This window comes from Streptomyces sp. NPDC020747 (genome assembly GCF_044334695.1).
Classification (GTDB): domain Bacteria; phylum Actinomycetota; class Actinomycetes; order Streptomycetales; family Streptomycetaceae; genus Streptomyces.
The window spans coordinates 484,466-715,151 of record NZ_JBIRTJ010000001.1 but is presented as its reverse complement, the minus strand read 5'-3'; the positions used below and the strand labels follow the sequence as shown (position 1 = coordinate 715,151).

Sequence of the window (230,686 nt, the reverse complement as noted above, 5' to 3'; positions counted from 1 at the left end):
TACGTCACCCGCTGTGGGCGTCAGGAGTCCGCCCACGCACTTCAGCAGCGTCGTCTTGCCGCAGCCCGACGGGCCGACGAGACACACCAGTTCGCCGGCCTCGACCGTGAAGGTGAGGTCGCGTACCGCCTCCACCCGGCGGCCCGACCCCTCGTAGACCTTTCTGAGGCCGCGTACGTCGAGCATGGAGCGCCCTTTCGCAAGGTTCACGTTCGAGAGGTTCACGACGACCGCCGGGAGGCGTCGCGCGAGCCGTGGTACCAGCCGAGCACCCGCCGCTCGACCAGCCGGAAGAGAACCGACAGCACGAAGCCGAGCAGCCCGAGCAGCAGGATCCCGGTCCACATGTCGGGGATGGCGAAGCCGCGCTGGAACTGGACGATGGTGAAGCCGAGCCCGTTGCTCGCGGCGAACATCTCGCTGATGACCATCAGGATGATGCCGATGGACAGGGCCTGCCGCAGCCCCGCGAAGATCTGCGGGCTCGCCGAGGGCAGCACCACGTGCCGCAGCCGCGCGACGCCCGTGATGCCGTACGAGCGGGCCGTCTCCGACATCACGGAGTCGACCGCCCGGACACCCTCCACGGTGTTGAGCAGGATCGGCCAGACGCAGCCGCTCGCGATCACGGCGATCTTCATCGTGTCCCCGATGCCCGCGAACAGCATGATGACCGGGACGAGAACGGGCGGCGGCACCGCGCGCAGGAACTCAAGGACCGGCTCGCACACGGCCCGCACCCGGCGGTACGAGCCGATGACCGTGCCCAGCGCCACACCGGCGACGGCCGCGCACGCATACCCGGCGCTCAGCCGCAGCACGCTCGGCAGCACGTCCTCGCGCCATCGCTCGCCCGTCCACACGTCCGGGAACGTGGTGAGGATCGTGCGCAGCGACGGCCAGTAGATGTCGGTGTTGTCGTCCGAGGCGACCCACCAGAGCGCGAGCAGCAGGGCGGGCAGCGCGACGGCGACGTACAGCCGCAGCAGCAGACCCTTCACACCGCCACCTCCCCACGCACGGACTGGTGCCAGGACAGCGCCCGTCGCTCGACCGTCCGCGCGCCCACGTTGATCAGCAGTCCGAGCAGCCCGGTGACCACCACCAGCGCGTACATCTCCGGCACCGCCTGCGAGGTCTGGGCGACGGCGATGCGGGCGCCCAACCCCGGTGCGCCGATGACGAGTTCGGCGGTCACGGCGAGGATCAACGCCACCGTGGCAGCCAGCCGCACGCCCGTCATGACGTACGGGAGGGCCGAGGGCCAGAGCACGTGCCGGATCCGCGCCCAAGGGCCGAGGCCGTACGAGCGGGCCGTCTCCTCGGCGACCGGGTCGACGTCCCGGACGCCGTACATGACCTGGATCAGAACCTGCCAGAAGGACGCGTAGACGACGAGGAGCAGGACCGAGCGCAGATCGGTGCCGAACAGCAGCACCGCGAGCGGGATCAGGGCGACCGAGGGGATCGGGCGCAGGAACTCGATCGTCGAGGCCGTCGCCTCGCGGAGGTAGGGCGTGACCGAGATCAGAACTCCCGTCAGGATTCCGGCAGTTACCGCGATCGTGAGCCCGATCGCCCAGCCGGTGAGCGTGTCCCCGAGCGCGGTCCAGAACGCCTCGTCGGCGAGTTCTGTCGCGAGCGCGTCGGCGATGCGGCTGGTCGGAGGGAAGTACTCGTCCTTGACGAGGCCGAGCCGCGGCACCGCCTCGCCGAGTGCGAGGAAGACCGCGAGCCCGGCCGCGCCCAGGAGGGCGTTGGTGCCCCTCACGGCAGCAGCTTGTCCAGGTTCGGGGCCTTGTCGAACAGACCGTCCTGCACGCCCAGTTCGGACAGCCGCTCGATGGAGGCGCGGTCCGGATCCGCCGGCCACCGGGGCAGGGTGAGCGTCTCCAGCAGGTTCTTCGGGATCTTCGTGTATGTGGAGATGATCGCGCGGGCCTCGTCCGGGTGGCTGTCGGCGTACGCGAGGGACTCGGCGGTCGCCTCCTGGAACTTCTTCACCATCTCCGGGTTCTTCTGGGCGTACTGCTGGGAGGTGAAGTACATGGCCACGGTGAGGTCGGGCGACACGTCGACGAAGAGCGACGCGATGGTGGTGCCGCCCTGGGACTTGATGGTGGCGAGCGCGGGCTCCACGACACAGGCCGCGTCCACCTGGCCGTTCGCGAGCGCGGCCGGCATCTGGTCGAAGGGCATCTCCACGAACTCGACCTTGGACGGGTCGCCGCCGTCCTTGCGGACCGACTCCTTGACCGAGGTGTCACAGATGTTGTTGAGCGTGTTGGCGGCGACCTTCTTGCCCTCCACGTCCTTGGCGGACTTGAGGGGGCTGCCCTTCTTCACGGCGAGCTCCGCGAAGTCGGAGCCCTCCTTGCCGGTGGACGCCACACCGTTCGCCACGGCCTTGACCGGCATGTTCTTGGACTGGGCGACCAGCAGGGACGTCATGTTGCTGAAGCCGAAGTCGAACTGGCCGGAGACGACTCCGGGCACGATCGCCGCGCCGCCCTGCGCGCTCGTCAGCGACAGCTTGATGCCGCGCTTGCTGTAGAAGCCCTTCGACTGGCCCAGGTACAGGGGCGCGACGTCGATGATGGGGATGACGCCGGCCTTGATCGTGGTGGTGCCACCGCCGGACGCCTTGTCGTCGTCCGACCCGGCGGAGTCGGACGAACCGCAGGCCGTCGCGGCGACGAACACGGCGCCGGCCGCGAGGCCGATGAGCAGACGACGCATGACTCCCCCTCTGGACCACTGGGACAGTTCCTCGACAGGTTGTGCGCAGACCGCACAGAAGTGCTCAGCGGGAACGTAGAACCTCGCCGGGAGCGGGTCAATGCCCTTGACGCGCAAGGTCGTTGACAGTTGCCGAAGCGTGCTCCTAGCGTGCGCAGTGCGCACCCCCGTGCGTCCCGTGGAGGCGACGATGCCTGCTGGAGCCCGCGAACCGCACTTCGTCCGTTCCTTCGAGCGCGGCCTCGCGGTCATCCGCGCTTTCGACGCCGAGCACCCGGAACTGACGCTCAGTGAGGTGGCACGGCTCACCGACCTCACCCGCGCGGCGGCCCGCCGCTTCCTGCTGACGCTTCTTGACCTGGGGTACGTGACGACGGACGGGCGGATGTTCCGGCTCACCCCGCGCGTCCTCGAACTCGGCTACTCGTACCTGTCCAGTTTCACCCTGCCGGAGATCGCCGAGCCGCATCTGGAGCAACTCGTCGCGCAGATAAGGGAGTCGTCGTCCCTGTGCGTCCTGGACGGCGACGACATCGTGTACGTGGCACGGGTGCCCACGCACCGCATCATGACCGCGACGATCACGGTCGGCACCCGTTTTCCGGCCCATGTGACGTCCGTGGGGCGGGTGTTGCTCTCGCAGCTGCCCGACGAGGACATCGACGCCCGGCTGGTCCGAGCGGACCTGCGCGCGCTGACGGCCCGCACGATCGTCTCGGCCGACCTGCTGCGCACCGAACTGCGCCGGGTCCGCCGTCAGGGGTACGCGATCGTCGACCAGGAGCTGGAGGAGGGACTGCGCTCGGTAGCCGTCCCGGTGCGGGACCGGGACGGCGAGGTCGTGGCGGCGGTCAACGTCCCCGTGCACGCCAGCCGCAACTCCGTCGACTCCGTACGCCGTGACCTGCTGCCGCATCTACTGGCCACGGTGGCCCGGATCGAGGCGGACCTGGGGTCCGTCCGGCGGATCAGGTCGCAGACGCGGTAGACGCGGTGGGAGTCACAGGTCGAGCACGAGGCGCTTCCCGCGGCACCGGGACACACAGATGAGCATGGTCTCGCCGGTCTCCCGTTCCTCGTCCGTGAGCACCGAGTCCCGGTGGTCCGGGGTGCCTTCGAGGACGTCCGTCTCGCAGGTCCCGCAGGTGCCCTCGGTGCAGGAGAAGAGCACCTCGACCCCCGCGGACCGAACGGTGTCGAGCACGGAGACGTCCGCGGGGACGGTGAGCGTGTGGCCCGAGCGCTCCAGGACCACCTCGAACTCCGTGTCCGCGCCCGTCTCCTGGACCTTGGGCTGGAACCGCTCGACGTGCAGTGAGCCCTTGGGCCACACCGCGCACCGCTCCTCCACGGCGTCCAGCAGCGGCCCGGGACCGCAGCAGTAGACGAGCGTGTCGGGCTGCGGAGTGCCGAGCTCGGAGGCGAGGTCGAGCAGCCCGGCCTCGTCCTGCGGGGCGATCCGCACCTTGTCCCCGTACCGGCCCAACTCCTCCACGAAAGCGATGGAGTTGCGCGTACGGCCGCCGTACAGCAGCGTCCACTCCGCGCCCGCCGCCTGGGCCGCGGCCAGCATCGGCAGGATCGGGGTGATACCGATGCCGCCCGCGACGAACCGGTAGCGCGGCGACGGCTGGAGGGCGAAGTGGTTGCGCGGGCCGCGCACCCGGACCTTGTGGCCCGCCTCCAACTGCCCGTGCACATGGGCGGATCCGCCGCGTCCGTCGGGTTCCCGCAGGACCGCGACGCGCCAGGAGTGCCGGTCGGCCGGATCACCGCACAGGGAGTACTGCCGCTCCAGGTCCGGGCCCAGGAGCACATCGATGTGGGCACCCGGCTCCCAGGCCGGCAGCTCCTCGCCCAGCGGATGGCGCAGGGTGAGGGCGAGCACGCCGTCGGCGGCCAAGTCCCGTCGCTCGACGACGAGTTCGGCTTCGTAGGAGGTCATGAGCCGTTTCCTTGGGGGATGTTCGGGTCGCGCGGCAGATGCGGGACGTCCGGGTCGCGCGGGGTGTGTCCCTCGGGGTGGCCGAGCATCCACTCCCACATCTCGATCGGGTCCTCGGCGCTGTACTCGGCCCCGCAGTGACAGGTGCCGTGCAGCACATCGGTGCCCGGCAGCCAGTCGATGCGGTAGATCTCGCCGGTCGGGCTGGTCACTGGACCTTCTCCATGGGCTTCTCGCCCTCCTCGACCAGCCGGGCGAGGATACGGCGGGCGGCCAGCCCGCCGGTGTCGATGTTGATGCTCAGCTCCTGGTAGCCGGTGCGCTCCGTGCCCAGCGTCTTCTGCAGCAGGTTGAGCGCGTCGACGTCCTGCATCACGACGGTGTGGTTGTTGCCCCGCAGGAACTCGGTGACCTCGTCGTCGCCGGTCGCCCAGTCGCGCGAGACCATCCAGAAGTCGTACACCTTGCCGTCGGCGGACGGCGTGATGGCGTACGTGATCTCCGTGTGGAAGCCGTTCGGGTCGCTGCCGTCCGCCTCGGGCACCACACCGACCGGGGCGATCCGGCTGTGCAGCAGATACAGACACGGCGCGTGGTACTCGATGTCCTGCCAGCGGGTGATCCGCCCCTCGATGCCGGTCGACCTCGCGTAGAACGGCGGGCACTCGGCGTCGTCCATGTGCCGGCTCACCCGCACGATGCCCGCGCCCTCGTCCACCTCGGTGGTGATCGGCGTCTCCGCGACCTCCGGGGTGCCGATGTAACCGCCGTGCAGATACGTCTCGTGCGACAGGTCGAGGAGGTTGTCGACGAGGAGGCCGTAGTCGGCGTCGATCGGCTCCATCCCGCTGACGGTGACCCAGCCGGGGGAGTCCAGGTGCCTGGCCCGCGGAATGGTCTCCGGGTCGGCGAGGGCCGGGTCGCCTATCCACACCCAGATCAGGGCGTCCTGCTCGACCACCGGGTAGGAGGCGACACGGGCGGTACGGGGAACGCGCTTCTGACCGGGCACGTACACGCACGCACCCGTCGTGTCGTACGTGAAGCCGTGGTAGCCGCAGACGATCCGGTCGCCGTCGAGCCCGCTCTCCGAGAGCGGATAGCGGCGGTGCACACAGCGGTCGTGCAGTGCGACGGGCCGCCCGTCGTCCTCGGTGCGGTAGAAGACGATCGGCTCACCGAGAATCGTCCGGCCGAGCAGCTCCCGCCCCACCTCATGGGCGTAGGCGGCGACGTACCACTGGTTCCTGGCGAAAGCGGTCATATGAGGCATGGGCGGTCCCGTCCCTTGAAGCGGGGCGTCGTCGCCCCGCGCTGCCGTGTCGGTCACCACAGTCGTGACGGGTGCCACAGCCGGGCAACCCCGCTTCCGTCTGACGGAAGACGCGGCCCTGGTGGGGTCGCGAACGCCCGGTCGCGGACGGCTCCGGAAATGGGCCGCGCACCTCACGTACCGCCGTCTTTCACGCAGATGCCACGCGACCCTTCCCTGACGTTTGCTGCTCTTGGAACACTCCATTCGCGCACGTTCCATCACGTACTCGCCCTCAGCACCCCGTCAGGACAAGAGGTCACCTGCCATGCCCGAAGTGAATCGGCGCCGTTTTCTCCAACTCGCAGGCGGTACTGCGGCGTTCACCGCGCTGTCGGAGAGCATCGCCAAGGCCGCGGCGATCCCCGCGGGGTACCACCGAGGCACTATCGAGGACGTCGAGCACGTCGTCGTCCTCATGCAGGAGAACCGTTCCTTCGATCACTACTTCGGTGCGCTGAGAGGCGTACGTGGTTTCGGCGACCCGCACCCGGTCACGCTCGACAACGGCAAGTCCGTGTGGCACCAGTCGGACGGCACCGAGGAACTGCTGCCCTTCCACCCGGAGGCCGACGACCTCGGCATGCAGTTCCTGGAGGGCCTGCCGCACAGCTGGCCCGACGGGCACGCCGCCTACAACGGCGGCAAGTACGACAAGTGGGTCCCCGCGAAGGGTGCCACGACGATGGCGTACCTGACTCGCGAGGACATTCCGTTCCACTACGCGCTCGCCGACACCTTCACCGTCTGCGACGCGTACCACTGCTCGTTCATCGGCTCCACCGACCCGAACCGCTACTACATGTGGACGGGCTTCACGGGGAATGACGGCAAGGGCGGCGGGCCGGTCCTCGGCAACGACGAACTCGGCTATGACTGGACGACGTACCCGGAGCGCCTGGAGAAGGCTGGGATCTCCTGGAAGATCTACCAGGACATCGGCAACGGCCTGGACGCGGCCGGCTCCTGGGGCTGGATCTCGGACCCGTACCGCGGCAACTACGGCGACAACTCGCTGCTCTACTTCAACAAGTACCGCAACGCCAAGGCGGGCGACCCGCTCTACGACAAGGCCCGCACCGGCACCGACGCCCGCAAGGGCGAGGGCTTCTTCGACCGGCTGCGAGCCGACGTCAAGGGCGGCAAGCTGCCGCAGGTTTCGTACATCGCCGCCCCCGAGGCCTTCTCCGAGCACTCCAACTGGCCCTCGAACTACGGCGCCTGGTACATCTCCCAGGTCCTGGACGCGCTCACCTCCGACCCCAGGGTGTGGGCGAAGACGGCCCTGTTCATCACGTACGACGAGAACGACGGCTTCTTCGACCACCTCGTCCCGCCGCTGCCGCCGCGCGACGCCGAGCACGGCAGGTCCACCGTCGACGTCGGCCCGGACCTCTTCCCGGGGAGCGAGAAGAACGTCGCCGGCCCGTACGGTCTCGGCCCGCGCGTGCCGATGCTCGTCGTCTCGCCCTGGAGCAAGGGCGGTTACGTCTGTTCCGAGACCCTCGACCACACCTCGATCATCCGGTTCATGGAGCGCCGCTTCGGCGTCGAGGAGCCGAACATCTCGCCCTGGCGGCGGGCCATCTGCGGCGACCTGACCGCCGCGTTCGACTTCTCCCGCAAGGACAGCAGGCCGGCCGACCTCCCGGACACCGACGCGTACGAGCCGCCGGACAAGGACCGGCACCCGGACTACAAGCCGACCCCGCCCGCGGATCCGAAGCTGCCGAAGCAGGAGCGCGGTCAGCGACCCGCCCGCCCGCTCCGGTACGCGCCGTGGATCGACGGCTCGGCGGACCCGAAGTCCGGCAAGTTCACGCTGACCTTCGCCTCGGGCAAGAAGGCCGGCGCCTCCTTCCACGTCACCTCCGGAAACCGCACCGACGGACCCTGGACCTACACCACCGAGGCCGGCAAGAGCGTCTCGGACACCTGGAACTCCGCCTACTCCAGCGGCGCGTACGACCTGACCGTGCACGGGCCCAACGGCTTCGTGCGCGTGTTCAAGGGTCCGGGCAAGACCGCCGGACCCGAGGTCACCGCCCGTCACGACGGGGACGACATCGAGCTGACCTTCACCAACAAGGGCTCCCGCACGGTCGAACTCAGGCTCACCAACGGCTACGGCGGCAGGCCCAAGTCGTTCCTGGTGCGGCCCGGCGCGACCGTGAGGCACACCGTGGACCTGGGCGCGAGCAGGCGCTGGTACGACCTCACCGTCGTGTCCGAGGCGGGCGGTCCGTTCCTGCGCCGGTTCGCCGGGCATGTCGAGAACGGCCGGGTGGGCGTCAGCGACCCGGCGATCGCCAGGGCGTAGGGGGGTGCGATTCGCCACGGGAGATGCGATGAGTCCCACATCGCACGGACTGGTCAGGTACTGGCGGACCCGGGGTACTGTGCCCCGGTGACCACGCATTCGAACACTCCTGCAGGTTGGTACCCGGATCCTCAGGGTGCGTCCCAGACGCTGCGTTACTGGGACGGTGCTCAGTGGACCCAGCACACCAACCAGGACCAGCAGCAGGCTCAGGCCGCCCAGCCGGTCCAGCAGCACGTGCAACAGCCCCCGGTCCAGCAGCAGCACGTGCAGCAGCACCCTGGGCAGCAGCCGCAGCCCGTGCAGCAGGTTCCGCAGCAGGCGGGAGGGTTCGACCCGCGAGTGCAGCAGCAGGTGCACCAGCAGGCCGGTGTCGCACCGAACGCCGCCGGCGGGGGCACTCTGTTCACCGAGCCGGTCCTGGTGGTGAACCAGAAGGCCAAGCTGATCGAGCTGACCAACGAGTACAAGGTCATGGACCAGCAGGGCAACCAGCTCGGCTCGGTGGTCCAGGTCGGACAGAGCGCGCTGAAGAAGGTGCTGCGCTTCTTCGCGAGCCTCGACCAGTTCATGACGCACAAGCTGGAGATCCGCGACGCGTACGGCCAGCCGCAGCTGTTGCTGACCCGGCCCCGCAAGTTCCTGAAGTCGCGGGTGCTGGTGGCGCGTCCGGACGGTTCGCCCGTCGGTGAGATCGCCCAGCAGAACATGTTCGGGAAGATCAACTTCGCGATCAAGGTGGACGGTCAGCAGGTCGGCGCGATCAAGGCGGAGAACTGGCGTGCCTGGAACTTCTCGATCGTCGACCACTCCGACAACGAGGTCGCCCGGATCACCAAGACCTGGGAAGGCCTCGCCAAGACGATGTTCACGACCGCGGACAACTACGTCCTGCAGTTGCACTACCAGCTTCCCGAGCCCCTGCTGAGCCTCGTGATAGCGACGGCGCTGACCGTCGACACGGCGCTCAAGCAGGACAGCCGAGGGCTCGGCTGACGCGTCGGTTCGTCAGTTCGTCATGAGAGGGGGGCGGTCGCGGACATCCGCGGCCGCCCCCTCATCTTGTCGTGGCCTACAGCGGGGTGAGACGCCCGTGCTTCGGCTGTCGCGGCAGCAACGACGGCTCGTTCAAAGCCGATCCGGGCTCCAGCGCGAGAACCGCGGCCACCGGGTGCTCCTCGTCGTCCGTCGAAGGCCTCGCCGAAGGCTCCGTCGAAGGCACCGGCGTGGCGCGCGACAGCGTCACCACGCCCCAGGCCGCGACCGCCGCCCCGGCCAGCGCCAGCAGCAGTCCCGCGACGCCGCCCTGCAGCCGCTCGCCCAGCAGTGAGAGGCCGATCACCGCGGCGGCGATCGGGTTGGCCAGCGTCACCACCGCGAGGGGAGCGCCGAGCCCGCCCTTGTAGGCGGTCTGCGACAGCAGCAGCCCGCCCGCCGCGAACGCGGCGACCAGCACCGCGACCACGATCACCTGCCCGCTCAGCAGAGATTCCGAGCGGTCCGTCGCGGCGACCGTGACGGTCTGCGTGAGCGCCGAGGCGACACCCGAGGCGAAGCCGGACGAGGTCGCGTGCCGCAGCCCGGGGCGGGTGCCCGGCCTCGCGAGTACGCCGATGAGGGCCGCGGTCGTGCCCGCCACGGCCAGCGCCTGCGGGACGCTGAGCACATCGTCGGGCGCGGGCCCGGACGCCGTGACCAGCAGGGCCGCGAGCCCGGCCAGCGTCAGCGCCGTACCGCGCCACTCGACGAACGTGACGCGCCGCCCCGCCAGCCGCGCGCCCAGCGGCACCGCGGCGACCAGAGTGAGCGCGCCGAGCGGCTGGACCAGCGTGAGGGGCCCGTACTTGAGGGCGGCCACGTGCAGCAGTGCCGCCGACGCGTTGAGGCCCACCGACCACCACCAGGCACCGCTGCCGAGCAGCCGGAGCACCCCGGAGTCGGGGGTCCGCGCGGCCAGCCGCTGCTGGGCCACCGCCGCGGCCGCGTACGCGACGGCCGAGAACAGCGACAGCACGACGGCGACGAGCGTGGCGCTCATCGACCGGCTCCCACGAGCTCCGGCGCGTCCGACGCGTCCTGCGCGCCGGGTGTCCCCGGCCCGCCGGGCCCGTCCGGTGCTTCAGGCCGTTCCGTTACGGAGCTGCCGGCACCCACGAGTTCCCGGCCGGGCGCCGTCGGTGTCGCCGTCCGGCGCGGTACGCGGATCACGGCGAGGGCGATGCCGAGGAGCGCGGCCGCCACGATCGCGTCGAGCCAGTAGTGGTTCGCCGTGCCGACGATCACCAGCAGCGTGGCCAGCGGATGCAGCAGCCAGAGCCACCGCCACCGGGACCGGGTCGCGGCGATCAGGCCGATCGCGACCATCAGGGCCCAGCCGAAGTGCAGCGAGGGCATCGCCGCGAACTGGTTCGACAGCGAGTCGGTCGCGGGCGAGGCGCCGTACACCGTGGGCCCGTACACCTGGCCGGTGTCCACGAGACCCGTCGTGGCGAGCATGCGGGGCGGTGCGAGCGGGAACGTCAGATGCGCCACCAGGGCGGCGGCGGTGACCGCGGCGAGCACCCGGCGGGCCCACACGTAGTGCCCGGGCCGCCGCAGGTAGAGCCAGATCAGGAAGGCCGCGGTGGCGGGGAAGTGGACGGTCGCGTAGTAGGTGTTGACGACGTGCACGAGGGTGTCGCCGTGCAGCAGTGCCGACTGCACGTCGCCTTCGCCGGGCAGGCCCAGGAACCGTTCGAGGTCCCAGACCCGGTGCGCGTTGTCGAAGGCCTCACCGGTGTGGCCCGTGGCCAGCTGGCGGCCGAGCTTGTAGACGAGGAAGAGTCCCGCGACGAGCAGGAGCTCACGGACGAGGGGCGGCCGCCGTATCGCGGCCTCCCCTTCTCTTGCAGGCTCGGACTCTCTTGCAGGCTCGGATCGGCTTTCCATCCCCCGGCCCCTTTGCTGACGTTCTGGTGGTGCTGGTGCGTGGTGAGCCCAGGAGGGGATCCACTCGACACAGGGGTGGGTCCTGTCCAAGGCTCATCGATACGCCAGTGTACCGATACGTTCGCGTTCCGGTACACTGGCGTATCGATAGGACTTACACCACACTGAGGGCCGGTCGTAGGGCCACACTGGAGAGCACACGGGAAGCGGGCCCGCACGGGGCCGCGGAGACCGGCGAGGAGAAGAGCCATGACGTCGCAGGCAGCGGACGAACCGGAGACGGCCGTCGCCTCGCGCCGCTCCAAGATCACGCGCGAGCGTGAGCAGGAGTTCTTCGACGCCGTGCTCGACCAGATCCGCGAGTGCGGCTATGACGCGCTGACCATGGAGGGCGTCGCCTCCAGCACCCGGTGCAGCAAGTCCACGCTCTACCGGCAGTGGAAGACGAAGCCGCAGTTCGTGGCGGCCGCGCTGCGGGCCAACCACTGTCCCAAGTTCATCGGCATCGACACCGGCTCGCTCGCCGGCGACCTGCGCGCGGTCGCGCGCACGGCGGGCGAGCGGTCGGACGAGGACACCAGACTGCTGCAGGCGCTCGGGCAGTCCGTGATGCAGGACGACGAGCTGCAGCGCGCCCTGCGCGACGCGCTGGTGGAGCCCGAACTGGAGGCGCTCCGGGGGATGGTCCGGCGCGCGGTCGAACGTGGAGAGATCACGGCCGACCATCCGGTACTGGAGTTCGTGCCGGCCCAGCTGCTCGGCATGCTCCGCGTCCGCCCCCTCCTTGAGGGGCGCCCCGCGGACGCCGACTACCTCCTGCGCTATGTGGAGGTGGCCCTACTGCCGGCCCTGGGGCTGTCGGACACCACCTGAGACTCAGGCCGCCGTCCACGGGATGACTGGACGGTGACCTGCTCGCGCCGCACCGTGGGGACGGGGGCGGCGCGCACCCCCCGGCCGGGTGGGGTTCCTCTCGAGCGGAGAGGCGCCCCACCCGGCCGATCGGTGTCCGCTCCGGGCCGGTTCCGCCATGACCGACGGCCGCCCTTCCGGCCGCCCGTCGCGAACGTCGTACGCCCTGACCGTCGTATGTCTACACGTTCTGCCCGTTGCCGCCGCCCGCGGCCTCCTTGATGCCCTTGGTGATGTCGTCGATGACCGACTGCTTGGGGGCCTTGGAGCTGACATCGATGCCGAAGCGCACGACGACGAGCTGCTTGGAGTTGGAGGGCGCCGGGAAGACGAGCGACTCGACGTAGCCGTCGTCGCCCTTGCTCGTGACGACCTTCCAGCGGACCGCGTAGCCCTTCTGCCCGGCCACCGTCACGGCCTTGGACGAGAGCTCGTCGTGCGAGGTGATCTTGCCGTAGCTCTTGCCGCCGTAGGATTCCTCGGCGTTCTTGGTGATGTCCTCCTTGGCGGCGGCCTCGGCGGTGGTGGCCTTGAGCTTCAGGGCGAGCGCGGGGGCCGAGTAGGCGCCGCCGAGGCTGCACTTCTCCGAGGTGTCGCCGGGGCACTCGTAGGAGCCCTTGGTCGTCACCTGCGCGCCCACCTGGATGGTCGAGCCGCTCCAACCGTCCGGCACGGGCAGGCTGATGCCGTTGATCGGGTCCGTGGCGTAGCCGTCCTCGGACGGCAGTGGCTGCGGGGCCCCGGACTCGCCGCCCTCCGGTCCGCCGGGGCCGCCCTGGCCGCCGCCGTCCTGTCCCTGCGGGCCGCCGGGCAGGGACGGTACCGGCTGGGAGTTGGTCGAATCGGTGCCGCCCGAGCCGTCGTCCGCGGTCAGCGCGTACACCCCGCCGCCGATGCCGGCGAGGACCGCCACGGCGACGGCGACGGCTATCGCCGTGCGCCCTTTTCGCCGCGGGCCGCCGGGGTGCGCGCCCGGGTACGGCGAGCCCGGTGAGAACGCCGGAGGGCCCCAGACGGCGCCGGACTCCGCTGGGCGGGTCTGGTCCGTCCATGTCCTACCGTCCCACCAGCGCTGGGTTGCGGGGCTGTCAATCGTCTGCCCGGGGTCGGGATACCAGCCGGGGGGAGTCGCCTGCGTCATGGGTCCACCGTATGAGGTGCGGGTGAAAGCCGGATGAGAGGATCCGGATTCGTTTCACTCGATCACCAGCCGCACCGGCTGTTTCAAGCCCCGGGACACCCGCGGCAGCCCGTCCCGCCCCGGTGTCACCGAGCCCAGCACGCTGGCGTGCCGGGCGCCGGTGCTCCTCGGGTCGGTGCCCGCGAGACCGTGCAGCGTCAGGAAGCCGAGGACGGCGAACGCGTACGCCTCCTTCGCGGCCGACGGCAGGCCCAGTGCGTCGGAGGTGTGCAGCGGTACCCCCGGCAACTCCTCGGCGAGCATCGCCATGAGGACGGGATTGCGCGTGCCGCCGCCCGAGGCGACGACCTCGGTGGCGTGTACGGAACGGACGGCGTCCGCGACCGTGCGCGCGGTGAGCCGGGTGAGGGTGGCGATCACGTCCTGGTGGGCGAGAGTGCCGATGTCCGCCGGGGCCGCCGGAGTTGTTGCCGCAGCCGCAGCCGCAGCCGCAGCCGCAGCCGCAGCCGCAGCCGCAGCCGTGCCCGGAGGCGCCGCCGTGGCCCGAGTGGTCGGTACATCCGGGTCCGCCGGAGCCGCCAGAGCCGCCAGCAGATAGTCCCGGTGGAACAGTTCCTTGCCGGTCGTCTTCGGCGCGGGCAGCGCGTAGTACGGCTCGTCGAGGAGCCGGCGCAGGAGCGGCTCGTGGACGTTGCCGCGGGCGGCCAGCGCGCCGTCCGTGTCGTAGGCGCGGCCGGTGAAATGGCGTACGGCCGCGTCGATGAGCGCACCCGCGGGACCCGTGTCGAAGGCGGTGCCGTCGGGTGCGGTCAGGTTGGCGATGCCGCCGAGGTTCAGCGCGACCGGGCTGCCCGGCCTGCCGCGCAGCCACAGGAGGTCGAAGAGGCTCACCAGGGGCGCCCCCTGGCCGCCGGCGGCGATGTCGCGTGGCCGGAAGTCGGCGACCACGGGCAGCCCGGTGGCCTCCGCGATCCAGGCGGGCTGGCCGAGCTGCAGGGTGCCGCGCACCTGCCCGCCGTCGGTCCAGTGGTAGACGGTCTGACCGTGCGAGGCCACCAACTCGGCCCGTCCGTCGCACAGTTCACGGTCGGCGCGGAGGGCTGCCGCCGCGAAGGCCTGCCCGACGAGCGTGTCGAGGCGGCACACCTCGGCGAGGGTCGTGGCCGCCGGAGGCAGCGCCGCCGCGAGGGCCTCGCGCACCTCGGCCCCGTACACATCGCCGACCATGCCGAGTGGCCGCAGCACCAGGCTGTCCCCGTCGAGCCGCAGGTCGGCCGCCGCCGCGTCGATCGCGTCGTACGACGTGCCGGACATCAGGCCGATCACCCGCACCCGCTCGACCTCCACCTGCTGAACCTGCCCATCCCGCTCAACTCCCTTGTCGCATCGGCGCCTTGCGGAGCGTCAGAAGCGCCAGCGCGCTCACCGCGCACGTCACGGCCGCGTAGTACGCCGGAATGTCCACGCTTCCCGTCCGCTTGACGGTCTCCGTGATGATGAGGCCCGCGCATCCCGAGAACACGGCATTGGACAGGGCGTAGGCGAGTCCCAGCCCCGTGTAGCGGACGCTCGTCGGGAACATCTCCGAGAGCATCGCGGGCCCCGGCCCCGCCATCAGCCCCACGACGGCGCCCGCGACGAACACGGCCCCGCCCTTCACCGCGTTCGAAGTGCCCGTGTCCTGGAGGAGGTTGAGCAGCGGGACCGCGAGGACGGTGACCAGCAGCGCGCCCGTCAGCATCACCGGGCGCCGGCCGATCCGGTCGCTGAGCAGGCCCGCCGGGATGATCGTGACCGCGAAGCCCAGGTTGGCGAGGACGGTCGCGACCAGTGCCTGCTGGAACGTGGCGTTCAGTGAACTCTGCAGATACGAGGGGAGCACGACGAGGAACGTGTAGCCGGCCGCCGCCCAGCCCATGACGCGGCCCGCGCCCAGCGCGATCGCCTTCGCCACCTCGCGCCCCGGCGGGCGCTCGGGCCGGGGCTCCTCCCGGAGCGACTCGAAGGACGGCGTCTCGTCGAGCCGCAGGCGCAGCCACAGCGCCCCGAGCCCCATCGGCAGCGTCAGCAGGAACGGCAACCGCCAGCCCCAGTCGCCCAGTTGCCCCTCACTGAGCACGGTCGCCAGCAGTGCGGCCACTCCCGCCCCGCCCAGCAGCCCCAGCGCCACCGTGAACGACTGCCACGACCCGTACAGGCCCCGTCTGCCCGGTGGCGCGAACTCCGTCATCACCGACACCGCGCCCCCGAACTCCCCGCCCGCGGACAGTCCCTGAAGGACCCTCAGAAAGGTCAGCAGCCAGGGCGCGAGGGCACCCACCGTGTCGTACGTGGGCAGCACGCCGATCAGTGTCGTCGCCACCGTCATGAGGACGATGACCATGATGAGTACGGGACGGCGTCCGACGCGGTCGCCGAGCCGCCCGAACAGCGCGGCGCCGACGGGCCGGAAGAAGAACGCGAGCGCGAAGGACGCGTACGTCCTGACCAGCGCCTCGGCCTCGCTGCCGCCTTCCGGCGTGAAGAAGCGGGCCGCGATGACCGTCGCGAAGTAGCCGTAGACGCCGAACTCGTACCACTCGATGAAGTTGCCCACCGACCCCGCGACCAGCGCCCTGCGGGAGCGCTCGGGCCGGTCGGTCCGCAGGCCGGAGCCGTGCGCCGGAGCGCCCATTCCGTTCCTCCCGCCGCCGCGACGATGTTGGAAAGTTAGTTTCAGTTCACGGCTTTTGACTGTCAATTACTTTCACCCGGGCCTGTCGGCGGTGTCGTGCACCGCCTTCGGGCCACCCCCGTCACCCGTCGCGGCAGCAGGTGTCCCGACCAGGCTCCATCGTGCCTTCCGGAGGGCTAGGCTCAAGGTCTGTACGTCGTTTGGGCGACCTGGGGAGGTAGCGGGATGACGGAGGCACGGCCGGGAACGGCCGCCTCGGCACCCCTCTGGGAGCGCGACGCGGAACTCGCCGCGGTCGCGGAGGCAGTCGACGCGCTGTGCGCGGGTTCGGCCTCGGGCAGCCTGCTGGTCTTCACCGGAGAGGCGGGCATCGGCAAGACCGCGCTGCTCGCCGAGTCGCGCCGGATAGCGGAGACACGCAAATGCGCGGTGTGGTCGGCACGCGGCGGCGAGACCATCACGTCCGTTCCCTTCAACGTCGTACGACAGCTGCTGCAGCCCGCGCTCGTGGCGCTGATGCCCGACGAGGCGCGTGAGTACTTCGGCGACTGGTACGACATCGCGGGACCCGCCCTCGGCATCGCCGAACCGGGCGACCGCCAGGCCGACCCGCAGGGCGTGTGCGACGGCCTGGTCGCGGCCGTACGCAGGCTCGCCCGCCGCGAGTGGCCGCTGGTGCTGCTCGTCGACGACGCGCACTGGGCCGACCAGGAGAGCCTGCACTGGCTCGCCGCCTTCGCGGAGCGCCTCGACGACCTGCCCGTCCTCGTCCTGGTCGCCCGCCGCCCCGGCGACGCCACCGGCGAGAGCGCCCGCCACCTCGACAGCGTCGGCGCCCTGGCCGGCCCGATGCCCGCTCTGCGCGCGCTGACCCCCGACGCCACGGCGGGCCTCACCCGCACCACGCTCGGCGCGCACGCCGACGTGCCGTTCTGCCGCGAGGTCTGGGCCGTCACCGGCGGCAACCCGTACGAGACCGTGGAGCTCCTCGCCAAGGTCCAGGACAGCGACTTCGAACCGGTCGAGGACTCGGCCTCGGAGCTACGCGCGCTGAACCGCGCGGCCCGCGGCCGCGGGCTCGTCGACCGGCTCGAAGGGCTCGGCGTGGACGCCACCCGGTTCGCCTGGGCGGCGGCCATCCTCGGCACGCGGATCTCCCTGGAACTGGCGGCCGAACTCGCCGGAATGCCACGGGACGAGGCGGAGCGCTGTGCCGCCCTCCTCGGCGCGGCACGCATCCTCACCGAGGCCGACCGGACGACCGGTCAACTCGACGAAGGGGACCTGGAGTTCGTCCACCCGCTCATCGCCACCGCCGTCTACCGCTCGATCCCGGACGCGCTGCGCACCGCGATGCACGGCGTGGCCGCCTCGGTCGTCACCGCGTCGGGCCTCGGCGCCGCCGCGGCCTCCCGCCACCTGCTCGAAGTACATCCGGACGACGACCCCGAACTCGTCGATCAGATGCGCGAGGCCGCTCGCGAGCACCTCGCCGTCGGCGCCCCGGACGCGGCCCGCCGCTGTCTTGAGCGCGCCCTGGTGGAACCGCCCCTTCCCGAGGTCCACGCGCGCGTGCTCTACGAGTTGGGCTGCGCCACGCTCCTGACCTCGCCCGCGACGACCATCGGGCATCTGCGGGAGGCACTCACGGTGCACGGCCTGGAGGAGGAACTCCGGGTCGACGCGGTCTGCAGGCTGTCCTCGGCGCTCGTCCACAACGACCAGCTGGAGGAGGCCGTCGCCACGGTCGACGCGGAGGCGGACCGGCTCGGCGCCGGCCCCGCCCGGATGCGTCTGCAGGCCGTGCACTACATGTGGGAGGGCATCCACGCCGGCGAGGAGGACGCGCCAGGCCGCTCCCGCCGCCTCGCCGAACTCGTCAGGCCGCTCACCGGCCGCGACAACTCCGAGCGCGCCCTGCTCATCCTCCGCGCCTTCGACGCGATGACCCGCGGGGAGAACGCCGAGGAGGTCGTCGAGCTCTGCGACCTCGCCCTCGTCAACGGCCGCCTCGCGCCGGGCCTCGGCTGGACCGACACCGAGTGGAGCTTCGAGCTCCTCATGATGCTCGGCATCTCCTACACGTACGCGGACCGCCTCGACCGCGCCGAGAGCCTCTTCACGGAGGCCCGGCGGAGCTACGAGCACGCCGGATGGAGCGGCGGCCATCTGGCCCTCGCGCACGCCTTCGGCGGATACGTGCTCCGCAGACGGGGCCGCCTCGTGGACGCCGAGGAGTCCCTGCGCGAGGCACTCCGCCTGGCGGACCGGGTGGGCCACGGTCTGCCCATGCACTGGTCGGCGGCGTGCATGCTCATCGACACGCTGCTCGCCCGCGGCCAGGTGGGCGCCGCCGAGGAGATCGCCGAGCGGTACTCCTTCGAACCGCCCCACCCCTCCACGATCGTCCTGCCGGACACCCACTCGATAAGGGGCCGCCTGCTGATCGCCACCGGCCGCGTCGAGGACGGCGTGAACGAGCTGGAGACCGCCGAGAAGATGTCCGCGGCCCGCGGCGGCCACAACACGGTGATGGCTCCCTGGGCCGGAGAGCTCGCCCGGACCCTCGCGGTCTCGGACCCCCGCCGCGCCGCCGAGGTGGCGGCCGACGCCCGTATGCAGGCCGAACGCTTCGGCACGGACACCGCCATAGGAGAGGCCCTGCGCTGTGCCGCCGCTCTGGAGACCGGTCGGCGCTCGGTCACGCTGCTCGCCCAGGCGGTCGCTTACCTGGAGGCATCCCCCTGCGCCTACGAACACGCGGCGGCCCGCGTCGAGTACGGCATCGCGTCCCACTCCGTCACCGAGCTGACCCGCGGTCTGACACTGGCGCGGACCTGCGGCGCGGACGGCCTCGTGACCAGGGCGCGCGAGGCACTGGCCCTGAGCACGGGCCGAGTGCCCCGCCCCCGCTGACCGAGCGGGGGACGGGACGCATCGGTGACCAGGAGTCCGTCAAACTCCGGTCAGCCGGTCAGTCCGTCGCCTCGTCCTCCTCGGCGAGCACCCGCTGGGCCACGGCGAACGCCGAGTTGGCCGCCGGGACCCCGCAGTACACGGCGGTCTGCAGCAGCACCGCGCCGATCTCCTCCGGGGTGAGCCCGTTGCGGCGGGCGGCGCGGATGTGCATCGCCAGCTCGTCGTAGTGGCCGTGCGCCACCAGCGCGGTCAGCGTGATCATGCTGCGCTCGCGGCGTGCCAAGGTCGGATCGGTCCAGATCTCGCCCCACGCGTACCGCGAGATGAAGTCCTGGAACCGCGCTGTGAACTCCGACTGCCGGGCCTGCGCACGGTCGACGTGGGTGTCGCCGAGCACCTGCCGCCGCACCTCCATGCCCCGCTTGGCGCCACCGTCGAAGTGCGCGCGCAGAGCGGTGAGTACGGCCTCCGGGCACTGGGCGGGCGCGAGGTGCGAGGCCCCCGGGATCTCGACGAGCGCGGCGCCGGGCACCGCGTCGGCGATCTCGCGCAGATGCGCGGGCGGCGTCGCGGGATCCTCACGCCCGGCGACGAGCAGCGTGGGCGCGCCGATCTCCGGCAGCCGCTCCCGGATGTCGAAGTCCCCCAGCGCGTCACAGCAGGCCGCGTACGCGTCCGGATCCGCCGTGCGGAGGTCCTCGATCAGCTCCGGAACGGTGAACCCCGGGGTGAACCAACGGGAGTTGGCCGCCTCCGCAAGCCCGGCCATCCCCTCGGCGCGGACGGTCGCGGCCCGCTCCTCCCACGGCTTGGAGCCGTTGAAGTGGGCGGAGGAACAGATCACCGCGAGCCGCTCGACCCGCTCGGGGTGATGGACGGCGAGATGGAGCCCCACCGCGCCGCCGAGCGAGACACCGGCGTACGAGAACCGGTCGAGGCCGAGCGAGTCGGCGAGCGCGAGCACCAGCGCGGCGAGGTCGGCGATGGTCGCGCCGGGGCCGATCAGTCCTGCGGGGGAGTCGCCGTGGCCCGGCAGGTCCCAGCGCACGACCCGGTGGGTGACGGACAGTTCGGGCGCGACCTTGTCCCACAGGGCCGTCGACGTGCCGAGGGACGGGCCGAGGAGAAGCGGAGGAGCGGTTACGGGACCCTCGGCGCGGTGGTGGAGCGACTTGCCGTCGGAAAGGGGCTGTTGGGTGCTCAACTTCGCTCCAGGGCACGGTCGGTGAGGGCACCGGCGGAACCGGTGTACTGGGTCGGGTCGGTGAGAGCCACGAGGTCGAGGTCCTTCAACTCGGGCTCCTCGGTGAGGAGTTCCACGAGCGGGCGGTTCTCGGCGGTGGCCCGTCGCGCGGCGCGCGTGAGCAGTTCCTTGGCCCGGGCGCGCCCGAGTACCGGCGCGAGTTCGGCGGACAGCCGCTCGGAGACGATCAGGCCGTGGGTGAGGTCCAGATGGGCGCGCATCGCGTCCGCGTGGACCCGCAGACCCTCGGTCAGCTCTGCCGTGTCGCGCGCGGCTCCGCCGACAAGACGCAGCAGGTCACGCAGGGGTTCCCACTCGGTGTGCCAGGCACCGGCGGGCCGTTCGTCCTCGGCGGCCAGCGACCCGTACAGCGTCGCGGCGAGCTGCGGTGCCCGGCGGGCCGCCGCGGCGACGAGGGTGGAGCGCACCGGGTTCGCCTTGTGCGGCATGGCGGAGGAACCGCCGCCCGTGCCCTCGCTCAACTCACGGATCTCCGTACGGGCGAGGACGAGCACGTCCGTGGCCGCCTTGCCGAGGGCGCCCGCGGTGAACGCGAGGGCTCCGGCCACGTCGGCGACGGGAGTGCGCAAAGTGTGCCAGGGCAACACCGGTGCGGTGAGGCCCAGTTCACGGGCGTACGCCTCGACGAGGGCACCCGTGTCCGGGGCGCCGTACGCCGTGAAGGCCGCCAACGTGCCCGCCGCGCCGCCGAGTTGGGCCGGGAGTCGGTCCCGTGCGGCTTGGAGGCGGTCCCTCGCGTCCAGCACCAGTGACCGCCAGCCGGCCGCCTTCAGTCCGAAGGTGGTCGGCACGGCGTGCTGGGTGAGGGTGCGCCCCGGCATGACCGTGTCCCGGTGCTCGCGTGCGAGTCGCGCCAGCGCGATCTCCGTACGGGCGAGGTCCGCCAGGACCAGGTCCAGCGTCCGGGCGGCGACCAGCATGGCGGCCGTGTCCATGATGTCCTGGCTGGTCGCGCCCCGGTGGACATAGGGGGCGTGCTCGGTTTCGACCGCCTCGACAGCCGCCGTCAGATCCGCGACCAGCGGGATCACCGGGTTGCCGCCGCCCCGTGCGCGCAGGGCCAGATCACGGACGTCGAAGCGCGCGGCGTCGGCCGCCGCGGTGACGGCGTCGGCCGCCTCCGCGGGGGCGAGGCCGAGCGCGGCCTGCGCGCGGGTGAGTGCCGCCTCCGCGTCCAGCAGCGCCTGAAGGAAGGCGCGGTCACCGGTCGCGGACTCGGCGGGCGACCCCGCACGGCCGGGCGCGAGCAGACCGGCGTCGAAACCGACGGAATCACCGGGACCGACGGGATCGCCCGAACCGGTGGGACCGACGGGATCGGCAGGGGCGGCAGCTGTCACTGGAACTCCAGGAAGACCGTTTCGCCTTCGCCCTGAAGGCGGATGTCGAAACGGTACGTCCGGTTCGTGCCCTCGGCCGCGATCAGCGTGGCGCGCCGCTCGGCCGGCAGCGAGTCGAGCAGCGGGTCCGCGCCGTCGGCGAGGTACGCGCGGGTGAAGAGGTGATGCGTCAGACCGCGCGCGAACACGCACACGCTGATGTACGGCAGCCCGGTGTTGCCCGGCGGCAGCGTGTGGAGCGCGTAGTGCCCGTCGGCGTCCGTGGGGACCCGTCCGTAGCCCGTGAAGTCGACGCCGTTGCGGCCCACGAACCCGCCCGTCGACGGGTCGCGGCGCATCGAGCCGGGCGTGCCCTTCAGCGAGCCGTCGGGGGCCGCCTGCCAGAAGTCCAGCAGGGCGTCGGGGATCGGTGTGCCCGCGCCGTCGAACACGTACCCGTGCAGGGTGATGGCGTCGGAGTGGCCCTGGGGCGCCACCTCGGCGCCGCCCGGAAAGGGGAGCGCGTGGCCGTAGAACGGGCCGATGGTGTGGGACGGGGTGGGGAGCAACCGCTCGGTCGTCTCGGTCATGCTCAACGGCCTTCCTCGATCCAGGTGGCGGAGGGACCGTCGAGGACGATGTCCCATTCGTAGCCCATCGAGAACTCGGGCCGCGAGAGATCGTGGTTGTACGTGGCGATCAGCCGGTTCCGGGCCGCCTCGTCCGTCACGGACTGGAGGATCGGGTCGTACCGGAACAGCGGGTCGCTCGGGAAGTACATCTGCGTCACGAGCCGCTGGGTGAACGCGGTGCCGAACACCGAGAAGTGGATGTGCGCGGGCCGCCACGCGTTGGTGTGGTTGCCCCACGGGTACGGGCCCGGCTTGATCGTGGTGAACGAGTACCGGCCCTGATCGTCCGTCAGGGTCCGCCCCACACCGGTGAAGTTGGGGTCGTGCGGCGCCGGATGCTGCTCGCGCAGGTGGATGTACCGCCCGGCGGCGTTGGCCTGCCAGATCTCGACGAGCTGGCCGCGCACGGGGCGGCCCTCGCGGTCGAGCAGCCGGCCCGACACGGTCATGCGCTCACCGATCGGCTCGCCCCTGTGCTGGAGGGTCAGATCGCTGTCGTGCTCGGTGATGTCGGTGACCCCGAACACCGGTCCCGACAGCTCGACCGCCTCCGGGTCGCCGCCGCTCACGGCGACCAGCGGCTGCTTGGGGTGGCGCAGCAGCGAGCTGCGGTACGGGGCGTAGTCGCGCCGCGGGTGGTGCAGGATCGGGGCGCCGCCCGCGACCGCCTTGTCGTACGAGTCCTGGTGATCCTTGATCTCGATGTCGATGTCCGACTGGGTGAGAGCCATGAGAGTTCCTAACGCTCCAGTACGAGGGCGAGGCCCTGGCCGACGCCGATGCAGAGGGTGGCGACGCCGACCCCGGTGCCCTTGCGGGCGAGCTGGTGCGCCACGGTCCCGGCGAGCCGGGCGCCGGACGCGCCGAGCGGGTGACCGAGCGCGATGGCGCCGCCCCGGGGGTTGAGGATCGCCGGGTCGAACTCGGGCCATTCGGCGACGCAGCCGAGGACCTGGGCGGCGAACGCCTCGTTCAGTTCGAGAGTTGACAGGTCGTCAAATTGCTTGCCCGCCTTGGCGAGTGCCCGGTTGACGGCCTCGACGGGGGCGAGTCCGAAGTAGTGCGGGTCGAGCGCGGAGACGCCGGTCGCGGAGACGCGGGCGAGGGGTTCGCGACCGGTGGCCTTGAGACCCTCCTCGTCGACCAGGAGCAGGGCGGCGGCGCCGTCGTTCAGGGGCGACGCGTTCCCCGCGGTGACCGTGCCGTGCTCCGTGCGGAAAGACGGCTTGAGTCTGGCCATCGCGGGCAGCGAGGCGTCGGCGCGTACGCATTCATCGGCGCCGAAGACCAGCGGGTCGCCCTTGCGCTGCGGGACCGGCACCGGCGCGAGTTCGGCGTCGAACAGGCCGTCCGTCTGGGCCTGGGCGGCCTTCTGGTGACTGGCGAGCGCGTACTCGTCCTGCTGCTCGCGGCTGATCTTGTGCTTGTCGGCGATGAGTTCGGCGGACTCGCCCAGCGGGATGGTCCACTGCGGGTCCATCCTCGGGTTCGTCATCCGCCAGCCCAGGGTGGTGGAGTACAGCTCGGTGTGCCCGGCGGGGAAGGGCTTGTCGTTCTTGGGCAGCACGTAGGGGGCGCGGGTCATCGACTCCACGCCGCCGGCCAGGGCGATCGACGCGTCACCGACCGCGATGGCGCGGGCCGCCTGGATGACGGCTTCGAGACCGGAGGCGCACAGCCGGTTGACCGTCACGCCGGGTACGGAGGTGGGCAGCCCGGCCAGCAGTCCGGCCATGCGGGCGACGTTGCGGTTCTCCTCACCGGCGCCGTTCGCGTTGCCGAAGTACACGTCCTCGATCCGGGAGGGGTCCAACTCCGGCGTACGGGCGATGAGTTCACGGATCGCGTGGGCGGCGAGATCGTCCGGGCGCACGGATGCCAGCGACCCGCTGTACTTGCCGAACGGTGTGCGGACCGCGTCGACGATGTAGACGTCCTTCACGACTGGATCTCCTCGGTGAGCTGGTCAGTGAGCTCGTCGGCGATACGGACCTTCGCGGCGGTCTTCGCCACTACCTCCTCGACGGTGACGCCGGGCGCGGTCTCGATCAGCACGAGCCCGTCGTCGGTGACGTCCAAGACGCCGAGGTCGGTGATGACCCGGTTGACGCACGCCTTGCCGGTCAGCGGCAGCGCGCACTCCTGAAGGATCTTCGGCGAGCCGTCCTTGGCGGTGTGGGTCATGACCACGATGACCGTACGGGCGCCATGGACGAGGTCCATCGCGCCGCCGATCCCGGTGATCATCTTGCCGGGGATGGCCCAGTTGGCGAGGTCCCCGCCCGCGGAGACCTGCATGGCGCCCAGCACGGCGACGTCGATGTGCCCGCCGCGGATCATCCCGAAGGAGAGCGAGGAGTCGAAGTAGGAGGCCCCGGGCAGGACCGTGACGGTCTCCTTGCCCGCGTTGATCAGGTCCGGGTCGACCTGTTCCTCGGTCGGATACGGGCCGGTGCCCAGGATGCCGTTCTCCGACTCCAGGATGACCTCCACGCCCGGCGGGAGGTAGTTGGGGATCAGCGTCGGCAGACCGATGCCGAGGTTCACGTACTGGCCGTCGTGAAGCTCGCGCGCGGCGCGGGCGGCCATCTCTTCCCTGCTCCAGGCCATCACGCACGCACCGTTCCCTCTGCGGCTCCCTTTGTGACGGGTGCCGAGACCGTCCGCTTCTCGATCAGCTTGGAGTTCGCCTGCTCGGGCGTGAGCGCGAGAACCCGCTGCACGAAGATCCCCGGCAGATGCACGGCGTCCGGGTCGATCTCGCCCGGCTCCACCAGTTCCTCCACCTCGGCGATCGTCACCCGCCCGGCCATCGCGGCCAGCGGGTTGAAGTTCCGGGACGACTTGTTGAAGACGAGGTTCCCGTGCCGGTCGCCCTTCGCCGCCCGCACCAGTGCGAAGTCGGTACGGATCCCGTGCTCCAGCACGTACTCCGTACCGTCGAACTCCCGCACCTCCTTGGGCGGCGACGCCAGAGCCACGCCGCCGCTGCCGTCGTAGCGCCAGGGCAGTCCGCCGTCGGCGACCTGCGTGCCTACGCCCGCCGGCGTGTAGAACGCGGGAATCCCGGCGCCGCCGGCCCGCAGCCGCTCGGCCAGGGTGCCCTGCGGGATCATCTCCACCTCCAGCTCACCGCCCAGATACTGCCGTGCGAACTCCTTGTTCGCCCCGATGTAGGAGCCGGTCACCCGGGCGATCCGCCCGGACGCCAGCAGTACCGCGAGGCCGGACTCCATCGCCCCGCAGTTGTTCGAGACCACGCCCAGGCCTGAGACCCCGCGCTCGTACAGCGCCTCGATCAGTACGTTCGGCACACCGCTGAGACCGAAACCGCCGACCGCCAGGGTCGCGCCGTCGGGCACATCGGCCACTGCCTCGGCGGCTGTGGCGACCACCTTGTCCATCTGCGAAGCCTCATCTCTACCGAGCGTCAGTGGCCAGATTAGTCAGCACACTGAGTATTTCTTCGAGGTTTCAAACACGCTGCCATTCGAACCCCGGGCAGTCAAGACCCCAAGGTAATCCGCAGCTCATGGTCTCGTCGCACGGTGAGACAAGGCGATACAGGGCGAGACAAGGGGAGCGGATGCCCGGTATCGTTCAGTGCACCAACGAACAAGGAGGGCACATGGCCGCGGTGGATCTCTCCGCCCACCCCGGGCACCTGGCCCGGCGACTGCAGCAGGCGCACTACCTGCTCTGGAACACGATGGTCTCCGAGGAGATCACCTCACCCCAGTTCGCGGTCCTGAACGCGCTCGTCGCCGAGCCGGGGCTCGACCAGCGCTCGGTGGGGGAGCGGGTCGGGCTCGACCGGTCCACCATCGCCGAGGTCATCAGCCGCCTCGGCCGGCGCGGACTCCTGGACAAGGTCCGCGACACCCAGGACGGCCGGCGCTTCCTGCTCCGCCTCACCGAGGACGGCGTACGCGTCCACCGGAAACTGACGGTACGGACGGCGCGGATGAACCAGGTCTTCCTGGCGCCGCTCTCCACCGAGGAGCAGACCGTCTTCTTCGATCTGCTCCAGCGGGTGTCGGACGCGGCGGAGGGACTGCGCAATCCCGGCGCCCCGGCGGCGCCACTCGTCACGCAGAGCTGAGGCTCAGGCCTTCGCGAACACCACCCAGACCTGGCCCTCCGCGAAGTTCAGCGGACTGCCGTCCGTCGTCGTGAACTCCGTGCCGTCCTCGGCCGCCGGACGCTTCCAGCCGGCGTCGAAGACCTTGCCGTCGCGCAGGACCTTCGCCGTCCCCGAGCCCACGGTGTTCGTGTACGGGGTGTTGTTGCCCAGGAAGTCGCGGAACGAGGACTTCCGGACGTTCACGTACTGCACGACGACCGTCGAGGCGGCCACCCGCTTGCCGTCGGTCGTGACCGTCGGACCGCCGTCCATCGACACCAGCCAGCGCTGCCGGTCCTGCGCCCAGTCGAAGGTGAAACGGGCCGCCGGGAAGCGGACCGTGCGTGTGCTCTCGGCCTTGCCGCCCGCGGGAGCGGCCCCGTAGCGGAACCCCGTCGTCAGCGCGTCGGCTCCGGGCGCGGACTTCAGGAGCCGTTCCGGGCGCAGGTAGAGGTTGTGCGGCAAGGGCTTGTCCGCCCCCCGGTAGTACGCCTTCTCGTCGTCCTCCGGGGTCACCGCGCGCAGCGGCGCCTTGTCGATCAGCGGCATCAGCTTGCCCTGGGCCCCCGAGAAGGCCAGCGTCGGCTCGTTGAACTGACGCAGCAGCTCCAGGTCCGACTCGCGGGCGCTGCGCACCGGGCCGACGGCCTTCGGCAGCTTCGTCGCGTACACCGCCATCAGCCGGCTGAGGCCGCCCTCCACCTGCTCCGCGTACACGATGTCCGCGGCGTCCAGGCCCGTCTGCGGCCGGGCGGCGGGGACGTTGTCGATCTTCACGGCGAGCGGTGAGGGGGCGCGGGACTCCGCGCTCTCCGGGGTGCCGCTGTCCGTGCTGCCGGGGACGTCTCCGCGCCCGTCGTCGAGTCGGCCGCCCGCTGTCGTACAGCCCGACGCCAGGGCGGCGGCCGCTGTGGCAGCCAGCAATGCCGCCGTCATCGTGCGGCGCCGCCTGAGCGCCATCCGTCCCATGCCCACCGATGCCACCAATTCTCGTATTGATGATTGTGTGCTTATAAGTTCATTGATGGCCTTACCCGCTCGGTTCTGATTGCGCGCGCTGATCGGCCGATCAGCCCAAGTTGATGACCGATCGATACATGCCGAGGGGCCCGGATGGAGACCGTCCGGGTACCCACGTGCGCCCCGCCCACCGCGGTCCGGTCGGCGCCGGTCAGTCCCGCGGTCAGTCCCGCGGTCCCAGGATGTCCGCCAGGTCGTAGCCGACCGGCTCCTCCAGCTGGGCGTAGGTGCAGCTCTCCGGCGTACGGTCCGGGCGCCAGCGGCGGAAGCGGGCCGTGTGCCGGAAGCGCTCGCCGTTCTCCATGTGCTCGTACGCCACCTCGCACACCAGCTCCGGCCGCAGCGGCAGCCAGGAGAGGTCCTTCTTGCCCGTCCACCGGCTGGGCGCGCCCGGCATCCGCGCGGACTCGTGCGCCGCGCCCTCCGTCCACGCCGCCCAAGGATGCCCTGCGGCCGACTCCATCCGCAGCGGCTCCAACTCCGCGATCAGCTCCTCGCGCCGCTTCATCGTGAACGCCGCGCACACCCCCACGTGCTGCAACGCGCCCCTGTCGTCGTACAGACCGAGCAGCAGCGAACCGACGACCGGCCCGCTCTTGTGGAGCCGGTAGCCCGCGACGACGACATCCGCCGTGCGCTCGTGCTTGATCTTGAACATCAGGCGCTCGTCCTGCCGGTACTGCGAGGTGAGCGGCTTGGCGACCACCCCGTCGAGACCCGCACCCTCGTACTGCTCGAACCACCGCCGTGCCACCTCGATGTCCGTCGTCGCCGGCGCCACATGCACGGGAGCCGTGGCACCGGACAGCGCCGCCACGAGCAGCGCCCGCCGGTCGCTCAGCGGAACGTCCAGCAGCGACTCGTCGGCGAGCGCGAGCACGTCGAACGCCACGAACGACGCCGGATTCCGCTCGGAGAGCGTCTTCACGCGGGAGGCCGCCGGATGGATGCGCTCGGTGAGCGCGTCGAAGTCGAGCCGCCCCTCGCGTGCGATCACGATCTCCCCGTCGACCACACAGCGTTCCGGCAGCCGCTCCCGCAGCGCCTCCACCAGCTCCGGGAAGTACCTGACCAGCGACTTCGTGCTGCGACTGCCGATCTCGACCTCGTCCCCGTCCCGAAAGACGATCGCCCGGAACCCGTCCCACTTCGCCTCGTAGTGCATGTCCGGCGGAATCCTCGCCGCGGACTTGGCGAGCATGGGCTTCACGGGCGGCATCACCGGTAGATCCATGTTCCGATTCTGCGCGGATCGGAGACGGTTCGCCCGATGTGCTGGCTTAGGCCCAAATGTGCGAGGTATGCGCAGTACGCCTACCGTGGCTCGCATGGGAGACGCGGTGGAGTTGGAGGCGGCGGGGCGGAAGGTGCGGTTGTCCAGTCCGGACAAGGTCTTCTTTCCGGAGCGCGGGTTCACCAAGCGGGATCTCGCCGAGTACTACATCGCCGTCGGCCCGGGCATCCTGCGCGCACTGCGGAACCGGCCCACGACCCTGGAGCGCTACCCGGACGGCGTGACCGGCGAGTCGTTCTTCCAGAAGCGGGCGCCGAAGAACATGCCCGACTGGATTCCTACCGCCCACATCACCTTTCCCAGCGGCCGCAGCGCCGACGAGATGTGTCCGACCGAGGCCGCCGCCGTCGTGTGGGCCGCCCAGTACGGCACGCTCACCTTTCACCCTTGGCCCGTACGCCGTGACGACGTCGACAGCCCAGATGAACTGCGCATCGACCTCGACCCTCAGCCGGGCACCGACTACAGCGACGCCGTCCGCGCCGCCCACGAACTGCGTGAGGTGCTTCACGAGTACGGGGATCTGCGTGGCTTTCCCAAGACATCCGGAGGTCGCGGCCTGCATGTCTTCGTGCCGATCGAGCCTCGCTGGACCTTCACCCAGGTCCGCCGGGCCGCGATCGCAGTCGGCCGCGAGCTGGAGCGGCGGATGCCGGAGCAGGTGACCACGGCCTGGTGGAAGGAGGAGCGGGGCGAGAAGATCTTCGTCGACTACAACCAGACGGCCCGCGACCGCACCATCGCCTCCGCCTACTCCGTACGCCCCCGCCCGCACGCCCCGGTGTCGGCGCCCCTCACCTGGGACGAGGTCCCCGACGCCGTACCCCGTGACTTCGACCTCGCGACCATGCCCGCGCGCTTCACCCGACTAGGCGATGTGCACGCGGACATGGACGAGCACGCCTACTCCCTCGAAGCCCTGCTCGAACTCGCCAGCCGTGACGAACACGACCACGGCCTGGGCGATCTGCCGTACCCGCCCGAGTACCCGAAGATGCCGGGCGAGCCGAAGCGGGTACAGCCGAGCAGGGCCAGGAACAAGAAGGAGAACGGCCCTACAACTCCTTGATCACAACTCCTTGATCCTGATGTCCCGGTACGAGACGACATCCGTCGTGCCGTGCACCTGCAGTCCGAGATAGCCGGAGGCGAACCGTCGCCCGTCCGTGCCCGGGTCGTCCGAGCGCGGCGGGGTGAAGTCCTGGCCACCGGTGTTGTCGAACTCGTTGATCAGCACACCGTTGCGGTAGATCGAGTAGTGCTGGTCCACCACACGGATCTCGTAGTCGTTCCAGGTGCCCTTCTGGGTGACACCGGCACCGGCCAGACCCACCCGGTCGAAGCCGTAGACCGAACCGCTCTTGTACATGTCGCCGGTTGGGCTGTCGAACGCCTGGATCTCGTGCCCGTACTTGATGGCGACCCACTCGGGCCGTGATTCCTCGGGGTGGTTGTGGACCCCGGGGAACCGCACGAACACACCGGAGTTGGTGTTGCCCGTGCCCGGCGCGTCGTCACGCCACTGGAGCTTCAGGGAGAAGTCCCCGTACTTGCGCTCGGGGAACCACAGCATGCCGAGCCCGGCCTTCGAGGTGCCCGAGGTGATGGTCCCGTCGGCGTTCAGACCGAACGAACCGCCGCCCACGTGCTGCCACTTGGCGAACGACGCCGGCGTACCGTCGAGGATCGTCCGGTAGCCCTCGGTCTGGCCGGGCCTGCCGATGCCGGACTCCTCGGCCGCCTCGTTGATCAGGTCGTACTCGCGCTCGACGACGACACCTTCCTTCAGGAGGGCGTCCAGGACCGTCTTCACGTGCTTGAGGAACAGCGCGTGGGACGTCCACTCCTTCTCGTCCTCGATCAACTCGTTGATGCGGCAACGGCTGTTGGTGATCCGGTTCGGCACGCCCGAGTCGATCGTGCCGACGATGACCGTCAACCGCTCGTCGTACTCAGCACAGTTGGGTGCCGGAACACCGCCGCCCGGGGCGATCGTGAAGCTCACCGTACGCGCGTCCGAGGTGTTGCCCGCCTTGTCGCGTGCGCGGTACGCCACCGTGTGCGCGCCCACGCGGTCGACCACCACGGGAGTGGTGTAGGCGAGGTAGGGCCCGCCGTCGAGCGAGTACTCGATCGCCTCGACCCCCGAACCGTGCGCGTCCGTCGCGGTCACCGTCACCTTGGCGCTGTTGATGTACGCCCCGGACGAGTTCTTCGTGCCGTCGACGCTCACACCGGTCACCGGGGGAGTCTTGTCCTCCTCGGGCGGTGCGACCACGGTGAACGAGACGGACTTCTCGGCCGCCGCGTTGCCCGCCTTGTCCGTGGCCCGGAAGCGCACCTTGTGGGTGCCCACCTCGTGGACCATGACCGGGGCGGTGTACGGCTGCCAGGCACCCGCGTCACCGAGCGCGTACTCGATGGTGTTGACGCCGGAACCGGTGTCGGAGGCCGTCACCGTGACGGTCGCCATGGAGAGGTACTCCCCTTGCGGGTTCTGCTCGCCGGTCACGGAGGCCGAGGCCTCCGGAGGAGTGGTGTCGTCCGTCGGCTTGGCGACCACCGTGAACGACTCCGCCTTCTCGGCGGCCATGTTCCCGGCCTTGTCGAGCGCCCGGTAGCGGACCTGGTGGGCGCCGACCTGATCGACCACCACCGGCGTGGTGTACGGCTGCCAGGCACCCGCGTCACCGATCGCGTACTCGATCCGTTCCACACCCGAACCGGCGTCCGTCGCGCTGAGCGTCACGGTCGCCGAACCGACGTACGCGCCGTCCGCGTTCCGCGTACCGCTCACGTCCGCCGCGGTCTCGGGCGCGGTGGTGTCTTCACCGGTGCCCTCGGTGACCACGAGGATGCCCTGCATCTGGCCGTGGCCGGGGATGGTGCAGAAGTAGCGGTACCGGCCGGGAGTGAGTGTCACCTCGGCCGTGTACTTGCCGCCCTGGTCGTCGTTCGGGTTGGCCAGGATGTTCAGCGGTACGTCGTTCTGGTACTCCGGGTCGGACACGTCGAACGTCAACGTGTGCGGCATTCCCATGGTGTTGCCGGTCGCCTTGCTGTTCTCGAAGACGATCGTCGTGGGGCCCGCGACCGCCGTGGTGGGTGCGGACGCGTACTTGGTGATGTCGTCGCCGGCCGTCCACGTGAGTGTCTGTGCGGCCGCCGCCGCGCCGGCCGGAGCGCCGTCGGTCTGGCCGGTCGCCGAGGTGGACGCGAGCCCGAGCACCATCAGCAGCGACGCCACAAGTGCCGTCCACAGCCGTCCAGTTCTTCGCCTTCGCATGTCCGTCACGCTTGTCACTGCGCCTCCCTGGCCAGCTGATCGGCGGCAGGAGTGGGGCCACCGCCCTTGTACGTCACCTGCCACAGCGCGGACTTGGAGTCCGACGTGAAGAAGCCGCGCCCGTAGTCGAGGACGTACAGCGTGCCGTCGGGGCCGAACTTCCAGTCCATGAGGTTCTTGATGCCGTCGTTGCCGATGGGAATGATCTTCTTCAGCGACTCGGCGTGCACCGGAATGCCGCCCTGCCCGGCCGTCTTGGGGTCGAGCAGCACCGCGTGCCGCGGCTGGTCGGCGTCGTAGAAGTCGCCGACGAACCACTTTCCGTCCCAGTACGAGGGCCACTTGGCAGTGCTCGCCGTCGTGGCGTCGTACCGGTAGACCGGCCCGTCCATCGCCGCCTGGCCGCCGCCCTTCAGCCACGGCAGCAGGAACTTCTGGTCCTCGACCTTGTAGGACGGGATGCCGTTGGCGTCGCGGGGGAAGTCCGGGCCGCCGCCCTGCGGCGAGTACCAGATGGTGTTGGAGGTGACCGGCGGAAGGTTGACGAGACCGTCGTTGTTGGGCGACTCGTTCTTCGGCGCGTCGCAGTTGTACCAGCCGAGCGGCTGGTTGGGATCGGGCAGGTTGCGGTCCCGGTAGGGCTGCTTGTTGCCCATGCAGTACGGCCAGCCGTGGTTGCCCGGCTTGGTGATCGCGGCGAACGTGTCGTACTTCGCCGGACCCCAGGTCGTCGACGGCGCCGAGGCGTCCGGGCCGACCCAGCCCGCGTACAGCGTGTCGGTCTTCTTGTCGATCGAGATGCGTGCCGGGTTCCTGACACCCATCACATAGATCTCACCGCGCGTCTTGCCGCCGCCCTCGGCGGTCTCCTTGCCGGTGAAGAGGTTCCCCTCGGGCAGGGTGTACGTGCCGTCCTGTTCCGGGTGGATGCGCAGGATCTTGCCGTTGAGGTTGTTGGTGTTGCCCGCGGTGCGGCGCGCGTCCGCGAAGGAGACCCCCTTGTAGTTCGGCTGCGGGTTGTTGCCCGAGTAACCGCTGCTGAAGCCACTGGAGTTGTTGTCGCCGGTCGCGATGTAGAGGTTGCCCTTCGAGTCCCACGCCATACCGCCGCCCGAGTGGCAGCAGCTGTGGATCTGCACCGGCCACTTCAGCAGGACCTTCTCGCTGGACATGTCCAGCTTGCCCGTGGTCGAGCTGAGGGTGAAGCGGGAGACGTAGCGCTCGGCCATCCGGGTGTCGCGGTTGATCCGGGAGTGCGGCGTGTAGTGCAGGTACACCCAGCCGTTCTCCTCGAACCGCGGGTCCAACTCGATGCCCAGCAGGCCCTCTTCGACCTTGATGAGCTCGTCGCCGCCGCCCTTGTTGCCGAAGACGGTGAGCGCACCGGCCAGCGTGACCTTCTTGGTCCTCGGGTCGTAGACGTGGATCTCGCCCTTGCCCTTGCCGATGTCCGGGTTGTTCCAGTCCGTGACGACGGGCTGCGAGGAGTCGGCGCCGCCCCGGCCGATGTAGAGCACGCGGCCGTCGGGCGCGGTGACCAGGCCGTGCGGCTCGCCGATCTGGTCGTTCTGGCCCGGCTGGTTGGGCTGGGTCAGGCGCTCCGCCTTGTAGTTGGCGTTGATCGTGGCCTTGCAGTCGGCCTGCGCGATGCGGGTCGTCCAGTTCAGGGCCCCGCGCAGATGGGCGCGGAAGTCCGTCTCGTCGTAAGAGGAGACCGTGCCGCCCATGCCGGTGTAGAAGGAGCGGCCGCCGTCGTAGTCGCGGCACCAGGACACCGGGTGGTCGGCGCCGTTCTTGCTGTCGCCCGGCTGGTACGTCGACTCGCGGACGCGGGCCACGGTGTGCACGTCGCCGGACGGGTTCTTGACCCAGTTCAGCCACTGGTCGGGGCGCTTCCACTGGAGCGGGAGGTCCTTGGCGGCCGGATGCTGGCGGTCACCGACCTCAACGGTCGCCCGCTGCACGGCGGTTGGGCTGCCGGCCGCCGGACGGGCGCCGACGAGTCCCGTGAACCAGTCGGAGTAGGGCTCGGCGCGGGCCGCGTCATGGACGCCGAGGAAACCGCCGCCCGCCTCCATGTACGCCTCCAGACCGGACTCCTGCTCCGGTTCGAGGATGTCTCCGCCGCCGGTGAGGAAGACGACGGCGTTGAAGCGGCTGAGCTCCGTGTCGTCGGTGAAGACCGAGGCGTCGTCCGTGGCCGTCACGCTGAACCGTTGTGCCGCCGGCCCGGTCAGGCCGATGTCCTCGATCGCCTCGATCCCGGCGTTGACGACGGGCGACTCCTCGCCGTTCGCCGCGGAGCCGTGGAAGATCAGCACGCGAACGTCGGCGCCGCCGGGCGGCGACTTGATCGACATCGTTGTCAGCGCCGGGTCGGGCGCCGGGCGCGCGCTCGCGGCCGGCCCCGAGAGGACGCCCGCGGTGACGACTCCGGCGGCCAGCGCGGCCGCCCAGCCTCTCCGTCTACCTCTGCTCAACCCTCGTACGGTCAAGGGCTTTTGATGCGGTGTGAACCGCATGTGGTCACCCACCCCTCTGCTTCCTCTAGGGCTCGGTTCGCCGCCGGGGTGCTACAGCCTGGGTCCCTTTGGCTCACTCGCGTCACAGCAACAGCGCCATGGAAGCTAGACCTTTTCGTGGAACTCGCCAATAGGTATGACCGGGATCGCGCGAACTTTGTCCTGGGTGTGGATAAACGGGCGCGATGCCACTACCGTCTCCCGGGTTCGTCTCTGTCACTCGGTCCTTCTATTCCGTCAATTCCGTTGATTCCGCACCAGGTTGGGGGAGTTCGGCATGGGCACCACGGACGACATGGACAGACGCGGCCTCAGTCGGCGCATGGTGCTGGGCGGGGCCGCGGTGGCCACCGTCGCGACATCGTTGTCGCTCGTGGCGGCGCAGGACGCGACCTCCGCGGACAGTCCGGTCCGGACCGCGCCCGCGGGCGGCGAGGTGAAGCACCTCAAGCTCTACATCGAGAAGCTGGCCGACGGCTCGATGGGCTACGGCTTCGAGAAGGGCAACGCCTCGATCCCCGGCCCGCTGATCGAACTCAACGAGGGCGACACCGCCCACATCGAGGTCGAGAACACGATGGACGTGGCGGCGAGTCTGCACGTCCACGGCGTGGACTACGAGATCTCCAGCGACGGCACGAAGCTGAGCAGGTCCCAGGTCGAACCGGGCGACACCCGTACGTACACCTGGCGCACCCACGCCCCCGGTCGCCGCAAGGACGGCACCTGGCGGGCGGGCAGCGCGGGCTACTGGCACTACCACGACCACGTCGTCGGCACCGAACACGGCACGGGCGGGCTCCGCAAAGGCCTCTACGGTCCTGTGATCGTCCGCCGCAAGGGAGACATCCTCCCCGACAAGACGCACACGATCGTCTTCAACGACATGACGATCAACAACAGGCCCGGCCACCAGAGCCCCGACTTCGAGGCCACGGTGGGCGATCGCGTCGAGTTCGTGATGATCACGCACGGCGAGTACTACCACACGTTCCATGTGCACGGTCATCGCTGGGCGGACAACCGCACCGGCCTGCTGACCGGCCCCGACGACCCGAGCCAGGTCATCGACAACAAGATCGTGGGGCCCGCCGACTCGTTCGGATTCCAGGTGATCGCGGGGGAGGGCGTCGGGGCCGGGGCGTGGATGTACCACTGCCACGTCCAGAGCCATTCCGACATGGGGATGGCGGGCCTGTTCCTGGTGAAGAAGACGGACGGGACGATCCCGGGGTACGAGCCGCACGAGCACTGACGGCACCGCTGGAGGGGCCGGTTGGTGTCCGCGGGTTCGATGTGGCCTGCCGCGCGGTTCCTCGCGTCCCTTCGGGGCGCCGGCAAGGCGGTTTTCCAGGGAAGCACATTCGACCACCTGAACAGGGAGCGCTCTCAATGACGCGTCGTACGGCGGCTATCCTGATCCGCAAACGCCGCCCTGAGGAGCCCCGAGGTGTCCGAGCAGTCGACAGAGCCCCGTCCGACCCTGGAGGCCGTGGCCGCCAGGGCCGGAGTGTCCCGGGCCACCGTGTCGCGTGTCGTCAACGGCGGTGACGGTGTGCGGGAGCCCCTGGTCGAGCGGGTCAGGCAGGCCGTCGAGGAACTCGGCTACGTGCCCAACCAGGCCGCGCGCAGCCTCGTGACCCGGCGGCACGACGCCGTCGCCGTGGTGATCGCCGAACCGGAGACCAAGGTCTTCGCGGACCCCTTCTTCGCACTTCAGCTCCGGGGCATCAGCAAGGAACTGACGGCTCACGACTCGCAGCTCGTGCTGCTGCTCACGGAGGGGCGCGACGACCACGCGCGCGTGGCCCGCTATCTCGCCGGCGGCCATGTCGACGGCGCGCTCGTCTTCTCGCTGCACCTCGACGACCCGCTGCCCGGCCTCATCCACGGTGTGCCGACGGTGTACGGCGGACGGCCCGGCTGGATCGACGGCTCGCGCGGCGCGGTCTATGTCGACTGCGACAACCGGGGCGGCGCCCGAGAGGCCGTACGTCATCTCGTCGGGCTGGGCCGTCGGCACATCGGCCACATCACCGGCGCCCTCGACCAGACTTCGGCTGTCGACCGGCTCGACGGGTTCCGGGACGTGATGGTGGAGGCCGACCCGAAGCTGATCGCGGAGGGCGACTTCACCCCGGCGGGCGGTGAGCACGCGATGCGGGAACTCCTCGACCGCTGCCCCGACCTGGACGCGGTGTTCGCCGCCAACGACCTCACGGCGGTGGGCGCCATGCGCGTCCTGCGTGAGCTGGGGCGGCGGGTGCCCGAGGACGTCGCCGTGGTCGGCTTCGACGACATGCTGCCGTTCACCGAGCAGGCCGACCCACCCCTCACGACGGTCCGGCAGGACATCGAGGAGATGGGCCGGCTGATGGCGCGGTTGCTGTTGCGGGGTCTCGACCGGACCGCCTCCGCGGTGGCCTCCGGCGGTTTGGCGGGGGCACCGTCCAGTGTCGTGCTGCCGACGACACTGGTTCGGCGGGCCTCGGCGTAACCGCTCCGCGGGGTGGGCTGTGTTCCGGGTGCGGGCCGGTGGGGGTTGCTCGCGCCCCGCGGTGAAGCCGCAGATCGACACAGCCCCGCGCCCCTGAAGGGGCGAGCCTGCTACGAACCGACCGTCACCGTGAAGCGGCGTGGGTTGCCGTCGTGGGCCGCGCCCGATACGTCGGGCTGGCCGTCGGGGCGTACGTCGTCGTACGGGAAGGCGTAGCCGATGGGCGAGTTGGCGTGTACGACGCGTGACCAGTGGTTGACGGCCGAGCCCTTGTAGTAGTCGGCCGTGGTCGTGCCGTTGGGCTGGGTGGGGCGGGTGAGCATGATCGAGCGGTTGAAGCCGGCGGCGAGGCGGGCGAGGAGGGCCTTCTTGTCGTCGGAGTCGCCCGGGTTGTTGGTGAACGGTCCGTGGTTGCAGGTGAAGATGTCCTTCGACGTGGGTTTGGCGAAGGTGTGGCCGCCCGCGAAGGTGAGCGTGTCACCGCTGACCCGCCCTGCGAGCGTGCCCCGGCCGCCCTGGAGGTCGATCCTCAGGTCCGTCGAGCGGTACTTCGCCCACACCTCGTCGATGTAGCTGTTCCAGAGACTGCGGAACGGCATCTCGGCGGGCGGGTCGAAGTACGGGGCCATCAGGTTCTGCGGGGAGATCACGCGCAGTACGGAGCCGCCGTTGCCGCGGATCACCAGCTTGTCCCAGGGCTGGCCGTCCCTGGCCGCCTGTGCCGTGAGGTCCGAGGCGATCCTGTCGACCGCGCCGTTGGGCAGGGGCGCGACCGTGTGCGTGGCGTCGCCCTCCAGGGTCAGGCCGATGGGAAGGGCGGTGACCAGGTCGACGTAACTGATGTTGGCGTACAGCTGCTGGGTGTTGAACGTGAACTCGCAGAACGACCAGGTCTTGCCGTAGTTCGAGTCGGCGGGTGTGGCGAACGCGGGCTCGACCAGCGCCGGGCCCGGGTTGAGGAAGAAGTTGAGCGTGCTGTCCCGGACGAAGTAGACGCGGGCGCCGAACATCTGAGGCAGTGTCAGGACCTTCGGTGCCGAGCCGGCGGCGCCGAGCGGGATGGCGCAGTCGACGGGCAGCGGGGTCTGCGGCGCCGACGGTGAGGTGGGCCGGTAGACGCCGCCGTCGGCCCGCAGCAGCACCCAGTTGCCCGTCGACTGCTCGTGCCCGGTGACGTACGCGCGGACCGTGCCCGGCAACGAGGCGTTCTTGAGGGCGAGTTCACATGTGGCGGGGGCCGCTTCGGCGGTGGGGCTGAGAGCGCTTCCCCAGACGGGGTAGCTTGCGGTGGCTCCGACGGCCGCGGCTCCGGACAGGAACGCTCTGCGTGAGATCACGGAAGTCTCCTGGGGTGTGGGGGGAGGCAGGGGCGGGCCGACCCGTGGGGGATCGGCGCCCTGCGACACCACTGTTCCCAGGGGGAGTTGGGGCGTCAAGGGTTATGACTGAGAGCGCTCTCGAAATCTGCTTGCCTTCAGAAGTCGACGGTATGTGACGGCGCGGTGGCCGATTTCCGATCGGGGGAACCCGGCAACCGCCTGTCTTGCTGTCTGCCTTGAGGTCTGTCCCGTCGGCAGGTGTGTGGTCAGCTCCGCGGCTCGCTCTTGATCACCGCGAAGCGCGCGCCGTACGGGTCGGCGAACTTGGCCGTCCGGCCGACGCCTTCCACGGACGTGGCGGGCATCCGGACCGTGCCGCCCAGTTCCTCGGCCTTGGCGACCACGGCATCGGCGTCCGTGACTTCGAAGTACGGCAGCCAGTAGGCCCCTGTCTCCCGCTCGATCGGGTCGTCGGCCAGCGGGACGACACCGCCGAACATGGAGTCCTCGCCGCCCTCCGCGGGATTGAGGCACGTGTACGTGCCGCCGGGGAACGGCATGGCCGAGGTCTCCAGGCCCAGTACGGAGTGGTAGAAAGCTGCCGCCGCGGCGATGTCCGGTGTGTAGAGCTCGACCCAGCACAGGGAGCCCGGGGCGCCCGCGATGTCGATGCCGCGCAGCTGGCGCGGCTGCCAGACGCCGAAGGAGACGCCCGCCCTGTCGCTGAAGACGGCCAGCCGGCCCTCCTCCATGACGTCGTCGGGCGCCATGAGCACGTTGCCGCCGGTCTGCTCGACGGCCTTGGCGGTGGCGTCGGCGTCCGGGGTCTGGAAGAACACGTTCCAGGACGGTGGGCCCTGCTCGGGAGAGGTCTGCATGCCGCCGGCGGCGGTCTTTCCCGCCAGTTGGAAGAAGCCGTAACCGCCGGCCTCCGGTCCCGCCGACCGGAAGTCCCAGCCGAAGAGGGCGTTGTAGAAGGATGTGGCGCCGTCGATGTCGCTCATGCCGAGATCGACCCAGTTCGGGGCGCCGGTGACGAAACGGGTGGTGAGCATGTTGCCCTCCTCATGAGGGGTCCCGTTGCCTGTACCGCCGAGTCTGGCACCGCACACTGACAATCGCTGCCGGAGCGCTGCCGCTGGGCTTGGCGGGGTTCGGAATGACTCTTGGTAGTCAGGTGGTCCCTGTGTGAGGTGGGGTCTCGCGGTTGTGGGTGCGCGGGGCGGTGGGGGCTTGTCGCGCCGGCGGAGCCGCAAAGTGACACAGCCCCGCGCCCCTCTGGGAGCGCGCCGCCGTGCGATCGTCGGCCCGCGGGAGTCATCATTGGGGCCGCGCTCATGAACCGGTGCCGGGACCAGTCATTGATCCGGCGTTGATCGAACGTTTTTCGGTGCGCGGCACGATCCTGGGCATGCACAACGACACCATTGCCGCGCCCGACCTCTCCTGGCAGGAACAGGCACTGTGCGCCGAGACCGGATCCGAGTTCTTCTTTCCCGAGCCGGGCAGCTCGGTGCGTGAGGCGAAGCGCATCTGCGGACTGTGCGAGATGCGCCCCGCCTGCCTCGAATACGCGCTCGACCACGACGAACGCTTCGGCGTCTGGGGCGGCCTGTCCGAGAAGGAGCGGCTCAGTCTCCGCCGCACGCAGGACCAGCAGCACCAGCAGCACCAGCAGCGGTACTGACGGCGGCGCCGGTCACTCGTACGTCACGGTGAACCGCTCCGTCCCGGCCGGCACCCGCACGTCCTGGCCCGTCACCTCCACGTCCCGCCCGTCGGCGGACACCGCCCGCACCCGGCCGAACCGGCACGGATAGACGAACCGCACCCCGTCCGGAGCCTCCGTGATGTCGACCGTCACCGTCCGCCCCACCGGATCGTGCGCGAGCCGGTACCCGAACGGTTTCCCGAAGAGCGTGGGCGCCGCCGCCACCGCGACCTCTTCGCCCTGCGGCACCCAGTGCGGACGCACGCCCGGCGCGATGTAGAGATGCGGATCGCGGTCCTCGTCCGCCTCGAAGAAGAGGATGTCGCGGATCAGCAGCAGATACTCGGCCGCCGCCCAGCCGTGCGGGATGTCGCCCATGTACCAAGGCCGGTACGGGACTTCGGTGAAGTCCGAGGCGACCGGGAACGCGTGCTGCTCGTTCCACGCGCCAAGTGCCGCCACCCGGCCCGCCGTTCGGGGAAAGCCCGCGCCGACCGTCCAGCCGAGCAGCGCGTCCATCCGGACGGGATCGCCCGCCAGCAGGTACGCGTGCGCCAACTGCAGGGTCAGATAGGGCCCGTACGCGTTCCAGGCCGCCTCGTGGCGATAGCCGCCGGTGACGAAGTGCGCGTACATCGTGTCCAGGGTGTGGCGGGCGGCCCGGTCGACCTCCTCGCCCAGCTTGCCGCCCATGTGCAGGCGCAGCGGGTGGAAGTAGGCGGCCGTGCCGATCATCGTGGAGTCGAGCCGCCCGACGTCGGCGGGCCCGGTCGGGATGTACGTCTCCCAGGCGCCGCGAGCGCGCTGCTCGGCCAGCACCCAGCGGATGGAGTCCCCGGTGGCCCGCTTCAAGTCGTCGAAGGCGGCCCAGAGTTCGGGTACCTCGGGTGCGCCGATCCGTTCCGCCAGACGCGCCGCCTCGTACAGCCCGGCGACACCCCAGAGGTCGTCCCAGTAGTGCGGCTTGTCGCGTTCACCGAGGTGCTCGGCGCTCCAGCCGCTGTGCAACAGCCCGTACCCGTCACGGTTGTCGCGGAGCCAGCGAGCCGCGTCGCGCACGTACGGGACGTACAACTTCGCCCCGAACGCGGCCTGTCGGCCGATGGTGCGGTCGAACCGGCCGGTCGCCCACAGCGCCTGGCCGTTGCTGTCCCACTCGCGGTCGTCCTTCTCGTGCGGGCCGCCGTAGAAGCCGTACTCGGCGCAGGGGCCGATCCGGCCGGTGCCACGGTTGAACCGCAGCGGGTAGTGCGTGCCCAACTGGTGCTCGGCCAGGGCCGAATCACCTACCAGTGAGCAGGCCGTGGCCTCCACCGACGAGTCACGGATCCAGAACGAGTCGTAGACCGTCGGGCCCGGATGGATCTCGCCATGGTCGGAGAGGATCAGCAGCTGCGACCGCGACTGCCGGAAGAGATCCGTCAGATGACCTACCGGGGACGGCAGTTGAGGCTGGAGTCCCTGGCCCAGCAGCTTCGCCGACCAGAAGTCGCGGTTGGCGGTCTCCAGTTCGGTCGCCGGTGTCCCCTTCAGCTCCGCGAGGTCGTCGGCACCCGCGTACAGATCGACCGGCAGCCGTACGTCCAGCTCGAAGACCTCGTCCGCGGTGACCCTGAACGGCCAGGCGAAAACGGCACTGCACAGCCCTGCCACCTGGTCCTGCGCGTCCAGGGCGCCGTTCAGCTTCCCGCCCGTCACCAGGTCGTGGAACGGGCTGTGCGTCAGATACGCGTCCGGATCGAAAGAGGAGTCCGGGTTGCCGTACACGCCGTACTGCTCGGGCGGGGTGTCGAAGACCGGCCCCCACCCCGAGTTGGTCTCCACGCGCTGTTCGTCCGGCAGATGACGCAGATAGGTCAGCCGTCGGTCGGTGACCTGACGGCCGTTGCGGTCGTGCCGCTGGAACCCGCTCGGCCCGGCAGGCATGACCGCCGCACACAGCAGCCCCTCGTGCGGCTGCCCGGTCGGGCTGCTCACCGTGACCCGTGAGACGACGAGGTCCCGCTGCCGTGCGCCGACGGGTGTGGCGAAGGTCCGTTGCACGAACTCGACGCCTTCCGGCGTGCGGAATGTCGTGAGGACGACCGGTAAGTGCGGTGCCTCCATGCGCTGTTCGACGTTTCCGTCGTTGGGGAGCTGGGGCAGTCGCAGCCTGCGCGTCGCCGGATCGTGCAGGAAGAACGAGAGACAGTACTTGTCGTAGACCGGCTCGATCTCGCCGGCCTGCCCGATCAGTGACTCCTGCCGGTGGTCCTTGACGCCGACCATGTGCCAGTAGCGGTACAGGGCGTTCGAGGCGAAGGCCGCCTCCTTCGACTCGTACGTGCCGGCGTCGAAGTCGTCGCTCCAGTGCCGGAAGGCCTGTTGCGCCCACCAGGGCACGGGATACGGAACCTGCCGCCTGCCCGCCCAGCCGCGCCACATGACCTCGTAGAACATCCACTCATGGGTCTGTGCCATGGTGTGTCACCCCCTGCGGGCACCGTTGCACCGCGGGGGCGGCCCGTAAATGCGTACGGCGGACGGTTAAATGCGTAGTGCGGACGGTCGGGGCACGATGGGTGGCTTTCGGGTTCGCGGTGGGCCGCATCGGTATTTCGGCGCGCACCACGGTCCCCGGCAGGCACAATCCACCCCATGGTCCACACCCCGCGGCACCAGGCCGAGAGCCTGCTGAACGCCCTCGATCCACTCCCGTACCCCTTGCGCATGCGCGAACTCGCCGCTCGCACCCGGGAGTTGGCGGAGACGCGTCCGCTGCTGGACGAGCTCGAAACGCGCGGCGCCTATGAGCGAGGGCTCGCCGTCGTCGCGGCGGCGGTCGCCGGGGACACCGAGTGGATCGCGGCGCGTATCGCCGATCCGGACTCCTTTGTGCGCGGACACGCGTTGCGCACCGCCGAAAGTCTCCAAGTGCCTGACTCCGCCTACGAGTCGGCGCTCACCGACGCGCCCGAGGCGATACGCCGCCAGCTGCTGCGTGCTGTCGTCGCGGGCCGGCGCACCGCGCTGGCGGACCGGCTCGTCGACGGGGTGCGGGCGGAATGGGGCGACGAGGAGGCGGCCCGGCTGCTGCCCGGGTGCTCCCCGGAGACGGTCGCCCGGCTGCTGCCCTTGCTGCTGCACGCCGTACAGGGCTCGAAGTCCCTCGGTCGGCGGCACCCCAGAACCCTGCTGGACGTGGCGGAGCGGGAGTTGGCCGACCTGCCGGAGTCGCTGCGCGACGCCTGGTGGCAGCGGTACGCGGAGGTCGTCGTCGCCGCCGTGACCGCCGAGCCACTGCGTGTGCTGGAGCTGGCCGAGCGTCTCGGACCCTCCAGGATCCCCTCTCAACTCCTCGATCAGGCAGGCGCGTTCGCCGCCGTCGCGCCCGACCGCGTTCTCCAGCTGCTGATTTCGGGCCGCTTCCCCTCCTACATCGGTACACGCAATCGCTCGCTGCAACGCAGACTGGCGCGATCCGGGGCGGAGGAACTCGCCATGTACGGGCGGATGCTGGCCGAGTCGGGTGGCCTCGCGCCGCACCTCCGTGCCCTGCCGCCCGCTCGCCGTCACGCCTTCTACACGTCGGCCACCGCGGGCCGGGGCGCGGGCGGTGCCGCCGTGGACGCGGTCATCCTTGAGGCGCTGCCGCGCAGTTGCGTCGCCGAGGAGGCCCGGCGGATGGCCGCCGCGGCGCGCGAGCGCGGCGAGGCATGGGGCACCGTGCTGCTCGCCGAATCCTTCCTGCCCGTCGCGGAGGCAAGGGAGCGGCTCATCGAGGCGACACGCCGCCCCGCCGCCGAAGACCGGGCGCTGGCCTGGCCGTTGCTGATCCGCAACGCCGCCCGCTCCGGCGACTTTGCTGCCGTCACCTCCGTACTGGAGGAGTCGGCCAGGCTGCGCAACGAGCAGGATCCGGTGCGACTGCCCGCCCTGTACGCGATGTCCCGCACCCCGCCCGCCCTGTTCACCGAGGACGCCGAACCGCACCTCGACCGGATCGCCGCCGACGCCGTCGAGGCCCGGGACTCTTCCCACCAGACCCGGGGCAACCTCAGCGAACTCGCCCTGTCCGTGCTGAAGGAGCACGCGGCGGGCGGGTCCCGGGAGTTGGTGAACTGGGCGCTGCGCACACTCGTCCGGATCTCCGGGAACACCGGAGGCGCCGACCTGGGCCGACTCGACGCGAAGCTGCGGCGCGGCCAGGAACACCAGGTGTACGAGGCGCTGCGGCCGTGGATCGAGGCGGGCGCGGAGAAGGCCGACTTCAGCCTCGCCTTCGCTCTCGCCAGGGCCGTGGGACGTCGCGCCGCGGGCATACCCGAACTGCAGGAACTCCTGTGGCAGGCCGTCAGGTTCGGCAACGACACGACCGTACGAAACGCGGTCGAGCTGTGGCTGGAGCCGCCCGCCACCCGCGACGAACGGGCCGCGCGCGTCCTCTCGCTCGAACCCTCGGCGGGAACCCTGTGGCCGGTCCTGCGCGTGATCACCCGACGCCGCACCGACCTCCTCGACGTGCTCCTCGCGGACACCCCGCCGTATGGGCGCTTCCTCACCAAAGGCAGCCCGTGGACCGTGTCCGTGACCCACGACGTACGACGCTGGCTGCCACGTCAACAGGAGGTCGTGGCCCGGCAGTTGGCCGAGCAGGCCGCCGACGCCGGGCTGCCGTCGTACGCGCGGGTGGCCGCCATCGAGCAGGGCGCGCGGATACCGGGCGCGGGCGTCGGACTCGTACGCGACTGGACCGGCTCGTCGGACGTGGTGCTCGCGGAGGCCGCGCTCGGCGCGCTCGTCCACACCGACCGGCCGGGCGACGCACTGCCCGAACTCCTCGCGCACGCCGGGGGCGACCGCGCGCGCGTCGCCGTGTACGCGGCCACGCGGGCATCCCGGCACGTGGCGCCCTCGCGGCTCGTGGGACAGCTGCGCGAGGTGCTGCTCGCCTCGGGCGTCAAGGTGACCAGCCGCAAGGAGGCCGCCCGCCTCGCCGCGGCCCGGCTCCCGGTACCGGTGGCCGCGGGACTCCTCACCGAGGCGTACGGGCGGCCCGGCGCCCACCTCGACGTCCGGGCCGTGTGTGTCGCCTTCGCGGGCGCGCTGCTCACCGAGGAGAGCGTCTGGACGCTTCTGCGCGACGCCTCGGGCGCCGAACCCGTCCTGCGCGCGGCCGTCCTGCGCGTCTCGCCCCTCGGCCTGCCGGAACGGCACCGCGCGCGGTACGCCCGCCTCGTCCGTGACGTGTGCGCGACCGACGACCCGGCGACGGCGAATCTCGCCTTCGGCGCCCTGTCCCACTGGGCTCCCTGGTCCCCGGACAGCCCCTCGGTCCTGGCCTCGGCCACGGCGGACCTGTCGAACCGCACGAGCTGGCGGGCGGCGGCGGAAGGGCTGGTGGTCGCGGCGGCGGGGTCGGCCGGGGGAGCGAGAGGTCTGCGGGAAGCTCTGCGCGTACTGGCCGAGGCCGAGGCCGTGACTGATACCGACGCCGGGATCCATGCCGAAACGGCGGCGGATCCCGCGAGCGACGGTGATGCGCGACAAGGTGCGGGAGGCAGGCCGGACGAGGCCGACACTTTCGCCGCCGACGTCACGCTCGCTCTCGCCGACGCCGAACCCCGTCGCGACCGCCCTGCCCGCCAACGCGTCGAGCACCTCGTCGCCCGGCTCGCCCAGCAGGCCAGAACGGCCGCCGGGCCCATCAGGGAAGCGGCCCTCGGGGCCGGTGAGCTGCTCGCGGGGTACGACGGATTCGTACCGCAGGCCGCCAACATCGCGGCGTACCATCTCGACCTGGACGCGGAGGCGGACCGGGTCGACACGGCCCTGGACCGGCTGGCCGCGCTGACGGAAGGGCGGCCGGTGCTCGCCGCGCGCACCGCCACGGAACTCGCCGCCAGACTCCGCCGGACGCAGGAGGGCGACGCCGGGATCCTGCTCGGCGTCGCCGGGCGGCTGACTGTCCACGGCGGCCACAGCGAGGGACTGCTGGCCACAGCGATCACGGCCACGCTCGGCACCCGCACGGGCTGGGCGCCTGAGTGGCGGGCCCAGCTACGGGCGCTGCGCCGCCACCCGCAGCCCGACGTCCGCGACGCGGCACTGGCGCAGGTGACGGCGTACGAGTGAGGGGCGCCCGCAGGGGGCGGGGCTGCGTCGAAATGCGGCCCCGCCGGGTGGGCGCGTCAGCCCGGGGCGGCCGGCAGCCGACGAACGACCGCACCCGCCCGGAGCCGACCGGTTAAACGGCGGCAGCCCTCGCCGCCATCCGCGCCTTGCGGGCCGCGAGCTTCTCGTCGAACTTGGCGGCCTCGGCGTCGAGCCCGCCCATGTAGAGACCGAGCTCTTCCTGGGCCTTGAGGCCCTCGGGGCCCAGGCCGTCGATCTGCAGGACCTTGAGGTGACGCAGCACCGGCATCAGCACGTCGTCGTGGTGGATCCGCATGTTGTAGACCTCGCCGATCGCCATCTGCGCGGCGGCCCGCTCGAAGCCGGGCATGCCGTGTCCGGGCATCCGGAACTGGACGATGACGTCCCGCACGGCCTGCATGGTCAGGTCGGGGGCGAGCTCGAACGCGGCCTTGAGCAGGTTGCGGTAGAAGACCATGTGCAGGTTCTCGTCGGTCGAGATGCGCGCCAGCATGCGGTCACAGACGGGGTCGCCCGACTGGTGTCCCGTGTTGCGGTGCGAGACGCGGGTCGCGAGCTCCTGGAAGGCGACGTACGCGACGGAGTGCAGCATCGAGTGTCGGTTGTCCGACTCGAATCCCTCGCTCATGTGCATCATGCGGAAGGCTTCGAGCTGGTCCGGGTCCACGGCGCGCGACGCGAGCAGGTAGTCGCGCATCACGATGCCGTGGCGGCCCTCCTCGGCGGTCCAGCGGTGCACCCAGGTGCCCCAGGCGCCGTCGCGGCCGAAGAGAGAAGCGATTTCGTGGTGGTAGCTGGGCAGGTTGTCCTCGGTCAGGAGGTTCACGACCAGTGCGATGCGGCCGAGCTCGGTGACCTTGGACTGTTCCTTGCTCCAGGCCTCGCCGTCCTCGAAGATTCCGGGGAAGTTGCGACCGTCGGACCAGGGCACGTACTCGTGCGGCATCCAGTCCTTGGCGACCTTCAGGTGACGGTTGAGCTCGGTCTCCACCACTTCTTCCAGCGCGTACAGCAGCCGTGCGTCGGTCCAGTCGGAGGACGGGCTGCCGAGATGGGGAGAAGTGATCGTCACGGGGGCTCCAGGGGGGACGAAAATGCTGAGCGTTCACACAACCTACGGCATCGTAGGCTACGTATCCGTAGGTTACGATGCCGTAGGTTAAGCGCGAGGTAAAGAGCCCTGATCAGGAACGATCTCTCCGGAGGTCGACAAGAACCACTTCGCGGAGTCGTCCACCTGGCGGACACGCAGGTCCCGGGGGGTGAAGGGCGTCAGCTTCGGTCGTTCAGGCATACAGCCCCCTGAGCCGGACCGAGAGGCATGTCACGCAGCCTTCGAGCTTCTCGAACTCGCTGATGTCGACGAGGACGGGCTCGTGGCCGAGATCGGCGTACAGCTCGGCCGTCTTGGGTGCGCTGGCCGCCATCAGCAGCTTGCCGCCGCCGAGGAGCACCACGTGGCCGCCGGACTCCTCCGGCACCCCGAGGAAGCGCGGGAAGACCGAAGGGGTGTCCACCAGTGGCTCGTGCCCGACGACCGTGCCGTCCGGAAGCGCGGTGACGGCCGACTTCAGGTGCAGCACCTTGCTCACCGGTACGGCGACGACGCGGGCGCCGAGCGGTTCGAAGGCCGCCCGCAGCTGCTGGATGCCGGCCCCGTTGGTCCGTCCGCCCCGGCCGACGTAGATCGTGTCGCCGACCTTCAGGACGTCGCCGCCGTCGAGCGTGCCCGGCTCCCACACCCAGTTCACCGAGCAGCCGAGCCGCGCCACGGCCTCCTCGACCCCGGCGGTCTCGCCGCGCCGCGACTGCGCGCCCGACCGGCCGATCAGCGCCACGTTGCGGTAGACGACCACCGCGTCCTCCACGAACACGGAGTCCGGGCAGTCGTCGGCGGGGTCGACCTCGACGGTCTCCCAGCCGTGCGTACGCAGTGCCTCCGCGTACGCCTCCCACTGTTCGGCCGCCAGCTCGACGTCGACCTTGGTGCGTTCGATGTGCGTGACCAGTCCCTCGGCCAGGCGGGGGCTCGGGCGGCGGATGAGGGCTTTCTGGCTGGGCACGTGCGTTTCTCCGTCTCGGCCGGTTGTGTCCCCGCACATCATGCAGCTCATGCCTGAGTCGCAACAGCCCCCGGGGGTGCGGGGCTGGAGAGGGGATTGTGGCGGGTGTGTCCGTATCCGCGCTCCCTCCCGCGGCCCATCACCTCCCCCGTGCCCCCGGCGGAGCCCTACCCCACGAACCGCCGCAGGTGCTCCGCCGTGAACGACCCCTCCGCGTCCAGCAGCTGCCCGGGTGTCCCCTCGAAGACGACCCTGCCGCCCTCCTTGCCGCCGTCGGGCCCCAGGTCGACGATCCAGTCGGCGTGGGCGACGACGTCGAGGTTGTGCTCGACGACCAGGACCGTGTTGCCCGCGTCGACCAGCCGGTCCAGGAGGGTGAGCAGGCCCTCGACGTCCGACATGTGCAGCCCGGTCGTCGGCTCGTCGAGCACGTACACCGCTCCGGTCCGATGGAGCCGGGTCGCGAGTTTGATGCGTTGCCGTTCTCCGCCGGAGAGCGTGGACAACGGCTGACCGAGTGTCAGATACGTGAGCCCCACGTCCCGTAGAGCCCGCAGACGGCGGCGTACGCCCGAGTCCTCGAAGAAGCCCAGGGCCTGATCGGCCGTCATCTCCAGTACGTCGACGACGGAGTTGCCGCCCACGGTCAGCCGCAGCACCTCGTCCTTGAAGCGCCGCCCCTCGCAGTCGGGGCAGGTCGTGGTCACCGGGTCCATGAACGCGAGGTCGGTGTAGCTGACTCCCCGACCCTGACAAGTCCCGCACGCCCCCTCGGAGTTGAAGCTGAACAGACCCGCCTCCACGCCCGTCTCCCGCGCGAAGATCTTCCGTACGGTGTCCATGACGCCGAGGTACGTGGCCGGAGTGGACCGCGCCGAGATGCCGATGGACGACTGGTCGACGACCACGGCGTCCGGGTGCGCGGCCGTGAACTCCTTCGAGACGAGCGTGCTCTTGCCCGAGCCGGCGACGCCGGTCACCGCGGTCAGCACCCCGGTGGGGAACTCGACCGTCACGTCCCGCAGGTTGTGCAGACCGGCGCCCTTCACCCAGAGCCCGCCGGTGGCGGTCCGCGTCCGCCGTTTCACCTCGGTGCGGCGGCGCAGACACCGGCCCGTCGGGGTGTCGGCCGAGGCCAGCTCGCCGGGCGTCCCCTCGAAGACGACCCGGCCGCCGTCCGCCCCCGCCCCCGGTCCCATGTCGACGACGTGGTCGGCGAGGGCGATGACGTCCGGGTCGTGCTCGACGACCAGCACGGTGTTCCCCTTGTCCCGCAGCCGCAGCAGCAGGTCCCCGAGCCGTCCCACGTCACGCGGGTGCAGCCCGACGCTCGGCTCGTCGAAGATGTACGTCATCCCGGTCAGGCTCGACCCGAGGTGCCGCACCATCTTCAGCCGCTGCCCCTCCCCGCCGGACAGCGTCGAGGTCTCCCGGTCCAGGCTGAGATAGCCGAGCCCGATCGCCTCGATCCGCTCCAGCGAGGCCACGGCGGCGGCCGCGACCGGTGTGGCGACCGGGTCGTCGATGCCCTTCAGTACGGGGATCAGGTCGCTGATCTGCATCCGGACGCAGTCGGCGATGGACAGACCGGTCCGCCCGGCCGGCCCTGCGCCGATCCGGGTGGCGAGTGCCGCCTCGTTCAGCCGGGCGCCCCGGCACCCCATGCAGAGCCCCTCCGTCATATAGCCCCGCACCTGGTCGCGCGTCTTCTGGCTGAGCGCGGACAGGTCCCGCTTGAGATACAACCGCTCGAAACGGTCGGCGAGCCCTTCGTAGTCGGTGTTCCAGGTGCCGCCCGAACCGCTGATGGTGACCTTGCTGCCGGGTCGCCCACGCAGCAGGAACTCCCGCTCGGCCGTGGTGAATTCACGTACGGGCCTGTGCGGGTCCAGCTCAGTGGTGTTCGTGTATCCCTGCCCCTGCCAGGTCCCCGCGGCGAACGGCGGGAAGAGGATCGCGCCGTCGGCCAGGGACCGGTCCGGGTCCAGGATGCGGTCCCAGTCGGGCCGGACCGTGCGCCCGAGGCCGTCGCACTCGGGGCACATGCCCGACGGATCGTTGAACGAGTACGCGGTGGCCGGGCCCGCGCTCGGGCTGCCGTGCCGCGAGAACAGCACCCGGACCACCGAGTACACGTCCGTCATCGTGCCCACCGTCGACCGGGAGTGGCCGCCGACCGGCTTCTGGTCGACGACGATCGCGGGCGAGAGATCCTCGATGGCCTCCGCGTGCGGCCGCTCGTACTTCGGCAGCCGGTTGCGGACGAACCACGTGAAGGTCTCGTTCAGCTGGCGCTGCGACTCGACCGCGATCGTGTCGAAGACGACCGACGACTTCCCCGACCCCGACACCCCGGTGAAGACCGTGAGCCGGCCCTTCGGGATGAGCAGGGTCACATCCCGAAGGTTGTTCTCACGGGCCCCGACCACCCCGATGAACGAGTGCGTACCGGAAACGGGCTGGTCAGGGCTGGTGACGGGCTGGTGCGTACCGGTGGTGAACTGGCTCATGCCGCCGAAGCTAGCCGGGATACCCGACAGCTTCTGGCGTGATTTCCCTGAGTTCTCCTCCTTCCATCAGCAGCCAGCGGGTGATCCCGATCGACTCCAGGAACGGCACGTCGTGGCTGGCCACGATCAGCGCCCCCTCGTACGACTCCAGGGCCGTGGTGAGCTGCCGCACGCTCGCCATGTCGAGGTTGTTGGTCGGCTCGTCCAGCATCAGGATCTGCGGCGCGGGCTCGGCGAGCATCAGCGCGGCCAGCGCCGCCCGGAAGCGTTCGCCGCCGGAGAGTGTCGCCGCCCGCTGGTCGGCCCGCGCGCCCCGGAAGAGGAAGCGGGCCAGGCGTGCCCGGACCCGGTTGTTGGTGGCGCCGGGCGAGAAGCGGGCCACGTTCTCGGCGACCGTCAGCTCGTCGTCGAGCACGTCGAGCCGCTGCGGCAGGAAACGCAGGGGCACATGCGCCCGCGCCTCTCCGGAGACCGGTTCCAGCTCTCCGGCGATCGTTCGCAGCAGCGTCGTCTTGCCCGCCCCGTTGCGCCCGATCAGCGCGACCCGCTCGGGCCCGCGCAGATCGAAGCTGCCCACGCTCGCGCCGTACGCCAACTCCAGGTCCAGGAGCGTCAGTACGTTCCGGCCGGGCGGTACGGCCGTGTACGGCAGGTCGACGCGGATCTCGTCGTCGTCCCGCACGGCGTCCACGGCCTCGTCGAGCCGCTCCTTGGCATCGGCCAGCTTCTCCTCGTGCATGATCCGGTGCTTGCCCGCGGACTCCTGGGCTGCGCGTTTGCGGGCGCCCATCACGATCTTCGGCTCGCGCTTCTGCTCGAACATCTTCTGTCCGTACTTCTTGCGTCGGGCCAACTTGACCTGTGCCTCGGCCAGTTCACGCTTCTGCTTCTTCAGGTCGGACTCGGCGACGCGCACCATGCGCTCCGCCGCCTCCTGCTCGGTGGCGAGCGCCTCCTCGTACGCCGAGTGGTTGCCGCCGTACCAGGTCACCTCTCCGGAACGCAGATCGGCGATCTGGTCGACCAGATCCAGGAGTTCACGGTCGTGGCTGACCACGATCAGGACTCCGGACCAGGCCTCGACGGCCGCGTACAGCCGTCGGCGCGCGTACAGGTCGAGGTTGTTGGTGGGCTCGTCCAGCAGGAGGATGTCGGGCCGGCGCAGCAGCAGTGCGGCCAGCCGCAGCAGGACCGACTCGCCGCCCGAGACCTCACCGATGGTGCGGTCCAACTCGATGTGGCCGAGGCCGAGTTCGCCGAGGGTCGCGACGGCTCGCTCCTCCACGTCCCAGTCGTCGCCCACGACGTCGAAGTGCGCCTCGGACACGTCGCCCGCCTCGATGGCGTGCAGCGCGGCCCGCTTGGCGGCGATGTCGAGCGCCTCGTCGACCCGCAGACCGGTGTCCAGGGTGACGTTCTGCGGCAGGTAGCCGACCTCGCCGGCGACACGTACGGTGCCGTCGGCCGGGGTCAGTTGACCGGCGACCAGCTTCAACAGGGTTGACTTTCCTGATCCGTTGACGCCGACGAGCCCGGTCCTGCCGGGTCCGAAGGCCACCTGCAGATCATCGAAGACGGAGGTGCCGTCCGGCCAGGCGAAGGAGAGGGAGGTACAGGTGATGGAGGTGGGGAAGGTTGACATACGCGCCTCGCGGTACTTGATGCGGTCAGGGCAACGCGTATCGAGACACCGGGGCGGCGACGACGGCCGAGAGGACGGACAGAGGTCCGCAAGGCATCCTGGGAGGAAAGGGGAAGGCCCTGTTCCGGAGGACGGCTCGAATGCCGAGGTCGCACGCTGCGCACACACGGACACGTGTGTGACGAGGTGTCTCAGGACCTCAGACGAGCAACGTCCTTCTCCAATCGGCGACAACAGAACCTCATACACCGTACGAAGGGCCCTCACGGCTGTCAACGAATTAACGTGAGCCCCCACCCCGACCGCACCAAGGAGACCCCGTGCCCGACGGTTCCCTCTCGTTGCCCGCCCGGCTCTACCTGCTGGCCTGGGACACCACGAAGCTGAAGGTCACCGACGCCGCCCACCTTCCCCATCTGGTCCGGGCCGGTGCCCTCACCGAGCTGGCACAGCGCGGGCTGCTCGCCGACGTGGACGGCATCGCCACGCCCACGGACCCCGACGGCCGGACCGGGGACCCCGTCCTCGACGGGCTCCTGGAACTGGTCGAGGAGTCCCGCCCGCACAGGTGGAAGACCTGGGTCGGCCTGCGGGCCCGCGTCACCCTGGACGCCGTACGGGCGCAGCTCGCCGCCGACGGGTACCTGCGCGCGGAGAAGACACGGGTGCTCGGGGTGTTCCCGTCCGTGGAGTACGAGATCGACCGCATCGCGGTCGTGGACAGGCTGCGCGCGGAGGCCCGGGAGGTACTGGAGGGGCCCGGGCCGGTCGAGGAGGTGTCCGAACAGGACGCGGCACTCGTCGCCCTCGGCGCCGGGGCCGAGCTGCGCACGCTGCTGTCGGGCAAGGAAAAGCGGCAGTACAAGAAGCGGATCGAGGACCTGGTCGAACGCAGCGGGGCGACGACTCCCGCCTTGAAGACGGCGGTGCAGGAGGTGCGTTCGGCGGTGGTCCTGGTGATGACGACGACAGGGGTGCCCGGAAGCTGAGCGCGGGAGCCGCCCCCGCCCACGGATGAGCCGAGCTGTCCGCACTCGGCGTCGCCCGGATCGGCGTCGGCCCGGGCATCGCGCAGGCCGCACACGCACTGGTCCGCCGTGCCGCGCGGGAGCTGCTGGGCACGGGAACGTACGAGTCCGCCGGCCGGCGGACTCGATCACGGCGAGCTCAACTCCCTGCTGGGGAACGGGCGCTGACCTCTCCGGGATCTCTCCGGAAGAGGTCAGCAGGCGTCCCGCAGCAGCTCGGCCAACTGCTGGTCCAGGTCCTGGTGCAGATGCTCCAGGCCGAAGGGCACGACCTGGGTCGTACGCTCCAGGAAGCGCCGCAGCTCGCCCGTGCGGACGTGGACCACGGCGGTGCCCTCCGGGGCGTGGAACTCCAGGACGATGCGGTCGTACCCGTAGGGCCGCACGCGGACGTCCCCGCGTCCCACCGGCTCCTCCAGGCCCGAGGCGAGGAGCTCGCGGGCGAAGGTCCAGATCACGTCCACGCCTTCGAGGGTGGCCGGGGCCGGGAAGGACATGCGGACGGCGAAGGGGTCGTGCGGGTCGTATCGGAGTGTTGCGGGAATGCTCGGCATCCGCGGAGCCGCGGCGACGAGACGGGCCTCTACGGGCTGCTCGATGACGGTGGACAACGCCTTGCTCCCTTGTGACGGCTGAACGAACGGCGGACGGATGAGCCGGGCACTTGTAGAGACGCTCGAAGCGGCCAATCCGTGCTCACCAAAGGGCATGAAATTCGAGTGACCTCCGTCACCGCCTTCAATCACGGATGTGATCAAAGATTCCTGAAGTGACCGCCGACGCCTTCCGGGGCATCTGGACGCCACTGGGGGAGTGGGCTAGCTTCGCCCGCCATGAGGGGCTTGGGGAAGACGCGACGCACGAGACGTATGGGATCCACGACGGGTACGGGGTCCACGACAGGTACGGGATCCGTGAGGCGGCTGGTGACCGCGGGGGTGTGCGGGTTCGCGCTCGCCGCCACGTTCACGGCACCCGCGCAGGCGCACGGACCGGACCAGGGATCGGGTCAGGTGGCGGACAACAGGTCGGGCGGCGGCTCGGGCAGCGGCTCCGGTGGCGGGAAGTCGCCGCACTGGGAGCTGAAGGACAGCGGCACGGATGTCCGCTTCCGCGGGCTCTCCGCCGTCAGCCGGAACACCGCCTGGCTGGCCGGGTCCAAGGGCACCGTGCTGCGCACCGCCGACGGCGGCAAGACCTGGCGGAACGTATCGCCGCCCGGCGCGGCCGAGTTGGAGTTCCGCGACGTCGAGGCCTTCGACGGCAGGCGTGCCGTGGTGCTGGCCATCGGCGAGGGCGAGGCGTCCCGGCTCTTCCGGACCGAGGACGGCGGGGCGACCTGGACCGAGTCGTTCCGCAACACCGACGCCAAGGCCTTCTACGACTGCGTCACCTTCTTCGACAGCCGCCACGGCCTGGCCATGAGCGACCCGGTCGACGGCAAGTTCCGCATTCTGTCGACCCGCGACGGCGGCCGCTCCTGGAAGGTGCTGCCGAGCGCCGGCATGCCCGCGGCCCAGGAGGGCGAGGCGGGCTTCGCGGCCAGCGGGCAGTGCCTGGTCAGCTCGGGGCCGCGGGACGTGTGGCTGGCCACCGGCGGGGCGGCACGTTCGCGCGTGCTGCACTCCTCCGACCGGGGCCTGACCTGGACGGCCACCGACACCCCGGTCCCGGCGGGCGACCCGGCGCGCGGCGTCTTCGCCGTCGCCTTCCGCGACCGGACGCACGGCATCGCGGTCGGCGGCGACTACCGCGCCGACCAGGCCTCGCCGCGGGCGGCCGCGACCAGCCGCGACGGCGGCCGCACCTGGACGACGGCCGGCACACCGCCACCCGCCTACCGCTCGGGCGTCACCTGGCTCCCGCACAGCCGCACGTCCGCCCTCGCGGTCGGCCCCACCGGCACCGACCTCACCACGGACGGCGGCCGCACCTGGCGCACCCTGGACACCGGCTCGTACGACACCGTGGACTGCACCCCCGACCGGGCCTGCTGGGCCTCCGGCGAGAAGGGCCGGGTGGCCCGCCTGGAGCGCTGAACAGCGATCCTCCCGGGAGAACGGGCGCGGTAAGTGACCGTCGGCCGCGGGCCGTACGCTCGTCACATCATGACGACGACCGTACGCATCCCCGCGGGCTGGCCCGCCACCGAGGACGAGGCCCGAGCCGTGCAGGACGAGTTGCGGGGGCGGGTGGTGCTCGACGAGCCCGGGCCGCCGCCGCGAACCGGCCGCGTGACCGGGGTCGACGTGGCCTACGACGAGGAGCGCGATGTCGTCGTGGCCGCGGCCGTCGTGCTCGACGCGTGGACCCTCGACGTGGTCGCCGAGGCGACGGCCGTGGGACAGGTGCCGTTCCCGTACGTCCCAGGGCTGCTGGCCTTCCGGGAGATCCCGGCGGTGCTGGCCGCCCTCGAAGCGCTGCCCTGCGAACCGGGCCTGGTCGTCTGCGACGGCCACGGCCTCGCCCACCCCCGCCGCTTCGGCCTGGCCAGCCACCTCGGCGTCCTCACCGGCCTTCCGACGATCGGCGTCGCCAAGAACCCGTTCACCTTCACGTACGAGGCCCCGGGCGCCCCACGCGGATCGGCCTCGCCGTTGCTCGCGGGCGAGGAGGAGGTCGGCCGGGCCCTGCGCACGCAAGCGGGCGTCGCGCCGGTCTTCGTCTCCGTCGGCCACCGGGTGACCCTGGACACCGCCTGCGCCCACACCCTCCACCTCGCGCCGCGCTTCCGCCAACCGGAGACGACCAGACTCGCGGACGCCCTCTGCCGCCGGGCGTTGAAGGCGACGGCCCCCTGAGTACGCGTACTCGGCACCGGCTTCTGAGTACGCGTTCTGAGTACCGGTTCTGAGTATCCGTACGGATGCCGGGCCCCTGCCATGATCGGCAGGCTGTGCCGCATGACGACACACCGCGCCCCGAAGCCCGCCACCAGCCCCACCCAGCCCGTCGAGCGGGCCGTGATGGGCGGACTGCTCCTCGCCGTCCTCGCCGGTGTCGCCTGGATAGCCGGGATGATCTACACGGTCATGGGCTGGCCGCTCTGAGCAGTTCCTCGGGCCCGATGACGTCGGCCCGGGAACTGCGCGACACGCCACCGCGTGCCCGCGGCAGTCATCCGGCACCAGCTGTGCGACGCGTCCCGCGGAGCGCTAGCGCGTGGCGGCGACCCGAAAGCTGATCCCAGCCCCTCGCAGCCGCTCGATCAGCGAATCCCCCATGGCGACAGCCGTCGTCACCTGCCCGGACGTCGAGGGAAGCTCGTCGAAGGCGAGGCACAACGCGGACTCGGCCAGCATCTTGGCGGTGTCCCCGTACCCGGGATCCCCACCGGAGACCTCCGTGAACACCCGCCGCCCGCCTCCCTCGCCGACGAACCGCACCGAGAACCAACTCTCCGCCCGCTTCTCCTCGCTGGGCCCGTCACCGGGCTTGAGCCGGTCCGACAGCCACCGCCGCACCGGCGGCACCTGCGCCGCCGCGACGACCGCCCCGGCCCCGGCCACGCCGCCCAACGCGAACGGCAGCGTCTCGACGGCCGCGTAGTGCCGGTATCGGAAGTCGGGCCCGTACCGCTCCAGGGCCCGCGCGGACCGCCGCACGATCTGCGCGTCGATGGTGGGCAGGGGCAACGCCCACGCCCCGACCTCCTTGGCGTACCGCGGAGCGCTCGACGGCGTGTGGGCCCGCCGTCCCACCAGCCGGGGCTCGTGCCGTTTGCGGTCCCGCGCCGCGGCGAGCAGCTGCCGTCCGCGCGACATCTGGTTGAGGGCGGAGGCGAAGGTGCCGCCCGAGAACATGCCCCCGGCGCGCACGAACCCGTCCACGGTCAGCGGCACCCCTTCGGGGAGCTGACGCACGGTGAAGTAGGCGCCCAGGTCGTGGGGGACCGAGTCGAAGCCGGCGGCGTGCACCAGCCGAGCGCCGGTCTCACGCGCGCGTGCGTCGTGCCGCACGTACATGAGGTCCACGAACTCGGACTCGCCGCACAGGTCCAGGTAGTCGGTGCCCGCCTCCGCGCAGGCGGCGACCAGGTCCTCGCCGTACGTGAGGTAGGGCCCGACGGTCGTGGCCACCACGCGCGCGTGCCGCGCGAGTTCCCGCACGGACGCCGGATCGGTGACATCGGCCCGCAGCAGCGGAAGCTCCGCGCAGGCCGGGTCGATCGACACCAGGCGTTCCCGCAGCCGTTCCAGCTTGGCGGTGTCGCGCGCCGCGATCGCCCACCGCAGCCCCTCTGGAGCGTGCGCGGCGAGATACTCCGCCGTGAGCGCTCCGACGAATCCCGTGGCCCCGAAGAGCACGATGTCGTACGCGCGCCCCGTCCTGTCCTGCCTGCTCATGGCACCTCTCAGCCGTCCAGCCCGCGCCGTTGTCGGTGGCTGAGGCTAGCGTGAGGTACGAGGAGCCGAACCAGGACCCCGTGCGAGGGGCCTGCCGAAACGGACCGGAGGCAACCGTGGCCCCGACGAGGACCGCCCTGAAGAACTGGGAGAAAGTACGGGAGTTCGCCCTCGGACTGCCGGGCGCGGCCGAGGAGTTCCCCTGGGGCGAGAGCGTCGCGAAGGTCAACAAGAAGGTGTTCGTGTTCCTCGGTGTCGGCGACGGCAGCTATCCGCTGGGCGTCACCGTGAAGCTCAAGGACGAGGTGGCGCACGCCCACGCCCTGTCCTCCCCGGGCGCGGAGCCCGCCGGATACGGCCTGGGCAAGGCGGGCTGGGTGAGAGTCCCGCTGGAGGAGAAGGGCGCCCCGGCGGCGGAGCTGCTGTACGACTGGGTCGAGGAGAGCTACCGCACCATCGCGCCAAAGAGGCTCATAGCAGAGCTGGACGCGCGCTGAAGCTGCTGGTTGGCTTCCAGAATCTACTAAGCGCTTGCTCGCCAGGGCTTGTGCGGAGTGGAACACGTTCTTAACATCGCTGATGTTACATCAGATGTGTCACAGTGCTGGGGGCTTGATGGCAGCGGCAGGAACGGCAGTGCACGGCCCGCTCGCCGGGGTGCGCGTGGTCGAGCTGGCGGGCATCGGGCCCGGCCCGTTCGCCGCCATGCTCCTGGCCGACCTGGGCGCGGACGTCGTCCGCGTGGACCGGCCGAACGGCGTGGGACTCGCGATCAAGCCCGCCTACGACATCACCAACCGCAACAAGCGCTCGGTGATCGTCGACCTGAAGGCACCCGACGGCGCGGACCGCGTCCTCGACCTGGTCGACCGCGCCGACATCCTGATCGAGGGCTTCCGTCCGGGCGTCGCCGAGCGCCTCGGCGTCGGCCCCGAGGCCTGCCACGCCCGCAACGCGAAGCTCGTCTACGGACGGATGACCGGCTGGGGCCAGGAGGGCCCGCTCGCCCCGCGCGCGGGCCACGACATCGCGTACATCGCGCTGACCGGCACCCTCGGCATGATCGGGGCTCCGGGCGAACCCCCGGCCGTCCCCGCGAACCTCCTCGGGGACTTCGCGGGCGGCTCGCTCTACCTGGTCGTCGGCGTCCTCGCAGCCCTCCACCACGCGCGCGCGACCGGCGCGGGTCAGGTCGTGGACGCGGCGATCGTGGACGGCACCGCCCACCTCGCCTCGATGATCCACGGCATGCTCGCCGCCGGCGGCTGGCAGGACCGGAGGGGCGCCAACCTCCTCGACGGCGGCTGCCCGTACTACGGGACGTACGAGACGGCCGACGGCCAGTACATGGCGGTGGGCGCTCTGGAGGGCCAGTTCTACGAGGAGTTCGTGCGGCTGCTCGGCCTGGGGGAGTACGTCTCGGCGCGCAAGGACCTGTCCCGCTGGGGCGACCTCCGCGAGGCAGTCGCGGCCCGCTTCAGGACGCGTACGAGGGACGAGTGGACCGCGGTCTTCGAGGGCTCCGACGCCTGTGTGGCGCCGGTGCTGTCGCTCCGCGAGGCCCCGCACCATCCGCATCTCGCCGCCCGCGGCACCTTCACCGACCACGGCGGCATCACCCAGCCCGCGCCCGCGCCCCGCTTCTCCGCCACCCCCACCGCAGTCCGCAGCGGGCCCGCGCTGCCGGGCGCCGACACCGCGGACGTGGCCCGCGACTGGGACGTACCGGACCTCCTGAAGGGCAGCGCCGAGCCGGCGGGCAGCGCCGAGCGTGAGGGTCACAGCGATGCGAGCGGCCACAGTGAACCGAGGGACGGTACCGAATGAAGCGGCAGATCTTCGCGCCCGAGCACGACGCGTTCCGCGAGACTGTCCGGACCTTCCTCGCCAAGGAGGTGCTGCCGCACTACGAGCAGTGGGAGAAGGACGGCATCGTCTCGCGGGACGCCTGGCTGGCCGCCGGAAGACAGGGACTGCTCGGACTCGCCGTCCCGGAGGAGTACGGGGGCGGGGGCAACGCCGACTTCCGCTACAGCGTGGTGCTCGCCGAGGAGTTCACGCGCGCGGGGGCCGCCGGGCTCGCGCTCGGGCTGCACAACGACATCATCGGGCCGTATCTGACGGGCCTCGCCACCGAGGAGCAGAAGCGGCGCTGGCTGCCCGGTTTCTGCGACGGCTCGCTGATCACGGCCATCGCCATGACCGAGCCCGGCGCCGGGTCGGACCTCCAGGGCATCACTACGCGCGCCGAGGACCGGGGCGACCACTGGCTGCTCAACGGCTCCAAGACCTTCATCTCGAACGGGATCCTGGCCGACCTGGTGGTCGTCGTCGCGAAGACGACCCCCGAGGGAGGCGCGAAGGGCCTCTCCCTGCTCGTCGCCGAGCGTGGCATGGAGGGCTTCGAACGCGGTCGCAACCTCGACAAGATCGGGCAGAAGGCCCAGGACACCGCCGAGTTGTTCTTCCACGACGTACGCGTCCCGAAGGCGAACCTGCTGGGCGAGCTCAACGGCGCCTTCGTGCACCTGATGACGAACCTCGCGCAGGAGCGGCTGAACATCGCCGTCGCCGGGATCGCCGCCGCCGAGTACCTGCTGGAGATCACCACCGAGTACGTCAAGGAGCGCGAGGCCTTCGGACGGCCGCTGTCCCGGCTCCAGCACATCCGCTTCGAGATAGCCGAGATGGCCACCGAGTGCGCCGTCACCAGGACGTTCGTCGACCGTTGCACAGAGGACCACGCGAACGGCGAACTCGACGCGGTGCACGCCTCGATGGCCAAGTGGTGGGCCACCGAGCTGCAGAAGCGCGTCGCGGACCGCTGTCTCCAACTGCACGGAGGCTACGGCTACATGACGGAGTACCGCGTCGCCAGGGCCTTCACCGACGGCCGCATCCAGACCATCTACGGCGGGACGACCGAGATCATGAAGGAGATCATCGGCCGCTCCCTCCTCGGCTGACCCTCCCGGCCCTCGCGGGCTCTCCCTGAAAGGCTCACGCGTGACCACCGAAGCGTACGTGTACGACGCGATCCGCACCCCGCGCGGGCGCGGCAAGGCGAACGGCGCCCTGCACGGCACCAAGCCCGTCGACCTGGTCGTCGGGCTCATCCACGAGATCCGGGACCGCTTCCCGGGACTCGACCCGGCCGCCATCGACGACATCGTGCTCGGTGTCGTCGGACCCGTCGGCGACCAGGGCTCCGACATCGCCCGGATCTCCGCCATCGCCGCCGGACTGCCCGACACGGTGGCCGGAGTCCAGGAGAACCGCTTCTGCGCGTCGGGCCTGGAAGCCGTCAACCTCGCCGCGATGAAGGTCCGTTCGGGCTGGGAGGACCTCGTTCTCGCGGGCGGCGTCGAGTCGATGTCCCGCGTGCCGATGGCCTCCGACGGCGGCGCCTGGTTCGCCGACCCGATGACCAACATCGCGACCAACTTCGTACCGCAGGGCATCGGTGCCGACCTCATCGCCACCATCGAGGGCTTCTCGCGCCGGGACGTCGACGAGTACGCGGCGCTCTCCCAGGAGCGCGCCGCCGCGGCCTGGAAGGACGGCCGCTTCGAGAAGTCCGTCGTCCCCGTGAAGGACCGCAACGGACTGGTCGTCCTCGACCACGACGAGCACCTGCGCCCCGGCACCACCGCGGACTCGCTCGCCAGGCTCAAGGCGTCGTTCGCCGACATCGGCGACCTGGGCGGCTTCGACGCCGTGGCGCTGCAGAAGTACCACTGGGTGGAGAAGATCGACCACGTCCACCACGCCGGCAACTCCTCCGGCATCGTGGACGGCGCCTCGCTGGTCGCCGTCGGCTCGAAGGAGATCGGAGAGCGGTACGGGATCACCCCGCGCGCGCGGATCGTCTCCGCGGCCGTCTCCGGCTCCGAGCCGACCATCATGCTGACCGGGCCCGCCCCCGCCACCCGCAAGGCGCTCGCCAAGGCCGGACTGACCATCGACGACATCGACCTCGTCGAGATCAACGAGGCCTTCGCGGCCGTCGTCCTGCGCTTCGTGAAGGACATGGGCCTGTCCTTGGACAAGGTCAACGTCAACGGCGGCGCGATCGCCCTCGGCCACCCGCTCGGCGCCACCGGCGCGATGATCCTCGGCACGCTCGTCGACGAACTGGAGCGCCAGGACAAGCGATTCGGCCTCGCCACGCTCTGCGTGGGCGGCGGCATGGGCATCGCCACGATCGTCGAGCGCATCTGACTCCCCAGCGGGACCAACGGACTTCCAACGGACTTCTACGGAGAACCCCCTCATGACCGAGAGCACCACCATCCGCTGGGAACAGGACGAGACCGGCATCGTCACCCTGGTCCTCGACGATCCCGACCAGTCCGCGAACACCATGAACCAGGCGTTCCGCGACTCGCTCGCCGTGATCACCGACCGCCTGGAGGCGGCGGTTCAGGCCGACCCCGACTCCGTCCGCGGCATCGTCTTCACCTCCGCCAAGAAGACCTTCTTCGCGGGCGGTGACCTGCGCGAGCTCATCCGGGTCACCCCCGAGACCGCCCAGCAGCTCCTCGACGGAGGCCTCGCCATCAAGCGCGACCTCCGCCGCATCGAGACGCTCGGCAAGCCCGTCGTCGCCGCCATGAACGGCGCGGCCCTGGGTGGCGGTTACGAGATCGCGCTGGCCTGCCACCACCGCGTCGCCCTCGACGCGCCCGGCTCCAAGATCGGCTGCCCCGAGGTCACGCTCGGCCTGCTGCCCGGAGGCGGTGGCGTCGTCAGGACCGTACGCCTCCTGGGCATCGCCGACGCGCTCCTCAAGGTGCTCCTCCAGGGCACCCAGTACAGCCCGCGGCGCGCGCTGGAGAACGGCCTCGTCCACGAAGTGGCGGCCACCCACGAGGAGATGCTCGCCAAGGCCCGCGCCTTCATCGACGCCAACCCCGAGTCGCGCCAGCCCTGGGACAAGCCCGGCTACCGCATCCCGGGCGGCACCCCGTCCAACCCGAGGTTCGCGGCCAACCTGCCCGCCTTCCCGGCCAACCTGCGCAAGCAGACGAACGGCGCGCCCTACCCGGCGCCGCGCAACATCCTCGCGGCGGCGGTCGAGGGCTCGCAGGTCGACTTCGAGACCGCGCAAGTCATCGAGGCGCGCTACTTCGTGGAACTGGCCGCGGGCCAGACCTCCAAGAACATGATCCAGGCCTTCTTCTTCGACCTCCAGGCCGTCAACTCGGGCGCCAACCGTCCCAAGGGCATCGAACCCCGCCCGGTCCGCAGGGTCGCCGTCCTGGGTGCCGGGATGATGGGCGCCGGCATCGCGTACTCCTGCGCCCGCGCGGGCATCGACGTCGTACTCAAGGACGTGTCGGCGGAATCGGCCGCAAAGGGCATGAGCTACTCCGAGAAGCTCTGCGCCAAGGCCGTCTCCCGAGGCCGTACGACCCAGGAGAAGGCGGACGCGCTGCTGGCCCGCATCACGCCGACCGCGGATCCGCAGGACGTGGCGGGCTGCGACGCCGTCATCGAGGCCGTCTTCGAGGACTCCGCGCTCAAGCACAAGGTGTTCCAGGAGATCCAGCACATCGTCGAACCGGACGCGTTGCTGTGCTCCAACACCTCGACCCTGCCGATCACCGCGCTGGCCGAAGGCGTCGAGCGACAGGTCGACTTCGTCGGACTGCACTTCTTCTCGCCCGTCGACAAGATGCCGCTCGTCGAGATCATCAAGGGCGAACGCACCGGCGACGAGGCACTCGCCCGCGCCTTCGACCTCGTACGGCAGATCAGGAAGACCCCGATCGTCGTCAACGACTCGCGGGGCTTCTTCACCTCCCGCGTCATCGGGCAGTTCATCAACGAAGGCGTGGCGATGGTCGGCGAGGGCATCGAGCCCGCCTCCGTCGAGCAGGCCGCCGCCCAGGCCGGCTACCCCGCCAAGGTCCTCTCCCTGATGGACGAGCTGACCCTCACCCTGCCGCGCAAGATCCGCGCCGAGTCGAAGCGGGCCGTCGAGGAGGCCGGTGGCACCTGGACGGAGCACCCCGCGGACGCGGTCATCGACCGCATGGTCGACGAGTTCGGCCGCCCCGGGCGCAGCGGCGGCGCGGGCTTCTACGAGTACGGGGACGACGGCAGGCGGGCCGGGCTGTGGCCCGGGCTGCGCGAGCACTTCACGCGCGCGGGGGCCGCCGAGGCGGAGATTCCCTTCCGGGACATGCAGGAGCGCATGCTGTTCTCCGAGGCGCTGGACACCGTCCGGCTCCTGGAGGAGGGCGTCCTCACGTCCGTCGCCGACGCCAACATCGGCTCGATCTTCGGGATCGGCTTCCCTGGCTGGACGGGGGGCGTTCTGCAGTACGTCAACGGGTACGAGGGCGGGCTGCCGGGGTTCGTGGCACGCGCGCGTGAGCTTGCCGAGCGCTACGGGGAGCGGTTCGCGCCTCCGGCGCTGCTCGTGGAGAAGGCGGAGAAGGGGGAGGGGTTCGCGAACGCGTGAGGGTTTGGGGCCGGGGGTTGTTTCGCCCCCGCCGCCCCTTCCCGTCCCGTCCCTGGGGGCTGCGCCCCCAGGCCCCCGCTATCGCGCTGACGCGCTCGTCCTCAAACGCCGGACGGGCTGGTGGTGTTCGGCCCGGGCTGCGAAATCTTTAGCCCCTCCGGCGTTTGAGGAGCGGGGGTTCGGGGGCGGAGCCCCCGAGGAAGGGACGGGAGTGGGTAGGGGCGGCGGGGGCGAAAAACCCCCGGCGCGGCAAGCCATACCGCTGAGCGACACGCCCCCCTTGCCCCCCGCCCCCGCGGCCCCGACGCTGACCGGCGAACCCAGTTCCCCGTCCCCGCGAGGAGCCAACGATGGGCCGCCGCCCCGCCCCCGCCCTGCTCGACATCCTGCGCGGCGAGGGCGTGGACCGCGTCTTCGGCAACCCCGGCACCACGGAACTGCCTTTCCTGGCAGCCCTCGCGGACGCGGAGGAGGCACCCGAGTACGTCCTCGGCGTCCACGAGGGCACGGTCGTCGCCATGGCGGACGGATACGCCCGAGCCACCGGCCGGCCCGCCTTCGTAAGCCTCCACATTGCCGCGGGCCTCGCGAACGGACTCATCGGCCTGCTCAACGCCCGCCGCTCGCGCACCCCGCTGGTCGTCATGGCCGGCCAGCAGGACCGCCGCCACCTCCAGCAGGACCCCATGCTCTCCGGGGACCTCGTCGCCCTCGCCGCGCCCGCGGTGAAGGCGACCTACGACATCCAGCACGCCCGCGACCTCCCGCTCGCGCTGCGCCGCGCCTTCGCACTCGCCGTACGGCCGCCCGCGGGACCCGTGTTCCTCTCCGTACCCATGGACCTGCTGGCCGAGGACACGGAGGTCGACGTCCCGGCCCGTACGCCGCCGCTCAGGCCCAGCCCCGCCGGGGGCCTCGACCGGGCCGCCGTCCTGCTCGGCGCCGCCGCCCGGCCGGTGATCGTCGCAGGGGACGGGGTGGGCCGGGAGGACGCGATGGCCGCGCTCGTCCGGACCGCCGAGACGTGCGGAGCGCCCGTGCACCACCAGCCGATGGCGGACCACCTCGACTTCCCGACCACCCACCCCCTGTACGCCGGGATGCTGCCACCGCGCCACGACGCGATCCGCACCGCGCTCGCCCCGTACGACACCGTGCTGATCGCCGGAGCGCACGCGTTCACGCCGCACCACTACAGCCCCGGTCCCGCGCTGCCGCCCGGCATCACCGTCGTACAGCTCGACTCCGACCCGGACGAGATCGGCCGCAACTTCCCGGCCGACCACGGTGTCGTGGGCGCACTCCGTCCCTCCCTGGACCGGCTCGCGGACTTGCTGCGCGAGCGGGTCTCCGAACGCACGGCGAAGATCCGGGTGCTGCGTGCCTGTGACCGGCACACGGTCGAACGGGAGCGCGCGGAGGCCGCCGCGCGGGCCGCGTACTCGCCTGCGCCCCTCGCCCCCTGGGCCGCCGCCCACGCCGTCGCCCGCGGGCTGCCACCGGGCGCCGCGGTCGTCGAAGAGGCCATCACCGTGGGCCTGTTGCTGCGTCGGCTCGTACGCCTCGAACGGCCCGGCAGCTACACGCACACCGTCGGCGGCGGACTCGGCTGGGGCATCGGCGCCGCGGTCGGCCGGGCCCTCGCCGAGCCGGGACGGCCCGTCGTCGCGGTGCTCGGCGACGGCTGCGCGCTCTTCGGCCTCCAGGGCCTGTGGAGCGCCACCCGGTACGCGGCTCCCGTGCTGTTCGTGGTGATGAGCAACGGCGCGTACCGCACGCTCCAGCACACGTACGAGGCGATGGGCGGCAACGGCCCCTGCCCCGGCACCGAGTTGGGGCGACTGGACTTCACACAGGCGGCCCGGTTCTTCGGGATGGACGCGGTACGCGCGGAGAGCGCGGATCACCTGCGTGAACTGGTGGGCGGGGCAGGGGAGTTGGCCCGCCCGATGCTGGTCGATGTGCCGCTTCGGTGAGGGGAGGCGGGTCGGCGCGGCCCTTCGGCAGGGGGCGGACGGGTCGACTTGGCGGCCATGGGATGCCTCCTACGGCCTCACCTGGATGTCGTACGACATTTCTGGCGGCCGGCGACTCACAGGCACCCGCACCTTGTCACCCGCGTGCCGGGGCCGGACCATCGGTCCATGACGGACAGTCAGGTGCCTCGGGTACCTCAGGTACCGAAGTCGGTACTCGCGCGTGGGGCGGCGCTGCTGCGGGCCTGCGGCGAGTCCGAGGGCGCGCAGAGTCTGGCCGAACTCGCGCTGCGCACGGGGCTGCCCAAGCCGACCGCGCACCGGCTGCTGGGCGAGCTGGTCCGGCTGGGGCTCGTGGAGCGCGGACCCGACGGCCGCTATCGCATCGGCCTCGCCCTCTTCGTACTCGGTCAGTCGGCCCCCTCCGCGCGCGAACTGCGGGACATCGCCCTGCCGTTCCTCGGCGACCTCTACGAGGCGACCGGCGAGAACGTGCACCTGGCCGTGCCCGACGGCCCCGACACCCTCTTTCTGGCGAAGCTCACCGGCCGCCGCGCCACACCGATCGTCTCGCGCACGGGCGGCCGCCTGCCGGCCCACTGCACCGCCACGGGCAAGGTCTTCCTGGCCCACGACCCCCGGCCGCCGTGCGTTTCCCTGCCCCGGCTCACCCCGCGCACGCTGGTCCTGCCCGGCCAGCTCGCCCGCGACCTCGCACGGACCCGCGCCCGCGGCTTCGGCGTCAACCTGGAGGAGGCCGAGATCGGCGTCTCCGCCGTCGCGGCCCCGGTCTACGCCCGCGAACGCCGCCCGGTCGCCGCCATCTCCGTGACGGGCGGGACCCGGCGCCTCGACATGGAACGCGTCGGCGCGCGAGTGTGCGCGGCGGCGAGAGCGCTGACGCGGGCGCTGTCGGCGTGAGCCCCGCCGGGACCGGTCACTGCCCGGTCCCGGTCCCGGACCTGCCCCCTGCCTGCATCGACACCGCCAGTTGGTGCTCGGTCAGTCGGGCGCCGCTCAACTCCTCGACGGTCCGGCCTCGTACGAAGACCAGCACCCGGTCGCAGACCTCGGTCAGTTCGGCCAGATCGGTCGAGGCGATGAGCACGGCGGCGCCACCCGTCGCCAACTCGCCCACGATGCGGTGCATTTCGGACCGTACGCCGACGTCGACCCCACGCGTGGGGTCGTCCAGGACGACGATGCGAGGCTCGGTGGCCAGCCACTTCGCGAAGACCACCTTCTGCTGGTTGCCGCCGGAGAGGCGGGACACGATGTCGTGCGGGTCGCCGCGCAGCCGCAGACGTTCCGTCAAATCACTTGTACGGCGGATCAGTTCGGCGCGCGAGGGCATGAAACCGCCCCGTCCCAGCGCCAGCCAGCTCACCGCCGTGGTGTTCTCCCACACCGTGCGGTCGGTCATCAGCCCGTACCGTTTGCGGTCGCTCGGCACGAAGGCGACACCCGCCCGGACCGCGTCCCGCAGGGACCGCGGCAGCCCCCGGCCACCGATGTCGACCCGGCCGACGGAGACAGCCGTACGCCCGCACACCACCCCCAACGCGTCGAGATGGCCCGCCCCTTGGAGCCCCGCCAGGCCCACCACCTCTCCCGCGCGCACGGTGAAGGTGACGTCCGCGAGGTGCCCGGGGACGCACACCCCGCAGAGCACGACCGGCGGCGGCCCGTCGGCCACGGCACGCGTCCGCCGTACCGGCGGCTGCGGTGCCCCGCCCAGCATCGCCGTCACGAGATCCGGCACGCCGACTTCCTCCCGCCGTACGCCGTCCAGCGTCACCCGTCCGTCGCGCAGTACCGTCACGCGCTGCGCGAGGCGCATCACCTCCTCCAGGAAGTGGGTGACGTACAGGATCGCGATGCCTCGCCCGGTGAGCGTCCGCAGGACCCGTTCGAGACGGTCCACGGCGGCGGCCGGCAGCGCGGAGGTCGGCTCGTCGAGGACCAGTACACGCGGCCGTCGCAGCAGCGCCCGCGCGATCTCCGTCAACTGCTGGTCGGCGAGCGGAAGTTCACCGACGAGGGTGCCGGGCTCGACGTCGAGTCCCAACTCGGCGAGCACGGGGCGCGCGGCCCGGTCCATCGCGCTCCGGTCGAGCAGCCCGAACCGCCGCGGTGGACAGTGGGGGAAGAGGTTCTCCCGTACCGACAGATCGGGGAACAGGCTCAACTCCTGGGAGACGACGGCGATTCCGCCCGACCGTGCCTCCGGCGCGAGCCGCACCGTTCCGTCGTCCGGCCGCAGCGTGCCCGACAGGATCCGCACGAGCGTCGACTTGCCCGCCCCGTTCTCACCGACCAGCGCATGCACCTCACCGCTCCGCAGCCGGATGCCCGCTCCGTCCAGGGCCCTGACCCCGCCGTACGACTTGACCAGGCCCTGCGCGGCCAGCATGTCGCCGTACGTCATATCGCCGTACGTCATCTCAGCGCGCGTCCTTCAACGGCTTGAGCTGCGCCTTCTGGTCGCCGAGCAGCTTGTCGATCACGGGCTTGTACCAGTCGTAGGCCGCCTTCGCGGACTTCTGCCGCGTGATGATCTCGTCGATGTTGGAGGAGTCGACGACCCCGCCGGGGGAGAGGAACCAGCCGTCGGGCAGCTTGCCGTCGTTGTCGCGCACCGACTCGATCAGCATCGCCGTCGAGAGGTAGCCCTTGAGGAAGTGCTGCGGGTCGATGGCGACGAAGTTCGAGCCGTCCTCGACCGCGTCGAGGGTCTTCGGGTCGACGTCGAAGCCGGCCGTCAGCCACTTGCCGTTCTTCTCCTTCTTGATCTTCGCGAGGTTGTAGCTGTCGGCGTCACCGACCCCGAGGAAGGCGAGCGCCTTCGGGTGCGCGCCCACCTGCGACGACCAGGAACTGTGGTTCTGCCCGGGATCGCTGTACGTCTGGAAGGGGCCGAGCACCTTCACGCCCGGGGCCTCCTTCCTGAACGTGTCGGCGATGCCCTCGGCCCGGTTGTCGAGCACCGGCGTCCCCGGGTTGGGCACCCCGACGACGATCTCCCCCTTCGGGTCGTCGCCGAGCCGCTTCAGCGCCTCCTTGGCCATCAACTCGCCCAGCGCGTAGTTGTCGTTGCCCACGTAGAAGGTCACCTTGCTGCCGTCGGTGGGGGAGGTGTCCAGTGCCACGATCGGGATGCCCTTGTCGACGGCGCGTGCGGCGGGACGGGTGAAGATCGGCGGATCGAGGTTCTCCAGCACGATGCCGTCCTTGGCGCGAGCCGTGAGGTTCTGGAAGAGCTGCACCTCTGCGGGCCCGTCCGTGTTGGGCGGTCCGACGGCCTTGAAGTTCACGTCCCCCGCGTGGTCGGCGGCGCTCTCGGCGCCCAGCACCATCTCGTGGGCGAAGTTCAGGCTGATGTTGGCCACCGCGATGCCCATGTCGAGCTTGCCGCCGCCTGAGCCGCCGGGGCCGTCGTCGTTGCCGCAACCGGTGGCGGAGAGGAGGACCAGCGCGCCGAACGCGGCGGACAGCGTACGCAATCGGGAGTGCATGACGGCCTCCAAAAAGGCTCTGAACAAACTCCGAACCAGGCTCCGAACAGGGCCCTGGAAAATCCGAACCAGGCTCCAGACAAGGGGACTTCAATGTCGACGACGCCCGCCGCGCCGCAGCGCGCTGTCCGCCGCGACCGCGACGAGGATCACCCCGCCGGTCGCGAACGACGTCCAGTTGATGGGTACTTCGAAGAACACGAGCCCGGAGGCGACGACGGACAGGATCATCGCGCCGGCCACCGCCCCGACCACCGAGCCACGGCCGCCCGCGAGCGGAGTGCCGCCGATGATGCACGCGGCGATGGCCTGCAACTCGTAGCCCTGGCCGAGCGTGGGATCGCCGGCGCCGTAGTACGCGAGCGCGAGGACCGCCGCGCAGGCCGTGGTGAGACCGGACAGCGCGAGGGCCTGAACTCGCGTACGGACGACGGGGATACCGCTGAACGCGGCGGCGTCGGGGTTGGAGCCGATCGCCCGCACCCGGGCCCCGAACCGGGTGCGGGCGAGCAGCACCGCGAGAGCGACCACGACCGCGAGCAACACCCAGAGCGCGAAGGGCACTGCGGCCGCGTCACCGCCCGCGAGCGTGAAGAACGAGTCGTCCAGCGGCAGGTCGGTGATCTGCTTCCCGTCGGCGAGCGCCAGCCCGACACCCCGGAACAGCATCAGCGTGCCGAGTGTCACGATGAACGACGGCAGGGCGAGGAGCGTCGTGACCAGGGCGTTGAAGACCCCGAGCGCGATCCCGGTGAGCAGCACCGCCGGGACCGCCAGCCAGGGCCCGACACCCTCCCGTACGAGCAGGGCCCCGACGACCAGGCACATCGCGTAGCTGCCGCCCACCGACAGGTCGACCTCGCGCATGGCGAGCGCGAAGACCATGCCGCAGGCCATCAGTGAGATGTAGACGGAGTTGTGCGCGGTGGAGAGCAGGTTGTCGCTGTCGAGGAAGTCCGGGTACGGGATGCCGATGCCGGCGACGAGCAGTGCGAGGACGACCAGGACGCCGAGTTCGTCGGGCAGCCACCGCCGTCCGTTCCCGGGGCGGCCCGCCGGCAATCGACCGCGACCGGGCGACAGCCTGAACCACCGTCCGCCGCCGCCCTGTTCGCGGGCGCGCTCGGCGTCGTCCACGGCACGGTCGGTCTCGGTCATCGGGCACGGCTCCCGAACGCTGGCGGCTGGGGTCGCCCCGCAGCGTCGGGCCGCCCGGCGCGCGCGGCAACACGGCCGTTCCAGCGAATGGAACAGGGACTGGTGGCGGTCGGGCCGACTCGGGGAGCCGCCGGCCGCGGGAGCCCTCGCCGGACCCGACCACCGCGTTCCGAAGACCGGAAACGCCCCCTTGCCCACTGCCTGACGGGTCATCACACTCACCGCCATGGAGACGCGGACCGCGCTGGTGACCGGAGCGGCACAGGGCCTTGGGCAGGAGTTCGCCGTCGCGCTCGCCGGACGAGGCTACCGAGTCGCGGGACTCGACCTGGTCCCGCAGACCCGGACGGCCGAACGTGTCCTGGACTACCTGGAGTTGATCGCCGACGTCACCGACGAGGAGCAGGTCCACGGGGCTCTGGAACGAGTCCTGGAACAGTTCGGCACGCTGCACATCCTGGTCAACAACGCGGGCGTATACCCCGAGTCGCCCTTCGAGGACATCACGCCCGAGGAGTGGCGGCGGGTCATGCGGGTCAACCTGGAGGCCCCGTTCCTGATGACCCGGGCCGCTCTGCCGTACCTGAAGGCGGCGGGCTGGGGGCGCATCGTGAACATCGCCTCCGCCGCCGTCCTCACCGCGCCGCCCACGATGGTGGCGTACACCGCCTCGAAGGCAGGTCTGATCGGCTTCACCCGGGCGCTGGCCTCGGCGCTCGGCGCGTACGACATCACGGTCAACGCGATCGCGCCGAGTATGGTCCGCACCGCGACCGCCGAGCGTACGGTCGGTGCCGACGGCGGCTTCGAGCACGTCCGCGCCCAACAGGCCGTCCCCAGAACCCAGGAGCCGTCCGACCTGGTCTCCACGCTGCTGTACGTCGTCGACGAGGGCAGCGGTTTCCTGACGGGCCAGACGCTCAACGTGGCAGGCGGATCTGCGTACTTGTGACGGCAAGGGATCGGCGTACTTGTGAGGGCAAGATGGGGAGGGAGGTGACGGCGGCTCAGGAATCCTGGGTGAGCCACTCCCGCAGCTCCTCCTTCAGCGAGCGCTGAAAGGTCGTCAACAACGCCTGCACCACGAGCGGTTGCATGTGGGCGGACAGGTCCTTCACCGCCTCGACGGACTCCCGCTCGGACACCTCGTCCCGGAAAAGCAGGGACAACTCGTGGGCCGCGGCGCGGGTGTGCTTCAGCAGGACCGTGCGCGCGGCGAGGATCGTCTCGTGGGCGATCGGTACGTCGAGCAGCTGGACGCCGAGCCGCAGCAGCCCGAGGTCCACGCGGTACGTGCCCGGGTCGGCCGCCTCCCTGACGACGCTCATCGCGACGAGCCGGTCCAGGTCCTCGGCGCTCAGCGACCGCCCCGCCCGGCGTTCCAGCTCCGCGCGGCTCACCTCCTCCGCCGAGTCCGGCGCCCAGGAGGCCACCACGGCTCGGTGGATGGCCAGGTCATGGGCGCTGAGCCCCTCCGGCAACTGCTGCAGATAGCGCTCGATCGCGGCCAGCGTCATCCCCTGGTGCTGCAACTCCTCGATGAGCGCGAGCCGGGACAGATGCTCCTGGCCATAGTGCCCCACCCGGCGCGGCCCGATCACGGGCGGCGGCAGCAGCCCCCTCGTCCCGTAGAACCGCACGGTCCGCACCGTGACCCCCGCCCGCGCGGCCAGCTCATCGACCGTGAGCGTCGGCTCCTCGACATCCGCCGCCATGACCGCTCCTTCGAACACCACATCCGCCTCACGAGTGCGGTGCAACAGTATTGCTGTCTCACCTGAGTTGTGAAAGCTCCCACGAGGAGCTGGCTCCTTGGCGCCTGGGGGCTGGCGACGCCGACAGCCGATTGTCAGGGGACAGCGGGCCACGCAAGGGGCGCGGGGGAACTGCCCGGCCAGCCGAAGTCGACCCGCACGACCCCGCCGGCCTCATTCCCCGCCCCCCACGGAGTGCTACCGGGATTCATTCGCAGTGCATCGGCCTTCAGGCCGGTGGTGAAGCGAATCTGTCATCGTGACGAGGAACGTCACGGATGCTGTCCTGCGGAGCAGGAGAGCATAGGCGTCACCACGGCCGACGCGGAGCGTCAGTGCCCAACCGGCGAAGCCGGGCAACGCCTCCCCGTCAGGCCCGTTCCGCTCCTGCCGGTTCCAGGGAGTACCGGCCGTTCATATGTTCCCTCTGGTGGCGGGGTGGCGCTCGTTCGTACGATCACCGCATGCAGCTTCGGTACGCCTTCAGGCTGTACCCGGAACCGGGCCAACGCACGGCGCTGGCCAGGGCGTTCGGGTGCGCCCGCGTCGTGTACAACGATGCCGTGCGCGCCCGAGAGGACGCCCGCAGGGCGGGCGAAGCCTTCCCCACGGCGGGCGTGCTCTCCCGGAAGCTGATCACCCAGGCCAAGCAGACACCCGAGCGGTCCTGGCTGGGCGAGGTCTCCGCGGTCGTCCTCCAGCAGTCCCTGCGCGACGCGGAGGCCGCCTACAAGAACTTTTTCGCCGCCCTCAAGGGCGAGCGCCGGGGCGCGAAGACCGGTGCACCCCGCTTCAAGTCCCGCAAGGACACACGCCAGTCGATCCGCTTCACCGCCAATGCCCGCTGGTCCATCACCGGTTCCGGAAGGCTGAACCTCCCCAAGGTCGGCGCGGTGAGGGTGAAGTGGTCACGAGTGCTGCCCGCACGGCCCTCCTCGGTCACCGTGATCAAGGACGCGGCCGGACGGTACTTCGCCTCCTTCGTCATCGACACCGACCCGGCCGCCGACGCCGACCGGATGCCCGCCACCGACCACACGGTTGGCATCGATCTGGGCCTGACCCACTTCGCCGTCCTCTCCGACGGGACGAAGATCGACTCCCCGCGGTTCCTGCGCCGCGCAGAGAAGAAACTCAAGAAGGCCCAGCGGGAGATGTCCCGTAAGCAGAAGGGGTCGAAGAACCGGGAGAAGGCCCGCCTCAAGGTCGCCCGCGCCCACGCACAAGTGGCCGATGCGCGCCGCGAGTTCCACCACCAGCTCTCCACCAGGCTGATCCGCGACAACCAAGCGATCGGCGTGGAAGACCTGGCGGTCAAAGGACTCGCGCGCACCCGACTGGCGAAGAGCGTGCATGACGCGGGCTGGACGCAGTTCGTCGCCATGCTGGAGTACAAGGCGGTCCGGTACGGGCGCACCCTGGTGAAAATCGGCCGGTTCGAGCCGACCAGCCAGGTCTGTTCGGGGTGTGGGGCCAAGGACGGCCCCAAGCCCCTGCACATCCGGGAATGGACCTGTGCCGCCTGCGGTGCGGTGCACGACCGGGACCACAACGCCGCGAAGAACGTGAAAACGGCCGCCGGACTGGCGGTGACAGCCTGTGGAGCGCAGGTCAGACCAGGACTCGTCCTGGCACAGCGCGACGAAGCAGGAAGCCACGGACTCCCGCCCGAACCCCGTGCCGCGTAGCGGCACAGCAACCGGCGGAGAAGGCCAGAATCCTCGGGCTTCAGCCCGAGAAGCAAGTCAACCCTCGTGAACCGAGTTCGTCGCCGCGATCTTCTTCCACGACTTCGGCCGCACCGGCTCCCCCTGCGCCCGAGGCGCGATCGAAGCAGCCCGTGCCGTCGGCGCCCCCGGCTTGGACGCCTGGTACAGCCACGTGTCGAAGAGCGAGGCGAGTGGTTGCCCCGACACCTCCTCCGCGTACTTCACGAAGTCACCGACCGTCGCGTTCCCGTACGAGTACTTCTTCGGCCACCCCTTCAGAATGGCGAAGAACGCCTCGTCCCCGATCTCGTTGCGCAGCGCCTGCAACGCCAGCGCCCCACGGTCGTAGACGGCGATGTGGAACTGGTTCTCCGGCCCGGGATCCCCGGGCTTGACGGTCCAGAACGGATCGTCGGCGGCCCGCGACGCGTACACGTAGTCCGCGATCTCCTGCGCCGTCCCCTCACCCTCGTGCTCCGACCACAGCCACTGCGCGTACCGGGCGAAGCCCTCGTTGATCCAGATGTCCTTCCACCCGGTGACGGACACGTCGTCGCCGTACCACTGGTGGGCCAGTTCGTGCACGACCACGGACACGTTCGTCCCGCTCGCGAACTGCCGCGGGCTGTAGAACGGCCGGGTCTGCGTCTCCAATGCATACCCGGTGTCGGTATTCGGTACATAACCACCCAAAGCATTGAATGGATAAGGGCCGAAATGCTCGGACAGCCAGTCCGCGACCTCCCCGGTCCGCTCGACGCTCGCGCGCGCCGCCCCGTAGTTGTCGCCCAGGTCCTTGCTGTACGCGTTGACGATCGGGATGCCGCTCTCCGACGTCCCGGTGGTGAGGTCGAACTTCCCGACCGCGAGCGTGGCGAGATACGTGGCCTGCGGCTTGTTCGAGCGCCAGCTGTAGCGAGTCCATCCGGCCCGTGAACTCACCGACTGGAGCGTGCCGTTGGAGATCGCCTGCGACCCGTCGGGCACGGCGACCGACACGTCGTACGTGGCCTTGTCCAGCGGATGGTCGTTGCTGGGGAACCACCACCAGGCCGCCTCGGGCTCGTTCGCCCCGACCCCGCCGTCCGGGGTGCGGTGCCAACTGGTGAACCCGTACGCCTTCTTGGAGGACGGCACCCCGCTGTAGCGCACCACGACCGTGACGGCCGTGCCCTTGGGCAGCGGGCTCTTCGGCGTGATCTCCAGCTCGTGTTCGCCCGAGGTGGTGAACGAGGCCTTCGTGCCGTTGACCCGAACCTCGCTCACATCGAGCAGGAAGTCCAGATTGAAGCGCGAGAGATCCTGCGTCGTCCTCGCCAGGAGGGTCGCGGTTCCCTCCAACTTGTCCGTCTCCGGCTGGTATTGGAGCCGGAGGTCGTAGTGGGAGACGTCGTATCCACCGTTGCCGTAGGCCGGGTAGTAGGGATCGCCGATGCCCGGCGCTCCGGGGGAGTAGTCGGCCGCCGATGCCGGGATCGCCAGCAGCAGGGAGGCCGCGAGTGCGCCCGGGGCAATGAGTCTGCGGTGCACGTCAAGCTCCAAGTCGTAGGGGCACGAAGTCTGTTCGGAGCCTATTCATTCCCTGTGGGCCCAACCCTGTCCATGGCCGCTCCTGTCACAGGATCGCCATCCGGCCGACATGAGTGACCCCGCCCCACGCACCTTTCAAGCCACACGACCGGCCACACCGTCGGCCGAACCCCCGCAGACCCCAATAGGCCCTCTTTTGCACAGGAGTTGACCGGAGTACCTTCCGCGCATGCGGACACCTGCGCGCTACAAGCGCTTCACCAACTGGAGATCGCTCGCGACGGCGGCCACAGCCGCCCTGATGGCCACGCTCCTCACCCCGGTCGCCCCGGCCGCCGCCCACAGCGCCCCGCGGGAGAGCGCCCCCGTCTACTCGTACGAGAACGCGATCCGCGAATCCGTCTGGGTGGACACCAGACTGGACGGCGACAGCGACGGGAAGACCGACCGCGTCGCCGTCGACATAGTCCGCCCGCGTGAACCCGCCCAGCAGGGCCGCAAGATCCCCGTGATCATGGACGCCAGCCCGTACTACTCCTGCTGCGGGCGCGGCAACGAGAGCCAGTTGAAGACGTACGACGCGAACGGCGACATCGTCCAGATGCCGCTCTACTACGACAACTACTTCGTGCCGCGCGGCTACGCCTTCGTCGCCGTCGACCTCGCCGGGACCAACCGCTCCGACGGCTGCGTCGACGTCGGCGGCCGCTCCGACGTCCAGTCCGCGAAGGCCGTCGTCGACTGGCTGAACGGCCGGGGCAAGGGCTACACCTCCCGCACGGGGACCACGAAGACCAAGGCCGGCTGGACCAACGGCAAGACCGGCATGATCGGCAAGAGTTACGACGGCACGATCGCCAACGGAGTGGCCGCCACCGGAGTCGAGGGCCTGGAGACGATCGTCCCCATAGCCGCCATCTCCTCCTGGTACGACTACTACTTCGCCAAGGGCGCCCCCCTCTACGACTCCGGCCCCGAGTGGCTGTCCGACTACGTCGAGAGCCCCGATGCCCGCGCCAGGTGCGCCGCCGTCCAGCAGAAACTCGTCGACGGCGCCCCGCGCACCGGCGACTGGACGAAGCTGTGGACCGAGCGCGACTACGTGAAGGACGTCCGCAAGGTCGACGCCAGCGTCTTCGTCATCCACGGCATGCAGGACCTCAACGTCCGCCCCAAGCACTTCGGCCAGTGGTGGGACGGCCTCGCCGAGAACGGCGTCGACCGCAAGATCTGGCTGTCCCAGACCGGGCACGTCGACCCCTTCGACTTCCGCCGAGCCGAGTGGGCCGACACCCTGCACCGCTGGTTCGACCACGAACTCCTCGGCTACGACAACGGCATCGACGACGAGCCGATGGCCGACATCGAGCGTGCCCCCGACCAGTGGGTCACCTCGAACGTCTGGCCGCCGCGCGCCACCGACACCGTGAACCTGCGCCCGGGCAAGGGCGCACAAGCAGGCGTCGGCACCCTCGGACTGCGTACCGGATCGGGCACCGAGACCTTCACCGACGACCCGCGGCAGGACGAGACCGACTGGGCCGCCCAGATCGACCAGTCCACGTCCGCCAAGGCCGGCTTCACCACCAAGCCGCTCACCCGCGACGTCCGCCTCTCCGGCTCCTCCAAGGTGACCGTCACCGCCACCCCGACCACGTCGACCGCCCACCTCTCCGCGGTCCTGGTCGACCTCGGCCCGGACACGATCCGCGACTACTCCGCCTCGGGCGAGGGCATCTCCACACTCACCGACCGCACCTGCTGGGGCCCGAGCACCACCGGCGACAGCTCCTGCTTCAAGGTGACCCGGGCGAAGACCGCGGCCGTCGACTACACGGTGTTCAGCCGTGGTTGGGCCGACCTCGGCAACCACCGCTCGGACGCCAAGGGCGAACCGCTCACCCCGGGCAAGCGCTACACCATCACCCTCGACCTGCACGCCAGCGACCACGTCGTCCCGGCCGGACACCGCCTCGCGCTGATCGTCGCCGGCACCGACGAGGGCCTCATCGACCCGCCGTCGACCACCCCGACCCTCGCCCTCGACCTCGCCCGCACGAAGGCCAGTGTGCCGCTCGTCGGAGGCGCCGCCGCCTTCGCGCGCGCCACCTCGGGATCCTCGTACGTCACCCCCGACGCGACCCTCGACGGCATAGGCGAGCCGCGCGCCACGCACCGCGTACCCGGAGGCACCCACTGATGACATCCCGCCGCACAGGAATACTCGCCCTGACGGTGGCGGTGCTCACCGCACCCCTCCTGACGGTGCCCGCCCACGCCGCCCAGACCCCGCCCCGTACCGGATTCGAGCAGACCGACGGCGCGCGCTGGACCACCCAGCCCGAGGAGCGGGACTTCCTCGCCGCCGTCGACAAGTCGAGCAGCCGGGTGTCGGTCGGCCGGATCGGCACGACGAAACAGGACCGCCCCCTCCGGCTCGTACGCATCGGCAACAGTCACGCGGCCAACACCGTCCTGCTGGTGTGCAGCCAGCACGGTGACGAACCGTCCGGGCGCGAGGCCTGTCTCACGACGGTCCGCGACCTCGCGTACGCGAAGGACTCCGCCACCCGGAAGTTCCTCGACCGCACCACGCTGCTCGTCGTGCCCACCGCCAACCCGGACGGCCGGGCCGCCGACACCCGCGGCAACAGCGACGGCATCGACATCAACCGTGACCACCTCGCGCTCCAGACGGCCGAGGGCCGCGCCATGGCCGCCGTCGTCCGCGACCGCAAGCCCGACGTGATCTACGACCTGCACGAGTACGGGGCCACACCCCCCTACTACGACAAGGATCTCTTCGACCTCTGGCCGCGCAACCTCAACACCGACGCGGCCGTGCACGACGAGGGACAGACCCTGTCAGGGGCGTACGTACGGCCCGCGGCCCAGGCGGAGGGGTACTCGACCGGCACGTACGGCATCTGGACCGACCCCGTGACCGGCGACCCGATCCGGCAGGTCGCGGGTGACGGACAGGAGCGGATCCTGCGGAACATGTCCGGTGTCAAGCACGGCGTCGGGCTGCTCATCGAGAGCCGTGTCGATCCCCTCACGGACGCCGAGAAGGCCGACGAGTCGCTCAACAACCGGCGCCGCGTCCACTCCCAACTGGCCGCGCTGGACGGGCTGTTCGAGTTCACGGGCGAACGGCGCAGCCGGATCGAGGCGGCCACGTCGGCGGCCCGGCTGACCGGCTACCAGGACACAGGACCGGTCTACGTCGGCGGCGCCGACAACGACCCGGCCGAACCGTCCGAGATCATCGCGGACCCGCCCTGCGCCTATCGGCTGACGGCCGACCAGTACGCGGACGTCAAGGACGAACTCGCCCTGCACGGGGTCAGGACGCGGCAGGACGCCGAAGGCGCCTACGTCCCCCTGCGCCAGTCCCTGCGCGCTCTCGTCCCGCTGCTCCTCGACGAGCGCGCTCCGTACCACCTCACGGCCGGGGAGCCCGACACCGACTGCTGAGGCGGGTGAGATCTGTAGCACCTGTGGTAGGTCGTAGGGCATAACGAGGAAATGGCTTACCCGCGCTTTACAGGGGAAGGTGCCGCAGATGACTGAAGACCTGAAGAAGAGGGGAGGCCGGGAAGGTCCTACGGACATTCCCGGCGGCCCCGGTCAGCACACCGACTGGGTGGTGTTCGGCGTCACCGCCGCCATCACCGTGGCCTTCGTGATCTGGGGATCGGCCGGCACCGACTCCCTGAAGAGCGCCTCCGACAAGATGCTCAGCGGCCTGATCCACAACGGCGGCTGGGGCTTCATGCTGGCCGCCTCGGGCTTTGTGGTCTTCGCACTGTGGCTCGCGATCAGCCGGTACGGCAGGATCCACCTCGGCGCGGAGGGCGAGGAGCCCGAGTTCAAGACCGTGTCCTGGGTCGCGATGATGTTCAGCGCCGGTATGGGCATCGGCCTGATGTTCTACGGCGTGAGCGAGCCGCTCTCCCACTACACGACCCCGCCACCGGGAACCGACCCCGCGGACTCCGCGGAACGCATGCAGACGGCGATGGCCACCACCCTCTTCCACTGGACGCTCCACCCCTGGGCGATCTACGCGGTGGTCGGACTCGCCATCGCCTACAGCACCTTCCGCAAGCGCCGTCGCCAGACGATCAGCGCGGTCTTCACCCCGCTCATCGGGGAGAAGCACGCGAACGGCGGCGTCGGCAGGGCCATCGACATCCTCGCGATCATCGCCACCGTCTTCGGCTCCGCGGCCTCACTTGGCCTCGGCGCCCTCCAGATCGGCTCCGGATTCACCGAGCTGGACTGGATGGACAAGGTGAGCGACAGTCTGCTCGTCGTGATCATCGCCGTCCTGACGGTGGCGTTCGTCGCCTCGGCCATCTCGGGCATCGAGAAGGGCATCCAGTGGCTGTCCAACATCAACATGGTGCTCGCCCTGGTGCTCGCGGTCTTCGTGTTCATCGCGGGCCCGACGGTCATCGTCCTCGACCTGCTGCCCACCTCGGTCTTCTCCTACCTCGGTGACCTGCCGCAGCTGGCCGGCCGCACCGAGGCCAGCACCGGCGAGGGCGTCGCGGACTGGCTCGGCAGCTGGACCGTCTTCTACTGGGCGTGGTGGATCTCCTGGACGCCCTTCGTCGGCATGTTCATCGCGCGCATCAGCCGCGGCCGCACCATCCGGCAGTTCGTCGGCGGCGTCATCCTCGTGCCCAGCACCGTCAGTCTCGTCTGGTTCGCGATCTTCGGCGGTACGGCGATGAAGCTGAAGGAGAGCGGCGCGCTCGGCGGCGAGTCGACCCCCGAGGGTCAACTCTTCGGCGTCCTCCAGGAGTTCCCCATCGCGACCGCGACCAGCCTGCTCGTGATGATCCTCGTCGGCATCTTCTTCGTCTCCGGCGCCGACGCCGCGTCCATCGTGATGGGCACGCTCTCGCAGAAGGGCGCCCTCGAACCCGGCCGCTTCGTCGTGGTGTTCTGGGGCGTGGTCACCGGAGCCGTCGCCGCCATCATGCTGCTCGTCGGCACCGAGGGCAACGCGCTCACCGGCCTCCAGAACCTCACGATCCTGGCCGCCGCGCCCTTCGTCCTCGTGATGATCGGCATGTGCATCTCCCTCATGCGCGACCTGCGCAGGGACCCGGTCATCGTCCGCCACGAAATGGGCTCCGAGGCCGTCCAACTCGCCGTGATCGAGGGCCACAAGAAGTACGACGGCGAATTCGAGATCAGGGTCGGCCCGGGCGCCGGCACCGAAACGGAGGGCGACCCACTGGGCCACGACCACGGCTGAGCGGCCGGGCCCACGACCACGGCTGAGCGCGGGGGTTCGGCTGTGGACCGGGCGGGGCCGAGGCTTCGGCTTTCGTCTTTCAGGGGCGCGGGGAACTGCGTACCCAGCCACAACGAACCCGCACCCGACAAACGGCCTTCACCACGGGGCGCCCTGCGTTCACCACAGGGCGCCCCGTGGTGAACGCAGGGCGCCCCGCGAGGACCGCTCAGCCGAAGGCAAGCCCGGCGGCAACCCGCGCACACCCCCAAGCCACTGTCACCCCGGCCCCACCGTGCCCATAGTTGTGCACCAACACCCCACCCCCACCCCGGACTTCCCGCTCCAGCCGCACCGTCGGCCGGGAGGGCCGCAACCCCACCCGATGGCCCAACACCCGCGCCCCCGCCACCGCGGGCCGCAACCGCGCGCACCGCTCCACGATCCGCGCCGCCACCTCCGGATCGGGCGTCAGCGACCACTCGTCCTCGTCGGTCGTACCACCCAGGACCAAGCGGTCGGGCTGCGGAAAGAGATAGGTGGTAGTCCCGGCGACGGAGTCGGTCGTGACGAGCCACGTACGCAAACCCGGGTTCTCCACGATCACCAACTGCCCCCGCACGGGCCGAACCGCAGGATCCGGTACGAGCTGACGGGCGCCCAGGCCCGCGCAGTTGACGACGACCGGCGCAGCCGCCTCCGCCTCGGCGAGATCCGTCACGGCACGCACCTCGACCGTCCCGCCCGCCCGCAGGAACCGCTCGCGCAGCCACCGCAGTTGCACCGGCATGTCGATCAACGGCAGCCGGGCCCACAGTCCGGTTCCCGCGTACTCCTCGGGCGTGGAGGCCCGAAGCCCCGGCAACCGAGCGGCGGCCCACGGCCCCTGCTCGTCCAGCCGCGACTCACCCATTACGCCCTCGACCATGCGTACGCCCGTCTCGTCGGACCGCGCCGCCAACTCCTCGTACACGGAAAGCGACTCCAGGGCCCACGCGCGGGCGAGTTCGAGGGGCTCGACGCTGTACGGCCACCACAGCGCGCCCGCAACCGCCGAGGTGGTTCCCTCGGCGGGCTCCCGCGCCCAGATCCGCACCCGCCTGCCGCTCTCGGCCAGAACGACTGCCGTCGTCAGCCCTATGACCCCGCTGCCGACCACGATCACGTCACCGCTTCGATCACTCGTCACGCGGGGACGTTAGCGGAATGTGTCATGCCGTGCTCAGACAGCGCTCACTCTGGGGATACTCACAGCATGTCTGCCGAGTACGCGACCTTCGGCCTGGCACCGGCGATGCGTGCCGGTGGAGTCCTTGCCAACGGTGACTACCAAGCGCACCGGGATTTCGTCGACTTCATCGTCGACGGCCGCCCGCTGCTGTACCAGCTCTCCGACCTCGACGCCGTGTCCCCCCTCGCCTCCGACGTACCGCCCGCGATCTTCACCGCACAGGTACGCAGTCTCCTGCTGGAAGCCGACGCCCCGCTGGAGGGCGGCCGGTACGTCATCTACGGCTGCCCCGAGTGCGAGGACCTCGGGTGCGGCGCCGTGACCGCCGTCATCGAACGGCACGGCGAAGACTACGTATGGCGCGACTTCGCCTGGCAGACCGACGAGCACGCGGATCTGGAGCGGAACGGCTATCACGGCATCGGCCCGTTCCTCTTCCACGGCGAGGAGTACCGCGCCGCCCTGGGCTCGCTGCTCACCGGCACCGCGGGCGAGCGCCGCAGGGTCCTGCTCATCGGCGCCAGGGCGGCCGTCCTGGCCAAACTCGCCGCCGCCCTGCGCATCATCGGCATCGGTGCCGAGACCGCCCAGGACGCCACGGACATCTCCACCGACGAACTGCGCACGTACGGCGCCGTCGCCTTCGGCCGCGCGGTCACCGAGCAGGAACGTGCCGCCGTACGCGGGTCCTTCGAGCACGCGGGCGTCGATGTCGCGTACGTCGAGGGCCTCGCCCCGATCGTCCCGCTCCTGGTCGCCCAGATAGAGAACGCCCTGGACCGCAGCCCCGAGGAACAGCGCCGACTGACCCGGCTGGTCGCCGCCGACGGCGAGGCGGGCGTCGAGGTCACCTCCACCTGCCGGGTCCGGCTGACCGCGTACCGCCTGGACCGCCTCTACCGCACCCACATGTACGAGGTCTTCGACGGCGTCCTGGAAGCGGGCCGCCACCGACTCGCCCTGGACGCGAAGGCCACGAAGGGGGAGTCGTTCATCGTGGCGCGCACCTCGGGAGGCGTGCTGGTGGAGGCGATGGTGCGCTGAGCTCCCGGGGCGTGCCGCAGCCCCCGACTTCGGCACGCACGGAGCCCCGACTTGGGCGAATTCGCCGCGAGGCGGTAAGTGTCTGCTCAGTCCCAGCGACACGCCGCATGCACGGCGTGTCGCTGGGACTCGGACCCCACTTGCCCTCACCTCGGCGGGATTCGCCAACAGCGTCTCGGCGTGCCGGGAGCCCGCGATGTCGGCGAGCCGGGGCCGGGGTAGCGCGTTCCGGCGCCGAGGCGTCGGCGTGCGTGAAAACCGAGGGCGGTCGCGCGTGGCCGGGCGATTAGGATCGCCCTCTGATGACTGCCACCCTCGTCGCCAAGAACCTCGCCGCCGGCCACGGCGACCGCTCGCTCTTCTCCGGGCTCGACCTCGTCGTCGCGCCCGGCGACGTGATCGGTCTCGTCGGTGCCAACGGCGCGGGCAAGTCCACCCTGCTGCGGATGCTCGCCGGGCTGCTCACACCCGAGGAGGGCGAGCTGCGGCTCTCCCCGCCGGCCGCGACCGTCGGCCATCTGCCGCAGGAGCCGGAGCGCCGGCCGGGCGAGACCGTCCGGGACTTCCTGGCACGCCGCACGGGCGTCACCGAGGCCCAGCGACTGATGGACGAGGCCACACAGGCGCTCGTCGACGGGGCGCCGGGCTCGGACGACGCGTACTCGACCAGCCTGGAGCGCTGGCTCGACCTCGGCGGCGCCGACCTCGACGAGCGGGCCGAGGAGGTCGCCGACTCGCTCGGCCTCGCCGTCGGCCTGGACCACCCGATGACCGCCCTCTCCGGCGGCCAGGCAGCCCGCGCCGGACTCGCCTCGCTCCTCCTCTCCCGGTACGACGTGTTCCTGCTCGACGAGCCGACCAACGACCTCGACCTGGACGGCCTGGAGCGACTCGAACGCTTCGTCTCAGGACTGCGCGCCGGCACGGTCGTCGTCAGCCACGACCGCGAGTTCCTCACCCGCACGGTCACCAAGGTCCTCGAACTCGACCTCGTACAGCAGCAGATCAAGCTGTACGGCGGCGGGTACGAGGCCTATCTGGAGGAGCGGGACGTCGCCCGCAGGCACGCCCGCGACGACTTCGAGGAGTACGCCGACAAACGGACCGCGCTCGAAGGGCGGGCCCAGATGCAGCGCTCCTGGATGGACAAGGGCGTCAAGAACGCCCGGCGCAAGGCGAACAACGACAACGACAAGATCGGCCGCAAGTTCCGCAGCGAGGCCAGCGAGAAGCAGGCCGCGAAGGCCCGGCAGACCCAGCGCATGATCGAGCGGCTCGACGTGGTGGACGAGCCGCGCAAGGAGTGGGAGCTGCGGATGGAGATCGCGGCCGCCCCGCGGTCCGGCGCCGTGGTCGCCACCCTGCGGGACGCCCAGGTCCGGCGGGGCGACTTCGACTTCGGCCCGGCCACACTCCAGATCGACTGGGCGGACCGGGTCGCCGTGACCGGCGCGAACGGCGCGGGCAAGTCGACCCTGCTCGGGGCGCTGCTCGGCCGGGTGCCCCTGGACTCCGGCCACGCCACCCTCGGCTCGGGCGTGATCGTCGGCGAGGTCGACCAGGCCCGCAAGCTGTTCCACGGCCCGGAGGCCCTGATCGACGCCTTCTCCGCTGCCGTACCCGACACCGAGCCCGCCGAACTACGCACCCTGCTGGCCAAGTTCGGTCTCAAGGCGGAGCACGTCCTGCGCCCGGCCGCGACACTCTCCCCGGGCGAACGCACCCGCTCCGCCCTGGCCCTCCTCCAGGGCCGGGGCGTCAACCTCCTCGTCCTCGACGAGCCGACGAACCACCTCGACCTGCCGGCCATCGAGCAGCTGGAGTCGGCCCTCGACTCGTACGAGGGCACGCTCCTCCTGGTCACCCACGACCGCCGCATGCTGGACGCGGTCCACACGACCCGCCGCCTGGAGGTCGCGGCGGGCAAGGTGACGGAGCGCTAGCGAGGGAGGAGAGGCGCCGCGCAGGCACGCCCTGAAAGGGCCGCGGGGCCGCATCGATATGCGGCTCCGCCGTGCGGGCGCGACCAGCCCCCACTCACCCACGGTCAGAACTCAACGCTTCCCCTTCTTGGAATCACCGAGCCCCGCCCGCCGCAAGGCATCCGCCATCGCGCTGTTGGCAGGCGGCGGGGCCTGACGGGACCCCCCGCCACCACCCGCACGGCCGCCGCCCTGACGCGGCTGCCGGTCCCTCTGCTGAGGCGGCCGCCCACCCCGCTGGGGCCGGTCCTGCCGCCCCTCGCCGGAGGCCACCGCCTCGTCGTCGAGCCGCAGCGTCAGTGAGATCCGCTTGCGCGGGATGTCGACCTCCTGCACCTTCACCTTGACGATGTCACCGGACTTCACCACGTCCCGCGGGTCCTTGACGAACGTCTTGGACATCGCGGAGACGTGCACCAGACCGTCCTGGTGGACGCCGACGTCCACGAAGGCGCCGAAGGCGGCCACGTTCGTCACGACCCCTTCGAGGACCATTCCGGGGGCCAGGTCGGAGATCTTCTCCACGCCGTCCTTGAAGGTGGCCGTCTTGAACGCGGGCCGCGGGTCGCGCCCCGGCTTCTCCAGCTCCTTCAGGATGTCGGTCACGGTCGGCAGACCGAACGTCTCGTCCACGAAGTCGTCCGGCCTCAGCGACCGCAGCACACTCGTGTTCCCGACCAGCGAGGCGACCTCGCTGCCTGCCGTCTTCACCATCCGCCGCACCACGGGGTACGCCTCGGGGTGCACGCTGGACGCGTCCAGAGGGTCGTCACCACCACGGATCCGCAGGAAGCCCGCGCACTGCTCGTATGCCTTGGGGCCCAGCCGTGCCACGCTCTTCAGCGCCGTACGCGAGGCGAAGGGGCCGTTCGAGTCGCGGTGCGCCACGATGTTCTCGGCGAGTCCGGAGGTGATGCCGGAGACCCGGGAGAGCAGCGGGGCGGAGGCCGTGTTCACGTCCACGCCCACGCCGTTCACACAGTCCTCCACGACCGCGTCGAGAGAGCGGGAGAGCTTCACCTCGGACAGGTCGTGCTGGTACTGGCCGACACCGATCGACTTCGGGTCGATCTTGACCAGCTCGGCGAGCGGGTCCTGGAGGCGGCGGGCGATGGAGACGGCGCCGCGGAGCGACACGTCCATGCCGGGCAGCTCCGCCGAGGCGAACGCCGACGCCGAGTACACGGACGCGCCCGCCTCCGACACCATCACCTTCGTGAGGTTCAACTCCGGGTGCTTGGCGATGAGTTCACCGGCGAGCTTGTCCGTCTCGCGGGACGCCGTGCCGTTGCCGATGGAGATCAGCTCGACCGCGTGCTCCTTGGCGAGGCGGGCGAGCTTGGCGACGGCCTCGTCCCACTTGTTCGCCGGGACGTGCGGGTAGATGACGTCCGTGGCGACGACCTTGCCGGTCGCGTCGACCACGGCCACCTTCACACCCGTACGGAAACCCGGGTCGAGGCCCAGTGTCGCGCGCGTGCCCGCCGGGGCGGCGAGCAGCAGGTCGCGGAGGTTCGCCGCGAAGACGTTGACCGCCTCGTCCTCGGCGGCCGTCCGCAACCGCATCCGCATGTCGATGCCGAGGTGCACGAGCAGCCGGGTGCGCCAGGCCCAACGGACCGTGTCCGTCAGCCACTTGTCGGCGGGGCGGCCGCGCTCGGCGATCCCGAAACGGTGGGCGACGATCCCCTCGTACGAGGACGGGCCGGGCTGTTCGGAGGGCTCCTCGGGCTCCAGGACGAGGTCCAGGACCTCCTCCTTCTCGCCGCGCAGCATCGCGAGGATCCGGTGCGAGGGCAGGTCCGTGAAGGGTTCGGCGAAGTCGAAGTAGTCGGCGAACTTGGCGCCCGCCTCCTCCTTGCCGTCCTTCACCTTGGCGGCCAGCCGGCCCCGTACCCACATGCGCTCGCGCAGCTCGCCGATCAGGTCGGCGTCCTCCGAGAACCGCTCGGTGAGGATCGCGCGGGCGCCGTCCAGGGCGGCCTGCGGGTCGGCGACGCCCTTGTCGGCGTCCACGAAGGCCGTGGCCGCGGCGAGCGGGTCGACGGACGCGTCGCCGAGCAGCCCCTCGGCCAGCGGCTCCAGGCCCGCCTCACGGGCGATCTGCGCCTTCGTGCGCCGCTTCGGCTTGAACGGCAGGTAGACGTCCTCCAGCCGCGCCTTGGTCTCGGCGCCACGGATCTGCGCCGCCAGCTCCTCGGTGAGCTTGCCCTGCTCGCGCACCGAGTCGAGGACCGCCGTGCGCCGCTCCTCCAGCTCCCGCAGATAGCGCAGCCGCTCCTCGATCGTGCGCAGCTGCGCGTCGTCGAGCATCTCGGTCGCTTCCTTGCGGTAGCGGGCGATGAAGGGCACCGTCGACCCGCCGTCGAGCAAGTCGACGGCGGCCTTGACCTGCCGCTCCCGTACGCCGAGTTCCTCGGCGATCCTGCCTTCGATGGACCCTACGAGGGGTGTCGTCACGATCCCGTACCGCCTTCTTGACTGAGGTTGCGCGGCAATTGTGGCAGGTGGCACCGACAACGGGGGGTCAGGGCGGCGAACTGGGCCCCGGCGCGGCAACTGAACACGCGGGAAGCCGGACACGCCCGTGGCGTGTCCGGCTCCGGTGGCGGTCCGCGGTCAGGCCCTGCGGGCCCGCCCGCCGCGCCGCGTCGACTGTGAGGCGCCGCCGAACAGCCGGGCCAGGGCCCGGAACGGCAGTGTCACAACTGTGGCGATGGCCCCACCGATCTGTCGCAGCACGTCTGCGATGGCACGGAACACGTGTTTCCCCTTTCCTCACCCGGCCGGTACGGCCGGGTGAGGACCGAGTACCTCGCCACGGCGTTCCGAATCCCCGCCGGGTGAGCACCACCCGGAAGCCACGCGCGCGTGCCCGACGACGGGCCCCCTCCGCCGGGGGCCGCCGCGCTCAGTTCTTGCCGATCATGCCCTCCGGGAACGCACCCGCGGCCATCGCCGCCATCAGCAGCCCCGTGGCCAGCTCGGTGAGGCGTTCGACGCCCGGGGCGCCCAGATGCTCGTACGGAGCCGCGTCGAGGCGGTCCGTCCGGGTCTCGATCTCCTTGCGCAGGGCGACCCCCGCTTCCGTCAACTCGCCCTCGGCGTTCAGCAGTCCGCGCCCCCTGAGCCGGTCCACCGCCGCGTCCCAGTCCTCGCGGGCCCAGCCGCGCGTGGCGAGGACCCACCTCGGGGCCATCCCCTTGCCGGTCGCGGTGTGGCTCACCAGCGCCTCCAGGGGGTCGAGTTCCGCGTCTAGCAGCGCCGCGAGATGCCCGTCGCCGCGGTGCTCGCGCAGCAGCGTGGCCGCGTGCCACAGCGCGAGGTGCGGCTCGCCGGGGACCGGCAGATCGGCGTGCGCGGCGTAGAGCGGGCGGGCGGTACGGGTGCACGCCTCGGCCGCGCGCAGCGCGAGTTCGGCCGCCTCGGCGACCTCCTCGGACGCGATCGTCTTGTCCCCGAGCAGCCGCCGCAGTGTCGCGTCCACGGCACGCGCGCGTGCCGCGAGCACCACCTCCGGAGAGGCGCTCCGCCACACCTCGGGCACGTGCCGCGCGACCAGATCGTGGCGGAAGTTGTAGAACGTCGCCGTCACCGTGCCCGCGCCCACCGGCCCCATGGCCGCGGCACGCACCGCGAAGTACGCGGCCCGGGGGTCCGTGACACCGACCCCGGCCAGCTGCTCCGCGAGATCGGGCGAGAAGTAGTGGGTCGAGTGCAGGGGATTGAGGACGTTGTGACATCGGCGTCCGGCGCGCTCCGGCAGGGCAGTGGTCATGCCGGGCACGCTACCGACTGGTTGGTACGTACGGAATGGCGGGGCGGTGATCGAGTCGGTCGCCCAGCCCTCCGCACGAGCCTCGATGGCAGGAAAGGTGGGATGTTCGTCATTGCGGCCATCCCGCCACCCGCGAAGAATCGAAACATGGCGTACCGAACCGTCCTCGTCGTCCTCTTCGACGGCGTCCAGAGCCTCGACGTCACGGGCCCGGTGGAGGTCTTCACCGGCGCCGACACCGACGCAGGCGAGCCCGGAGGGACGTACCGCATCCGCACCGCCTCCCTGGACGGCGCTCCCGTACGCACCTCGAGCGGTCTGACCCTCGTCCCGGACCACGCCCTGGCCGAGGCCCCGGCGCCGCACACCCTGCTGGTTCCCGGAGGCAGGGGCACGCGCGGTCCCGATCCGCGCGTGATCGACTGGCTGCGGGAGCACGGCCCGCGCGCCGACCGCCTGGTCTCCGTCTGCACCGGCGCGATCCTGCTCGCCGAGGCGGGCCTCCTGGACGGCCGCCGCGTGACGACCCACTGGGCGTACTGCGACCGGCTCGCCCGCGACCACCCGGCCATCGAGGTCGACCCGGACCCCATCTACGTACGCGACGGCCATGTGGCCACCTCGGCCGGTGTCACCGCAGGGATCGACCTCGCCCTCGCGCTGGTCGAGGAGGACCTCGGCCGGGACGCCGCGCTCAGCGTCGCCCGGTACCTCGTCGTCTTCCTGCGGCGCCCGGGGAACCAGGCCCAGTTCAGCGCCCAGCTCTCCGCGCAGACAGCCCGCCGCGAACCGCTCCGCGAGGTCCAGCACTGGATCACCGAGCACCCCGGCGACGACCTGTGCGTCGAGTCGCTCGCGGCCCGCGCCCGCCTGTCGCCCCGCCACTTCGCCCGCGCCTTCCAGTCCGAGACGGGCACGACCCCTGGCCGCTACGTCGACACGGTCCGCCTCGAACACGCCCGCCGCCTCCTGGAGGACACCACGGACGGCGTGGAGCAGATCGCCAGGGCGAGCGGCTACGGCACGCCGGAGGCCATGCGCCGAGCCTTCGTCAGGACCCTGGGCGCCCCTCCGGCGGAGTACCGCCGCCGTTTCCGCACGACACGGACCTCGTGATCAGGCGCCGGCCCACGACCGCCCCGCCCCTCAACGGAAAGGCACCCATGCAAATCGCCATCGTCCTCTTCGACCGCTTCACCGCCCTCGACGCGGTGGGCCCCTACGAAACCCTGGGCCGCCTTCCGGGCTCAGAAACGGTCTTCGTCGCCGAGCAAACGGGCCCCGTCCGCACGGACACCGGCAACCTGGCCATCACCGCCGACAAGACCCTCGCCGAGGTCCCGACCCCGGACATCGTCGTGGTCCCCGGCGGCCCCGGCCAGACCCCGCAGATGGAGAACGAGGTGCTCCTCGACTGGCTGCGCGCGGCGGACGCGACGAGCACCTGGACGACATCCGTGTGCACCGGTTCGCTGCTGCTCGCGGCGGCCGGACTCCTTCAGGGCCGCCGCGCGACCTCCCACTGGCTGGCCCTCGACCACCTGAAGAACTTCGGCGCCGAGCCGACCGGCGAGCGGGTCGTGACCGACGGCAAGTACGTCACGGCGGCCGGGGTCTCGTCCGGTATCGACATGGGGCTCACGCTGCTCGGCAGGATCGCGGGCGACGAACAGGCCCAGGCGGTACAGCTGTTGACGGAGTACGACCCGCAGCCGCCCTATGACGCGGGTTCACCGCAGAAGGCCCCGGCCCACCTCGTCGAGCGGTTCCGTTCGGGCAGCCGCTTCAACGTGGCGTAGACGGGGGCCCGGACTCGGGCGTGGTCCAGGTGAAGTCGGGCCGCCGGCGCTCCAGGAAGGCGGCGACCCCCTCCGCGGTGTCGCCGCCCTCGCGCGCCTGCCGCGCCCAGTAGGCGTCCCGGTCCGTCCTCCCGTCGGCGAACTCCTTCGCCGCGGCCTGCGTCAACTGCGAACGCGAGACGAGGATCCGGCTGAACTCCGCGACCCGCTTGTCGAGTTCGCCGCCGGGCAGCACCTCGTCCACCAGGCCGGTGCGCAGCGCACGGGCAGCGTCGATCAACTCACCCGAGAACAACAGGTACTTGGCGGTGGCGGGCCCCACCAGGGACACCAACCGCCGGGTGGAGGAGGCCGCGTAGACGATTCCCAGCTTCGCCGGAGTGATCCCGAACGACGCCTCCTCGTCCGCGAACCGCAGATCGCACGCCGCCGCGAGCTGACACCCACCGCCCACGCAGTAGCCGCGTACGGCGGCGAGCGTCGGCTTGGCGAACGCGGCGAGCGCCTCTTCGGCCCGCACGGCCAGCGCCTGCGCCTCGTCCGACGAACCCCGCAGCGAGGAGATGTCGGCCCCGGCGCAGAACGTCCCGCCCTCACCGGTGAGCACGAGCACGCGTACGGCGGGGTCGGCGGCCAGTGTGTCGAGCAGGGGCGGCAGCGCTCGCCACATGTCGGCCGTCATGGCGTTGCGCTTCGCCGGATGGTGGATGACGACGGTGGCGACCCCGTCGGCGACGCTGTGCAGCAGCTGCGGCTCCATATGCCGGATGCTATCCGCCCTCGTCGAACGCGCGATCAAGCAGGCCTCGGGCTCGTGACGACGGAATGCGACGGAATACGGCGGGCAGCGCATCGTGATTCTCGGCCCGGATCTAACCCGTACAACCCGAAGAGTTCCCGAATAGGCACAAAACCGACAGGACCGGTCCCACAGCTGACGATGTCATGCGTAGGCGATCGGAAATCGCCGATACTCGCTGACTTCTGTTCAGTTATCCGGTACGGACCAGCGCGTTACCAACACTCGACGTGTGGTGACAATCGAGCGCAAGGGTGGCGACCGGACGATGGACGACCAGGGGCGGGGGTCCGGCCCACGCCCCGAAGGCGGCGGGGAGACGCCCCCCGACGCCAGACCGCCGGGACCGCTGCCGTACGAGGGGGTCTGGCGGTTCACCGCTCCCGCGGTCGACGCCTCGGTACCGCAGGCGCGGCACGCCGTCCGTGACCTGCTGGCCCGCCAGGGCGTACCCGTCTCGGACGACCTGGTCCAGGGGCTCCTGCTGATCGTCTCGGAGCTGGTCACCAACGCGGTCCGGCACGCGGCACTGCTCTCCCCGGTGCTCGCCGTGGAGATCGCCGTCGGCGCCGAGTGGGTGCGCGTCTCCGTCGAGGACAACCACCCCTACCGCCCGACCGCCCTGGAGGCCGACCACGGCCAGACGGGCGGCCGTGGCCTCCTCCTGGTCCGCGAGGTCACGAGAGAGGCCGGCGGCGTCTGCGACGTGGAACACACGGCGACCGGCGGCAAGGTGATCTGGTCGGCGCTGCCACTCGCACCCGCACCCCTTTAGGGGCGCGGGGCTGTGTCATCGTGCGGCTTCGCCGCATGGGCGCGACCAGCCACAGTGTGCCCGCAGACGACGAGTCAGGCGGTCACCAACCCGCAGCAGCCCCGGTCAACTCCCGAATCGCCGGCCGAGCCGAATCCAGCACGGTCATGAACCACGCGGAGAACGGATCCTTCGCATGCCGCTCCGCAAGCTCCCCCGCCGTCACGAACGCCGTGGAACCCACCTCCTCCGGATCCGGCCGCACAACGGACTGCACCATCCCCACGAACAGGTGATTGAACTCCTGCTCCACCAGCCCCGACTCGGGATCGGGGTGGTTGTACCGCACGGTCCCCGCCTCGGCGAGCAGCGACGGCGAGACCCCCAGCTCCTCGTACGTCCGCCGCGCGGCCGCCGCGAAGGGCGCCTCTCCGGGATACGGGTGACCGCAGCACGTGTTGGACCAGACACCGGGGGAGTGGTATTTGCCCAGAGCCCGCTGCTGAAGCAGCAGCCGCCCCCGCTCGTCGAAGAGGAAGACGGAGAACGCCCGGTGCAGCTGCCCGGGCGGCTGATGGGCCGTGAGCTTCTCCGCCGTGCCGATCGTGGTGCCGTCCTCGTCGACCAGTTCGAGCAAGATGGCTTCGGCGGTGCCGTTCGACGAACTGTGCGTCGCGGTGGCAGGTGTGATCGGCATACCCATCCTTCGCATCGGTCTTCAAGCCCCAAGTCTGCCGTACGGAACCGGCACTCCCGGCATCACGCGGAGTCCCGCATGTCCGGTTCCGCCCCTCGGTCGACCCGGGCGTCGCGGCCGGCGCCGGTCGGACGCCGGAAGCGGCCGGACACCAGACCGTGCCCGCCGCCACCGGGGCGGAACCGCACGGTCAGGTGCCGCCACCGCTCTCCCCGGCACCTGGAATCCGGGCCGGATGCCGTAACCCGAAGTCGGTACGCCGTGCTCCCCGACCGCCCTCACACGCGCGTGTCGCCTCCGTCACCGGACGTACGCACTCCCGTCCCCGCAGGTCAGTGGCAGACGCGCAGCTCGTGCGCCACGTGCCCGTCGGGCTCCAACTGGAAGGTGCAGTGCTCCACGTCGAAGTGGTCGCCGAGGCAGGTGCGCAGCTCGTGCAGCAGCTTCTCGTGGCCGATGGGGTCGAGGGCCTCGGAGCCGACGACCACGTGCGCGGAGAGCACCGGAAGCCCCGAGGTGATCGTCCAGGCATGCAGATCGTGGACGCCCTCGACACCCGGCAGCGCACGTATGTGCGACCGCACCGCGGCCATGTCGACGTCCTCGGGCGCCGCCTCCAGGAGCACGTTCAGCGTCTCCCGCAGCAGCTTCCATGTACGAGGAACGATCATCAGGCCGATGACGATCGAGGCGACCGGGTCGGCGGCCTGCCAGCCGGTGGTCAGGACGAGGACCGCGGAGACCAGCACCGCCAGCGAGCCCAGCGCGTCAGCGGCGACCTCCAGGAACGCGCCGCGCACGTTCAGGCTCTCTTTCTGTCCGCGCATGAGCAGTGACAGCGAGATCATGTTCGCGACCAGACCGATCAGGCCGAACGCTGCGGTCAGCCCGCCCTCGGTCTCCGCCGGGGTCACGAAGCGCTGGACCGCCTCGTACAGGACGTACCCGCCCACCCCGAGCAGCAGCAGACAGTTCGCGAGCGCGGCGAGGATCTCGGCGCGCGCGTACCCGAAGGTGCGGTTTCCGCTCGGCGGGCGGCCCGCGAAGTGGATCGCGAGCAGCGCCATGGCGAGGCCGAGCGCGTCCGTCGCCATGTGCGCCGCGTCCGCGACGAGCGCGAGCGAGTTCGCGACGATCCCGCCGACGATCTCGACCACCATGACGGTGAGCGTGATCCACAGCGCCACGCGCAGCCTCCCGCGGTACGCCGCTGCCGCCGTGCCCCCACCCTCGCTCGCGGCGCCGTGCGCATGCCCGTGACTGTGACCGGCCCCCATGAGAACCACCCTCCGAAATCGCCCCGACGCCCTGTCGGCGAGCTCCAGTGAACTACGGGTGGGGGGTATGTGCAACGCGGTACTGAACACCGTTGTCATATGCTCTGACCTGCGGAAACGATCCGCAGGTCAGAGTGGGGAGCGGATCGTCCGGCGGGGCGTCGGGCGGTGGTCCGGCGGGTCATCCGGGGTGGTGCAGCCGCCAGCCCTCCCAGGCCGACTCGACCATCTCGCGCACCCCGCGGCGCGCGGTCCACTCCAGCTTCTCGGCGGCCAGCGCGGCCGAGGCGACCGCGCGCGGGGCGTCGCCCGGCCGTCGCGGCTCGACGAGCGCCGGACGGCCGTCGCCGCTGACCTCGCCGATGAGCGTCACGAGTTCGCGTACCGAAACCCCCTCGCCGCGGCCGATGTTGACCGTCAGGTCGCCCGGATCACCCGGACCGCCCTCGGTGCCCGCCGAGGTCAGCCGCCGGGCCGCCGCGAGATGTGCCTCGGCGAGGTCGGCGACGTGGATGTAGTCGCGTACGCAGGTGCCGTCCGGCGTCGGATAGTCGTCGCCGAAGATCCGCGGGGCCTCGTCGCGGGTGAGCCGGTCGAAGACCATCGGGACCACGTTGAAGACACCGGTGTCCGCCAGCTCGGGCGTGGCCGCGCCCGCCACGTTGAAGTAGCGCAGGCACACCGTCGAGATGCCGTGCGCGCGGCCCGCCGCCCGCACCAGCCACTCACCGGCGAGCTTCGTCTCGCCGTAGGGGTTCACCGGGACACAGGGGGTGTCCTCCGTGATGAGCTCCACGTCCGGGTTGCCGTAGACGGCGGCGGAGGAGGAGAAGAGGAAGCGCTCGATGCCCGCACCGGCGACCGCCTCCAGGAGCGTGGCGAGTCCTCCGACGTTCTCCTGGTAGTAGCGCGTGGGCTGGGCCACGGACTCGCCGACCTGCTTGCGCGCGGCCAGGTGCACCACACCCGTCACCGCGTGCTCGGCGAGCACCCGCTTCAGCAGTTCCCCGTCCAGCGACGAGCCCTGGACCAGAGGAATGTCGTCGGGCAGCCGCGCGGGGACGCCGGCCGAGAGGTCGTCCAGCGCGATCACGCGCTCCCCGGCCCCGGTCATGGCACGCACCACGTGTGCCCCGATGTATCCCGCTCCGCCTGTGATCAGCCATGTCATGGACGCCAACCCTATGCCGGTCCAGCGCGCCCGGATCGGTGCGCGGGTACGAGGAGGGCCACGCGACAACAAGAACCATGACGAGAGCTATGCCGTGAATTGCGGTGGAATCAGCCGTGGTTTGTGGGCCGGGGCCCGGATCCCCGATGATGATCGCGGCGGACGCGGCACAGCAGACCCTGTTGATCGGGCCGTGAACGGGCGGTGAACGGGCCGTTCCCATCATCCGATAGCCTCTGCCGACACGCTGCCCGGCCGTACCCGGCCTGGGGCGCCCCCCACCACGCACATGCCCGGCGTCGGCGTACGCCGGAACCCAGAGGAGTGAGTTCGTCTGTCGACCGCCATCCTCACCGGTCAGCCGGTTCCCGGGTCGTCGCTCGAGAACGATCTCCGGTCGCTCGGCTTCGACGTGCGGGTCGCCACTGACGCGGCCGACGCCGAGACGCTCCTCGCAGCCGTCCCCGCCGAACAGCGGGTCGCCGTCGTCGACGCCCGCTTCGTGGGGCACGTCCACGCGCTGCGGCTCGGCCTGACCGACCCGCGCTTCGACGCCGCCGCGATCCCCGGTGCCGTCACCGCCCGGCCCGCGGCCCGTCCGGCCCTGACCCGCGCGCTGCGCACCGCCTCCGACGACGCCTCGAACGGCTCGGTGGTGGTCGGCATCCTCGCCGAGCGGATCGCTGACGTCCTCGACACCGACCTGCACCGTCCCGAACTCGGCGAACTCGTCGCCGAGGTGCCGAGGGACCCGCAGGCCCGCAACGAGGCCCGGCAGGCCCTCACCGCCGTGGACGACGAGGCGATCCGGCTGCGTACGGCCGTGAAGTCCCGCGACGGCTTCTTCACGACGTACTGCATCAGCCCGTACTCCCGCTACCTCGCCCGCTGGTGCGCCCGCCGCGGCTTCACGCCGAACCAGGTCACCACGGCCTCGCTGATCACCGCGCTGATCGCGGCGGGCTGCGCGGCGACCGGCACCCGCGCCGGCTACGTCGCCGCCGGACTGCTCCTCCTCTTCTCCTTCGTCCTCGACTGCACGGACGGCCAGCTCGCCCGCTACTCCCTGCAGTACTCCACGCTCGGCGCCTGGCTCGACGCGACCTTCGACCGCGCCAAGGAGTACGCCTACTACGCGGGCCTCGCCCTCGGCGCGGCCCGCGGCGGAGACGACGTCTGGGCGCTCGCCCTCGGCGCGATGGTCCTGCAGACCTGCCGGCACGTCGTCGACTTCTCCTTCAACGAGGCGAACCACGACGCCACCGCCAACACCAGCCCCACCGCGGCCCTTTCCGGCAGGCTCGACAGCGTCGGCTGGACGGTCTGGGTCCGCCGGATGATCGTGCTGCCCATCGGCGAGCGCTGGGCGATGATCGCCGTCCTCACGGCGGTCACGACGCCCCGCATCACCTTCTACGTGCTGCTGATCGGCTGCGCCTTCGCGGCGACGTACACGACGGCGGGCCGGGTGCTGCGCTCGCTGACCCGCAAGGCGCAGCGCACGGACCGGGCGGCCCAGGCCCTGGCCGACCTCACAGACTCCGGTCCGCTCGCCGAGTTCCTGGCCCGCCTGACGCGCGGTGTGCGCCTCAGTGGCCCGGCCGTCGTCGCCCTGGTCGCCGGTGCACTCGTCGTGGGCGCCTCCTGGCTTTCCCCGTACGGGAGTTGGTGGCCCGTCCTGGGCGCCGGTGTGTACGTCCTGCTGTCGCCCGTGGCCCTCCAGCGGCCCCTGAAGGGCGCCCTGGACTGGCTGGTTCCGCCGTTCTTCCGGGCGGCCGAATACGGGACCGTTCTGGTACTGGCGGCCAAAGCCGATGTGAACGGAGCCCTTCCCGCGGCTTTCGGGCTGGTGGCGGCCGTCGCCTACCATCACTACGACACGGTGTACCGCATCCGCGGCGACGCAGGAGCGCCGCCGTACTGGCTGGTGCGGGCGATCGGCGGGCACGAAGGCAGGACGCTGCTGGTCACCGTCCTGGCCGCGCTGCTCACCGCCACAGGTTTCAAGGTCGCGCTCACGGCTCTCGCCGTGGCCGTGGCGCTCGTGGTGCTCGTCGAGAGCATCCGCTTCTGGGTGACCGCCCACAAAATCGGCGCACCCGCCGTACACGATGAAGGAGAACCCGCATGATCGGCCTCGTGCTGGCTGCCGGCGCCGGACGGCGTCTGCGCCCCTACACCGACACCCTGCCCAAGGCACTGGTGCCGGTCGGACCCGAGGGCAACGAGGACAGCATCACCGTGCTCGACCTCACCCTCGGCAACTTCGCCGAGATCGGCCTGACCGAGGTCGCGATCATCGTCGGTTACCGCAAGGAAGCCGTCTACGAGCGCCGCGAGGCGCTGGAGCAGAAGTACGGCGTCAAGATCACGCTGATCGACAACGACAAGGCCGAGGAGTGGAACAACGCCTACTCCCTGTGGTGCGGCCGTGACGCCATCAAGCACTCGGTGATCCTCGCCAACGGCGACACCGTGCACCCGGTCTCCGTCGAGAAGACCCTGCTCGCCGCCCGCGGCGACGGCAAGAAGATCATCCTCGCCCTCGACACGGTGAAGTCCCTCGCCGACGAGGAGATGAAGGTCGTGGTCGGCCCCGAGGGCGGCATGACCAAGATCACCAAGCTGATGGATCCGGCCGAGGCGACCGGTGAGTACATCGGCGTCACCCTCATCGAGGGCGACGCGGCCGACGAGCTGGCCGACGCGCTGAAGACGGTCTTCGAGACCGACCCGCAGCAGTTCTACGAGCACGGCTACCAGGAGCTCGTGAACCGCGGCTTCCGCATCGACGTGGCCCCCATCGGCGACGTCAAGTGGGTCGAGATCGACAACCACGAAGACCTCGCCAAGGGACGCGTGATCGCGTGCCAGTACTGACGAGGCTCATCCCCTCGCCGGTCGTCGTCGACATCAGGCCGGGGGCGCTCGACGATCTGGCGACGATCCTGTCCGACCAGCGCATCGCGCCCTCCGGCAGCCTGGCCTTCGCCATCAGCGGTGGCTCCGGCAAGGTTCTGCGTGAGCGGTTCGCCCCGGCGTTCCCCGAGGCGGACTGGTTCTGCGACGCCGACGGCACCATCGACGGAGCGGTCCGTCTCGCCGACTCGATCAAGAAGGCCGGCCGTTACGACGCCGTCGTCGGACTCGGTGGCGGCAAGGTCATCGACTGCGCGAAGTACGCCGCCGCGCGCGTGGGCCTGCCGCTCGTCGCGGTGGCCACGAACCTCGCGAACGACGGTCTCTGCTCCCCGGTCGCCACGCTCGACAACGACGCCGGCCGCGGCTCGTACGGTGTGCCCAACCCGATCGCCATCGTCATCGACCTCGATGTCATCCGCGAGGCTCCGGTGCGATTCGTACGGGCCGGCATCGGCGATGTGATCTGCAAGATCTCAGCCGTGGCCGACTGGGAGCTGTCGCACCGGGAGAACGGCGAGCAGGTCGACGGCCTGGCCGCCGCCATGGCCCGTCAGGCCGCGGAAGCGGTGCTGCGCCACCCGGGAGGTGTCGGTGACGACGCCTTCCTGACGACGCTCTCCGAGGCGCTGGTCCTGTGCGGCATCTCGATGTCGGTGGCCGGTGACAGCCGCCCGGCATCCGGCGCCTGCCACGAGATCAGCCACGCGTTCGACCTCAGCTTCCCCAAGCGCAGCGCCCTCCACGGTGAGCAGTGCGGCCTCGGCGGAGCGTTCGCCACGTTCCTGCGAGGCGACCACGAGACGGCCGGGCACATGACGGAGGTCCTCCACCGTCACGGCCTCCCCGTTCTCCCGGAGGAGATCGGCTTCACCGTGGAGGAGTTCGTCCAGGTCGTGGAGTTCGCTCCGTCGACCAGGCCGGGCCGCTACACGATCCTCGAACATCTCGACCTGTCCGCCGACCAGATCAGGGACGCATACGCCGACTATGCAAAAGCCATCGGTAGCTGAGCTCCGCCCGGTCGTTCACCCCCCGGGTGTGAAGGACCGACGGAGCGGCGAGCACTGGGGAGGCCGGCTCTACATGCGCGAGATCTCGCTGCGCATCGACCGGCACCTGGTGAACACCCGGGTCACGCCCAACCAGCTGACCTACGTGATGACCGTCTTCGGCGTGCTCGCCGCCCCGGCCCTGCTGGTGCCGGGCATCCCGGGCGCCCTGCTCGGCGTACTGATGGTCCAGCTGTACCTGCTGTTCGACTGCGTCGACGGCGAGATCGCCCGCTGGCGCAAGCAGTACTCGATGACCGGGGTGTACGTCGACCGTGTCGCCGCCTACCTGTGCGACGCCGCGGTCCTGGTCGGCTTCGGCCTGCGAGCCGCGGACCTGTGGGGCACCGGGCGGATCGACTGGTTGTGGGCGTTCCTCGGCACCCTGGCCGCCCTCGGCGCCATCCTGATCAAGTCCGAGACCGACCTCGTCGGTGTCGCGCGTCATCAGCAGGGCAAGGCACCGGTCCAGGAGTCGGCGTCCGAGCCGCGCTCCTCCGGCATGGCGCTGGCCCGCCGGGCCGCGGGCGCGCTCAAGTTCCACCGGCTCGTCCTCGGCATAGAGGCATCCCTGCTGATCCTGGTCCTCGCGGTCCTGGACACGGTCAGGGACGACCTGTTCTTCTCGCGGCTCGGCGTCGCGGTCCTGGCCGGCATCGCGATGCTGCAGACCGTGCTGCACCTGGTGTCCATCCTCGCTTCGAGCAGGCTGAAGTGAGTACGGCCATGAAGGTCGGCGCGGTGATCATCACCATGGGCAACCGCCCCGACGAACTCCGTGCCCTCCTCGACTCGGTCGCCAAGCAGGACGGCGACCCGGTCGAGGTGGTCGTGGTCGGCAACGGCTCGCCCGTACCGGACGTCCCCACGGGCGTACGGACGGTCGAGCTGACCGAGAACCTCGGTATCCCCGGCGGCCGCAACGTCGGCATCGAGGCGTTCGGCCCCGGCGGCACCGAGGTGGACGTCCTCCTCTTCCTGGACGACGACGGCCTTCTCGCGAACCACGACACCGCGGAGCTCTGCCGGCAGGCCTTCGGGGCCGACCCGGAGCTCGGCATCATCAGCTTCCGCATCGCCGACCCCGAGACCGGGGTCACCCAGCGCCGCCACGTGCCCCGGCTGCGCGCCTCCGACCCGATGCGCAACTCGCGCGTCACCACCTTCCTCGGCGGCGCCAACGCCGTCCGTACGAAGGTGCTCGGCCAGGTCGGCGGGCTGCCCGACGAGTTCTTCTACGCCCATGAGGAGACCGACCTCGCCTGGCGTGCCCTCGACGCGGGCTGGATGATCGACTACCGCTCGGACATGGTGCTGTACCACCCCACGACGGCCCCTTCGCGGCACGCGATCTACCACCGGATGGTCGCCCGCAACCGTGTCTGGCTGGCCCGTCGCAATCTGCCCGCGCCGCTGGTTCCCGTGTACCTCGGCGTGTGGATGCTGCTGACCCTCGCCCGCCGGCCCTCCCGCCCCGCGCTGAGAGCCTGGTTCGGCGGTTTCAAGGAAGGCTGGACCAGTCCGTGCGGCCCCCGGCGCCCCATGAAGTGGCGTACGGTATGGCGCCTGACCAGACTGGGCCGGCCACCCGTCATCTGACAAGCTCGAAATCTGAGAGCATTCGGGCCGTACCCCGGTCCCTGGCTTTGGCCTACGCCCGACCAGGCTGCGTATCTTGAGGACGAAAGTTTCCACTTGTGAGTGAGACAACGCATGACGGTGGTGTCGCGGTGAGCGCCCCTCCGTCGCCCGATGAAGGGCTCTCCGCGGCGGACCTCGCCGCCAAGTACGGGCTCGCCGTCAGCGGCGCCCGGCCCGGACTCGTCGAGTACGTCCGCCAGCTCTGGGGACGGCGTCACTTCATCCTTGCCTTCTCGCAGGCGAAGCTGACCGCCCAGTACAGCCAGGCCAAGCTCGGCCAGCTCTGGCAGGTGGCCACACCGCTGCTGAACGCACTCGTGTACTTCCTGATCTTCGGCCTGATCCTGGGCGCCGACCGAGGCATGGAGCAGGAGGTCTACATCCCGTTCCTGGTGACGGGCGTCTTCGTCTTCACCTTCACCCAGAGCTCGGTGATGGCGGGCGTCCGCGCGATCTCCGGGAACCTCGGCCTGGTCAGGGCGCTGCACTTCCCGCGCGCCTCGCTGCCGATCTCGTTCTCGCTGCAGCAGCTCCAGCAACTGCTGTTCTCGATGATCGTGCTGTTCGTCGTGGCGGTCGGCTTCGGCAGCTACCCGGGCCTTTCCTGGCTCCTGATCGTCCCGATCCTCGCACTGCAGTTCCTCTTCAACACCGGCCTCGCGATGATCATGGCCCGGATGGGCTCCAAGACCCCGGACCTCGCGCAGCTCATGCCGTTCGTGATGCGTACGTGGATGTACGCGTCCGGCGTGATGTTCTCGATCCCCGTGATGCTGGAGAAGCACCCCGCGTGGATCGCCGACATCCTCCAGTGGAACCCGGCCGCCATCTATATGGACCTGATGCGCTTCGCGCTGATCGACGGCTACGGCACCGAGAACCTGCCCCCGCACGTGTGGGCGGTCTCGGCCGGCTGGGCCCTCCTCGTCGCCGTCGGCGGATTCGTGTACTTCTGGAAGGCTGAGGAGCGCTACGGCCGTGGCTGAGGAAAACACCGGGGCCCTGATCCCCACCGTCATCGCGGACGAGTTGCACATCGTCTACCGGGTCAACGGCGCCAAGACCGGCAAGGGCAGCGCGACCGCGGCCCTCAGCCGCATAATCAAGCGCGGCGAGGAGCGCGGCGTCCGCAAGGTGCACGCCGTCCGGGGTGTCTCCTTCAAGGCCTACCGAGGCGAGGCCATCGGCCTGATCGGCTCCAACGGCTCCGGCAAGTCCACCCTGCTGCGGGCCATCGCGGGACTGCTCCCCGCCGAGAGGGGCCACGTCTACACCGACGGCCAGCCCTCGCTCCTCGGCGTCAACGCGGCCCTGATGAACGACCTGACGGGCGAGCGGAACGTCATCCTCGGCGGGCTCGCCATGGGTATGTCGCGCGAGCAGGTCCGGGAGCGTTACGAGGACATCGTCGACTTCTCGGGCATCAACGAGAAGGGCGACTTCATCACCCTGCCGATGCGCACCTACTCCTCCGGCATGGCCGCCCGGCTTCGTTTCTCCATCGCGGCGGCCAAGGACCACGACGTCCTGATGATCGACGAGGCCCTGGCGACCGGCGACCGCTCCTTCCAGAAGCGCTCCGAGGCCCGCATCCGCGAGCTGCGCAAGAGCGCGGGGACGGTCTTCCTCGTCAGCCACAACAACAAGTCGATCCGTGACACGTGCGACCGCGTCCTGTGGCTGGAGCGCGGCGAGCTGCGCCTGGACGGCCCGACCGACGAGGTCATCAAGGAGTACGAGAAGTTCACGGGCAAGTAGCCCGAATCGCTCAGGGCCCCGTCGGAACGTTCCGGCGGGGCCCTGCGTCTGCAAAGGAAACGCCAACTCTGGGCGTCCTTAGGAATCTTGACGCCAATCGGTGTGTTGTTGTGATGTGCGGGACACCCCGACGAGGCATGCCGGGTTGTACAACGTAAGCTGTACCGGTGCTGATTCGCGGCAAGTAGGGCGATAATGCGCGACACCCGGCATAGGGTCTGCTGCGCGGACGACCGGGCGGCGTGTCCGAAATAGTCTGTATTGGGTCGGCAGTGTAGAACGGGAGATGTGACGGCGATGGCTACGGAAACTCTCCAGCTCAGCTGTGCGTGTGCCGTCTGCGCGGGTGCCGTTCCCGGCCCAGGCAGTGAGCGGTGACGCCAGCCGGGACGGCGCGCGCCGGTGACCCGGAGCGCAGCACCCTGGACAAGGCCGCGGACGAGAACTTCCCCGTGGCACCGTTCTTCCTGCCCAGGGCCTGGCGGGCCGACCTCATGGCCGTGTACGGCTTCGCCCGCCTGGTCGACGACATCGGCGACGGCGATCTGGCCCCCGGCGGCGCCGATGCCCGCCTCCTGGGCGTGTCCCCCGAGGAGGCCGAGGACCGGCTGCTCCTCCTCGATGCCTTCGAGGCCGACCTTCACAGGGTGTTCGACGCGACGCCGCGCCACCCGCTCCTGCGCCGCCTCCAGCCGACGGTCCGCCGCGCCGGGCTGGCCCCCGAGCCCTTCCTCGGCCTGATCGCGGCGAACCGCCAGGACCAGCTCGTCAAGGGGTACGAGACCTACGACGATCTCGTCGCCTACTGCGAACTGTCCGCGAACCCGGTCGGCCGTCTGGTCCTCTCGGTCACCGGCACCTCGACCCCCGAGCGGGTCCGCCGCTCCGACGCCGTCTGCACGGCACTGCAGATCGTCGAGCACCTCCAGGACGTGGCCGAGGATCTCGGTCGCGACCGTGTCTATCTGCCCGCCGAGGACATGAAGCGCTTTCACGTCCAGGAGGCGGATCTCGCCGCGGCCACGGCAGGCGCATCGGTGCGCGCACTGGTTGCATACGAAGCAGAACGCGCCCGGAACCTCCTGAATGAAGGCACCCCCCTCGTGGGTAGCGTCCACGGCAGGCTGAGGCTGCTGCTCGCGGGCTTCGTTGCAGGAGGAAGGGCGGCAATCCGTGCGATTGCCGCCGCCGAATTCGACGTACTTCCCGGCCCACCCAAGCCCGGCAAGATCCAGTTGCTGCGCGAGGTGGGAGTGACTCTGCGAGGAGAGGGGTGATCCGGACCGTGGAGGCTCCGCCGCACATGTCCGCACCGGTACTCGCCGCATACAGCTACTGCGAGGCGATCACCGGGCAGCAGGCCCGCAATTTCGCGTACGGCATCAGACTGCTGCCGACGCCCAAGCGTCGCGCCATGTCGGCGCTGTACGCGTTCTCGCGCCGTGTCGACGACATCGGGGACGGCACGCTCGCTCCCGACGTCAAGGCCGCGCGCCTCGAAGACACCCGGGCGCTGCTCGCCCGGGTCCGCGACCGCTCCGTGGACGAGGACGACACCGACCCGGTCGCGGTCGCCCTCAGCCACACGGCGGACCACTTCCCGGTCCCGCTCGACGGCCTCGACGAGTTGATCGACGGCGTCCTCATGGACGTCCGCGGCGAGACCTACGAGACCTGGGACGACCTCAAGGTCTACTGCCGCTGCGTGGCAGGGGCCATCGGCCGGCTCTCGCTCGGCGTGTTCGGCACGGAACCGGGGGCGCGCGGCGCCGAGCGGGCGCCCGAGTACGCCGACACGCTCGGGCTCGCGCTGCAACTCACCAACATCCTCAGGGACGTTCGCGAGGACGCCGAGGACGGGCGGACCTATCTGCCCGCGGACGACCTGGCGAAATTCGGCTGCTCGGCCGGCTTCGACGGAGAGTATCCACCGGCCGGTTCCGACTTCGCGGGCCTCGTCCACTTCGAAGTGCGACGGGCCCGCGCGCTTTTCGCGGAGGGCTACCGGCTGCTGCCCATGCTGGACCGCCGCAGCGGCGCCTGCGTCGCCGCCATGGCCGGCATCTACCGCCGCCTCCTCGACCGCATCGAGCGCGAGCCGGAGGCCGTCCTGCGCGGCCGTGTCTCACTGCCCGGCCGCGAGAAGGCGTACGTCGCCGTGCGGGGCCTTTCCGGCCTCGACGCCCGGCACGTCTCGCGTCGAACCATCAGGAGGCGCGCTTGATGGACACTTTGGGCCAAGATGACGCAAGTCCAGGGAAACGGCGCGCAACCCTCCGGTCGGGGAGCGCGTCCCTGACTTCAACGGCCGACCGTGCACAGTTCGATCAGCACGGCCAGGTCGCGGGGGAAGGTGCACGATGAACGACACGACGCAGGACGAGGAGCTCGACGCGGATCCGCGGAGCCGCCCGGCGACGGCCGTGGTGGTCGGCGGGGGGCTCGCCGGAATCACCACCGCGCTCGCGCTCGCCGACTCCGGAGTGCGCGTGACGCTGGTGGAGGGCAGGCCGCGCCTCGGTGGGCTGGCCTTCTCCTTCCAGCGCGGCGCCCTCACCGTGGACAACGGCCAGCACGTGTATCTGCGCTGCTGCACCGCGTACCGCTGGTTCCTCGACCGTGTCGACGGAGCCGAGCTGGCTCCCTTGCAGGATCGTCTCGACGTGCCCGTTCTCGACGCCGAGGCGAAACCCGGGCGCAGACTCGGCAGAATCGGCCGCACGGCGCTGCCCGTACCACTGCATCTGGCGAAAAGCCTCGCGACCTACCCTCATCTGTCGCTCGCCGAGCGCGCCAAAGTTGGACGTGCCGCGCTGGCCCTCAAGGGCCTCGACCTCGCGGATCCGGCGCTCGACGCGCAGAACTTCGGCACCTGGCTGGCCGCGCACGGTCAGTCGGAGCGTGCCATCGAGGCACTGTGGGACCTGGTGGGGGTCGCCACCCTCAACGCGGTGGCAGGCGACGCGTCGCTCGCCCTCGCCGCGATGGTGTTCAAGACCGGTCTGCTGTCCGATCCGGGCGCGGCCGACATCGGCTGGGCTCGCGTCCCGCTGGGTGAACTGCACGACCGGCTGGCCCGCAAGGCGCTCGACTCCGCGGGCGTCCGTACCGAACTCCGGACACGGGTCACCTCCATCTCCCAACACGGGAACGGGCGTTGGAGCGTTCAGGTTCCCGGCGAGACGCTCGACGCCGACGCGGTCGTACTCGCCGTACCGCAGCGCGAAACCCACGATCTGCTGCCCGATGGCGCCCTCGACGCCCCCGAACAGCTCCTCGGCATCGGTACGGCGCCGATCCTCAACATCCACGTCGTGTACGACCGCAAGGTGCTCAGCCGGCCGTTCTTCGCCGCCCTCGGCTCACCGGTGCAGTGGGTCTTCGACCGGACCGAGGCCTCCGGGCTCCCGCACGGCCAGTACCTCGCGCTGTCGCAGTCGGCCGCCCATGACGAGATCGACGAACCCGTCTCGGCACTGCGCGAGCGGTACCTGCCGGAGCTGGAGCGGCTGCTGCCCGGCACCCGCGGCGCCGAGGTCAGGGACTTCTTCGTGACCAGGGAGCGTACGGCGACGTTCGCCCCGACCCCCGGCGTCGGGCGGCTGCGGCCCGGCGCCCGCACCAAGGCACCCGGCCTGTACCTGGCCGGCGCGTGGACCGCCACAGGGTGGCCCGCGACCATGGAGAGTGCGGTCCGCAGTGGCGTGAGCGCGGCGGACGCCGCGCTGAGCGCCCTGGGCCGGCCCCGCGACCACCTCTTCGAGCTCTTCGAGGAGGCGGCGTGACGCTCGAACTGAGCGAGGCGGGCCCCCGCACCCCCCGTATCACCACAAGAGGAGAGACTGTGCCCACTGTGCCCCCGGCATCGACGGCTGCCGACGCGGTGGACGTGACCGCGCTCCTGGAGCGCGGCCGGACCCTGGCCACTCCGGTACTGAGGGCGGCCATCAACCGCCTCGCCCCTCCCATGGACACCGTCGCCGCCTACCACTTCGGCTGGATCGACGCCGAGGGCAACCCCGCCGAGGGAGACGGCGGCAAAGCCGTACGTCCCGCCCTCGCCGTCATGTCCGCCGAGGCCGCCGGAGCGGCCCCAGAGGTGGGTGTGCCGGGCGCGGTCGCCGTTGAACTGGTGCACAACTTCTCGCTCCTGCACGACGACCTGATGGACGGCGACGAGCAGCGCCGCCACCGTGACACCGTCTGGAAGGTGCACGGCCCCGCCCAGGCCATCCTCGTCGGCGACGCCCTGTTCGCCCTGGCCAACGAGCTGCTCCTGGAGCTCGGCACGGCCGAGGCGGGCCGGGCCACACGTCGGCTGACCACCGCCACCCGCGCCCTGATCGACGGCCAGGCGCAGGACATCTCCTACGAGCACCGCGACCGGGTCAGCGTCGAGGAGTGCCTGGAGATGGAGGGCAACAAGACGGGCGCCCTGCTCGCCTGCGCCTGCTCCATCGGCGCGGTCCTCGGCGGCGCCGACGACATCACCGCCGACACGCTGGAGAAGTACGGCTACCACCTCGGCCTCGCCTTCCAGGCCGTCGACGACCTGCTCGGCATCTGGGGCGACCCGGTGGCCACCGGCAAGCAGACCTGGAGCGACCTGCGCCAGCGCAAGAAGTCCCTGCCGGTCGTGGCCGCGCTCGCGGCGGGCGGCCCGGCCTCCGACCGCCTCGGCGAACTGCTCGCCGAGGACGCCAAGAGCAGCGACTTCGAGAACTTCTCCGAGGAGGAGTTCGCCGTACGTGCCGCGCTCATCGAGGAGGCGGGCGGCCGCGAGTGGACCGCCCAGGAGGCACGCCGCCAGCACACCATCGCCATCGAGGCACTCGACACGATCCTCATGCCCGACCACGTGCGGGCCCAGTTCGTGGAGCTCGCCGACTTCGTCGTCGTACGAAAGAGATGATCACTATCGGTCGAATAAGCCTCGCGTAGTCGCCGGCCGGTGCCGCGGGAGAACGAGCACCGGCCGACGGCGGACCCAAAGCAGAGACATGCCACTGCACGAAGGGGAAGCCATGACAGCGACGACCGACGGAAGCACCGGGGCCCTGCCGCCCCGGGCAGCCGCGGCCAGCGAAACCACAGAAGTCACGACTCCCGAGACGGCCGGGACAGTCGACCCCCGAGACGCCGCCGAGCGCGCGATACTGCGCGCCACCGACTTCCTGCTCTCCACGCAGGACGCCGAGGGCTGGTGGAAGGGCGACCTCGAGACCAACGTCACGATGGACGCCGAAGACCTGCTGCTCCGCCAGTTCCTGGGCATCCGCGACGACGCGACCACCAGCGCCGCCGGCCTCTTCATCCGCGGCGAACAGCGCGCGGACGGCACCTGGGCCAGCTTCTACGGCGGACCCGGCGAACTCTCCACCACCATCGAGGCGTACGTCGCCCTGCGGCTGGCCGGTGACGCGCCGGACGAGCCGCACATGGCGAGGGCGTCCGCGTGGATCCGCGAGCGGGGCGGCATCGCCTCGGCCCGGGTCTTCACCCGGATCTGGCTCGCCCTGTTCGGCTGGTGGAAGTGGGACGACCTGCCCGAACTCCCGCCGGAACTCATCTACTTCCCCAAGTGGGTGCCGCTCAACATCTACGACTTCGGGTGCTGGGCGCGGCAGACCATCGTGCCGCTCACCGTCGTCTCGGGGAAGCGTCCGGTACGGCCCGCGCCGTTCCCGCTCGACGAGCTGCACACCGACGCGAGCAACCCGAACCCGGTCAAGCCCCTTGCCCCTGTGGGGAGTTGGGACGGGGTCTTCCAGCGGCTCGACAAGGCCCTGCACACCTACCGCAAGGTCGCGCCGCGCCGGCTCCGCAGGGCCGCGATGAACACCGCCGCCCGCTGGATCATCGAACGGCAGGAGAACGACGGCTGCTGGGGAGGCATCCAGCCGCCCGCCGTGTACTCGATCATCGCGCTGCACCTGCTGGGCTACGACCTCGAACACCCGGTGATGCGCGAGGGGTTGGCGTCCCTCGACCGATTCACCGTCTGGCGCGAGGACGGGGCCCGGATGATCGAGGCCTGCCAGTCGCCGGTGTGGGACACCTGCCTCGCGACCATCGCGCTCGCCGACGCGGGCGTGCCCGCCGACCATCCGCAGCTGGTCAAGGCCGCAGACTGGATGCTCGGAGAGGAGATCGTCCGCCCGGGGGACTGGGCGGTCAAGCGGCCCCATCTGCCGCCGGGCGGCTGGGCGTTCGAGTTCCACAACGACAACTACCCCGACATCGACGACACCGCCGAGGTCGTCCTCGCGCTGCGCCGCGTCAGACACCACGACCCGGAGCGCGTCGACAAGGCCATCGGACGCGGGGTGCGCTGGAATCTCGGCATGCAGTCGAGGAACGGCGCGTGGGGCGCCTTCGACGTCGACAACACCAGCCCCTTCCCCAACCGGCTGCCGTTCTGCGACTTCGGCGAGGTCATCGACCCGCCGTCCGCCGACGTCACCGCGCACGTCGTGGAGATGCTCGCCGTCGAGGGACTCTCCCACGACCCGCGCACCCGCCGCGGCATCGAGTGGCTGCTCGCCGAACAGGAGGCGAACGGCTCCTGGTTCGGCCGCTGGGGCGTCAACTACGTATACGGAACCGGGTCGGTGGTGCCCGCGCTGGTCGCCGCCGGACTGCCCGGATCGCATCCCGCGATCCGCCGGGCCGTGGCGTGGCTGGAGACCGTACAGAACGACGACGGCGGCTGGGGCGAGGACCTGCGCTCCTACCACGACGTCGCCGAGTGGAGCGGGCGCGGCGCCTCGACCGCCTCCCAGACCGGGTGGGCGCTGCTGGCGCTGCTCGCGGCCGGGGAGCGCGACTCCAAGGCCGCCGAGCGCGGTGTCGCCTGGCTCGCGGAGACCCAGCTGGCGGACGGCTCCTGGGACGAGCCGTACTTCACCGGTACGGGGTTCCCGTGGGACTTCTCGATCAACTACCACCTCTACCGGCAGGTCTTCCCGCTCACCGCGCTCGGCCGGTACGTCAACGGCGAACCGTTCGCCGACCGGCGGGGCTCCTTCGGCAGGGCGAGCTGATGAGCACGACACCGGGCGCCGCCCCGCTGCTGATCGCCTGCGCGCTCGGCATCGAGCAGCTGGCCCTGCGCACCGGCGGCGACCGGGGCAGCGCCGACGGCCCGGTCACCGTGCTGCGTACGGGCATGGGGCCGACGGCCGCCGAACGGGCGGTCACCCGGGCCCTGGCCGGCCCCGCGCTGAGCGGGGCGGCCGTCCTGGCCACGGGCTTCTGTGCCGGGCTTGCCCCCGGCATGCACCCGGGAGACCTGGTCGTCGCCGACGAGACCAGGGACCCGCGCGGCACCACGCCGTGCGTGGGCACCGACCTGCTCGTCAAGGAACTGGCGCGCGCCCTGCCCGGGCGAACCGTCCACACGGGGCCGCTCACCGGCTCCGATCACGTCGTCCGCGGTCAGGAACGGTCGGAACTGCTCGCGACCGGCGCGATCGCGGTCGACATGGAGTCGGCGGCCACGCTCCACAGCGCCGTCCGCGCGGGCATGCGCCCGGTTGCGGCCGTCCGGGTGGTCGTGGACGCTCCAGAACATGAACTCGTCCGGATCGGCACGGTGCGCGGTGGAATATCAGCCTTCCGCGTTCTTCGTGCCGTTCTTCCAGCTTTCTTCGAATGGCACCGTTCTTTGCTGCTCCCCAGGAGGTGAGCCAGATGGCCATGCCGCTCCGCCAGACCATCAAGGTCGCGACGTATCTCTTCGAACAGAAACTGCGCAAGCGGGACAAGTTCCCGCTGATCGTCGAGCTTGAGCCGCTCTACGCCTGCAATCTGGCGTGCGAGGGCTGCGGCAAGATCCAGCACCCGGCAGGAGTGCTCAAGCAGCGCATGCCGGTGGCCCAGGCCGTCGGGGCGGTGCTGGAGTCCGGGGCGCCGATGGTGTCCATCGCCGGCGGCGAGCCCCTGATGCACCCGAAGATCGACGAGATCGTGCGGCAGCTGGTGGCCAGGAAGAAGTACGTCTTCCTGTGCACCAACGCCATGCTGATGCGCAAGAAGATGGACAAGTTCACGCCCTCGCCGTACTTCGCCTTCGCCGTGCACATCGACGGCCTGCGTGAGCGGCACGACGAGTCCGTCGCGAAGGAGGGAGTGTTCGACGAGGCCGTGGCGGCCATCAAGGAGGCCAAGAAGCGCGGCTTCCGGGTCACCACCAACTCGACCTTCTTCAACACCGACACCCCGCAGACGATCATCGAGGTCCTCAACTTCCTCAATGACGACCTGCACGTGGACGAGATGATGATCTCGCCCGCGTACGCCTACGAGAAGGCACCCGACCAGGAGCACTTCCTGGGCGTGGAGCAGACCCGCGAACTGTTCAAGAAGGCCTTCGCGGGCGGCAACCGCAAGAAGTGGCGGCTCAACCACTCCCCGCTCTTCCTGGACTTCCTGGAGGGCAAGGTCGACTTCCCGTGCACGGCGTGGGCGATCCCCAACTACTCGCTCTTCGGCTGGCAGAAACCCTGCTACCTGATGAGCGACGGATACGTCACCACGTACCGGGAACTCATCGAGGACACCGACTGGGACTCCTACGGCCGCGGCAAGGATCCTCGCTGCGCCAACTGCATGGCGCACTGCGGCTACGAGCCGACCGCGGTCCTGGCCACCATGGGCTCCCTCAAGGAATCCCTGCGGGCCGCCCGCGACACCGTCTCCGGAAACCGCGGGTGACGTCATGACCGCCATCTCCTTGGGCCTCCCCGAGGTACCGGTCCGGCCGATCGCGGAGCGCCGTGTGTCGCGGCGGATCCAGGTCGGACCGGTGGCGGTCGGGGGCGGGGCACCCGTGTCCGTCCAGTCGATGACGACGACGCGTACGTCGGACATCGGCGCCACCCTGCAGCAGATCGCCGAACTCACCGCGTCCGGCTGCCAGATCGTCCGCGTCGCCTGTCCCACACAGGACGACGCGGACGCGCTGGCGACCATCGCGCGCAAGTCGCAGATCCCGGTGATCGCGGACATCCACTTCCAGCCGAAGTACGTGTTCGCCGCGATCGAGGCGGGCTGCGCGGCGGTCCGCGTGAACCCGGGCAACATCAAGCAGTTCGACGACAAGGTGAAGGAGATCGCGCGCGCCGCGAAGGACCACGGCACCCCGATCCGGATCGGGGTCAACGCCGGTTCGCTGGACCGGCGGCTGCTCCAGAAGTACGGCAAGGCGACGCCCGAGGCGCTCGTCGAGTCGGCGCTGTGGGAGGCGTCGCTCTTCGAGGAGCACGGGTTCCGGGACATCAAGATCTCGGTCAAGCACAACGACCCGGTCGTGATGGTCAACGCCTACCGGCAGCTGGCCGCCCAGTGCGACTACCCGCTGCACCTCGGCGTCACCGAGGCGGGCCCGGCCTTCCAGGGAACCATCAAGTCCGCGGTGGCCTTCGGGGCGCTGCTCGCCGAGGGCATCGGGGACACCATCCGGGTCTCCCTGAGCGCTCCGCCCGCCGAGGAGTGCAAGGTCGGCATCCAGATCCTGGAGTCGCTGAACCTCAGGCAGCGGCGGCTGGAGATCGTGTCCTGTCCCTCCTGCGGGCGGGCCCAGGTCGACGTCTACAAGCTGGCCGACGAGGTCACGGCAGGCCTGGAGGGCATGGAAGTGCCGCTGCGCGTCGCGGTCATGGGCTGCGTCGTCAACGGACCGGGAGAGGCCAGGGAGGCGGACCTGGGGGTCGCCTCCGGCAACGGCAAGGGCCAGATCTTCGTCAAGGGCGAGGTCATCAGGACCGTGCCCGAGTCGAAGATCGTGGAGACCCTCATCGACGAGGCGATGAAGATCGCCGAGCAGATGGAGGCGGACGGCGTCGCATCGGGCGAGCCGGAGGTCACGGTGCCGGGGCAACCCACCGTCACCGCGAGTTAGCTGCAGCACGGACCGAGAGGGGGCCGAGCGTGACGATTCTGGAGAGCATCCGGGGACCACGCGACCTGAAGGCGCTGTCCGAGGCGGAGATAGGTCAACTGGGCGACGAGATCCGGGAGTTCCTGGTGCACGCGGTCGCCAGGACCGGTGGTCATCTGGGACCCAACCTGGGCGTGGTGGAACTCTCCATCGCGCTCCACCGGGTCTTCGAGTCGCCGGTCGACCGCATTCTGTGGGACACCGGCCATCAGAGCTACGTGCACAAGCTACTGACGGGACGTCAGGACTTCTCCAAGCTGCGCGGCAAGGGCGGCCTGTCCGGCTACCCGTCGCGCGAGGAGTCCGAGCACGACATCATCGAGAACAGCCACGCGTCCACCGCGCTCGGCTGGGCCGACGGGCTCGCCAAGGCCCGCCAGGTGCAGGGGGAGAAGGGGCACGTCGTCGCGGTCATCGGCGACGGCGCCCTCACCGGCGGCATGGCGTGGGAGGCGCTGAACAACATCGCCGCCGCCAAGGACCGGCCGCTGATCATCGTGGTCAACGACAACGAGCGCTCGTACTCGCCGACCATCGGCGGCCTCGCGAACCATCTGGCGACCCTGCGGACCACCGACAGCTACGAGAAGGTCCTGGCCTGGGGCAAGGACGTGCTGCTGGGCCTGCCGGTCGTCGGCGGCACCCTCTACGAGTCGCTGCACGGCGCGAAGAAGGGGTTCAAGGACGCGTTCGCGCCGCAGGGCATGTTCGAGGACCTGGGGCTGAAGTACGTCGGCCCGATCGACGGGCACGACGTGGGCGCGGTGGAGTCGGCGCTGCGGCGCGCGAAGCGCTTCCACGGGCCCGTGCTCATCCACTGTCTGACGGAGAAGGGGCGCGGCTACGAGCCCGCGATCGCCAACGAGGAGGACCACTTCCACACGGTCGGTGTGATGGACCCGCTGACCTGCGAGCCCCTCGCGCCGTCCAACGGCCCTTCCTGGACCTCGGTGTTCGGCGACGAGATCGTACGGATCGGGGAGGCGCGGGAGGACGTCGTGGCGATCACGGCGGCCATGCTGCACCCGGTGGGACTCGCGAAGTTCGCGGCGAGGTTCCCGGACCGGGTGTGGGACGTCGGCATCGCCGAGCAGCACGCCGCGGTGTCCGCGGCCGGGCTCGCGACGGGCGGACTGCATCCGGTCGTCGCGGTGTACGCGACCTTCCTGAACCGTGCCTTCGACCAGCTGCTGATGGACGTCGCACTGCATCGCTGCGGAGTGACCTTCGTGCTGGACCGCGCCGGGGTCACGGGAGTTGACGGAGCGTCACACAACGGCATGTGGGACATGTCCATCCTCCAGGTCGTGCCGGGGCTCAGGATCGCCGCGCCGCGCGACGCCGACCAACTGTGCGCCCAGCTGCGCGAGGCGGTCGCGGTGGACGACGCCCCGACCCTGATCCGGTTCCCCAAGGAGTCGGTGGGGCCCGTCGTTCCGGCGGTCGACCGGGTGGGCGGCCTGGACGTCCTGCACCGAGGCGAGCGGCCCGAAGTGCTCCTCGTGGCCGTCGGCGTGATGGCTCCGGTGTGCCTCCAGGCTGCCGAACTGCTGGAGGCGCGGGGCGTCAACTGCACGGTCGTGGACCCGCGTTGGGTCAAGCCCGTCGATCCCGCGCTGCCCGGACTCGCCGCCGAGCACCGCCTGGTGGCCGTCGTCGAGGACAACAGCCGCGCGGCCGGCGTGGGTTCGGCGGTCGCGCTCGCACTCGGGGACGCCGAAGTCGACGTGCCCGTACGGCGGTTCGGGATCCCCGAGCAGTTCCTCGCGCACGCCAAACGGGGTGAGGTGCTCGCCGACATCGGTCTCACGCCGGTCGAGATCGCGGGGCGGATCAGCGCGAGCCTGGCCACTCGGGAGGCGCGCTCGACGGTCACGGAGGCCGAACCCGCGGTCGAGAGGCAGGCACCCGAGGGGCAAGCCTCCAAGGGGCGGGCCGTGAACGGGAAGGCCGCCGAGGGGAAGGCCTCCGCAACGGGCGTCTCGAAGGCGCGGGTTGTCGGCCAGGGCGCTGCAGGTGCTTCAAGGGCGCAGCCCACCAGGCAGCGCGCCGCGAAGAGGCAGACTGCCAAGAAGCCGGCGGGCAAGGAGCACGCGTCCAAAGAGCAGGAGTCCAAGGAGAAACAGGAATGACCACCAGCAAGCCCCAGGAGTTCGACCTCGCAGGCCTGCTCGCCGAGCGCGGGGCCGAGCGCTACGAGCTGCACGCGAAGCATCTGAACCACCAGCTGCCGCGCATGCTGCACACCATCGGCTTCGACAAGGTCTACGAGCGGGCCGAGGGCGCGTACTTCTGGGACGCGGACGGCAACGAGTACCTGGACATGCTGGCCGGGTTCGGGGTGATGGGTCTGGGCCGACATCACCCCGTCGTCCGCAAGGCGCTGCACGACGTCCTCGACGCCCAGCTCGCCGACCTCACCCGCTTCGACTGCCAGCCGCTGCCCGGGCTGCTGGCGGAGAAGCTGCTCACGCACAGTCCGCATCTGGACCGGGTGTTCTTCGGCAACAGCGGTACGGAGGCCGTCGAGACGGCGCTGAAGTTCGCCCGGTACGCGACCGGGAAGCCGCGGGTCCTGTACTGCACCCACGCCTTCCACGGTCTGACCACCGGATCCCTGTCCGTCAACGGCGAGGACGGCTTCCGGGACGGCTTCGCCCCGCTGCTGCCCGACACGGCCGTCCCGCTCGGCGATCTCGACGCGCTGGCAAGGGAGTTGAAGAAGGGCGACGTCGCCGCCCTGATCGTCGAGCCGATCCAGGGCAAGGGCGTTCACGAGTCGCCGCCCGGATACCTGCGCGGCGCACAGGAGTTGCTGCGCAGGCACAAGGCGCTGCTCATCGCGGACGAGGTGCAGACGGGGCTCGGGCGGACCGGGGACTTCTACGCCTACCAGCACGAGGAGGGCGTCGAACCGGACCTGGTGTGCGTGGCCAAGGCGCTGTCCGGCGGGTACGTGCCCGTCGGGGCCACCCTCGGCAAGGACTGGATCTTCAAGAAGGTCTACTCGACCATGGACCGCGTCCTCGTGCACTCCGCGAGTTTCGGGGCCAACGCGCAGGCCATGGCGGCGGGCCTCGCCGTCCTTTCGGTCATGGAGAACGAGCAGATCGTCGCCAACGCCCGGGCCACGGGGGAGCAGTTGAAGTCCCGGCTCGGGGCGCTCGTCGACAAGTACGAGCTGTTGAGCGACGTCCGTGGCCGTGGGCTGATGATCGGCATCGAGTTCGGGCGGCCCAAGTCGCTGAAGCTGCGCAGCCGTTGGACGATGCTGCAGGCCGCGCGGAAGGGGCTGTTCGCCCAGATGGTGGTCGTGCCGCTGCTCCAACGGCACCGGATCCTCACCCAGGTCTCAGGTGATCATCTGGAGGTGATCAAGCTGATTCCGCCGCTGGTCGTCGGCGAGCGGGACGTCGACCGGTTCGTGGAGGCCTTCACCGCCGTGATGGACGACGCGCACAGCGGGGGCGGGCTGATGTGGGACTTCGGGAAGACGCTGGTGAAGCAGGCGGTCGCCAACCGCTAGGTGCCCTCTGCCAGTCAGGGCCGGGGGCCTGCGCCTTCTGCCGCCGGGCGGGCCTCGGCGCAGCGGGCCGGCCGGGCTTTTTGCCTCTGAGGTAAGGGATTTGCCTCGGAGGCAAGTCTCCGGCTCAATGGAGGACATGAACCCTGACAAGGGTACGAGCCCTTCCGCGTCGGAGGAGCCGGGGGCGGCCGATGAGCTGCCCGCGGTCGCACCGCAACTGCGTGCGCTGCGGCGCCGTGCCTCCCTCACCCTGGAGTCCGCGGCCCGTGCCGCCGGGCTCTCGGCCGCGCATCTGTCCCGTCTGGAGACCGGACAACGCCAGCCCTCGCTGCCGATGCTGCTCGGGCTGGCCCGCGTCTACGGCACGACCGTCTCCGAGCTGCTCGGTGAGACGGTCGCCGAGCGGGACGCCGTCGTGCGCGCCACCGACATGGAGCCCACCCAGGCCGGTGGCTGGACCTACTGGCAGGCCGGAGCGGCCGGACGCGGCATGCAGTCCCTGCGCGTGCACGTCCCGTACGGGGCCCAGGGCGACATCGTGCGGGTCCACCCCGGCGAGGAGTGGCTGTACGTCCTTGAGGGACGGCTGCGGCTGCGGCTCGGGGACACCACGCACGTCCTCGCGCCCGGTGACAGCGCGCACTTCGACTCGCTGACCCCGCACCGGATCGCCGCCGCGGACCGGGACGGGGCCGAGCTCCTCTTCGTACACACCCTGCTGCAGAGCCCCACGGCCACCCTGTGCCTCGGGCCGACGACCCCTGGAGAGACGTCATGAAGGACATGGAGGAGAAGTTCCCGCGCGCCCTGTGGGTGCGGCTCATCATCTACGTGGCGGTCGGGCACATCTTCGCCGCCTTCATCTACCTGCTGTTCTCGCTCGGGGCAAAGGGGCAGTAGCAGCAGCGGACTCCGAGTGGAACGCGGGACACGGGGTGCGGGGTCGGCCGGCGGGGGCCGGTCAGTCGAGGAACCTCTCGCGGAGTCGCTCACGGACCTCGGGCGTCACGCCCAGGCCCTGCTCCAGATACGCGTCCACCCCGCCCCACTTCTCCTCGATCGTGTCGAACGCCGCCTGCAGATACTCGGCGCGCGCGTCGAAGAGGGGGCTGAGCAGCTCCATCACCTCGGGGGAGTGCGTCGAGGCGGAGGACTTGCTGCGTTGCACCTTGTAGCGGCGGTGCGTCGCGTTCGACTCCAGGTAGTCCGCGACGATGGCCTCGCGCTCGACGCCGAGGGCGAGCAGGGTCACGGCGATGGAGATGCCGGCGCGGTCCTTGCCCGCCGCACAGTGCATCAGGGCGGGGACGCTGTCCTCGGCCATCGAGTGCAGCACCTGGCGGTGCTCGGCCGTGCGCTCCGTGATTATCGTGCGGTAGGAACCGATCATCCGGTCCGCCGCCTTGTCGTCCCCGAGGATCGAGCGCAACTGGTCGATGTCGCCGTCGCGGACCATCGTCCAGAACTCGGCGCCGTGCGCCGGATCGGTCAGCGGAAGATTCACGTTCCGCACACCCGGCAGCTCGACGTCGGGCCCTTCGAGCTTCTGGTCGGCGGCGTTGCGGAAGTCGAAGATCGTGTGCAGGCCCAGGGACGTGAGGAACGCGGCGTCCGACTCCGTCGCGTGCGCGAGATGGCCGCTGCGGAACAGGCGTCCGTACGCCACCCGCCGGCCGTCCACCGTCGGCAGGCCGCCCACATCACGGAAGTTGCGCACTCCAGCCAGCTCGGGCTCGGTCGACGGGACCTGCTGCGTCACGGGGGCTCCTCCCATTCGGCTGCCGACGCGGCTCGTCGGCGAAGTGCGTTTCTCGACGATACGACATCGATTCGTAGGCCAATGAGTTGTCCACAGGCGTTGCCGGAGAGGCGCACGGCCCATAATGATGTTGATGATTGAGCGTGCCTGTTCGGATCTGTGAGGGTTTGATGTTGGAGATCGGCGAAGACGGTCGTACGTGGCTTCTTTCGGGCCCTGCGAGCAGCTATGCCCTGCGGCTCGGCGAGGACGACGCGCTGCTGCATCTGCACTGGGGCCCGCGTATCGCGCTCGCCGACGCCGAGGCACTCGCCGCAGGCCCGGGACCGGAGTACTGGGCCTTCGAGGCCACCCTCGACGGACACGAGGAGTACCCGGTGGAGGGCGGCCCCCGGTTCGTACGGCCCGCCCTGTCCGTGCGTACGGACGAGCGGCGCGGCACCGAATGGCGCTTCGAGACGTACGAGGCCGACGGTGACGAGCTGCGGCTGCGGTTCTCCGACTCCGGGCTCGGGATCACGCTGCACTACCGGATGCGGGCCGGGACCGACGTCGTCGAGCGATGGGTGTCCCTCGCCAACGAGGGGCCCGCCCTGGAGGTGCTGCGCGCCGACTCCGCGGCCTGGACGCTGCCGCACCGCGACACCTGGCGGCTGTCCCAGCTGCACGGGCGGTGGGCGGCCGAGTCCCGGCTCGTACGCTCCGAACTCACCTACGGTGAGAAGGTCATCGGCAGCCGCCGCGGGCACACCTCGCACCAGCACCTGCCCTGGGTCGCGCTGGACGCCGACGGAGCGGCCACCGAGGAGCGGGGCGAGGTCTACGGATGCGCCCTGGCCTGGTCGGGCACGTGGCGGATCGCCGTGGCCCAGCTCCCGGACACGCGCGTGCAGATCACCGGCGGCGTCGGGTACGACGACTCGGGGCTGCTGCGGCTGGAGCCGGGGGAGAGCTTCGTCACACCCGTCTTCGCGGGGCTGTGGAGCGACGGCGGATTCGGCGGCGCGAGCCGTGCCTGGCACGCCTACCAGCGCGCGTACGTGATCCCGGACGCGGACGAGCACCGGCCGGTGCTCTACAACTCCTGGGAGGCCACGGAGTTCGACATCTCCGAGGAGCAGCAGGGGGCGCTGGCGCGGCGGGCCGCCGCGATGGGGGTCGAGCTGTTCGTGGTCGACGACGGCTGGTTCGGGGCGCGCACCAGCGACCGGGCCGGGCTCGGCGACTGGACGCCCAACCCCGACCGCTTCCCGGCCGGCCTCAAGCCCCTCGCCGACGAGGTGCACGCGCTGGGGATGCAGTTCGGGATCTGGGTCGAGCCCGAGATGGTCAACGCGGACAGCGAGCTGTACCGCGCGCACCCCGACTGGGTGCAGTTCCAACCGGGACGAAAGAGGACGGAGCTGCGCAGTCAGCTCGTTCTGAACCTCGCCCGTGAGGACGTCCAGGAGTACCTCTGGGAGAAGCTCGACACGCTGCTCTCCAGTGCGCCGATCGACTATGTGAAGTGGGACTTCAACCGCTGCTTCACCGACGCGGGGTGGCCCGGCGAGGCCTACCCGCAGCGGCTCTGGGTGGACCATGTGCACGCCCTGTACCGCCTCCTGGACCGGCTGCGGGCGGCTCACCCGGGTGTCGCCTTCGAGTCCTGCTCGGGCGGCGGCGGCCGTATCGACCTCGGGATCATGGCGCGTACGGACCAGGTGTGGACCTCGGACAACACCGACCCGCTCGACCGGCTCGCCATCCAGCACGGCTTCAGCCAGGTGCATCCCGCGCGGGCCATGGCCGCCTGGGTCACCGACAGTCCGAACGTCCAGCTCAACGGCCGCGTCAGCTCGTTGCGCTTCCGCTTCGTGAGCGCGATGGCCGGAGTGCTCGGCGTCGGCGGCGACCTGACCCGGTGGAGCGACGAGGAGCTGGCCGAGGCGCGGACGTGGGTGGAGCTCTACAAGGAGATCCGGCCCGTCGTGCAGGGCGGGGACCTTCACCGGCTGCGGGCGCCGGAGGGTGGCCTGAGCGCAGTCCAGTACTCGCGCGACGGTGACGTCGTCGTCCTCGCCTGGCTGCAGGCCCAGCACTACGGCGAGCCGGTCGCTCCGGTGCGGCTGAGCGGACTAGACCCGGCGGCGGCGTACGAATGCCTCGAAACGGGCGAAGTCCACCGAGGTGCGGTGCTGTTGCATCACGGGTTGCGGACGGGGCTGCACGGTGACCTTGATGCGGCAGTTCTCCGGCTGCGTCGCATCTGACTGTTGTGTCCGTAATGGAGCCTAAGTTCCAACTCGCTCTGGGATAAAGGCTGCTGGGGCGGTGTCCAGTGAGCAGCGTCATATTCGTGACGGTCCGCTGTCGCCATGTTCACGTAATTCAGCTGCGTTTTCAGGGATTTAACAAACGGGGAGGATCCCTGATTTACGCAGGGTGACCGTCATTTCGGTCAGGGATCAAGAGAACGGGGCACACAGGAAACCCCAGAGGTTGTTCCTGCGTCTTCATGTCGCTTACGTTCGCCACCAATCCGGACGGACGCCCAATCCTGCCGCCGCCCGGAATCCGCTCACCCACCCGTACACGGCAGGAGCGGGGGACCCACAGGTAGAACGCCTGTTCCGGTCTCCGGAACGGCTAGGGGTTAAGTCGTGCGCAAACACGGCCGGGCATCTCCAGCTCGCACCCGACAGCTCACCTCGCAGGCGCCGGAGAGGAATTCGCCATGCCCGCGAAGGGTAAGCACCGCCGTCCCAAGTCCCAGCGTTTCACCCGCTCCATAGCCGTCGCAGGAACCGGCGGCGCGGCGCTCGCCCTTCCGCTGCTCGGTGCGACCGGAGCGTATGCCGCGACTCCGCAGTCCGCCGCGGATTCCGTGGCGAGCGCCTCCAATGTCGCGAACCAGGCAGCCGAATCGGCGCCTGCCGCCGCCGACAAGAAGGCCGAGGCGAAGAAGGCCGCGGCCAAGACCTATTCCGTGCGTGCGGGCGACTCCCTGTCGAAGATCGCCGACACGCAGGACGTCAGCGGTGGCTGGAAGAAGCTGTACGAGGACAACCGCAAGGTGATCGGCGGCGACCCGGCGCTCATCCACCCGGGCCTGAAGCTGGCGATCGGCAAGGCCGCCGCCACTTCGAGCTCCGACTCCGGCGCCTCCAAGGCCACCCAGTCCTCCGCGAAGAAGGCCGCGGCCCCGAAGGCCGCCGCCGCTCCCAAGGCTGCCGCCGAGGCCAGTGCCGCCGGCTTCACGCTGCCGGTCGCGGGCGCGGGCGTCGGCACCCCGTACAAGATGTCGGGCAGCATGTGGTCCAGCGGGTACCACACCGGTGTCGACTTCGTGGTCCCGACCGGCACGTCCCTCAAGTCCGTCGGCGCGGGCACGGTCGTCTCGGCCGGCTGGGGCGGCGCGTACGGCAACCAGGTCGTCATCCAGCTCGCCGACGGCCACTACGCCCAGTACGCCCACCTGTCCTCCCTCTCCGTCTCGGCCGGGCAGGCCGTGACCGAGGGCCAGCAGGTCGGCCTCTCCGGCGCGACGGGCAACGTCACCGGCCCGCACCTGCACTTCGAGATCCGCACCACCCCGGACTACGGCTCGGACGTGGACCCGCTGGCGTACCTGCGTGGCAAGGGCGTCTCCGTCTGACCCCACGCCAGGCACGCCCCGCGCGGCGTACCGCTCCGAGCTAGTCTCCGAAGGCCGGACCCTGTGATCCCCGGGGTCCGGTCTTCGGTGTTGTGGTTCTGTGGCATGGCCGGGCGATGTGTCGACAGGGGTGCGGAAGCCGGGACACAGTGATCTCGGCAAGCGCTTTCTGCGCGCCTTCGATGCCATGGAGGTCTTCATGACGACCACACGCAGAGCGTTCGGAGCCCTGGCTGCCGGTGCCGCACTCGCGGCGCTCGTTCCCGCGCGGACGGCGGGCGCGGCGGCCCGGCACCGGCCGGGGCGGCACCGTCCGGCGGAGAACCGTCCGGGGAGGCTCATCGCCCGCGACGACTTCCGGCACGGTCTAGGTCAGTGGGCGACGGAGCTGCAGGACGGCGGCAGCGTCACCGCGTCCCGGGGTGTCCTGGAGATAGACGTGCCGAGCGGCGCGACGGTCTGGTTCAGGCGAGAACTCAAGGGGCCGTACGTCCTGGAGTACACGGCCACGCCGGTCTCCGAGGGCGGCGCCAACGACCGGGTCTCGGACCTCAACAACTTCTGGAACGCCACGGACGTCCGCTCCCCGGAGGACCTCTTCGCCACGCACCGGGGCGGCGCGCTCGACGAGTACGACCACCTCACGACGTACTACGCCGGATACGGCGCCAACACCAACACCACGACCAGGCTGCGCCGTTACGTCGGTCAGGCGGGTGTGCGGCCGCTCGTCCTCGACTACACCGAGCCTCTGCTCACGGCGAACGAACCCAACCGGGTCCGGATCGTCTCGAACGGCTCGACGGTCCAGTGGTGGAACAAGGGGCGACTCGTCCTCGACTTCGTGGACCAAGAGCCCTACACGAGCGGGCACTTCGCGTTCCGGACCGTGTGGAGTCACTTCAGGATCACGGACCTCAGGGTGCGGGAGCTGCGACAACGTCCTTGATCGAGCCCCTTATTCCGGGATTGACCAACACTTGACGAGTGGCTTATCTCACCGCGCGTCAACCCCTTCCTACGGTCGCGTAGCTCACACCCGAAGGTGAATCATGGCCCGATGTGGCAGACGATTCGAAGAATGACAACAGATCAGTGATCGGGTCGTACGTGGCGGTGGGGGACAGCTTCACCGAGGGCGTCGGCGACCTTGGCCCGGACGGGGCGTTCGTCGGCTGGGCGGACCGGTTCGCGGTGCTTCTCGCGGACCGCCGGCCCGAGGGCGACTTCGACTACACCAACCTCGCCGTCCGCGGGAAACTCCTCGACCAGATCGTCGAGCACCAGTTGACGCGCGCGAAGGAGATCGCGCCCGACCTGGTCTCCTTCTGCGCGGGCGGCAACGACATCATCCGGCCGGGCACCGACCCCGACGAGGTCGCGGAGCGCTTCGAGCGCGCCGTCGCGGACCTCACGTCGGCCGTCGGCACGGTCCTCGTGACCACCGGCTTCGACACCCGTGGCGTACCCGTGCTCAAGCACATGCGCGGCAAGATCGCCACGTACAACCTCCACATCCGGTCCATCGCCGACCGGTACGGCTGTCCCGTGCTCGACCTGTGGTCCCTCAAGACCATCCAGGACCGGCGGGCCTGGGACGGCGACCGGCTCCATCTGTCGCCCGAGGGGCACACGCGGGTCGCCCTGCGCGCCGGCCAGGTCCTCGGCCTGGAAGTGCCCGCGGACCCCGACCAGCCGTGGCCGCCGCTGCCCCCGCGCGGCACGCTCGAAATGCGGCGCGACAACATCCACTGGGCGCGCGAGTACCTGGTGCCGTGGATCGGGCGGCGACTGCGCGGGGAGTCCTCCGGGGACCGCGTGGTGGCGAAGGGAAGCCTGTCGCCCGACGACATCAAGACGCGGATCGAGCCGGTCGCTTGAGGGCCCGGGGCCCTGAGGCCCTTCGGGGGCGGGCCCCGACACCTCTCGCCCCTGTCGGCGAATTCGCTGCGAGGCGGTAAGTGTCTGCTCAGTCCCAGCGACACGCCGCGTGTACGGCGTGTCGCTGGGACTCAGACCCCACTTGCTCTCGCCTCGCCGTCCCGCGCTCGCGAATCGGCGGGTACGGCGGTACGCCGTCTCAGGCGCCCGGGGCCGTCAGTGCCTCGCGGTTCAGGCCCAGCTCACGGGCCAGTGCCTCGTCCACCCACTCCTGGGTGCGGGCGCGTGACACCGCGCCGGGGTACGCCGTCATCTGGACGGCGAGCCCGTCCAGCAGGGCGGTCAGGCGCAGGGCCGCACTCGGGGGGTCCGGGCAGTGGAACTCGCCCGCGGCCACGCCCTCCGCGATGACCGCGGTGATCGCGGCCTTCCACTGACGGTCCAGGTCACGCGTGACGTCCCGCAGAGCGGGCTCGCGCAGCGCCACCGCCCAGCCCTCGATCCACAGGCGCCAGCCCTTGGCCTGCCCGGTCGGCGCGTACCAGCGGATCGCCGCGCGCAGCCGCCGCAGCGCGGTCGTCCGGCGGCCGAGCAGCTTGCGGAGATGGGCGAGGTCGTCCTCGGCCGCGTACGTGAACGCGGCGGCGACCAGTTTCTCCTTCGTCGAGAAGTGATAGAGCACCAGCGCGTTGCTCACCCCGAGCGAGGTCGCCACATCGGCGATCCGCACCGCGGACACGCCCCGCCCCTCGATCTGCTGGATGGCGGCCCGCAGCAGTTCCTCACGCCGCTCCGCCACGCTCAACCGCACTCTTGCCACCGGGCAACCCTATTGCGTCGCCCCGGGACATGCCGGTGGAGGGTCGGTTACCGGCCGCGGCCGGGCCGTCACCGATCCCACCGGGCCGCGGCGTCAGCGGTACCAGCCGAACCGTTCCGCGATCACCGGCAGCCGGTCGGCGACGATCGCGTGCGCCGCCGCCCGGGGCGTCGTTCCGTCGGCCTCCGCGCGCGCGAGCGTCTGGTCGATCAGGGCACGCATCGAGCGCCGCGTGTACGCGAAGGCCTCGTCCGCGTCGGCCCCGATGTCGCCGAACAGCGTCCACCACCACCAGGCGTTGGTCCCGGAGTTGACCACGACGTCCGGCAGGACGGTGACACCGCGGCCGGCGAGCAGCTGCTCCGCGCCCGGCAGGACGGGCATGTTGGCGGCCTCGACGATCCAACGGGCCGTGATCCGCCCCTGGTTGGTGGTGTCGATCGTGTACGAGACCGCCGCCGGCACCAGTACGTCGGCATCGGCGGACAGCCAGGCGTCGCCGGGCAGTTCGCGGTCGCCCGGACGCAGGGCCGCGCGGTCGATCGTTCCGTACGTGTCCCGGGCGGCGAGCAGCGCGTCGACGTCCAGCCCCTCGGGGTTGGCGATCGTGCCCTTCACATCGGCGACGGCCACGATTCTCAGCCCCGCGCGCGTGAGGAAGCGGGCCGTGGCCCCGCCCATCGTGCCCAGCCCCTGCACGGCGACGCGGGTCCCCTCGTACGCGACCCCCGCCCGGTCCAGGGCCGCGAGGACCGACTCGGCCACCCCGCAGCCGCCGACCAGCTCGTCGAGCCCGATGCCGTCCACCTCGACCGCGAACGCGTCCGCCAGCCGCCGCCGGGCCGCTGCCTCGTCGTCGAGCAGCGGATACACGGCCTGGATGGACGACACGAGCCCCGCCTCCGTCGCGGCCCGGTCGACGAGATCCTGGGTGAGACCGAGATCCTCCCCGGTGGTCCAGAGGCTCTCGATGTACGGGCGCATGGCACGCAGATAGCGCACGAGCAGGCCGTACGCCTCCGGGGCCCGCGGATCGCAGTCGATGCCGCCCTTGGCGCCGCCCAGCGGGACATAACGGCCCTCCGGGTTGTAGTGCAGGGCCTCCTTCATGGTCATGCCGCGGGCGAGCCCGGCGACCTCGTCCAGCGTGCAGCCCGCCCGCATGCGCAGCCCACCGCTGGAGACACCGCGTACCAGCCGGTCGACGACCAGGTGCCCCTGGCGGCCCGTGACGTGGTCGGTCCAGGTGAGCGTCATCAACGGGCTGCTGTCCTGGGCGGTCATGGGGCTCCTCGGGAACGGGGATCTGGGAAACGGGGACCTGGGAAAAGGGCGGCGAGGGGAACAAGGTGACAGGTTCGGAGCGTTTGACCGGCGTGAGGCCGGGTGCGGACCGTGCCCGGTGCCGTACCGGATGCTTTTACTGAACGGTCGGTCAGTATCGAAAGCGCTGCATGTATCTGTCAACTTGCTGAATGGGTCTTCAGTAGAACGTGATGTCGTATTCGATGGATCCCGCCATGGCCCGCGCGGAAACCGCCCTGCCGTGCGTCCGACCCGGCGCTGTCAGAGGCGGCGACGATAATAGACAGTCAGACCGACTCCACCTGGAGGTGCCGTGACCGGTTCCCGTTCCCTGAGCTCCGGGCTCCGTGCGCTGCGGCCCGCCGCGTTCGGCGCGGATCCGAGCGGTGAGCGCATGGAGCGCATCCGCAGATCGCCGAACTACGCGGACGGCGTCTTCCGGAATCCCGAGGGCGCACCCCGGCCCGACGGCGCCATGATCGAGTTCGCGCGGTCGTTCTTCCGCAAGGAGGAGCGCGTGCGCCGCGCCCCGGCGGGCACGGTGCCGGTGCATGCCACGACCCTGGCCGACCTGGCCCGGCCGCCGGCCGACGGACTGCGGCTGACGTGGATGGGGCACTCCAGCGTCCTCGCCGAGATCGACGGGCACCGGGTGCTCTTCGACCCCGTCTGGGGCGAGCGCTGCTCCCCGTTCGCCTTCGCCGGTCCCAAGCGGCTGCACCCCGTCCCCCTCCCGCTGGAGGCGCTCGGCCCGGTGGACGTGGTCGTCATCTCGCACGACCACTACGACCACCTGGACCTGCCCACGATCAAGGCCCTGGCCGGTACGGACACGGTGTTCGCGGTGCCCCTCGGCGTCGGCGCCCACCTGGAGCACTGGGGCGTCTCCGCGGACAGGCTGCGCGAGCTCGACTGGCACGAGACCACGAAGGTCGGCGGCATCTCCCTGACCGCAACGCCCGCCCGCCACTTCTGCGGGCGCGGTCTGCGCAACACGCAGCACACCCTCTGGGCCTCCTGGGCCGTGGCCGGGGACGAGCACCGGATCTACCACAGCGGGGACACGGGATACTTCGCCGGTTTCGCGGACATCGGCGCCGAGCACGGCCCCTTCGACGCCACGATGATCCAGATCGGCGCGTACAGCGAGTTCTGGCCCGACATCCACATGACGCCCGAGGAGGGCATGCGGGCCCACCTGGACCTCCAGGGCGGCCGGCCCAGCGGCGTGATGATGCCGATCCACTGGGCGACGTTCAACCTCGCGGCGCACCCTTGGGCCGAGCCGGGCGAGGGCACCGTCACCGCCGCCCGCGCGGTCGGCGCCCGGATCGCGCTGCCCCGGCCCGGTGAGCCCTTCGAGCCGACCGCGGAGACCGTCCCCTCCGAGCCCTGGTGGCGCGGTGTGGCGGTTGTCCCGGACGGCGGCTGGCCCTCCGCCGAGGAGACGGTGCGTGACACACCGCGTGACACCAAGGAGGACACCGGAGACCCGGAAACCGTCCCCGCGGGGTGACGTAGAAGCGCGCGGAGGCATTCGAAGACATTCGGCGAGGGCCGAGGAGAATCCAGCTCCTCGGCCCTCGCCGATTTTTGCTGACCGCTTCTGACCAGGTCTGATCGGTTGGCTGGCGCACGAGAACGGGTGTGCGACGGGTTTATCGGCCTGTCGTACGAACGCTCATACCAGAGCGGGACGCAGGCCGCCGGACTTTGTCAACTGCCCACCGCACATGATGCGGTGGCGACTACTGTGAGTGGCCGCTGAGCGACACAGGGCCGAATTCCTCGATTCTCTCGACCGGCGCAGCGATGGTGCGTGTCCCAGTCGGCGCATGCCTCGATCGCAGAACCCGCGGGAGCCCCCACGGCCCCGACACACCAGTACGAGGACGTCGATGTCTCACCTTCGCGCACCGGCCGCACGCGCAGACCGCCGCGAGGGCGGGCGGCACGGGCGACCGGTCGCCCGCACCGCCCCCACGCTGCCCGAGACCCAGATACGGCCCCAGCTCCTGCGCCTCGCGGTCCTGCCGCCCATCGCGGTGGCCCTCAGCGCCAGCGCCGCCGTGCTCTTCATCGTCCGCACGACCGCCGCACGGCCCGGCCCCACCCTGTGGATCGTGCTCGGCGGAGCCGTCGGGGTCGCCGTCGCGGGCATCGTGATCGCCACCGTGGCCGCCGACCGCGTCGCCAGGTCCGTACACGAGCGCGTCAGTACCCTGCGGCGCACCAGCGCGCGGGGCCAGGCCGATCTGCGTGCCCTCGTCGAGACGCTGCGCCGGGGCGAGGGCCCGCCCGAGCGCCGCCCCGTAGGTCGGCCCGCCTCGGACGCCGACGAGTTCGACCTGCTCGAGGACGATCTGGCGCGCGCCCACGACGGCGCCGTGACCGCCGTCGTCCAGGCAGCCCAGCTCTCCAGCCAGGCGGGCAGCGAGCAGAAGGTCGAGGTCTTCGTCAATCTCGCACGGCGCCTGCAGTCCCTGGTGCACCGCGAGATCTCGATCCTCGACGAGCTGGAGAACGAGATCGAGGACCCGGACCTGCTCAAGGGTCTGTTCCACGTCGACCACCTCGCCACCCGTATCCGGCGGCACGCCGAGAACCTCGCCGTGCTCGGCGGGGCCGTGTCGCGCCGGCAGTGGAGCAACCCGGTCTCCATGACCGAGGTGCTGCGTTCCGCGATCGCCGAGGTCGAGCAGTACTCGCGGGTCAAGCTCGTCCCGCCGATCGACGGCACCGTGCGCGGTCACGCCGTCGCCGACGTGATCCATCTGCTGGCGGAACTCGTCGAGAACGCCACGGTGTTCTCGGCGCCGCACACCCAAGTGCTGCTGCGGGCCAACGTCGTCACGTCCGGGCTCGCCGTCGAGGTCGAGGACCGCGGGCTCGGGATGCCGCTGGCCGAGCAGCACAAGATGAACGCGTTGCTCGCCGACCCCGATCAGGTGAACGTCGCGAGTCTGCTGCAGGACGGCCGCATCGGGCTGTTCGTGGTCTCGCAGCTCGCACGTCGGCACGGGATCGTGGTGCGGCTGCAGACCAATATCTACGGTGGTGTGCAGGCCGTGCTGGTTGTGCCGCAGGCGTTGCTGGGGGCCGAGGAGGGGCAGCCGACGGGGGGCGGGGCCGACGCGGGGACCCGTTCCGGGGCTGAGGCCGGGGCTGGTGCTGTGGCCGGCACCGGGGGTGTGTCTCCTCGGGAGGTCACGGCAGGAGGTGCTGTCGCCGGGGCCCGGGTTCTGGGGCAGGGTGCTTCCGGGCGTGAGGGGGCGGCCGGGCGTGGTGATCCCGCACATGGGAGTCCCGCACATGGTGCTCAGGCACATACCGCTTCGGCGCAAGGGGCCTCGACGCATGGTGCTTCGGCACAGGGGACTGCGGTGCATGGTGCTTCGGTGCCCGGGGTTCCAGCACATGCCAGTCCGGCACACGCTGCTCCGGTGCATGGGACTGCGGCACGCAGCTCTTCGGCACACAGCTCTTCAACACATGGGGCCGCGGTTTCGCATGGCCTGTCGGCACAGGAGCCGCCGCTGAGGAGCACGCCTCGCCATGGCAGTCCAGGGCAGGACACGCCGCCCCATGGCACGCCTGCACATGGGAGCCCGCTTCATGGGACTCCGGCTCACGGGACGCCTGCCTATGCGGCACCGGCCCATGGGACTCCGGCCCATGGGACTCCCGCCCACGCGAGCCCGGCTTATGAGACTCCGGCCCACGGCAGCCCGGCTCATGGGACCCCCGCGCACGGGACGTCGATGCCCGTACCGGGAGCGGTTCAGGGCGCCTCCGTCGACGTACCGCGGGCGCAGTTTCACGAATCCGCGTCGTATCCGTCCCACGACGCCCATGGCGTGAGGACCGCCGTGCCGACGCAGCCGCGGCGGGACAGCGCGCCGGGCGGGCTGTCGGTCGTGAACGGTGGTGCTCCGGCCCCGCTCCCGGTGCGCGGTGGCGAGACGCGGCCCAACCCGGCGGAGGCCGTGCCCGGTATCCGTCCCGATGACCGGCGGTTCGTCGCCGAGAACACGGTCACGCCTCCGACCCCGCGCGGCGGCGTGGTGCGCGGCACCATGAGCAGGCCGCAACTGCCCAGACGGCGGGCCCAGGAGCACCTCGTGCCCGAACTGCGCGACGGACCCGCGCCCCGGCCGGACCCCGAGTTCGTCGTCGGTCACGACCCCGGTCTGATGGCGGCGTTCCAGCGCGGCATCGGGCTCGCCGAGGCCCAGTTCCGGGACTCGGCCCACATGGATGAAACGTCCATAGGGGAAGCGCACCCAGCGCACGAACCACCCGAGGCACACGCGGCGCACACGGCGCACCCAGCGCACGAGACGACGCCGGCGCCAGGTCATGACGTCACCGCCCGGCACGACGGGAGCACACCAGCCGGATGAACCACGCCACCCCCACCCACGCTTCCGCTCCCGCACACCTTCGTACTTCAAGGAGTCGATCCCCCATGGCGAGTGATGTGCCGACCGGGCACGCATCCGACCTCGACTGGCTGATGAGCGGCCTCGTGCAGCGCGTACCGCACACCAGGAGCGCCGTGCTGCTCTCCTGCGACGGCCTCGTGAAGTCGGTGCACGGGCTCGACCCCGACAGCGCCGACCACATGGCGGCCCTGGCCTCCGGGCTCTACTCGCTGGGCCGCAGCGCGGGCGTCCGCTTCGGCGACGGCGGTGACGTACGCCAGGTCGTCGTCGAGCTGGACTCCACCCTGCTGTTCGTGTCCACCGCGGGCTCCGGTACCTGTCTCGCCGTGCTCGCCGGACGCGACGCCGACGCGGCCGTGCTCGGCTATGAGATGGCGATGCTGGTCAAGAGCGTCCGCCCGTACCTGATGACCGCGCCGAGGCAGCACACCGTCGAACCGTCGGCGATGAGGCCTTGAGCGTGACCTCGGCCGGCGACGGGCCCTGGCTGGATGACGCGGCCGGACGCCTTGTACGCCCCTACCAGGTCAGCAACGGCCGGACCCGGCCGAGCACCGCGCTCGACCTCCTGTCGCAGGTGATGGCCACCGGCGTCACCCCTCTCGGCTATCTCGGCCCCGAGCACGCCCAGGCACTCGAACTGTGCCGGGACCCCGTGTCGGTCGCCGAGGTCGCCGCGCATCTGAGACTGCCCGCCGCGGTGACCAAGGTGCTGCTGTCCGATCTCGTCGACTGCGGGGCGCTGTCCATGAAGCCCCCGACGTTCCACCACAACCCCACTGACCGGTCTCTTCTGGAGGCAGTGCTCGATGGACTACGACGACAGCTCTGACCCCTTTCCCACCGCCTTGAAGATCCTGGTGGCGGGAGGGTTCGGAGCGGGAAAGACCACCTTCGTCGGCGCGGTGAGCGAGATCGCGCCGCTGAGTACGGAGGAACTGCTGACCACGGTCAGCGCCGCGACCGACGATCTCTACGGCGTCGAGAACAAGGTCGAGACGACCGTCGCGATGGACTTCGGCCGCATCACCCTCGATCCGGAACACGTGCTGTACCTGTTCGGCACGCCCGGACAGGAGCGGTTCTGGTTCATGTGGGACGAGCTCTCCGAAGGCGCGCTCGGCGCGGTCATCCTCGCCGACACGCGCCGCCTGGAGGACTGCTTCGCCGCCGTCGACTTCTTCGAACAGCGCGGCCTGGGATTCATCGTGGCCGTCAACGAGTTCGACGGAGGCTTCCGCTACGACCCGGAGGAGGTGCGGGCGGCCATCGACCTCGACCCGGAGGTGCCGGTCGTGCGCTGCGACGCCCGGATCTCCAGCTCGGGTGTGCAGACCCTGCTCACCCTCGTCCGCCACCTTCTCGCCCATGCCCCCTCGCACGCCCCCAGCCACGGAGCCCACACATGACGTACGACCCGCCGCGTCCGGCCGGTCGGCTGCTGCTCACCCCCGAGGACAAGGAGGCCCCCGCCAGAACACGGCGGCTGCGGGTGCTCGGTCTGGGGCAGCACACGGAGCCGGCCCTCGACGCGTTCGCGGACCGGCTCGCCGAGCTCGCCGGGGCGCCCTACGCGATGGTCAACTTCATCGACGAGGAGCGGCAGTTCTTCGCCGGCCTGCACACCCCCGACGGCACCGTCCCTCCCGACGGCACCGGCCCGGCCGAACAGCCGGCCGAGGCCCGCACGGATCACGCGGGCCCCGCGAAACCGAGGATCGGCCGTTATATGGCCCGGGACCATGGGTTCTGCCCACATGTGGTCGTCCGCCACAAGGCGTTGGTCCTGGAGGACGTCCGTGACTATCCCCGCTTCGCGGGCAACCCGGTCGTCGACGAGTTCGGCATCCACTCCTATCTCGGCGCCCCGCTCATCGACCGCACCGGCATCGCCCTCGGCACGGTGTGTGTCACCGACGTCGAGCCCCGGCCGTGGGGGCGGGCGGGGCTCGACACCATCAAGTCGATGGCGGCGGAGCTGGTCGAGCGGATCGAGCTGCGGGAGGGCGGGTTCTGACCCGCGCGCCCTTCGCCTCCCCATGGAGACGACCTCCCCCTCACACGGGAACCATGTCCTCCTCACACCGGGACGGCCTCCCTCTCACACCGAGACGGTGTCCCCTTCGGGGAACGTGATCCGGACCTCGTGCCCCTCGACCTCGCAGGACACCGACTCCCGCAACGCCTGGGGGTGCACGGAGTCCCGCGTCAGCGCGAGCAGTGTCACGTACACGCCGGAGCCGCCCGGACCGCCCGCCGCGCACCGGAGGTACGGCGTCGCCGAGTGCGGGCCGAAGGCGTTGGCCTCGGCCTCGCGCGCGATGCCCGTGTCCTCGTCCCAGCCGTGCAGCGCGACGACCACACTGGTCAGCCCGTTGTCCGTGCGGGCCAGTGCCCAGCCGTGGCCCCGCTCGGCGGTGGGCCGGTTCTCGGCGGCGACCGCGTAGCCGCCCTCCCGGACGGTCAGGCCGCTCGGCGCGAGCACCCGGTGCACGCGTATCTCCCAGGGACCGCGCAGAACGCTCGTCGTCTCGATCGGGAACTCCTCCTCGCTGCCGGGCAGTCGGGCGCTGTAGCAAGAGGCGGCCGTCCGCCCGGCGCAGTGCAGCGGAACGATGGTGCGCCGACGGGACGCGGTGCCGTCCGGGGTGACCAGCGCGATATGCCCGTCCACGGTCCGCTCCCAGGCGTGGGCGGCCGCCTCGGGAGCGGTCGCCGTCGAGTAGCCGAACTTCGCGTAGTGCGGATCGTCCTCGGCGGACCCCGGCGGGGAGTTGTGGTCGCTGCCGTGGTTGACCAGACGGACGATGCCGTCGTGTTTCGTGCCGTGCAACAGCCAGCCGGGGGCCGGGAGCGCGGTGTACTGGTCCGACTCCTCGACGGGCAGCGGCAGTTCGCGTGCCGTCCACACAGGGTGCTCCGGAGGCAGCAGCAGCCCGAGGAAACCCATGCTCGCCCAGTACGGGGACGCGGGCCCCGAGTACGGCTGGGTCATCGGCAGGAACGTTTCGTACCAGCCGAGCGGCAGCAACCCGCGCTCGTTGGGCACCCCCCGTTCCACGAAATGCCGGACCGTGCCCGACGCCAGCCGTCGGGTGAGGCCCGGCGCCAGCGGCGTACAGCCGGCGAGGGCGCCCATCCACACCGGGGCGGCGGTGGCGAAACGGTACGTCAGGGAGCGGCCGTGGTGCACGGGGGCACCGTCCGCGCCGAAGAACCGCGGGTAGTCGGCGAGGAACCGGGCGAGCCGCTCGCGGTAGAGGTGACCGCGGCCACCGCCGTCCCCGCCGGTCATCCGGCACCACAGCAGCGGGTACAGGTGCATGAGCCAGCCGTTGTGGTAGTCGAAGGTCCCGCCGTCGCCGTCGCTGTACCAGCCGTCGCCGACGTACCAGTCGTCGAGGCGGTCGAGCCCGGCGTCGATGTCGTCCTGGCGGTGGGGCGCGCCGACCGAGGCCAGGAACTGCTCGGCCACCACCTGGTAGAGCCGCCAGTGGTTGTCCCAGGTGCGGCGGCCCACGAAACCCCACAGCCAGTCCACGACCCGCTCCTGCGCCTCGCTGTGCAGCCGGTCCCAGATCCAGGGCCGGCTCTCGTGCAGCGCCACGGCGACCGAGGCGGCCTCCGCCATCTGCTGGGAGCAGTCGGTGAGTTCGGGCCAGGCCTCGCCGCTGTCGCGGTCGGTGCCCGTTGTCAGACCCCGCGCGTAGCGTTCTATGAGACGGGGATCCACGTCGCCCCGCGCCCCGGCGATCCGGAAGGAGGCCAGCAGGAATGACCGCGCGAACCCTTCGAGGCCGTCCGACACCACACCCGACCACGAGGTCCGCCCGGGCAGCCGGTACTGCGCGAAGCCCGGCGTCGCGTACGGGACCAGGGCTTCGAGCTGCCGGTCGGCGAGCGCCTCCCAATGCGCCCGCGTCCAGCCGGTGCGCGGCGACAGGACGTGGTCGATGGGCGGCAGGGACACATGCGGTGCGGGCATGGCAGGGTTCCGACTCCTCTGTTCCCGGGTGGGATTCCAGGTTCCGAAGAGGGATACGGCTGGTGGGGGCCGACAGATCAATTGTGCTGTGTGCGTATGCCAGGTGTCCTGTGCGCACACCGTGAGATCTGTTCGTATGTGGTCGGCCCCGTCCGCATGTGCGGCCCCCGTGCGCTCTCCCGGAACGCGTCGCCCGATGGGAAGTTGACTCCGGCTCAGGTGGGCACGGCTTCCCCGGAGGACCACGGCCGGACCCCCTGCCGCCGGACCCGACTCCTCGTCACCGAACGGGAAGGCATCTCATGACCGACCTGCGTCTCGGCGCCCTCGGCTTCGGCCTGCGTGGTTCGCTCGCGTGCGTCGCCCACCGGCCCGGCCGGGGCTCGCGTGTGACCGTCGTCGCCGAACACGACCCGGCACTGCGGGACCGCGCCGCCGACCGTATCCCCGGCGTCCGGACCGTCGAGGACCACCGCAAGGTCATCGACGACCCGGACGTCGACGCCGTGCTCGTCCTCACCCCGGACCACACCCACGCCGACATCGCCTGCGAGGCCCTGCGCGCGGGCAAGCCCGTCTTCGTCGAGAAGCCCCTGGACATCACCATCGAGCGCTGCGACCTCATCCTGCGCACGGCCTTCGAGACCGGCACCCGGCTGTACGTGGGCCACAACATGCGCCACATGCCGGTGATCCGGCTGATGCGCGACCTCGTCCTCCGTGGCGACATCGGCACGGTCAAAACGGTGTGGGTACGCCACTTCGTCGGCTATGGAGGCGACTGGTACTTCAAGGACTGGCACGCCGAACGCCGTTGCACCACCGGCCTGTTGCTGCAGAAGGGCGCCCACGACCTCGACGTGCTGCACTGGCTCGCGGGCGGATACACCCGGCAGGTGCAGGCGTTCGGCGACCTGATGGTGTACGGCGGCAATCCGCACCGCCGTTCGCCCGGCGAGCCCAAGTCCGACGACTGGTACACCGAGGACGGCCACTGGCCGCCGCACACCCAGCGGGCGCTCAACCCCGTCATCGACGTCGAGGACGTGTCGATCGTCAACATGCGCCTGGACAACGGGGTGTTGGCCACCTACCAGCAGTGCCACTTCACCCCCGACTACTGGCGTAACTACACGGTCATCGGCGACGCGGGCCGCCTGGAGAACTTCGGGGACGGGCCCGGGGGAGCGGTGAAGGTGTGGAACTCCCGCCGCTCCGGATACCGGGCCGAGGCGGACGCCGAGTACGCGGTGCCGGACGTGGAGCAGGACGCCGAGCACGGGGGCGCGGACCCGCTGCTGATCGACGAGTTCCTGCGGTTCGCACGCGAGGGAGGTCGCACCGACACGTCTCCGGTGGCGGCACGGATGGCGGTGGCGGCGGGATTCCGGGCCACCGAGTCGCTGCGCGGGGGCGGCGTTCCGTACGAGGTGCCGCCGCTGGACGCGGAACTGGCCGCGTACTTCGAGAGGGGGCAGACACGCTGACGGCGGTGGAGGACGTGTGAGAGGGGAGCGGATTCGTGGGAGGGGAGCGAGGCGTGAAGGAAAGCTGCGGCGGAGCTTAAGAAAACCTCGATGGACCGCAGCGCCCGCGTACGGCAGATTTCTCCGCGTCGGCAGTGGAGCGCCGCAGCCGCTGAGAGGCGCTCCCGCATGGCCCACCCGCCATGCCCCCTGCCGTGACGCCACCCCTCACTCCGGGCCGGGGCCCGCCTCGGCATGCCCCGGCCCGGAACCCTCGTACACGGGAGCCGTGTTGAAGGCGCTGGTCAAGGAGAAGGCTGAGCCGGGACTCCGGCTCATGGACGTACCGGAGCCGGTCGTCGGACCCGGAGACGTGCTGATCAAGGTCCTCAGGACCGGGATCTGCGGCACCGACCTGCACATCCGCAGCTGGGACGGCTGGGCACAGCAGTCGATCAGGACCCCGCTCGTGATCGGCCATGAGTTCGTGGGCGAGGTCGTGGAGACGGGCGGCGGCGTGGCCGACATCGCTGTGGGCGACCGCGTCAGCGGCGAGGGCCACCTCGTGTGCGGCAAGTGCCGCAACTGCCAGGCCGGGCGGCGCCATCTGTGCCGCGCCACGGTGGGGCTCGGCGTCGGCCGCGACGGCGCGTTCGCCGAGTACGTCGCGCTGCCCGCGTCCAACGTGTGGGTGCACCGCGTCCCCGTCGACCTCGACGTCGCCGCGATCTTCGACCCGTTCGGCAACGCCGTGCACACCGCGCTGTCGTTCCCGCTGGTCGGAGAGGACGTACTGATCACCGGCGCGGGACCCATCGGCCTGATGGCCGCCGCCGTCGCCAAGCACGCCGGCGCCCGGCACGTCGTCGTCACCGACGTCAGCGAGGAGCGCCTGGAGCTGGCCCGCAAGATCGGCGTCAGTCTCGCGCTGAACGTCGCCGAGTCGACCATCGCGGAGGGACAGCGCACGCTCGGTCTGCGCGAGGGCTTCGACGTCGGCATGGAGATGTCCGGCAACCCCGTCGCGATGCGCGACATGCTCGCCAACATGACGCACGGCGGAAAGATCGCCATGCTCGGACTGCCGTCCGAGGAGTTCGCCGTCGACTGGTCCCGCATCGTCACCTCCATGATCACGATCAAGGGCATCTACGGCCGCGAGATGTTCGAGACCTGGTACGCGATGTCGGTCCTCCTCGAAGGCGGCCTCGACCTCGCCCCCGTGATCACCGGCCGCTACGGCTACCGCGACCACGAGGCGGCGTTCGCCGACGCGGCGAGCGGCCGCGGCGGCAAGGTCATCCTCGACTGGACCCACTAAGGACTGATGATGTTCGACTCCGTACGCGACGAGATCCGCACCACCCTCGACGAGATCCGCGCCGCCGGACTGCACAAGCCCGAGCGCGTCATCGGCAGCCCGCAGTCCGCGACCGTGAACGTCACCGCGGGCGGCCGCCCCGGCGAGGTCCTCAACTTCTGCGCGAACAACTACCTCGGCCTCGCCGACCACCCCGAGGTCGTCGCCGCCGCCCACGAGGCCCTCGACCGCTGGGGCTACGGCATGGCCTCCGTGCGTTTCATCTGCGGTACGCAGGAGGTGCACAAGGAGCTCGAACAGTGCCTCTCCGCCTTCCTCGGCCAGGAGGACACGATCCTCTACTCCTCCTGCTTCGACGCCAACGGAGGAGTGTTCGAGACCCTCCTCGGCGAGGAGGACGCGGTGATCTCCGACGCCCTCAACCACGCGTCGATCATCGACGGCATCCGGCTGTCGAAGGCCCGCCGGTTCCGTTACGCGAACCGTGATCTCGCCGATCTGGAACAGCAGTTGAAGGAAGCCGCGGGCGCCCGCCGCCGACTGATCGTCACCGACGGCGTCTTCTCCATGGACGGGTACGTGGCCCCGCTGCGCGAGATCTGCGACCTCGCCGACCGTTACGACGCCATGGTCATGGTCGACGACTCGCACGCCGTCGGCTTCGTCGGCCCCGGCGGCCGCGGCACCCCCGAGCTGCACGGCGTCATGGACCGCGTCGACATCATCACCGGCACCCTCGGCAAGGCACTCGGCGGCGCGTCCGGCGGTTACGTCGCCGCCCGCGCCGAGATCGTCGCCCTGCTGCGCCAGCGCTCGCGCCCGTACCTCTTCTCGAACACCCTGGCTCCGGTGATCGCCGCCGCCTCGCTCAAGGTCCTCGACCTGCTGGAGTCAGCGGGCGACCTGCGCGAGCACCTCGCCGCGAACACCGCCCTGTTCCGCTCCCGGATGACCGAGGAGGGCTTCGACATCCTCCCCGGCGACCACGCCATCGCCCCGGTCATGATCGGCGACGCGGCCGTCGCCGGACGCATGGCGGAGCTGCTCCTCGACCGCGGGGTGTACGTGATCGGCTTCTCTTACCCGGTCGTCCCGCAGGGCCGGGCCCGCATCCGCGTACAACTGTCCGCCGCGCACTCGACGGAGGACGTGAACCGGGCCGTGGACGCCTTCGTGGCGGCGCGGGCGGAGCTGGCGGCGGAGACGGAGGCCTGAGCGGGGAGGAAGGGGGCGGAGGCCCGGCGCCGCGGATGGGCTGAGGACCGGAGCAGCAGGGTGAGCGCGAACGTCTGAGAGAATCGGTCACATGATCGAAGCGCGGCGGCTCCACATCCTCCGTGCGGTGGCGGACCATCGCACGGTGACGGCCGCTGCCGCCGCGCTCTACCTCACGCCTTCCGCGGTCTCGCAGCAGCTGACGGCCCTTGAGCAGGAGACGGGCCACCGCCTGGTGGAGCGCAACGCCAGGGGCGTACGCCTGACTCCGGCCGGCGAGATCCTGCTCAGCCACACCAACGCCGTCCTGGCCCAGCTGGAGAAGGCCGAGGCCGAGCTCGCCGCGTACGACTCGGGTTCGGCGGGCACGGTCACCGTCGCCTCCTTCGCGACCGGTATCGGCCTGGTCGTCGCGCCGGCCGTGGCCCGGCTCGCACGGACCGCGCCCGGGATCCGCATCCGCGTCCAGGACGCCGAGGGTGACGCCAGCCTGCCGATGGTGCTCGACCGGCAGATCGACGTGGCGGTGGCCGTCGAGTACCGCGGCGCCCCGGACGCCGACGACCCCCGCCTCGCCCATATCTCGCTGTACGCCGAGCCGTTCGACGCCGTCGTCCCCGTGACCCACCGCCTCGCCGACCGTACGGAGGTGCCGCTCGGCGAGCTGGCCAAGGACCCGTGGATCGGCCCTTACCCCGGAAACCCCTGCCACGACGTGGTGGTCCTGGCCTGTGAGCACGCGGGATTCCAGCCCCGCCTCGAGCACCTTTCCGACGACTTCCGGGCGGTCGTCGCGCTCGCGTCGGCGGACGCGGGAGTCGCTCTGGTGCCGCGCTCGGCCCTGAGCGGTATGGATCTCGCGGGTGTGGTCGTACGCCCCGTCGACGGGGCCGCACCCACGCGCCGGGTCTTCGCCGCCGTGCGCCGGGGAGCCGAGGAGCATCCGCTGATCCGGCCGGTACTGGAGGCGCTGGGAGAGGTCGCACCGGTGGGATGACCGCCGGGACGGCCTGCTTCATGTCCGTTTCGAATACGGGATGGCATCCCGAATATGAGACGCGATGGAGACGTGGAGGCCGGCGGACCGGACCCCGTCGATTCCCGACTCGGCGTGCGACTGGCCGAGCTGCGGGCCGAACGAGGCTGGTCCCTGGGCGAGTTGGCGGAGCGCAGCGGGGTGAGCCGGTCGACCCTGTCCCGGGCCGAGCGTGCGGAGATCAGCCCCACGGCCTCGCTCCTGAACCGACTGTGCGGGGTCTACGGCCGCACCATGTCGCAGCTGCTCAGCGAGGTCGAGGCGGAGCCCGCCCTGCTGGTGCGGGCCGCCGGCCAGGCCGTATGGGAGGACAGGGCGTCCGGGTTCGTACGCCGGTCGGTGTCCCCGCCGCATGCCGGGCTGCGCGGCGAGCTCGTCGAGGGGCGGCTCGCGGCGGGCGCGGACATCGCGTACGACCGGCCGCCCGTGCCCGGCCTCGAACAGCACATCTGGGTGCTCGACGGGCGGTTGGAGGTCACGGCCCAGGAGACCGGGCACCGGCTGGACGCGGGTGACTGTCTGCGGTTGCGGGTGTGGGGGCCGACGCGCTTCCGGTGCACCGGCCCCGAGGACGCGCGCTATGTGCTGGCGGTGGTGCTGCCATGACCACCGTCGTCCGCCTCACGGCCGGCCAACTCCTCCGATCCGTCGACGAGTTGGCCGACCTGCTGACCGACACCGTCAACGGGGGAGCGTCGGTCGGCTTCCTCGCCCCGCTCGACCGCCCGGCCGCCGTGGACTGGTGGCGGGGTCGGGCGGACGTGCTCGCGCGAGGCGGTCTCGCCGTGTGGGCCGCGTACGCGCGAGGCCGGATCGTCGGCACCGTCGGCCTGGCCTTCCCGGACAAGCCCAACAGCAGCCACCGCGCCGAGGTGGTGAAACTGATGGTGCACCGGGAGGGGCGGGGAAAGGGACTCGGGCGTTCGCTGCTCGCGGCGGCCGAACGCGCCGCAGCCGAGGCGGGCGTGACCCTGCTCAACCTCGACACCGAGACGGACAGCCCGGCCGAGTCCCTCTACCGGTCCGCGGGCTGGACCCGGGCGGGCGTCATACCCGACTACGCGCGGACGCCCGCCGGGGTGCTTCGTCCGACGACGATCTTCTACAAGTACGTGGTGGCGGCCGAGGGTTCGGAGCCTGCGCTCAGCGGCTGACCGACCCCGCTCACGGCTGATGGCCGAGCCGGCTCCCAACGGCGTCCGAACCGGCTGTCTGCGGTGCCTGAACCGGCTCTCAGCAGGTGATTGTCAGTGGCATTGGCTACGGTGCGTTCCATGCAGGATGCCGAAGACGTACGCCGAATCTGCCTCTCTCTGCCGGACACGACGGAGAAGATCGCCTGGAGCATGCCCACCTTCCGGGTCGCGGGGAAGATGTTCGCCACGCTGCCCGAGGAGGAGACCTCCATCGCCGTGCGCTGCCCCAAGGTGGAGCGCGACGAGTTGGTGCTGGCCGAGCCCGGGAAGTTCTGGATCGCCGACCACGAGGCGGGCTTCGCCTGGGTGCGTGTACGGCTCGCGGTCCTTGAGGACTCGGACGAGTTGCGTGACATCCTCGCGGACTCCTGGCGGCAGGCGGCTCCGACCCGACTGCTGGAGTCTTACCCGGAATTGGGGCTTCCGGCTGACGGCTGAGGGGCGTTGTCAGTGCCGCGTGGCATGATCCGAAGGCGGGTGGGGAGCTCGGCGCGGAGGGGCGCGGTGATCCCGTCGAGGTCGTGGGACCGATTCGTGGGGGAGGGGTGTGAGGGGGATGGCTGGGGGCGGGTTGTCCTCGGGCGGGGTGCCGTCGTCGGGGGAGGACGAGGGCGCCGGTGACCGTGACCGCGGCCTTGGTGTCGCAGGGCGTGCTTCGGGCGCGGGTCGCCGTAACGTTGGCGCCGGTCACCGTGATCCGGGCGACGGTTACCGTGGCGCGGGTGGCGGTCACCGTGACGCGGGCGGCGGGCCCGGCCGTCGTGATGTGAGTAATACCGCCGGGCCTCGGAAGGTCTGGTCGCGGGATTTCGGACTGTTCTTCACCGCGCGGGCGGTCGCCAAGCTGGGCGACACGATGTTGCCGGTGGCGCTGGCGGCGGGACTGCTGCAGCACGGCTACGGAGTGGGGGCCGTCGGCCTGGCCATGGCCGCGTCGGCCGCCTGCTTCGCGGGTCTGGTGATCTTCGGCGGGGTCTTCGCCGACCGGATCAGCACCCGTTTGCTGATGATCGGCGCCGACGTGGTGCGGCTGGGCAGCCAGTCGGTCGCCGCCACACTGTTCTTCACCGGCCACGTGGTGCTCTGGCAGATCTGTGCGATCGGCGCGGTCAACGGCGCGGCGGCCGCGATCTTCGAGCCCGGTGTCGCCAGCACGGTGCCTCGGCTCGCCACCGACGTCCAGGCGGCCAACGGCGCCATACGGGTCGCCGAGTCCACGGCCCAACTGGCGGGGCCCGCGTTCGCCGGCCTGCTGGTCGCCTTCGCCTCACCCGGCGGAGTCTTCGCGGCCCACGCCACGACGTACGCCCTGAGCGCCGCGTGTCTCCTGCTGCTCCGGCTGCCCCCGGCCGACCCCGACCACCGGGCCCGCACCAACGGCTTCGGGGCCGATCTCGTCCAGGGCTGGCGGGAGTTCCGATCCAGGACGTGGCTGTGGGGCGTCATCGTCATCTGGTGTGTCCTGATGATCTCCGTCTGGGGTCCGACGGTCCCGCTGGTCGCGACGGAGGTCGTCCAGGAGCACGGGCCGCGCGCCTACGGCCTGGTCAACTCCGCCCTGGGTGCGGGCACGGTCATAGGCGGCCTGATCGCACTGCGCCTGCGTCCTCGGCACATGCTTCGCGCGGGTTCGCTCGCCCTCTTCTCCTTCGCCTGCTTCCCGGCCGCCGTCGGAGCGGGCTTCGGAGTGGCGGCGGTGGTGGCGGGCGCGGGCCTGTCGTTCTGGGGCGTCATGTGGGCGACCAGCGTGCAGACCCAGGTCCCGCCCGACGCCCTCAACCGCATCCACGCCTACGACATCGCCGGCTCCCTGGCCATGATGCCGGTGGGCCAGGCCCTCGCCGGTCCGGCGGCGGCGGCCCTCGGCGCGGACAACGTCCTCCTCGTGGCCGGCGCCATGACCCTCGTCGTGGCGACCGCACTGCTCTCGGTGCCCGCGATACGAGGGCTGGTGCGGGCCGAGGCGCCGACATCGCTGTCGCACGGGTCCACGGGGATGGCCCGCCCTGCGCGTACCGGCGGAGAAGACGGACAAGGGAAGAGACAGACATGCGCCGGCGGTAAGAGTTGAAGCCGAGCTGAGGAGCCCGGACGCAGAGCCAGACCTACGCACTGACCCGCGTCGCCGTCGCCCCCAGGAACCCATCGATCCGCTCCCGCAACGACCCGGCGTCCAACCCGTGCGCGGCCACGTGCTCCTCGATCTGCCCGTAGCGGCGCAGCTCGCGGCGGCCGACACCGAGCCCGAGAACGCGGTGCGGCAGGTCCGCGAGGGCGTCGTTCGCCGCCGCCGTCGACGTGCCGGCCAGGTACGGCTCGACGAGGACGACATCGCTCCCGGCCGCCTCCGTGGCCCGGCGCAGCGCGGCCGAGTCGAAGGGGCGCACGGTCGTGCCGTACAGCACGGTGACGTCGAGCCCCTCGGTGGCGGCGAGGACCGCGTCGAGCATCGGCCCGACCGCGACGACCACACCGGCCCGCCCCTCGCGGACGGTGCGGAAGCGGGCTCCGTCCACGGCGAGGGCTTCGGCGTTCGACTGCACGGACAGTCGTACGTAGACCTTGTCGTCGCCCGCCGCGACGGCGTGCCGCAGCAGCGTCTCGGCCTCGTCCGGGTGGCCCGGGACGTGCACCGTCCAGCCGTCGAGCGTGTCCAGCAGGGCGATGTCGCCGGGTGCCATGTGGGTGTAGCCGCCCGAGGGCCAGTCGAAGGACGCGGAGGCGCTGACCAGCACCGCGCCCACGTCCTGGTGCCCGAGGTCCAGCTTGACCTGCTCGAAGGGCCGCTCGACGAGGAAGCTGGCGAAGGTGTGCACCACGGGCCGCAGCCCGGTCAGCGCCAGGCCCGCGCCCGCTCCGACCAGCAGCTGCTCCCGGATGCCGACGTTGATCACGCGGTCCGGATGCCGGTGCCGCGCGCCCTCGAATCCGGCCACACCGATCTCGGCGAGGACGACCGCGACGCGCGGATCCTCGTCGAGCAGCCGTGAGACGACGGGGTAGAAGCGGTCACGCATGGTGTCCATGGGGAGAGTCCTCCGTTGTGGGAGTGCGTGGGTGCGAGCGTGAGTGTGGGGGCGGCCGGCTCAGGCGATCTTCGGCTCCACCTGGGCGACGACCACGCGCGGCCGTCCCGGGTGAGGGGCGGTGAAGGCGGCGTACAGGGCGTCGTGGTCCCGTCCGTCGACTGTCTCGGCGGACCAGCCCGCGGCCTCGAAGCGCGCGGCGATCCCACCGGGGGGCGCGTAGCTGGCGGAGGAGTTGTCGATTACGACGGTGTGCAGCTGGTCGAGCCCGGCCGGACCGGCGTACGCGATGGCCTCGTGGTTGCTGCCCTCGTCCAGTTCGGCGTCCCCGACCAGCACCCACACGCGAGGGTCGTGCAGTCCTTGGGCGCGCAGACCCAGCGCCGTACCGACCGCGATCGGCAGCCCGTGCCCGAGCGAACCGCTGCCGATCTCGGCACCCGGTACGAGCACGCGGTCCGGATGGTGCCCGAGCGGCGACTCGTACGAGCCGAAACCCGGCAGCCAGTCGACCGGCACGAAGCCCTTCGCGGCGAGCACCGCGTAGTACGCCATCGGCCCGTGCCCCTTGGACAGCAGGAACCGGTCCCGTTCCGGATCGTCCGACCGCTCCGGCGTCACCCGCAGCACCCGGTCGTAGAGGACCCAGAGCGCGTCGAGCGTGGACGTCGCCGCCGGTCCGTGCTTCTCGTCCCCGCACATCAGCCCCATCAGGCCCGGCAGGTCCGCATACCCGTGGCCGCGTTTCACCGTTGTCGTCGTCATACGGACGATCGTGCGACCTCAAGTGAGGTTGAGGTCAAGTGGTGACCGCCGGGACAAGGCGGCCTCCGGGACAAGGTGATCACCGGGACAAAAGGAGTGCGCGACCACCGACCCGAGTGCGGTATTGTTTCCGTGCGCGTTCAGCCAGGGGAAACCCCAGGTCACAACGGGCAACGGGACGTGGCGCAGCTTGGTAGCGCACTTGACTGGGGGTCAAGGGGTCGCAGGTTCAAATCCTGTCGTCCCGACCAGCTTTTTGCAGGTCGGAGGCCGTTCTCTCATCTATGGGAGGGCGGCTTCTCGCGTTTCTGGAAGGCTGGGGGTCGGCCGGGGCAGGGTTGCCGCCCCGGCCGACGGGTCTTCGGGTCAGTCGCCGATCCGGGGCAGCAGGGAGACGATCCTGCTGCCGTTCCGGGCGACCAGGACGTCCTCGTAGAGCAGGAGTTGGGGCGTGTCCCCGAAGGCGGGCCCCGGCTTCTGGTCGCCGATGTCGGCGCGGCCGCGCCAGATCTGTTCACCCGTGCGCAGGTCGAGGCCGGACAGATCGCCGGTCGGGCCGACGAAGTACACGACCCCTTGGCCCGCCGACACCACGGGAGCCGCGAGGCCCGTCGTCGCGCCCTTGTCGGGCATCTCGACCCCCACCGGGCCGGTCCACAGGGTCTTTCCGGTGGTCAGCGAGTAGGCCGAGGCCTTGCCCTGCCAGGACACGGAGATCAGAAGATCGCCGACGATGTCCGAGTAGGCCGGCTCTCCCTCGATCCGATAGGAGTGCGAGGTCTGCTCGCCGGAGCCGCTGAGGGTGGTCAGCCGCAGGTCCTTGTCGCCCGCACTCTTCGCCGAGATCAGGACCATCCGGTCGCCCGCGGTCCCGATGAGCTGCTGCCTGCCGGGCATGGTCGCGACCTTCTCGGCACTTCCGGTGGCGGGATCGAGCCGGATGACGGCGGTGTCGTCGGGCTTCTCCGTGTCCTGGTCGCAGAGGAGATAGGGCACCCCGCTCGGCACCGCGCGCTGACACACGATGCCCTTGTCCCAGGTGTGGCGCCACTTCTCCTTGCCGGTCAGCGGATCGAGGGCCGACATGGTGCGGAGCGACGGGGTGTTGGCCAGTACCGCGCCGTCGATGAGCATGGCGGCCTGGTCGGTGCGGTCGTCCTGTGGCATTTCGACCGTCCACAGCACCTCGCCGGTGTCGGCGTCCAGCGCCATCAGATCCGTACCGCCGATGTAGTCCCCGTTCGGCTCCTTGTCCGCGGTGTGATTGCGGTAGGCGTAGACCACGCCGTCGCGCGCGGCGAAGGCGTGGTCGGGCCCGTCGCCCTCGCGATTGACCTTGACCGTCCACAGCCGCTCGCCGGTGTTGGCGTCGAACTTCGCGGCGTCGTACTTGGACCCGCTGCAGTACAGCGCGGAACCGTCCACCAGGCAGCCCCGCTCGCCGGCGCCCGGGACGCTGCTCTGCCACGGCTGCCAGCCCTTCGGCGATGCCGCCGGCCGCGCGGGCCGGTCCTGCTCGGCCGCACCGCCGCCCCCCAGGCCGAGCACCGCCCCCACGGTGATCGCGGCAACGGCCACCGCCGCCCCCGCGGCCTGCGAGAAACGGCGCCGGCTGCGCCTCCGCACCACCGTTTCAGCCAGGTCACCGGGCGCCCGCACCCGGTCCAGGGCGACCGAGCGCAGTGTCTCCCGGACCTTCTCCTCCACCTGTTCCGTCGTCATCCCTGGACCTCCTTCGGCGTGTAACTGAGCGGCTGCACCTGTGCCGCGGGACTTTCGGGCCCGAGCTCCGGTACGAGCAGCCGGAGTTTGGCGAGCGACCGGTACGCCGTACTGCGCACCGTGCCGACCGGGCATCTCAGCAGCGCCGCGACCTCGGCCTCCGGCAGGTCCTCGAAGTAGCGCAGTACGACCACGGCCCGCTGCCGTTTCGTCAGTTTTCCGAGCGCCGCCCACAGCGCGATCCGCAGCTCGGAACCCGACTCGCTGCCGGCGTCGCCGCCGGACTCGGGCAGTACGGGCACCGTCGTCTCGGCACGGTGCCTGCGCAGCCGCCAGCGGTTGACCTGCTGGCGGTACATGACCTGACGGACGTACGCCTCGGGCTGCTCGATATGAGCCCAGCGCCCGTAGGCCTTCATCAGCGCGATCTGCAGCAGATCCTCCGCGCCGTGCCGGTCCCCGCCGGTGAGCAGCACCGCGAGCTGCAGCAGCGCGGTGGAGCGCATCGCTACGAACTCCCGGAACTCGTCGTGACTTGTGGCCTCCATCGACCCTCCCCTTCTCGCAACCACCACGACGTGATGAGCCGCCCGCGGCTATCCCTCGGCGGGCAGGATTGTGTGTTCACACACGCCGTCGCCAGCGCCCCCGCCTTCGCCCAGGGCAAGATCGCACGTACCGTCACTGACGAACCGACCCCTCGGGAGTGGAGCCGCAAGCGTGACCGACCCGTTGCAGGATCCGCGGTTCTTCGCCGATCCCTACCCGACCTACGCGCGGCTGCGAGACGCGGCGCCGGTGCAGAAGGTGGTCACCGGTGCGGGAGGGCGTCACAGCTACCTGGTCACGGGCTACCCGGAGGCCCGGGAGGCGTTCGCCGATCCTCGGCTCTCGAAGGACACCGTGCGGTTCTTCGCCGGCCGGCCGTCGCAGCGTGATCTCCATCCGGCCGTCTCCCGGAACATGCTCGCCACCGACCCTCCGCAGCACGCACGGCTGCGGACTCTGGTGGCGAAGGCGTTCACCACCGGGGCCGTCGCGCGGTTGCGCCCCTGTATCGCCGGCCTGGTCGACGAGTTGCTCGACTCCTGGCCGGACCACGGACCGGTGGACCTCGTCGCGAGCCTCGCGGTACCGCTGCCGGTCACCGTCATCTGCGAGATGCTGGGAGTGCCCGAATCCGACCGTTGGCTCGTGTGCACCTGGTCGAGCGATCTGTTCGCCGTCGGAGACACACAGCGGAGCGACGCCGCCTCACATGCCATCGGCGGCTACATGACCGACCTCGTCGCCGCCAGACGCGGTTCGCCCGGCGAGAGTCTGCTCGACGACCTCATCGCCGTACGCGACGGCCAGGACCGGCTGACCGAGGACGAACTCGTGTCGCTCGCCGTGCTCCTGCTCGTGGCCGGCCACGAGACCACCACCAACTTCATCGGCAACGCCGCCCTGGCCCTTCTCCAACACCCGGAGTCGCTCGCGCGGTTGAGGGCCGAGCCGCAGCTACTCGGCAGTGCGCTGGACGAGTTGCTGCGCTTCGACTCGCCGGTCGGGATCGCCACGTTCCGCTACAGCACCGAAGCGTTCACGCTCGGCGGGACCGAGATCCCCGAAGGCGTTCCGGTACTCATCGCTCCCGGCGCCGCCAACCGCGACCCGAACCGATTTCCCGGTCCGGACCAGCTCGATTTCAACCGCGGTGGCGCCGGACATCTGGCCTTCGGCCACGGAATTCACAGGTGTCTGGGAGCATCCCTCGCGCGAGCCGAGGCCGAACTCGCGCTCCGGGCGGTCATTTCCCGCTTCGCCGACATTCGACCGGCAATTCCCGCCGAGGAACTGGAATGGCGGCACACGCGATTGATGCGCGGCCTTACAGCCCTGCCTCTCACATGGTCGCGAGGGACACCTCGGTCGACTTGATCAGGGCGGTGACGGCGGTATCGGTCCCCAGGCCGAGCTCGGTGACGGCGTCCTTCGTGATCGCCGAGGTCAGGTTGCCGCCGTCGATGCTGACCTTCACGGACGCCATGGCTCCGCCAGTGGCGATGTCGGTGACCGTGCCCCGGAGCCGGTTGCGGATGGACAGGCCCTCCACCGAGCCGGTGGCCAGCGAGATCTCGGTGGACTTCACCAGGGCGCGGACGGCGGAACCCTCGGCGAGACCGAGTTCCTTCACAGCCTCCACGGTGATCGCCGCGGTGAGTTCCTGCCCGCCGTCGAGCCGTACCTTGACGGTCGCCATGGCCTCGCCCGGGGTGACGGCGGTGACGGTGCCGGGGAGCTGGTTGCGGATGCTCAGACTCATGACGCGATGCCTCACAGACTGCGTGGTGGATATGTCTAGTTTTGGGGTGGCTGTGAATTCACCGTAGTCGGGTGGGGCGTGGGTCGTGGTGAGGCTGGTCGCATTCGCCGGGCGAATGGAGTCGAAGACCTCGCAGGTCGCGCGACGAGCTGCAGGCCTCAGGTGCCGTGCGCTGCCGCGTCAGGCCGGGTACGCGTGCGTCTGGGCCGCCTTGACCGTCGCCCAGACCGTGGCCCCGGGGTGGAGGTCGAGTTCGGCGGCGGCGACGGTGGTGAGGTCGGCGGCGAGAGGGAGTTCGCCGGTGAGGTCGGCCCGGATCTGGTCGCCGTGGGTCTCCAGGCCGGCGACCTCGCACTGCCAGAGGTTGCGGGCGCTGGATCCGGTGGGGCGGTCCCGGTGGAGGGTGACCGCGCTCGGCGGGAAGGCCACGAAGACCGGGCCCGTCAGGTCCTCGGTGGTGGTGATCGCCGGGCCGTCATCCACGTGGACCGTGTGGCCTTCGGCCCGGCCCTTGTAGAGGTTCAGGCCGACCAGGTGCGCGATGTAGTCCGTACGCGGGTGGCGTGCGATGTCGGCGGGGGTGCCCTCCTGGACGACGCGGCCGTCCTCGATGACGACGAGCCGGTCGGCCAGGACCATGGCGTCCAGCGGGTCGTGGGTGACGAGTACGGCGACGGCCTCGAACTCGGCCAGGTGGCGGCGGAGTTGGGTCCGTACCTCCAGGCGGGTACGGGCGTCGAGGGCCGCGAGGGGCTCGTCGAGGAGGAGCAGGCGGGGGTTGGTGGCGAGGGCGCGGGCGAGGGCGATGCGCTGGGCCTGACCGCCGGAGAGGCGGCGGGGCTTGGCACCGGCGTGCTCGGCGAGGCCCATCCGCTTCAGCCACTCGGCGGCCTGGGCGCGGGCCTCCGCCTTGGTCGCGCCGTGGCAGCGCGGGCCGAAGGCCACGTTGTCCAGGGCGGTGAGGTGTGGGAAGAGCAGGTAGTCCTGGAAGACGACACCGACCGGCCGCGACTCCGGCGCCGTACGCTCCAACGCCGCACCGTCCAGGCGGAGACGGCCGCCGGTGAGCGGCGTCAGGCCGGCCAGGGCGCGCAGCGCGGTGGTTTTTCCGGCGCCGTTGGGGCCCAGCAGCGCGACCACGTCACCGGGTGCGGCGGTAAGCGCCACGTCCAGCCGGAACGAGCCGCGGTCGACGACCAGATGGGCGTCGAGCCCCGCCGGGGCCGGGCCGGGGACGCCCGTGGCCTCGTACGCGGACCGCTTGGCTTTCAAGGCCTTCTCGGCCTTGTCGGCCTTGTCGGCCTTCTCTGTCTTCTGGGTCTTCTCGGTGTGGGTCATGAGGCGGTCATCCAGCGGTCGCGCAGCCCGGCCAGGACCGCGACGGAGACGGCGAGCAGCACCAGGCTGAGGGCGATGGCCGCCTCGGGGTCGCTCTGCAGGGCGAGATAGACGGCCAGCGGCATGGTCTGCGTACGGCCGGGGAAGTTGCCGGCGAAGGTGATCGTCGCGCCGAACTCGCCGAGCGCCCGTGCCCAGGCCAGGACCGCGCCCGCCGCGATGCCGGGCGCGATCAGCGGGAGCGTGACGCGGCGGAAGGCGGTGAAGCGGGAGGCGCCGAGCGTGGCGGCGGCCTCCTCGTAGCGGGGGTCGGCGGCGCGCAGGGTGCCCTCGACGCTGATGACGAGGAACGGCATCGCCACGAACGCCTCGGCGATGACGACACCGGTGGTGGTGAACGGCAGCGTGATCCCGAACCACGCGTCCAGCCACTGCCCGACGATGCCGTTGCGGCCCAGCGCCATCAGCAGTGCCACACCGCCCACCACCGGGGGCAGGACGAGCGGCAGGGTGACCAGGGCCCGTACGAGCCCGCGTCCGGGGAACTCGACCCGGGCCAGCAGCCAGGCCAGCGGCACCCCGATCACCAGGCTCACCGCGGTCGCCGCCGTGGCGCACAGCAGGGACAGCTTCAGTGCCTGCCAGACCTCGGGGCTGGTGAGCTGGTCCGGCAGGCTGTGCCAGGGGGTGCGGACCAGCAGGGCGATCAGCGGCAGCACCAGGAACGCCAGGCCGAGCAGTGCGGGCACCAGCAGGGGCAGCGGTACGCCCCGGCCGAAGCCGGTCCGGACGCGACTGCGCCGCGGCCCACCTCGGAGGGTGTCGGCCGCGGCGGCGGACTTGTCGGGGGCGTCGGCCGGGGAGGTCACGGCTTGAGGAACCCGGCCCCGGTCAGGACCTTCTGGCCGTCGGCGGACTGCACGAGCGCGATGAACGCCTTCGCCGCCTCGGCGTTGGGGGCGTCCTTGAGCTGGACGATCGGGTAGTCGTTGATGGCGTCGGCCGACTCGGGGAAGTCCACGCCCTCCACCTTGTCACCGGCGGCGTTCACATCGGTCTTGTAGACGACGGCCGCGTCGGCCTCCTTGAGCTCGACCTTGGTCAGGGCGGCCTTGACGTCCTGCTCGTACGAGACCGGTGTGAGCTTGAGCTTGCCGGCGTCCAGGGCCTTCTGGGCGGCGGCGCCGCACGGCACGGTCTTGTCGCAGAGCACGACCTTCAGGCCCGACTTGGTGAGGTCCTCGAGGGAGGCGATCTTGTCCGGGTTGCCGGGCAGGGTGGCGATTTCGAGCTGGTTGCGGACGAAGGTGGCGGGCGTCCCCGAGGCGTCGCCCTTGTCCGTGACGATGGCCATCGTCTTGGGGCTGGCGGAGGCGAAGACGTCGGCCGGGGCGCCGCCGGTGATGCTCGCGGCGAGAGAGTCGCTGCCGCCGAAGCTGAAGGTGACCTTCGTGCCGGGGTGCTGCTGCTCGAACTCCTTGCCCAGCGCGGTGAAGCTCTCCTTGAGGGAGGCCGCGGCGAACACGGTCACCGTGCCGGACAGCTTCGGGGACGCCGACGCCGAGGAGTCGGACCCCGTGGACGAGTCGTCGGAGGAGGAGCAGGCGCTCAGGGCCAGCAACGCGGCGGCTCCCGCACCGGCCACCTGCATGGTCCGGCGGGTCCGGCGCGCGGAACGAGTCATCACGGATCTACTCCCTCTGTTTCATGACCTGTCGCATGGCGAAGAACCCACCGCGGGACTCCGTACGGTGCAACTGCTGGGCACAGGCGGCGAGGCCCGGCCCGGGGACGATCCGGCGGCCCATCCCGTCGCGGCTGACACCGGGCAGGGCGGCCGCTTCCCCGATCCGGTAGGTGTGCATACGCCGATGATACTGCCGCAAATGCAAGGGGAAAGTCACCTGTCACTTTGCATGAGCCGGACCCTGTATCTGCAGAGGTGGCATGTGCGTTTGTACGGAACGGTGCTCCGACACTGATGACAGAGGCCCATGCGTGATCGTGCGGATCGACTGTGACGGACCGCGGAGCGGTGTCAGCCGCCGCCGTCGAGGTCGGCGCGTCGGCGGAGCACGCGGAGCTCGTGGCCGACGAGTTCCATCTCGTACAGCTTGCCCCGTGCGTTCTCGAAGGGGCGGTGGAGGACCATCATCAGGCGGCCGTCGAAGGTGTGGAACAGCATGCCGTGACCGCTGTCGTCGCGGACCAGGGGCCGGTGCTGCCGCCACGGCCCCGTGATGCCGCCGGACTCCGAAGTGGCGTAGGTCTGCACATAGCCACCGCTGATGCCTCCGTCCGGGCCGACCACGTTCTTCTCGTACGTCGACCACAGCATGAGCAGCGACCCGTCAGGGGTGCGGTGGAGCTGGGGGCCGTCGGTGACGTAGGGCGGGAGCTGGTTCGGCAGGCCGCCGGGGATCTGCTCGGTGAGCCAGGACGCGTCCGAGGCCTTGAACAGGAAGACCGGGTCTCCGATCGTCCGGGACAGGTCCGGGGCCAGCCGGATCGCCTCCATGGTGCCGTCGATGGTCTGCAGCCACTCGTGCGCGTACACCATCCAGGGCTGTCCGGACGGGTCGACGTAGAGCGTGCCGTCGAGGGTCATGAGGTTCTCGGGCGGGGTGGGGCGTGCGGGGTCGACGACGGTGAAGGGGCCCAGCAGCGAGTCGGAGACGGCCGTGATCGTGCCGCGCATGTAGGCCGGGATCTGGAACGGCACACCCCACTGGTTGGGCGGCGGAACCGGAAGCGGCCTGTCCTGGTTGTGCAGCGTGGTGAACAGGTAGTACCTGCCGCCCCATTCGTGGACCTCGGGCGCCCAGCCGCCGTCGGTCGCCCAGAGTTCCTTCTGCTCGGCGGCCAGGAAGACCACGACGGGGCGCGTCCAGTCGCGCAGGTCGTCACTGCGGTAGACCATCGTGCCGGTGCCGTCCACGCCCGACCCGGAAGGGTCGTTGGACGTGTAGAGGTGGTAGGCGCGCGTCCTCGGGTCGGCGACGACGAACGGATCGTGCAGCGGCATGTCGGGAAGGCGCATCAGTTCGCTCTCGGCCACGGCCGAAGAATACGTCGGCCGGAGCCGGGCGCGGTCGGGCCGCGGGGCGAACTCGACGCCGTCAGCCGAGACACACCACGAGCAGACAGATCTGCGAGGGGGAGGTCGCGGTCGGCGCGGGGCTCGACTGCGGCGGCTGCGAACTCGGCTCGGTGGCAGAGGGCGAGTGCGTCTGACTGGGCTGCGCCTCGTTGCGGTCGGAGGCCGAGTTCTCGGCGGTGGGTGAGGTCGGGGACGTCGTCCGCGGCTGAGGAGTCGACTCCGTCGTCGTACGCGGCGGGGCGGCCGAGTCGGGTCGCGGGTTCGAGGGCGTGCTCCTGGGCGGGGCGGCGGTGCGCTGCCGACTGGCGCGCTCGGGCGTGGAGGACGTGGGGGAGGAGGCGCCCGAGTCGGGCCGCGTCCTGCTCGGCCGCGTGTACGGCGCGGACGGCTTCTCGGCGGTGTCCGTGTCCGTGGCCGTGCCCGCGGTCTCCGGCGCCGTGGCCGCCTGTGCCCGGTCACCGGACTGCTGGTCCATCGCGGACACCGTCAGGCCGCCTCCGACGAGTGCGACGGCGGTCGCCACCACGGCCTTGCGCTGGTTCTTCTTCCAGCGGGCCCGCTGGCGACGCCGTGCCGCCCGTCCCTGCGGGGCGGACGGCACGGTTACGAGGTCGTCGCCCGGGTCGGTCCGCGGGTACTCGCTCAGGGCAGCCGTGATCGCTGCCCCGCCGACCGTGGAGTGCGGCCGGTCGTCGTGCCACGCGTCTGCGGGGGCGGCCTCCCACGCGGGCGCTGCGCCTGCCCCCGTCGAGATGGCCGGGACGGTGTGACCGTCAGCGGTGACCGGGGCGATGTCCGGGGCGTAGGCGCCGCACCCTGGGCACACCAGGGCGCCGTTGAGATGCCGGCGGCAGGAGGAGCAGTAGTCCATCTGGGGTCTTCCTGGGTTGACGCACCGTCGACCCTCCGGGCCGCGGCCCGGGCACGTTCGTACGTGGGATCGAGCGGCCTGCAACGCTAACGAGGCTTTCGAGGGACTGTGTGCAGTCTGTGTGAGGCTCCTGCGCGGGTTCTCCGGGGGGTCTGTGGGTCACAGCGGTGTGCCGTGCCCGGCCGGAGCGGGCTCACCGCGGACCGGGCTCCGGCCGAACCGCTTCGTGTCCGTTGAGCGCGTCGGCCATCTGGCGCTGCGTCTGCTCGGCCACCGCACGAGCTTCCTCCACGACGTCACCGCGCTCACGCACCAGGCTCTCGTAGACCGGCAGATGATCGCTTCGGGTCGAGCTGGATATCACAGGGCTGGTCCTTCTTCGTGTCGTACCCGGATGAACGAGCGGTATCGGTACGGCCATTCAACCGGCCGGGCTGAGATTCGCACGCAATTATGCCCGGCTCATTCGCAGGGCAATCCTGTGGCCCGGCGAACAAACAACGGCGGGCAGAACCTGATTGAGGGGATCGCGAATTGATTCTGTGCCCGTGGTGAAAACATTCTGCCTGCGACGGGTGACGGGCGGCGGGCGGCGGCCACCTCGGTTCGTGCCGGAGCGCACATGCGGGCGCACCGGAGCGCGGCGGGCGAACGGCTGAGAAAACGCTTGGACTCCGAGGGTGCCGTCGCGGGACAATCTGGCTCCAGTCGGCACACAACACCACAGGGTTGGAATGGGATCGCCCGAATCGCGAGAGGTTCCGCGGAGCAGGGGCTCGGTGCTCCTGGCACTCCGTTACTACGGACGGGAGTTGGCCCGGTTACGGTGGCTGACGATACCCGCGATGCTGTTGCCCGCACTGGGCAACATCGGCATCAACTATATTGCGCCGCTGATCGTCGCGAAGCTCGTCGGCCGTATCGCCGGTGACGCCGGTATCGACCTCGGCTCGATGCTGCCGTACGTTCTCGGCTTCGCCGGTGTCCTGCTGCTCGCGGAAATACTGTGGCGCATCGGCCTGCACTGTCTGAACCGCCTTGCCGCCCGCGGTATCGAGCGGCTGTACGTGGTCGGCATGGACGAGCTGTTCGCCAAGGACGCGGCGTTCTTCCACGACAACTTCGCCGGGGCGCTGACCAAGCGGGTGCTGAGCTTCGCGTCCCGCTTCGAGGTGTTCGTCGACACGCTGACGTTCCAGGTCGTGGGCAGTCTGGTGCCGCTCGTCTTCGGGGCGGTGGTGCTGTGGCGCTATGAACCGCTGCTCGTGGTCGGCCTGTTGGCGATGATCGCGCTGACGGCGCTGTTCGTGGTGCCCCTGATCCGTCGCCGTCAGGCGCTCGTCGACAAGCGCGAGGCGTCGATCGCCAGGGTGGCGGGCCATGTCGCCGACAGCCTGACGAACATGGACACGGTCCGGGCGTTCGCGGCCGAGGAACGTGAGGCCGCCGAGCACCGCTCCCGCGTCGCGGCATCGCGGCGGCTCACGCTGAGGTCGTGGGACTACGGCAACCTGCGCATCGACACGCTGGTCGCGCCGATGTCCGTACTGACCAACGCGCTGGGCCTGCTGCTCGCGATCTCGCTCGGCGGGGGCAGGCTCGGCGTGGAGGCGGTCGTGGTCGCCTTCACGTACTACACGAACGCCACGCGGATCATGTTCGAGTTCAACCAGATCTACCGCCGCCTGGAGAGCGCGATGACGGAGGCCTCGCAGTTCACCGAGCTGCTGCTGGCGCCGCCGACCGTGCTCGACCCGGCGTCGCCGGCGCCGCTGCCCGGGGCCGCCGACGTCCGCTTCGAGCAGGTGACCTTCGCCCACGGGGGCGCGCGGCCGCTCTTCGAGGACCTCGACCTGGACGTGCCCAGCGGGACGAAGATCGGCCTCGTCGGCCGGTCCGGGGGAGGCAAGACCACGCTCACCCGGCTGCTGCTGCGGATGACGGACATCGAGGCCGGCCGGATCCTGATCGGGGGCCAGGACATCAGCAGGCTGCGCCAGGCCGACCTGCGCGGTCTGATCGCCTATGTGCCGCAGGACCCGGCGATGTTCCACCGCACCCTGCGGGAGAACATCGCGTTCGCCCGGCCGGACGCCACCGACGCCGAGATCCGCCGCGCGGCCGAGGCGGCGCACGTGGCAGGGTTCGCCGACGCGCTGCCGGACGGCTTCGACACCATGGTGGGCGAGCGCGGAGTGAAGCTGTCCGGCGGACAGCGCCAGCGGGTCGCTCTCGCCAGGGCGATCCTGCGTGACGCGCCGATCCTGCTGCTCGACGAGGCCACCAGCGCCCTGGACTCCGAGAGCGAGATCCTCGTGCAGGAGGCGCTGTGGCGGCTCATGGAGGGGCGGACGGCGCTCGTGGTGGCGCACCGGCTGAGCACGGTCGCCACCATGGACCGACTCGTCGTCCTCGACCGCGGACGGATCATCGAGCAGGGCACGCACCAGCAACTGCTCGCGTCGGAGGGCGCGTACGCGAAGCTGTGGCAGCACCAGTCGGGCGGCTTCCTCGACGAGGACGCCATGGACGACCCTGGTGAAGACTCCGTCGGGGACCCCGTCGGCGACAGCGCCAGGGCCGACCTGGTCTGAGCGAGCCGTGTCGCTCGTCCGTAGGCGGCGGGCGGCGTCTGTCGGGGATCTGTCGGAGGCCGCCGGGATCTTGGAGATGTGGTGGACGGGCCGTGAACGCACGGCCTGTCCACCACCGCCCGATCCCGTCAGCGCAAGGAGCGTGCCATGCCGTCCGCAGTCGAGTCCCGCCATTCCCGGCCGTGGTCCGTCCACCGGCTCCCGCGTGACGACGGCAAGACCTTCCTGGTCACCGGCGGCAACGCGGGCATCGGGTACGTCCAGGGCGAGGAGCACGCCGCGTGGCCCGCCGTACGGGCCGTTCTCGATCCGTCGGTGGGTGGCGGGCAGCTGTGGGGGCCCCGGGTGTTCGGCCTGCGGGGCGTGCCCGTACTCGAACCCGTGCGCGATGCTTTGGCCGACCAGGACGTCGCGGCACGGCTGTGGGAGGCCGGCCGCGAGCTGACCGGTGCCGATCCGGTCTTCGGGCTCGTGTGACTGCGCACCCCGTAACTGGGTAGCCGCCCGACCGCTCAAGGAGTTCGTCGGTGGCTCGTGAGGCCGGTCGGTGGGCATCAGCGGCTGAGTATCCGGCTGCTCCGCGGGCCGGAGGCATCCGGACGAGTGGCCCGGCTCACATGGCGCGGGGCGGGCGGGGCCGACACGATGGTGCGCGTCACCGGGCAGGCTGAAGGGATCCAAATGTTCCGCAAGGTGCTGGTCGCCAACCGTGGTGAGATCGCTATTCGCGCGTTCCGCGCCGGCTATGAGCTGGGCGCGCGAACCGTGGCCGTCTTCCCGCACGAGGATCGCAATTCACTGCACCGGTTGAAAGCGGACGAGGCCTATGAGATCGGACAGCCGGGACACCCGGTCCGGGCCTACCTCTCCGTCGAGGAGATCGTCCGCGCGGCGCGGCGGGCGGGAGCGGACGCGGTGTACCCGGGATACGGGTTCCTGTCCGAGAACCCCGACCTGGCGCGCGCCTGCGAGGAGGCCGGCATCACCTTCGTCGGCCCCAGCGCGGACACGCTGGAGCTGACCGGCAACAAGGCGCGCGCCGTGGCCGCCGCCCGCGCGGCGGGCGTACCGGTGCTCGGCTCCTCCGCCCCCTCCACCGACGTGGACGAACTCGTCCGCGCCGCCGAGGACGTCGGCTTCCCCGTCTTCGTCAAGGCGGTCGCGGGCGGTGGCGGGCGCGGCATGCGACGGGTCGAGGACCCCGCCCAGCTGCGCGAGTCCATCGAGGCGGCGTCCCGTGAGGCGGCGTCCGCGTTCGGTGACTCCACGGTCTTCCTGGAGAAGGCCGTCGTCGAACCCCGCCACATCGAGGTGCAGATCCTCGCGGACGGGGAGGGCAACGTCATCCACCTCTTCGAGCGCGACTGTTCGGTGCAGCGACGCCACCAGAAGGTGATCGAGCTGGCCCCCGCGCCGAACCTCGACCCCGAGCTGCGGGACCGGATCTGCGCCGACGCGGTGCGGTTCGCCCGGGAGATCGGCTACCGCAACGCGGGCACCGTGGAGTTCCTCCTCGACCGCGAGGGAAGCTACCACTTCATCGAGATGAACCCGCGCATCCAGGTCGAGCACACGGTGACCGAGGAGGTCACCGACGTCGACCTCGTGCAGTCCCAGCTGCGCATCGCCTCCGGCGAGACCCTGGCCGACCTCGGGCTCTCGCAGGAGACCGTCACCCTGCACGGCGCCGCACTCCAGTGCCGTATCACCACCGAGGACCCGGCCAACGGCTTCCGCCCGGACACCGGAAAGATCAGCGCCTACCGCTCGCCCGGCGGTTCGGGCATCCGGCTGGACGGCGGCACCACCCACGCCGGTACGGACATCAGCGCCCACTTCGACTCGATGCTGGTCAAACTCACCTGCCGGGGACGCGACTTCAACACCGCGATCGGCCGGGCCCGGCGTGCCGTGGCCGAGTTCCGCATCCGCGGCGTGGCCACCAACATCCCCTTCCTGCAAGCGGTGCTCGACGACCCGGACTTCCGGGCCGGGCAGGTCACGACGTCGTTCATCGAGAAGCGTCCGCACCTCCTCACCGCCCGCCACTCCGCCGACCGCGGTACGAAGCTGCTCACCTACCTCGCCGACGTCACGGTGAACAAGCCGCACGGCGAACGGCCGGAGCTGAGCGACCCCGTCACCAAGGTGCCGCCCGTGCCGGCCACGGAACCGCCCGCCGGGTCCCGGCAGCGGCTCGTCGAACTGGGCCCCGAGGGCTTCGCCCGGTGGCTGCGCGAGTCACCGGCCATCGGCGTCACCGACACCACGTTCCGCGACGCCCACCAGTCGCTGCTCGCCACCCGGGTGCGTACCAAGGACATGCTCGCCGTCGCGCCCGTCGTGGCGCGGACCCTGCCCGAACTGCTGTCCCTGGAGTGCTGGGGCGGCGCCACCTACGACGTGGCGCTCCGCTTCCTCGCCGAGGACCCCTGGGAACGTCTGGCCGCGCTCCGCGAGGCCGTGCCGAACATCTGTCTGCAGATGCTGCTGCGCGGCCGCAACACCGTGGGCTACACGCCGTACCCGACCGAGGTGACCGACGCCTTCGTCCAGGAGGCCGCGGCGACCGGCATCGACATCTTCCGGATCTTCGACGCGCTGAACGACGTCGGGCAGATGCGCCCCGCCATCGACGCAGTACGGGAGACGGGAACGGCGATCGCCGAGGTGGCCCTCTGCTACACGTCCGACCTGTCCGATCCGTCCGAGCGGCTCTACACCCTGGACTACTACCTCCGCCTCGCCGAGCAGATCGTCGAGGCAGGGGCCCACGTCCTGGCCGTCAAGGACATGGCCGGCCTGCTGCGAGCCCCGGCCGCCGCCACCCTCGTATCGGCGCTGCGCCGCGAGTTCGACCTGCCGGTGCACATCCACACCCACGACACCGCGGGCGGTCAGCTCGCCACCTACCTCGCGGCGATCCAGGCGGGTGCGGACGCGGTCGACGGGGCGGTGGCGTCGATGGCCGGCACCACCTCACAGCCGTCGCTGTCGGGCATCGTCGCCGCGACCGACTACACCGACCGGTCCACCGGGCTGAGTCTCCAGGCCGTGGGCGACCTGGAGCCGTACTGGGAGAGCGTCCGCAAGATCTACGCGCCCTTCGAGGCGGGGCTGGCCGCGCCGACCGGGCGGGTCTACCACCACGAGATCCCCGGCGGCCAGCTCTCCAACCTGCGTACGCAGGCCGTCGCGCTCGGCCTCGGCGACCGCTTCGAGGAGATCGAGGCGATGTACGCCGCCGCCGACCGCATCCTCGGCCATCTGGTGAAGGTGACCCCGTCCTCGAAGGTGGTCGGTGACCTCGCGCTCCACCTGGTGGGCGCCGGTGTGTCGCCGGCGGACTTCGAGGCGACGCCGAACAGGTTCGACATCCCCGACTCCGTCATCGGCTTCCTCCGCGGCGAGCTGGGCAACCCGCCCGGCGGCTGGCCCGAGCCGTTCCGCACCAAGGCACTTGAGGGCCGCGCCGCCCCCAAGCCCGTCGAGGAACTGACCGCGGACGACCGCGAGGGGCTGGTGAAGGAGCGCCGGGCGACACTCAACCGGCTGCTGTTCCCCGGTCCGACGCGCGAGTTCGAGACCCACCGTCAGACCTACGGCGACACCAGCGTGCTGGACAGCAAGCACTTCTTCTACGGGCTGCGCCCGGGGAAGGAGTACGCGGTCGACCTCGAACAGGGCGTACGGCTGCTCATCGAGCTGGAGGCCGTGGGCGAGGCCGACGAACGCGGGATGCGCAGCGTGATGTCCACCCTGAACGGCCAGTTGCGGCCGATCCAGGTGCGCGACACCTCGGTCGCCTCCGACGTCCCGGCCACGGAGAAGGCCGACCGGGCCAACCCCGGCCATGTCGCCGCGCCGTTCGCCGGAGTCGTGACCCTCGCGGTAGCCGAGGGCGACGAGGTCGCGGCCGGTGCCACGGTGGCCACCATCGAGGCCATGAAGATGGAGGCCTCGGTCACCGCCTCGAAGGCCGGAACGGTGTCCAGGCTGGCCATCAACAAGATCCAGCAGGTGGAGGGCGGCGACCTGCTCGTCGAGATCGGCTGACGCTCCCGATGATGCAGGTCGGAGGGCGTTGATCGGAGTGCGTTGAGGGGTCCCGGGGGCGGTTCGCCGCCCCCGGGACCCCTGTTGCGTCCTTTCGCGATCCGATTCCCTCCGACATGCTTGAGGTCTGCCACCGTCCCTGCACGTCCGCACGTCCGCACGTCCGCACGTCCTTGCACGGTCCTGTCCGAGGCGAAGCCGGAGCAGTGAGATGAGCGACGAAGGCGACCACTTACACGGCACGGGTGCCCCCAGTGGGTGTGTGAGCGCTGCTTCGAGTCCCGCCCGACCGACAGCCCTCACCCCACCGGATGGATCGAGGTGCCCAGCATGAATCGTTCCCTGCGGCTCGGCGTCAGTGCCGCCACCCTGGCCGCTCTCGCGGTGCTCTCAGCCTGCGGAGGCGAGGACTCCTCGTCGTCCTCCGACGGCGAGTCGGGTGCCCCGGCCGGACTCGAACTCGCCATCCCCTCGGCCGTGTTCGCGCCCAAGGAAGAGGTCGCCGTCCACGCGGTGGGCGATGCCGAGGGCTTCCTGTCCGAGGAGAAGTTGAAGGTCGACGTGATCAACACCGACGGCTCGGTCGCCGCGGTCCAGGCGGTAGCCTCCGGCAGCGCCGACATCACACCGGCCGACGCGGGAGCCATCCTCGCCGCCCGGGAGAAGGGCGTCCCGGTCAAGGCCATAGGCGGCCTGGTGCGGAACTGGCCGTGGCGGATGGCGGTCGAGCCGGACAGCGACATCAGAACCGCCGCCGACCTCACGGGCAAGAAGATCGGCGTCATCAGCCTGGCCTCCGGCTCGGCCATCTACGCCCGCGCGTACGCCGGAGACGCGGGCCTGGACGCGGCCAAGGACGTCGAGCTGCTGCCGGTCGGCGTGGGCGCGCAGGCCCTGGCCGCCCTGGAGGACGGCAAGGTCGACGTGCTCGCGCTGTTCACGCAGGCGTACACCACGATCGAGAACACCGGCACGGAGTTCCGCTACCTCGACAACTCCGCCGCCTTCGACGGCATCCGCTCCCTGACCTTCGCGGTGACCGAGAAAACCCTGAAGGAGAAGAAGGACGTACTCACGCGCTACCTGCGCGCTTCCTACAAAGCGCTGCTCTTCTCGGCGGTCAACCCTGAGGCCGCCATGCGCGATGGCTACAAGGTCTTCCCGCAGCTACTGACCGGCAAGAAGGCCGACGACCGCATCGGCGACGACAGCAAGTCCCTCGATGCGTGGATCAAGACCGCCGTCCCCACCACCGGTGAGCCCGGGAGCTTCAGGAACTGGGGCGCGATCAGCGACGAGGAGTGGGACAAGACGGTCGCCTACACCAAGGCGTCCGGCCAGGTCACCAAGGACATCGGCCTCGCGGAACTGTGGGACGACGGACTGCTCAAGGGCGCGAACGACTTCGACTCCGCGGCCGTGATCGAGAAGGCGAAGGCCGCCGAGTAGCGACTCGGACACCCACCCGGACAGGAAGGCCCGGACACCCACCCAACAGGAAGGCAGGGCGGCTGTGATGGCCATGAGGAGTCCGCGTCCGGGGCGCCGACGCCGGAAGGCGGTTCCCGCGCCCGACGTGGACGAGGCCCGCTGGATCGAGGTCGGCGGAGTGCACAAGACCTACCGGTCCCGCAGGTCCGAACCGACCCACGCGCTCTCGGACATCGCCTTCACCGTCCGGCGCGGCGAGTTCGTCTCGGTCGTCGGACCCTCGGGGTGCGGCAAGACCACTCTGCTGAAGATCCTCGCCGGGATCGTCCCGAGGAGCGAGGGCACGGTCCGGGTCGCGGGCCGTGAGGTGACAGGCCCGCTGCCGGAGGTGGGCATGGTCTTCCAGGCGGCCACCCTCCTGCCGTGGCGTACCGTCCTGCGGAACGTGATGGTGCCCGCGGAGGTACGGAAACTCGATGCCCGTGTGTACCGGGAGCGGGCCGGGAGGCTGCTCACGATGGTCGGCCTCGACGGTTTCGAGGACAAGTACCCCCATGAGCTGAGCGGCGGGATGCAGCAACGCGCCGGAATCTGCCGGGCCTTGGTGCACGATCCGGCCGTGCTGCTGATGGACGAGCCCTTCGGCGCCCTCGACGCGATGACCCGCGAGTACATGAACGTCGAGCTGCTGCGGATCTGGCGCGAGAGCGGCCAGACCATCGTGTTCGTCACCCACTCCATGGCCGAGGCGGTCTTCCTCTCCGACCGGGTGGTGGTCCTCAGCGCCCGGCCCGGCCGCGTCGCCGAGATCGTCGACATCGACCTGGAACGCCCGCGCGCGCTGAGCGCCATGGCCTCCGACCGGGCGGGCGTCCACGTGGAGCGGATCCGCAAGCACTTCAACGCCGCCGGAGTGATCGACCGTTGAGGCCCCTCAAGACCAAGAGGCGTCTCATAGCCAAGAGGCCCCGGGTCGACCTGAGGGAGCGGCCCGAACTCCTGCTCGTGCCCGCCGTCTTCGTGATCGTCGTGCTGGCCTGGGAGTTCGCGGTCCCCGCCTTCGGGATCGACGACTACGTGCTGCCGCGCCCCTCCCAGATCCTCGACGCCCTGCGGACCCAACTGGCCGACCCGTTGTTCTGGGGACACCTGAGGGTGACCGTCCTGGAGTCGCTGTACGGCTTCCTTCTCGGTGTGGGCGCGGCGCTCGTGCTGGGCACCGCGATCTCGCAGGTGCGGCTGATCGAGCGCACCTTCATGCCGTACGTCGTCGCCTTCCAGACCGTGCCCAAGGTGGCGCTCGCGCCGCTGTTCGTCGTGTGGTTCGGCTTCGGCATGACGAGCAAGGTCGTCATGGCGGCGGTGATCTCGTTCTTCCCGATGCTGGTCAACGTGATCGAGGGGCTGCGCTCGGCCGACGCCGACCGGATCCAGATGCTCACGGTGTTCGGCGCCGGACCGTTCCAGATCTTCAGGATGGTGCGGCTGCCGAGCGCGCTCCCCTTCATCTTCGCCGGGCTCGACATCGGGATCGTCTTCTCGATCCTCGGCGCCGTCGTCGGCGAGTTCATCGGGGCCAAGGAGGGCCTGGGGTATCTCCTGCTGCAGACCAACTACAACTTCGACATCGCCGGGATGTTCGCCGTGCTTGTGGTGCTCTCGGTGCTGGGACTGATCGCCCATTCCGTCGTCCGGTTCGCCCAGAGGCGCGTCACCTTCTGGGCCGAGGAGAGCCGGGTGATGGGGGCATGACCGCGGACGAGGTGACCGGGGCATGACCCCGGACGACTGGAGGACACCGTGACCGAGTACGACCTGGTCGTGAAGAACGCCCGCGTCGTCACCCACGACCATGACGACGCCCGGCCCGCCGACGTCGCCGTGAGCGACGGCCGGATCGCCGCCGTGGCCCCCGGCATCGCCGCCCAGCGTGCCCGGCGGGTGGTCGACGCCGACGGCAGGCTGGCGTTCCCCGGCGTCGTGGACGCCCACCAGCACTGGGGGATCTACAACCCGCCGGCCGAGGACGCGGCCACAGAGAGCCGCGCGTGTGCGCAGGGCGGCGTCACCAGCGCGCTGACCTACATGCGGACCGGCCGGTACTACCTCAACAAGGGCGGCCCGTACGCCGACTTCCTCCCCGAGGTGCTGGAGGCCACCGCGGGCCGCGCCCACGTCGACCACGGCTTCCATCTCGCGCCGATATCGCGCGGACACATCGACGAGATCCCCGACCTGGTCGAGCGGTTCGGCGTCACCTCGTTCAAGGTCTTCATGTTCTACGGCAGCCATGGCCTGCACGGCAGATCGGCCGACCAGAACGCGTTCCTGATGATCCCCGAGGACGAGCGGTACGACTACGCGCACTTCGAGTTCGTCATGCGCGGGGTGCAGGCCGCACGCGAGCGGTTCCCCGAACTCGCCGACGAGATCTCGCTCTCCCTGCACTGCGAGACGGCCGAGATCATGACTGCGTACACCAAGCTGGTCGAGGAGGCGGGTGAGCTGACCGGGCTCGCCGCCTACAGCGCCTCCCGGCCGCCGCACTCCGAGGGGCTCGCGGTCTCCATCGCCGCCTACCTCGCGCACGAGACCGGACTGCCGACCATCAACCTGCTGCATCTGTCGTCCCGCAAGGCGATGGACGCGGCCGTGCGGATGGGCCGGGCGTTCCCGCACATCGACTTCCGCCGCGAGGTCACCGTCGGGCATCTGCTCGCCGACATCACCACCGCGCACGGCCTCGGTGGCAAGGTCAACCCACCGCTGCGGCCCCGCGAGGACGTCGAGGCGCTGTGGGAGTACGTGCTCGACGGCACCGTCGACTGGGTCGTCAGCGATCACGCGTGCTGCCGGGAGGAGGCGAAGTTCGGCGAGCCCAAGGACGATGTGTTCCTGGCCAAGGCGGGGTTCGGCGGGGCCGAGTACCTCCTCCCCGGGCTGATCACCGAAGGCACCAGGCGCGGCCTGCCCCTGGGCCGGATCGCGGCGCTGACCTCCTGGAACCCGGCCCGGCGCTACGGGCTGCGCACCAAGGGCGCCCTCGCACCCGGCTTCGACGCCGACATCGCCCTGGTCGACCCGGACCGAACCTGGACCGTGCGCGCCGCCGAGTCCGAGTCGACGCAGGAGTACACCCCCTTCGAGGGCTTCCAGCTGACCGCCCAGGTCACGGACACCTTCCTGAGAGGCCATCACATCCTGCGGGCGGGCAAGATCGCCGGCGAGCCCGTGGGCGCGTACCTCCACCGGCCTGTGGGGATCACAGCCGGGCGGTGAGTCAGGGGGCACCTCCGAGCGGTGACCAGGGGAGTCATCCCCGGGCGGTGAGCCAACCGGTGTCCGACCAGACAGCCGTCGGTGGGATCGGGTCCGCGTAGCCGGCGTCCTTCTCCAGCCGCGCGCGGACGCTCTCATGCACATGCGCGCCCTGGGGGAGTCCGCGGCGCCGATAGGTGAGCAGGGCCCAGATCCAGCCCATCCGGTGCACCTTGCCCAGGGCGTGCTCGGGCACGAGAGTCACCTCGCGCTCGTAGGCCCGGGGCTTCAGGAGGAGACGCGCCTCAGGCTCGCCCTCCCTCGCTTCGAGGGCGCCGTCCACGACCCACTTGAGGGCGATCGTGGCGAGCCGGGGGTCGTCGTCGAAGGTCCCGCCGACATCGGAATGGACCCCGGCGAACCACACCTGCTCGACCGTCGACGGCACGGCCTGCTTCTTGTCGCCGTCGCCGTCGGTGGGGGTGACGAGGTACTCGCGGTAGGGCCTGCGCTTCTCGTCGATGGAGACGGCGTGGCGGATGCGGCGGACGTTCGGGGCCTGACGGGTGAACGGCCACCGCAGGTTCCAGCGCAGGAGGCCGGCGGCCTTCACGGAGTCCCAGATCCCCAGGTACTCGACGCGGATGCCGACCCGCCCGTCGACCGCGTTGCTGAACGCGCCCGCGAACCGGTGGAGTTGGTCCCAGTCGTCCCGCGTCCAGTCCTTGTTCCGCGCGTACACGGACACGGCGTACGGGACGAGGTTCTCCATGCCGGGCCGCATCAGGCCGACCGCCTTGAGCATGCCCACGAGGGCGCGGGCCGTGTAGGCGCCGCGGCTGAAGCCGAACACGTAGATGCGGTCGCCCGGTTGGTAGTGCCGCATCAGATAGGTGTAGGCCTCGCCGAGGTTGGCCCGCATTCCGGAGCCGAAGGCGAGACCGAGGAGTTTCGACAGATGCCGGCCCACAGGAGTCCAGGTGCCCGCCGCCGCGAACGTGCCGACACCGGGGTCGTAGTAGGCGATCTGCCGGGCGGGATCACTGAGGTCCAGCATCTCGTAGAGCCGGACGACATTGGTGTTCCCTTTCGCCTTCAACTGGTTGCCCGTGCCGTCCAGACAGACGACGAGATTCTTGGCCATGGCGGGCCTCACGTTCACTGAGGGACACGATCATTGGTTTCATATCGGGACACAATGGATGTCTCAGGAATATAATAGGGAAAATGCTGCCTGCGGGCATGCTCCGGCGCATGAGTAGAGTTCCGGAGGATTCATGGCCGGTTCTGTGGTCCACCTGGATGAGCACGCCGGTCCTCCGTGCACCCACGCACTGGTCATCGGCGTCGGCAAGTATCCCCATCTCGCCGGTGGCGAGGCACCGGTCGCCGATTCCGACGGGATGCGGCAGCTCAGCTCACCCCCCGTCTCGGCCCGTGCGCTGGCCACCTGGCTGCTTGCCGAGTACCACGATTCCCGGCGGCCCCTCGGCAGTCTCGCGCTGCTGCTCAGCGAGGAGCAGCCGGCCCCGTTCGTGAATCCCCGCACCCAGGAGGCCCACGATGTCGGGCCCGCCACCATCGACGCCATCCTCGGCGAGGTCACGCGGTGGTTCGACCGCGGTGACACGCATGTGGACAACCGCCTCGTCTTCTACTTCTGCGGTCACGGAGTCTCACAGGGCGACGACATGGCGCTGCTGGCCGCCGACATCTTCGCCGACGAGCACAACCCCCTCAACGGCGCACTGGACTTCGCGGGTCTGATGAATGGCCTCAAGCGGTGCAAGGCCAGCGAGCAGGTCTTCTTCGTCGACGCGTGCCGGTCCAACTCCGATGTCCTCATCGAGCGTTCGGGTGGGAAGTTCGCGGGGCAGTCTCCGCTCGGCGCCGGAACACGGCCGCTCGACCTGCCGCGGTGCTTCCACATTCCGTTCTACGCCACTCTGTCCGGCGATCAGTCGCACGCACGGCCCGGTCAGGTGAGCCTGTTCACCGAGGCCCTCCTGAAGAGCCTCGCCGGTGCGGCGAGCGACGATCCCGAGGGCGCCTGGAGGGTCGACACCTCCGATCTGCTGAAGGCGATCGACCACTTCATGCGCCAGCCGCGGTTCGCCGGGGCGGTCGCGGGCGTCCAGGTGCCCTCCGTAGGCGAACTGCCCGTGTTCGTCCTGCACGAACTGGCGGGCCCACCGGTCGTCCCCGTGTACGTGGGCTGTGATCCCGCCGAGGACAACGCCCAAGCCGAGTTCGTCTGTAAAGAGGCCGGAGCCGGAGACGAAGCCGGACCGGAGCGGCTGCGCCGAGCCGCGGGGGAGTGCGACGACGGGGATCCGCAGAGCGAGTGGGCCATCGAACTGAGCTTCGGGGACTACGACTTCGAGGCCAGGCTCGGCCAGGAGGTGCGGAGGAAGTCCATCACCGTACGTCCGGTGTTCCGCCGCGTGAAGTTGGAGAAATGATGAGCGCGGGCCTGAGCGTGAGCGTCGAACTGAGCCTCCGCGAGACGGACTTGTCCCACGGGGCGAAGGTGGTCGGCAACATCTACCCGTCCGAGGACAGCGGCCCCGGCCACCGTGCCGTGCTCTTCCCCTGCGGGAGGTCGGCACCTCCGAAACGGTACGAGGTCGACCCGGGGCACTACATCGTGTCCGCCACGCTGCCCTCCGGCGTCGTGCTCTCCCAGGACATCCGACTGCGGGACGGCGATGAGAAGCGGGTGATCCTGCGCCCGGCACCCTCGCCCTACGAGTCGCACTCCTGGCAGCACCTCATGGGCAACATCGAGTCGTACGGGGCCTACCACGACGGGGTCACGATTCCCGTGCCGCGCTCCCTGGGCTCCCGGTCCGGGACCTGGGAACGGGACATGATCATCGAACCGGGGCACGCGGCCTGGATCGGCGACCCCGAGCCGACGAGCTGGCAGTTCCCCTCGATGCTCACGCTGACCGAGGGACCGGCGAGGCAACTGGTCGCGTTCGAGATAGCTCGCTCCGAGCCGCGCGACGTCGCCAGTCTCGAACTGGGCGACGCGGCGGCACGGCTCTACCGGTTCGGTGCCCACGGCCCGCTCGACGACCGCGGTGAGCCGAGGCTCGAAGAGCCCATGGGCCCACGGCAGTTCCTGGTCGTCTCGCTGGCGGGTACCGAGTACGTCGTCACCCTGCCCGCGCCCTGGGGTGCCGCGCAGATCGAGGTCCTCGTCAACGAACGGCAGAGCCCCACCGGCAGCGCCGTCTCGGTGTCCGTACGGGACAGCCGGGTGGGGCCCGCCCTGGCCTATATGGCCCGGGGCGCCTTCGACGCGGCGGCGACGCTGGTCAGGGACGCGGAGACCATGCTCTACGACGGCGGGATGACCAACCCGCTCGCGGCGGTTGCGGGCGCCTACGTCCTCGTCGGCAGCGAGCTGACCGAGCGGCCGCACCGCTGGGACCCGTGGCTGTCCCGGCTGCGGCACGATTTCGACTGGATGAGCGACGGATCCCTGCTCTGGGCCATGAGGCATCTGCGCCGGGCCCACACCGAGCCGGAGCGGGAGGCGGCGCGGGACGCCCTGGTCGAGGCCTTCGACCGCGGAGTGCCGGTCTTCACCCTGGGCCTGAGCCGCCTCATCCACGGGCTCTCCGAGTTCCCCGACGACCCCGGGTGCGCCGCGCGGCTCGAACAGGCCCGCCGCCTGTCGTGGCGTGTCGACATGCGCGAGCCGTTCGTGGTCGTCGCTCTGCGAGGGAGACAGCAATGATCCGTTTCACGATGATGCCCGGCGAGGACGGCGACTGCCTGCTCCTGGAGTACGGCGACGACGGCTTCGTACGCCGGATCCTCGTCGACGGCGGCCGCTCGGGCACGTACCCGCTGATCAAGCCCACGCTCGCCGGGCTCGACGGTCAGGTCGACGTCCTCGTCGTCACCCATGTCGACCAGGACCACATCCTCGGCGTGCTCGCCCTGCTGGACGACCCGGACCGGTCGGTGGAGTTCGGGGACGTGTGGTTCAACGGCTTCGACCACCTCCTCGACGCCGAGGGGTTCGGAGCCCAGGACGGGGAGAAACTCACCAGCGCCCTGCTGGAACAGAAGGTGCCGTGGAACGACGCGTTCGGCGGACGCGGTGTCGAGGTCGGCCGGGAACTCGCTTGGTTCGACGACGGATCCACGATGGAGGTGCTCTCACCCGACCGCAGGCAACTGGAGAAGCTGGCGCCGGCCTGGACCGCGGAGTGCGCCAGACACGGTCTGATCCCCGGCCGGGATCCCGAGGAGAACCCACCGGTCCCGGGCTTCGAGCACTTCGGCGGCGTCAACGTGGACCGGCTGGCCGCGTCGGTGTTCAAGCCCGACACGTCGAAGACGAACGTGTCGAGCATCGGCCTGCTCTTCGAGTTCGAGGACAAGCGGGTCGTCCTCACCGGTGACGCGGACGACCGCCGGCTGGTGGCGTCGATACGGCCCCGGGCCGAGGCGGAGGGCGGACGGATGCGTGTCGACCTCCTCAAGGTCGCCCACCACGGCAGCGACCACAACCTCTCCAACGAACTGCTCGACCTGATCGACTGCGACCGCTACCTGATATCGACCAGCGGCGCGCGGCACGACCACCCCAACGAGATCGCGATCGCCCGGATCCTCAAGCACGGCGGCGCCGAGAAGGAACTCGTCTTCAACTACCGCGACCGTGCGGCGGTGTGGGACGTCACGGGCCTGAAGGATCGCTTCGGCTACACCGTGACGGCCCCGGCACCGGACGAGCCGGACGGGTTCGTCACTCTCGAACTGTGACGACAGGCGCCCGCCGTCAGGACAGGTGTCCGATGTGCGCGAGGGCCTGCTTGAGGAGGGCTCCGGTGCCGCCCGGCATCTCGTTGATGACCACGGGCGACGCGGCCTCCTCGGGGCTGAACCAGACCAGGTCCAGAGCGTCCTGCCGGGGGCGGCAGTCACCCGACACCGGGACGATGTAGGCGAGGGACACCGCGTGCTGGCGGGGGTCGTGGAACGGCGTGACCCCGAGCGTCGGGAAGTACTCGGCGACGGTGAAGGGCTGCAGCGAGGCCGGGACGCGGGGGAGCGCGACCGGGCCGAGGTCCTTCTCCAGATGGCGCAGCAGGGCGTCCCGCACCCGCTCGTGGTGCAGCACCCGGCCGGAGACGAGCGCGCGGCTGACCGTCCCGTCCGACCCGATGCGGAGCAGCAGTCCGATGCTGGTGACTTCGCCGCTGTCGTCTACGCGGACCGGTACGGCCTCGACGTACAGGATCGGCATGCGTGCGCGCGCCTGCTCCAGTTCGTCGTGGGGCAGCCAGCCGGGCGTGGTTTCGGTCATGTCAGACATTGGTTGATCATACTTTCAGGGTCTCGTGTCGCGAGCGTGTCGCGTGACACAGCCGGGGCCGAGGTCACACGCGTGACACGGCAGGGCCGGGCCCATGGATCGCCCATGGTCCCGGCCCTCTGTATACATCCGCCGGGTTCCTCGTGGACGTCGTCAGGACGTCGGCTCGGTGACCTTCGTGGCCGTGTCGCCGTCGACCGCCGCGCTGAGCTGCGGGACCAGACGTTCCAGCATGTACGGCAGGCTCAGCACCGACACGAACGAGACGGCGTTGCCGTAGTCGCCCGCCTCCTCGACGAAGACCTCACGCCCCTGCTTCACCACGTTCAGGTCGGCGTAGAGGGCGTTCTTGTGGAGCGTGGCCGCGTCCTTGGCGGTGTCGCCGACGATCCACACGATCGCGTCGGTGTCCAGCAGGTCGGTGCGCTCCTTGCTGATGTTGGCCCCGAACTCGTCACCGATGACCTTGTCCAGGTCCTTCGGCAGCTTGAAACCGAGGTCGGTCAGGATGCGCGAGCGCGGATCCTGGCTGCCGTAGACGAAGATGCCCTCGTACGGGGTCGCCATCACGCCGGTGGACTCGGCGAACTCCGGATTGTCCTCGGCCGTGGCCGCGATGTCGTCCTGGACGCCTTTCACCAGGTCCTTCGCCTTGCTCTCCTGACCGAGCGCCTTGCCGATGATCTCGGTCTGCTTCTGCCACGGCACACCGAAGTCGTTGTACTCCTTCGGCTGGGCCACGACCGGGGCGAACTTCGACAGGGTCGTGTACTGGTCCTTCGTCAGACCGCTGTAGACCGCGAGGATCAGATCCGGCCGGAGCGCGGCGATCTTCTCCGTCCGCGGGCCCGTGCCGGTGTCCTTCAGCATGGTCGGGGCCTTCGCGCCGCCCAGCTTGTCGGCGGCCCAGGGGCCGACGGCGCCCTTGTAGCCGCCGAGCCACTCGGTGGTGCCGACGGGCACCTTGCCCAGCGCGAGCACGGCGTCCTGGTCGGTCAGCCCGACCGTGACGATCCGCTTCGGCTCGGACTTGACGGTGGTGCTGCCGTACTTGTGCGCGAGGGTCACCGGGAAAGCGCTGTTCGCGGAGCCGGACGAGTCCGAGCCCGCCTCGGAGCCGTCGTCCTCGGAGCCGCAGGCCGCGGCGGTGGTGAAGAGGAGGAGTGCCGACGCGAGCGCCGCGAGGAGGCGTGTGCCTCTTCTGGAAGAGCCGGGCATCAGTGGTCCTTCGGGGTGGTGGTGTCAGGGCGGTGGTGCGTGGGGGTCTGGTCGGCCGTGGGGCGGGTGCCGGACCACGCCTCCCACAGGGAGGCGTAGACACCGGCCGTCGCGCACAGCTCGTCGTGGGTGCCGCTCTCCACGATCCGGCCGCCGTCCATGACGACGATCCGGTCCGCGGTGGCGGCCTGGGTGAGGCGGTGTGCGACGACGAGCGCCGTACGGCCGTTCACCGCCCGGTCCGCCGCCTGCTCCAGAAGACGGGCACCGGTGCTCCCGGCCTCGGCCGTCGCCTCGTCCAGCACGGCCACCGGCGGATCGGCCAGTACGAGCCGCGCCAGGGCGAGTTGCTGGACCTGCGCGGAGGTGAGGCGGTGTCCGCCCTCGCCGACGACCGTGGCCAGGCCCTCGGGCAGTGCCTCGACCCAGTCCAGGGCGGCCACCGAGGTCAGTGCCGCGCGCAGTTCGTCGCCCGTGGCGTCGGCCCGCGCCAGGCGCAGATCGTCCGCGAGCGGGCCGGCGAAGACGTGCGTCTCCTGGGTGACCAGCGCCACCGGCACCCCGTCGCCGGACTCTCCGGTGCCGTCGGTCGTCACCCGCACCGAGCCGGCCGTCGGACGGTGCACGCCCGCGATGAGCTTGGCCAGGGTGGTCTTGCCCGCGCCGCTCGGGCCGACCAGGGCCACCCGCTCGCCCGCCCGGAGTGTGAGGTCCACGTCGTGCAGGACGGGGCGGCCGGGCTCGTACGCGTGATGCACGCCCGTCACGGTGACCGTGCCGCCCGCCTTCGCCTCGGCCTCAGCCGCGGTCCGGGGCCGCGACTCGTGGGCCCGCCCATCCGGTTCGGGCGACGGCTGGTCGGCGACCCCGACCAGACGGGCCAGCGCGGCGGTCGCCGACTGCGCGTCGTCGAGGAGGACGAGCGCCGCGTTGACCGGCGAGAACAGGTTGTGGAAGTAGAGCGCGGCGGCGGTCGCGGTACCGATCGACACCGACCCGCCGCGCACGAGCAGGAACCCGGTGACGAGGACGGCCGCGAGCCCCGCGTACTCGGCGATGTGCAGCCGGTTGTAGAAGTCCAGCACCAGCCGCACGCCACGCAGCGTCAGTTCGACCGCCGCCGACGACCGCCGGGTCACCCGCTCGGTGTGCTCCTCCTCCAGCCGGAACGCCCGTACGGTGCCGGCGCCCGCGACGGTGTCCAGGAGCTGCTGTTGCTGGGACCCGGTGGCGATCCGCTGCCGGGCGTAGAGCGGCACGGCGTTGCGTACGTACCACCGCGCGGTGGACGCCTGGACGGGGACCGCGATGAGCGCCGCGAGGAAGAACCGCCAGTCCAGGGCCGCCATCGCGGCCAGGGTCAGCGCGATGGCCAGCAGGGAGCGGGCCAGTTCGGGCAGCGCGTCGCGTACCGCCTCGCCCACCACCGAGACGTCCCGGGTGATCCGCGCGGTGAGGTCTCCGGCGCCCGCCTTCTCGACCTGTTCCAGGGGCAGTCGCAGCGCCTTCTCCACGAACCGCTCGCGCAGCCGCGCCAGTACGGTCTCGCCGAGCCGGGAGACGAGGGTCAGGCCCAGCGCGGTGGTCGCGCCCTGGGCGAGGGCGACCAGGACCAGCAGGACGACCGGGAGAGTGATGTCGCCCGGAGGGCGGTGGTCCGCGACGATGTCCACGATGCGGCCCAGCAGTGGCTGGACCAGCAGGCCCACACCGGTGGCCATGATCATCGCCGCGAAGGCGGCGACCGTCAGGCCCCGGCGAGGACGGACGAGTTCGCGGACCGCGGCACGGGTGCGGGCCGGGGTGGCCGTGGGCAGCAGTTCACGGCCGGCGGGCTCCGAACCGAAGTCGCGCGCCGAGCCGTCGTCGGGGGCCGCGCCGCCTGGACCCGTGGTCGGTGTGCCTGGAGAGTCGCTCATGCCAGCACCGCCGCGCGGTAGGTCTCATGACGGGCTATCAGGTCGGTGTGCGGGGCGGTGTCCTTGACCCGGCCGTCGTCGAGCAGCACCACCCGGTCGGTGACGGAGAGCAGTGCGGGGCTGGTGGTCACCAGGACCGTGGTGCGGCCCTTGCGTATCTCCCGGATGCCGGACGCGATGCCCGCCTCGGTCACCGCGTCGACCGCGGTGGTCGGATCGTGGACCACCAGGACGGGCCGGTCGGCCGCCAACGCGCGGGCCAGCGCGACCCGTTGGCGCTGTCCGCCGGAGAGCGATCGGCCGCGTTCACCGACCGCCGTGTCCTCGCCGGCGGGCAGGGTCTCGGCGACCTGTGCCACCCCGGCCGCGGTCATCACGGGCTCGGGATCGGCGGAGTCGGGGGCGACGGCCGTGACGTTGTCGCGGACCGTGCCCTCGAAGAGGTCCGCGTCGTGCTCGGCCACCAGCATCGCCGTACGCAACTCGGCCGGGTCCAGGTCCCGCAGGGCCACGCCGTCCAGCTCCACCGTGCCGGTGTCGGGATCGGCCCGCCGGGCCAGACAGCGCAGCAGGTCGGTGGCGTGCGAGGGGTCGGTCGCGACCACGCCCAGCAGTTCGCCGGACGCGACGTCGAGGTCCACCTCGCGCAGGCCGCCGTGGCTGACGCCGGTGAGCCGCAGCGCGCCGCGCACCGGCTGGGCCAGGCTCCGGTCTCCGGCCGTGACGGTGTGCGCGGTCGCCAGCACCTCCGCGATCCGGGTGGCCGAGGCGCGGCCCTGGGCGAGCCCCGCGTTGACCCACGCGAGCACCTGAAGCGGTCCGAGCAGGAAGAGTGCGAGCCCCACCGCCGACACCAACTGGCCCAGGCTGATGGTGCCCTGCGCGGCCAGCCGCCCGCCGACCAGGGCGACGACGGCGATCAGGCAGCCCGTCAGGGCGAGCACCATGCCGCTCTGGAAGGCCTGCGCGCGAGCGGCCCTGAGGGTGGCCCGCAGCGAGTCGCGGCTGGTGGTGCGGTAGCGGGCGATGGCCGTCGACTCACCGCCGATGCCCTTGAGGACGCGCAGTCCGGCCACCAGGTCGGCGGCGACGGCCGAGGCGTGCGCCGCGCGCTCCTGCTCGGCCTCGCTGCGGGTCTCCAGCGGCTTGCTCAGCAGATGTCCGAGCCAGAGCAGCACGGGTGTGCCGAGCAGGACGACCAGGCCGAGCGTCACCGACGTACGCAGCAGGACGACGGCGGTGGTGAGGATGCCGACCAGGGCCGAAATCCCGTACATGACCGACATGTTGACGGCGCCGACCCGCTTGGCGTCCTCGGTGGCGATGTTCGCCAGGGCGCCGGGCAGCCGGCCCTCCTCGGCCCCGCCGCCGGGATGCAGTACCCGTCGTACGAGGGCGATGCGCAGGGCGTGTTCGGCCCGTACGGCGGAGCGGTCGCCGGACCAGGCGCCGAAGCGCCAGCTCAGCGCGAGCCCCACGTAGACCACGGCGAGGACGCCGAGCCACAGGACGAGGGCGCCGGTGTCGGACCTGGTGACCGCCCGGTCGATGACCACGCCGATCAGGACCGGGACCAGCGCCTCGCCCAGCTGGTGCCCGGAGCCGAGGAGCGAGCCGAGAGCGACGTCCCGCCGCTGACCTCTGACCGATTCCCGCAGGATGTCCCGCCCCGTAGGAGTTGAAGGACTCACCCGTATCCCTCCGGGATCGAACGCGGAAAAGTTAGGTGAGGCTACCTTAAGTTGATGGGTATTGTCCGGTGAGGGGGCGTGGAACCGAAGGCGGCCGTGCGGGTGGGGCGGCACGTGGATCCGTGCCGTCCCACCCGGCCGCCGGGGCTTCTCAGCCGGTTCGCGCGGTGAGGCCGTCCGCCAGGTCGGCCGTGCGATGGGCGAGCAGGGAGTCGAGGATCTCGCCGGACCGGACCGCCGTGGTGGACAACAGGGTCGAGGTGAGTCCGTGCGTGTGCTCGGTCGCGCCCTGCAGATAGATGCCCGCCGTGACGTCGGGTGTGAGCTCGACACGGTGATCGCGCCCGACGCGCACGGCGTCCTTGTCGTCCCGCAGGCAGAGTTTCGCGGTTCTGCCCAGGAGGGTGTCGAGATCCCTGGGGCGGTAGCCGGTCGCGTGGACGAGCAGGTCCGCGGAGAGCACCTCCCGTTCCCCGGTGGGCAGATACTCGACCGTCACTTCCAGATGGTCGTCGAGACTGCGTACGTCCCGGATGCGGGACACGTTGCGCAGGCGCAGCCGCTCCCGGCCCTGCACCTTCTCGCGGTACATCGTCGCGTACAGCGACTCGATGAGATCCATGTCGACCACCGAGTAGTTGGTGCTGCGGTGGTAGTCGACCAGGGACTGCTTCACCTCCGGTTTGGAGCGGAAGTAGACGTCCACCGCCTCCGGGTCGAAGATCCGGTTGGCGAACGGGCTGTCGTCGGCGGGCGTGTACCCGTACTTGGCGAAGATCGCGCAGATCTCCGACTCGGGGAAGGATTGGTGCAGATAGTCCACCGCCTCGGCCGCGCTCTGGCCCGCGCCGAGCACCAGGACACGGCCCACCGGTGTACCGGATTCGTTCAACTCGCGTACACGCGGGACGAGTTGGCTGTTGTGCCAGATCCGGTCGGACAGGGCGGTGTCCGGTGGCAGGTGCGGTTCCAGGCCGACGGCCACCGAGATGTTCCGGGCCCTGCGCGTGATGGTCCGCTCGGGGGAGCCGGGCACGCGGCTGACCACGTCCAGCCAGCGGACCTCCCCGTCGGGGCCGGTCACCGGGTCGACCGACACGACCTCGTCGGAGTAGTCGACCAGGTGGGCGACCCGGGCGGCGGCCCACTCGAAGTACTCGTGGAACTCGATCCGCAACGGGAACAGCGTCTTCGCGTTGAGGAAGTCCACCATCCTGCCCCGCTCCCGCAGGAAACACAGGAAGCTGAAGTCGCTGGTCGGGTTGCGCATGGTGACCAGGTCCTTGAGAAAGGACACCTGCATCGTGGCGTCTTCGATGAGCATTCCCCGGTGCCAGCCGAACGACGGCTGGCGCTCCAGGAATCCCGCGCGGATCCGGTCCTCCGGAGCGACTTGGGCGTTGTGTTCCTCAACCGCAATGGCCAGTGCGAGATTTGACGGCCCGAAACCTATACCGAGCACGTCAAGGACGGAGTCCGGCTCGTCATGCAGTGCGTTCACCGCAACTTTCCTTCCCCTAGGCGCCACTGATGTTAAATAAGGTTAGCCTTACCTTGCAATGGTGTGTCCTAGGAGAGGATCGACGATGCGGGTCGTCATGTTCGGCCATCAGACCTGGGGGCACCGCACGCTCCAGGCTCTGCTGGAGTCAGGCCTGGCCGAGAAGCGCGGGGCCCGACGCGGCCGGCGGCCGTGAACGGGGCCGTCGTGGCCGAAACGGCCACCTCCTCCGACATCGAGTCCTCCATCGAGTCCTCCGCCGGTGACCTCACCGATCACCTCGCCGCGCTGGAACCCCTGCGCGGACGCACGGTCGTCGTCAAGTACGGCGGTAACGCGATGACCGACGACACGCTCCGGCGGGCCTTCGCGCAGGACGTCCTCACCCTGCGGCACGCCGGCGTCAGACCGGTCGTCGTGCACGGCGGCGGTCCGCAGATCGGCGCCCACCTGGACCGGCTGGGCCTCAAGTCGTCCTTCCTGAACGGGCTCCGGGTCACCACTCCGGAGACCATGGAGGTCGTCCGCATGGTGCTGTCCGGCAAGGTCCAGAAGGAACTCGTCGGCCTGCTCAACGAAGACGGCCCGTACGCCGTCGGCCTCAGCGGCGAGGACGGGCGCACCCTCACCGCCGTCAAGCGGTACGCCGAAGTGGCCGGTGAGCGCGTCGACATCGGGCTCGTCGGGGACGTGGCGCGGGTGAACACCGCGGTCGTGCGCATCCTGCTCGACAGCGGTCACATCCCGGTGGTCTCCTCCGTCGGCCGGGGCGAGGACGGGCAGGTCTACAACGTCAACGCCGATACGGCCGCGGGGGCGTTGGCGGCCGCGCTGGGGACGCGGATCCTGGTCGTCCTCACCGACGTTCCCGGGCTGTACGCCGACTGGCCCGAGAGCGACCGGATCGTCGACCGGATCGGCGCGGGGGAACTGGAGCGGCTGCTGCCGGGGCTGAACGGCGGCATGGGGCCCAAGATGGAGGCCTGTCTGAGGGCTGTCAGGGGCGGGGTGGGAGCCGCCCGGGTGCTCGACGGGCGCGCACCGCACGCGCTGCTCGACGGGCTGGCGGGCGTCGCCGGAACGGGGACGACGATCGTGCCGTGACGCCCCGCCGGGAGCAGGGCTGTTCGGCTGCGGGGGCGTGGTGGCCGGTCGCGCCCCGCGGCGGAGCCGTAGATCGACACAGCCCCGCTTCCCTAACGGGCGTGGGCTCCATGGTGACGCCCTATCGGGATCACCAGCGGGGTGCCGCTGACCGGGTCCGTCGTGATCTGGCAGGTCAGGTCGAAGACGTCCTCGACGGTGGCCGCGGTGATGACCTCCGCCGGGCTTCCTTCGGCGACGATCCGTCCGGACTTCATCGCGACGACGTGATCGGCGTACCGGCAGGCCTGGTTGAGGTCGTGGAGGACCATGACGACCGTGCGGTTCTTGCGCCGGTTGAGGTCGGTGATCAGGTCCAGGACGTCGATCTGATGGGCCAGGTCCAGATACGTCGTCGGCTCGTCGAGCAGCAGTACGGGGGTGCCCTGGGCGACCGCCATGGCGATCCAGGCGCGTTGGCGCTGACCGCCGGACAGCTCGTCGACGGGCCGGTCCGCGAGGTCCGTCATGCCGGTGGCGTCCAGGGCCTCACGCACGGCCCGCTCATCGGCCTTCGACCACTGCCGCCACCAGGTCTGATGCGGTGAACGGCCGCGGTTGACCAGGTCGACGACGGTCAGCCCCTCCGGCGCGAGGGGACTCTGCGGCAGGATGCCGAGGCGCTGGGCCAGTTCTCTGCTCGGTATCGACCGGATGGCCCGGCCGTCGAGGTGGACGGCTCCCTCCTTGGGCGCCAGCAGCCGGGCGAGGGCGCGCAACAGGGTGGACTTGCCGCACGCGTTGGCGCCGACGATGGCCGTGATGCGGCCCGGTGGTACGGCCAGGTCGAGCCCGTCCACGACGAGCCGGTTGTCGTAGGCCAGCCGCAGACCGCTCGCGCGCAGGTCGGGGTCGGGGCTCGACACGCGGTCGGTGGTCGACCGGGGATCAGCCGACGTGGGATCAGCCGACATGGGTTCAACCTCCTGAACCCGCGCGGTTGGCGCGGGCGAGCAGCCAGAGCAGGACCGGTGCGCCGAGCACTCCGGTGACGATTCCGACCGGCAGTTCCGTGCCGGGGACGAGCGTACGGGCGACGAGGTCGCCGCCGAGGACCACCAGCGCGCCGGTCAGTCCCGAGGCGACGGTCGGCGGCCAGGCCGTACGGGCCAGCCGCTGGGCGATCTGCGGAGCGGCGAGCGCCACGAACGCGACGGGACCCGCGGAGGCGGTGGCGAACGCGATCAGTCCGACACCGGCGAGCAGGATGGCGAGGCGGACGGGCTGTACACGCGTACCGAGGCCGGTGGCCACGTCGTCGCCGAGCTGGAGGGTGCGCAGCAGCCGGCCGAGCAGCAGTGCCGTCGGCAGCAGCACCGCCAGGGCGACGGCGAGCGGGCCGACCTGGTCCCACGTACGGCCGTTGAGGTTGCCGACCAGCCAGCCGAGGGCGGCCTGTGCCTGGAAGCGTCCGCCCCTGGCCACCAGGTAGTCGGTGGCGCTCGTGCAGATCCAGGCCACGCCGATGCCGACCAGGATGATGCGGTATCCGGTGGTGCCGCGCCGCCAGGCCAGCACGTACACGGTCAGGGCCGTGGTCAGGGCGCCGAGCAGTCCGAGGGCCTGGGTGCCGAGGCCGCCGTCCCAGCCCAGCACGATGCCCGCGACCACGGCGGTGCCCGCGCCCTGGGTGAGGCCGATCATGTCGGGGCTGGCCAGCGGATTGCGGGTCATGGTCTGGAACAGCGCGCCGGAGACACCGAAGGCGATCCCGGCAAGCAGCCCGACCAGGGCGCGCGGCAGCCGCAGTTCCCGCACCACGAGGACGGTTCCGGGGTCGCCGGAGCCCACCAGGGCCCGTACGACATCGGTGAAGCCGATCGGATAGTCGCCGGTCGTCAGGCCCCAGCAGAACAGCAGGAAGGTGGCGGCGGTGAGCACCGCGCACAGGGCGACCAGCCGGGGACGGAAGACACCGGAGACGGGCGGCAGGGCCAGCCGGTAGGTTCGGAAGCGGGGGCCGCCGGGCGAATCGTCAAGAACCGGGCGGGAGTTGAGCGCGGACTTCGGGTTCGGCACGTTCACACCTCCGCCAGCTTGCGTCTGCGGACCATGGCGATGAAGAACGGGCCGCCGATGAAGGCCACCAGCACGCCTGCCTGGATCTCGGTGGGCCGTGCCACCAGGCGTCCGAGGATGTCGGCGGTGAGCAGCAGGCTGGGGGCGAGCATCGCGGACAGCGGCAGCAGCCAGCGCTGGTCGGGGCCGATGCCCGCCGACTGGGCGAGCACGCGGGCGACGTGGGGGACCACCAGGCCGATGAAGACGACCGGGCCGATGACCGCGACCGAGGCCCCCGTCAGCAGGGTGACCGCGGCGACACCCGCGAGCCGGACCAGGCCCAGGCGCCGGCCGAGCGAGGCCGCGACGTCGTCGCCGAGGGCCAGGCTGTTGAGGGCCGGAGCGCAGGCCAGCGCCAGCACCGCGCCGATGACGAGGAAGGGCAGGACCCGCCACACCATGCCGTTGTCCGCGTCCGCGAGCGAACCCGCGGACCAGAAACGGAACTTGTTGAGCGCGTCCACGTCGGTGAGCACGATGGCCTGGGTGAACGACCACAGCATCGAGGTGACGGCGATTCCGGCGAGCGCCAGTTTCACCGGGGTCATCCCGGACCGCCCGAGACCGCCCAGCAGATAGACGGCCACCGTGGCGATCAGCGCCCCGGCGAACGCGAACCACACATACCCGTAAAGGGAGTTGATGCCGAGCACTCCGACGGCCAGCACGATGGCGAAGGAGGCACCGGCGCTGACCCCGAGCACCCCGGGGTCGGCGAGCGGGTTGCGGGTCAGGGCCTGCATCAGTGCGCCGGCCAGCCCGAGGGCCGCGCCCGCCGCGAGCGCGAGGGCGGTTCGCGGTACGCGCGCGGTCCAGACGATGTTGTCCACGAAACGGCTCGGGGCGTCGCCGAACAGGGCCCGGATCACCTGGTCCGGCGGGACGTTGGCCGCGCCGAGCGCCAGTGACAGCAGGCAGAGGGCGGCCAGGACGACACCCAGCAGCGCCACGAGGAGGGCGGGGCGCGCTCTCTTGCCTGTCACCTTGCGGTCTTCTCCAACGGCCGGCCCCCTTGGGCGAGGCAGGCCCGAATCGTAGAGGGAGCGCCCCCGCCGTGCGGAGACGGGAAGTTCCGCACGGCGGTGGCGTCCGGCCGGCCCTCGGGACCGTGCTGGGGCCGGCGTATCAGGGGCGGGTGGTGAGATAGCCGCCCATGGAGGTGAAGTACTGGGTCGCGGGCAGCTCCCGGCCGTCCTCGGTCCGTACGCGCGTGATGGCCAGGCCGTGGTTGCGGCCGGTGCGGGCGTCGGCTCCGGCGACGATCACCACGCCCTCGCCCTCGCGGTAGAAGATACGGCCGGGAGTGCCGCCGTACTTGCCCTGGGAGACGACCGCCGTGAGGACGTCGAGGCGCTTGCCCCTGTGGAAGGTGTAGGCGCTGGGGTACGGCTCGGACTGGGCGCGGACCAGGCGTTCGAGGTCCTCCGCCGGCCAGGTCCAGTCGATGCGGCTGTCCTCGGCGGACCTCTTGTGGAAGAAGCTCGCCTGCGACCGGTCCTGCTTGGTGAACTCCGTCTGGCCGGCGGCGATGAGGTCGAGCGCGCCGATGGTGACCGGGGCGATGAGGTCGACGGTCTTGTGGAAGAGGTCGGTGGCGGTGTCCGTCGGTCCGACCGGGACGGCCTCCTGCCGGACGACGTCGCCCGCGTCGAGTTCGTCGTTCATCATGTGCGCGGTGACGCCCACTTCGGGCTCGCCGTTGATCAGGGCCCAGATCAGCGGGGAGAAGCCGGCGTACTTCGGCAGCAGCGAGTCGTGGACGTTCAGCGTGCCGCGGCGCGGCAGGTCGAAGATGCGCGGGGGGATCCAGGTCCGCCAGTTGTTCGCCACGAGGATGTCCGGGTCGGCCTCCTTGAGGCGCTCGAACAGCTCGTCGTCGTCCGGGCGGTTGCGGATCAGCACCGGGACGCCGTGCTCCTCGGCGAGGTCGGCGACGGAGTCGCTCCAGATCTTCTCGTACGCGTGCTCGCTCTTGGGGTGTGTCACGACCAGCACCACGTCGTGTTCGGAGTCCAGGAGGGCTTGCAGGGTGCGGTGCCCCCAGGTCTGGTAACCGAACATGACGACCCGCATGGGGTTCCTCCTCGAAGACAGGGGATGGGACCGCGGTCAGTAAAGCAAGGCTTACCTTAGTATGCAACGGGGCCGCGTGGTGCCCCAGTTGGCGAGCGCCAGTACCCGATTACCCGGGTCGCCCGGTCGACAGCTCAATGGGATTAGCTTAGGCTAACCTAAATTCCTGATGGGCTCGGCCGTCGGCATGCCCACCTTTCGTACCTCGTACCTTCCCCACGCCTGACAGGCGACTGCCCCGCACGATGGGAGTGACATGTCACAGGTTCTTCCTGATGACGCACCACTGGTCCACGACCTCATTGGCATCGGTTTCGGACCGTCCAATGTGGCCATGGCGATCGCACTCGGCGAGCACAACGCACGAGCAGGCGAGCAGGAGGCGATCACCGCTCACTTCTTCGAGCAGCAGCCGTGCTTCGGCTGGCACCGGGGCATGCTGATCGACGACGCGACCATGCAGGTGTCCTTCCTCAAGGACCTGGTGACGCTCCGGAACCCGGCCAGTGAGTTCAGCTTCCTCTGCTACCTGAAGAGCAAGGGCCGGCTGATCGACTTCATCAACCACAAGAACCTCTTCCCGCTGCGGGTCGAGTTCCACGACTACCTGGAGTGGGCCGCGGCCCAGGTCGAGGACATGGTCTCCTACGGCCACGAGGTCGTCGGCGTCGTGCCCGTCGTCCGTGACGGAGCCGTGGAGCACCTGGAGGTGACGGTCCGGTCGGCGGAGGGTCTCGCGGTCCACCGGGCCCGCAACCTGGTCCTCGGCACCGGGATGCGCCCCCTCATGCCGGAGGGTGTCGAGACGGGCGACCGTGTCTGGCACAACTCCGAACTGCTGGCGAAGGTCGACCGGTTGGAGGGCACCTCGCCCTCCCGGTTCATCGTCGTGGGCGCAGGTCAGAGCGCCGCCGAGAACGTCGCCTACCTGCACCGCCGCTTCCCCGGGGCCGAGGTCTGCGCGGTCTTCTCCCGCTACGGCTACAGCCCCGCCGACGACAGCAGCTTCGCCAACCGGATCTTCGATCCCGCGGCCGTCGACGAGTACTTCGCCGCGCCCGAGAACGTCAAGCGCCGCCTGATGGACTACCACGGCAACACCAACTACTCAGTGGTGGACATAGACCTGATCGAGGACCTGTACCGGCAGACGTACCAGGAGAAGGTCCTCGGCACCGAGCGGCTGCGCTTCCTCAACGTGTCCCGGCTGACCGACGTCAAGGAGACCCAGGACACGGCCCGTGCCACCGTGACGTCCCTCGTCACCGGCGAGGAGACCGTCCTGGACGCGGACGTCGTGGTCTTCGCCACCGGCTACAGCCCCGCCGACCCCCTCGGCCTCCTCGGCGAGGTCGCGGACCACTGCCTGCGCGACGACGAGGGCCGCGTCCGCGTCGAGCGCGACTACCGCATCGTGACGGACCCCGAACTGCGCTGCGGCATCTACCTCCAGGGCGGTACGGAGCACACGCACGGCATCACGTCGTCCCTGCTGTCCAACACCGCGACCAGGGTCGGGGAGATCCTGGACTCGCTCCTCGCCCGGGGCGTCAAGTCCCCTTCGGACGAGGCCCGGACGGTCGCCGCGTGAAAGGCCGAGGCCCTGCTTCTCCGGTGGATCAATAGGGATAACGTACTTCGGCATGGGCACGACTGCGATTGAGCGCCCCGCGCCCAGGGGCACGGACACCCGCCGGCGGCGGGTGGTGGGTTTGGGTATTCTGGTGCTGGTCCTGGTGGTCGCGGGGGTGGTGTCGTTGGCCGTCGGCGCGCGCTCGTTGAGCCCCGCCGAGGTGTGGCACGGGCTGTTCGCGGCGCCGGACTCCGACCAGCGGCTCACCGAGATCAGGCTCATCGTGCGGACCGTGCGGGTGCCCCGGACGGTGCTCGCCATCGTGGCGGGCATCGCGCTGGGGGTCGGCGGGGCGCTGATCCAGGGGTACACGCGCAACCCCATCGCGGACACGGGCCTGTTGGGCGTGAACGCCGGTGCCTCGTTCGCGGTGGTGTCGGTGATCGCCGTGTTCGGGCTCTCCAACCCGTTCCAGTACGTCTGGTTCGCCTTCCTGGGAGCGGCGGTCGCCGGCGTCGTCGTGTTCGGCCTCGCGAGCATCGGCCGGGGCGCCGGCAATCCACTGACGCTCGCACTGGCCGGGCAGGGGATCACGGTGTTCCTCGCGGCGATGACCACCGCGGTCGCGCTGACGGACCTGGCTTCGCTGAACGCGCTGCGGTTCTGGAACGCGGGCTCCGTGGCCGGCGTCGGCTTCGATGTCATCTGGCCGGTGACCGCGTTCATCGCCGTCGGGCTGGTACTGGCCCTGGCCATGCTGCCCTCCCTGAACCTGCTCAACCTGGGCGACGACGTGGCGCGGGGCCTCGGAGTGAACATCGCGCTGAGCCGGACCGTCGGCATCCTCGCCATCACCCTGCTCGCGGGCGCGGCCACTGCGGCGTGCGGCCCCATCTCGTTCCTCGGGCTCATGGTGGCCCACGTGGCCCGGTACCTGACCGGCCCGGACTATCGCTGGCTCGTGCCGTACGCGGGTCTGCTCGGCGCCATCATCCTGCTGGTCTGCGACATCGTGGGGCGGCTGGTGGTGCGGCCGGGCGAGTTGGACGCGGGTGTCCTCGTCGCCCTCCTGGGCGCTCCGTTCTTCGCGGTTCTGGTGTGGCGCGGAAAGTTCAAGAACGCATGAACGGGACTGACGTGACGCCAGACGTGAAGCCAGCGGTGGCGCCGGGTGTGCGGCTCGGCCAGTGGTCGTTCGTATGGCGGCCCTTGATCGTGTTCGTCACGCTGTTGCTGGCGGCGGCGACCTTCCTGGTGTTCTGCGTGTCCATCGGCGTGGGGGACTTCCCCATCGGCCTGAACCGGGTGTTCGCCACGATCCTCGGCCGGGGCGAGCGGGTCGACGAGTTCGTGATCATGGACCTGCGGATGCCGCGTGCCCTGGCCGGGCTCGTCGTGGGGATCGCGCTCGGGGTGTCCGGGGCGATCACACAGTCCATCGCGCGCAATCCGCTGGCAAGCCCGGACATCCTCGGGGTCACCGGGGGCGCCAGCGCGGTCTCGGTGTTCCTGGTGACGGTGTCGGGCGGGACCGCGACGGCGATCGTCAGCTCCGTGGGCCTGTCCGCGGCCGCGCTCCTCGGCGGGCTCGGCACGGGTCTGCTGGTGTACTTCCTGGCGTGGCGGCGCGGGGTCGACGGCTTCCGGCTCATCCTCATCGGCATCTCGGTGAGCGCCGTGATGGAGGCGATCACGACCTGGCTGCTGGTCACGGCCGACATCCGGGATGTGGCCAAGGCCCAGGCGTGGCTGGTCGGTTCGCTGGACAACCGGTCGTGGGGCGAGGTGCGGATAGCGCTCTGGTGCACGCTCGTCCTCCTGGTCGTCGTGGCGAGTGTCGCGTTCCAGTTCAAGCCGATGCACTTCGGTGACGAGATCGCCGCGGGCCTGGGCGTCCGGTACTCGATGGTGCGGGCCGTCCTGCTGCTGTGCGCGGTGCTGCTGGCCGCCGCGGCGGTGAGCGCGGCCGGCCCGGTCCCTTTCGTCGCGCTGGTGGCACCACAGGTGGCGATGCGGCTGGCGAGATGCCCGACGCCGCCGATGGTGGCCTCGGGACTGGTCGGGGCGCTGCTCCTGATCGGCGCGGACCTGGTGGCGCGTACGGCACTGCCGATCAGTCTCCCGGTCGGTGTGGTCACCGCCGCGATCGGCGGCCCCTTCCTCGTCTATCTCCTGGTGCGGGCGAACCTCAGATAGCTGGTACAAAGAGTTAGGCAGACCTAAGTAGGCGGAGGGGGATTCGTGGCCGCTCAGCACATCGCCGAGGCCGAGTCCGGGGTCGGTGAGACCTCGCGGCTGGCAGCCAGGGGAGTCACGGTCGGGTACGGCGGCCGGATCGTCATCGACGAGCTCGACGTGGCGATACCGCCAGGGGTGATCACCACGGTCATCGGCCCCAACGGCTGTGGGAAGTCGACCCTGTTGAGGACCCTTTCGCGGCTGCTCAAGCCGACCAGGGGCACGGTCGTCCTCGACGGCGACGACATCGTCAAGCTCAGGACCAGGGACGTGGCGAAGAAGCTCGGCCTGCTGCCCCAGGCGCCGGTCGCGCCGGAGGGGCTGACGGTGTCCGACCTGGTCGCCAGGGGCCGCCATCCGCACCAGAGTTGGCTGCGGCAGTGGTCCTCGGACGACGTCGCCGTCGTGGAGCGCGCGCTGGCCATGACCGGGGTGTCCGACCTCGCCGACCGTCCGGTCGACTCACTGTCCGGCGGACAGCGTCAGCGCGTCTGGATCTCGATGACCCTGGCCCAGGGCACCGACCTGCTGCTGCTCGACGAGCCGACCACGTACCTGGACCTGGCGCACGCGATCGACGTGCTCGACCTGGTGGACGACCTGCACGAGTCGGGGTGCACCGTGGTCATGGTGCTGCACGACCTCAACCTCGCCACGCGCTACAGCGACAACCTCGTGGTGATGAGGGAGGGGGCGATCCTGGCGCAGGGGCACCCGCGTGACGTGATCACCGCCGAACTGCTCCACGAGGCGTTCGGACTGCGCGCCAAGGTGATCGACGACCCGGTGGGGGACCGGCCGCTCATCGTGCCCATCGGCCGCACTCACGTCCAACTGGACTAGATCCGCATAAAGATGATGAAGTTAGGCTAGGCTAACCTCACTTCGCCAGGATAAGGTTTGCCTGCCCTAAGACAGGGTGCAGCGGACGGCGCTAAAGCAAGGGATCTGGGAATGTTCCTCCTTCGAACGACGCGTATGAAGCCCTGGCGGCGGTTGGCGGCGACGGTTTCCGCGGCGGCGCTCGGCGTCGGTCTTCTCGCGGGATGTGGTTCCGACTCGAAGGACGAGTCGAACGACAGCGCCCCGGCTGCCAAGTCCGGCGCGTTCCCGGTCACCGTGGAGCACGCGTTCGGATCCACGAAGGTCGCCGAGGCTCCCAAGCGGGTGGTCACCGTCGGCTACACGGACGACCAGAGCGTCCTGGCGTTCGGCATCAAGCCGGTCGGCATGGTCGACCAGTACCCGAACCCGGCGGGCAAGACCCCCGACATCAACACCCAGTGGCCCTGGGTGAAGGACAAGTGGGGCGACGCCAAGCCCGAGGTCATCATGAAGAACGGTGACGCCGGCCCCAACTACGAGAAGATCGCGGCCCTGCGGCCGGACCTGATCATCGCGGTCTACTCCGAGGTCGACAAGGCCGCCTACGACAAGCTCTCCCAGATCGCCCCGACGGTGGGCCGCACCAAGGCCGAGAAGGAGCCGTTCAGCGCTCCGTGGCAGGACAACGCGCTCCAGATCGCCAAGGCGCTCGGCAAGGCCGCCGAGGGCGAGAAGATGGTGAAGGCCATCCAGGGGCAGCTCGACACCGCCAAGAAGGAGCACCCGGAGTTCGCGGACCAGAAGGCGGTCGCGCTGTCCTGGTACAAGGACGCGGTCAACCCCTTCACCTCCACCGACGTGCGCGGTCAGCTGCTGACGGGCCTCGGCTTCAAGTACCAGACCGAGATCGACAAGGTCGCGGACGGCAGCTTCTCCGTCGCACTGTCGCCCGAGCGCATCGACCTGGTCGACGTGGACCGCGTCTTCGTCATCAACGACAAGGCGGACACGGCAGCCCTGAAGAAGTTCAAGCTGTTCACCAACCTGGACGCCGTGAAGAACGGCAAGGTGTCGTACCTGCTGGACAGTGAGGGCCCGGCGATCGGCGCGGCCATCTCCCAGGGCACCCTGCTGTCCATGCCGTACGCGATCGACGAGCTTGTGAAGTCGGCGGCCGGCTAAGGATGTCGATGGTCAACGGATCCCGTCCCCGACCAGACCTGGGCCTGGTGTGAGCACTACCGACACGCGCGTCCCCCCGGCGACTCTGCGCACGGCGACCGGGGGTGAGGCCACCCGCTGGGTCGTGGCGCACTGCCGCGAGGTGCCCTGGCTGACGGTCGCCACCGTGCTCACCACGGTGGTCGGCGCGGCGCTCCAGGTGCTCCCGGTGCTCCTGCTCGGCCGGGTGGTCGACGGGGTGGTCGACGGGGTGGTCGACGGCGAGTCGCGCTCGGTCCTGGTCAGGGTCGGGGTGTTGATGGTGGCCGCCGCGCTGTTCGGCGCGGTGGCCACCGCGGTGTCGACGTACCTGATCGGCCGGCTCGGCGCGGACCTGCTCGCGAGGCTGCGCGAAGGCGCCGTCCGGGCGGTGCTCGGGATGCCCAGCGCACGGATCGAGCAGGTCGGCCGGGGAGACGTGCTGTCCCGGGTCGGTGACGACGTCGCCGTGATCTCCAAGGGCATCCGTACGGCCATCCCCACCGTGTTCTCGGCGGGAGTGCTGGTCGCCATCGCCACGGTCGGCATGTTCGGCCTCGACTGGCGGCTCGGCCTGGCGGGCGCCGGCGCGCTGCCCGCGTACGCGCTGGCCCTGCGCTGGTATCTCCCACGGTCCGCCCCGCTCTACCGGAAGCAGCGGGTGGCCCAGGCCGACCGCGCGCAGGCGTTGATCAGCGGTCTGAACGGGATCGACACGGTCCGGGCGTACCGCCTCGAAGGTGACGTCCGCGAGAAGGTCACCAGCGAGTCGTGGCGGGTGCGCGAGCTCGGCATCGAGGTGTTCCGGTTCTTCGGCCGGTTCGTCGGCCGGGAGAACCGCGCCGAGTTCATCGGCCTCGTCCTGATCCTCGTGGTGGGATACGCCCTGTTGGAGGCCGATGCCGCCACCCTGGGCGAGGTGTCGGCGGCCCCGCTGATGTTCCACCGGCTGTTCACCCCGCTGGGCTCCATCATGTTCACCTTCGACGAGGCGCAGAAGTCGGGCGCGAGCCTGACCCGGCTGGTCGGGGTGCTGGGGGAGGACGCGGAGGACCGGCTGGTGGGCGACGAGGCCGTCGCGACCGCGGACGCCGTGTCCTACCAAGTGACGGTGGAGGGGCTGACGTTCAGCTATCCCGACACCGAGGAACCGGTCCTGAGGGATGTCGGACTGACGATCCCGGCCGGCGGTTCGCTCGCGCTGGTGGGGGCGACGGGCGCGGGCAAGTCGACCCTGGCCGCGCTGATCGCCGGCATAGGGACCCCGCAGGCCGGGTCGGTGCGCGTCGGGTCGACCGACCTCGCCGGTCTGGACGAGGCCGGAGCCCGGGCCCTGGTGAGCATCCTGACGCAGGAGACACATGTGTTCTCCGGTCCGCTCGCCGACGACCTGCGGCTGGCCGCGCCGGAGGCGACCGATGCCGAGCTGACCGACGCGTTGCGTACGGTCGGCGCCGGCGGGTGGGTCGAGGCGCTGCCCGACGGGCTGAACACCCTGGTCGGCGAGGGCGGCGAGCGGCTGGACGTCACCAAGGTCGCCCAGATCGCCCTGGCCCGCCTCGTGTTGGGCCGGGCCCCGGTGGTGGTGCTCGACGAGTCGACCGCGGAGGCGGGCAGCGAGGGTGCCGCCGAGCTGGAGCGGGCCGTGCTGGCCGCGTGCGCGGGCCGGACCACGCTGTTCGTGGCGCACCGGCTGACCCAGGCGATGGCGGCGGACCGGATCGCCGTGCTGGACGCGGGACGGGTCGTCGAGCAGGGAACCCACGAGGAGTTGGTGGCTCTGGGCGGCCGCTACGCACGATTGTGGCGGGCCTGGCGCGAAGGCAGTTAGGTAAACCTAATTTAGGTTAGGCTAACTTTCATTACCTGGAAGGGACGCTGAGTCTTCGATGATGGAACCGAGCGCTCGTCTCGTACTGCTTTCTCCCACGCGCCTTGCCGACGTACGCAGGCGGACCGGCGACTTCTCCGACCGGACCATCGTCGAGGCGTGCGCCATCGGGCTGTCGTACTGGGCCACGGGACAGAGCCCCGACGGCATCGACCTCACCCCCGGCACCCTGTTCGCCGACGTCCTCGCGTGGGTCGACAACGGCGGGGACGCGCCCGGCGCCGGGGAGCCCGGCGGCTGGGAGGCCGGTGGGGACGGCTGGAGCATCGCCGTCCCGGCGGGCGCGATGCGGTCCGACGCACAGCTCGCGCTGGACGACCTGGCCGACTTCCCGGACCGGCCCATCGGCACCATCGGCCCGTCCGGCGTGGCCGCGCGGATCGAGGCCCTGGCCGAGTGGAACGACACCGAGGCCGACCGGGTCCGCCCGACCATGGTGGAGATGTTCCGCGAGCAGGCACGCACCAGGCCGGACGCCGTTGCCGTCGTCGATGAGCACCGCTCCCTGACGTACCGTCAGGCGGCCGAGCTGTCCAGCCAGTTGGCCCACCACCTGATCGAGCGCGGACTCGCTGCCGAACAGGTCGTCGGCATCTCACTGGGCCGCTCCGCCGACATGGTGATCGGGCTGCTCGGCGTCCTCCAGGCCGGGTGCGCGTTCGTCCCGCTCGACCCGCAGTGGCCCGCCGCACGCCGAGCCGTCGTCATCGAGGACGCCCGGGTCGTGCTGCAGCTCAACGACTCCGGCGAGCAGGCCCAGGGCGAGCCCGACGCCGTGTCCGTCGACCTCGGCGACTGGAAGTTCGGCTCCCACCCCACGGACGGGACCGGGATCGCCGTCCACGGCGACGCCCTGGCGTACGTGATCTTCACGTCCGGTTCGACCGGGCGGCCCAAGGGCGCGATGATCCGTCACGAAGCCATCAGCGAACGGCTGTTGTGGCAGGTCGACGAGATCCTCGGCTTCGGCCACGACGACGCGTCGCTGTTCAAGGCGCCGTTGTCCTTCGACATCTCCATCAACGAGATCTTCCTGCCGCTGGTCAGCGGCGGCAGGCTGGTGGTCCTGCGGCCCGGCGGCGAACGCGACCCGCACCACCTGCTCAGCGTCATCGCCGAACACCGCGTCACCTTCACCTACTTGGTGTCGTCCATGCTGGACGTACTCCTGGAGATCGCCGGCGGCTCCGGAGACCTGGACAGCCTGCGGCACGTGTGGTGCGGCGGCGAGGTGCTGACCCCGGAGCTGTACGAACGGTTCCGCACCCGGCTCGACATCCCCATGTACCACGGCTACGGCCCGGCCGAGACGACGATCGGCGTCTCGCACGTCATCTACCGGGGCGAGGCGGAACGCCTGTCGACATCGATCGGCAAGGCCAACCCCAACACCCAGTTGTACGTGCTGGACGACGAACTGCGCCCGGTCCCGGTCGGAGTCGGCGGCGAACTGTACGTGGGCGGCTTCCTCCTGGGACGCGGGTACGTCAACGCGCCCGGCCTCACGGCGTCCCGGTTCGTGGCGAATCCCTTCGCCGCGGACGGGTCCCGGCTCTACCGGACCGGTGACCTCGCGAGGTTCGCCCCGGACGGATCGCTGGACTTCCTCGGCCGGGCCGACAACCAGATCAAGATCCGCGGCATGCGGCTGGAGATCGAGGACGTCGAGGTCGGCCTCGCCGAACACCCCGGCGTACGGCACACCTGCGTCGTCGCGAAGAAGAACGCGGCCGGCGGCACCTACCTCGTGGGGTACGTGATCCCGGCCGCCGGGAGCGAGACCCTGCGCGCGGACGAGGTCAAGGCGTGGGCCGCCGAGCACATGGTCGAGTACATGGTGCCCGCCCACGTCGTGGTGATGAAGGAGTTCCCGCTCACCGCGAACGGCAAGCTCGACCGGAACGCCCTCCCGGAGCCCACCATCGGGACGGGCTCGATCGTCCGGCCCACCACCGAGAACGAGCGCGCGGTCTGCGCGGCGATCGCGGCGCTGCTGCAGCTCGACGAGGTCGGTGTCGACCAGGACTTCTTCCAGCTCGGCGGCGACAGCATCCTGGCGATCTCGCTGCTGAGCGCGCTGCGCGACGCGGGTCTCTACGTCACGACACGGCAGATCTTCACCCACACCCTGGTGGGGGCACTGGCAGCGGTGGCGAGCCGTGAGGACGTCGCCACCGTCGACCACGGGGACATCGCGACCGGTGCCGTCGTGGGTTCGCCCATCGTGCAGTGGCTCGGCGAGACCACGGACGCGATCGACGGCTTCGTCCAGTCGGTCGTGCTGAACACCCCGGCGGACCTCACCGCCGACGCGCTCGACGCGATCCTCGGCGCCCTGGTCGCCCGGCACGACATGCTGCGCGCCGAGCTGGTGCACGGCGACCACTGGAGCTTCGAGATACCGGAGGCGGACCGGGCCGCCCCGGGGTGGCAGGAGAGCGACCGGCCGCTCGACGAGTGCGTTTCCCTCGCCACCGACGGACTCGACCCGTCGGGCGGCGTCATGCTCCGTGCCGTCTGGCGCCGCGAGGCACGCCAACTGGTCCTGGTCGCCCACCACGTGGTGATCGACGGTGTGTCCTGGCGCGTCCTGATGGAGGACCTGGCCACGGCATGGCGGCAGTTCTCCTCGGGCGTGCCGATCGAACTGCCCCCGGCGGGCACGTCGTTCCGGCGCTGGACGCAGTTGCTGGACCGCGCGGCGTTCGACGCGGACAGTGCCTACTTCCGGCGACCCCTGCCGGGAGCGGACCAACCGGTGGGCAGGCGCGCGCTGTCGGAGGCCGACACCGTCGCAGACGAACGGCTCCGGACCGTCTCGGTCGGCCCCGAGATCACGGCCGCGCTGCTGGGCGAGATCCCCGCGAAGTTCCACGCGGGCGTCAACGACGTACTGCTGACCGCCCTCGCCGTCACTCTCGCCCGCTGGCGCCGCGACCACGGGCAGGACCAGACGTTCGCGCACATCGAACTCGAAGGCCACGGCCGCGAAGGACAGTTCGTGGCGGGCACCGCCGGCTTCGAACCCGAACTGTCCCGGACCGTGGGCTGGTTCACCACACTGTTCCCGGTGACCGTGGACCCCGGCGCGGCGAGCGACCTCACCGCACCCGACTACCTGGCCGCCGCACTCAAGGCGGTCAAGGAGGACCTCGCCCGGGTGCCGGACAACGGCGTCTCCTACGGCGCCCTGCGCTACCTGGCCCAGAGCGAGTTCGACGCACCCGCACCGCAGATACTCTTCAACTACCTGGGCCGCTTCGACGCGGGCTCGTCCGGCGACTGGCAACTCGCGGGCACCACCGGCCAGTTGGGCGAGAAGCGCGACCCGAGGATGCGCCTGCCGCGCGCCCTGGAGTTCAACGCGATCGCCGAACCCGCCGCCTCGACCGGCGAGTACGAACTGGTCACCACCATCTCCTGGCCCGGCGGGATGTTCACCGACGAGGACATCACGACGCTCGGCGAGTACTTCCGGGTGGCCCTGGCCGGACTGGCCGCGCTCGACCAGGGCGGCCACACGCCCAGTGACTTCCCCCTGGTGCCTCTGACACAGGCCGACGTCGACGCCCTGGACGGCCCGGAGCTGCGGGACATCCTGCCGCTGACCCCGTTGCAGGAGGGCCTGTACTTCCACTCGGTCTTCGACGACGACTCGGCGGGCAGCTACGTCGAGCAGCAACTGCTCACGCTGGACGGCGAGGTGGACGCCGACCGGCTCGCGGCGGCGGCCACCCGCCTGCTCGCGCTGTACCCGAACCTGGCCGCACGGTTCGTGGCCCTCACCGACGGCCGCGTGGTCTCCGTACTGGACAGCGGTGTGGAGGCGCCCTTCACCACCCTGGACCGCCCCGGCATCACCGACGACGAGCTACGCGACCACGCGGAACGGGACCGCCGCGCCGGGTTCGACCTGGCCACCGGACCGCTGATGCGGTACACGCTCGTCCGCGCGGGCTCCGGCCGCAGCGTCCTGGTGCAGACGGTGCACCACATCATCGCCGACGGCTGGTCGGTGCCGCCGATGCTCCGCGCGCTGCTGGCCGAGTACCACGCGCCGGGGACCGTGTACGCGATCGGCGGCTTCCCCGACTACGTGCGCTGGCTCGCCGGACGCGACGACGACGAGAGCGACCGGGTCTGGCAGGAACAACTCGCCGAGCTGCCCGGCCCCTCCCTCGTCGCCGAGGGCCACACCCCCTCCGACCGGTTCGCCGACACCGCCGTGGAGCCGACGGACGACATCGACGCGGCCGTCCGGTCCGCCGGGGTGCCGCTGAGCGCGGCCGTGCACAGCGCCTGGGCGGTGACGCTGGGCGGCATCCTGCACGGCACGGACGTCGTGTTCGGCTCCACGGTGTCCGGGCGCGACGCCGAGGTGCCCGGCATCGAGAACATGGTGGGTCTGTTCATCAACACGATCCCCGTACGCGCCCGTTGGGCCGACACCACCACGGCGCGCGACCTGCTCGCCTCGGTACGGGAACACCAGAGCGCGGTGCTGCCGCACCAGCATGTCTCGCTGGCGAGGATCGGCCGCCAGGCCGGCCCCGGCTCCCTGTTCGACACCCTGGTGGTGTTCGACGTGGCGACCGACGTGGACGCGCTGCGCGGGCCCGACGACGACCTGGTCATCACCGACATCGTGAACGAGGGCGCCCCGCACTACCCGTTGACCCTGGTGGTCGAGCGCGCACTCGACGGTCGCCCCCGCTTCAACCTGATCTACGACGGCGAACTGCTGCGGGAGGCGAGCGCCCAGGCGATCCTGCGTACGTTCACCCGGACCCTCACAGGCATGCTCACCCGGCCCGACGCACTGGTCGACGACCTGGCGCCCGAGGACGGCAGGCGTCCCGCGCGCATCACTTCGACCACCCTGGGCGGACTCTTCGACGCCGCCGCGCGCCGGGACCCGGCCGCCACCGCCGTCACCCAGTGCGCTCTCGACGGCGGCACCAGGTCACTGACCTACGGCGAACTGTCGGACTCCAAGGACGAGTTGGCCTCGGTGCTGCGTGCGTCCGGCGTCGGACCGGGCAAGCGGGTCGCCGTCGCCGTCCCGCGTTCCCTCGAACAGGTCGTCGCCCTGGTCGCGATCGTCGGCGCGGGTGGCGCGTACGTGCCGCTGGACCTGGCGTACCCGGACGAACGGCTGGAGTACATCCTTGCCGACGCCGCTCCGCAGGTCGTTCTCGTGGACCGCGAGCAGCGGGAACGCTTCACGGAACTGCTGGCCCGGGCGGGCGTGTCGGCCCGTGTGCTCGTACAGGGGGAGGAGCCGCCGCAGGGAGTTGGGCAGGTGCCGGGCCCCAACGAGTCGGGTACGGCGGTCAGTTGGCGCGACCCCGCGTACGTGATCTACACGTCCGGGTCGACCGGCCGGCCCAAGGGTGTCGTCGTCCCGCACTCCAGTGTGGTGACGCTGCTCGCGAACACCCGGCCCGACATGGGCTTCGGTCCGTCCGACGTGTGGGTCCAGTTCCACTCCTTCTCCTTCGACTTCGCGGTCTGGGAGCTGTGGGGGGCGTTGGCCCATGGCGGTGAGCTCCTTGTCCCGGAGTACGGGCTGACCCGCTCCCCGGTCGACTTCCACCGGCTGGTCCGCGAGCGCGGAGTCACCGTGCTCAACCAGACCCCGTCGGCGTTCTACCAGTTCATCGAGGCCGACCGGCATGCCGGTGAGCCCGCCACCGCACTGCGCCGGATCATCTTCGGCGGCGAGGCGCTGGATCTCGGGCGGCTGCGCGGCTGGGTCGAGCGGCACGGCACCGGTTCGCCCGAGCTGGTCAACATGTACGGCATCACCGAGACCACCGTCCACGTCACCCACCGGGTGCTGACCGACGAGGACTTCGGCCTCGGCGACGACGTCAGCCCGATCGGCGGTCCGATTCCCGGCCTGGCCACCTACCTGCTCGACGACCGGCTCCGGCCGGTGCCGCCGGGCCGGGTGGGCGCCATCTACGTCGCCGGTGACCAGGTGTCCCTCGGCTACCTGGGCAGGCCGGGGCTCACCGCGGGCCGGTTCGTGGCCAACCCGTTCGCCGACGACGGCTCCCGGATGTACCACACGGGCGACCTTGCCCGCCGCACGCTCGACGGCGAGCTGGAGTTCGCGGGGCGGGCCGACGACCAGGTCCAACTCAAGGGATTCCGGATCGAGTTGGGCGAGGTGGAGTCCGCGATCAGGGAGCTCGACGGTGTGGTCGACGTGGCCGTCACCGTGGCGGACAGCGGCGACCACCTGGTCGCGCACGTGGTCGGGCCGGTGCCCGGTGACTTCACGGAGTCGCTCTCCGCGAAGCTGCCCGTGCACATGGTGCCCGGGCGGGTGCTGCCGGTCGACGCGCTGCCGTTGACGGTGAACGGCAAGCTGGACCGCAAGGCGCTGATCGAGCGGGCGGGCACGCCCCTTAGGGGCGCGGAGAACGGCGCGACCAGCCACGACGGACTTGCACTCGCTGATGTGGGTGCTGCGGCACTTCCTGCGGAGCGCTTCAGTGATGCCACGCTCACCGAACTGGTCGGAATCTTCGCGGAAGCCCTGCCCGGCTCCGCCGCGGACACCGTGGACGCCGACACCGACTTCTTCATGGCCGGAGGCGACAGCATCGTCGCCATCACCGTGATCAACCGGGCCAGGGCGCTCGGCCTGCCGATCGCGCCACGGGACGTGTTCCTGTTCAGGACACCGCGCGCGCTCGCCGAGCACGTCGGAACGCGCACACCGCAGGCCACGGCGACGGCCCCGGCACTCGCCCACCGCGAGGACGGCCCGCTGGCGCCGACGCCGATCATCCTGCGCCAGCGCGAACTGGGCGGATCGCTCGCCCGGTTCGCCCAGGCGAGGACACTCGTGGCCCCCGAGGGCACCGGTTTCGCCGATGTCGAGCGCGCCGCGAACGCCGTAGTCGAGGCTCACCCGGCCCTCCGGCTGCGGCTGCGCGCCGAGCACGGGGTGTGGGCGCTGCGCACCGAACCGGCCCGTGAGGTCACCGTCGTGGAGACGGAGGTGACCGACGCGACCACCGCGGCGAACGAGGCCGCCGGACGGCTCGACCCCGAGTCCGGGGACGTCATCGCGTTCTCGTGGCTGGCGGCGAGCCGGACCCTGGTCGTCACCGTGCACCACCTCGCCGTCGACTCGGTGTCCTGGCTGATCCTCCTCGACGACCTGGCCGCCGCCCTGAGCGGGGCGCCCCTGGCACCGCCGACCACGTCCTACGCCGAGTACGCCGAAGCACTGACGCTTCAGGCCGCCTCGGCGGTCGACGGCCTCGGGCACTGGGTCACCACGCTCCAGGCCCCCGAACTGCTGCCCGCGGTCGGGACGTTGCGCGAGTTCACGGTCGTACTCGCGCCCGACGTGAGCGACCGCGTGACACGTACCGCGCCCGCCGCGCTCGGCGTCGGTCTCACCGAGCTGCTGTGCGGCGCACTGCGCACCGCGCTGACCCGCGTCCAGCCGTCACCCACCGACCTGGCGGTCGAGCTGGAGCGGCACGGCCGGGTCCCGGCGCTCGAACACCACGACTACACCCGCACGGTCGGCTGGTTCACCTCCATCGCGCCCGTGCGGCTCACGGCACACACCGACCCCGTAGCGGCGGCGCGCGAGGTCGCCGAACGCCAGCCGGACGAGTGCGGACACGTCGCCTACGGCGGGCTCAGGTACCTCAACCCGCAGACGGCCCCGCTCCTGACCGCCCGCCCGCAGGTGCTGTTCAACTACCTCGGCCGGGGCAGCGAGTCCCAGGCGCTGCACATCACCGGCGGCGATCAGGGCAGCCCGTACGCCGTCGAGGTCAACGCCTGGACCGACGAGGCCACCGGGAGCCTGCGCGCGGAGTTCGTCCTCGCCGAGGGCGTACCGGACGAGATCACCGAGCACTGGCTCGGCGCGCTGAAGGACATCGCGGACGCCTCCGCGACGGCCGAGCGCACGGCACCGGTCACCCCGCTCCAGCGGGGCCTGTTCTTCCAGGCCCAGATGGCGGGTTCGGCCGGACACTACGTCGCGCAGAGCTGGTTCACCTTCGACCGGCGCCTGGACACCGACGCGCTGGCCGAGGCGATGGCGTACGTGATCGGCCGCCACCCGGTCGTGGGCGCCGGCTTCTCCACCGACGACGACGGAAACCCGGTCCAGGTCCTCAGGGCAGGTCGACGGGTCGACGTACATACGGTCGAGCTGGCGACGGACGCCGAGGTCGACGCCCTGCGCGCCCGGGACCGGGACACGGGATTCGACCCGGGTGAGCCGCCGCTGATCCGGCTGACCGTGGTGCGGCTGCCCGACGGCAGCGACGGCCTGCTGCTGAGCTACCACCTGCTGCTGTGGGACGGCTGGTCCCGCGAGATCATGCTGCGGGACCTGTTCGACGCCTATCAGGCCGTCGTCGCGGGCGAGCGACTGGAAGCGGCTCCGGCCACCCCGAGCTTCGAGGACTACGCCCGGGCGCTCGACGCCAAGGACCCCGCTGTAGCGGAACGCTTCTGGGCGGAGCACCTGGCGGGCATCCCGGGCCCGACGCTGCTCGCCGGACCGGCGCCGTCCCTCTCGGACGAACTGCCGCGCGCGCTAGTGCACCGGATGTCCGAGGAGCAGTCGGAACTGCTACGGGAAGCGGCCAGGACGCACGGCGTCACGCTGAACTCGGTGCTGACCGGCGCGTTCGGCCTCCTGCTCGGCGCCCACACGGGCCGCAGCGACGCCGTGTTCGGCGTGACCGTCTCCGGCAGGGAGGGCGAGGGGCTGTCCGACATCGTCGGCGTGCTCCTCAACACCGTGCCCATGTGGACGCGGGCGAGGCCGGACGACACGGTCCGGGAGTACCTGTCGGCCGTGCAGACGGCCAGGGTCGAGGCCATGGAGCACGAGCACCTCGGCCTCGGCGAGATCCAGCGGGCCAGTGGGCACGACACGCTGTTCGACAACCTGTTCGTGCTCCAGAACTTCCTGGACATGGACGCGTTCGCCTCGATGAACGCCCGGCACGGCATCACCTCGGTGAAGGCCGACGACTCCACCCACTATCCGTTCACCTGGGTCGTCACGCCCGGCGACCGGCTCACGGTCAAGCTGGAGCACCGCCACGGCGACACCGACAACGCCCGCCGTCTCCTCGACGACTACCTGCGCGTGCTCGAAGACCTGGCCCGGTCGACAGGACCCGTGGGTGCACTGCGGGGCTTGGGCGCGGAGCCCGAGCCGGGCGAGCGCACCGACGTCGGAACGGACACCGTGGTCGACCGGTTCGACCGGGCGGCGGACCGCGACCCGCAGCGGGTGGCGCTCGTCGCCCACGGCTCGACCATGACCTTCGCCCAACTGCGGGACCGCAGCCGCGCGGTGGCGGGCGTGCTCGCCCAGCGGGGCATCGGCACGGAGACGAACGTGGGTCTCGCGATCCCGCGCTCCCTCGACTCGATCGTGGCGCTGTTCGCAGTGCTGCGCGTCGGTGCCGCCTATGTGCCGCTGGAACTGGACCACCCGGACGAGCGCATCGCCGCGATCGTCGAGGACGCCCGACCGGACGTGATCCTCACCGTGAGCGCGGTCTCACCCCGGCTTACCGGCGACCTGATCGAACTCGACCAACCCCTGCCCGAGGCCGAGCCGTTCGTGACGTTCACGCCGGACGACCCGGACCGCCTGCGGCACCCCGCGTACACGATCTACACCTCCGGTTCGACCGGGAAGCCCAAGGGCGTGGTGACCGAGTACGCCGGGCTCACCAACATGCTGATCAACCATCAGCGACGTATCTTCGAACCGGTGTTGGCGGAGCACGACCACCGGGTCTTCCGGATCGCGCACACCGTGTCGTTCGCCTTCGACATGTCGTGGGAGGAGCTGCTGTGGCTCGCCGACGGGCATGAAGTGCACATCTGCGACGAGGAGTTGCGCCGCGACGCGCCCCGACTGGTCGAGTACTGCCTCGAATTCGGGATCGACGTCATCAACGTGACCCCTACCTACGCACAACAGCTGGTCGCGGAAGGGCTGTTGGACAATCCGGACCGACGGCCGGCCCTGGTGCTGCTGGGCGGCGAGGCCGTCACCCCGACGCTGTGGCAGCGGCTCGCCGAGACCGAGGGGACCGTCGGCTACAACCTGTACGGGCCCACCGAGTACACGATCAACACCCTCGGCGTCGGCACCTTCGAGTGCCAGGACCCGGTGGTGGGTGTGGCGATCGACAACACCGACGTGTACGTACTGGATCCGTGGCTGCGCCCGCTTCCGGACGGGGTTCCCGGTGAGCTGTACGTGTCGGGCATCGGCATCGCGCGCGGCTATCTCGGGCAGCCCGCCCAGACCGCGCACCGCTTCGTCGCCTGCCCGTTCGGCGAACCCGGCGAGCGCATGTACCGCACCGGGGACCTGGTGGTCCGGCGGCCCGACGGCAATCTGATGTACCTGGGCCGCACCGACCAGCAGGTCAAGATCCGCGGACACCGGGTCGAACTGGGCGAGGTCGAGGCACTGTTCGCGGCCCACCCGGCGGTGCGGTTCGTCGCCGCGGTCGCCCAGCCCGACCCGCAGGTCGACGGGGCGTACCGGCTGGCCGCCTACCTGGTGCTCGACGGCTCCGACCTGGCGGCGGTCGCCGCCGAAGTGGGCGCCGGGCTCCCGGACTTCCTGCGCCCGACGCACTACGCCGAGGTCGACAGCATCCCGTTGACGGTGAACGGGAAGGCTGACACCAAGGCGTTGCCGGAGGCCAAGCCGCTGGGCGCGCTGACCACGGCGGGGGAGCGCGGACCGGAGACCGAGACCGAGACCACGGTGTGCGAGTTCTTCGCCGAGGCACTGGACCTGGACGACGACGAGGTGAGCGCGGTGAGCGACTTCGTGTCCCTCGGAGGGCACTCCATGCTGGCGGTGCGGCTGATCGGGCTGCTCCGCCGGGAGTACGGTCCTGTGATCACCATTCGAGACCTGTTGACCCTGCGAACCCCGGAAGCGATTGCCCACCATCTCGATGACAACTCCTGACACGCAGCGGCCCCGCCCGGGGTCCGACATCCTCCGTACCGCTCTGCGTCGCAACGTCGGCGCCATGGTCTGGGGCACCGTCCTCATGGGCCTGTACCAGGCGGGTGAGACGGCCTTTCCCATCGCGCTCGGCCTGATCGTCGAACACACGATGCAGGGCGACCGGACCCTGGGCGCGCTCGGCCTGTCGATCGGCGCGCTGGCCGTGATCATCACGACCGTGTCGCTGTCGTGGCGGTTCGGGATGCGCGTCCTGCAGAAGGCCAACACGACCGAGGCACACCGCTGGCGGGTGCGGGTCGCGGCCTGCGGACTCCAGCCGGTGGCCAGGGACGTCGACCTCAAGTCCGGCGAGATCCTGACCATCGCCACCGAGGACGCCGACCAGACCGCCGACATCATCGAGGTGGTCCCGCTGCTGATCAGCTCGCTGGTCGCGGTGGTGGTCGCGGCGGTCGCACTGGGCCTGGCCGACATCCGGCTCGGTCTGCTGGTGATCGTGGGAACCGTCGCGATCCTGTCCGTCCTGAGCGTGATGTCCAAGCGGATCGGCGCCAGTACCCAGGAACAGCAGGCCCGGGTCGCGCGCGCCGGTGCCAAGGTCGCCGACCTGATCATCGGCCTCCGCCCGCTGCACGGCTTCGGCGGCAACCACGCCGCGTTCCGGTCCTACCGGAAGGTCAGCACGGAGGCCAAGCACCAGGCGATCACCGTCGCCAAGGTGAACGGCGTCTACGCGGGCACCGCGCTGGCCCTCAACGCGGTCCTGGCCGCCGCCGTGACCCTGACGGCCGGCTGGCTCGCGTTCGACGGCAGCATCACCATCGGGGAACTCGTCATGGCCGTGGGCCTGGCGCAGTTCATCATGGAACCGCTCAAACTGTTCTCGGAGATGCCGAAGTACGTGATGATCGCGCGCGCCTCCGCCGAGCGGATGGCGCTGGTGCTGACCGCGCCGCCGGTGACGACACCGGGCCCGGAGCGCCCGGCCGCGGGCGAATCCCTGGAGATCGACTGCGTCCGGTACGGGACCCTGCGCGAGCTGAAGTTCAGGGTGCCGGCCGGCGAGTTCGTGGCGATCGCCGTCTACCAGCCGCGCTCGGCGGCCGACCTCGCGTCGGTCCTGGCCGTGAACGTACCGCCCGAGGCGTACGAGGGAGTGGTGCGGGTCGGCGGGCAGGAGCTCGCGGACCTGTCGGTCGAGGCGGTGCGCGAGCACATGCTGGTGAACCCGTACGACGGGGAGATCTTCGCGGGCACCCTCCGTACGAACATCGACCCGTCGGGCACCAGCCGGACGGTCCCCGAGGCCGTCGAGGCGTCCCTGCTGACCGATGTCGTCGCCCTGCACCGCGAAGGACTCGACCACGGCGTCCGCGACCGCGGCGCGAACCTGTCGGGCGGGCAGCGCCAACGGCTGTCCCTGGCCCGCGCGTTGGCCGCAGACACCGACGTGCTCGTCCTGCACGACCCGACGACGGCCGTCGACGCGGTCACCGAACAGCTCATCGCCCGCAACATCGCGAAACTGCGCCGGGGCCGCACCACCGTCGTACTCACCAGCAGCCCGGCCCTCCTGGACGCCGCCGACCGCGTCCTCGTACTGGACGACGGCGTCATCACAGCAGAGGACACCCACCGCAACCTCCTCGCCAAGGACGAGGCCTACTGCTCGGCGGTGGCCCGGTAACTTTCTGACAGGGCTGTGGCTTTCAAGGGGCGCGGGGAACGGCACGGTCTGTTAGGGGCGCGGGGAACTGCGCGGCCAGCCCTCACCGACCCCGCAGACATCACCCTGTTCCAAGCGGAGCGCTCACGCGAGGGCCCAGGCCACATCCCTCAACAGGGCCTCCCGCCACCCCACCCGGTCATGGCCGGAGGCCGCCCGCGAGACGCGCACAGCCGCACCGGCCTCCGCGGTCAAGACTTCAACCAACTCACAGTGCGGCAACATCCGCGTCTCATGCTCCCCCACATCGAACGCGACCCGCAGCCCAGACAGTTCGGGCCCCCGGTCCCGCAACAGCTCAGCGATGGACCCACCGAGCGGCCCGCCGAACGGATCCGCCAGACTCATCGCGTCGGGCGTCCACCAGAACGACCCCGACTGGCAGGCCACGCGGGACACCAGGTCCGGGAACTCCAGCGCCGCGTACACCGCGCTCAGCCCGCCGAGGCTCTGCCCGGCGACCACCAGCCGGTCCGGGTCGGAGGGGACGTCGGACTCCGCCACCAGCGGCAGCAGTTCGTCCCGGACCGCCTCCCAGAGTTCGGGCTTGCACGTGAACTCGGCCTCCCGGTCCTTGCTCGGAAGGAATACGAGGGTGACGGGGGGCATCTCACCACTGGCGACGGCCGATTCGAAGGCGGTCATGGCCGGGTGCAGGTACAGCCAGTCGTCCCCGTCGAGCAGCAGGACCACCGGTCCGCCGCCGCCCACCGGATGGACCCGTACGGTCCGCCGCCCGCCGAGCCGTTCGCTGGTCCAGCGGAGCCGGGTGAGCGGGAGGGGCAGTACGACATCGGCGCCGATGACGGGCCAGTGCGGCTGGGCCGGGGCGTCCGGGGTCGCCGCGATGGACCGGTCGCCGCCCGCGCCGACCGGGTTGAACGGGTCGGCGTACGTCTCGTCGCCCGAGAGGAACCGGTAGGTCACCCGCAGCCGCGAGGGCATGGGCACCTTCGCGTGCCAGCAGTCCGTGGCGCCCCACCGGCGCAGGGGGACCGGCTCCGACCAGCTCTCGAACTCGATGCTCGCCGGAGAGCCGCGCCACAGGAACAAGGTCACCCAACCGCCGCCGTCGGCAGGTACGGACGCGGGTGTCCCCGCCGCCGCCCAGAACTCGTCGGTGCCAGGTTCGCCGGGGAGTCCGAACGCGACGAAGGCGTTCTCCCTGTCGGCCGCGAGGGCGGGAACGGCATCGGTCATGGCCGGACCCCTTCGATCGCCAGGCGCATGAACGTCTCCTTGTGAGAGGGAAGGGGCAAAGGCTAAGCTCGCTTCTAATTAGGCGAGCCTAACCTAATCATGGCATTCCTCTCCATCCCCGATTCCAGCCCGACTCCCTCTCCGACTCCTCCCCGATGCGCTTCCTGAAAGGGCCACCGAACATGAGCACCAACCCTTTCGACGACACCGAAGGCCGCTTCCTGGTCCTGGTGAACGACGAGGGCCAGCACTCGCTCTGGCCGTCCTTCGCCGAGGTGCCCGGGGGGTGGACGGTCGCCTTCGACGAGAACACCCGAGACGCGTGCCTGGACTTCATCGAGGCGCACTGGACCGATCTGCGCCCCCGGTCCCTCGCGACGGCCAGGGACGTGTGACCCCGCCGACCACTCCGGGGGGACACCGCTGATGCTCTGCACCAGACTGACGAACGCCCGCTTCCTCACCATGGATCCGGACCGTCCCGTCGCCCACGACCTGGGCATCTGGCGGGGCCGGATCGTGGGCCTGGACGAAGCCGCGACCTCCCTGCCGGCCCGTGAGGTGATCGACCTCCAGGGCGCCACCGTGCTGCCCGGGTTCATCGACAGCCATGTGCACCTGGCCTGGACCGGGTTCAAGGCGGGCACACCGAGCGTCGCCCCGTGCGCCTCGGTCGCGGACGTGCTCGCCGCCGTGGCCGAGGTGGTGGCACGTACGCCGGAAGGGGGCTGGGCGGACCTCGCGGGGTACGACCAGCGCGGCCTCGGACGCCATCTGACCGCCGCCGAGTTGGACAAGGTCAGCGCCGGGCGAAAAGTCTTCATGATGCACGACTCCGGACACGGCTGCATGGTCAACACGGCCGTCCTGGACGTGCTGCCCGCCGAACTCCCCCAGGGGGAGGGCTTCCTGGCCGAGGGCGCGATGGGAGCCGCCCGGGCGCTTCGACTGCCGTACTCCCAGCAGGAGTTGGCCGACGCGATCGGGCTCGCGGCCAGGACCTGTCTGGCCGAGGGAGTGACGGCCTGCGCGGAGGCGGGCATCGGCGGCGTGCTGTTCGGCCACAGTCCCGTCGAGCTGGGCGCCTACCAACTCGCCCTGGAGCAGGGCAAGTTGCCGCTCAGGGCGCAGCTCATGGTGTCCGCGGACCGGCTGCGCCCCGTCACGGCGCACGAGGACGACGGCATACCCCGAGCCCTCGACCTCGGTCTGCGCACCGGGTTCGGCGACGACCGGCTCTCCGTGGGCGCGCTGAAGATCTACACCGACGGCGGCATGATGGCCCGTACCGCCGCACTGACCGGCCCGTATCAAGGGCTGGACCACGCGGGCCAGTTGCAGGACGACCCCGAGACCCTCGCGGACACGATCGTCGCCGGTCATCTGGCGGGCTGGCAGCTCGCCGTGCACGCCATCGGCGACCGGGCGGCCGATGTCGCCCTGGACGCGCTGGAGCGGGCGCAGCGGATCCGGCCGCGCCCGGGCGCCCGGCACCGTATCGAGCACGCGGGCCTGATCCGGCCCGACCAGCTGGAGCGCTTCGCGCGGCTGGGCGTGACGGCCGTGGTCCAGCCGAACTTCCTGCGCTACTTCGGCGACGACTACGCGGCGATCATGGGCGAGGAGCGGGCGCCCTGGCTGTACCGGGGGAGGGGCTTCCTGGAGCACGGGATCACCCTCGTGGGCAGCTCCGACCGGCCCGTCGCGGACGGCTCGCCGCTCAGAGCCGTGCAGTTCATGGTCGAGCGCGCGTCCGAGTCGGGTCAGGTCATCGGCCCGGACGAGGGCATCACGGTCGACGAGGCCCTGCGCGCGTACACCGTGGCCGGCGCCTTCGCCTGCCATTGGGAGGACAGCGCGGGAAGCCTGACCCCGGGCAAACGCGCCGACCTGGTCGTCCTGGGCGACGACCCGAGGAGTGTCGACGTCTCGCGCATCGGCGACATCGAGGTGGTCGCGACGTTCGTCGACGGCCGTGAGACCGAGGAGGCCTCGTCGTGAGCACGCGGACGGACAACGGCAACACCCGGTACGCGCACCTGTGGCAGGGCTCGACCTACCCGCACCGGTGGGTGCTCTGGGACACCGCCGGCGACACCCTGGTGTTCGACCGGGACGCCAACGGCCTGGTGGACATCGACGACGAGGGAGTCCGGCAGGAGGTCGTACGCAGGATGCGCGAGGCGGGCGTACCGGAGGGCGACGACTATCCGGGACGTCCGTGCTCGTGAACGACCCGCGTCGGCGAAGGTGAGAGCGAGGGCGAACGCGAGGGCGAAGGCATCACATGCTCCGTGCCGCGGCGTCACATGCTCTGCGCCGCCCTGCCGTGCAGGAGTTGGCGGATCAGCTGGTCGGTGGTGCACACGACGCTGGTGCGTCCGATCCACCGCAGTGCCATGGAGTGGTCCTCGGCGGAGAAGTCGGCCACCGCGTCGGCCACGACGAACGGCTGGATGTCGTGCATGAAGGCGTCCGCGGCCGTCAGCAATATGCCGAGATGTGCCCGCACCCCGCAGAGGATCAGCTGGTCGCGCCCCTCGGAGCGCAGCAGCCGGCCCAGATGACTGCGGAGGAAGGCGTTGTGGCGGACGTTGACCAGCAGGTGTTCCCCCACCCTGGGCTTGAGTTCCGCGACGATCGCCGCGTCGTCGCCGGGTTCCTGACCGATGCCGGGGCCCCAGATGTCGGTCATCAGTCCCCGCTGGCCCGGGCGTTGGGCGGCCGGCTCGGCGCTGAACACCACCGGCATGCCGAGCGTCCCCGCGAGCTCGCGCAGGGTGGCGCTGTTGTCGAGCAGCTCCACGACGGGCGAGCAGTCCGGCGGGAAGGCCTGGACGAAGTGGTTCTGCATGTCGTGGATCAACAGCGCGGCCCGTGCCGGATCGATCGTCCAGGGCGGGCCCGACGGGGGGACCGCGGAACGGTCGGGCATGGGATAGGAGTTGATGACCGGCAAGCCCATGGGCGGACTCCTCCCTGATGGCGTGTGCGCCGAGCCCGATTGAGAGAAGTTAGCTTAGCCTAAGCTAACTTGATGAGTGGTGGATCGTCAGGTGGCCGGTTCGGCCGAGTCACCAGGAGTTCGAGGAGCGAGGACCATGGCGAGCAGGACGTACCGGGACGCCTGGGGCATCCCGCATCTCCGTGCCCCCGATCCGCTGCAACTGGCCTTCGCCCAGGGGGAGAACGCGGCGCGCGACCGGGCCTGGCAGATCGAGACCGAAAGGCATCGCTCGCAGGGCACCACGGCCTCCTTCCTCGGGGCTACCGCCGTCCCCTGGGACCGCTTCGTCCGCCGGGCCCGGCTCGACGACACGGCCCGGCGCTGCTTCGGGACGCTGGAGGAGGAGACGGCGGCCTGGGTGTCGGCGTACGTCGACGGGGTGAACGCCGGCCTTGAGCGGGGAGCGGCCGACGCGCCGGAGTTCGCGGCCACGGGACTGGCCTCGGGAACCTGGCGGAAGTGGACACCCCTCGGCGTCTGGCTCGCCCACCACATCCTCTTCGCCGGCTTCCCGACCAAGCTGTGGCGCGAGGAGGTCGCGCGCCGGCTCGGCGACGAGGCCCTCGAACTCTTCGCCGCGGACGGCCCCGCCACCTCGGGCTCCAACGGCTGGATGGTCGCGGGCGACCGCACCGCGTCCGGGGCCCCGCTCATCGCCGGTGACCCCCACCGCTTCATCCAGGACCCGGGCTTCTACCAGCAGATACACCTCTCGTGCCCGGAGTACGACGTCGTCGGCTTCGCCGTCCCCGGGGTGCCCGGCATCGCGCACTTCGGCCACACCGGGACCGTGGCGTGGGCCATCACCAACGCCATGTCCGACTACCACGACCTCTACCGGGAGCGCCTGCGCACATCGGTCGACGGCATCGAGGCGCTGGGGCCCGAGGGATGGCGGCCGGCCGCCCACCACCGGGAGACCATCCGGGTCGCGGGCGGCGACCCGGTCGAGATCGACGTGATCGAGACGGAGCGCGGGCCGGTCGTCATCGACGTACCCGCCGAGGGGGCCGAGGGTGAGTCGGGACCGGCTGAGGGGACCGAGGGCGAGTCGGGCCTTGCCGATGGGGCCGACGGCGACTCGGGACCCACCGTGCTCTGCGAAGGCATCAGCCTGCGCTACCCGCCCCGCGTCACAGAGGACCTGGGGTTCGACGCGCTCCCGGCACTCCTCCGGGCCCGTACGGTCGTGGACGTGGACCGGGCGCTCGACCGCTGGATCGAGCCGGTGAACGTCGTGCACGCCGCGGACACGTCCGGCGGGCTGCTGCACCGGGTGGCCGGACACGTGCCCGTACGTCACCGGGAGAACGGGCTGCGGATCGTGCCCGGTCGGCGGAGCGGGCGCGAGTGGCAGGGCCGTCATGACACACCTCGCGCCGAGGTGGAAGGCATCGCGGTGATGGCCAACGAGCGTGGCCTCGCCGCGCCGTTGGGCACGGAGTTCGCCCCGCCGTACCGCGCCGACCGCATCGACGGCCTGCTGCGCGCGTCGCGCCAGTGGGAGCCTCACGACATGGTGGCCATCCACATGGACACCCAACTCACGGCAGCCGCACCCCTGTTGGAGCGAGTGGCACGGCTCGACGGACTCGGCCCCGAGGCGGAGGCGCTGAGGGCGCGACTGCTGGCCTGGAACCGGCACATGGACGCCGACAGCACCGCCGCCGGGGACTACGCCCGGCTGCGTTCCGCGGTCGTGCAACGGGTCGCGGCGGCCCCCGAGTTGAAGAGTCTCGCCGTGCCGCCCCTGTCGTACCCCGCGGTGTTCGAACCATGGCTGAACCTCACCGCGAAGGTCGCCTTCGCGCTGGAGAACCTGCTGGCCACCGAGCTGCTCCCGGGGCTGGACAGTGCGGCGGTCGTGCGGGCGGCTCTGGAGGAGACGGCACGCCTGGAGCCCGTCATCTGGGGCGAACTGCACCGGCTCGCCCCCTCTCGGGTCCTCCCCGCCGCCGAGGGCGAGGAATGGCCCGGCCTCGCCGGGGACCACGACTGCGTGCTGGCCACGTCGAGCACGCCGGGCGTGACCGATCTCAGCTCCCGCGGGCCGTCCGCCCGGTACGTCTGGGACCTCGCCCGCCGCGAGAACAGCCTCTGGGCCGTGCCGCTGGGCGCGCGCGGCATCCCCGGAGACCCGCACCGGCGGGACCAGCTTCCACTGTGGCTGAGCGGTCAACTCGCCCCTGTCATCACCGATTTCGCGCTCCTCGTCGAGGAGCCGGAGCACGGTTCCCGAGACATCGGAATCTGATCGTCCGTTCTTCATGCGGATGAATGAAAGGCGAAGGCCCCTGGTTTTTCGCTCTCCCCGCCCGGACAGACCGGGATCATGGGTCACGGGAATTGGGCGGAGACTTCGGGTGTGTCCGGGTTCGGCGACGGGGAACTCCAGGAATCCCAGGAGGAATTACGAAGGGCGTTGTCCTGGGAGGTGATCGCCGGCCACCGGGAGCGGCTGATGAGACTCGTCCGCCGGCGGCTTCCGAACGCGCAGGACGCACAGGACGCGGAGGACTGCGTACAGGAGGCGATGCTGAGGGCCGCCGCCTGCGGCGATCTGGACCCGGAGCGGATCGGCCCCTTTCTGACCTCGGTGGCCCTGCGCCTCTGCGCCGACAACCACCGCGAACAGGAGCGCAGCAGACGGCTGTTGCCCCACACCGCCGATGTCCGTACGCCCGAGACCCCGGACGAGGATGTATGCGACAGGGACTTCGGCCGCTGGCTGCTCCGCCAGGTGCACCTCCTGCGGGGCCGGGAGCGGCAGGTCGTGCTCGCTCGCGCCCATGGGATCTCCACTCTGGAATTCGCCCGCATCCACCAGATCTCGGTCAAGGCGGCCGAGGGCGCCTTCACTCGCGGTCGTGCGCGGCTTCGGCTGATCTGCGCCAGGTCCATGGACGGTGCCGTGGCGTAGTCGGCGTACGCCGATTTCGAGCAACGCTCCCCATTTCTCCGGCTGCGCTGTTCAATGAGTGTGAACGTATCCGCGGAAGGAGCCGTCCGTGTCCCCTGTGGTCGTGCCGCCCGTCGGCGCGCGCATCCGGCAGGCGCGTACGGCGCGGGGGATGAGCCTGCGCGGCCTCGCGCGGGAGATCGGGGTCTCCGCGAGCCTGATCTCCCAGATCGAGACCGGCAAGAGCCAGCCCTCGGTGAGCACCCTGTACGCGATCACCACCGCGCTCTCCATCCCGGTCGAGTCGCTCTTCGACGCGGAGGGGGAGAGCGCCCGAACCCCGGCGACCGCGGTCGTGGGCGTGCCCCCCGACACCGTGCTGCGCGCTCTCGCCGCCTTCGCCGCCGACCCCGGCCGCAGGATCGGACCGCTGGTCGGAAGCGGTGAGCGGGAGATGCTGGAGCTCGATTCGGGAGTAACATGGGAACGTCTCGGTCACGTTCCGGGAGCGGACGTCGACTTCCTGCGCGTGACCTACCGGCCCGGCGGGACCTCCTCCAGCGCGGGAGGCCTCATGCGGCACCCCGGGACGGAGTACGGCTATCTGACCTCCGGCGAACTGGTCCTCACGCTCGGTTTCGAGGAGCACGTGATCCGGCCCGGCGACGCCGTCTGCTTCGAGTCGACGACCCCGCACCGCTACCGCAACGACGGCAGTGAACCCGCTGTCGGCGTCTGGTTCGTGTTCAGTATGGGTTGACACTTCGCTCGGACGGTCGTTCACTCCGAATGAGGGTGGTGGTCGTCATGGCAATCCGCACATTCGGACCGAACGCCGTCGACTGGGAACAGCGCATCGACCTCGACCGGCTGCGCACACAGCGGCTGGCCCGGCTCCACGAGGCACTGAACCGCTCCGAGCTGGGAGCGCTGCTCAGCTTCGACTTCGCCAACATCCGTTACATGTCGTCCACCCACATCGGCACCTGGGCGATGGACAAACTGATCCGCTTCGCGCTGCTCGTCCGCGGCGGCGAACCGATCGTCTGGGACTTCGGCTCGGCCGCCCGCCACCATCAGCTCTACAACCCCTGGCTCGACTACAGCGACGGCAAGGAAGGCCCGCCCACCGGCGCCCGCGCCGGCATCTCCACCCTCCGCGGCGCCTTCCACCCGGACGCCGGCATCGGCGCGGACGTCGCGGCGAAAGTGGCCGCCGAACTGCGCGAACACGGCCTGGCGGGCGAGCCGTTGGGCGTTGACCTCGCCGAGATGCCCGTCCTGCACGCCCTCAAGGAACAGGGCATCGACGTCGTCGACGGCCAGCAGGTCTTCCTGGAGGCCCGCCGCGTCAAGACACCCGACGAGATCTCCCTCCTCACCCAGGCCTGCTCGATGGTCGACGCCGCCTACGAGGAGCTGTACGCCCACCTGCGACCCGGCATCCGTGAGAACGAGTGCGTCGGACTCGTCAGCAAGGTCCTCTACGACCTCGGCAGCGAGTACGTCGAAGGCGTCAACGCCATCTCGGGCGAGCGCTGTTCACCGCATCCGCACGTCTACAGCGACCGGCTGATCCGCCCCGGCGACCCCGCCTTCTTCGACATCCTGCACAGCCACCTCGGCTACCGCACCTGCTACTACCGCACGTTCGCCGTCGGCAGCGCCTCGCCCGCCCAGCGCGACGCCTACATTCGCTGCCGCGCCTACATGGACGAGGCCATCTCTCTGGTCCGCCCCGGCGCCACGACCGCCGACATCGTCCAAGTCTGGCCACGCGCCGAGGAGTTCGGCTTCCCGGACGAGACGGCCGCCTTCGCCCTCCAGTACGGGCACGGGGTGGGCCTGTCCATCTGGGAGAAGCCGATCTTCAGCCGTCTCGTCTCGCTCGACCATCCCGAAGTCCTCGAAGAGGGCATGGTGTTCGCCCTGGAGACCTACTGGCCGGCGGCGGACGGCTGGTCGGCCGCGCGCATCGAGGAGGAACTCGTCGTCACGGCCGACGGGTGCGAGGTGATCACGAAGTTCCCCGCCGAGGAACTCCTCGTCGCCGGCCGCAAGTACTGGACCGTCGGCGGCGAACTCAACACCCGGCGCGAGGCCCAGTCCCACCTCAACACCCGCGAGGGCAGGGGGGAACGATGACGGACGCCCCCCGGCCGGGTTCCTCGCTGCCGGAAGCCCCTCAGCGGGATAACCCTGGCCCGGACACGGCCCAACTCCTCGCGCTGTACGAGCAGATGGCCGTCATCCGGCGTACGGAGCAGGCCGCCCACGACCTGTTCATGTCCGGCCTCGTCAAGGGAACCACCCACCTCGCCGCCGGACACGAGGCCATCGCCGTCGGCGCGAGCGCGGCCCTGCGCGACGACGACTACGTCTTCGCCACCTACCGCGGCCACCACCACGCGCTGGCCCGCGGCGCGACCCCCGAGGAGTGCCTCGCCGAACTGATGAGCCGCGCCACCGGACTGTGCGGGGCCAAGGGCGGCTCGATGCACCTGACCAAGGCATCGCGGAACATGCTCGGTTCGTACGCGATCGTCGGCGCCCATCTCCCGATGGCGGTCGGCGCCGCCTGGTCGGCCCGGCTGCGCGGCACCGAACAGCTCGCCGTGGCCTTCTTCGGCGACGGCGCGACCAACATCGGCGCGTTCCACGAGGCGCTCAACCTCGCCGCAGTGTGGAAACTGCCCGTGCTGTTCGTCTGCGAGAACAACCTCTACATGGAGTACACCCCGATCGCCGACGTGACCGCGGTGGCCAACCCCGCCGCCGACCGGGCGTCCGCCTACGGCATCCCCGGCGAGATCGTCGACGGCAACGACGTGGTCGCCGTCCAGGAGGCGGTGGCCCGGCTCGCGGGCCGGGCCCGGGCAGGAGACGGGCCCAGCCTGCTGGAGGCGCAGACCTACCGGCACTTCGGCCACAGCCGCGCCGACCCGGCGACGTACCGCCCCGCGGAGGAGGTCGAGCGCTGGCTCAAGCACGACCCGCTGGACGTGGCACGCGGCCGCCTCGCCGAACTCGGGGTGTCGGCCGGCACCGTCACCGAGGCCGACGAGCGCGCAACCAGCCTCGTACAGGCGGCGGTTGAGGCCGCCAAGAACGCGCCCGCACCCGATCCCCGGGAAGCGCTGACCGACGTGTGGGCCGACGGAGGTGCGGCGTGGCGGACGTGATCACCTACCGGCAGGCGGTCGCCGAGGGCATCGCGCGGGAGATGCGGCGTGATCCGACGGTGGTGTGCCTGGGCGAGGACATCGGCGCGGCGGGCGGAGTGTTCAAGACGACCGCCGGTCTGCACGAGGAGTTCGGGTCCGGGCGGGTGTGGGACACGCCGATCTCCGAACAGGCCATCGTCGGGGCCGCGATGGGCGCCGCGATGACCGGGATGCGACCCGTCGCCGAGATCATGTTCTCCGATTTCCTCGCCTGTTGCTGGGACTACCTCGCCAACGAGATACCCAAGGTGCGGTACATGACGGGCGGTCAGGTCACCGTGCCGCTCGTGGTGCGTACGGCCAACGGCGGCGGGCTCGGCTTCGGCGCGCAGCACTCGCAGGCCACCGAGAACTGGGCGCTGACGATCCCCGGACTGAAGATCGCGGCACCGGCCACCCCCGCCGACGTGGTCGGCATGATGGCGGCCGCCATCCGCAGCGACGACCCCGTGGTCTTCTTCGAGCACAAGGGCCTGCTCGCGGCCAAGGGTGCGCCCGCACCGCCGGACCACGTCGTCGAGCTGGGGCGCGCGGCCGTCGTGCGCGAGGGCGCCGACATCACGCTCGTGGCCCTCGCCTCGATGGTGCCGGTGGCGCTCACCGCCGCCGAACGGCTGGCCGAGGAGGGCATCGAGGCGGAGGTGATCGACCTGCGCTGCCTGGTGCCGCTCGACACCCGGACCGTACTCGGCTCGCTCGCGAAGACCTCACGGCTCGTGACCGTCGAGGAGAACCCGTACCAGGGCGGCTGGGGCGGCACGCTCGTGTCGGTCGTCGCCGACGAGGGATTCGGCCTCCTCGACGCGCCCGTGCGCCGGGTCGCCGCCGAATGCGTGCCCCTGCCCTTCGCGGACGCGCTCGAAGAGCAGGTGATCCCCACCGTCGACAAGGTCGTGACCAAGGTCCGCGACCTCACCGCGTACTGAACTCGGCAAGGAGAGAGGCGAGTAGGGCGATGACGAATCGGATGCTCCTGCGCTCGGGCCACGTGATCTCGATGGACCCCGACATCGGGGACCTGCCCGGCGGTGACGTCCTCATCGAGGACGGGAAGATCGTGGCGGTCGACCGCGACATCAGCGCGGACGCCGAGGTGCTCGACATGACGGGCCGCATCCTCGTGCCCGGCTTCGTCGACACCCACCGCCACACCTGGGAGGCGCCCATCCGCGGCTGCGCCCCCAACGCCACCCTCGACGACTACTTCGTGGAGGTCCTCGACACCTTCGCGCCCGTCTACACACCCGAGGACGTGTACGCGGGCAACCTGGCGGGCTCACTGGAGTGCCTGAACGCCGGGATCACCACCCTCGTCGACTGGTCCCACATCAACAACACCCCCGAGCATCCGGACGCCGCGGTCCAGGCGCTCGGCGAGACCGGCATCCGCGCCCAGTACGCGTACGGCAGCGCCAACACCTCCCTCGCCGACTACTGGTACGAGAGCAAGATCGCGATTCCCGGGGACGACGTACGCAGGGTGAGGGACCGTCACTTCGCTTCGGACGACGGGCTGTTGACCATGGGCCTCGCCACCCGCGGCCCCGGCTTCTGCATCAACGACGTCGTCGAGGCCGAGTGGCGCCTCGCACGCGAACTGGGCATCCCCATCACCGTGCACGTCGGCATGGGACGGCTGGCGGGACGTTTCGGAATGGTCAAGCAGCTGAACGACCTGGGGCTGCTCGGCTCCGACACCACCTACGTGCACTGCTGCTACTTCAGCGAGGAGGAGTGGCGGATGGTCGCCGACAGCGGCGGCACCGTCTCCATCGCACCGCAGGTGGAAACCCAGATGGGGCACGGCTGGCCACCCGTGATGAAGGCCATCGAGCACGGGCTGCGGCCGTCCCTGAGCATCGACGTGGTCACCACCGTGCCCGGCGACATGTTCACCCAGATCCGCGCGGCCTTCGGCGCCGAGCGGGCACGGGTGAACGCCGAGTGCTGGCAGGCCGACATCCCCGTACCCGAAACGATGTTGACGGCACGTCAGATGCTGGAGATCGCGACGGTCAACGGCGCGCATGTCGCCGGACTTGAACACCGCACCGGTTCACTGACCCCCGGCAAGCGCGCCGACGTCGTCGCGATCGACGCGACCGCGCTCAACGTCGCGCCGCTCATCGACCCGGTGGCCGCCGTGACGCTGAGCGCGGACGTGTCCAATGTCGAGACCGTCATCGTCGACGGCGTCGTGCGCAAGCGCGACGGCAGGCTGCTCGCCGACGCCGGGCGGGCACGGCGCCTGGTCGAGGAGTCCCGCGACCGCCTCGCGACAGCGGTCGAGGCGCGCGGGAAGCAGCAGGCATGACGCACCACGTGATCCGACGGGCGGCGGACGCCACGTTCGCCGCCCCGACCCAACTGCCTTACGACAGCACGGGATTCACACGGCGGACCGTGGTCGGCGAGGAGGACGGCTCCGTCCACACGGGCTTCGGCGTCTGCGAACTGACGCCGGACGGGGCGATCGGGGCCCACGTCCACTCGTACGAGGAGTCCTTCCACCTGCTCGCCGGGACGGTGATCCTCGATACGCCCGAGGGCTCGTACCTCCTCGAAGAAGGCGACTACGGGCTGCTGCCGACGGGCGTGCCGCACGCCTGGCGCGGGGCCGGGGACACCGCCGCACGCTGGGCGGAGATGCTCGCTCCGGTGCCGAGGGCGCGCTACGGACACGACACCCGGGCGGTATCCGCGCTGTCGGACCACGAGTCGGTCCGCGAGCCGGTCCGGATCGACGTACGCGACCCGCGCACCCGCTCGTTCGGCCACTTCGAGGCCGCCCAGATGGACTCCGGCAAGCAGTCCCAGGACCTCCTCGCCGTGTCGGCCAGCATGCGCACCGCGCTCCTCGTCTACAGCGGCATCACCGTGAAGATGATGGTGGACGCCGACCTGGGCGCGGTGGCCTCGACGATGTTCATGGTGCGGTACGCGGCCGACGGCGTCGCGGGCGCGCACGACCACCCCTTCGAGGAGACGTATCTGATCGTCGAGGGAACGGTGGACGCCGCCTTCGACGGCGAGCAGTACCGACTCGGCGTGGGCGACGCCGCCTGGGCGGGCGCCGGTTGCGTCCACAGCTTTACCAGCGCCGGTACGGGACCGGTGCGTTGGCTGGAGACCCAGGCACCGCAGCCGCCGTCGCGCCATTCCTACCGGTTCGCCCGCGACTGGGACTACCTGCGCGACGTGCTGAGCGGAGAACAACTGGGCGGAGAACAAGGGGAGAAGAAGCCGTGAGCCACGACGTGCCGGAGGAGAGGCCATGAGCAGTGTTGTCGTCATCGGCGGTACGGCCGGCATCGGCCGCGAGATCGCCCGCACCCGCGCGGAACGCGGCGACGAGGTCGTACTCACCGGCCGCGACGCCCACCGCGCCGACACGGCCGCCAAGGAGATCGGCGCGCACGGGCTGGCTCTGGACCTGTCCCGGCCCAAGGAGATCGCGGGCGCGCTGGCCGGTGTCGGGCGGGTGGACCACCTCGTCCTCGCGGGCATCTCCCGCGACCAGAACACCGTCACCGAGTACGACATCGACGCCGCGCTGCACCTCGTCACGCTCAAGCTCGTCGGCTACACCGAGGCCGTCCACACGCTGCTGCCCCGGATGACCGAGCAGAGCGCCGTCGTGATCTTCGGCGGGCAAGCCAAGGGAAGGCCCTACCCGGGCGCAACGACCGTCGCCACGGTGAACGCGGGCGTCACGGGCCTGGTGCGCACCCTCGCGAGCGAACTCGCCCCGATCCGCGTCAACGCCGTCCACCCGGGCATCGTCGGCGACAGCCCCTTCTGGGCGGGCAAGCCCCCGGAGGTGCTGGAGAACTACCGCGCCCAGACGCCCACGGGACGGCTCGCGCGCATGCGGGACGTCGTGGACGCGGTGGACTTCCTGCTCCGCAACGAAGCGGTCAACGGCGTCAACCTCGGCGTGGACGGCGGGTGGCTGCTGCGCTGAGCAAGGGGGTGCCGTCGAGGCGCTCAAGAGGTGGCTCAGGAGGGGGTCAAGAGGTCTTGAACCCCACACCCGCGTACAGCGGCACCGGCGCCTCGCCCTTGAGCCGTTCGCCCGCCGCGAGTTCCGGATGCCATTCCGGCAGGGGGACGACGCCTGGTTCGACCAGTTCAAGTCCCTTGAAGAAGCGGGTCACTTCGGCGTGCGGACGGGCAACGAGCGTGACGCCGCCCGCCGCGTACGACCGTACGGCCCGGTCCATGTTCACCGGGTCGTAGTCCCCGGTGATCATCGACAGTACGAGGCAACTGCCGGTGGGCAGCGCCTCGACCAGACCGCCCACCAGGTTGTACGCCCCGTCCTCGTCGGCGACGAAGTGCAGCAGCGCGACCAGCGACAGCGCGATGGGCCGGTCGAAGTCGAGGACGGCCCTCGCCTGTTCCAGGATCTTGCCCGTGTCGCGCACATCCGCCTGGATGTACTCCGTCACCCCCTCGGGAGTGCCGTGCAGCAGCGCCGCCGCATGGGCCAGCACGATGGGGTCGTTGTCGACGTACACGATCCGCGCGTCGGGCGCCGCTGCCTGCGCCAGCTGGTGGAGGTTGGGCTCCGTCGGGATACCCGCACCGATGTCGAGGAACTGACGGATGCCCGCCTCCTGGACCAGCCACCGCGTGGCGCGGTGCATGAACCAGCGGTTGTTGAGCGCGGAGTGCTTGGCGTGCGGCTCCAACTCCAGCATCCGCAGGCCCAGTTCCTCGTCGACCGGGTAGTTGTCCTTGCCGCCGATGAGCCAGTCGTACACCCGCGCGGGATGTGGCCTGCTCGTGTCGATCCGGTGCGCGGAAGGCTCTGTCCCCGTCATGCGGCGCTCCTCTGCTCGTCAATGTGTGCGAGCAGTGTGTCACCGCTTACCGGATCTTCGAATGCCTTTCCCGGGCCCTGCGAGGAACAACTGCCGCTCTAGGAAGGCGGCTTGAGCGGATCGTGGCCCAACGCCATCAGCCGATGACGGCGTTGTGTCTCGTCCGCCCCGGGGCCCGTCAACGGTTCGCCCTCCGGGTCCTTCTCGGCGGTGACGGTGTCCACGACCTCGTACATCACGTCGAGGTCGTCGTCGGTGAGGTCGGTGCGGCGCTTCTGGAGGATGGCCAGCACATGCTCACCGGTGGGCGAACCCGCGTGCTCCGGCAGCGGTTCCGTCTCCTCGGAGGCGTCGCTCACCCGCAGCCACGCGGCCAGCTCCTGCGAGGTCATGTTCACCGCGCGGTGGAACTCGTCCCACAGCGCGTCGAGTTCGAGGGCGTCGGTCATGACGTACCCCTTTCGGTCGTGCGCTCGTCCCTGTCTACGAGGCATGCGTGGCCCTGCGTGCGCTGTTCGCCGCGCACGCCCGCCGGCCTCAGGCGCGCGGCCAGTCCTCGGCCTGGAACATCCAGCGGTGCTTCTCCAGCTCCGCCGTCAGACCGATCAGCAGGTCCTGGGTGACGGGGTCGGGCTCGTCCGTCGCGGTGATCCGCTCCCGCAGCCGTCCGATGGTCGTCTCCAGCGCCTCGACCAGCACGCCGACGACCTCGGTGTCCTGCACCCAGCCCTCCTTGGGGCCCTGCGGGGCGGCCGTCGTCGCGACCGTCTCGGGCCGGCCGTCCGGCGGCACACCGAGCGTCGCCGCGCGCTCGGCCACGGTGTCGGCGTACGTACGGGCCGTGTCGACGACCTCGTCGAGCTGCAGATGGATCGAGCGGAACCGCGGGCCCACGATGTTCCAGTGGGCCTGCTTGCCGATGAGCGAGAGCCCGAGCAGATCCACCAGAGTGCCCTGCAGGGCCTCCCCGACGACCTGACGAGCAGACTCGGACAGGGTGCTCTTCACCACGGTCATGGTGCGTTTCTCCTTGACGTTTGCGATGTTCGCGGCGTTTGCCGACGGCGGACCATGCGGAGCAGCGCGGCGCGCTCTTCCTCGCCCGTGCCACCCCACACACCGGAGGTCTGTCCGGTGGAGAGCGCCCACGCGAGGCACTGTCCGGCCACCGGACAGCGGGCGCAGACGCGCTTGGCGGCGGCGATGTCGTGCCGCGCGGGGCCGACCGTGCCCACGGGGAAGAACAGTTCGGGGTCCTCCTCCGCGCAGGCCGCTCGCCGCAACCACTCCATGTGGGGCCGGGTGCCCAGGGCGGATCAGCGAAAACACCCGGTTCCGAGGCCGCGAGGCCCGTCCGCCCTCAGTCCGCGAGGACCTGGTCCACGAAGGCGGTCACGTCCGCGAGGACCGTGTCCTTGTTCGTCTCGTTGAACACCTCGTGCTGAGCGCCCGCGTACACGCGCTCGGTCCAGTCGGCCCCGCGCAGCTCCTCGACGCCCGCGCGGCTGGCGGGCAGCGGCACGATCCGGTCGTCGTCCCCGTGCAGCCACAGCAGTGGCAGCGCACCCACGTCACCGCTCTTGGCGATGGTCTCCAGAGTGCGTACGAAGGCCTCCAGGGTGGGGCGCTTGAACGGCCCGTGCCAGACCAGCGGATCCGCCGCGTACGCCGCACCGACCGACGGGTCGCGCGAGAGCGTCGTCGGGTCGATGGGGATGTCGGGCAGCGGATCGAGCGCGAGCAGCTGGGGCAGCAGGTCCCAGCCGCCGATGACCGGCCCGGAGAGGACGAGCGCGGCCAGGCCGTCCCCGTACCGCTGGGCGTGTCGCGCGGCGATCAGGCCGCCCATGGAGTGGCCGATCAGCACGACCGGCACATCCGGATGGGCGGCCCGGGCGAGCCGCTCCACCGCGTGCACGTCGCTCACCACGTCCTCGAAGTCCTCGACCAGCACGCGCTCGCCCTCCGACCTCCCGTGCCCCATGTGGTCGGGGCCGAACACGGCCGCGCCGTGCGTGTGCAGTACATCGGCCACGTACTCGTACCGGCCGATGTGCTCCCCGTAGCCGTGCACCAGCAGCGCCACGTACCGAGGCCGCTCCCGTGGCCACTCGCGTGCGGTGATCGTGCCCCGGGTGCCCGTGAGGGTGTGCTCGCGGGAGTCGGCCATGGGTCCTCCGTCGGCGTCGGTGCAGGGTCGGGGGTGATCTTTCCAGGGGGCGTGGGAGCGGTCCATACCGTGCGACCGGCGGGTCCGTACCGTGCGACGAGCGGTCTGTACCGCGCGACCGGCGCCGGCGGCAGGGGCCACCTGTCGAGACGGTCCTGACGCGACCGGATACGTGGGCATAGCATCGGTCCCCGCATGAACACGATGACGCTCTGGCACATATCCCTGTGGGAGTTCGCCGCCCTCGCCGCCGCGGCCCTGCTCGTCGGCTTCTCCAAGACCGCCGTCAGCGGAGCCAACACGGTCAGCCTCGCGATCTTCGCGGCCGTACTGCCCGCCCGGGCCTCGACCGGAGTCCTGCTGCCGATCCTCATCGTCGGCGACGTGCTCGCCGTGCTCACCTACCGGCGGCACGCGCACTGGCCGACCCTGTGGAAACTGTTCCCGGCGGTCGCCGCGGGAGTCGTCTTCGGCACGGTGTTCCTGATCTGGGCCGACGACCAGGTCGTACGGACGTCGATCGGCGCGATCCTGCTGCTGATGGCCGGGGTCACCGTCTGGCGCCGCCGCAAGGCCGAGGCGGAGGAGGAACCCGACTCGGTGTCCACGCGGACCGGCCGGATCAAGGCCCGTTCGTACGGCGTGCTGGGCGGCTTCACCACGATGGTCGCCAACGCGGGCGGCCCGGTGATGTCGATGTACCTCCTCTCCGCGGGCTTCCGGAAGCTCGGCTTCCTGGGGACCTCCGCCTTCTTCTTCCTGATCGTCAACGTCTCCAAGGTCCCCTTCAGCGTCGGCCTCGGCCTGATCGACGGGAACTCGCTGCTGCTGGACGCCGCGCTCGCCGCCTTCGTCGTACCGGGGGCGTTCATCGGGAAATGGGCCGTGAACAAGATCAACCAGCGGCTGTTCGAACAGCTGGTGATCGCGGCGACGGTGGTGGGCGGGGCGCAGCTGCTCCTGCGCTGATTTCATCGCGTCGTGCCCCGTAGGGGGCGCGGGGCTGTGTCGATCTGCGGCTCCGCCGCGATGCGGGACCAGCCCCACCGGCTCGCGGCAAACGAACCGCGGATCCGGCGGAGCGCCTACGCTGAGAGGCGTCAGCAGTGTGTTCCCGGGGCAGGGAGGATGCGGCCATGTCCGAGGCGTCCGGTCACCAGGATCCACCGGCATCGGCTCACGAGGATCCACCGGCATCCGCCCGCTATCTGCCGATCGCCGAGCACGGCCTGATCGGCGATCTGCGCAGCGTGGCCCTGGTGGGTACGAACGGCACGATCGACTGGTACTGCTGTCCGTCCTTCGACGCCCCCAGCGTCTTCGCCTCCATCCTGGACGCCGACCGGGGCGGCTCCTTCGAGCTGGCGGCCGCTGTGCCGGCCCGGACCAAGCAGTTCTACTTCCCCGACACCAACGTCCTGGTCACCCGGTTCTTCACCGAGGACGGGGTGGGCGAGATCCAGGACTTCATGCCGGTGGACGGCGACGAGACCGAGGCGGACCGGCACCGGCTGATCCGCCGTGTGCTGTGCGTACGCGGCTCGATCCCCTTCCGCGCACGGGTGGCCCCCCGGTTCGAGTACGGAGCCCAGCCGCACACCGCACGGCTGCACGACGACATGGTGATCTTCGAGTCGGCGGACCTGTCCCTCGCGCTGACCGCCACGGAGCCGCTCGAATGCGACGGGCTCGACGCGCGAGTGGACTTCAAGCTCCAGGAGGGCGAGTCCGCGGTGTTCGCCCTCGACCAGGTCAGCGGCGCCATCCAGCCCCGCCGCTGCCCGCGCGCCGAGGCCGAGGCACTGTTCAACTCCACGGTGGCCTTCTGGCGGCACTGGCTGACCGCCTCCCAGTACCGCGGCCGGTGGCGGGAGATGGTGCACCGCTCCGCGCTCACCCTCAAACTGCTCACCTACGCGCCGACCGGCGCGATCGTGGCCGCGGCCACGACCAGCCTGCCCGAACAGCTCGGCGGCGAGCGCAACTGGGACTACCGGTACGTGTGGGTGCGCGACGCCGCGTTCTGCGTGTACGCGCTGCTGAGGCTGGGCTTCACCACCGAGGCCGAGTCCTTCATGGCCTTCGCGGCCAAGTACATCACCCCGGGCGACGGCCTCCCCGGGGGCCCGCTGCAGATCATGTACGGCATCGACGGCCGCACCGACCTGCCCGAGCGGGAGCTGCCCCACCTGGAGGGGTATCAGGGCTCCGCCCCCGTCCGGGTCGGCAACGCGGCGTCCGACCAGCTCCAGCTCGACATCTACGGAGCCCTCATCGACTCGGTCTACCTCTACGACAAGTGGGCCCAGCCGATCTCCAGCGACCAGTGGGACGACATCTGCGGACTCGTCGACTGGGTCTGCGAACACTGGGACCAGCCCGACGAGGGCGTCTGGGAGACCCGCGGCGGCCGCAAGAACTTCCTCTACTCCCGGCTCATGTGCTGGGTGGCGATCGAGCGGGCCATACGGCTGGCCACCCGCCGGGGCCTGCCCGCGGACATCGTGCGCTGGCGCGACGCCCGCGACACGATCTACCGGCGGATCATGAAACGCTGCTGGTCACCGACGCGTCAGGCCTTCGTCCAGCACGAGGACGACGATGTCCTGGACGCCGCGGTGCTGATGATGCCCCTGGCCAAGTTCATTTCGCCCACCGACCCGAAGTGGCTCTCCACCCTCGACGCGCTCACCGAGGACCTGGTCTCCGACTCGCTGGTCTACCGCTACGACCCGAACGCGAGCCCCGACGGCCTGCGCGGCGAGGAGGGCACCTTCTCGATCTGCTCCTTCTGGTACGTCGAGGCCCTGACCCGGGCCGGACGGCTCGACGAGGCACGCCTCGCCTTCGAGAAGATGCTCACCTACGCCAACCACCTCGGCCTGTACGCCGAGGAGATCAGCCACACCGGCGAACAGCAGGGCAACTTCCCGCAGGCCTTCACCCATCTCTCCCTGATCAGCGCGGCGTTCAACCTGGACCGGGCCCTGGGCTGACAGCGGCCGAGGCTGATGGATGGATGGATGGATGGATGGACGGGCGGACGGACGGGCGGGCGGATGGGCGGGCGGGTCGGCGCAGGAGCCCGGGCCCGTACGCTCGATGCCATGTCCCCGCATGTCCTGGTCCTCGGCGGGACCACCGAGGCACGTGAACTGGCCGCCTCGCTCGCGGCCCGCCCCGGCGTACGCGTGACCACGTCGCTCGCGGGCCGCGTGTCCCGGCCGGGGGCCCTGGACGGAGACGTACGCGTCGGGGGGTTCGGCGGGGCGGAGGGCCTCGCGCAGTGGCTGCGCGCCGAGCATGTGGACGCCGTCGTCGATGCCACGCACCCCTTCGCGGCGGGCATCACCGAGAACGCGGCACGGGCCGCGTCGGCCACCGGTGTCCCGGCCGTCGTCCTGCGCCGCCCGGGCTGGGCCCCCGTCCTCGGCGATCGCTGGCACCCGGCGGCGTCCCTCGCCGAAGCCGCCGCCCTGCTTCCGCCCCTGGGCCGGCGGGTCTTCCTCACGACGGGCCGCCTGGGCCTCGCGGCCTTCGCCCGGGAACCCGAACCGCACTACCTCGTACGCTCGGTGGAACCCCCCGAGCCGCCGATGCCGCGCCACACGGAAGTCCTCCTGGCGCGCGGCCCGTTCACGGTGGAGTCCGAGACGGCCCTGCTGCGTGACCACCGCATCGACGTCCTGGTCACCAAGGACAGCGGCGGCTCGGCCACCTCGGCCAAACTGACGGCCGCCCGGGAACTGGGGCTGCCGGTCGTGGTCGTACACCGTCCTCCCCTCCCGCCGGGGGTACGAGCGGAACCGGACGTGGTGTCGGTGCTGGCCCGGCTGGGCTTCGCGGCAGGGTAGGGCGCCCGGGCGACGCGCTCGTCAGGTCTCCTTCGTGGCCGTCGCCAGGGACTTGGGGTGGTCCCGCGTCAGGACGTCGTGGGTCAGGTCCTCGACCAGGAGACGCTTGGCGATGGTGTCGACGGCGGCGCGGAGGTCCGCGCCGGAGGGGTGGCCGACGTCCTGCTCGACGCGTTCGGCGAGCGCGGTGGCCAGGGCCTCGCCGATGACGCGGGCCTCGCGGGCACCTGCCTCGGTGTGGGAGAAGAGGGTGCCGTCGCGAGTCAGATAGCCCTCCTCCACCATGCGCTGGAAGACCGGGACCAGGACCTCCGGAGGCATACGGCGGCGGGCCGCGATCAGGCTGAGGCTCGCGTGGCCGACCATCCGGTTGAACAGCTCGACCTGCATCACGGCCCAGGCGCCCGCGATGTCGAGACGGGTGTCGGACTCGGTGACGAGCCGGCGCATGGCGTCGGGACTCGTACCGCCGATGATCTTTCCGACCACGGCCTCAAGACGACGCTGGTTGTCGGCCGAGGAGGGGGTCGCGAAGCCCTCGCCCAGGTCCGTGGACCCCATCCGGGCGCTGTCGCGCAGTTGCACCTGCTTGAGGAACAGCGCGATCACGAAACCGATCAGCGTCACCGGCACGGTCCACAGGAAGACGGTCTGGAGCGTGTCGGCGTACGCCTCCACGATGGGCGCGGCGGTCGCCGACGGCAGCCCGTGCAACCCCTCCGGACTGGTCGCGGCCTTCATGAGGGCCGCGGGGTCGGTCCCGCTCGTCCGGGCCGCCTCCGCGACACCGTCCGCGAGCTGCGGCGTCAGCGTGTTCGTGTAGATCGTGCCGAACACCGCGGTGCCGAACGAGCTGCCCAGCGTACGGAAGAAGGTCACCCCGGACGTCGCGGTGCCCAGGTCGGTGTACTCGACGGTGTTCTGCACGGCGATGGTGAGCACCTGCATGCACAGTCCGATCCCGGTGCCCAGGACGAACATGTAGAACGACGCGAGCCAGGTGCTGGTGCCGGGGCCCATCAAGGAGAGCAGAAACAGGCCGGCACCCATGACCAGGGACCCGACGATGGGGAAGACGCGGTAGTGGCCGGTCTTGCTGACGACGTTGCCGCTGAACACCGACGCGATGAGCAGCCCGATGACCATGGGCAGGGTGCGGACGCCGGAGATCGTGGCCGAGTCGCCGTCCACGTACTGCAGGAACGTCGGCAGGAACGTCATCGCGCCGAGCATCGCGAAGCCCACGATGAAGCTGAGGACCGAGCAGACCGTGAAGACGGGGTTGCCGAACAGCCGCATCGGCAGCGTGGGCTGGGCCGCGCGGGTCTCCGCCCAGCAGAAGGCCGCGAGGGCGAGGACGCCTCCCGCGAAGAGGCCGATGATGACCGGCGAGCCCCAGGCGTACTCGTTGCCGCCCCAGCTCGTCGCCAGGATCAGGGCGCTGGCGCCGACGGCCACGAAGGCGATGCCCAGGTAGTCGATGACCGGGCGGGACGGCGACTTCACCACCGGGATCGTGCGGGCCGCGGCCACGACGACGAGGATCGCGATGGGGACGTTGACGTAGAAGCACCAGCGCCAGGTGAGGTGGTCGGTGAAGAGGCCGCCGAGCAGGGGGCCGATGACGGTGGCGACACCGAAGACGGCACCGATGGCGCCCTGGTACTTGCCGCGCTCGCGCAGCGGGATCACATCGGCGATCAGGGCCATCGCGGTGACCATCAGACCGCCCGCGCCGATGCCCTGCATGCCCCGCCAGACGATCAGCAGCGTCATGTTCGAGGCGAGGCCGCACAGGAACGAGCCGGTGATGAAGATGATCGCCGACGCCTGGAAGACCACCTTGCGGCCGAACAGGTCACCGAACTTGCCGACCAGCACCGTCGCGACGGTCTCCGCCAGCAGATAGCTGGTGACCACCCACGACATGTGCTCCGCACCGCCGAGGTCCGACACGATCGTCGGCAGGGCCGTGCCCACGATCGTCTGGTCCAGCGCGGCCAGCAGCATGCCCAGCATGATCGTCACGAAGACGACGTTGCGGCGGCGCTTGTCCAGCACGGGCGGCTGCGCGGGAACCGCCTGGGCCCCGGACGGCGGCTCGGCGGTGTCGGTGGTCGTCACACCCGTCAGCTTCACACCGGGTGACGGTGCCTGCATGCGGGCCGCAGCCGCAGGGGCCCGCAGGAGTGACGAGGCGCCGCGCCCCGTCTACTCCCGGGGGTTCCTGCGCAGCAGATACGTGTCCATGATCCAGCCCTTGCGGTCGCGGGCCCGCTCGCGCAGTTCGGCGATGCGCGGGGCCGTCTCCGCGAGGGGGCCGGAGGCGAGGATCTCGTCGGGGGTGCCGATGTAGGCGCCCCAGTAGATGTCGATGTCCTGGTCGGTGTACTGCTGGAAGGCCTGGTGGGCGTCGAGCATGACGACCACGTCGTCGACGTCCTCCGGGAAGCCCTGGGCGAGCCGGCGGCCCGTGGTGATCTGGACGGGCCGGGCCACACGGTTGAGCCCGGTGCGGTGGCGGGCGACCAGCGCCGAGACGCTGCTGATGCCCGGCACCACGTCGTGTTCGAAGGAGACCGCCCCCCGGTCGAGGATCTCCTCCAGAATCCCCAGCGTGCTGTCGTACAAGGAGGGGTCGCCCCAGACGAGGAACGCCCCGCTCTCGTCCTCGCCCAGCTCCTCGGTGATCAGCCGCTCGTAGATGTCGGCACGGGCACTGCGCCAGTCGCCGACGGCGGGGGAGTAGCCCGCGCCCCCGGCCGCCCGGTCCCGCTCCGGGTCGCGCGCCTCCACCAGGCGGTACGTCCCGTCCGGCAGATGCGCGTCGAGAATGTCACGGCGCAGCTGGACGAGGTCCGACTTGACCTCGCCCTTGTCGAGGACGAAGAACACATCCGTGCTCCTCAGCGCCTTGACCGCCTGAAGGGTCAGTTGGTCGGGATCGCCCGCCCCGATGCCGATGACATGAATCTTTCGCACACCCCGAGTCTGCCCCACGCCACCGACAGTCCCGTCACCGCGTCCGACGGAGGCGGGCCGGGCCCGGCCCCGAGCCGCTGTCAGGCACCGCCGCCCCGCAGCCGGGGCGCCCACACCTCAGCGTCCACGGCCGCCCCGTCCTTCTCCACCGTGCCCGCCAACTCCCGCGCCCACGCGGCCAGTCCGGCCAGCTCCAGCCCGTACGGCCGCGACCGCCCGGCCTCCACTTCCCACTCCTCGACCGCCCCGGCGCCCCGTCGCAACAACCTCGCCCCGCCCGTCACGTTCCCGCGGGCCGCGTGGGTGAGCCCCACCGCGAGCTGGGCCAGCCCGCGCCACAGCGCCCGCTCCTCCGCGGGACCCGACTTCCACGCGTCCTCGAACACCTCGTGCGCGTGGAACGGCTTTCCCGCCGCAAGCAGCGCCTGCGCCTCCGCGACCGTCTCCTCGGGCGCGCGCACCACCCCTTCGGGCTGCCGCTCCACCCCGTCGTTCCCGTACGGCAGGGGCCGCCCGAGCCCGTCCCGGGGCCGCGCGCTGCGCGCCCGCCCCTCGGTGTCCCGGTCCCGCCCGTCGTCAGAAGCACTGCTCATGCACCGATTGTCCCTCGCCCCACGCCACCTTCGAAGCAGCCCCGTGTGTGGGGTAGTGTTCTGTTTGCGCGATCACGCGGTTCACCGCGACGAAGCGCATCGGGACGTGGCGCAGCTTGGTAGCGCACTTGACTGGGGGTCAAGGGGTCGCAGGTTCAAATCCTGTCGTCCCGACTCTATGGAGTCGTTGGTGAGGGGCGGTTTCGGAGGAATCCGAAACCGCCCCTTGATCATTGTTGGGGACCAGTTGGGGACCAGCGGTTCTTGACCGGTGTCAGCGGGTGAGGACAGTCGTTCCGGGAAGGGTGCGCGGGGCGCGTAGCACGCTGAGGGGTGCGGAGAGTGCCGTACCGGCGGCTGTGATCTTGTGGATGTCCGGGTGCAGGTAGCGCTGAGGTGTCGTCAGCGATCCTGCGCAGGACGTGGATGGGGACTCCGGCGTCCGCGAACCAGGTCAGTCCGGTGTGGCGGAGGTCGTGGCGGCGCAGGTGTTCGTAGCCGAGCTTGGTGACCACGTCGTCCCAGTGGGTGGCGTCGCGCAGGACGGCGGTGGAGATGCGTCCGCCGCGCGGGCCGGTGAACAGGCGGGCATCGGGATTCGGGCCGGCGGACAGGACACGCTGGGCGACGAGGGAGCGGATCTCCTCGACGATGGGAACCTTGCGGGCCCGCTTGCCCTTGGTGCCCTTGTCGGTCAGCCCGCCGGGCGCGGGTGTGGTCTGGCGCCGCACGGTCCAGATCCACTGAGCGGTGTCGATGTCCCCGACACGGCAGCCTGAGACCTCGTCGATCCGTGCGGCAGTGCACGCAGCGAAGATGACCACGTCTCCCCAGCCGCGGTACTGGTCGTGGGAGGCGGCAACGAGCGTGTCGGCCAGCGCAATGAGGGTCTCCCAGTCGGGCAGGGCCAGTGCCCTTGGGTCGAGGAGTTCGTCCTCGGCCTGCTTGTAGAGCTTCTGCCAGCCGGTCACCCGGGCGGGGTTGACCTTGATGATGCCGTCGCGGACTGCCTGCTCCATGACGCGGACCAGGACGGCGATGGTGTTCTTCACCGTGGAGCGGCTGTGCTCGTCGGCGATCCAGTTCTGCACGGTTCGGTCGACGACGCCGTTGGTGATCATCCGTACCGCGAGGTGGCCCAGGGCGGGGACTACGCGCATCCGCCACCCCGACAGGTAGGGGTCCAGCGTTTTCAACTCCAGGCCGCGCAGGGCGAGGTCCATGTTCGCTTCACCGTATTCGGCGAGCTTCACGGTGGCCTGGGAGGGGCTCAGGCCGGCTTGTGCGGCCTCGATGATGTCCTGGAGCCATTCCTGAGCGTCTTCTTCGTTGTCCTTTCACTCGGACAGTGACTGGCGGCGCTTACTGGTCGGATCGGTCCACCGGACACGTACCCGATACGGAGTGGGGCGGTCAGGGCGGTACTCGATATCGGTGGAGAGCCGGACACCGACAGGAACGGTGGTCTTATCGGCCATTGAGCCCCTTGGCCGGGACGGTACGTCGCGGCGCAGCCATTCCTCGACGTCAAGGGCGCTATACATGACGACGCGCTCCGAGACCGTGACGAATGGTGGCCCCTGGGGTGACTGGGCGGTGCGCCAGCGGCGCAGGGTTGAGGCGTCCGCTCGCAGGCAGGCGGCGAGGTCGCTGGTTGAATACCAGGCGCTGGTGAGGAGAAGCGCTTGGCTATCAGGCGAGACGGCACGATGGTGAGGAGTTGCAGGGTTCGCTGTGGTCTCCTCATCGCGATGCGGTTCGGCCTTGGCAATGGTTGCCATTGGTTCATTGGGCAAGTGCGGCTATTCCCGGGGGAGTACGGAACACTAGACGGTTCTGCGGAAGAGTCCAGAGACGGACAGCACAGTTCGCGAACGGAGAACGCACCGCGGCAAATTTCCGGCAGGCAGCGGCGACATGCCTTCGGCAGTGCTTAGACCTGTGGTTGTGCTCGGGCGCGGACGTTGGTGCATTAATCGTCTCCAGAAACGCTGGTTTGGCTAACCGGCGCTTCCGAGCTATGTTGCCGCCGAGTCGGACGGCGGTAGCGGCCTCGGCATGGCAATCGCCCGCAAACTCATCGAGGCCCACGACGGCCACATGACCGCGACAAGTCGACTCGGCATCGGCAGCACCTTCACCCTGCCCCAAGCCTGCCAAGCACCAACGTAACCCGGTCGCCGGATGGAGAGATCGCGTCGGAGAACATCCGGCTTTCGCCGCCCGTAGACCTGGACGTGGACCGACGAGCGCCGCATGACGCCCGGCAAGTGACTCGATCAAGGGATCGCGACACTGACCACGGCCAAGAAGTCACCAAAGAAGTCGGCCTTGGGATCCCGACAGTTCGCTGACATCGCACGGTGAGAATCCCGGCATGTCCATCATCGGCTTTCCCGTTCGGGTAGCGCGGCAGTGGTTGTCACCGCCGCCGTCACCTTGACTCTCGCCGCCGGCTGTAGTGGCGCTACCAAGACCGACTCCTCGCCCGGCGCCCAGGGCACCACGGGTGTCGCCAGCATCCAGAAGCCGTCCGCCGCTGCCTCGGCCAAGGCAGTCGCGGCGGAGCGTCCCCTCATCCGGCTCGACGCCTCCGACGAGGAATTTCAATGCGTGTCAGATGTCTTCGCCAACTGTCTGCTGACGAATGGCCTCCCCAAGGCAGCGGTAATGAAGGGCGGGTACACGATCGATCCCGCCAACATTTCGGACGCTTGGGGCCCTTTGTTCGACAAGGTGCGGGCTGACCTCAAGAAGAATTGCGTGTCGAAGCAACCCGAGCTTGCGCGGGACCGTGCCAGGCGGCTTGACCCGGCGTACGCCGATCACATGAAGGCGTTCATCAAGTGCCTGAAGGACCACGATGTCAACGCTGTCCTCCAGGACGGCGAGTTGTCTTCGATCGACGTAATGCCCAGCGGGAGCAAGGCTCATTGGATGCAGGACTGCGAACAAGAGGGGTTCGCCAGCTATTTACTCGACGTTGACATGATTGCCGGGCAGGCGCCGAAGGCCGCCCCGATCACCACTGCCCCGCCGAGACAGGCCAGCGTTGCTGCGGCGGGGATGACTACCGTCGCCCTCAGGTGATCGTCGTACTCGGGGTCGAGCCGCTGGGCCCGATCCCAAGCCCCCTCAGGTTCTCGGCCGACGAGTGCCAGCGGTCAGCCTCGTCGGTCCCGTCCGCTCCGGCGGTCGGGTCCAGCGAATTCCTGAACAGTTCCTAACAGATTCTTGACAATCGTCGCTCATCCTTGTTTGCAACCCGGCAATTGCCGGCGCGACGTCGCCGTTTGACCGGGACACACCACCACAGTGAGGTCGGGTGAAAGGCGACGCCTTTGACTCCGCCCGGGTGACGGCGACATTCCCACAGTCCTCCGGAGGTTCACATCAGATCGGCTCCCTGGATCGCCGCGTGCATGGTCATCACGCTCGCCGGCGGTGCGATTTCCGTATCCGAGACGTCCGCGGCTGCGACGGCGCCCAGCCACGGCCCCGGCGTCTATGTCGGGGAACTGAACCCACGGCAGCTCGGCCTGCTGCACGCCACCGGCATCGAACGGGACGAGACCCGGCTAGCCGACCGGTCCGGTGACAAGGTCGCCGTCGAGACCGTCCTCGGCGAACGTCAGGCCGCCCGGCTCGTCTCTCAAGGCG

At 70.6% G+C, this 230,686-nt stretch carries 189 protein-coding genes, 2 tRNA genes, 3 pseudogenes and 1 riboswitch (2 of these 195 cut by a window edge); of the genes and pseudogenes, 111 read left to right on the top strand and 83 right to left on the bottom strand.

The features are described 5' to 3' along the window. The 4 genes in view from ACH4YP_RS02925 to ACH4YP_RS02910 are tightly spaced (at most 35 nt apart) and all read right to left on the bottom strand, a layout consistent with a single transcriptional unit that may run on beyond the window. Positions 1–186, bottom strand: partial view of an ABC transporter ATP-binding protein gene (locus tag ACH4YP_RS02925; protein WP_361051736.1) — the beginning only. It extends 636 nt beyond the left edge of the window; 186 of the gene's 822 nt are visible here — the first part of the coding sequence; the start codon lies at positions 184–186; its stop codon lies off the left edge, out of view. Between the two features lie 35 nt (positions 187–221). Continuing rightward, positions 222–1,001 (bottom strand): ABC transporter permease, encoded by a 780-nt coding sequence (locus tag ACH4YP_RS02920; RefSeq protein WP_398489043.1) that lies wholly within the window; start codon positions 999–1,001, stop codon positions 222–224. Continuing rightward, entirely contained in the window at positions 998–1,771 is a 774-nt protein-coding gene (locus ACH4YP_RS02915) for an ABC transporter permease (protein WP_398489042.1), read from the bottom strand. The genes ACH4YP_RS02920 and ACH4YP_RS02915 overlap by 4 nt, the downstream gene beginning before the upstream one ends. Next, on the bottom strand, positions 1,768–2,739 hold the full coding sequence (locus tag ACH4YP_RS02910) for an ABC transporter substrate-binding protein (RefSeq protein WP_398489040.1): 972 nt from the start codon (positions 2,737–2,739) through the stop codon (positions 1,768–1,770). Before ACH4YP_RS02910 ends, ACH4YP_RS02915 begins: the two co-directional genes overlap by 4 nt. 190 nt (positions 2,740–2,929) lie before the next feature. Between ACH4YP_RS02910 and ACH4YP_RS02905 the strand changes: the two genes are divergently transcribed. Continuing rightward, entirely contained in the window at positions 2,930–3,727 is a 798-nt protein-coding gene (locus tag ACH4YP_RS02905) for an IclR family transcriptional regulator C-terminal domain-containing protein (protein ID WP_398489039.1), read from the top strand. A gap of 12 nt (positions 3,728–3,739) precedes the next feature. Here the strand turns inward: ACH4YP_RS02905 and ACH4YP_RS02900 are convergent, their stop codons facing one another. The 3 genes from ACH4YP_RS02900 to ACH4YP_RS02890 are packed head-to-tail and all read right to left on the bottom strand — an operon-like array spanning position 3,740 to position 5,957. Then, entirely contained in the window at positions 3,740–4,684 is a 945-nt protein-coding gene (locus ACH4YP_RS02900) for a PDR/VanB family oxidoreductase (protein WP_398489037.1), read from the bottom strand. Further along, positions 4,681–4,896: a hypothetical protein gene (locus ACH4YP_RS02895; RefSeq protein ID WP_398489036.1), complete on the bottom strand. Its 216-nt coding sequence runs from the start codon at positions 4,894–4,896 to the stop codon at positions 4,681–4,683. Before ACH4YP_RS02895 ends, ACH4YP_RS02900 begins: the two co-directional genes overlap by 4 nt. Beyond that, positions 4,893–5,957, bottom strand: a complete 1,065-nt coding sequence (locus ACH4YP_RS02890) for an aromatic ring-hydroxylating dioxygenase subunit alpha (RefSeq protein WP_361051589.1) — start codon at positions 5,955–5,957, stop codon at positions 4,893–4,895. Before ACH4YP_RS02890 ends, ACH4YP_RS02895 begins: the two co-directional genes overlap by 4 nt. A gap of 307 nt (positions 5,958–6,264) precedes the next feature. Here ACH4YP_RS02890 and ACH4YP_RS02885 point away from each other — a divergent pair, with 307 nt between their 5' ends. Together ACH4YP_RS02885 and ACH4YP_RS02880 are read left to right on the top strand one after the other, a co-directional pair. Further along, the gene (locus ACH4YP_RS02885) at positions 6,265–8,316 is read left to right on the top strand and encodes a phosphocholine-specific phospholipase C (RefSeq protein ID WP_398489035.1); all 2,052 of its coding nucleotides are present in this window, start codon (positions 6,265–6,267) and stop codon (positions 8,314–8,316) included. A gap of 87 nt (positions 8,317–8,403) precedes the next feature. After that, positions 8,404–9,312: a phospholipid scramblase-related protein gene (locus ACH4YP_RS02880; RefSeq protein ID WP_398489033.1), complete on the top strand. Its 909-nt coding sequence runs from the start codon at positions 8,404–8,406 to the stop codon at positions 9,310–9,312. 76 nt (positions 9,313–9,388) lie between these two features. On the opposite strand, the gene ACH4YP_RS02875 is transcribed toward ACH4YP_RS02880, so the two are convergent. Further along, entirely contained in the window at positions 9,389–10,354 is a 966-nt protein-coding gene (locus ACH4YP_RS02875; RefSeq protein WP_361051616.1) for a DMT family transporter, read from the bottom strand. Continuing rightward, entirely contained in the window at positions 10,351–11,244 is an 894-nt protein-coding gene (locus tag ACH4YP_RS02870; protein ID WP_398489032.1) for a phosphatase PAP2 family protein, read from the bottom strand. Before ACH4YP_RS02870 ends, ACH4YP_RS02875 begins: the two co-directional genes overlap by 4 nt. Positions 11,245–11,493: 249 nt before the next feature. On the opposite strand from ACH4YP_RS02870, the gene ACH4YP_RS02865 reads away from it, so the two are divergent. Next, positions 11,494–12,117: a TetR/AcrR family transcriptional regulator C-terminal ligand-binding domain-containing protein gene (locus ACH4YP_RS02865; RefSeq protein ID WP_361051622.1), complete on the top strand. Its 624-nt coding sequence runs from the start codon at positions 11,494–11,496 to the stop codon at positions 12,115–12,117. Positions 12,118–12,337: 220 nt separating this feature from the next. Here the strand turns inward: ACH4YP_RS02865 and ACH4YP_RS02860 are convergent, their stop codons facing one another. The 3 genes from ACH4YP_RS02860 to ACH4YP_RS02850 are packed head-to-tail and all read right to left on the bottom strand — an operon-like array spanning position 12,338 to position 15,971. Beyond that, the gene (locus tag ACH4YP_RS02860; RefSeq protein WP_361051625.1) at positions 12,338–13,297 is read right to left on the bottom strand and encodes a DUF2510 domain-containing protein; all 960 of its coding nucleotides are present in this window, start codon (positions 13,295–13,297) and stop codon (positions 12,338–12,340) included. A gap of 54 nt (positions 13,298–13,351) precedes the next feature. Continuing rightward, positions 13,352–14,629: an anhydro-N-acetylmuramic acid kinase gene (locus ACH4YP_RS02855; RefSeq protein WP_398489465.1), complete on the bottom strand. Its 1,278-nt coding sequence runs from the start codon at positions 14,627–14,629 to the stop codon at positions 13,352–13,354. A gap of 37 nt (positions 14,630–14,666) precedes the next feature. Continuing rightward, the gene (locus ACH4YP_RS02850; protein ID WP_398489031.1) at positions 14,667–15,971 is read right to left on the bottom strand and encodes an MFS transporter; all 1,305 of its coding nucleotides are present in this window, start codon (positions 15,969–15,971) and stop codon (positions 14,667–14,669) included. A gap of 225 nt (positions 15,972–16,196) precedes the next feature. On the opposite strand from ACH4YP_RS02850, the gene ACH4YP_RS02845 reads away from it, so the two are divergent. Then, the gene (locus tag ACH4YP_RS02845; RefSeq protein WP_398489029.1) at positions 16,197–18,887 is read left to right on the top strand and encodes an ATP-binding protein; all 2,691 of its coding nucleotides are present in this window, start codon (positions 16,197–16,199) and stop codon (positions 18,885–18,887) included. A 58-nt stretch (positions 18,888–18,945) separates the two neighbouring features. Here the strand turns inward: ACH4YP_RS02845 and pcaD are convergent, their stop codons facing one another. The 7 genes from pcaD to ACH4YP_RS02810 all read right to left on the bottom strand — a co-directional run bounded on the left by pcaD (position 18,946) and on the right by ACH4YP_RS02810 (position 25,509). Further along, entirely contained in the window at positions 18,946–20,094 is a 1,149-nt protein-coding gene (gene pcaD, locus ACH4YP_RS02840) for a 3-oxoadipate enol-lactonase (RefSeq protein WP_398489027.1), read from the bottom strand. Further along, positions 20,091–21,404: a 3-carboxy-cis,cis-muconate cycloisomerase gene (gene pcaB, locus ACH4YP_RS02835; protein ID WP_398489464.1), complete on the bottom strand. Its 1,314-nt coding sequence runs from the start codon at positions 21,402–21,404 to the stop codon at positions 20,091–20,093. The genes pcaD and pcaB overlap by 4 nt, the downstream gene beginning before the upstream one ends. Before the next feature lie 86 nt (positions 21,405–21,490). Then, complete coding sequence (pcaG, locus tag ACH4YP_RS02830) at positions 21,491–22,063, bottom strand: protocatechuate 3,4-dioxygenase subunit alpha (RefSeq protein WP_398489026.1); 573 nt, start codon at positions 22,061–22,063, stop codon at positions 21,491–21,493. Positions 22,064–22,065: 2 nt separating this feature from the next. After that, positions 22,066–22,836, bottom strand: a complete 771-nt coding sequence (pcaH, locus tag ACH4YP_RS02825; RefSeq protein WP_398489024.1) for a protocatechuate 3,4-dioxygenase subunit beta — start codon at positions 22,834–22,836, stop codon at positions 22,066–22,068. A gap of 8 nt (positions 22,837–22,844) precedes the next feature. Further along, positions 22,845–24,047 carry a thiolase family protein gene (locus ACH4YP_RS02820; RefSeq protein WP_398489023.1) on the bottom strand — a complete coding sequence of 401 codons (1,203 nt, stop codon included), beginning with the start codon at positions 24,045–24,047 and terminating at the stop codon, positions 22,845–22,847. After that, positions 24,044–24,715: a CoA transferase subunit B gene (locus ACH4YP_RS02815; RefSeq protein ID WP_398489021.1), complete on the bottom strand. Its 672-nt coding sequence runs from the start codon at positions 24,713–24,715 to the stop codon at positions 24,044–24,046. The genes ACH4YP_RS02820 and ACH4YP_RS02815 overlap by 4 nt, the downstream gene beginning before the upstream one ends. Then, complete coding sequence (locus ACH4YP_RS02810; protein ID WP_398489019.1) at positions 24,715–25,509, bottom strand: CoA transferase subunit A; 795 nt, start codon at positions 25,507–25,509, stop codon at positions 24,715–24,717. The genes ACH4YP_RS02815 and ACH4YP_RS02810 overlap by 1 nt, the downstream gene beginning before the upstream one ends. A gap of 224 nt (positions 25,510–25,733) precedes the next feature. Here ACH4YP_RS02810 and ACH4YP_RS02805 point away from each other — a divergent pair, with 224 nt between their 5' ends. Beyond that, positions 25,734–26,207, top strand: a complete 474-nt coding sequence (locus ACH4YP_RS02805) for a MarR family transcriptional regulator (RefSeq protein ID WP_361051652.1) — start codon at positions 25,734–25,736, stop codon at positions 26,205–26,207. Between the two features lie 3 nt (positions 26,208–26,210). Here the strand turns inward: ACH4YP_RS02805 and ACH4YP_RS02800 are convergent, their stop codons facing one another. Together ACH4YP_RS02800 and ACH4YP_RS02795 are read right to left on the bottom strand one after the other, a co-directional pair. Then, positions 26,211–27,197: a DUF3048 domain-containing protein gene (locus ACH4YP_RS02800; protein WP_398489018.1), complete on the bottom strand. Its 987-nt coding sequence runs from the start codon at positions 27,195–27,197 to the stop codon at positions 26,211–26,213. A 214-nt stretch (positions 27,198–27,411) separates the two neighbouring features. Continuing rightward, positions 27,412–28,482, bottom strand: coding sequence for an ATP-dependent DNA ligase (locus ACH4YP_RS02795; protein WP_398489016.1), 1,071 nt, complete (start codon positions 28,480–28,482; stop codon positions 27,412–27,414). Between the two features lie 94 nt (positions 28,483–28,576). Between ACH4YP_RS02795 and ligD the strand changes: the two genes are divergently transcribed. Further along, positions 28,577–29,611, top strand: coding sequence for a non-homologous end-joining DNA ligase (gene ligD / locus ACH4YP_RS02790; RefSeq protein ID WP_398489014.1), 1,035 nt, complete (start codon positions 28,577–28,579; stop codon positions 29,609–29,611). Here the strand turns inward: ligD and ACH4YP_RS02785 are convergent, their stop codons facing one another. Together ACH4YP_RS02785 and ACH4YP_RS02780 are read right to left on the bottom strand one after the other, a co-directional pair. Then, positions 29,612–31,828, bottom strand: a complete 2,217-nt coding sequence (locus ACH4YP_RS02785) for an OmpL47-type beta-barrel domain-containing protein (RefSeq protein WP_398489012.1) — start codon at positions 31,826–31,828, stop codon at positions 29,612–29,614. A 14-nt stretch (positions 31,829–31,842) separates the two neighbouring features. Further along, positions 31,843–34,350 carry a ThuA domain-containing protein gene (locus ACH4YP_RS02780; protein ID WP_398489010.1) on the bottom strand — a complete coding sequence of 836 codons (2,508 nt, stop codon included), beginning with the start codon at positions 34,348–34,350 and terminating at the stop codon, positions 31,843–31,845. 295 nt (positions 34,351–34,645) lie between these two features. Here ACH4YP_RS02780 and ACH4YP_RS02775 point away from each other — a divergent pair, with 295 nt between their 5' ends. After that, the gene (locus ACH4YP_RS02775) at positions 34,646–35,605 is read left to right on the top strand and encodes a multicopper oxidase domain-containing protein (RefSeq protein ID WP_398489462.1); all 960 of its coding nucleotides are present in this window, start codon (positions 34,646–34,648) and stop codon (positions 35,603–35,605) included. A 195-nt stretch (positions 35,606–35,800) separates the two neighbouring features. Next, entirely contained in the window at positions 35,801–36,847 is a 1,047-nt protein-coding gene (locus ACH4YP_RS02770) for a LacI family DNA-binding transcriptional regulator (protein ID WP_398489009.1), read from the top strand. 110 nt (positions 36,848–36,957) lie between these two features. Here the strand turns inward: ACH4YP_RS02770 and ACH4YP_RS02765 are convergent, their stop codons facing one another. Next, a complete protein-coding gene (locus ACH4YP_RS02765) occupies positions 36,958–38,184 on the bottom strand; it encodes a glycoside hydrolase family 64 protein (RefSeq protein ID WP_398489008.1) in 1,227 nt (408 codons plus the stop codon). 248 nt (positions 38,185–38,432) lie between these two features. Continuing rightward, positions 38,433–39,221 carry a VOC family protein gene (locus ACH4YP_RS02760; RefSeq protein ID WP_361051672.1) on the bottom strand — a complete coding sequence of 263 codons (789 nt, stop codon included), beginning with the start codon at positions 39,219–39,221 and terminating at the stop codon, positions 38,433–38,435. Between the two features lie 356 nt (positions 39,222–39,577). Between ACH4YP_RS02760 and ACH4YP_RS02755 the strand changes: the two genes are divergently transcribed. Then, positions 39,578–39,853: a WhiB family transcriptional regulator gene (locus ACH4YP_RS02755; protein WP_398489461.1), complete on the top strand. Its 276-nt coding sequence runs from the start codon at positions 39,578–39,580 to the stop codon at positions 39,851–39,853. Positions 39,854–39,865: 12 nt separating this feature from the next. Here ACH4YP_RS02755 and ACH4YP_RS02750 read toward each other — a convergent pair whose 3' ends face one another. After that, positions 39,866–42,337 (bottom strand): hypothetical protein, encoded by a 2,472-nt coding sequence (locus tag ACH4YP_RS02750; RefSeq protein ID WP_398489006.1) that lies wholly within the window; start codon positions 42,335–42,337, stop codon positions 39,866–39,868. A 177-nt stretch (positions 42,338–42,514) separates the two neighbouring features. Between ACH4YP_RS02750 and ACH4YP_RS02745 the strand changes: the two genes are divergently transcribed. Further along, positions 42,515–45,991 (top strand): hypothetical protein, encoded by a 3,477-nt coding sequence (locus ACH4YP_RS02745; protein WP_398489005.1) that lies wholly within the window; start codon positions 42,515–42,517, stop codon positions 45,989–45,991. 112 nt (positions 45,992–46,103) lie between these two features. Here ACH4YP_RS02745 and ACH4YP_RS02740 read toward each other — a convergent pair whose 3' ends face one another. The 4 genes from ACH4YP_RS02740 to ACH4YP_RS02725 form a co-directional block, all read right to left on the bottom strand. After that, a complete protein-coding gene (locus ACH4YP_RS02740) occupies positions 46,104–47,084 on the bottom strand; it encodes an acyl-ACP desaturase (RefSeq protein WP_361051684.1) in 981 nt (326 codons plus the stop codon). 214 nt (positions 47,085–47,298) lie between these two features. Further along, positions 47,299–48,075: a dimethylargininase gene (gene ddaH, locus ACH4YP_RS02735; protein WP_361051687.1), complete on the bottom strand. Its 777-nt coding sequence runs from the start codon at positions 48,073–48,075 to the stop codon at positions 47,299–47,301. A 167-nt stretch (positions 48,076–48,242) separates the two neighbouring features. Next, positions 48,243–50,585 (bottom strand): ATP-binding cassette domain-containing protein, encoded by a 2,343-nt coding sequence (locus ACH4YP_RS02730; RefSeq protein ID WP_398489003.1) that lies wholly within the window; start codon positions 50,583–50,585, stop codon positions 48,243–48,245. Between the two features lie 10 nt (positions 50,586–50,595). Next, positions 50,596–52,227 (bottom strand): ABC-F family ATP-binding cassette domain-containing protein, encoded by a 1,632-nt coding sequence (locus ACH4YP_RS02725; RefSeq protein ID WP_398489002.1) that lies wholly within the window; start codon positions 52,225–52,227, stop codon positions 50,596–50,598. A 320-nt stretch (positions 52,228–52,547) separates the two neighbouring features. On the opposite strand from ACH4YP_RS02725, the gene ACH4YP_RS02720 reads away from it, so the two are divergent. Beyond that, on the top strand, positions 52,548–53,216 hold the full coding sequence (locus ACH4YP_RS02720) for a GPP34 family phosphoprotein (protein WP_398489000.1): 669 nt from the start codon (positions 52,548–52,550) through the stop codon (positions 53,214–53,216). 233 nt (positions 53,217–53,449) lie between these two features. Here the strand turns inward: ACH4YP_RS02720 and ACH4YP_RS02715 are convergent, their stop codons facing one another. Further along, complete coding sequence (locus tag ACH4YP_RS02715) at positions 53,450–53,866, bottom strand: SsgA family sporulation/cell division regulator (RefSeq protein WP_361051701.1); 417 nt, start codon at positions 53,864–53,866, stop codon at positions 53,450–53,452. A 312-nt stretch (positions 53,867–54,178) separates the two neighbouring features. Between ACH4YP_RS02715 and ACH4YP_RS02710 the strand changes: the two genes are divergently transcribed. The 3 genes from ACH4YP_RS02710 (at position 54,179) to mmpA (ending at position 56,305) form a co-directional block, all read left to right on the top strand. Further along, positions 54,179–55,294: a WD40/YVTN/BNR-like repeat-containing protein gene (locus ACH4YP_RS02710; RefSeq protein ID WP_398489460.1), complete on the top strand. Its 1,116-nt coding sequence runs from the start codon at positions 54,179–54,181 to the stop codon at positions 55,292–55,294. Positions 55,295–55,363: 69 nt separating this feature from the next. Further along, a complete protein-coding gene (locus ACH4YP_RS02705) occupies positions 55,364–56,056 on the top strand; it encodes an endonuclease V (RefSeq protein ID WP_361051706.1) in 693 nt (230 codons plus the stop codon). A gap of 102 nt (positions 56,057–56,158) precedes the next feature. Beyond that, positions 56,159–56,305: a morphogenic membrane protein MmpA gene (mmpA, locus tag ACH4YP_RS02700; protein ID WP_361051748.1), complete on the top strand. Its 147-nt coding sequence runs from the start codon at positions 56,159–56,161 to the stop codon at positions 56,303–56,305. A gap of 105 nt (positions 56,306–56,410) precedes the next feature. Here mmpA and ACH4YP_RS02695 read toward each other — a convergent pair whose 3' ends face one another. Beyond that, positions 56,411–57,601, bottom strand: coding sequence for a saccharopine dehydrogenase family protein (locus tag ACH4YP_RS02695; protein ID WP_398488998.1), 1,191 nt, complete (start codon positions 57,599–57,601; stop codon positions 56,411–56,413). A 116-nt stretch (positions 57,602–57,717) separates the two neighbouring features. Here ACH4YP_RS02695 and ACH4YP_RS02690 point away from each other — a divergent pair, with 116 nt between their 5' ends. From ACH4YP_RS02690 to ACH4YP_RS02660, 7 genes are all read left to right on the top strand, one after another. Beyond that, positions 57,718–58,098: an MmcQ/YjbR family DNA-binding protein gene (locus ACH4YP_RS02690; protein WP_398488996.1), complete on the top strand. Its 381-nt coding sequence runs from the start codon at positions 57,718–57,720 to the stop codon at positions 58,096–58,098. Positions 58,099–58,216: 118 nt separating this feature from the next. After that, positions 58,217–59,428 (top strand): CaiB/BaiF CoA transferase family protein, encoded by a 1,212-nt coding sequence (locus ACH4YP_RS02685; RefSeq protein ID WP_398488995.1) that lies wholly within the window; start codon positions 58,217–58,219, stop codon positions 59,426–59,428. Continuing rightward, the gene (locus ACH4YP_RS02680) at positions 59,425–60,567 is read left to right on the top strand and encodes an acyl-CoA dehydrogenase family protein (RefSeq protein WP_398488994.1); all 1,143 of its coding nucleotides are present in this window, start codon (positions 59,425–59,427) and stop codon (positions 60,565–60,567) included. Before ACH4YP_RS02685 ends, ACH4YP_RS02680 begins: the two co-directional genes overlap by 4 nt. A gap of 40 nt (positions 60,568–60,607) precedes the next feature. Continuing rightward, positions 60,608–61,822, top strand: coding sequence for an acetyl-CoA C-acetyltransferase (locus ACH4YP_RS02675; protein WP_398488993.1), 1,215 nt, complete (start codon positions 60,608–60,610; stop codon positions 61,820–61,822). A gap of 52 nt (positions 61,823–61,874) precedes the next feature. Next, positions 61,875–64,070, top strand: a complete 2,196-nt coding sequence (locus ACH4YP_RS02670; RefSeq protein WP_398488991.1) for a 3-hydroxyacyl-CoA dehydrogenase NAD-binding domain-containing protein — start codon at positions 61,875–61,877, stop codon at positions 64,068–64,070. Positions 64,071–64,420: 350 nt separating this feature from the next. After that, positions 64,421–66,046, top strand: a complete 1,626-nt coding sequence (locus ACH4YP_RS02665; protein WP_361070907.1) for a thiamine pyrophosphate-binding protein — start codon at positions 64,421–64,423, stop codon at positions 66,044–66,046. A 168-nt stretch (positions 66,047–66,214) separates the two neighbouring features. Then, positions 66,215–66,967: an IclR family transcriptional regulator gene (locus tag ACH4YP_RS02660; RefSeq protein ID WP_361070904.1), complete on the top strand. Its 753-nt coding sequence runs from the start codon at positions 66,215–66,217 to the stop codon at positions 66,965–66,967. A 16-nt stretch (positions 66,968–66,983) separates the two neighbouring features. Here ACH4YP_RS02660 and ACH4YP_RS02655 read toward each other — a convergent pair whose 3' ends face one another. The 3 genes from ACH4YP_RS02655 to ACH4YP_RS02645 form a co-directional block, all read right to left on the bottom strand. Beyond that, positions 66,984–68,489 (bottom strand): sugar ABC transporter ATP-binding protein, encoded by a 1,506-nt coding sequence (locus tag ACH4YP_RS02655; RefSeq protein ID WP_398488989.1) that lies wholly within the window; start codon positions 68,487–68,489, stop codon positions 66,984–66,986. Position 68,490: 1 nt separating this feature from the next. Continuing rightward, positions 68,491–69,561 (bottom strand): sugar ABC transporter substrate-binding protein, encoded by a 1,071-nt coding sequence (locus ACH4YP_RS02650; protein WP_398488988.1) that lies wholly within the window; start codon positions 69,559–69,561, stop codon positions 68,491–68,493. A gap of 90 nt (positions 69,562–69,651) precedes the next feature. Beyond that, positions 69,652–70,719 carry an ABC transporter permease gene (locus tag ACH4YP_RS02645; protein WP_398488986.1) on the bottom strand — a complete coding sequence of 356 codons (1,068 nt, stop codon included), beginning with the start codon at positions 70,717–70,719 and terminating at the stop codon, positions 69,652–69,654. A 226-nt stretch (positions 70,720–70,945) separates the two neighbouring features. Between ACH4YP_RS02645 and ACH4YP_RS02640 the strand changes: the two genes are divergently transcribed. After that, a complete protein-coding gene (locus ACH4YP_RS02640; RefSeq protein ID WP_398488985.1) occupies positions 70,946–71,671 on the top strand; it encodes an SDR family NAD(P)-dependent oxidoreductase in 726 nt (241 codons plus the stop codon). 55 nt (positions 71,672–71,726) lie between these two features. On the opposite strand, the gene ACH4YP_RS02635 is transcribed toward ACH4YP_RS02640, so the two are convergent. Continuing rightward, positions 71,727–72,434, bottom strand: a complete 708-nt coding sequence (locus tag ACH4YP_RS02635) for a MerR family transcriptional regulator (RefSeq protein WP_361070889.1) — start codon at positions 72,432–72,434, stop codon at positions 71,727–71,729. A 503-nt stretch (positions 72,435–72,937) separates the two neighbouring features. Here ACH4YP_RS02635 and ACH4YP_RS02630 point away from each other — a divergent pair. Continuing rightward, positions 72,938–74,161, top strand: a complete 1,224-nt coding sequence (locus ACH4YP_RS02630) for an RNA-guided endonuclease InsQ/TnpB family protein (RefSeq protein WP_398488984.1) — start codon at positions 72,938–72,940, stop codon at positions 74,159–74,161. 57 nt (positions 74,162–74,218) lie between these two features. Here the strand turns inward: ACH4YP_RS02630 and ACH4YP_RS02625 are convergent, their stop codons facing one another. Then, positions 74,219–75,712, bottom strand: a complete 1,494-nt coding sequence (locus ACH4YP_RS02625) for a M1 family metallopeptidase (RefSeq protein WP_398488983.1) — start codon at positions 75,710–75,712, stop codon at positions 74,219–74,221. Between the two features lie 229 nt (positions 75,713–75,941). Here ACH4YP_RS02625 and ACH4YP_RS02620 point away from each other — a divergent pair, with 229 nt between their 5' ends. From ACH4YP_RS02620 to ACH4YP_RS02610, 3 genes are all read left to right on the top strand, one after another. Then, positions 75,942–77,912: a Xaa-Pro dipeptidyl-peptidase gene (locus ACH4YP_RS02620; RefSeq protein ID WP_361070880.1), complete on the top strand. Its 1,971-nt coding sequence runs from the start codon at positions 75,942–75,944 to the stop codon at positions 77,910–77,912. Further along, positions 77,912–79,189 (top strand): M14 family metallocarboxypeptidase, encoded by a 1,278-nt coding sequence (locus ACH4YP_RS02615; protein ID WP_361070877.1) that lies wholly within the window; start codon positions 77,912–77,914, stop codon positions 79,187–79,189. The genes ACH4YP_RS02620 and ACH4YP_RS02615 overlap by 1 nt, the downstream gene beginning before the upstream one ends. An 88-nt stretch (positions 79,190–79,277) precedes the next feature. Then, the gene (locus ACH4YP_RS02610) at positions 79,278–80,984 is read left to right on the top strand and encodes a BCCT family transporter (protein WP_361070874.1); all 1,707 of its coding nucleotides are present in this window, start codon (positions 79,278–79,280) and stop codon (positions 80,982–80,984) included. A gap of 208 nt (positions 80,985–81,192) precedes the next feature. Here ACH4YP_RS02610 and ACH4YP_RS02605 read toward each other — a convergent pair whose 3' ends face one another. Further along, on the bottom strand, positions 81,193–82,152 hold the full coding sequence (locus ACH4YP_RS02605) for an FAD-dependent oxidoreductase (RefSeq protein ID WP_398488980.1): 960 nt from the start codon (positions 82,150–82,152) through the stop codon (positions 81,193–81,195). A 66-nt stretch (positions 82,153–82,218) separates the two neighbouring features. Here ACH4YP_RS02605 and ACH4YP_RS02600 point away from each other — a divergent pair, with 66 nt between their 5' ends. Both ACH4YP_RS02600 and ACH4YP_RS02595 read left to right on the top strand, forming a co-directional pair. Beyond that, positions 82,219–83,238: an oxidoreductase gene (locus tag ACH4YP_RS02600; RefSeq protein WP_398488978.1), complete on the top strand. Its 1,020-nt coding sequence runs from the start codon at positions 82,219–82,221 to the stop codon at positions 83,236–83,238. Between the two features lie 302 nt (positions 83,239–83,540). After that, entirely contained in the window at positions 83,541–85,181 is a 1,641-nt protein-coding gene (locus ACH4YP_RS02595; RefSeq protein ID WP_361071560.1) for an ABC-F family ATP-binding cassette domain-containing protein, read from the top strand. A 111-nt stretch (positions 85,182–85,292) separates the two neighbouring features. Here ACH4YP_RS02595 and ACH4YP_RS02590 read toward each other — a convergent pair whose 3' ends face one another. The 3 genes from ACH4YP_RS02590 to ACH4YP_RS02580 form a co-directional block, all read right to left on the bottom strand. Further along, positions 85,293–87,680, bottom strand: coding sequence for a Tex family protein (locus tag ACH4YP_RS02590; protein WP_398488977.1), 2,388 nt, complete (start codon positions 87,678–87,680; stop codon positions 85,293–85,295). Between the two features lie 159 nt (positions 87,681–87,839). Then, positions 87,840–87,983: an LPFR motif small protein gene (locus ACH4YP_RS02585; RefSeq protein WP_186001070.1), complete on the bottom strand. Its 144-nt coding sequence runs from the start codon at positions 87,981–87,983 to the stop codon at positions 87,840–87,842. Positions 87,984–88,131: 148 nt separating this feature from the next. After that, complete coding sequence (locus ACH4YP_RS02580) at positions 88,132–88,998, bottom strand: hypothetical protein (protein WP_398488975.1); 867 nt, start codon at positions 88,996–88,998, stop codon at positions 88,132–88,134. Between the two features lie 147 nt (positions 88,999–89,145). On the opposite strand from ACH4YP_RS02580, the gene ACH4YP_RS02575 reads away from it, so the two are divergent. Continuing rightward, positions 89,146–90,114: a GlxA family transcriptional regulator gene (locus tag ACH4YP_RS02575; RefSeq protein ID WP_398488974.1), complete on the top strand. Its 969-nt coding sequence runs from the start codon at positions 89,146–89,148 to the stop codon at positions 90,112–90,114. Between the two features lie 47 nt (positions 90,115–90,161). Beyond that, positions 90,162–90,797, top strand: coding sequence for a DJ-1/PfpI family protein (locus tag ACH4YP_RS02570; protein WP_398488973.1), 636 nt, complete (start codon positions 90,162–90,164; stop codon positions 90,795–90,797). Here the strand turns inward: ACH4YP_RS02570 and ACH4YP_RS02565 are convergent. Continuing rightward, entirely contained in the window at positions 90,784–91,557 is a 774-nt protein-coding gene (locus ACH4YP_RS02565; RefSeq protein ID WP_398488972.1) for an enoyl-CoA hydratase/isomerase family protein, read from the bottom strand. The two genes, ACH4YP_RS02570 and ACH4YP_RS02565, sit on opposite strands and share 14 nt — an antisense overlap. Positions 91,558–91,864: 307 nt before the next feature. On the opposite strand from ACH4YP_RS02565, the gene ACH4YP_RS02560 reads away from it, so the two are divergent. Next, complete coding sequence (locus ACH4YP_RS02560; RefSeq protein ID WP_398489459.1) at positions 91,865–92,371, top strand: ATP-binding protein; 507 nt, start codon at positions 91,865–91,867, stop codon at positions 92,369–92,371. 82 nt (positions 92,372–92,453) lie between these two features. Here ACH4YP_RS02560 and idi read toward each other — a convergent pair whose 3' ends face one another. From idi to galE, 3 genes are all read right to left on the bottom strand, one after another. Further along, a complete protein-coding gene (gene idi / locus ACH4YP_RS02555) occupies positions 92,454–93,047 on the bottom strand; it encodes an isopentenyl-diphosphate Delta-isomerase (protein ID WP_361071545.1) in 594 nt (197 codons plus the stop codon). 332 nt (positions 93,048–93,379) lie between these two features. Further along, positions 93,380–94,324 carry a cation diffusion facilitator family transporter gene (locus ACH4YP_RS02550; RefSeq protein WP_398488971.1) on the bottom strand — a complete coding sequence of 315 codons (945 nt, stop codon included), beginning with the start codon at positions 94,322–94,324 and terminating at the stop codon, positions 93,380–93,382. A gap of 181 nt (positions 94,325–94,505) precedes the next feature. Continuing rightward, entirely contained in the window at positions 94,506–95,495 is a 990-nt protein-coding gene (galE, locus tag ACH4YP_RS02545; RefSeq protein ID WP_398488969.1) for a UDP-glucose 4-epimerase GalE, read from the bottom strand. Between the two features lie 334 nt (positions 95,496–95,829). Between galE and ACH4YP_RS02540 the strand changes: the two genes are divergently transcribed. The 20 genes and pseudogenes from ACH4YP_RS02540 (at position 95,830) to ACH4YP_RS02445 (ending at position 117,231) form a co-directional block, all read left to right on the top strand. Further along, positions 95,830–97,626, top strand: coding sequence for a DUF5941 domain-containing protein (locus tag ACH4YP_RS02540; protein WP_398489457.1), 1,797 nt, complete (start codon positions 95,830–95,832; stop codon positions 97,624–97,626). Further along, complete coding sequence (locus ACH4YP_RS02535) at positions 97,623–98,375, top strand: sugar phosphate nucleotidyltransferase (protein ID WP_055616167.1); 753 nt, start codon at positions 97,623–97,625, stop codon at positions 98,373–98,375. Before ACH4YP_RS02540 ends, ACH4YP_RS02535 begins: the two co-directional genes overlap by 4 nt. Beyond that, positions 98,363–99,427 carry an iron-containing alcohol dehydrogenase family protein gene (locus ACH4YP_RS02530; RefSeq protein ID WP_361057161.1) on the top strand — a complete coding sequence of 355 codons (1,065 nt, stop codon included), beginning with the start codon at positions 98,363–98,365 and terminating at the stop codon, positions 99,425–99,427. The genes ACH4YP_RS02535 and ACH4YP_RS02530 overlap by 13 nt, the downstream gene beginning before the upstream one ends. Next, the gene (locus ACH4YP_RS02525; RefSeq protein WP_361057164.1) at positions 99,405–100,184 is read left to right on the top strand and encodes a CDP-alcohol phosphatidyltransferase family protein; all 780 of its coding nucleotides are present in this window, start codon (positions 99,405–99,407) and stop codon (positions 100,182–100,184) included. The genes ACH4YP_RS02530 and ACH4YP_RS02525 overlap by 23 nt, the downstream gene beginning before the upstream one ends. After that, positions 100,181–101,065 carry a glycosyltransferase gene (locus ACH4YP_RS02520; RefSeq protein ID WP_361057166.1) on the top strand — a complete coding sequence of 295 codons (885 nt, stop codon included), beginning with the start codon at positions 100,181–100,183 and terminating at the stop codon, positions 101,063–101,065. The genes ACH4YP_RS02525 and ACH4YP_RS02520 overlap by 4 nt, the downstream gene beginning before the upstream one ends. A 98-nt stretch (positions 101,066–101,163) precedes the next feature. Beyond that, positions 101,164–102,093: an ABC transporter permease gene (locus ACH4YP_RS02515; protein WP_361057169.1), complete on the top strand. Its 930-nt coding sequence runs from the start codon at positions 101,164–101,166 to the stop codon at positions 102,091–102,093. After that, a complete protein-coding gene (locus tag ACH4YP_RS02510; RefSeq protein ID WP_361057171.1) occupies positions 102,086–102,865 on the top strand; it encodes an ABC transporter ATP-binding protein in 780 nt (259 codons plus the stop codon). Before ACH4YP_RS02515 ends, ACH4YP_RS02510 begins: the two co-directional genes overlap by 8 nt. Before the next feature lie 374 nt (positions 102,866–103,239). After that, on the top strand, positions 103,240–104,142 hold the full coding sequence (gene hpnC, locus ACH4YP_RS02505; protein ID WP_398488968.1) for a squalene synthase HpnC: 903 nt from the start codon (positions 103,240–103,242) through the stop codon (positions 104,140–104,142). Between the two features lie 26 nt (positions 104,143–104,168). After that, positions 104,169–105,089: a presqualene diphosphate synthase HpnD gene (gene hpnD / locus ACH4YP_RS02500; protein ID WP_398488967.1), complete on the top strand. Its 921-nt coding sequence runs from the start codon at positions 104,169–104,171 to the stop codon at positions 105,087–105,089. Continuing rightward, positions 105,089–105,229 carry a DUF6380 family protein gene (locus tag ACH4YP_RS02495; RefSeq protein WP_361057179.1) on the top strand — a complete coding sequence of 47 codons (141 nt, stop codon included), beginning with the start codon at positions 105,089–105,091 and terminating at the stop codon, positions 105,227–105,229. Before hpnD ends, ACH4YP_RS02495 begins: the two co-directional genes overlap by 1 nt. Further along, entirely contained in the window at positions 105,226–106,650 is a 1,425-nt protein-coding gene (gene hpnE / locus ACH4YP_RS02490) for a hydroxysqualene dehydroxylase HpnE (protein WP_398488966.1), read from the top strand. Before ACH4YP_RS02495 ends, hpnE begins: the two co-directional genes overlap by 4 nt. Then, positions 106,647–107,777: a polyprenyl synthetase family protein gene (locus ACH4YP_RS02485; protein WP_398488965.1), complete on the top strand. Its 1,131-nt coding sequence runs from the start codon at positions 106,647–106,649 to the stop codon at positions 107,775–107,777. The genes hpnE and ACH4YP_RS02485 overlap by 4 nt, the downstream gene beginning before the upstream one ends. A 112-nt stretch (positions 107,778–107,889) precedes the next feature. Further along, entirely contained in the window at positions 107,890–109,908 is a 2,019-nt protein-coding gene (shc, locus tag ACH4YP_RS02480; protein WP_398488963.1) for a squalene--hopene cyclase, read from the top strand. Beyond that, a complete protein-coding gene (locus ACH4YP_RS02475) occupies positions 109,908–110,552 on the top strand; it encodes a 1-hydroxy-2-methyl-2-butenyl 4-diphosphate reductase (RefSeq protein ID WP_398488962.1) in 645 nt (214 codons plus the stop codon). The genes shc and ACH4YP_RS02475 overlap by 1 nt, the downstream gene beginning before the upstream one ends. 5 nt (positions 110,553–110,557) lie before the next feature. After that, positions 110,558–111,580, top strand: coding sequence for an adenosyl-hopene transferase HpnH (gene hpnH / locus ACH4YP_RS02470; protein ID WP_361057193.1), 1,023 nt, complete (start codon positions 110,558–110,560; stop codon positions 111,578–111,580). A gap of 4 nt (positions 111,581–111,584) precedes the next feature. After that, positions 111,585–112,766 carry a flavodoxin-dependent (E)-4-hydroxy-3-methylbut-2-enyl-diphosphate synthase gene (gene ispG / locus ACH4YP_RS02465; RefSeq protein WP_361057196.1) on the top strand — a complete coding sequence of 394 codons (1,182 nt, stop codon included), beginning with the start codon at positions 111,585–111,587 and terminating at the stop codon, positions 112,764–112,766. Positions 112,767–112,795: 29 nt separating this feature from the next. Continuing rightward, positions 112,796–114,673, top strand: a pseudogene (gene dxs / locus ACH4YP_RS02460) (1-deoxy-D-xylulose-5-phosphate synthase); the annotation flags it as partial. Between the two features lie 260 nt (positions 114,674–114,933). Then, positions 114,934–116,331, top strand: coding sequence for an aspartate aminotransferase family protein (locus ACH4YP_RS02455; RefSeq protein ID WP_398488960.1), 1,398 nt, complete (start codon positions 114,934–114,936; stop codon positions 116,329–116,331). A gap of 136 nt (positions 116,332–116,467) precedes the next feature. Continuing rightward, positions 116,468–117,109 (top strand): XRE family transcriptional regulator, encoded by a 642-nt coding sequence (locus tag ACH4YP_RS02450; protein ID WP_361057201.1) that lies wholly within the window; start codon positions 116,468–116,470, stop codon positions 117,107–117,109. Then, on the top strand, positions 117,106–117,231 hold the full coding sequence (locus ACH4YP_RS02445; RefSeq protein ID WP_361057204.1) for a DUF6126 family protein: 126 nt from the start codon (positions 117,106–117,108) through the stop codon (positions 117,229–117,231). The genes ACH4YP_RS02450 and ACH4YP_RS02445 overlap by 4 nt, the downstream gene beginning before the upstream one ends. A 61-nt stretch (positions 117,232–117,292) precedes the next feature. On the opposite strand, the gene ACH4YP_RS02440 is transcribed toward ACH4YP_RS02445, so the two are convergent. Next, the gene (locus ACH4YP_RS02440; RefSeq protein WP_361057207.1) at positions 117,293–118,090 is read right to left on the bottom strand and encodes a tyrosine-protein phosphatase; all 798 of its coding nucleotides are present in this window, start codon (positions 118,088–118,090) and stop codon (positions 117,293–117,295) included. A gap of 170 nt (positions 118,091–118,260) precedes the next feature. Here ACH4YP_RS02440 and ACH4YP_RS02435 point away from each other — a divergent pair, with 170 nt between their 5' ends. The 4 genes from ACH4YP_RS02435 to ACH4YP_RS02420 all read left to right on the top strand — a co-directional run bounded on the left by ACH4YP_RS02435 (position 118,261) and on the right by ACH4YP_RS02420 (position 123,608). Next, on the top strand, positions 118,261–120,342 hold the full coding sequence (locus tag ACH4YP_RS02435) for an alpha-galactosidase (protein ID WP_398488959.1): 2,082 nt from the start codon (positions 118,261–118,263) through the stop codon (positions 120,340–120,342). Positions 120,343–120,637: 295 nt separating this feature from the next. Beyond that, positions 120,638–120,802: riboswitch (cyclic di-AMP (ydaO/yuaA leader) on the top strand. A gap of 4 nt (positions 120,803–120,806) precedes the next feature. Then, positions 120,807–121,727, top strand: a complete 921-nt coding sequence (locus tag ACH4YP_RS02430; protein WP_398488958.1) for a peptidoglycan DD-metalloendopeptidase family protein — start codon at positions 120,807–120,809, stop codon at positions 121,725–121,727. Between the two features lie 199 nt (positions 121,728–121,926). Then, positions 121,927–122,676: a DUF6250 domain-containing protein gene (locus tag ACH4YP_RS02425; protein WP_398488957.1), complete on the top strand. Its 750-nt coding sequence runs from the start codon at positions 121,927–121,929 to the stop codon at positions 122,674–122,676. A 146-nt stretch (positions 122,677–122,822) separates the two neighbouring features. Continuing rightward, a complete protein-coding gene (locus tag ACH4YP_RS02420) occupies positions 122,823–123,608 on the top strand; it encodes an SGNH/GDSL hydrolase family protein (RefSeq protein WP_361057310.1) in 786 nt (261 codons plus the stop codon). Positions 123,609–123,807: 199 nt separating this feature from the next. On the opposite strand, the gene ACH4YP_RS02415 is transcribed toward ACH4YP_RS02420, so the two are convergent. Further along, positions 123,808–124,428: a TetR/AcrR family transcriptional regulator gene (locus tag ACH4YP_RS02415; protein WP_398488956.1), complete on the bottom strand. Its 621-nt coding sequence runs from the start codon at positions 124,426–124,428 to the stop codon at positions 123,808–123,810. Positions 124,429–124,521: 93 nt separating this feature from the next. After that, positions 124,522–125,712 carry a Glu/Leu/Phe/Val dehydrogenase dimerization domain-containing protein gene (locus tag ACH4YP_RS02410; RefSeq protein ID WP_361057222.1) on the bottom strand — a complete coding sequence of 397 codons (1,191 nt, stop codon included), beginning with the start codon at positions 125,710–125,712 and terminating at the stop codon, positions 124,522–124,524. A gap of 334 nt (positions 125,713–126,046) precedes the next feature. On the opposite strand from ACH4YP_RS02410, the gene ACH4YP_RS02405 reads away from it, so the two are divergent. The 6 genes from ACH4YP_RS02405 (at position 126,047) to ACH4YP_RS02380 (ending at position 132,195) form a co-directional block, all read left to right on the top strand. Continuing rightward, complete coding sequence (locus tag ACH4YP_RS02405; RefSeq protein WP_361057225.1) at positions 126,047–127,249, top strand: MBL fold metallo-hydrolase; 1,203 nt, start codon at positions 126,047–126,049, stop codon at positions 127,247–127,249. A gap of 382 nt (positions 127,250–127,631) precedes the next feature. Next, on the top strand, positions 127,632–130,136 hold the full coding sequence (locus ACH4YP_RS02400; protein WP_398488955.1) for an ATP-binding protein: 2,505 nt from the start codon (positions 127,632–127,634) through the stop codon (positions 130,134–130,136). Between the two features lie 65 nt (positions 130,137–130,201). Further along, positions 130,202–130,636: a roadblock/LC7 domain-containing protein gene (locus tag ACH4YP_RS02395; protein ID WP_143634356.1), complete on the top strand. Its 435-nt coding sequence runs from the start codon at positions 130,202–130,204 to the stop codon at positions 130,634–130,636. Positions 130,637–130,638: 2 nt separating this feature from the next. Further along, entirely contained in the window at positions 130,639–131,010 is a 372-nt protein-coding gene (locus ACH4YP_RS02390) for a DUF742 domain-containing protein (protein WP_143635063.1), read from the top strand. Continuing rightward, entirely contained in the window at positions 130,988–131,587 is a 600-nt protein-coding gene (locus ACH4YP_RS02385; protein ID WP_361057233.1) for an ATP/GTP-binding protein, read from the top strand. The genes ACH4YP_RS02390 and ACH4YP_RS02385 overlap by 23 nt, the downstream gene beginning before the upstream one ends. Next, the gene (locus ACH4YP_RS02380; RefSeq protein ID WP_398488953.1) at positions 131,584–132,195 is read left to right on the top strand and encodes a GAF domain-containing protein; all 612 of its coding nucleotides are present in this window, start codon (positions 131,584–131,586) and stop codon (positions 132,193–132,195) included. The genes ACH4YP_RS02385 and ACH4YP_RS02380 overlap by 4 nt, the downstream gene beginning before the upstream one ends. Before the next feature lie 84 nt (positions 132,196–132,279). Here the strand turns inward: ACH4YP_RS02380 and ACH4YP_RS02375 are convergent, their stop codons facing one another. Next, on the bottom strand, positions 132,280–134,163 hold the full coding sequence (locus tag ACH4YP_RS02375) for a DUF2264 domain-containing protein (RefSeq protein ID WP_398488951.1): 1,884 nt from the start codon (positions 134,161–134,163) through the stop codon (positions 132,280–132,282). A 302-nt stretch (positions 134,164–134,465) separates the two neighbouring features. On the opposite strand from ACH4YP_RS02375, the gene ACH4YP_RS02370 reads away from it, so the two are divergent. From ACH4YP_RS02370 to ACH4YP_RS02330, 9 genes are all read left to right on the top strand, one after another. Continuing rightward, a complete protein-coding gene (locus tag ACH4YP_RS02370) occupies positions 134,466–135,650 on the top strand; it encodes a Gfo/Idh/MocA family protein (protein WP_398488950.1) in 1,185 nt (394 codons plus the stop codon). Between the two features lie 271 nt (positions 135,651–135,921). Then, positions 135,922–136,950, top strand: a complete 1,029-nt coding sequence (tdh, locus tag ACH4YP_RS02365) for an L-threonine 3-dehydrogenase (RefSeq protein WP_361057313.1) — start codon at positions 135,922–135,924, stop codon at positions 136,948–136,950. 9 nt (positions 136,951–136,959) lie between these two features. Then, positions 136,960–138,165, top strand: a complete 1,206-nt coding sequence (locus ACH4YP_RS02360) for a glycine C-acetyltransferase (RefSeq protein ID WP_398489455.1) — start codon at positions 136,960–136,962, stop codon at positions 138,163–138,165. Positions 138,166–138,256: 91 nt separating this feature from the next. Then, positions 138,257–139,162 (top strand): LysR family transcriptional regulator, encoded by a 906-nt coding sequence (locus tag ACH4YP_RS02355; protein ID WP_398488949.1) that lies wholly within the window; start codon positions 138,257–138,259, stop codon positions 139,160–139,162. A 54-nt stretch (positions 139,163–139,216) separates the two neighbouring features. Continuing rightward, entirely contained in the window at positions 139,217–139,807 is a 591-nt protein-coding gene (locus ACH4YP_RS02350; RefSeq protein WP_398488948.1) for a helix-turn-helix domain-containing protein, read from the top strand. After that, on the top strand, positions 139,804–140,355 hold the full coding sequence (locus ACH4YP_RS02345; RefSeq protein WP_361057251.1) for a GNAT family N-acetyltransferase: 552 nt from the start codon (positions 139,804–139,806) through the stop codon (positions 140,353–140,355). Before ACH4YP_RS02350 ends, ACH4YP_RS02345 begins: the two co-directional genes overlap by 4 nt. Positions 140,356–140,475: 120 nt before the next feature. Then, entirely contained in the window at positions 140,476–140,835 is a 360-nt protein-coding gene (locus ACH4YP_RS02340; RefSeq protein WP_361057254.1) for an MmcQ/YjbR family DNA-binding protein, read from the top strand. Between the two features lie 179 nt (positions 140,836–141,014). After that, positions 141,015–141,167: a hypothetical protein gene (locus tag ACH4YP_RS02335; protein ID WP_398488946.1), complete on the top strand. Its 153-nt coding sequence runs from the start codon at positions 141,015–141,017 to the stop codon at positions 141,165–141,167. Beyond that, a complete protein-coding gene (locus ACH4YP_RS02330) occupies positions 141,164–142,468 on the top strand; it encodes an MFS transporter (protein WP_398488944.1) in 1,305 nt (434 codons plus the stop codon). The genes ACH4YP_RS02335 and ACH4YP_RS02330 overlap by 4 nt, the downstream gene beginning before the upstream one ends. 34 nt (positions 142,469–142,502) lie before the next feature. On the opposite strand, the gene ACH4YP_RS02325 is transcribed toward ACH4YP_RS02330, so the two are convergent. Further along, the gene (locus tag ACH4YP_RS02325) at positions 142,503–143,423 is read right to left on the bottom strand and encodes a transketolase (protein WP_361057263.1); all 921 of its coding nucleotides are present in this window, start codon (positions 143,421–143,423) and stop codon (positions 142,503–142,505) included. A gap of 60 nt (positions 143,424–143,483) precedes the next feature. Beyond that, entirely contained in the window at positions 143,484–144,188 is a 705-nt protein-coding gene (locus ACH4YP_RS02320; RefSeq protein ID WP_398488942.1) for a transketolase, read from the bottom strand. 174 nt (positions 144,189–144,362) lie between these two features. Between ACH4YP_RS02320 and ACH4YP_RS02315 the strand changes: the two genes are divergently transcribed. Further along, positions 144,363–144,439: transfer RNA gene (locus ACH4YP_RS02315), tRNA-Pro, on the top strand. Between the two features lie 115 nt (positions 144,440–144,554). Here the strand turns inward: ACH4YP_RS02315 and ACH4YP_RS02310 are convergent. Together ACH4YP_RS02310 and ACH4YP_RS02305 are read right to left on the bottom strand one after the other, a co-directional pair. Further along, positions 144,555–145,910, bottom strand: a complete 1,356-nt coding sequence (locus ACH4YP_RS02310) for a PQQ-binding-like beta-propeller repeat protein (RefSeq protein WP_398488941.1) — start codon at positions 145,908–145,910, stop codon at positions 144,555–144,557. Then, a complete protein-coding gene (locus ACH4YP_RS02305) occupies positions 145,907–146,458 on the bottom strand; it encodes a SigE family RNA polymerase sigma factor (RefSeq protein WP_398488940.1) in 552 nt (183 codons plus the stop codon). Before ACH4YP_RS02305 ends, ACH4YP_RS02310 begins: the two co-directional genes overlap by 4 nt. A gap of 172 nt (positions 146,459–146,630) precedes the next feature. On the opposite strand from ACH4YP_RS02305, the gene ACH4YP_RS02300 reads away from it, so the two are divergent. Then, entirely contained in the window at positions 146,631–147,833 is a 1,203-nt protein-coding gene (locus ACH4YP_RS02300) for a cytochrome P450 (RefSeq protein WP_398488939.1), read from the top strand. On the opposite strand, the gene ACH4YP_RS02295 is transcribed toward ACH4YP_RS02300, so the two are convergent. From ACH4YP_RS02295 to ACH4YP_RS02260, 8 genes are all read right to left on the bottom strand, one after another. Then, positions 147,799–148,218: a molybdopterin-binding protein gene (locus tag ACH4YP_RS02295; protein ID WP_398488938.1), complete on the bottom strand. Its 420-nt coding sequence runs from the start codon at positions 148,216–148,218 to the stop codon at positions 147,799–147,801. The two genes, ACH4YP_RS02300 and ACH4YP_RS02295, sit on opposite strands and share 35 nt — an antisense overlap. 180 nt (positions 148,219–148,398) lie before the next feature. After that, a complete protein-coding gene (locus ACH4YP_RS02290) occupies positions 148,399–149,556 on the bottom strand; it encodes an ABC transporter ATP-binding protein (RefSeq protein WP_398488937.1) in 1,158 nt (385 codons plus the stop codon). Further along, positions 149,553–150,425, bottom strand: a complete 873-nt coding sequence (locus tag ACH4YP_RS02285) for an ABC transporter permease (protein ID WP_398488936.1) — start codon at positions 150,423–150,425, stop codon at positions 149,553–149,555. The genes ACH4YP_RS02290 and ACH4YP_RS02285 overlap by 4 nt, the downstream gene beginning before the upstream one ends. Beyond that, positions 150,422–151,240, bottom strand: a complete 819-nt coding sequence (gene modA / locus ACH4YP_RS02280; RefSeq protein ID WP_398489454.1) for a molybdate ABC transporter substrate-binding protein — start codon at positions 151,238–151,240, stop codon at positions 150,422–150,424. The genes ACH4YP_RS02285 and modA overlap by 4 nt, the downstream gene beginning before the upstream one ends. A 7-nt stretch (positions 151,241–151,247) precedes the next feature. After that, positions 151,248–151,421 carry a hypothetical protein gene (locus tag ACH4YP_RS02275; protein WP_361071000.1) on the bottom strand — a complete coding sequence of 58 codons (174 nt, stop codon included), beginning with the start codon at positions 151,419–151,421 and terminating at the stop codon, positions 151,248–151,250. 173 nt (positions 151,422–151,594) lie between these two features. Next, on the bottom strand, positions 151,595–152,596 hold the full coding sequence (locus ACH4YP_RS02270; RefSeq protein ID WP_398489452.1) for a glycoside hydrolase family 43 protein: 1,002 nt from the start codon (positions 152,594–152,596) through the stop codon (positions 151,595–151,597). A 79-nt stretch (positions 152,597–152,675) separates the two neighbouring features. After that, positions 152,676–153,527 carry a hypothetical protein gene (locus tag ACH4YP_RS02265; RefSeq protein ID WP_398488935.1) on the bottom strand — a complete coding sequence of 284 codons (852 nt, stop codon included), beginning with the start codon at positions 153,525–153,527 and terminating at the stop codon, positions 152,676–152,678. A 193-nt stretch (positions 153,528–153,720) separates the two neighbouring features. Beyond that, positions 153,721–153,891 carry a hypothetical protein gene (locus ACH4YP_RS02260; RefSeq protein ID WP_361071006.1) on the bottom strand — a complete coding sequence of 57 codons (171 nt, stop codon included), beginning with the start codon at positions 153,889–153,891 and terminating at the stop codon, positions 153,721–153,723. Positions 153,892–154,261: 370 nt separating this feature from the next. Between ACH4YP_RS02260 and ACH4YP_RS02255 the strand changes: the two genes are divergently transcribed. From ACH4YP_RS02255 to ACH4YP_RS02225, 7 genes and pseudogenes are all read left to right on the top strand, one after another. Continuing rightward, on the top strand, positions 154,262–156,121 hold the full coding sequence (locus ACH4YP_RS02255) for an ABC transporter ATP-binding protein (RefSeq protein ID WP_361071009.1): 1,860 nt from the start codon (positions 154,262–154,264) through the stop codon (positions 156,119–156,121). A 258-nt stretch (positions 156,122–156,379) separates the two neighbouring features. Further along, positions 156,380–156,598: pseudogene (locus ACH4YP_RS02250) on the top strand (short-chain dehydrogenase); the annotation flags it as partial. Positions 156,599–156,802: 204 nt separating this feature from the next. Further along, the gene (locus tag ACH4YP_RS02245; protein ID WP_361071012.1) at positions 156,803–160,177 is read left to right on the top strand and encodes a pyruvate carboxylase; all 3,375 of its coding nucleotides are present in this window, start codon (positions 156,803–156,805) and stop codon (positions 160,175–160,177) included. Between the two features lie 330 nt (positions 160,178–160,507). Continuing rightward, the gene (locus ACH4YP_RS02240) at positions 160,508–161,626 is read left to right on the top strand and encodes an ABC transporter substrate-binding protein (RefSeq protein ID WP_361051120.1); all 1,119 of its coding nucleotides are present in this window, start codon (positions 160,508–160,510) and stop codon (positions 161,624–161,626) included. Between the two features lie 73 nt (positions 161,627–161,699). Further along, positions 161,700–162,536: an ABC transporter ATP-binding protein gene (locus tag ACH4YP_RS02235; RefSeq protein WP_361051123.1), complete on the top strand. Its 837-nt coding sequence runs from the start codon at positions 161,700–161,702 to the stop codon at positions 162,534–162,536. Continuing rightward, positions 162,533–163,360, top strand: coding sequence for an ABC transporter permease (locus ACH4YP_RS02230; RefSeq protein ID WP_398488934.1), 828 nt, complete (start codon positions 162,533–162,535; stop codon positions 163,358–163,360). The genes ACH4YP_RS02235 and ACH4YP_RS02230 overlap by 4 nt, the downstream gene beginning before the upstream one ends. A 48-nt stretch (positions 163,361–163,408) precedes the next feature. After that, positions 163,409–164,887 (top strand): dihydroorotase family protein, encoded by a 1,479-nt coding sequence (locus tag ACH4YP_RS02225; RefSeq protein WP_398488933.1) that lies wholly within the window; start codon positions 163,409–163,411, stop codon positions 164,885–164,887. A 34-nt stretch (positions 164,888–164,921) separates the two neighbouring features. Here ACH4YP_RS02225 and ACH4YP_RS02220 read toward each other — a convergent pair whose 3' ends face one another. Continuing rightward, positions 164,922–166,010 (bottom strand): T6SS phospholipase effector Tle1-like catalytic domain-containing protein, encoded by a 1,089-nt coding sequence (locus tag ACH4YP_RS02220; protein ID WP_398488932.1) that lies wholly within the window; start codon positions 166,008–166,010, stop codon positions 164,922–164,924. A 133-nt stretch (positions 166,011–166,143) separates the two neighbouring features. On the opposite strand from ACH4YP_RS02220, the gene ACH4YP_RS02215 reads away from it, so the two are divergent. Genes ACH4YP_RS02215 through ACH4YP_RS02205 form a run of 3 tightly spaced genes read left to right on the top strand, consistent with a single transcriptional unit; the run spans position 166,144 to position 169,651 of the window. After that, positions 166,144–167,328 (top strand): caspase family protein, encoded by a 1,185-nt coding sequence (locus tag ACH4YP_RS02215; protein WP_361051135.1) that lies wholly within the window; start codon positions 166,144–166,146, stop codon positions 167,326–167,328. Beyond that, positions 167,328–168,614 carry a hypothetical protein gene (locus ACH4YP_RS02210; protein WP_398488931.1) on the top strand — a complete coding sequence of 429 codons (1,287 nt, stop codon included), beginning with the start codon at positions 167,328–167,330 and terminating at the stop codon, positions 168,612–168,614. Before ACH4YP_RS02215 ends, ACH4YP_RS02210 begins: the two co-directional genes overlap by 1 nt. Further along, positions 168,611–169,651: a ComEC/Rec2 family competence protein gene (locus ACH4YP_RS02205; protein ID WP_398488929.1), complete on the top strand. Its 1,041-nt coding sequence runs from the start codon at positions 168,611–168,613 to the stop codon at positions 169,649–169,651. Before ACH4YP_RS02210 ends, ACH4YP_RS02205 begins: the two co-directional genes overlap by 4 nt. A gap of 16 nt (positions 169,652–169,667) precedes the next feature. Here the strand turns inward: ACH4YP_RS02205 and ACH4YP_RS02200 are convergent, their stop codons facing one another. From ACH4YP_RS02200 to ACH4YP_RS02180, 5 genes are all read right to left on the bottom strand, one after another. Continuing rightward, positions 169,668–170,195 carry an NUDIX hydrolase family protein gene (locus tag ACH4YP_RS02200; RefSeq protein ID WP_055612524.1) on the bottom strand — a complete coding sequence of 176 codons (528 nt, stop codon included), beginning with the start codon at positions 170,193–170,195 and terminating at the stop codon, positions 169,668–169,670. A gap of 162 nt (positions 170,196–170,357) precedes the next feature. Then, positions 170,358–171,422: an iron-siderophore ABC transporter substrate-binding protein gene (locus ACH4YP_RS02195; protein WP_398488928.1), complete on the bottom strand. Its 1,065-nt coding sequence runs from the start codon at positions 171,420–171,422 to the stop codon at positions 170,358–170,360. After that, positions 171,422–173,341: an ABC transporter ATP-binding protein gene (locus tag ACH4YP_RS02190; protein WP_398488926.1), complete on the bottom strand. Its 1,920-nt coding sequence runs from the start codon at positions 173,339–173,341 to the stop codon at positions 171,422–171,424. The genes ACH4YP_RS02195 and ACH4YP_RS02190 overlap by 1 nt, the downstream gene beginning before the upstream one ends. After that, complete coding sequence (locus ACH4YP_RS02185; RefSeq protein WP_398488925.1) at positions 173,338–175,032, bottom strand: ABC transporter ATP-binding protein; 1,695 nt, start codon at positions 175,030–175,032, stop codon at positions 173,338–173,340. The genes ACH4YP_RS02190 and ACH4YP_RS02185 overlap by 4 nt, the downstream gene beginning before the upstream one ends. Positions 175,033–175,183: 151 nt before the next feature. Next, on the bottom strand, positions 175,184–176,533 hold the full coding sequence (locus tag ACH4YP_RS02180) for a lysine N(6)-hydroxylase/L-ornithine N(5)-oxygenase family protein (protein ID WP_398488924.1): 1,350 nt from the start codon (positions 176,531–176,533) through the stop codon (positions 175,184–175,186). Positions 176,534–176,740: 207 nt separating this feature from the next. Here ACH4YP_RS02180 and argB point away from each other — a divergent pair, with 207 nt between their 5' ends. Next, positions 176,741–177,637 (top strand): acetylglutamate kinase, encoded by an 897-nt coding sequence (gene argB / locus ACH4YP_RS02175; protein ID WP_398488923.1) that lies wholly within the window; start codon positions 176,741–176,743, stop codon positions 177,635–177,637. A 92-nt stretch (positions 177,638–177,729) separates the two neighbouring features. Here argB and ACH4YP_RS02170 read toward each other — a convergent pair whose 3' ends face one another. The 4 genes from ACH4YP_RS02170 to ACH4YP_RS02155 form a co-directional block, all read right to left on the bottom strand. Then, positions 177,730–178,542, bottom strand: coding sequence for an ABC transporter ATP-binding protein (locus ACH4YP_RS02170; protein WP_398489450.1), 813 nt, complete (start codon positions 178,540–178,542; stop codon positions 177,730–177,732). 52 nt (positions 178,543–178,594) lie between these two features. Then, positions 178,595–179,614 carry an iron chelate uptake ABC transporter family permease subunit gene (locus ACH4YP_RS02165; RefSeq protein WP_361051417.1) on the bottom strand — a complete coding sequence of 340 codons (1,020 nt, stop codon included), beginning with the start codon at positions 179,612–179,614 and terminating at the stop codon, positions 178,595–178,597. A gap of 83 nt (positions 179,615–179,697) precedes the next feature. Next, positions 179,698–180,720 (bottom strand): FecCD family ABC transporter permease, encoded by a 1,023-nt coding sequence (locus ACH4YP_RS02160; RefSeq protein WP_398488921.1) that lies wholly within the window; start codon positions 180,718–180,720, stop codon positions 179,698–179,700. A 142-nt stretch (positions 180,721–180,862) separates the two neighbouring features. Next, positions 180,863–181,810, bottom strand: coding sequence for a methionyl-tRNA formyltransferase (locus tag ACH4YP_RS02155; RefSeq protein WP_361051160.1), 948 nt, complete (start codon positions 181,808–181,810; stop codon positions 180,863–180,865). Positions 181,811–182,066: 256 nt separating this feature from the next. Between ACH4YP_RS02155 and ACH4YP_RS02150 the strand changes: the two genes are divergently transcribed. The 8 genes from ACH4YP_RS02150 to ACH4YP_RS02115 all read left to right on the top strand — a co-directional run bounded on the left by ACH4YP_RS02150 (position 182,067) and on the right by ACH4YP_RS02115 (position 202,232). Next, positions 182,067–183,401 carry a lysine N(6)-hydroxylase/L-ornithine N(5)-oxygenase family protein gene (locus ACH4YP_RS02150; protein ID WP_398488920.1) on the top strand — a complete coding sequence of 445 codons (1,335 nt, stop codon included), beginning with the start codon at positions 182,067–182,069 and terminating at the stop codon, positions 183,399–183,401. A gap of 52 nt (positions 183,402–183,453) precedes the next feature. Next, positions 183,454–184,509 carry an iron ABC transporter permease gene (locus tag ACH4YP_RS02145; RefSeq protein WP_361051166.1) on the top strand — a complete coding sequence of 352 codons (1,056 nt, stop codon included), beginning with the start codon at positions 183,454–183,456 and terminating at the stop codon, positions 184,507–184,509. Next, the gene (locus tag ACH4YP_RS02140; RefSeq protein ID WP_361051169.1) at positions 184,506–185,579 is read left to right on the top strand and encodes an iron chelate uptake ABC transporter family permease subunit; all 1,074 of its coding nucleotides are present in this window, start codon (positions 184,506–184,508) and stop codon (positions 185,577–185,579) included. Before ACH4YP_RS02145 ends, ACH4YP_RS02140 begins: the two co-directional genes overlap by 4 nt. A 45-nt stretch (positions 185,580–185,624) precedes the next feature. After that, positions 185,625–186,464 carry an ABC transporter ATP-binding protein gene (locus tag ACH4YP_RS02135; RefSeq protein ID WP_398488918.1) on the top strand — a complete coding sequence of 280 codons (840 nt, stop codon included), beginning with the start codon at positions 185,625–185,627 and terminating at the stop codon, positions 186,462–186,464. Between the two features lie 111 nt (positions 186,465–186,575). Next, positions 186,576–187,628, top strand: a complete 1,053-nt coding sequence (locus tag ACH4YP_RS02130) for an ABC transporter substrate-binding protein (RefSeq protein WP_361051175.1) — start codon at positions 186,576–186,578, stop codon at positions 187,626–187,628. A gap of 49 nt (positions 187,629–187,677) precedes the next feature. Then, positions 187,678–189,477: an ABC transporter ATP-binding protein gene (locus tag ACH4YP_RS02125; RefSeq protein ID WP_398488916.1), complete on the top strand. Its 1,800-nt coding sequence runs from the start codon at positions 187,678–187,680 to the stop codon at positions 189,475–189,477. Between the two features lie 58 nt (positions 189,478–189,535). Then, entirely contained in the window at positions 189,536–200,542 is an 11,007-nt protein-coding gene (locus ACH4YP_RS02120; RefSeq protein WP_398488914.1) for an amino acid adenylation domain-containing protein, read from the top strand. Next, positions 200,529–202,232 carry an ABC transporter ATP-binding protein gene (locus ACH4YP_RS02115; protein ID WP_398488912.1) on the top strand — a complete coding sequence of 568 codons (1,704 nt, stop codon included), beginning with the start codon at positions 200,529–200,531 and terminating at the stop codon, positions 202,230–202,232. The genes ACH4YP_RS02120 and ACH4YP_RS02115 overlap by 14 nt, the downstream gene beginning before the upstream one ends. Before the next feature lie 123 nt (positions 202,233–202,355). Here the strand turns inward: ACH4YP_RS02115 and ACH4YP_RS02110 are convergent, their stop codons facing one another. After that, positions 202,356–203,471, bottom strand: a complete 1,116-nt coding sequence (locus ACH4YP_RS02110) for an alpha/beta hydrolase-fold protein (protein WP_398488911.1) — start codon at positions 203,469–203,471, stop codon at positions 202,356–202,358. 182 nt (positions 203,472–203,653) lie between these two features. On the opposite strand from ACH4YP_RS02110, the gene ACH4YP_RS02105 reads away from it, so the two are divergent. Genes ACH4YP_RS02105 through ACH4YP_RS02095 form a run of 3 tightly spaced genes read left to right on the top strand, consistent with a single transcriptional unit; the run spans position 203,654 to position 205,702 of the window. Continuing rightward, positions 203,654–203,866 (top strand): MbtH family protein, encoded by a 213-nt coding sequence (locus ACH4YP_RS02105; protein WP_361051190.1) that lies wholly within the window; start codon positions 203,654–203,656, stop codon positions 203,864–203,866. Between the two features lie 31 nt (positions 203,867–203,897). After that, on the top strand, positions 203,898–205,472 hold the full coding sequence (locus tag ACH4YP_RS02100) for an amidohydrolase (RefSeq protein WP_398488910.1): 1,575 nt from the start codon (positions 203,898–203,900) through the stop codon (positions 205,470–205,472). Further along, on the top strand, positions 205,469–205,702 hold the full coding sequence (locus ACH4YP_RS02095) for a hypothetical protein (protein WP_398488909.1): 234 nt from the start codon (positions 205,469–205,471) through the stop codon (positions 205,700–205,702). Before ACH4YP_RS02100 ends, ACH4YP_RS02095 begins: the two co-directional genes overlap by 4 nt. Positions 205,703–205,776: 74 nt before the next feature. Here the strand turns inward: ACH4YP_RS02095 and ACH4YP_RS02090 are convergent, their stop codons facing one another. Continuing rightward, positions 205,777–206,436, bottom strand: coding sequence for an isochorismatase family protein (locus tag ACH4YP_RS02090; protein ID WP_361051199.1), 660 nt, complete (start codon positions 206,434–206,436; stop codon positions 205,777–205,779). A gap of 136 nt (positions 206,437–206,572) precedes the next feature. Between ACH4YP_RS02090 and ACH4YP_RS02085 the strand changes: the two genes are divergently transcribed. The 9 genes from ACH4YP_RS02085 to ACH4YP_RS02045 all read left to right on the top strand — a co-directional run bounded on the left by ACH4YP_RS02085 (position 206,573) and on the right by ACH4YP_RS02045 (position 216,565). Next, positions 206,573–208,732, top strand: a complete 2,160-nt coding sequence (locus ACH4YP_RS02085) for a penicillin acylase family protein (protein WP_398488908.1) — start codon at positions 206,573–206,575, stop codon at positions 208,730–208,732. Positions 208,733–208,843: 111 nt separating this feature from the next. Beyond that, a complete protein-coding gene (locus ACH4YP_RS02080) occupies positions 208,844–209,398 on the top strand; it encodes a sigma-70 family RNA polymerase sigma factor (RefSeq protein WP_361051205.1) in 555 nt (184 codons plus the stop codon). An 88-nt stretch (positions 209,399–209,486) separates the two neighbouring features. Beyond that, entirely contained in the window at positions 209,487–210,137 is a 651-nt protein-coding gene (locus ACH4YP_RS02075; protein ID WP_361051208.1) for a cupin domain-containing protein, read from the top strand. 47 nt (positions 210,138–210,184) lie between these two features. Next, the gene (locus ACH4YP_RS02070; protein WP_361051211.1) at positions 210,185–211,522 is read left to right on the top strand and encodes a Xaa-Pro peptidase family protein; all 1,338 of its coding nucleotides are present in this window, start codon (positions 210,185–210,187) and stop codon (positions 211,520–211,522) included. A 95-nt stretch (positions 211,523–211,617) separates the two neighbouring features. Then, complete coding sequence (locus ACH4YP_RS02065; protein WP_398489447.1) at positions 211,618–212,559, top strand: thiamine pyrophosphate-dependent dehydrogenase E1 component subunit alpha; 942 nt, start codon at positions 211,618–211,620, stop codon at positions 212,557–212,559. Continuing rightward, complete coding sequence (locus ACH4YP_RS02060; protein ID WP_398488905.1) at positions 212,547–213,527, top strand: alpha-ketoacid dehydrogenase subunit beta; 981 nt, start codon at positions 212,547–212,549, stop codon at positions 213,525–213,527. Before ACH4YP_RS02065 ends, ACH4YP_RS02060 begins: the two co-directional genes overlap by 13 nt. Before the next feature lie 29 nt (positions 213,528–213,556). Next, entirely contained in the window at positions 213,557–214,915 is a 1,359-nt protein-coding gene (locus ACH4YP_RS02055; protein ID WP_361051217.1) for an amidohydrolase family protein, read from the top strand. Beyond that, positions 214,912–215,850 (top strand): cupin domain-containing protein, encoded by a 939-nt coding sequence (locus tag ACH4YP_RS02050; RefSeq protein WP_398488903.1) that lies wholly within the window; start codon positions 214,912–214,914, stop codon positions 215,848–215,850. The genes ACH4YP_RS02055 and ACH4YP_RS02050 overlap by 4 nt, the downstream gene beginning before the upstream one ends. A gap of 25 nt (positions 215,851–215,875) precedes the next feature. Then, on the top strand, positions 215,876–216,565 hold the full coding sequence (locus ACH4YP_RS02045) for an SDR family NAD(P)-dependent oxidoreductase (RefSeq protein ID WP_398488902.1): 690 nt from the start codon (positions 215,876–215,878) through the stop codon (positions 216,563–216,565). 46 nt (positions 216,566–216,611) lie between these two features. On the opposite strand, the gene ACH4YP_RS02040 is transcribed toward ACH4YP_RS02045, so the two are convergent. From ACH4YP_RS02040 to ACH4YP_RS02020, 5 genes are all read right to left on the bottom strand, one after another. Continuing rightward, positions 216,612–217,427, bottom strand: coding sequence for an SAM-dependent methyltransferase (locus ACH4YP_RS02040; RefSeq protein ID WP_398488900.1), 816 nt, complete (start codon positions 217,425–217,427; stop codon positions 216,612–216,614). A gap of 98 nt (positions 217,428–217,525) precedes the next feature. Further along, on the bottom strand, positions 217,526–217,876 hold the full coding sequence (locus tag ACH4YP_RS02035) for a DUF3140 domain-containing protein (protein ID WP_361051229.1): 351 nt from the start codon (positions 217,874–217,876) through the stop codon (positions 217,526–217,528). Positions 217,877–217,964: 88 nt separating this feature from the next. Continuing rightward, on the bottom strand, positions 217,965–218,444 hold the full coding sequence (locus ACH4YP_RS02030; protein ID WP_398488898.1) for a Dps family protein: 480 nt from the start codon (positions 218,442–218,444) through the stop codon (positions 217,965–217,967). Continuing rightward, the gene (locus tag ACH4YP_RS02025) at positions 218,441–218,719 is read right to left on the bottom strand and encodes a WhiB family transcriptional regulator (RefSeq protein ID WP_306936348.1); all 279 of its coding nucleotides are present in this window, start codon (positions 218,717–218,719) and stop codon (positions 218,441–218,443) included. Before ACH4YP_RS02025 ends, ACH4YP_RS02030 begins: the two co-directional genes overlap by 4 nt. Before the next feature lie 68 nt (positions 218,720–218,787). After that, on the bottom strand, positions 218,788–219,597 hold the full coding sequence (locus ACH4YP_RS02020) for a lysophospholipase (protein ID WP_398488896.1): 810 nt from the start codon (positions 219,595–219,597) through the stop codon (positions 218,788–218,790). A 195-nt stretch (positions 219,598–219,792) separates the two neighbouring features. On the opposite strand from ACH4YP_RS02020, the gene ACH4YP_RS02015 reads away from it, so the two are divergent. The 3 genes from ACH4YP_RS02015 to ACH4YP_RS02005 all read left to right on the top strand — a co-directional run bounded on the left by ACH4YP_RS02015 (position 219,793) and on the right by ACH4YP_RS02005 (position 223,451). Further along, the gene (locus ACH4YP_RS02015; RefSeq protein WP_361051240.1) at positions 219,793–220,566 is read left to right on the top strand and encodes a sulfite exporter TauE/SafE family protein; all 774 of its coding nucleotides are present in this window, start codon (positions 219,793–219,795) and stop codon (positions 220,564–220,566) included. Between the two features lie 167 nt (positions 220,567–220,733). After that, entirely contained in the window at positions 220,734–222,593 is a 1,860-nt protein-coding gene (locus ACH4YP_RS02010) for a glycoside hydrolase family 15 protein (protein ID WP_398488894.1), read from the top strand. Positions 222,594–222,704: 111 nt separating this feature from the next. Continuing rightward, a complete protein-coding gene (locus ACH4YP_RS02005) occupies positions 222,705–223,451 on the top strand; it encodes a cobalt-precorrin-6A reductase (protein ID WP_398488893.1) in 747 nt (248 codons plus the stop codon). Between the two features lie 21 nt (positions 223,452–223,472). On the opposite strand, the gene ACH4YP_RS02000 is transcribed toward ACH4YP_RS02005, so the two are convergent. The 3 genes from ACH4YP_RS02000 to ACH4YP_RS01990 all read right to left on the bottom strand — a co-directional run bounded on the left by ACH4YP_RS02000 (position 223,473) and on the right by ACH4YP_RS01990 (position 227,026). Next, positions 223,473–225,611 carry an MDR family MFS transporter gene (locus ACH4YP_RS02000; RefSeq protein ID WP_398488891.1) on the bottom strand — a complete coding sequence of 713 codons (2,139 nt, stop codon included), beginning with the start codon at positions 225,609–225,611 and terminating at the stop codon, positions 223,473–223,475. A 51-nt stretch (positions 225,612–225,662) separates the two neighbouring features. Beyond that, positions 225,663–226,433, bottom strand: coding sequence for a precorrin-6A synthase (deacetylating) (cobF, locus tag ACH4YP_RS01995; protein WP_361051251.1), 771 nt, complete (start codon positions 226,431–226,433; stop codon positions 225,663–225,665). An 80-nt stretch (positions 226,434–226,513) separates the two neighbouring features. Beyond that, positions 226,514–227,026: a DUF309 domain-containing protein gene (locus ACH4YP_RS01990; RefSeq protein WP_361051253.1), complete on the bottom strand. Its 513-nt coding sequence runs from the start codon at positions 227,024–227,026 to the stop codon at positions 226,514–226,516. A gap of 100 nt (positions 227,027–227,126) precedes the next feature. Between ACH4YP_RS01990 and ACH4YP_RS01985 the strand changes: the two genes are divergently transcribed. Then, positions 227,127–227,200 (top strand) — tRNA-Pro (locus tag ACH4YP_RS01985). 56 nt (positions 227,201–227,256) lie between these two features. On the opposite strand, the gene xerC is transcribed toward ACH4YP_RS01985, so the two are convergent. Both xerC and ACH4YP_RS01975 read right to left on the bottom strand, forming a co-directional pair. Beyond that, positions 227,257–228,279: a tyrosine-type recombinase/integrase gene (gene xerC / locus ACH4YP_RS01980; protein WP_361051256.1), complete on the bottom strand. Its 1,023-nt coding sequence runs from the start codon at positions 228,277–228,279 to the stop codon at positions 227,257–227,259. An 84-nt stretch (positions 228,280–228,363) separates the two neighbouring features. Continuing rightward, complete coding sequence (locus tag ACH4YP_RS01975) at positions 228,364–228,807, bottom strand: hypothetical protein (RefSeq protein WP_361051259.1); 444 nt, start codon at positions 228,805–228,807, stop codon at positions 228,364–228,366. Positions 228,808–229,069: 262 nt separating this feature from the next. On the opposite strand from ACH4YP_RS01975, the pseudogene ACH4YP_RS01970 reads away from it, so the two are divergent. The 3 genes and pseudogenes from ACH4YP_RS01970 to ACH4YP_RS01960 form a co-directional block, all read left to right on the top strand. After that, positions 229,070–229,198, top strand: a pseudogene (locus ACH4YP_RS01970) (ATP-binding protein); the annotation flags it as partial. 243 nt (positions 229,199–229,441) lie between these two features. Further along, positions 229,442–230,116: a hypothetical protein gene (locus tag ACH4YP_RS01965; protein WP_361051262.1), complete on the top strand. Its 675-nt coding sequence runs from the start codon at positions 229,442–229,444 to the stop codon at positions 230,114–230,116. A 332-nt stretch (positions 230,117–230,448) separates the two neighbouring features. Then, positions 230,449–230,686, top strand: the start of a protein-coding gene (locus ACH4YP_RS01960) for a M14 family zinc carboxypeptidase (protein WP_361051265.1). It continues 2,789 nt past the right edge of the window; only the first 238 of its 3,027 coding nucleotides appear in the window; it begins with the start codon at positions 230,449–230,451; the stop codon falls past the right edge of the window.

Excerpts from the sequence above, each read along its gene's own strand:
- ACH4YP_RS02860 (WP_361051625.1), bottom strand. The coding sequence starts at position 13,297 with ATGACGCAGGCGACTCCCCCCGGCTGGTATCCCGACCCCGGGCAGACG.
- ACH4YP_RS02065 (WP_398489447.1), top strand. The coding sequence starts at position 211,618 with ATGGCCGTCATCCGGCGTACGGAGCAGGCCGCCCACGACCTGTTCATG.
- ACH4YP_RS02205 (WP_398488929.1), top strand. The coding sequence starts at position 168,611 with ATGATCCGTTTCACGATGATGCCCGGCGAGGACGGCGACTGCCTGCTC.
- ACH4YP_RS02380 (WP_398488953.1), top strand. The coding sequence starts at position 131,584 with ATGACGTACGACCCGCCGCGTCCGGCCGGTCGGCTGCTGCTCACCCCC.
- ACH4YP_RS01975 (WP_361051259.1), bottom strand. The coding sequence starts at position 228,807 with ATGGCAACCATTGCCAAGGCCGAACCGCATCGCGATGAGGAGACCACA.
- ACH4YP_RS02475 (WP_398488962.1), top strand. The coding sequence starts at position 109,908 with ATGAGCACGACACCGGGCGCCGCCCCGCTGCTGATCGCCTGCGCGCTC.
- ACH4YP_RS02005 (WP_398488893.1), top strand. The coding sequence starts at position 222,705 with ATGTCCCCGCATGTCCTGGTCCTCGGCGGGACCACCGAGGCACGTGAA.
- ACH4YP_RS02845 (WP_398489029.1), top strand. The coding sequence starts at position 16,197 with ATGACGGAGGCACGGCCGGGAACGGCCGCCTCGGCACCCCTCTGGGAG.
- ACH4YP_RS02750 (WP_398489006.1), bottom strand. The coding sequence starts at position 42,337 with ATGGCACAGACCCATGAGTGGATGTTCTACGAGGTCATGTGGCGCGGC.
- ACH4YP_RS02850 (WP_398489031.1), bottom strand. The coding sequence starts at position 15,971 with ATGGGCGCTCCGGCGCACGGCTCCGGCCTGCGGACCGACCGGCCCGAG.
- ACH4YP_RS02630 (WP_398488984.1), top strand. The coding sequence starts at position 72,938 with ATGCAGCTTCGGTACGCCTTCAGGCTGTACCCGGAACCGGGCCAACGC.
- ACH4YP_RS02885 (WP_398489035.1), top strand. The coding sequence starts at position 6,265 with ATGCCCGAAGTGAATCGGCGCCGTTTTCTCCAACTCGCAGGCGGTACT.
- ACH4YP_RS02560 (WP_398489459.1), top strand. The coding sequence starts at position 91,865 with ATGGACGACCAGGGGCGGGGGTCCGGCCCACGCCCCGAAGGCGGCGGG.
- idi (WP_361071545.1), bottom strand. The coding sequence starts at position 93,047 with ATGCCGATCACACCTGCCACCGCGACGCACAGTTCGTCGAACGGCACC.
- ACH4YP_RS02235 (WP_361051123.1), top strand. The coding sequence starts at position 161,700 with ATGAGGAGTCCGCGTCCGGGGCGCCGACGCCGGAAGGCGGTTCCCGCG.
- modA (WP_398489454.1), bottom strand. The coding sequence starts at position 151,240 with ATGACTCGTTCCGCGCGCCGGACCCGCCGGACCATGCAGGTGGCCGGT.
- hpnE (WP_398488966.1), top strand. The coding sequence starts at position 105,226 with ATGAACGACACGACGCAGGACGAGGAGCTCGACGCGGATCCGCGGAGC.
- ACH4YP_RS02320 (WP_398488942.1), bottom strand. The coding sequence starts at position 144,188 with ATGACGACGACAACGGTGAAACGCGGCCACGGGTATGCGGACCTGCCG.
- ACH4YP_RS02245 (WP_361071012.1), top strand. The coding sequence starts at position 156,803 with ATGTTCCGCAAGGTGCTGGTCGCCAACCGTGGTGAGATCGCTATTCGC.
- ACH4YP_RS02220 (WP_398488932.1), bottom strand. The coding sequence starts at position 166,010 with ATGGCCAAGAATCTCGTCGTCTGTCTGGACGGCACGGGCAACCAGTTG.
- pcaG (WP_398489026.1), bottom strand. The coding sequence starts at position 22,063 with ATGACCGAGACGACCGAGCGGTTGCTCCCCACCCCGTCCCACACCATC.
- ACH4YP_RS02610 (WP_361070874.1), top strand. The coding sequence starts at position 79,278 with ATGACTGAAGACCTGAAGAAGAGGGGAGGCCGGGAAGGTCCTACGGAC.
- ACH4YP_RS02705 (WP_361051706.1), top strand. The coding sequence starts at position 55,364 with ATGACGACGACCGTACGCATCCCCGCGGGCTGGCCCGCCACCGAGGAC.
- ACH4YP_RS02100 (WP_398488910.1), top strand. The coding sequence starts at position 203,898 with ATGCTCTGCACCAGACTGACGAACGCCCGCTTCCTCACCATGGATCCG.
- ACH4YP_RS02575 (WP_398488974.1), top strand. The coding sequence starts at position 89,146 with ATGGCGTACCGAACCGTCCTCGTCGTCCTCTTCGACGGCGTCCAGAGC.
- ACH4YP_RS02240 (WP_361051120.1), top strand. The coding sequence starts at position 160,508 with ATGAATCGTTCCCTGCGGCTCGGCGTCAGTGCCGCCACCCTGGCCGCT.
- ACH4YP_RS02425 (WP_398488957.1), top strand. The coding sequence starts at position 121,927 with ATGACGACCACACGCAGAGCGTTCGGAGCCCTGGCTGCCGGTGCCGCA.
- ACH4YP_RS02645 (WP_398488986.1), bottom strand. The coding sequence starts at position 70,719 with ATGACCGAGACCGACCGTGCCGTGGACGACGCCGAGCGCGCCCGCGAA.
- ACH4YP_RS02805 (WP_361051652.1), top strand. The coding sequence starts at position 25,734 with ATGGCCGCGGTGGATCTCTCCGCCCACCCCGGGCACCTGGCCCGGCGA.
- ACH4YP_RS02535 (WP_055616167.1), top strand. The coding sequence starts at position 97,623 with ATGATCGGCCTCGTGCTGGCTGCCGGCGCCGGACGGCGTCTGCGCCCC.
- ACH4YP_RS02030 (WP_398488898.1), bottom strand. The coding sequence starts at position 218,444 with ATGACCGTGGTGAAGAGCACCCTGTCCGAGTCTGCTCGTCAGGTCGTC.
- ACH4YP_RS02680 (WP_398488994.1), top strand. The coding sequence starts at position 59,425 with ATGAAGCGGCAGATCTTCGCGCCCGAGCACGACGCGTTCCGCGAGACT.
- ACH4YP_RS02685 (WP_398488995.1), top strand. The coding sequence starts at position 58,217 with ATGGCAGCGGCAGGAACGGCAGTGCACGGCCCGCTCGCCGGGGTGCGC.
- ACH4YP_RS02870 (WP_398489032.1), bottom strand. The coding sequence starts at position 11,244 with ATGGAAAGCCGATCCGAGCCTGCAAGAGAGTCCGAGCCTGCAAGAGAA.
- ACH4YP_RS02020 (WP_398488896.1), bottom strand. The coding sequence starts at position 219,597 with ATGGCCGACTCCCGCGAGCACACCCTCACGGGCACCCGGGGCACGATC.
- ACH4YP_RS02795 (WP_398489016.1), bottom strand. The coding sequence starts at position 28,482 with ATGGATCTACCGGTGATGCCGCCCGTGAAGCCCATGCTCGCCAAGTCC.
- ACH4YP_RS02905 (WP_398489039.1), top strand. The coding sequence starts at position 2,930 with ATGCCTGCTGGAGCCCGCGAACCGCACTTCGTCCGTTCCTTCGAGCGC.
- ACH4YP_RS02780 (WP_398489010.1), bottom strand. The coding sequence starts at position 34,350 with ATGCGGTTCACACCGCATCAAAAGCCCTTGACCGTACGAGGGTTGAGC.
- ACH4YP_RS02455 (WP_398488960.1), top strand. The coding sequence starts at position 114,934 with ATGACCACCAGCAAGCCCCAGGAGTTCGACCTCGCAGGCCTGCTCGCC.
- ACH4YP_RS02395 (WP_143634356.1), top strand. The coding sequence starts at position 130,202 with ATGGCGAGTGATGTGCCGACCGGGCACGCATCCGACCTCGACTGGCTG.
- ACH4YP_RS02785 (WP_398489012.1), bottom strand. The coding sequence starts at position 31,828 with ATGCGAAGGCGAAGAACTGGACGGCTGTGGACGGCACTTGTGGCGTCG.
- ACH4YP_RS02815 (WP_398489021.1), bottom strand. The coding sequence starts at position 24,715 with ATGGCCTGGAGCAGGGAAGAGATGGCCGCCCGCGCCGCGCGCGAGCTT.
- ACH4YP_RS02635 (WP_361070889.1), bottom strand. The coding sequence starts at position 72,434 with ATGGCGGCGGATGTCGAGGAGCCGACGCTCACGGTCGATGAGCTGGCC.
- ACH4YP_RS02155 (WP_361051160.1), bottom strand. The coding sequence starts at position 181,810 with ATGCGGGTCGTCATGTTCGGTTACCAGACCTGGGGGCACCGCACCCTG.
- ACH4YP_RS02350 (WP_398488948.1), top strand. The coding sequence starts at position 139,217 with ATGAGACGCGATGGAGACGTGGAGGCCGGCGGACCGGACCCCGTCGAT.
- ACH4YP_RS02650 (WP_398488988.1), bottom strand. The coding sequence starts at position 69,561 with ATGCACTCCCGATTGCGTACGCTGTCCGCCGCGTTCGGCGCGCTGGTC.
- ACH4YP_RS01990 (WP_361051253.1), bottom strand. The coding sequence starts at position 227,026 with ATGAGCAGTGCTTCTGACGACGGGCGGGACCGGGACACCGAGGGGCGG.
- ACH4YP_RS02025 (WP_306936348.1), bottom strand. The coding sequence starts at position 218,719 with ATGGAGTGGTTGCGGCGAGCGGCCTGCGCGGAGGAGGACCCCGAACTG.
- ACH4YP_RS02400 (WP_398488955.1), top strand. The coding sequence starts at position 127,632 with ATGTCTCACCTTCGCGCACCGGCCGCACGCGCAGACCGCCGCGAGGGC.
- ACH4YP_RS02875 (WP_361051616.1), bottom strand. The coding sequence starts at position 10,354 with ATGAGCGCCACGCTCGTCGCCGTCGTGCTGTCGCTGTTCTCGGCCGTC.
- ligD (WP_398489014.1), top strand. The coding sequence starts at position 28,577 with ATGGGAGACGCGGTGGAGTTGGAGGCGGCGGGGCGGAAGGTGCGGTTG.
- ACH4YP_RS02695 (WP_398488998.1), bottom strand. The coding sequence starts at position 57,601 with ATGAGCAGGCAGGACAGGACGGGGCGCGCGTACGACATCGTGCTCTTC.
- ACH4YP_RS02410 (WP_361057222.1), bottom strand. The coding sequence starts at position 125,712 with ATGACCGCCCAGGACAGCAGCCCGTTGATGACGCTCACCTGGACCGAC.
- ACH4YP_RS02255 (WP_361071009.1), top strand. The coding sequence starts at position 154,262 with ATGGGATCGCCCGAATCGCGAGAGGTTCCGCGGAGCAGGGGCTCGGTG.
- ACH4YP_RS02010 (WP_398488894.1), top strand. The coding sequence starts at position 220,734 with ATGTCCGAGGCGTCCGGTCACCAGGATCCACCGGCATCGGCTCACGAG.
- ACH4YP_RS02430 (WP_398488958.1), top strand. The coding sequence starts at position 120,807 with ATGCCCGCGAAGGGTAAGCACCGCCGTCCCAAGTCCCAGCGTTTCACC.
- ACH4YP_RS02070 (WP_361051211.1), top strand. The coding sequence starts at position 210,185 with ATGGCAATCCGCACATTCGGACCGAACGCCGTCGACTGGGAACAGCGC.
- ACH4YP_RS02275 (WP_361071000.1), bottom strand. The coding sequence starts at position 151,421 with ATGCACACCTACCGGATCGGGGAAGCGGCCGCCCTGCCCGGTGTCAGC.
- ACH4YP_RS02370 (WP_398488950.1), top strand. The coding sequence starts at position 134,466 with ATGACCGACCTGCGTCTCGGCGCCCTCGGCTTCGGCCTGCGTGGTTCG.
- ACH4YP_RS02755 (WP_398489461.1), top strand. The coding sequence starts at position 39,578 with ATGCACAACGACACCATTGCCGCGCCCGACCTCTCCTGGCAGGAACAG.
- ACH4YP_RS02775 (WP_398489462.1), top strand. The coding sequence starts at position 34,646 with ATGGACAGACGCGGCCTCAGTCGGCGCATGGTGCTGGGCGGGGCCGCG.
- ACH4YP_RS02670 (WP_398488991.1), top strand. The coding sequence starts at position 61,875 with ATGACCGAGAGCACCACCATCCGCTGGGAACAGGACGAGACCGGCATC.
- ACH4YP_RS02040 (WP_398488900.1), bottom strand. The coding sequence starts at position 217,427 with ATGACGGGGACAGAGCCTTCCGCGCACCGGATCGACACGAGCAGGCCA.
- ACH4YP_RS02865 (WP_361051622.1), top strand. The coding sequence starts at position 11,494 with ATGACGTCGCAGGCAGCGGACGAACCGGAGACGGCCGTCGCCTCGCGC.
- ACH4YP_RS02745 (WP_398489005.1), top strand. The coding sequence starts at position 42,515 with ATGGTCCACACCCCGCGGCACCAGGCCGAGAGCCTGCTGAACGCCCTC.
- ACH4YP_RS02325 (WP_361057263.1), bottom strand. The coding sequence starts at position 143,423 with ATGGACACCATGCGTGACCGCTTCTACCCCGTCGTCTCACGGCTGCTC.
- hpnH (WP_361057193.1), top strand. The coding sequence starts at position 110,558 with ATGGCCATGCCGCTCCGCCAGACCATCAAGGTCGCGACGTATCTCTTC.
- ACH4YP_RS02120 (WP_398488914.1), top strand. The coding sequence starts at position 189,536 with ATGATGGAACCGAGCGCTCGTCTCGTACTGCTTTCTCCCACGCGCCTT.
- ACH4YP_RS02450 (WP_361057201.1), top strand. The coding sequence starts at position 116,468 with ATGAACCCTGACAAGGGTACGAGCCCTTCCGCGTCGGAGGAGCCGGGG.
- ACH4YP_RS02495 (WP_361057179.1), top strand. The coding sequence starts at position 105,089 with ATGGACACTTTGGGCCAAGATGACGCAAGTCCAGGGAAACGGCGCGCA.
- ACH4YP_RS02760 (WP_361051672.1), bottom strand. The coding sequence starts at position 39,221 with ATGCTCACCACCCGTTTCGTCACCGGCGCCCCGAACTGGGTCGATCTC.
- ACH4YP_RS02305 (WP_398488940.1), bottom strand. The coding sequence starts at position 146,458 with ATGGAGGCCACAAGTCACGACGAGTTCCGGGAGTTCGTAGCGATGCGC.
- ACH4YP_RS02900 (WP_398489037.1), bottom strand. The coding sequence starts at position 4,684 with ATGACCTCCTACGAAGCCGAACTCGTCGTCGAGCGACGGGACTTGGCC.
- ACH4YP_RS02150 (WP_398488920.1), top strand. The coding sequence starts at position 182,067 with ATGTCACAGGTTCTTCCTGATGACGCACCACTGGTCCACGACCTCATT.
- ACH4YP_RS02620 (WP_361070880.1), top strand. The coding sequence starts at position 75,942 with ATGCGGACACCTGCGCGCTACAAGCGCTTCACCAACTGGAGATCGCTC.
- ACH4YP_RS02000 (WP_398488891.1), bottom strand. The coding sequence starts at position 225,611 with ATGCAGGCACCGTCACCCGGTGTGAAGCTGACGGGTGTGACGACCACC.
- ACH4YP_RS02665 (WP_361070907.1), top strand. The coding sequence starts at position 64,421 with ATGGGCCGCCGCCCCGCCCCCGCCCTGCTCGACATCCTGCGCGGCGAG.
- ACH4YP_RS02385 (WP_361057233.1), top strand. The coding sequence starts at position 130,988 with ATGGACTACGACGACAGCTCTGACCCCTTTCCCACCGCCTTGAAGATC.
- pcaH (WP_398489024.1), bottom strand. The coding sequence starts at position 22,836 with ATGGCTCTCACCCAGTCGGACATCGACATCGAGATCAAGGATCACCAG.
- ACH4YP_RS02550 (WP_398488971.1), bottom strand. The coding sequence starts at position 94,324 with ATGGGGGCCGGTCACAGTCACGGGCATGCGCACGGCGCCGCGAGCGAG.
- ACH4YP_RS02525 (WP_361057164.1), top strand. The coding sequence starts at position 99,405 with ATGCAAAAGCCATCGGTAGCTGAGCTCCGCCCGGTCGTTCACCCCCCG.
- galE (WP_398488969.1), bottom strand. The coding sequence starts at position 95,495 with ATGACATGGCTGATCACAGGCGGAGCGGGATACATCGGGGCACACGTG.
- ACH4YP_RS02200 (WP_055612524.1), bottom strand. The coding sequence starts at position 170,195 with ATGACCGAAACCACGCCCGGCTGGCTGCCCCACGACGAACTGGAGCAG.
- ACH4YP_RS02190 (WP_398488926.1), bottom strand. The coding sequence starts at position 173,341 with ATGAGCGACTCTCCAGGCACACCGACCACGGGTCCAGGCGGCGCGGCC.
- ACH4YP_RS02130 (WP_361051175.1), top strand. The coding sequence starts at position 186,576 with ATGTTCCTCCTTCGAACGACGCGTATGAAGCCCTGGCGGCGGTTGGCG.
- ACH4YP_RS02580 (WP_398488975.1), bottom strand. The coding sequence starts at position 88,998 with ATGACCACTGCCCTGCCGGAGCGCGCCGGACGCCGATGTCACAACGTC.
- ACH4YP_RS02730 (WP_398489003.1), bottom strand. The coding sequence starts at position 50,585 with ATGAGCCAGTTCACCACCGGTACGCACCAGCCCGTCACCAGCCCTGAC.
- ACH4YP_RS02615 (WP_361070877.1), top strand. The coding sequence starts at position 77,912 with ATGACATCCCGCCGCACAGGAATACTCGCCCTGACGGTGGCGGTGCTC.
- ACH4YP_RS02210 (WP_398488931.1), top strand. The coding sequence starts at position 167,328 with ATGAGCGCGGGCCTGAGCGTGAGCGTCGAACTGAGCCTCCGCGAGACG.
- shc (WP_398488963.1), top strand. The coding sequence starts at position 107,890 with ATGACAGCGACGACCGACGGAAGCACCGGGGCCCTGCCGCCCCGGGCA.
- ACH4YP_RS02290 (WP_398488937.1), bottom strand. The coding sequence starts at position 149,556 with ATGACCCACACCGAGAAGACCCAGAAGACAGAGAAGGCCGACAAGGCC.
- ACH4YP_RS02050 (WP_398488903.1), top strand. The coding sequence starts at position 214,912 with ATGACGCACCACGTGATCCGACGGGCGGCGGACGCCACGTTCGCCGCC.
- ACH4YP_RS02800 (WP_398489018.1), bottom strand. The coding sequence starts at position 27,197 with ATGGGACGGATGGCGCTCAGGCGGCGCCGCACGATGACGGCGGCATTG.
- ACH4YP_RS02375 (WP_398488951.1), bottom strand. The coding sequence starts at position 134,163 with ATGCCCGCACCGCATGTGTCCCTGCCGCCCATCGACCACGTCCTGTCG.
- ispG (WP_361057196.1), top strand. The coding sequence starts at position 111,585 with ATGACCGCCATCTCCTTGGGCCTCCCCGAGGTACCGGTCCGGCCGATC.
- ACH4YP_RS02340 (WP_361057254.1), top strand. The coding sequence starts at position 140,476 with ATGCAGGATGCCGAAGACGTACGCCGAATCTGCCTCTCTCTGCCGGAC.
- ACH4YP_RS02360 (WP_398489455.1), top strand. The coding sequence starts at position 136,960 with ATGTTCGACTCCGTACGCGACGAGATCCGCACCACCCTCGACGAGATC.
- ACH4YP_RS02655 (WP_398488989.1), bottom strand. The coding sequence starts at position 68,489 with ATGACGTACGGCGATATGACGTACGGCGACATGCTGGCCGCGCAGGGC.
- ACH4YP_RS02570 (WP_398488973.1), top strand. The coding sequence starts at position 90,162 with ATGCAAATCGCCATCGTCCTCTTCGACCGCTTCACCGCCCTCGACGCG.
- ACH4YP_RS02910 (WP_398489040.1), bottom strand. The coding sequence starts at position 2,739 with ATGCGTCGTCTGCTCATCGGCCTCGCGGCCGGCGCCGTGTTCGTCGCC.
- ACH4YP_RS02215 (WP_361051135.1), top strand. The coding sequence starts at position 166,144 with ATGGCCGGTTCTGTGGTCCACCTGGATGAGCACGCCGGTCCTCCGTGC.
- ACH4YP_RS02140 (WP_361051169.1), top strand. The coding sequence starts at position 184,506 with ATGAACGGGACTGACGTGACGCCAGACGTGAAGCCAGCGGTGGCGCCG.
- ACH4YP_RS02310 (WP_398488941.1), bottom strand. The coding sequence starts at position 145,910 with ATGACGACGGAACAGGTGGAGGAGAAGGTCCGGGAGACACTGCGCTCG.
- hpnD (WP_398488967.1), top strand. The coding sequence starts at position 104,169 with ATGTCCGCACCGGTACTCGCCGCATACAGCTACTGCGAGGCGATCACC.
- ACH4YP_RS02035 (WP_361051229.1), bottom strand. The coding sequence starts at position 217,876 with ATGACCGACGCCCTCGAACTCGACGCGCTGTGGGACGAGTTCCACCGC.
- ACH4YP_RS02640 (WP_398488985.1), top strand. The coding sequence starts at position 70,946 with ATGGAGACGCGGACCGCGCTGGTGACCGGAGCGGCACAGGGCCTTGGG.
- ACH4YP_RS02105 (WP_361051190.1), top strand. The coding sequence starts at position 203,654 with ATGAGCACCAACCCTTTCGACGACACCGAAGGCCGCTTCCTGGTCCTG.
- ACH4YP_RS02890 (WP_361051589.1), bottom strand. The coding sequence starts at position 5,957 with ATGCCTCATATGACCGCTTTCGCCAGGAACCAGTGGTACGTCGCCGCC.
- ACH4YP_RS02090 (WP_361051199.1), bottom strand. The coding sequence starts at position 206,436 with ATGGGCTTGCCGGTCATCAACTCCTATCCCATGCCCGACCGTTCCGCG.
- ACH4YP_RS02295 (WP_398488938.1), bottom strand. The coding sequence starts at position 148,218 with ATGAGTCTGAGCATCCGCAACCAGCTCCCCGGCACCGTCACCGCCGTC.
- ACH4YP_RS02660 (WP_361070904.1), top strand. The coding sequence starts at position 66,215 with ATGACGGACAGTCAGGTGCCTCGGGTACCTCAGGTACCGAAGTCGGTA.
- ACH4YP_RS02445 (WP_361057204.1), top strand. The coding sequence starts at position 117,106 with ATGAAGGACATGGAGGAGAAGTTCCCGCGCGCCCTGTGGGTGCGGCTC.
- ACH4YP_RS02810 (WP_398489019.1), bottom strand. The coding sequence starts at position 25,509 with ATGGACAAGGTGGTCGCCACAGCCGCCGAGGCAGTGGCCGATGTGCCC.
- ACH4YP_RS02595 (WP_361071560.1), top strand. The coding sequence starts at position 83,541 with ATGACTGCCACCCTCGTCGCCAAGAACCTCGCCGCCGGCCACGGCGAC.
- ACH4YP_RS02270 (WP_398489452.1), bottom strand. The coding sequence starts at position 152,596 with ATGCGCCTTCCCGACATGCCGCTGCACGATCCGTTCGTCGTCGCCGAC.
- ACH4YP_RS02110 (WP_398488911.1), bottom strand. The coding sequence starts at position 203,471 with ATGACCGATGCCGTTCCCGCCCTCGCGGCCGACAGGGAGAACGCCTTC.
- ACH4YP_RS02600 (WP_398488978.1), top strand. The coding sequence starts at position 82,219 with ATGTCTGCCGAGTACGCGACCTTCGGCCTGGCACCGGCGATGCGTGCC.
- ACH4YP_RS02055 (WP_361051217.1), top strand. The coding sequence starts at position 213,557 with ATGACGAATCGGATGCTCCTGCGCTCGGGCCACGTGATCTCGATGGAC.
- ACH4YP_RS02435 (WP_398488959.1), top strand. The coding sequence starts at position 118,261 with ATGTTGGAGATCGGCGAAGACGGTCGTACGTGGCTTCTTTCGGGCCCT.
- ACH4YP_RS02265 (WP_398488935.1), bottom strand. The coding sequence starts at position 153,527 with ATGGACTACTGCTCCTCCTGCCGCCGGCATCTCAACGGCGCCCTGGTG.
- ACH4YP_RS02565 (WP_398488972.1), bottom strand. The coding sequence starts at position 91,557 with ATGGAGCCGCAGCTGCTGCACAGCGTCGCCGACGGGGTCGCCACCGTC.
- ACH4YP_RS02345 (WP_361057251.1), top strand. The coding sequence starts at position 139,804 with ATGACCACCGTCGTCCGCCTCACGGCCGGCCAACTCCTCCGATCCGTC.
- ACH4YP_RS02145 (WP_361051166.1), top strand. The coding sequence starts at position 183,454 with ATGGGCACGACTGCGATTGAGCGCCCCGCGCCCAGGGGCACGGACACC.
- ACH4YP_RS02195 (WP_398488928.1), bottom strand. The coding sequence starts at position 171,422 with ATGCCCGGCTCTTCCAGAAGAGGCACACGCCTCCTCGCGGCGCTCGCG.
- ACH4YP_RS02115 (WP_398488912.1), top strand. The coding sequence starts at position 200,529 with ATGACAACTCCTGACACGCAGCGGCCCCGCCCGGGGTCCGACATCCTC.
- ACH4YP_RS02355 (WP_398488949.1), top strand. The coding sequence starts at position 138,257 with ATGATCGAAGCGCGGCGGCTCCACATCCTCCGTGCGGTGGCGGACCAT.
- ACH4YP_RS02045 (WP_398488902.1), top strand. The coding sequence starts at position 215,876 with ATGAGCAGTGTTGTCGTCATCGGCGGTACGGCCGGCATCGGCCGCGAG.
- ACH4YP_RS02015 (WP_361051240.1), top strand. The coding sequence starts at position 219,793 with ATGAACACGATGACGCTCTGGCACATATCCCTGTGGGAGTTCGCCGCC.
- ACH4YP_RS02085 (WP_398488908.1), top strand. The coding sequence starts at position 206,573 with ATGGCGAGCAGGACGTACCGGGACGCCTGGGGCATCCCGCATCTCCGT.
- ACH4YP_RS02725 (WP_398489002.1), bottom strand. The coding sequence starts at position 52,227 with ATGTCAACCTTCCCCACCTCCATCACCTGTACCTCCCTCTCCTTCGCC.
- mmpA (WP_361051748.1), top strand. The coding sequence starts at position 56,159 with ATGACGACACACCGCGCCCCGAAGCCCGCCACCAGCCCCACCCAGCCC.